General features: G+C 62.9%; 225 protein-coding genes, 4 tRNA genes and 1 other RNA gene (2 of these 230 cut by a window edge). 143 read left to right on the top strand and 87 right to left on the bottom strand.

The window, feature by feature from the left end; genetic code table 11:
* The 8 genes from MGMSRV2_RS07350 to MGMSRV2_RS07315 all read right to left on the bottom strand — a co-directional run.
* Positions 1–1,230, bottom strand: the 5' portion of a protein-coding gene (locus MGMSRV2_RS07350) for a replicative DNA helicase (protein ID WP_024079732.1). Its footprint begins 264 nt before the window's first position; 1,230 of the gene's 1,494 nt are visible here — the first part of the coding sequence; the start codon lies at positions 1,228–1,230; its stop codon lies beyond the left edge, outside the window.
* A gap of 27 nt (positions 1,231–1,257) precedes the next feature.
* Positions 1,258–2,418: an EAL domain-containing protein gene (locus MGMSRV2_RS07345; protein WP_024079731.1), complete on the bottom strand. Its 1,161-nt coding sequence runs from the start codon at positions 2,416–2,418 to the stop codon at positions 1,258–1,260.
* Positions 2,419–2,483: 65 nt separating this feature from the next.
* Positions 2,484–3,695, bottom strand: coding sequence for an SAM-dependent methyltransferase (locus MGMSRV2_RS07340; RefSeq protein WP_024079730.1), 1,212 nt, complete (start codon positions 3,693–3,695; stop codon positions 2,484–2,486).
* 154 nt (positions 3,696–3,849) lie between these two features.
* The gene (gene rplI / locus MGMSRV2_RS07335; RefSeq protein ID WP_024079729.1) at positions 3,850–4,416 is read right to left on the bottom strand and encodes a 50S ribosomal protein L9; all 567 of its coding nucleotides are present in this window, start codon (positions 4,414–4,416) and stop codon (positions 3,850–3,852) included.
* Between the two features lies 1 nt (position 4,417).
* On the bottom strand, positions 4,418–5,320 hold the full coding sequence (locus MGMSRV2_RS07330) for a YybS family protein (RefSeq protein ID WP_234016335.1): 903 nt from the start codon (positions 5,318–5,320) through the stop codon (positions 4,418–4,420).
* Between the two features lie 52 nt (positions 5,321–5,372).
* The gene (gene rpsR, locus MGMSRV2_RS07325) at positions 5,373–5,645 is read right to left on the bottom strand and encodes a 30S ribosomal protein S18 (protein ID WP_024079727.1); all 273 of its coding nucleotides are present in this window, start codon (positions 5,643–5,645) and stop codon (positions 5,373–5,375) included.
* Positions 5,645–6,079 (bottom strand): 30S ribosomal protein S6, encoded by a 435-nt coding sequence (gene rpsF / locus MGMSRV2_RS07320; RefSeq protein WP_024079726.1) that lies wholly within the window; start codon positions 6,077–6,079, stop codon positions 5,645–5,647. The genes rpsR and rpsF overlap by 1 nt, the downstream gene beginning before the upstream one ends.
* 151 nt (positions 6,080–6,230) lie before the next feature.
* A complete protein-coding gene (locus tag MGMSRV2_RS07315) occupies positions 6,231–6,656 on the bottom strand; it encodes a bacteriohemerythrin (protein WP_024079725.1) in 426 nt (141 codons plus the stop codon).
* A gap of 172 nt (positions 6,657–6,828) precedes the next feature.
* Between MGMSRV2_RS07315 and fabD the strand changes: the two genes are divergently transcribed.
* From fabD to MGMSRV2_RS07285, 6 genes are all read left to right on the top strand, one after another.
* Complete coding sequence (gene fabD, locus MGMSRV2_RS07310; RefSeq protein ID WP_024079724.1) at positions 6,829–7,770, top strand: ACP S-malonyltransferase; 942 nt, start codon at positions 6,829–6,831, stop codon at positions 7,768–7,770.
* Between the two features lie 22 nt (positions 7,771–7,792).
* On the top strand, positions 7,793–8,530 hold the full coding sequence (fabG, locus tag MGMSRV2_RS07305; RefSeq protein WP_024079723.1) for a 3-oxoacyl-[acyl-carrier-protein] reductase: 738 nt from the start codon (positions 7,793–7,795) through the stop codon (positions 8,528–8,530).
* Between the two features lie 160 nt (positions 8,531–8,690).
* Positions 8,691–8,924, top strand: a complete 234-nt coding sequence (locus MGMSRV2_RS07300) for an acyl carrier protein (RefSeq protein ID WP_024079722.1) — start codon at positions 8,691–8,693, stop codon at positions 8,922–8,924.
* A 75-nt stretch (positions 8,925–8,999) separates the two neighbouring features.
* The gene (gene fabF, locus MGMSRV2_RS07295; protein ID WP_024079721.1) at positions 9,000–10,259 is read left to right on the top strand and encodes a beta-ketoacyl-ACP synthase II; all 1,260 of its coding nucleotides are present in this window, start codon (positions 9,000–9,002) and stop codon (positions 10,257–10,259) included.
* 74 nt (positions 10,260–10,333) lie between these two features.
* Complete coding sequence (gene mltG, locus MGMSRV2_RS07290; protein WP_024079720.1) at positions 10,334–11,314, top strand: endolytic transglycosylase MltG; 981 nt, start codon at positions 10,334–10,336, stop codon at positions 11,312–11,314.
* Positions 11,315–11,550: 236 nt separating this feature from the next.
* A complete protein-coding gene (locus MGMSRV2_RS07285) occupies positions 11,551–11,766 on the top strand; it encodes a DUF6538 domain-containing protein (RefSeq protein WP_024079719.1) in 216 nt (71 codons plus the stop codon).
* Positions 11,767–11,773: 7 nt separating this feature from the next.
* On the opposite strand, the gene MGMSRV2_RS07280 is transcribed toward MGMSRV2_RS07285, so the two are convergent.
* Positions 11,774–12,735, bottom strand: a protein-coding gene (locus MGMSRV2_RS07280) for an IS630 family transposase (RefSeq protein ID WP_144084247.1) whose coding sequence is annotated in 2 segments (ribosomal slippage) — positions 11,774–12,387 and positions 12,387–12,735 — 963 coding nt in all. Because the reading frame shifts where the segments join, the coding sequence is not laid out codon by codon here.
* Between the two features lie 187 nt (positions 12,736–12,922).
* Here MGMSRV2_RS07280 and MGMSRV2_RS07275 point away from each other — a divergent pair.
* Both MGMSRV2_RS07275 and MGMSRV2_RS07270 read left to right on the top strand, forming a co-directional pair.
* A complete protein-coding gene (locus MGMSRV2_RS07275; protein ID WP_024079718.1) occupies positions 12,923–13,552 on the top strand; it encodes a BLUF domain-containing protein in 630 nt (209 codons plus the stop codon).
* A 608-nt stretch (positions 13,553–14,160) separates the two neighbouring features.
* Positions 14,161–14,937 (top strand): lysozyme family protein, encoded by a 777-nt coding sequence (locus MGMSRV2_RS07270; protein ID WP_024079717.1) that lies wholly within the window; start codon positions 14,161–14,163, stop codon positions 14,935–14,937.
* On the opposite strand, the gene MGMSRV2_RS07265 is transcribed toward MGMSRV2_RS07270, so the two are convergent.
* The 4 genes from MGMSRV2_RS07265 to purE all read right to left on the bottom strand — a co-directional run bounded on the left by MGMSRV2_RS07265 (position 14,938) and on the right by purE (position 17,913).
* On the bottom strand, positions 14,938–15,669 hold the full coding sequence (locus tag MGMSRV2_RS07265) for a DedA family protein (protein WP_024079716.1): 732 nt from the start codon (positions 15,667–15,669) through the stop codon (positions 14,938–14,940). It lies immediately after the preceding gene.
* A 107-nt stretch (positions 15,670–15,776) separates the two neighbouring features.
* Positions 15,777–16,211, bottom strand: coding sequence for a CBS domain-containing protein (locus tag MGMSRV2_RS07260; protein ID WP_024079715.1), 435 nt, complete (start codon positions 16,209–16,211; stop codon positions 15,777–15,779).
* 102 nt (positions 16,212–16,313) lie between these two features.
* Positions 16,314–17,393 carry a 5-(carboxyamino)imidazole ribonucleotide synthase gene (locus MGMSRV2_RS07255; protein WP_041633514.1) on the bottom strand — a complete coding sequence of 360 codons (1,080 nt, stop codon included), beginning with the start codon at positions 17,391–17,393 and terminating at the stop codon, positions 16,314–16,316.
* Positions 17,394–17,397: 4 nt separating this feature from the next.
* Positions 17,398–17,913, bottom strand: coding sequence for a 5-(carboxyamino)imidazole ribonucleotide mutase (gene purE, locus MGMSRV2_RS07250; protein WP_041633513.1), 516 nt, complete (start codon positions 17,911–17,913; stop codon positions 17,398–17,400).
* 119 nt (positions 17,914–18,032) lie between these two features.
* Here purE and MGMSRV2_RS07245 point away from each other — a divergent pair, with 119 nt between their 5' ends.
* The gene (locus tag MGMSRV2_RS07245; RefSeq protein ID WP_024079712.1) at positions 18,033–18,764 is read left to right on the top strand and encodes a GGDEF domain-containing protein; all 732 of its coding nucleotides are present in this window, start codon (positions 18,033–18,035) and stop codon (positions 18,762–18,764) included.
* Between the two features lie 8 nt (positions 18,765–18,772).
* Here the strand turns inward: MGMSRV2_RS07245 and MGMSRV2_RS07240 are convergent, their stop codons facing one another.
* Together MGMSRV2_RS07240 and MGMSRV2_RS07235 are read right to left on the bottom strand one after the other, a co-directional pair.
* Positions 18,773–19,951, bottom strand: a complete 1,179-nt coding sequence (locus MGMSRV2_RS07240) for a multidrug effflux MFS transporter (protein WP_024079711.1) — start codon at positions 19,949–19,951, stop codon at positions 18,773–18,775.
* Positions 19,952–19,988: 37 nt separating this feature from the next.
* Entirely contained in the window at positions 19,989–20,195 is a 207-nt protein-coding gene (locus MGMSRV2_RS07235) for a YdcH family protein (RefSeq protein ID WP_024079710.1), read from the bottom strand.
* 98 nt (positions 20,196–20,293) lie between these two features.
* Between MGMSRV2_RS07235 and MGMSRV2_RS07230 the strand changes: the two genes are divergently transcribed.
* The gene (locus MGMSRV2_RS07230; protein ID WP_024079709.1) at positions 20,294–21,388 is read left to right on the top strand and encodes an ATP-dependent 6-phosphofructokinase; all 1,095 of its coding nucleotides are present in this window, start codon (positions 20,294–20,296) and stop codon (positions 21,386–21,388) included.
* Between the two features lie 159 nt (positions 21,389–21,547).
* Here the strand turns inward: MGMSRV2_RS07230 and MGMSRV2_RS07225 are convergent, their stop codons facing one another.
* Positions 21,548–22,114, bottom strand: a complete 567-nt coding sequence (locus tag MGMSRV2_RS07225; protein WP_024079708.1) for a UbiX family flavin prenyltransferase — start codon at positions 22,112–22,114, stop codon at positions 21,548–21,550.
* A gap of 137 nt (positions 22,115–22,251) precedes the next feature.
* Here MGMSRV2_RS07225 and MGMSRV2_RS07220 point away from each other — a divergent pair, with 137 nt between their 5' ends.
* Both MGMSRV2_RS07220 and MGMSRV2_RS07215 read left to right on the top strand, forming a co-directional pair.
* Positions 22,252–22,428: a YdcH family protein gene (locus MGMSRV2_RS07220; RefSeq protein WP_084027972.1), complete on the top strand. Its 177-nt coding sequence runs from the start codon at positions 22,252–22,254 to the stop codon at positions 22,426–22,428.
* Positions 22,429–22,717: 289 nt separating this feature from the next.
* Positions 22,718–24,631: a propionyl-CoA synthetase gene (locus MGMSRV2_RS07215; RefSeq protein WP_024079706.1), complete on the top strand. Its 1,914-nt coding sequence runs from the start codon at positions 22,718–22,720 to the stop codon at positions 24,629–24,631.
* 246 nt (positions 24,632–24,877) lie between these two features.
* Here MGMSRV2_RS07215 and MGMSRV2_RS07210 read toward each other — a convergent pair whose 3' ends face one another.
* The 4 genes from MGMSRV2_RS07210 to hflK all read right to left on the bottom strand — a co-directional run bounded on the left by MGMSRV2_RS07210 (position 24,878) and on the right by hflK (position 28,627).
* The gene (locus tag MGMSRV2_RS07210; RefSeq protein WP_052588889.1) at positions 24,878–26,344 is read right to left on the bottom strand and encodes a DegQ family serine endoprotease; all 1,467 of its coding nucleotides are present in this window, start codon (positions 26,342–26,344) and stop codon (positions 24,878–24,880) included.
* A gap of 68 nt (positions 26,345–26,412) precedes the next feature.
* Positions 26,413–26,613, bottom strand: a complete 201-nt coding sequence (locus MGMSRV2_RS07205) for a DUF2065 domain-containing protein (protein ID WP_024079704.1) — start codon at positions 26,611–26,613, stop codon at positions 26,413–26,415.
* Complete coding sequence (gene hflC, locus MGMSRV2_RS07200; protein ID WP_024079703.1) at positions 26,610–27,476, bottom strand: protease modulator HflC; 867 nt, start codon at positions 27,474–27,476, stop codon at positions 26,610–26,612. The genes MGMSRV2_RS07205 and hflC overlap by 4 nt, the downstream gene beginning before the upstream one ends.
* On the bottom strand, positions 27,473–28,627 hold the full coding sequence (gene hflK, locus MGMSRV2_RS07195) for an FtsH protease activity modulator HflK (RefSeq protein ID WP_024079702.1): 1,155 nt from the start codon (positions 28,625–28,627) through the stop codon (positions 27,473–27,475). Before hflK ends, hflC begins: the two co-directional genes overlap by 4 nt.
* Before the next feature lie 228 nt (positions 28,628–28,855).
* Between hflK and apbC the strand changes: the two genes are divergently transcribed.
* The 8 genes from apbC (at position 28,856) to MGMSRV2_RS07155 (ending at position 36,479) form a co-directional block, all read left to right on the top strand.
* A complete protein-coding gene (apbC, locus tag MGMSRV2_RS07190) occupies positions 28,856–29,974 on the top strand; it encodes an iron-sulfur cluster carrier protein ApbC (protein WP_024079700.1) in 1,119 nt (372 codons plus the stop codon).
* Between the two features lie 95 nt (positions 29,975–30,069).
* On the top strand, positions 30,070–31,632 hold the full coding sequence (locus MGMSRV2_RS07185) for a hypothetical protein (protein ID WP_024079699.1): 1,563 nt from the start codon (positions 30,070–30,072) through the stop codon (positions 31,630–31,632).
* A gap of 117 nt (positions 31,633–31,749) precedes the next feature.
* On the top strand, positions 31,750–32,700 hold the full coding sequence (locus tag MGMSRV2_RS07180; RefSeq protein ID WP_024079698.1) for a sodium-dependent bicarbonate transport family permease: 951 nt from the start codon (positions 31,750–31,752) through the stop codon (positions 32,698–32,700).
* Positions 32,700–32,993, top strand: coding sequence for a P-II family nitrogen regulator (locus MGMSRV2_RS07175; protein WP_041634193.1), 294 nt, complete (start codon positions 32,700–32,702; stop codon positions 32,991–32,993). Before MGMSRV2_RS07180 ends, MGMSRV2_RS07175 begins: the two co-directional genes overlap by 1 nt.
* Positions 32,993–33,868, top strand: a complete 876-nt coding sequence (locus MGMSRV2_RS07170) for a LysR substrate-binding domain-containing protein (RefSeq protein WP_024079696.1) — start codon at positions 32,993–32,995, stop codon at positions 33,866–33,868. The genes MGMSRV2_RS07175 and MGMSRV2_RS07170 overlap by 1 nt, the downstream gene beginning before the upstream one ends.
* Positions 33,869–33,894: 26 nt before the next feature.
* Positions 33,895–34,213, top strand: a transfer-messenger RNA (tmRNA) gene (ssrA, locus tag MGMSRV2_RS07165).
* A 31-nt stretch (positions 34,214–34,244) separates the two neighbouring features.
* Positions 34,245–34,736, top strand: coding sequence for an SspB family protein (locus tag MGMSRV2_RS07160; RefSeq protein ID WP_024079695.1), 492 nt, complete (start codon positions 34,245–34,247; stop codon positions 34,734–34,736).
* A 126-nt stretch (positions 34,737–34,862) separates the two neighbouring features.
* Complete coding sequence (locus MGMSRV2_RS07155; RefSeq protein WP_024079694.1) at positions 34,863–36,479, top strand: fumarate hydratase; 1,617 nt, start codon at positions 34,863–34,865, stop codon at positions 36,477–36,479.
* A 252-nt stretch (positions 36,480–36,731) separates the two neighbouring features.
* Here MGMSRV2_RS07155 and MGMSRV2_RS07150 read toward each other — a convergent pair whose 3' ends face one another.
* Positions 36,732–37,442: an LrgB family protein gene (locus MGMSRV2_RS07150; RefSeq protein WP_024079693.1), complete on the bottom strand. Its 711-nt coding sequence runs from the start codon at positions 37,440–37,442 to the stop codon at positions 36,732–36,734.
* Positions 37,439–37,798 carry a CidA/LrgA family protein gene (locus tag MGMSRV2_RS07145; protein WP_024079692.1) on the bottom strand — a complete coding sequence of 120 codons (360 nt, stop codon included), beginning with the start codon at positions 37,796–37,798 and terminating at the stop codon, positions 37,439–37,441. Before MGMSRV2_RS07145 ends, MGMSRV2_RS07150 begins: the two co-directional genes overlap by 4 nt.
* Positions 37,799–37,836: 38 nt before the next feature.
* Between MGMSRV2_RS07145 and MGMSRV2_RS07140 the strand changes: the two genes are divergently transcribed.
* A complete protein-coding gene (locus MGMSRV2_RS07140; protein ID WP_024079691.1) occupies positions 37,837–38,133 on the top strand; it encodes a SemiSWEET transporter in 297 nt (98 codons plus the stop codon).
* Here MGMSRV2_RS07140 and MGMSRV2_RS07135 read toward each other — a convergent pair.
* The 3 genes from MGMSRV2_RS07135 to MGMSRV2_RS07125 form a co-directional block, all read right to left on the bottom strand.
* Complete coding sequence (locus MGMSRV2_RS07135; protein ID WP_024079690.1) at positions 38,097–38,543, bottom strand: response regulator; 447 nt, start codon at positions 38,541–38,543, stop codon at positions 38,097–38,099. The two genes, MGMSRV2_RS07140 and MGMSRV2_RS07135, sit on opposite strands and share 37 nt — an antisense overlap.
* Positions 38,540–39,901, bottom strand: a complete 1,362-nt coding sequence (locus MGMSRV2_RS07130) for a sensor histidine kinase (RefSeq protein WP_158497742.1) — start codon at positions 39,899–39,901, stop codon at positions 38,540–38,542. Before MGMSRV2_RS07130 ends, MGMSRV2_RS07135 begins: the two co-directional genes overlap by 4 nt.
* A gap of 87 nt (positions 39,902–39,988) precedes the next feature.
* The gene (locus tag MGMSRV2_RS07125; protein ID WP_024079688.1) at positions 39,989–40,456 is read right to left on the bottom strand and encodes a ferritin-like domain-containing protein; all 468 of its coding nucleotides are present in this window, start codon (positions 40,454–40,456) and stop codon (positions 39,989–39,991) included.
* A 117-nt stretch (positions 40,457–40,573) separates the two neighbouring features.
* On the opposite strand from MGMSRV2_RS07125, the gene MGMSRV2_RS07120 reads away from it, so the two are divergent.
* Positions 40,574–41,848: an MgtC/SapB family protein gene (locus tag MGMSRV2_RS07120; protein WP_024079687.1), complete on the top strand. Its 1,275-nt coding sequence runs from the start codon at positions 40,574–40,576 to the stop codon at positions 41,846–41,848.
* Complete coding sequence (locus MGMSRV2_RS07115; protein ID WP_024079686.1) at positions 41,845–42,504, top strand: hypothetical protein; 660 nt, start codon at positions 41,845–41,847, stop codon at positions 42,502–42,504. The genes MGMSRV2_RS07120 and MGMSRV2_RS07115 overlap by 4 nt, the downstream gene beginning before the upstream one ends.
* 53 nt (positions 42,505–42,557) lie before the next feature.
* On the opposite strand, the gene MGMSRV2_RS07110 is transcribed toward MGMSRV2_RS07115, so the two are convergent.
* A complete protein-coding gene (locus tag MGMSRV2_RS07110; RefSeq protein WP_144084277.1) occupies positions 42,558–42,983 on the bottom strand; it encodes a hypothetical protein in 426 nt (141 codons plus the stop codon).
* Positions 42,984–43,225: 242 nt separating this feature from the next.
* Here MGMSRV2_RS07110 and MGMSRV2_RS07105 point away from each other — a divergent pair, with 242 nt between their 5' ends.
* Positions 43,226–43,465 carry a YfhL family 4Fe-4S dicluster ferredoxin gene (locus MGMSRV2_RS07105; protein ID WP_024079684.1) on the top strand — a complete coding sequence of 80 codons (240 nt, stop codon included), beginning with the start codon at positions 43,226–43,228 and terminating at the stop codon, positions 43,463–43,465.
* A gap of 163 nt (positions 43,466–43,628) precedes the next feature.
* On the opposite strand, the gene MGMSRV2_RS07100 is transcribed toward MGMSRV2_RS07105, so the two are convergent.
* The 4 genes from MGMSRV2_RS07100 to speB all read right to left on the bottom strand — a co-directional run bounded on the left by MGMSRV2_RS07100 (position 43,629) and on the right by speB (position 48,142).
* Positions 43,629–44,030: a bacteriohemerythrin gene (locus tag MGMSRV2_RS07100; protein ID WP_024079683.1), complete on the bottom strand. Its 402-nt coding sequence runs from the start codon at positions 44,028–44,030 to the stop codon at positions 43,629–43,631.
* Between the two features lie 188 nt (positions 44,031–44,218).
* On the bottom strand, positions 44,219–45,628 hold the full coding sequence (locus MGMSRV2_RS07095) for a homospermidine synthase (RefSeq protein WP_024079682.1): 1,410 nt from the start codon (positions 45,626–45,628) through the stop codon (positions 44,219–44,221).
* 60 nt (positions 45,629–45,688) lie between these two features.
* The gene (locus MGMSRV2_RS07090; protein ID WP_024079681.1) at positions 45,689–46,918 is read right to left on the bottom strand and encodes a type III PLP-dependent enzyme; all 1,230 of its coding nucleotides are present in this window, start codon (positions 46,916–46,918) and stop codon (positions 45,689–45,691) included.
* A gap of 336 nt (positions 46,919–47,254) precedes the next feature.
* Positions 47,255–48,142: an agmatinase gene (speB, locus tag MGMSRV2_RS07085; protein ID WP_024079680.1), complete on the bottom strand. Its 888-nt coding sequence runs from the start codon at positions 48,140–48,142 to the stop codon at positions 47,255–47,257.
* 86 nt (positions 48,143–48,228) lie between these two features.
* Between speB and MGMSRV2_RS07080 the strand changes: the two genes are divergently transcribed.
* The 6 genes from MGMSRV2_RS07080 to MGMSRV2_RS07055 all read left to right on the top strand — a co-directional run bounded on the left by MGMSRV2_RS07080 (position 48,229) and on the right by MGMSRV2_RS07055 (position 55,137).
* Entirely contained in the window at positions 48,229–48,540 is a 312-nt protein-coding gene (locus MGMSRV2_RS07080; RefSeq protein ID WP_024079679.1) for a hypothetical protein, read from the top strand.
* Between the two features lie 69 nt (positions 48,541–48,609).
* Complete coding sequence (locus MGMSRV2_RS07075; protein WP_024079678.1) at positions 48,610–50,217, top strand: efflux RND transporter periplasmic adaptor subunit; 1,608 nt, start codon at positions 48,610–48,612, stop codon at positions 50,215–50,217.
* Positions 50,218–50,220: 3 nt separating this feature from the next.
* The gene (locus tag MGMSRV2_RS07070; protein WP_024079677.1) at positions 50,221–53,310 is read left to right on the top strand and encodes an efflux RND transporter permease subunit; all 3,090 of its coding nucleotides are present in this window, start codon (positions 50,221–50,223) and stop codon (positions 53,308–53,310) included.
* Complete coding sequence (locus MGMSRV2_RS07065) at positions 53,307–54,041, top strand: cytochrome c (RefSeq protein ID WP_024079676.1); 735 nt, start codon at positions 53,307–53,309, stop codon at positions 54,039–54,041. Before MGMSRV2_RS07070 ends, MGMSRV2_RS07065 begins: the two co-directional genes overlap by 4 nt.
* An 89-nt stretch (positions 54,042–54,130) precedes the next feature.
* Positions 54,131–54,547 (top strand): DUF2946 family protein, encoded by a 417-nt coding sequence (locus MGMSRV2_RS07060; protein WP_024079675.1) that lies wholly within the window; start codon positions 54,131–54,133, stop codon positions 54,545–54,547.
* An 89-nt stretch (positions 54,548–54,636) separates the two neighbouring features.
* Positions 54,637–55,137, top strand: coding sequence for a copper chaperone PCu(A)C (locus tag MGMSRV2_RS07055; protein WP_024079674.1), 501 nt, complete (start codon positions 54,637–54,639; stop codon positions 55,135–55,137).
* 3 nt (positions 55,138–55,140) lie between these two features.
* Here the strand turns inward: MGMSRV2_RS07055 and MGMSRV2_RS07050 are convergent, their stop codons facing one another.
* Both MGMSRV2_RS07050 and MGMSRV2_RS07045 read right to left on the bottom strand, forming a co-directional pair.
* Entirely contained in the window at positions 55,141–55,722 is a 582-nt protein-coding gene (locus tag MGMSRV2_RS07050) for a TlpA disulfide reductase family protein (protein ID WP_024079673.1), read from the bottom strand.
* Positions 55,719–56,285: an SCO family protein gene (locus tag MGMSRV2_RS07045; RefSeq protein ID WP_024079672.1), complete on the bottom strand. Its 567-nt coding sequence runs from the start codon at positions 56,283–56,285 to the stop codon at positions 55,719–55,721. Before MGMSRV2_RS07045 ends, MGMSRV2_RS07050 begins: the two co-directional genes overlap by 4 nt.
* Positions 56,286–56,446: 161 nt before the next feature.
* Between MGMSRV2_RS07045 and nosZ the strand changes: the two genes are divergently transcribed.
* From nosZ to MGMSRV2_RS06980, 13 genes are all read left to right on the top strand, one after another.
* Complete coding sequence (gene nosZ / locus MGMSRV2_RS07040) at positions 56,447–58,741, top strand: Sec-dependent nitrous-oxide reductase (protein ID WP_024079671.1); 2,295 nt, start codon at positions 56,447–56,449, stop codon at positions 58,739–58,741.
* A gap of 81 nt (positions 58,742–58,822) precedes the next feature.
* A complete protein-coding gene (locus tag MGMSRV2_RS07035) occupies positions 58,823–59,422 on the top strand; it encodes a c-type cytochrome (RefSeq protein ID WP_024079670.1) in 600 nt (199 codons plus the stop codon).
* Positions 59,423–59,480: 58 nt separating this feature from the next.
* The gene (locus MGMSRV2_RS07030; protein ID WP_024079669.1) at positions 59,481–60,248 is read left to right on the top strand and encodes a c-type cytochrome; all 768 of its coding nucleotides are present in this window, start codon (positions 59,481–59,483) and stop codon (positions 60,246–60,248) included.
* Between the two features lie 63 nt (positions 60,249–60,311).
* Positions 60,312–60,959 (top strand): hypothetical protein, encoded by a 648-nt coding sequence (locus tag MGMSRV2_RS07025; RefSeq protein WP_024079668.1) that lies wholly within the window; start codon positions 60,312–60,314, stop codon positions 60,957–60,959.
* Between the two features lie 9 nt (positions 60,960–60,968).
* Positions 60,969–62,267, top strand: coding sequence for a nitrous oxide reductase family maturation protein NosD (gene nosD, locus MGMSRV2_RS07020; protein WP_024079667.1), 1,299 nt, complete (start codon positions 60,969–60,971; stop codon positions 62,265–62,267).
* On the top strand, positions 62,264–63,022 hold the full coding sequence (locus MGMSRV2_RS07015) for a 4Fe-4S dicluster domain-containing protein (RefSeq protein ID WP_024079666.1): 759 nt from the start codon (positions 62,264–62,266) through the stop codon (positions 63,020–63,022). Before nosD ends, MGMSRV2_RS07015 begins: the two co-directional genes overlap by 4 nt.
* Positions 63,019–63,993, top strand: coding sequence for a NapH/MauN family ferredoxin-type protein (locus tag MGMSRV2_RS07010; RefSeq protein WP_041634182.1), 975 nt, complete (start codon positions 63,019–63,021; stop codon positions 63,991–63,993). Before MGMSRV2_RS07015 ends, MGMSRV2_RS07010 begins: the two co-directional genes overlap by 4 nt.
* A 167-nt stretch (positions 63,994–64,160) precedes the next feature.
* Entirely contained in the window at positions 64,161–65,021 is an 861-nt protein-coding gene (locus tag MGMSRV2_RS07005) for an ABC transporter ATP-binding protein (RefSeq protein WP_024079664.1), read from the top strand.
* A complete protein-coding gene (locus tag MGMSRV2_RS07000) occupies positions 65,009–65,488 on the top strand; it encodes a conserved exported protein of unknown function (protein ID WP_024079663.1) in 480 nt (159 codons plus the stop codon). Before MGMSRV2_RS07005 ends, MGMSRV2_RS07000 begins: the two co-directional genes overlap by 13 nt.
* A 1-nt stretch (position 65,489) precedes the next feature.
* On the top strand, positions 65,490–66,317 hold the full coding sequence (locus MGMSRV2_RS06995) for an ABC transporter permease (protein ID WP_024079662.1): 828 nt from the start codon (positions 65,490–65,492) through the stop codon (positions 66,315–66,317).
* Entirely contained in the window at positions 66,314–67,036 is a 723-nt protein-coding gene (locus MGMSRV2_RS06990; protein ID WP_024079661.1) for a class I SAM-dependent methyltransferase, read from the top strand. Before MGMSRV2_RS06995 ends, MGMSRV2_RS06990 begins: the two co-directional genes overlap by 4 nt.
* Positions 67,033–67,983, top strand: a complete 951-nt coding sequence (menA, locus tag MGMSRV2_RS06985; RefSeq protein ID WP_024079660.1) for a 1,4-dihydroxy-2-naphthoate octaprenyltransferase — start codon at positions 67,033–67,035, stop codon at positions 67,981–67,983. Before MGMSRV2_RS06990 ends, menA begins: the two co-directional genes overlap by 4 nt.
* The gene (locus MGMSRV2_RS06980; protein ID WP_024079659.1) at positions 67,980–68,867 is read left to right on the top strand and encodes a bile acid:sodium symporter family protein; all 888 of its coding nucleotides are present in this window, start codon (positions 67,980–67,982) and stop codon (positions 68,865–68,867) included. The genes menA and MGMSRV2_RS06980 overlap by 4 nt, the downstream gene beginning before the upstream one ends.
* Positions 68,868–68,879: 12 nt before the next feature.
* Here the strand turns inward: MGMSRV2_RS06980 and MGMSRV2_RS06975 are convergent, their stop codons facing one another.
* The 3 genes from MGMSRV2_RS06975 to MGMSRV2_RS06965 are packed head-to-tail and all read right to left on the bottom strand — an operon-like array spanning position 68,880 to position 72,554.
* On the bottom strand, positions 68,880–69,722 hold the full coding sequence (locus MGMSRV2_RS06975; RefSeq protein ID WP_024079658.1) for an OmpA family protein: 843 nt from the start codon (positions 69,720–69,722) through the stop codon (positions 68,880–68,882).
* Between the two features lie 31 nt (positions 69,723–69,753).
* The gene (locus MGMSRV2_RS06970) at positions 69,754–71,781 is read right to left on the bottom strand and encodes an AsmA family protein (RefSeq protein WP_024079657.1); all 2,028 of its coding nucleotides are present in this window, start codon (positions 71,779–71,781) and stop codon (positions 69,754–69,756) included.
* Between the two features lie 17 nt (positions 71,782–71,798).
* Positions 71,799–72,554: a DUF4197 domain-containing protein gene (locus tag MGMSRV2_RS06965; RefSeq protein ID WP_024079656.1), complete on the bottom strand. Its 756-nt coding sequence runs from the start codon at positions 72,552–72,554 to the stop codon at positions 71,799–71,801.
* A 199-nt stretch (positions 72,555–72,753) separates the two neighbouring features.
* On the opposite strand from MGMSRV2_RS06965, the gene MGMSRV2_RS06960 reads away from it, so the two are divergent.
* Positions 72,754–73,200, top strand: a complete 447-nt coding sequence (locus MGMSRV2_RS06960) for a MaoC family dehydratase (RefSeq protein WP_024079655.1) — start codon at positions 72,754–72,756, stop codon at positions 73,198–73,200.
* A gap of 114 nt (positions 73,201–73,314) precedes the next feature.
* Here the strand turns inward: MGMSRV2_RS06960 and MGMSRV2_RS06955 are convergent, their stop codons facing one another.
* From MGMSRV2_RS06955 to MGMSRV2_RS06930, 6 genes are all read right to left on the bottom strand, one after another.
* Entirely contained in the window at positions 73,315–74,121 is an 807-nt protein-coding gene (locus MGMSRV2_RS06955) for a universal stress protein (protein ID WP_024079654.1), read from the bottom strand.
* Between the two features lie 11 nt (positions 74,122–74,132).
* Positions 74,133–75,107, bottom strand: coding sequence for a branched-chain amino acid ABC transporter permease (locus MGMSRV2_RS06950; protein WP_024079653.1), 975 nt, complete (start codon positions 75,105–75,107; stop codon positions 74,133–74,135).
* 3 nt (positions 75,108–75,110) lie between these two features.
* The gene (locus MGMSRV2_RS06945) at positions 75,111–75,998 is read right to left on the bottom strand and encodes a branched-chain amino acid ABC transporter permease (protein ID WP_024079652.1); all 888 of its coding nucleotides are present in this window, start codon (positions 75,996–75,998) and stop codon (positions 75,111–75,113) included.
* Between the two features lie 84 nt (positions 75,999–76,082).
* Complete coding sequence (locus MGMSRV2_RS06940; RefSeq protein ID WP_024079651.1) at positions 76,083–77,300, bottom strand: ABC transporter substrate-binding protein; 1,218 nt, start codon at positions 77,298–77,300, stop codon at positions 76,083–76,085.
* A gap of 44 nt (positions 77,301–77,344) precedes the next feature.
* Positions 77,345–78,058 carry an ABC transporter ATP-binding protein gene (locus MGMSRV2_RS06935; RefSeq protein WP_024079650.1) on the bottom strand — a complete coding sequence of 238 codons (714 nt, stop codon included), beginning with the start codon at positions 78,056–78,058 and terminating at the stop codon, positions 77,345–77,347.
* The gene (locus MGMSRV2_RS06930) at positions 78,051–78,815 is read right to left on the bottom strand and encodes an ABC transporter ATP-binding protein (protein ID WP_024079649.1); all 765 of its coding nucleotides are present in this window, start codon (positions 78,813–78,815) and stop codon (positions 78,051–78,053) included. Before MGMSRV2_RS06930 ends, MGMSRV2_RS06935 begins: the two co-directional genes overlap by 8 nt.
* Positions 78,816–79,188: 373 nt before the next feature.
* On the opposite strand from MGMSRV2_RS06930, the gene MGMSRV2_RS06925 reads away from it, so the two are divergent.
* Positions 79,189–80,454 (top strand): heme-copper oxidase family protein, encoded by a 1,266-nt coding sequence (locus MGMSRV2_RS06925; RefSeq protein WP_024079648.1) that lies wholly within the window; start codon positions 79,189–79,191, stop codon positions 80,452–80,454.
* Complete coding sequence (locus MGMSRV2_RS06920; protein ID WP_024079647.1) at positions 80,447–80,860, top strand: cupredoxin domain-containing protein; 414 nt, start codon at positions 80,447–80,449, stop codon at positions 80,858–80,860. Before MGMSRV2_RS06925 ends, MGMSRV2_RS06920 begins: the two co-directional genes overlap by 8 nt.
* Here MGMSRV2_RS06920 and MGMSRV2_RS06915 read toward each other — a convergent pair.
* The 3 genes from MGMSRV2_RS06915 to MGMSRV2_RS06905 form a co-directional block, all read right to left on the bottom strand.
* Positions 80,854–81,618, bottom strand: a complete 765-nt coding sequence (locus MGMSRV2_RS06915) for a Crp/Fnr family transcriptional regulator (RefSeq protein ID WP_024079646.1) — start codon at positions 81,616–81,618, stop codon at positions 80,854–80,856. The two genes, MGMSRV2_RS06920 and MGMSRV2_RS06915, sit on opposite strands and share 7 nt — an antisense overlap.
* Positions 81,615–82,325, bottom strand: coding sequence for a Crp/Fnr family transcriptional regulator (locus tag MGMSRV2_RS06910; RefSeq protein ID WP_052588886.1), 711 nt, complete (start codon positions 82,323–82,325; stop codon positions 81,615–81,617). The genes MGMSRV2_RS06915 and MGMSRV2_RS06910 overlap by 4 nt, the downstream gene beginning before the upstream one ends.
* Positions 82,326–82,466: 141 nt before the next feature.
* A complete protein-coding gene (locus MGMSRV2_RS06905) occupies positions 82,467–84,089 on the bottom strand; it encodes a nitrite reductase (RefSeq protein WP_024079644.1) in 1,623 nt (540 codons plus the stop codon).
* Between the two features lie 330 nt (positions 84,090–84,419).
* Here MGMSRV2_RS06905 and MGMSRV2_RS06900 point away from each other — a divergent pair, with 330 nt between their 5' ends.
* The 11 genes from MGMSRV2_RS06900 (at position 84,420) to MGMSRV2_RS06855 (ending at position 93,193) form a co-directional block, all read left to right on the top strand.
* Positions 84,420–85,019, top strand: a complete 600-nt coding sequence (locus MGMSRV2_RS06900; protein ID WP_024079643.1) for a NapC/NirT family cytochrome c — start codon at positions 84,420–84,422, stop codon at positions 85,017–85,019.
* A 5-nt stretch (positions 85,020–85,024) separates the two neighbouring features.
* Positions 85,025–86,050, top strand: coding sequence for an ethylbenzene dehydrogenase-related protein (locus MGMSRV2_RS06895; protein ID WP_024079642.1), 1,026 nt, complete (start codon positions 85,025–85,027; stop codon positions 86,048–86,050).
* 244 nt (positions 86,051–86,294) lie between these two features.
* Positions 86,295–87,056, top strand: coding sequence for a uroporphyrinogen-III C-methyltransferase (gene cobA / locus MGMSRV2_RS06890; protein WP_024079640.1), 762 nt, complete (start codon positions 86,295–86,297; stop codon positions 87,054–87,056).
* Positions 87,053–87,367, top strand: coding sequence for a c-type cytochrome (locus tag MGMSRV2_RS06885; protein ID WP_024079639.1), 315 nt, complete (start codon positions 87,053–87,055; stop codon positions 87,365–87,367). Before cobA ends, MGMSRV2_RS06885 begins: the two co-directional genes overlap by 4 nt.
* Entirely contained in the window at positions 87,364–88,527 is a 1,164-nt protein-coding gene (locus MGMSRV2_RS06880) for a cytochrome D1 domain-containing protein (RefSeq protein WP_024079638.1), read from the top strand. Before MGMSRV2_RS06885 ends, MGMSRV2_RS06880 begins: the two co-directional genes overlap by 4 nt.
* Before the next feature lies 1 nt (position 88,528).
* Positions 88,529–88,978 (top strand): AsnC family transcriptional regulator, encoded by a 450-nt coding sequence (locus MGMSRV2_RS21400; protein WP_024079637.1) that lies wholly within the window; start codon positions 88,529–88,531, stop codon positions 88,976–88,978.
* On the top strand, positions 88,969–89,466 hold the full coding sequence (ahbB, locus tag MGMSRV2_RS21395; protein ID WP_024079636.1) for a siroheme decarboxylase subunit beta: 498 nt from the start codon (positions 88,969–88,971) through the stop codon (positions 89,464–89,466). The genes MGMSRV2_RS21400 and ahbB (MGMSRV2_RS21395) overlap by 10 nt, the downstream gene beginning before the upstream one ends.
* Positions 89,463–89,909 carry an Lrp/AsnC family transcriptional regulator gene (locus MGMSRV2_RS06870; RefSeq protein WP_024079635.1) on the top strand — a complete coding sequence of 149 codons (447 nt, stop codon included), beginning with the start codon at positions 89,463–89,465 and terminating at the stop codon, positions 89,907–89,909. Before ahbB (MGMSRV2_RS21395) ends, MGMSRV2_RS06870 begins: the two co-directional genes overlap by 4 nt.
* Entirely contained in the window at positions 89,906–90,391 is a 486-nt protein-coding gene (gene ahbB / locus MGMSRV2_RS06865) for a siroheme decarboxylase subunit beta (protein WP_024079634.1), read from the top strand. The genes MGMSRV2_RS06870 and ahbB (MGMSRV2_RS06865) overlap by 4 nt, the downstream gene beginning before the upstream one ends.
* 10 nt (positions 90,392–90,401) lie before the next feature.
* Positions 90,402–91,529 (top strand): heme d1 biosynthesis radical SAM protein NirJ, encoded by a 1,128-nt coding sequence (nirJ, locus tag MGMSRV2_RS06860; protein ID WP_024079633.1) that lies wholly within the window; start codon positions 90,402–90,404, stop codon positions 91,527–91,529.
* A 143-nt stretch (positions 91,530–91,672) separates the two neighbouring features.
* Positions 91,673–93,193, top strand: coding sequence for a nitrite reductase (locus tag MGMSRV2_RS06855; protein ID WP_242410723.1), 1,521 nt, complete (start codon positions 91,673–91,675; stop codon positions 93,191–93,193).
* Between the two features lie 113 nt (positions 93,194–93,306).
* Here the strand turns inward: MGMSRV2_RS06855 and MGMSRV2_RS06850 are convergent, their stop codons facing one another.
* Positions 93,307–93,996: an alpha/beta hydrolase gene (locus tag MGMSRV2_RS06850; RefSeq protein WP_024079631.1), complete on the bottom strand. Its 690-nt coding sequence runs from the start codon at positions 93,994–93,996 to the stop codon at positions 93,307–93,309.
* Positions 93,997–94,227: 231 nt separating this feature from the next.
* Here MGMSRV2_RS06850 and cysE point away from each other — a divergent pair, with 231 nt between their 5' ends.
* The 14 genes from cysE (at position 94,228) to MGMSRV2_RS06780 (ending at position 107,301) form a co-directional block, all read left to right on the top strand.
* Complete coding sequence (cysE, locus tag MGMSRV2_RS06845; RefSeq protein WP_024079630.1) at positions 94,228–94,965, top strand: serine O-acetyltransferase; 738 nt, start codon at positions 94,228–94,230, stop codon at positions 94,963–94,965.
* Positions 94,966–95,017: 52 nt separating this feature from the next.
* A complete protein-coding gene (locus tag MGMSRV2_RS06840) occupies positions 95,018–95,482 on the top strand; it encodes an Rrf2 family transcriptional regulator (protein WP_024079629.1) in 465 nt (154 codons plus the stop codon).
* A 33-nt stretch (positions 95,483–95,515) separates the two neighbouring features.
* On the top strand, positions 95,516–96,640 hold the full coding sequence (locus MGMSRV2_RS06835) for an aminotransferase class V-fold PLP-dependent enzyme (RefSeq protein ID WP_041633501.1): 1,125 nt from the start codon (positions 95,516–95,518) through the stop codon (positions 96,638–96,640).
* 28 nt (positions 96,641–96,668) lie between these two features.
* Positions 96,669–97,907 carry an IscS subfamily cysteine desulfurase gene (locus tag MGMSRV2_RS06830; RefSeq protein ID WP_024079627.1) on the top strand — a complete coding sequence of 413 codons (1,239 nt, stop codon included), beginning with the start codon at positions 96,669–96,671 and terminating at the stop codon, positions 97,905–97,907.
* Positions 97,908–97,971: 64 nt separating this feature from the next.
* Positions 97,972–98,379: a Fe-S cluster assembly scaffold IscU gene (gene iscU / locus MGMSRV2_RS06825; protein WP_024079626.1), complete on the top strand. Its 408-nt coding sequence runs from the start codon at positions 97,972–97,974 to the stop codon at positions 98,377–98,379.
* 35 nt (positions 98,380–98,414) lie between these two features.
* Positions 98,415–98,753 (top strand): HesB/IscA family protein, encoded by a 339-nt coding sequence (locus MGMSRV2_RS06820; protein WP_024079625.1) that lies wholly within the window; start codon positions 98,415–98,417, stop codon positions 98,751–98,753.
* 32 nt (positions 98,754–98,785) lie between these two features.
* Positions 98,786–99,424 carry a Fe-S protein assembly co-chaperone HscB gene (gene hscB / locus MGMSRV2_RS06815; RefSeq protein ID WP_024079624.1) on the top strand — a complete coding sequence of 213 codons (639 nt, stop codon included), beginning with the start codon at positions 98,786–98,788 and terminating at the stop codon, positions 99,422–99,424.
* 15 nt (positions 99,425–99,439) lie between these two features.
* Complete coding sequence (gene hscA / locus MGMSRV2_RS06810; RefSeq protein ID WP_024079623.1) at positions 99,440–101,347, top strand: Fe-S protein assembly chaperone HscA; 1,908 nt, start codon at positions 99,440–99,442, stop codon at positions 101,345–101,347.
* Positions 101,348–101,401: 54 nt separating this feature from the next.
* Entirely contained in the window at positions 101,402–101,740 is a 339-nt protein-coding gene (locus MGMSRV2_RS06805) for a ferredoxin family 2Fe-2S iron-sulfur cluster binding protein (RefSeq protein ID WP_024079622.1), read from the top strand.
* A complete protein-coding gene (gene iscX / locus MGMSRV2_RS06800) occupies positions 101,740–101,934 on the top strand; it encodes a Fe-S cluster assembly protein IscX (protein WP_024079621.1) in 195 nt (64 codons plus the stop codon). Before MGMSRV2_RS06805 ends, iscX begins: the two co-directional genes overlap by 1 nt.
* A 43-nt stretch (positions 101,935–101,977) precedes the next feature.
* A complete protein-coding gene (locus MGMSRV2_RS06795) occupies positions 101,978–102,685 on the top strand; it encodes a DUF599 domain-containing protein (protein ID WP_024079620.1) in 708 nt (235 codons plus the stop codon).
* Positions 102,675–103,757 carry a tRNA 2-thiouridine(34) synthase MnmA gene (gene mnmA, locus MGMSRV2_RS06790; RefSeq protein WP_024079619.1) on the top strand — a complete coding sequence of 361 codons (1,083 nt, stop codon included), beginning with the start codon at positions 102,675–102,677 and terminating at the stop codon, positions 103,755–103,757. Before MGMSRV2_RS06795 ends, mnmA begins: the two co-directional genes overlap by 11 nt.
* Before the next feature lie 76 nt (positions 103,758–103,833).
* The gene (locus tag MGMSRV2_RS06785) at positions 103,834–104,289 is read left to right on the top strand and encodes a ferritin-like domain-containing protein (RefSeq protein ID WP_024079618.1); all 456 of its coding nucleotides are present in this window, start codon (positions 103,834–103,836) and stop codon (positions 104,287–104,289) included.
* Between the two features lie 84 nt (positions 104,290–104,373).
* Positions 104,374–107,301 carry a methyl-accepting chemotaxis protein gene (locus MGMSRV2_RS06780; protein ID WP_041633500.1) on the top strand — a complete coding sequence of 976 codons (2,928 nt, stop codon included), beginning with the start codon at positions 104,374–104,376 and terminating at the stop codon, positions 107,299–107,301.
* Between the two features lie 16 nt (positions 107,302–107,317).
* Here the strand turns inward: MGMSRV2_RS06780 and MGMSRV2_RS06775 are convergent, their stop codons facing one another.
* Complete coding sequence (locus tag MGMSRV2_RS06775; protein WP_024079616.1) at positions 107,318–107,572, bottom strand: hypothetical protein; 255 nt, start codon at positions 107,570–107,572, stop codon at positions 107,318–107,320.
* Between the two features lie 303 nt (positions 107,573–107,875).
* On the opposite strand from MGMSRV2_RS06775, the gene MGMSRV2_RS06770 reads away from it, so the two are divergent.
* Entirely contained in the window at positions 107,876–108,061 is a 186-nt protein-coding gene (locus MGMSRV2_RS06770; RefSeq protein WP_024079615.1) for a hypothetical protein, read from the top strand.
* Positions 108,058–108,426, top strand: a complete 369-nt coding sequence (locus MGMSRV2_RS06765) for a PilZ domain-containing protein (RefSeq protein WP_158497741.1) — start codon at positions 108,058–108,060, stop codon at positions 108,424–108,426. Before MGMSRV2_RS06770 ends, MGMSRV2_RS06765 begins: the two co-directional genes overlap by 4 nt.
* A gap of 107 nt (positions 108,427–108,533) precedes the next feature.
* Here the strand turns inward: MGMSRV2_RS06765 and MGMSRV2_RS06760 are convergent.
* A tRNA-Met gene (locus MGMSRV2_RS06760) sits at positions 108,534–108,610 on the bottom strand.
* 152 nt (positions 108,611–108,762) lie between these two features.
* On the opposite strand from MGMSRV2_RS06760, the gene MGMSRV2_RS06755 reads away from it, so the two are divergent.
* Together MGMSRV2_RS06755 and msrA are read left to right on the top strand one after the other, a co-directional pair.
* A complete protein-coding gene (locus tag MGMSRV2_RS06755; protein WP_024079613.1) occupies positions 108,763–111,363 on the top strand; it encodes an ATP-binding protein in 2,601 nt (866 codons plus the stop codon).
* A 50-nt stretch (positions 111,364–111,413) separates the two neighbouring features.
* Complete coding sequence (gene msrA, locus MGMSRV2_RS06750; RefSeq protein ID WP_024079612.1) at positions 111,414–112,043, top strand: peptide-methionine (S)-S-oxide reductase MsrA; 630 nt, start codon at positions 111,414–111,416, stop codon at positions 112,041–112,043.
* On the opposite strand, the gene MGMSRV2_RS06745 is transcribed toward msrA, so the two are convergent.
* Entirely contained in the window at positions 112,004–112,381 is a 378-nt protein-coding gene (locus tag MGMSRV2_RS06745; RefSeq protein ID WP_024079611.1) for an Hpt domain-containing protein, read from the bottom strand. The genes msrA and MGMSRV2_RS06745 overlap by 40 nt on opposite strands.
* 116 nt (positions 112,382–112,497) lie before the next feature.
* On the opposite strand from MGMSRV2_RS06745, the gene MGMSRV2_RS06740 reads away from it, so the two are divergent.
* From MGMSRV2_RS06740 to MGMSRV2_RS06670, 15 genes are all read left to right on the top strand, one after another.
* Positions 112,498–113,088, top strand: a complete 591-nt coding sequence (locus tag MGMSRV2_RS06740) for a cytochrome c oxidase subunit 3 family protein (protein WP_024079610.1) — start codon at positions 112,498–112,500, stop codon at positions 113,086–113,088.
* 5 nt (positions 113,089–113,093) lie between these two features.
* Entirely contained in the window at positions 113,094–113,387 is a 294-nt protein-coding gene (locus tag MGMSRV2_RS06735; RefSeq protein WP_024079609.1) for a cytochrome C oxidase subunit IV family protein, read from the top strand.
* 104 nt (positions 113,388–113,491) lie between these two features.
* Positions 113,492–114,652 (top strand): patatin-like phospholipase family protein, encoded by a 1,161-nt coding sequence (locus MGMSRV2_RS06730; RefSeq protein ID WP_024079608.1) that lies wholly within the window; start codon positions 113,492–113,494, stop codon positions 114,650–114,652.
* A 46-nt stretch (positions 114,653–114,698) separates the two neighbouring features.
* On the top strand, positions 114,699–116,399 hold the full coding sequence (locus MGMSRV2_RS06725; protein ID WP_024079607.1) for a methyl-accepting chemotaxis protein: 1,701 nt from the start codon (positions 114,699–114,701) through the stop codon (positions 116,397–116,399).
* Between the two features lie 35 nt (positions 116,400–116,434).
* Positions 116,435–116,893: a cache domain-containing protein gene (locus MGMSRV2_RS06720; protein ID WP_024079606.1), complete on the top strand. Its 459-nt coding sequence runs from the start codon at positions 116,435–116,437 to the stop codon at positions 116,891–116,893.
* 296 nt (positions 116,894–117,189) lie between these two features.
* Positions 117,190–118,278: a ParA family protein gene (locus MGMSRV2_RS06715; RefSeq protein WP_024079605.1), complete on the top strand. Its 1,089-nt coding sequence runs from the start codon at positions 117,190–117,192 to the stop codon at positions 118,276–118,278.
* A 127-nt stretch (positions 118,279–118,405) separates the two neighbouring features.
* A complete protein-coding gene (locus MGMSRV2_RS06710) occupies positions 118,406–118,921 on the top strand; it encodes a chemotaxis protein CheW (RefSeq protein ID WP_144084276.1) in 516 nt (171 codons plus the stop codon).
* On the top strand, positions 118,918–120,303 hold the full coding sequence (locus MGMSRV2_RS06705) for a CheR family methyltransferase (protein WP_024079603.1): 1,386 nt from the start codon (positions 118,918–118,920) through the stop codon (positions 120,301–120,303). The genes MGMSRV2_RS06710 and MGMSRV2_RS06705 overlap by 4 nt, the downstream gene beginning before the upstream one ends.
* Positions 120,303–120,869 (top strand): chemotaxis protein CheW, encoded by a 567-nt coding sequence (locus MGMSRV2_RS06700; RefSeq protein WP_024079602.1) that lies wholly within the window; start codon positions 120,303–120,305, stop codon positions 120,867–120,869. The genes MGMSRV2_RS06705 and MGMSRV2_RS06700 overlap by 1 nt, the downstream gene beginning before the upstream one ends.
* Before the next feature lie 11 nt (positions 120,870–120,880).
* A complete protein-coding gene (locus MGMSRV2_RS06695) occupies positions 120,881–122,500 on the top strand; it encodes a methyl-accepting chemotaxis protein (RefSeq protein WP_024079601.1) in 1,620 nt (539 codons plus the stop codon).
* On the top strand, positions 122,500–124,776 hold the full coding sequence (locus tag MGMSRV2_RS06690; protein WP_024079600.1) for a hybrid sensor histidine kinase/response regulator: 2,277 nt from the start codon (positions 122,500–122,502) through the stop codon (positions 124,774–124,776). Before MGMSRV2_RS06695 ends, MGMSRV2_RS06690 begins: the two co-directional genes overlap by 1 nt.
* Positions 124,773–125,822: a chemotaxis-specific protein-glutamate methyltransferase CheB gene (gene cheB / locus MGMSRV2_RS06685; protein ID WP_024079599.1), complete on the top strand. Its 1,050-nt coding sequence runs from the start codon at positions 124,773–124,775 to the stop codon at positions 125,820–125,822. Before MGMSRV2_RS06690 ends, cheB begins: the two co-directional genes overlap by 4 nt.
* Positions 125,819–127,516: a response regulator gene (locus tag MGMSRV2_RS06680; RefSeq protein WP_024079598.1), complete on the top strand. Its 1,698-nt coding sequence runs from the start codon at positions 125,819–125,821 to the stop codon at positions 127,514–127,516. Before cheB ends, MGMSRV2_RS06680 begins: the two co-directional genes overlap by 4 nt.
* A 17-nt stretch (positions 127,517–127,533) precedes the next feature.
* Complete coding sequence (locus MGMSRV2_RS06675) at positions 127,534–129,135, top strand: hybrid sensor histidine kinase/response regulator (protein WP_041633497.1); 1,602 nt, start codon at positions 127,534–127,536, stop codon at positions 129,133–129,135.
* On the top strand, positions 129,136–129,618 hold the full coding sequence (locus tag MGMSRV2_RS06670) for a DUF2478 domain-containing protein (protein ID WP_024079596.1): 483 nt from the start codon (positions 129,136–129,138) through the stop codon (positions 129,616–129,618).
* A gap of 19 nt (positions 129,619–129,637) precedes the next feature.
* Here the strand turns inward: MGMSRV2_RS06670 and MGMSRV2_RS06665 are convergent, their stop codons facing one another.
* From MGMSRV2_RS06665 to MGMSRV2_RS06645, 5 genes are all read right to left on the bottom strand, one after another.
* On the bottom strand, positions 129,638–129,946 hold the full coding sequence (locus MGMSRV2_RS06665) for an STAS domain-containing protein (RefSeq protein WP_024079595.1): 309 nt from the start codon (positions 129,944–129,946) through the stop codon (positions 129,638–129,640).
* Between the two features lie 12 nt (positions 129,947–129,958).
* The gene (locus MGMSRV2_RS06660) at positions 129,959–131,200 is read right to left on the bottom strand and encodes a methyl-accepting chemotaxis protein (RefSeq protein ID WP_024079594.1); all 1,242 of its coding nucleotides are present in this window, start codon (positions 131,198–131,200) and stop codon (positions 129,959–129,961) included.
* Complete coding sequence (locus tag MGMSRV2_RS06655) at positions 131,200–132,153, bottom strand: nitrate- and nitrite sensing domain-containing protein (protein ID WP_024079593.1); 954 nt, start codon at positions 132,151–132,153, stop codon at positions 131,200–131,202. The genes MGMSRV2_RS06660 and MGMSRV2_RS06655 overlap by 1 nt, the downstream gene beginning before the upstream one ends.
* A gap of 163 nt (positions 132,154–132,316) precedes the next feature.
* Positions 132,317–133,660 (bottom strand): methylenetetrahydrofolate--tRNA-(uracil(54)-C(5))-methyltransferase (FADH(2)-oxidizing) TrmFO, encoded by a 1,344-nt coding sequence (gene trmFO / locus MGMSRV2_RS06650; protein ID WP_024079592.1) that lies wholly within the window; start codon positions 133,658–133,660, stop codon positions 132,317–132,319.
* 53 nt (positions 133,661–133,713) lie between these two features.
* Complete coding sequence (locus tag MGMSRV2_RS06645; protein ID WP_024079591.1) at positions 133,714–134,001, bottom strand: hypothetical protein; 288 nt, start codon at positions 133,999–134,001, stop codon at positions 133,714–133,716.
* 216 nt (positions 134,002–134,217) lie between these two features.
* On the opposite strand from MGMSRV2_RS06645, the gene MGMSRV2_RS06640 reads away from it, so the two are divergent.
* Entirely contained in the window at positions 134,218–134,622 is a 405-nt protein-coding gene (locus MGMSRV2_RS06640) for a DUF4170 domain-containing protein (RefSeq protein WP_024079590.1), read from the top strand.
* Between the two features lie 89 nt (positions 134,623–134,711).
* Positions 134,712–135,035 (top strand): (2Fe-2S) ferredoxin domain-containing protein, encoded by a 324-nt coding sequence (locus MGMSRV2_RS06635; protein WP_024079589.1) that lies wholly within the window; start codon positions 134,712–134,714, stop codon positions 135,033–135,035.
* 18 nt (positions 135,036–135,053) lie between these two features.
* On the opposite strand, the gene MGMSRV2_RS06630 is transcribed toward MGMSRV2_RS06635, so the two are convergent.
* From MGMSRV2_RS06630 to gltX, 4 genes are all read right to left on the bottom strand, one after another.
* On the bottom strand, positions 135,054–135,428 hold the full coding sequence (locus MGMSRV2_RS06630) for a cereblon family protein (protein ID WP_024079588.1): 375 nt from the start codon (positions 135,426–135,428) through the stop codon (positions 135,054–135,056).
* Positions 135,429–135,430: 2 nt separating this feature from the next.
* On the bottom strand, positions 135,431–136,069 hold the full coding sequence (locus MGMSRV2_RS22485) for a peptidylprolyl isomerase (RefSeq protein ID WP_024079587.1): 639 nt from the start codon (positions 136,067–136,069) through the stop codon (positions 135,431–135,433).
* Between the two features lie 410 nt (positions 136,070–136,479).
* Entirely contained in the window at positions 136,480–137,778 is a 1,299-nt protein-coding gene (gene gltA / locus MGMSRV2_RS06620) for a citrate synthase (protein ID WP_024079584.1), read from the bottom strand.
* Positions 137,779–137,857: 79 nt separating this feature from the next.
* Complete coding sequence (gene gltX / locus MGMSRV2_RS06615) at positions 137,858–139,270, bottom strand: glutamate--tRNA ligase (RefSeq protein ID WP_024079583.1); 1,413 nt, start codon at positions 139,268–139,270, stop codon at positions 137,858–137,860.
* A 226-nt stretch (positions 139,271–139,496) separates the two neighbouring features.
* On the opposite strand from gltX, the gene MGMSRV2_RS06610 reads away from it, so the two are divergent.
* The 3 genes from MGMSRV2_RS06610 to MGMSRV2_RS06595 are packed head-to-tail and all read left to right on the top strand — an operon-like array spanning position 139,497 to position 143,789.
* A complete protein-coding gene (locus MGMSRV2_RS06610) occupies positions 139,497–140,414 on the top strand; it encodes an ABC transporter ATP-binding protein (RefSeq protein ID WP_024079582.1) in 918 nt (305 codons plus the stop codon).
* Positions 140,411–141,694: a hypothetical protein gene (locus MGMSRV2_RS20980; protein WP_024079581.1), complete on the top strand. Its 1,284-nt coding sequence runs from the start codon at positions 140,411–140,413 to the stop codon at positions 141,692–141,694. Before MGMSRV2_RS06610 ends, MGMSRV2_RS20980 begins: the two co-directional genes overlap by 4 nt.
* A 4-nt stretch (positions 141,695–141,698) precedes the next feature.
* A complete protein-coding gene (locus tag MGMSRV2_RS06595) occupies positions 141,699–143,789 on the top strand; it encodes a ComEC/Rec2 family competence protein (protein WP_024079580.1) in 2,091 nt (696 codons plus the stop codon).
* A gap of 135 nt (positions 143,790–143,924) precedes the next feature.
* Here MGMSRV2_RS06595 and MGMSRV2_RS06590 read toward each other — a convergent pair whose 3' ends face one another.
* Positions 143,925–145,187, bottom strand: coding sequence for a D-amino acid dehydrogenase (locus MGMSRV2_RS06590; RefSeq protein WP_041633494.1), 1,263 nt, complete (start codon positions 145,185–145,187; stop codon positions 143,925–143,927).
* A 189-nt stretch (positions 145,188–145,376) separates the two neighbouring features.
* Here MGMSRV2_RS06590 and MGMSRV2_RS06585 point away from each other — a divergent pair, with 189 nt between their 5' ends.
* From MGMSRV2_RS06585 to MGMSRV2_RS06575, 3 genes are read left to right on the top strand one after another with little or no spacing between them, the layout of a single operon-like run.
* On the top strand, positions 145,377–146,846 hold the full coding sequence (locus MGMSRV2_RS06585) for a bifunctional ADP-dependent NAD(P)H-hydrate dehydratase/NAD(P)H-hydrate epimerase (RefSeq protein ID WP_024079578.1): 1,470 nt from the start codon (positions 145,377–145,379) through the stop codon (positions 146,844–146,846).
* A gap of 32 nt (positions 146,847–146,878) precedes the next feature.
* Positions 146,879–148,294 (top strand): malonyl-CoA decarboxylase, encoded by a 1,416-nt coding sequence (locus MGMSRV2_RS06580; RefSeq protein WP_024079577.1) that lies wholly within the window; start codon positions 146,879–146,881, stop codon positions 148,292–148,294.
* A 53-nt stretch (positions 148,295–148,347) separates the two neighbouring features.
* Positions 148,348–149,322 carry a magnesium transporter CorA family protein gene (locus MGMSRV2_RS06575; protein ID WP_024079576.1) on the top strand — a complete coding sequence of 325 codons (975 nt, stop codon included), beginning with the start codon at positions 148,348–148,350 and terminating at the stop codon, positions 149,320–149,322.
* A 32-nt stretch (positions 149,323–149,354) separates the two neighbouring features.
* Here the strand turns inward: MGMSRV2_RS06575 and MGMSRV2_RS06570 are convergent, their stop codons facing one another.
* Positions 149,355–150,686, bottom strand: a complete 1,332-nt coding sequence (locus tag MGMSRV2_RS06570; RefSeq protein WP_041633493.1) for a globin-coupled sensor protein — start codon at positions 150,684–150,686, stop codon at positions 149,355–149,357.
* A gap of 270 nt (positions 150,687–150,956) precedes the next feature.
* On the opposite strand from MGMSRV2_RS06570, the gene MGMSRV2_RS06565 reads away from it, so the two are divergent.
* From MGMSRV2_RS06565 to MGMSRV2_RS06445, 25 genes are all read left to right on the top strand, one after another.
* Positions 150,957–151,041, top strand: a tRNA-Leu gene (locus MGMSRV2_RS06565).
* 84 nt (positions 151,042–151,125) lie between these two features.
* Positions 151,126–152,514, top strand: a complete 1,389-nt coding sequence (gene tig, locus MGMSRV2_RS06560; RefSeq protein WP_024079573.1) for a trigger factor — start codon at positions 151,126–151,128, stop codon at positions 152,512–152,514.
* A gap of 125 nt (positions 152,515–152,639) precedes the next feature.
* The gene (clpP, locus tag MGMSRV2_RS06555; RefSeq protein WP_024079572.1) at positions 152,640–153,284 is read left to right on the top strand and encodes an ATP-dependent Clp endopeptidase proteolytic subunit ClpP; all 645 of its coding nucleotides are present in this window, start codon (positions 152,640–152,642) and stop codon (positions 153,282–153,284) included.
* Positions 153,285–153,455: 171 nt separating this feature from the next.
* Positions 153,456–154,721 carry an ATP-dependent Clp protease ATP-binding subunit ClpX gene (gene clpX, locus MGMSRV2_RS06550; protein WP_024079571.1) on the top strand — a complete coding sequence of 422 codons (1,266 nt, stop codon included), beginning with the start codon at positions 153,456–153,458 and terminating at the stop codon, positions 154,719–154,721.
* 136 nt (positions 154,722–154,857) lie between these two features.
* Positions 154,858–157,260, top strand: a complete 2,403-nt coding sequence (lon, locus tag MGMSRV2_RS06545; RefSeq protein WP_024079570.1) for an endopeptidase La — start codon at positions 154,858–154,860, stop codon at positions 157,258–157,260.
* 243 nt (positions 157,261–157,503) lie between these two features.
* On the top strand, positions 157,504–157,776 hold the full coding sequence (locus MGMSRV2_RS06540) for an HU family DNA-binding protein (protein ID WP_024079569.1): 273 nt from the start codon (positions 157,504–157,506) through the stop codon (positions 157,774–157,776).
* Positions 157,777–157,890: 114 nt separating this feature from the next.
* A tRNA-Val gene (locus tag MGMSRV2_RS06535) sits at positions 157,891–157,966 on the top strand.
* A gap of 402 nt (positions 157,967–158,368) precedes the next feature.
* Positions 158,369–158,445 (top strand) — tRNA-Asp (locus MGMSRV2_RS06530).
* Between the two features lie 252 nt (positions 158,446–158,697).
* Positions 158,698–159,063, top strand: a complete 366-nt coding sequence (locus MGMSRV2_RS06525; protein ID WP_024079568.1) for an NADH-quinone oxidoreductase subunit A — start codon at positions 158,698–158,700, stop codon at positions 159,061–159,063.
* A complete protein-coding gene (locus MGMSRV2_RS06520; protein WP_041633492.1) occupies positions 159,054–159,614 on the top strand; it encodes a NuoB/complex I 20 kDa subunit family protein in 561 nt (186 codons plus the stop codon). Before MGMSRV2_RS06525 ends, MGMSRV2_RS06520 begins: the two co-directional genes overlap by 10 nt.
* A 24-nt stretch (positions 159,615–159,638) precedes the next feature.
* Positions 159,639–160,241: an NADH-quinone oxidoreductase subunit C gene (locus MGMSRV2_RS06515; RefSeq protein ID WP_024079566.1), complete on the top strand. Its 603-nt coding sequence runs from the start codon at positions 159,639–159,641 to the stop codon at positions 160,239–160,241.
* Position 160,242: 1 nt separating this feature from the next.
* Positions 160,243–161,421 carry an NADH-quinone oxidoreductase subunit D gene (locus MGMSRV2_RS06510; RefSeq protein ID WP_024079565.1) on the top strand — a complete coding sequence of 393 codons (1,179 nt, stop codon included), beginning with the start codon at positions 160,243–160,245 and terminating at the stop codon, positions 161,419–161,421.
* Positions 161,418–162,023 carry an NADH-quinone oxidoreductase subunit NuoE gene (gene nuoE / locus MGMSRV2_RS06505; protein ID WP_024079564.1) on the top strand — a complete coding sequence of 202 codons (606 nt, stop codon included), beginning with the start codon at positions 161,418–161,420 and terminating at the stop codon, positions 162,021–162,023. Before MGMSRV2_RS06510 ends, nuoE begins: the two co-directional genes overlap by 4 nt.
* Positions 162,023–163,300 (top strand): NADH-quinone oxidoreductase subunit NuoF, encoded by a 1,278-nt coding sequence (gene nuoF / locus MGMSRV2_RS06500; RefSeq protein WP_084027958.1) that lies wholly within the window; start codon positions 162,023–162,025, stop codon positions 163,298–163,300. Before nuoE ends, nuoF begins: the two co-directional genes overlap by 1 nt.
* A gap of 16 nt (positions 163,301–163,316) precedes the next feature.
* Positions 163,317–165,392 (top strand): NADH-quinone oxidoreductase subunit NuoG, encoded by a 2,076-nt coding sequence (gene nuoG / locus MGMSRV2_RS06495; protein ID WP_024079562.1) that lies wholly within the window; start codon positions 163,317–163,319, stop codon positions 165,390–165,392.
* Complete coding sequence (gene nuoH, locus MGMSRV2_RS06490) at positions 165,385–166,416, top strand: NADH-quinone oxidoreductase subunit NuoH (protein WP_041633491.1); 1,032 nt, start codon at positions 165,385–165,387, stop codon at positions 166,414–166,416. The genes nuoG and nuoH overlap by 8 nt, the downstream gene beginning before the upstream one ends.
* A 12-nt stretch (positions 166,417–166,428) precedes the next feature.
* A complete protein-coding gene (gene nuoI, locus MGMSRV2_RS06485) occupies positions 166,429–166,917 on the top strand; it encodes an NADH-quinone oxidoreductase subunit NuoI (RefSeq protein ID WP_024079560.1) in 489 nt (162 codons plus the stop codon).
* A 13-nt stretch (positions 166,918–166,930) separates the two neighbouring features.
* Positions 166,931–167,542 (top strand): NADH-quinone oxidoreductase subunit J, encoded by a 612-nt coding sequence (locus MGMSRV2_RS06480; RefSeq protein WP_024079559.1) that lies wholly within the window; start codon positions 166,931–166,933, stop codon positions 167,540–167,542.
* Positions 167,542–167,853 carry an NADH-quinone oxidoreductase subunit NuoK gene (nuoK, locus tag MGMSRV2_RS06475; protein ID WP_024079558.1) on the top strand — a complete coding sequence of 104 codons (312 nt, stop codon included), beginning with the start codon at positions 167,542–167,544 and terminating at the stop codon, positions 167,851–167,853. The genes MGMSRV2_RS06480 and nuoK overlap by 1 nt, the downstream gene beginning before the upstream one ends.
* A 10-nt stretch (positions 167,854–167,863) precedes the next feature.
* Positions 167,864–169,795, top strand: a complete 1,932-nt coding sequence (gene nuoL / locus MGMSRV2_RS06470) for an NADH-quinone oxidoreductase subunit L (protein ID WP_041633490.1) — start codon at positions 167,864–167,866, stop codon at positions 169,793–169,795.
* Positions 169,796–169,809: 14 nt separating this feature from the next.
* Positions 169,810–171,324: an NADH-quinone oxidoreductase subunit M gene (locus MGMSRV2_RS06465; protein WP_024079556.1), complete on the top strand. Its 1,515-nt coding sequence runs from the start codon at positions 169,810–169,812 to the stop codon at positions 171,322–171,324.
* Positions 171,325–171,336: 12 nt separating this feature from the next.
* On the top strand, positions 171,337–172,797 hold the full coding sequence (gene nuoN, locus MGMSRV2_RS06460; RefSeq protein WP_024079555.1) for an NADH-quinone oxidoreductase subunit NuoN: 1,461 nt from the start codon (positions 171,337–171,339) through the stop codon (positions 172,795–172,797).
* A 14-nt stretch (positions 172,798–172,811) separates the two neighbouring features.
* A complete protein-coding gene (locus MGMSRV2_RS06455) occupies positions 172,812–173,543 on the top strand; it encodes a biotin--[acetyl-CoA-carboxylase] ligase (protein WP_234016343.1) in 732 nt (243 codons plus the stop codon).
* Between the two features lie 14 nt (positions 173,544–173,557).
* On the top strand, positions 173,558–174,340 hold the full coding sequence (locus MGMSRV2_RS06450; protein WP_024079553.1) for a type III pantothenate kinase: 783 nt from the start codon (positions 173,558–173,560) through the stop codon (positions 174,338–174,340).
* Entirely contained in the window at positions 174,337–176,010 is a 1,674-nt protein-coding gene (locus MGMSRV2_RS06445) for a ribonuclease J (protein ID WP_024079552.1), read from the top strand. The genes MGMSRV2_RS06450 and MGMSRV2_RS06445 overlap by 4 nt, the downstream gene beginning before the upstream one ends.
* A gap of 45 nt (positions 176,011–176,055) precedes the next feature.
* Here MGMSRV2_RS06445 and MGMSRV2_RS06440 read toward each other — a convergent pair whose 3' ends face one another.
* The 6 genes from MGMSRV2_RS06440 to MGMSRV2_RS06415 form a co-directional block, all read right to left on the bottom strand.
* Entirely contained in the window at positions 176,056–176,844 is a 789-nt protein-coding gene (locus MGMSRV2_RS06440) for an IclR family transcriptional regulator (RefSeq protein ID WP_024079551.1), read from the bottom strand.
* 61 nt (positions 176,845–176,905) lie between these two features.
* Positions 176,906–178,198, bottom strand: coding sequence for a Ni/Fe hydrogenase subunit alpha (locus MGMSRV2_RS06435; RefSeq protein WP_024079550.1), 1,293 nt, complete (start codon positions 178,196–178,198; stop codon positions 176,906–176,908).
* On the bottom strand, positions 178,191–178,967 hold the full coding sequence (locus MGMSRV2_RS06430) for an NADH-quinone oxidoreductase subunit B family protein (protein WP_024079549.1): 777 nt from the start codon (positions 178,965–178,967) through the stop codon (positions 178,191–178,193). Before MGMSRV2_RS06430 ends, MGMSRV2_RS06435 begins: the two co-directional genes overlap by 8 nt.
* A gap of 2 nt (positions 178,968–178,969) precedes the next feature.
* Positions 178,970–179,806, bottom strand: a complete 837-nt coding sequence (locus MGMSRV2_RS06425; protein ID WP_024079548.1) for an FAD/NAD(P)-binding protein — start codon at positions 179,804–179,806, stop codon at positions 178,970–178,972.
* A gap of 2 nt (positions 179,807–179,808) precedes the next feature.
* A complete protein-coding gene (locus MGMSRV2_RS06420) occupies positions 179,809–180,396 on the bottom strand; it encodes a cyclic nucleotide-binding domain-containing protein (RefSeq protein WP_024079547.1) in 588 nt (195 codons plus the stop codon).
* Between the two features lie 2 nt (positions 180,397–180,398).
* Positions 180,399–181,529, bottom strand: coding sequence for a 4Fe-4S dicluster domain-containing protein (locus MGMSRV2_RS06415; protein WP_197538555.1), 1,131 nt, complete (start codon positions 181,527–181,529; stop codon positions 180,399–180,401).
* 248 nt (positions 181,530–181,777) lie between these two features.
* On the opposite strand from MGMSRV2_RS06415, the gene MGMSRV2_RS06410 reads away from it, so the two are divergent.
* The 3 genes from MGMSRV2_RS06410 (at position 181,778) to MGMSRV2_RS06400 (ending at position 183,717) form a co-directional block, all read left to right on the top strand.
* Positions 181,778–182,728, top strand: a complete 951-nt coding sequence (locus tag MGMSRV2_RS06410; RefSeq protein ID WP_024079545.1) for a radical SAM/SPASM domain-containing protein — start codon at positions 181,778–181,780, stop codon at positions 182,726–182,728.
* 84 nt (positions 182,729–182,812) lie between these two features.
* Complete coding sequence (locus MGMSRV2_RS06405) at positions 182,813–183,310, top strand: GNAT family N-acetyltransferase (protein ID WP_024079544.1); 498 nt, start codon at positions 182,813–182,815, stop codon at positions 183,308–183,310.
* Positions 183,307–183,717: an Rrf2 family transcriptional regulator gene (locus MGMSRV2_RS06400; protein WP_024079543.1), complete on the top strand. Its 411-nt coding sequence runs from the start codon at positions 183,307–183,309 to the stop codon at positions 183,715–183,717. Before MGMSRV2_RS06405 ends, MGMSRV2_RS06400 begins: the two co-directional genes overlap by 4 nt.
* 31 nt (positions 183,718–183,748) lie before the next feature.
* Here the strand turns inward: MGMSRV2_RS06400 and MGMSRV2_RS06395 are convergent, their stop codons facing one another.
* Positions 183,749–184,246 (bottom strand): phage tail protein, encoded by a 498-nt coding sequence (locus tag MGMSRV2_RS06395; protein WP_024079542.1) that lies wholly within the window; start codon positions 184,244–184,246, stop codon positions 183,749–183,751.
* 315 nt (positions 184,247–184,561) lie between these two features.
* Here MGMSRV2_RS06395 and MGMSRV2_RS06390 point away from each other — a divergent pair, with 315 nt between their 5' ends.
* The 7 genes from MGMSRV2_RS06390 (at position 184,562) to MGMSRV2_RS06360 (ending at position 191,202) form a co-directional block, all read left to right on the top strand.
* Positions 184,562–185,527: an MBL fold metallo-hydrolase gene (locus MGMSRV2_RS06390; protein ID WP_024079541.1), complete on the top strand. Its 966-nt coding sequence runs from the start codon at positions 184,562–184,564 to the stop codon at positions 185,525–185,527.
* A 171-nt stretch (positions 185,528–185,698) separates the two neighbouring features.
* A complete protein-coding gene (locus MGMSRV2_RS06385) occupies positions 185,699–187,351 on the top strand; it encodes an FAD-dependent oxidoreductase (protein WP_024079540.1) in 1,653 nt (550 codons plus the stop codon).
* 16 nt (positions 187,352–187,367) lie between these two features.
* Positions 187,368–187,592, top strand: coding sequence for a DUF2783 domain-containing protein (locus tag MGMSRV2_RS06380; protein ID WP_024079539.1), 225 nt, complete (start codon positions 187,368–187,370; stop codon positions 187,590–187,592).
* Between the two features lie 168 nt (positions 187,593–187,760).
* Positions 187,761–188,771, top strand: coding sequence for a fumarylacetoacetate hydrolase family protein (locus tag MGMSRV2_RS06375; protein WP_024079538.1), 1,011 nt, complete (start codon positions 187,761–187,763; stop codon positions 188,769–188,771).
* Complete coding sequence (gene maiA, locus MGMSRV2_RS06370) at positions 188,771–189,415, top strand: maleylacetoacetate isomerase (RefSeq protein ID WP_041634156.1); 645 nt, start codon at positions 188,771–188,773, stop codon at positions 189,413–189,415. The genes MGMSRV2_RS06375 and maiA overlap by 1 nt, the downstream gene beginning before the upstream one ends.
* 78 nt (positions 189,416–189,493) lie before the next feature.
* Positions 189,494–190,831 (top strand): NAD(P)/FAD-dependent oxidoreductase, encoded by a 1,338-nt coding sequence (locus MGMSRV2_RS06365; RefSeq protein ID WP_024079536.1) that lies wholly within the window; start codon positions 189,494–189,496, stop codon positions 190,829–190,831.
* A 20-nt stretch (positions 190,832–190,851) separates the two neighbouring features.
* On the top strand, positions 190,852–191,202 hold the full coding sequence (locus tag MGMSRV2_RS06360) for a DUF5368 domain-containing protein (RefSeq protein WP_024079535.1): 351 nt from the start codon (positions 190,852–190,854) through the stop codon (positions 191,200–191,202).
* 52 nt (positions 191,203–191,254) lie between these two features.
* Here MGMSRV2_RS06360 and MGMSRV2_RS21595 read toward each other — a convergent pair whose 3' ends face one another.
* From MGMSRV2_RS21595 to MGMSRV2_RS06350, 3 genes are all read right to left on the bottom strand, one after another.
* Positions 191,255–191,428: a hypothetical protein gene (locus MGMSRV2_RS21595; protein WP_024079534.1), complete on the bottom strand. Its 174-nt coding sequence runs from the start codon at positions 191,426–191,428 to the stop codon at positions 191,255–191,257.
* Between the two features lie 70 nt (positions 191,429–191,498).
* On the bottom strand, positions 191,499–194,573 hold the full coding sequence (locus MGMSRV2_RS06355; RefSeq protein WP_024079533.1) for an efflux RND transporter permease subunit: 3,075 nt from the start codon (positions 194,571–194,573) through the stop codon (positions 191,499–191,501).
* 1 nt (position 194,574) lies between these two features.
* The gene (locus MGMSRV2_RS06350) at positions 194,575–195,705 is read right to left on the bottom strand and encodes an efflux RND transporter periplasmic adaptor subunit (protein WP_024079532.1); all 1,131 of its coding nucleotides are present in this window, start codon (positions 195,703–195,705) and stop codon (positions 194,575–194,577) included.
* 188 nt (positions 195,706–195,893) lie between these two features.
* On the opposite strand from MGMSRV2_RS06350, the gene MGMSRV2_RS06345 reads away from it, so the two are divergent.
* Positions 195,894–196,241, top strand: coding sequence for a phasin family protein (locus tag MGMSRV2_RS06345; RefSeq protein WP_024079531.1), 348 nt, complete (start codon positions 195,894–195,896; stop codon positions 196,239–196,241).
* A 299-nt stretch (positions 196,242–196,540) separates the two neighbouring features.
* Here the strand turns inward: MGMSRV2_RS06345 and MGMSRV2_RS06340 are convergent, their stop codons facing one another.
* Together MGMSRV2_RS06340 and MGMSRV2_RS06335 are read right to left on the bottom strand one after the other, a co-directional pair.
* Positions 196,541–196,984 carry a hypothetical protein gene (locus MGMSRV2_RS06340; RefSeq protein ID WP_024079530.1) on the bottom strand — a complete coding sequence of 148 codons (444 nt, stop codon included), beginning with the start codon at positions 196,982–196,984 and terminating at the stop codon, positions 196,541–196,543.
* 481 nt (positions 196,985–197,465) lie between these two features.
* The gene (locus tag MGMSRV2_RS06335; protein ID WP_084027954.1) at positions 197,466–197,744 is read right to left on the bottom strand and encodes a DUF6626 family protein; all 279 of its coding nucleotides are present in this window, start codon (positions 197,742–197,744) and stop codon (positions 197,466–197,468) included.
* Between the two features lie 212 nt (positions 197,745–197,956).
* Between MGMSRV2_RS06335 and MGMSRV2_RS20975 the strand changes: the two genes are divergently transcribed.
* Positions 197,957–198,844 (top strand): hypothetical protein, encoded by an 888-nt coding sequence (locus MGMSRV2_RS20975; protein WP_024079528.1) that lies wholly within the window; start codon positions 197,957–197,959, stop codon positions 198,842–198,844.
* A 216-nt stretch (positions 198,845–199,060) separates the two neighbouring features.
* Here the strand turns inward: MGMSRV2_RS20975 and MGMSRV2_RS06325 are convergent, their stop codons facing one another.
* The 5 genes from MGMSRV2_RS06325 to rpsD all read right to left on the bottom strand — a co-directional run bounded on the left by MGMSRV2_RS06325 (position 199,061) and on the right by rpsD (position 202,649).
* Positions 199,061–199,324, bottom strand: coding sequence for a hypothetical protein (locus MGMSRV2_RS06325; RefSeq protein ID WP_041633487.1), 264 nt, complete (start codon positions 199,322–199,324; stop codon positions 199,061–199,063).
* 329 nt (positions 199,325–199,653) lie between these two features.
* Complete coding sequence (locus tag MGMSRV2_RS06320; protein ID WP_041633486.1) at positions 199,654–200,070, bottom strand: response regulator; 417 nt, start codon at positions 200,068–200,070, stop codon at positions 199,654–199,656.
* A 119-nt stretch (positions 200,071–200,189) separates the two neighbouring features.
* Entirely contained in the window at positions 200,190–201,407 is a 1,218-nt protein-coding gene (locus tag MGMSRV2_RS06315; protein WP_008614211.1) for a tyrosine-type recombinase/integrase, read from the bottom strand.
* A 65-nt stretch (positions 201,408–201,472) separates the two neighbouring features.
* On the bottom strand, positions 201,473–201,934 hold the full coding sequence (locus MGMSRV2_RS06310) for a response regulator (protein ID WP_024079524.1): 462 nt from the start codon (positions 201,932–201,934) through the stop codon (positions 201,473–201,475).
* A 97-nt stretch (positions 201,935–202,031) separates the two neighbouring features.
* On the bottom strand, positions 202,032–202,649 hold the full coding sequence (rpsD, locus tag MGMSRV2_RS06305; RefSeq protein WP_024079523.1) for a 30S ribosomal protein S4: 618 nt from the start codon (positions 202,647–202,649) through the stop codon (positions 202,032–202,034).
* A gap of 253 nt (positions 202,650–202,902) precedes the next feature.
* Between rpsD and MGMSRV2_RS06300 the strand changes: the two genes are divergently transcribed.
* The 4 genes from MGMSRV2_RS06300 (at position 202,903) to MGMSRV2_RS06285 (ending at position 206,444) form a co-directional block, all read left to right on the top strand.
* Complete coding sequence (locus MGMSRV2_RS06300; protein ID WP_024079522.1) at positions 202,903–203,148, top strand: exodeoxyribonuclease VII small subunit; 246 nt, start codon at positions 202,903–202,905, stop codon at positions 203,146–203,148.
* A 65-nt stretch (positions 203,149–203,213) separates the two neighbouring features.
* Positions 203,214–204,047 (top strand): polyprenyl synthetase family protein, encoded by an 834-nt coding sequence (locus tag MGMSRV2_RS06295; RefSeq protein ID WP_084028243.1) that lies wholly within the window; start codon positions 203,214–203,216, stop codon positions 204,045–204,047.
* A 4-nt stretch (positions 204,048–204,051) separates the two neighbouring features.
* Entirely contained in the window at positions 204,052–205,971 is a 1,920-nt protein-coding gene (dxs, locus tag MGMSRV2_RS06290; protein ID WP_024079520.1) for a 1-deoxy-D-xylulose-5-phosphate synthase, read from the top strand.
* A gap of 152 nt (positions 205,972–206,123) precedes the next feature.
* Complete coding sequence (locus MGMSRV2_RS06285; protein ID WP_024079519.1) at positions 206,124–206,444, top strand: ArsR/SmtB family transcription factor; 321 nt, start codon at positions 206,124–206,126, stop codon at positions 206,442–206,444.
* Positions 206,445–206,572: 128 nt separating this feature from the next.
* Here the strand turns inward: MGMSRV2_RS06285 and MGMSRV2_RS06280 are convergent, their stop codons facing one another.
* The 3 genes from MGMSRV2_RS06280 to MGMSRV2_RS06270 all read right to left on the bottom strand — a co-directional run bounded on the left by MGMSRV2_RS06280 (position 206,573) and on the right by MGMSRV2_RS06270 (position 210,719).
* Positions 206,573–208,522, bottom strand: coding sequence for an ATP-binding protein (locus MGMSRV2_RS06280; RefSeq protein ID WP_024079518.1), 1,950 nt, complete (start codon positions 208,520–208,522; stop codon positions 206,573–206,575).
* Positions 208,519–209,502, bottom strand: a complete 984-nt coding sequence (locus MGMSRV2_RS06275; protein ID WP_024079517.1) for a substrate-binding domain-containing protein — start codon at positions 209,500–209,502, stop codon at positions 208,519–208,521. Before MGMSRV2_RS06275 ends, MGMSRV2_RS06280 begins: the two co-directional genes overlap by 4 nt.
* Before the next feature lie 185 nt (positions 209,503–209,687).
* Positions 209,688–210,719: an MBL fold metallo-hydrolase gene (locus tag MGMSRV2_RS06270; RefSeq protein WP_024079516.1), complete on the bottom strand. Its 1,032-nt coding sequence runs from the start codon at positions 210,717–210,719 to the stop codon at positions 209,688–209,690.
* A gap of 73 nt (positions 210,720–210,792) precedes the next feature.
* Here MGMSRV2_RS06270 and MGMSRV2_RS06265 point away from each other — a divergent pair, with 73 nt between their 5' ends.
* Positions 210,793–211,698 (top strand): ROK family protein, encoded by a 906-nt coding sequence (locus MGMSRV2_RS06265; protein WP_024079515.1) that lies wholly within the window; start codon positions 210,793–210,795, stop codon positions 211,696–211,698.
* Between the two features lie 243 nt (positions 211,699–211,941).
* On the opposite strand, the gene MGMSRV2_RS06260 is transcribed toward MGMSRV2_RS06265, so the two are convergent.
* The gene (locus tag MGMSRV2_RS06260; RefSeq protein ID WP_024079514.1) at positions 211,942–212,874 is read right to left on the bottom strand and encodes a histone deacetylase family protein; all 933 of its coding nucleotides are present in this window, start codon (positions 212,872–212,874) and stop codon (positions 211,942–211,944) included.
* A 96-nt stretch (positions 212,875–212,970) separates the two neighbouring features.
* Between MGMSRV2_RS06260 and MGMSRV2_RS06255 the strand changes: the two genes are divergently transcribed.
* The 3 genes from MGMSRV2_RS06255 (at position 212,971) to MGMSRV2_RS06245 (ending at position 215,306) form a co-directional block, all read left to right on the top strand.
* The gene (locus MGMSRV2_RS06255) at positions 212,971–213,726 is read left to right on the top strand and encodes a TlyA family RNA methyltransferase (protein ID WP_024079513.1); all 756 of its coding nucleotides are present in this window, start codon (positions 212,971–212,973) and stop codon (positions 213,724–213,726) included.
* A gap of 95 nt (positions 213,727–213,821) precedes the next feature.
* Positions 213,822–214,783, top strand: a protein-coding gene (locus tag MGMSRV2_RS06250) for an IS630 family transposase (protein WP_144084247.1) whose coding sequence is annotated in 2 segments (ribosomal slippage) — positions 213,822–214,170 and positions 214,170–214,783 — 963 coding nt in all. Because the reading frame shifts where the segments join, the coding sequence is not laid out codon by codon here.
* A gap of 31 nt (positions 214,784–214,814) precedes the next feature.
* Positions 214,815–215,306 carry an SOS response-associated peptidase family protein gene (locus MGMSRV2_RS06245; protein WP_158497740.1) on the top strand — a complete coding sequence of 164 codons (492 nt, stop codon included), beginning with the start codon at positions 214,815–214,817 and terminating at the stop codon, positions 215,304–215,306.
* Here the strand turns inward: MGMSRV2_RS06245 and MGMSRV2_RS06240 are convergent.
* From MGMSRV2_RS06240 to cysT, 7 genes are all read right to left on the bottom strand, one after another.
* Entirely contained in the window at positions 215,303–216,202 is a 900-nt protein-coding gene (locus MGMSRV2_RS06240; RefSeq protein ID WP_024079511.1) for a sulfite exporter TauE/SafE family protein, read from the bottom strand. The two genes, MGMSRV2_RS06245 and MGMSRV2_RS06240, sit on opposite strands and share 4 nt — an antisense overlap.
* Before the next feature lie 80 nt (positions 216,203–216,282).
* Positions 216,283–216,450 (bottom strand): hypothetical protein, encoded by a 168-nt coding sequence (locus tag MGMSRV2_RS21390; protein ID WP_024079510.1) that lies wholly within the window; start codon positions 216,448–216,450, stop codon positions 216,283–216,285.
* Positions 216,451–216,515: 65 nt separating this feature from the next.
* Positions 216,516–217,187 (bottom strand): response regulator transcription factor, encoded by a 672-nt coding sequence (locus MGMSRV2_RS06235; RefSeq protein ID WP_024079509.1) that lies wholly within the window; start codon positions 217,185–217,187, stop codon positions 216,516–216,518.
* Between the two features lie 27 nt (positions 217,188–217,214).
* Positions 217,215–219,665: an ATP-binding protein gene (locus MGMSRV2_RS06230; protein WP_024079508.1), complete on the bottom strand. Its 2,451-nt coding sequence runs from the start codon at positions 219,663–219,665 to the stop codon at positions 217,215–217,217.
* 13 nt (positions 219,666–219,678) lie between these two features.
* Positions 219,679–220,710 carry a sulfate/molybdate ABC transporter ATP-binding protein gene (locus tag MGMSRV2_RS06225; RefSeq protein WP_041633484.1) on the bottom strand — a complete coding sequence of 344 codons (1,032 nt, stop codon included), beginning with the start codon at positions 220,708–220,710 and terminating at the stop codon, positions 219,679–219,681.
* Between the two features lie 4 nt (positions 220,711–220,714).
* Positions 220,715–221,557 carry a sulfate ABC transporter permease subunit CysW gene (gene cysW, locus MGMSRV2_RS06220; protein WP_024079506.1) on the bottom strand — a complete coding sequence of 281 codons (843 nt, stop codon included), beginning with the start codon at positions 221,555–221,557 and terminating at the stop codon, positions 220,715–220,717.
* Positions 221,554–222,284, bottom strand: partial view of a sulfate ABC transporter permease subunit CysT gene (gene cysT / locus MGMSRV2_RS06215; RefSeq protein WP_024079505.1) — the 3' portion only. It continues 94 nt past the right edge of the window; only the last 731 of its 825 coding nucleotides appear in the window; its start codon lies beyond the right edge, outside the window; the stop codon is at positions 221,554–221,556. The genes cysW and cysT overlap by 4 nt, the downstream gene beginning before the upstream one ends.

The following is a 222,284-nucleotide window of genomic DNA, read 5'->3' as shown; positions in this document are numbered from 1 at the left end:
GGCGTCCTGTTCGATCGAGCCCGATTCACGCAGATCCGACAATTGCGGGCGCTTGTCTTCACGCTGTTCCACCGCGCGCGACAGCTGCGACAGGGCGATCACCGGCAAATCCAGTTCCTTGGCCAGGGCTTTCAGGCCACGGGTGATTTCCGACACTTCCTGCACGCGGCTTTCGGCGGTCGCCCCCGAGCCGCGCAGCAATTGCAGGTAATCGACCACGATCAGGTGCAGGCCTTGCTGGCGCTTGAGGCGTCGCGCCCGGGTGCGCACGGCGGAAATGCTGAGCGCGGGGGTGTCGTCGATGTGAAGCGGCAGGCGGTGCAGTTCCTGGGCGGCGACCACCAGACGTTCGAACTCGTCGTTGGACATCTCGCCTTGGCGGATTTTGTGGCTTTGGATTTCCGCCGCCTCGGCCAGGATACGGGTGGCCAGCTGTTCCGACGACATTTCCAGCGAGAAGAAGGCGACAACGCCGCCATCGGCGGCCTTCTTGTTGCCCAGCGCGTCCACTTCCTCGCGATAGGCCTTGGCGGCGTTATAGGCGATGTTGGTGGCCAGCGAGGTCTTGCCCATGGACGGGCGCCCGGCCAGGATCAGCAGATCCGATGGATGCAGGCCGCCCAGTTTCTTGTCCAGGTCGATCAGGCCGGTAGGCACACCCGACAGCTTGCCCTGGCGCTTATGCGCCGATTCGGCTTGCTTGACCGCCTCCACCAGCACTTGGCCGAAGGTTTCGAAACCGCCCTCGGTCTGGCCGGTGGTGGCCAATTCATACAACTGCGCCTCGGCCCGCCCGATCTGGTCCATGGCCGGCTCGTCGATCTTGGGGGCGTGGGCCTGATTGACCATGGTCTCGCCCAGCTCGATCAACTCGCGCCTAAGATGCAGGTCGTGGATCAGCTTGGCGTAATCCTCGGCGTCGATGATCGACACCACCGCATTGGCCAATTGCGCCAGATAGGGGGTGCCGCCCAACTCCTCCAGGCCGCCGTCATGCTGGAAATAGGTGGTCAGGGTCACCGGATTGGCGATCTGGCCGCGTTCGATCAGCTTGGCGCAGGCGGCGAAGACGCGGCCATGGGTGGGATCGGCGAAATGTTCGGGCCGCAGATATTCCGACACCCGTTCAAAGGTGCGGTTGTTGAGCAAGATGGCGCCCAACAGCGCCTGCTCCGCTTCATAATTGTGCGGCGGCGTGCGGAAGGTGATGGTTTCTTCTGGGTTCGACATGGCCCGAACCCTAGCAGAAGACGACGGTCAGGCAAAGATTGCGGGTACGGGCAGGGTCTTCAAAGTGGCCGTGCTTTTCGTCGTCACCCCCACCGGGGCGCCGCTGAACAGGGTAAAGCCCAGGCTGGCGGCACGTTTGATGTCTTCGGGGTTGGTGGCGTTCCACAGGGCCAGTTGAAACCCCAATTCACCGACGTCGTGGGCGACCAGGGTGTAAAGGGCGTGGATGGCCGACGGGGTGAAGCCGGCCAGTTGCGCCTGTAACTGGTTCAGGCACAGATATTCGGCGCCGCACTCGCGCAGGAAGCGGGCGGTCTCGGCCTCGGGCACCACCCGGATGGCCACGGCACAACCGCGGGCACGGATGGCGCCGATCACCGCCCGCAGCGTCGGGCGGCTGAGATTGGCCACCGCCCCGGCCAGTTCCAGCACCAGCTTGCCGCCGCCGGGGTGACAGATGGTGTCGAGAAAGTCTTCGATTCCCTTGCCATGCGACAGGGTGTGGGTGTTGACCACCACCGGCAGGAACAGCAAACCGCGATCGGGGCGGAAGGCGGCGCCGGCATGGGCCAGATGGCGGTTGACGTCCACCGCCATGGGGTCTTCCTCGCCGCCGAACATGACGGCGCGTTCCCACATGGTCTGGCCGCCGAAATCACGCCGTGCCCGCGCCCGGCTGCCGATGATCGCCTGACGCGGCATGTCCCACACCGGCTGATATTCAATGCTGAGCGAAATGGACGGGTGGTGGCTGTGCTCCATCGCCTTGTGCATGGTCTCGACGCTGGCCGGGGCCTTGGTATGGCGCAAGGTGGAAAGCGGCAGAACCTCGGTCGCCACCTCGACGCCGTGGGACTGGCTGCCGGTCAGGTGCTGGCGGATTTCCGTGGCTATGGCGGTCGCGCGCAGGCGACCCTCGATTGCGCTCAGGGTCGGAAACAGCAGCATGAAACGGCCTTCGGCCAGCCGCAGGCACGAATCGGTGGCGCCCAGACGGTGATGCAGGATGTTCTCGGCGATAGCCATGGCCTTGGGCAACAGGCGATGCCACTCATCGTCATCGGCGCCGACGGGGGAGATACGGACGATATGCAGGCGCCCGAAACTGCCATCCTGGTCGTCGTGCAGAACCTGTTGCAGCAGGTGCTCGAAGGCAGCGCGATCAGAATAGACGACGGGGGCGGTCATATGATTGTCCTTGTTTCCGCTATCATTAAAGATAGCGTCGCCCCGCCCGGTCGGCACCGGATACTTTAGTCGGATTGGTGGTCTTTTTCCCGTTCGAACATGTAGTCGCGGGTGAAGGGCAGGGCATAGCGGTGCTTGGTCAACTGAATCTGGAACACCATCAGCGACATGCGGCGGAAGCCGATTTCGCAGGCGGACAGATAGGCCTCCCACATGCGGCAAAAGCGTTCATCGTACAGTGCCGCCGCTTCGGCCCGATGTTCGGTGAAGCGATCGCGCCAAGCCTTCAGGGTTTCGGCGTAATGGACGCGCAGCACCTCCACGTCGGTGGTCCATAGCCGGGCCTTTTCCACCGCCGGCAACACCTGACCCAAGGACGGCGTGTAGGAACCGGGGAAGATGTGACGCTGTATCCACGGATTGGAAGAACCGTAATCGAACTCGCCGACCGAATGGACCAGGGCGACGCCGTCCTCGGTCAGCAGGTCGCGCACCTTGCGGAAATACTGGCGGTAATGCGGCGGCCCCACATGTTCGAACATGCCGACGCTGACGATGCGGTCGAATTTGTCCTTGAGCTTGCGGTAATCCAGCAATTCAAACCGCACGCGGTCGGCCAGGCCGGCCTGTTCGGCCCGGCGCCGCGCCACCTCCAGCTGTTCCTTCGACAGGGTCACCCCCAGGACCGTGACGTCGGCGGCCCGAGCGATGGACAGCGCCATGCCGCCCCAGCCGCAGCCGATATCCAGCACCGATTGGCCGTCCTTGATGTCGAGCTTGGCGATGATATGGCGCTTTTTCGCCACTTGCGCCTGTTCCAGGCTGTCTTCAGGCGAGTGGAAATAGGCGCAGGAATATTGCAGGTCGTCGTCAAGAAACAGGCGGAACAGGTTTTCGTGCAGGTCGTAATGGTGCGAGACCCGCTTATGCGCCAGATGCACCGGGTTCCAGCGTTGCCAGAACAAGAAGGCGCGCCCCATGGCCTGATAGATTTTGTGCGCCGGGTTGAAGCCGCCGCCGGCGACATTGGCGCAGCAGACGTCCAAAAAGTCGTGGAAGCTGCCTTCCTCCATCACCAGCGTGCCGTCGGTATAGGATTCCAGCAGGTGGTAATCGGGGGCCAGGACGATGCGGCGTTCAGTCTTGGCATCAAGGATGCGGGCCACCGCCACCGGGGCCGAGCCGTCGCCATATTGGCGCCTGGTGCCGGAACTGTCGATGACCGCCAGCGATCCTTCGTTGATCAGATTGGAAAACAGCAGATCGAGAAGGGACATGGGTTTCGCGCTCCGGTAGACGCCCGGCCACATGGTGGCGCGTCGCAGGCGAAGGGGAAACCTAGTCTTTGGTATTAGTCTAATGAAACGGCACGGGCGGCGGACGGTTTCCCGTCCGCCGCCCGGCGGCAAAACACTTCGGCTGGGAAAGGGCTTAGGCCTCTTCCACGTCCTCGGCGATCTCTTCTTCTTCCACCACGTCTTCGACTTCGGCTTCTTCAGCTTCGGCTTCAACGACGGCGGCAGCCGCAGCGGCAGCGGCGCGCTCGGCCTCTTCCTGCGAGCGGGCGACGGTGATGGTCACGGTCACCGAGACTTCCGGGTGCAGCGAGACGCGGACCGGGTACGAACCCAGGGTCTTGATCGGGCTGTCCAGGTTGACCTGGCGGCGTTCCACCGTGTAGCCGGCTTCCTTGATGGCGTCGGCGACGTCACGGCCAGAAACCGAACCGTACAGCTGACCACCTTCACCGGCCTGACGAACCATCAGCACCGACAGACCGTCCATCTTGACGGCGACGGCCTGGGCTTCGTCACGGCGCTTGAGGTTCAGAGCCTCAAGCTGAACACGCTGCTGTTCGAAGAAGGCAAGGTTGCCCTTGTTGGCGCGCAGCGCCTTCTTCTGAGGCAGCAGAAAATTGCGGGCGAAGCCAGGCTTGACCTTGACCACGTCGCCCATCTGACCGAGCTTCTCGATCCTTTCGAGCAGGATGACTTCCATCTTAACCCTCCATACCGCCGCCGCTATTGCCGCGGCGGAACCTCATCGTCCAGAATCTCACCATCCCCAGTATGGCGACGGCCAGGGCCGTCCACACGAATACCAGGGCCAGCAACCCGTATGTCGCGGCAAGGATGAACCTTGCCTGGGGCTTGCCCGCGGCGAAGCCATGAATGGCCGCCAATCCCAAGAACATGAATGGGATCAGCACCACCAAGGCCACGTTGCCGCCCACATAGCCGACGTCGCCGCCGAGTACCTGGGATGCCAACGCCGCCACCACCATCAGCACAGCCAGCCAATCGGGCAGCCAAAGCTGCCGATAGACCGGCGACGGCCGGCGGTTGCGGCCAAGCCTGACCAGCACGCCTTGCGCCCCGGTGGCATTGGCGACGATCATCACCAACCATGATGCGCACACCATGGCGGGGAAGAACGACGACCACCACCCGGCCACCTTAGGCCGCTCGTTGGGCGGCAATTCGGTGGCCAGCAGATCAAGTGTGCGACCGATCGTCTCGGTCACCCAGCCCTTGACCCCCTCGGGGTGCCCCGCCACCAGGATCGCGCTGATACACATCAGCGCCAACACGGCGGCGGTCAGCCATGCCAGGATCAGACCCGGCGGGTACCACTCGGTCGGACCATCCTGCGGCTGGCGCCACAACAAGGCCCGGTTCGTCACCACCAGGGCAGGCAGCGCGGCTGCGGCCAGAAAGGACAGAGCGGACATGCCGCCAAACCCCAAAGCCACCACCACCGCGCCGACCAGACCAGCGGTCACCGAGGCGCCCATGCCCAGCGCCAGTCCCGCCATCATCAGCGGTAAAGGCGCCACATAGGACAGTACAAACCCTAACGCGATGCCTTTCACCAGCGACAGGAACAGGAGCGCACTCAGCAATCCCGCCGCCAGCCCAAGGCCGAGTTGCCGAATCATCGGCAAGACAAGCTGCTTACTTCACCACGTAGGGCAGCAGACCCAAGAAGCGGGCGCGCTTGATGGCCTGGGCCAGTTCGCGCTGCTTCTTGGCCGACACCGCGGTGATGCGGCTCGGCACGATCTTGCCGCGCTCGGAAATGAAGCGGCTCAGCAGCTTGGTGTCCTTGTAGTCGATCTTCGGCGCACCCTCACCCGAGAACGGGCAGGTCTTGCGGCGACGGAAGAACGGACGGCGGGCGCCGGCGGTGGCCGTCGGGCGCGGACGCTCGGTCTTGACTTCGCTCATTATTCACCTCCCTCGGAACGGCGGGGACGATCTTCACGCGGGCCGCGATCTTCACGCGGGCCACGGTCGCCAAAGCCACGATCTTCGCGGCGCGGACGTTCGTCACGGCTGTTCTTGGCCTGCATCATGGCCGACGGGCCTTCTTCCAACTCGTCGACGCGAACGGTAAGGACGCGCAGAACGTCTTCGTTCAGCGACATCTGGCGTTCCATTTCCTTGACCGCGGCCGAGGGGGAATCCAGGTTCAGCAGAACGTAGTGCGCCTTACGGTTCTTCTTGACCCGGTAGGCGATGTTGCGCAGGCCCCAGAATTCCTTCTTGGCGACGGTACCGCCGCCCTGGGCCAACACACCGGCCATCTCGTCGATCAGGGTTTCGACCTGCGGGGCCGAAACTTCCTGACGCGCGAGAATCACGCATTCATAAAAAGGCATTCAATAATCCCTTCTGGCTTTTCTCTTCCCACTCGCCCCCACCATGAGGACGCGGGCATAGCCGTCCAGCCTTCACTGGCTGACCGGCAAGGGGGTAGGAGGCGGGGAATATACACGAAAACATAAGCGATGCAAGAAATGCCGGAATGTCCTAACCGATTTCCAGCTGGCCCTCGTGCAGCAGGTGGCCGATCATCTCGAAATCGCGGCGGATCAGGTCAAATCCGATCAGGCTGAGGCCGAGATTTTCAATGATGGACGAAGGGCAGTGGCCGGTTTTCATGCGTGTCCTCAGCGCCATGGCCTCGTGCAGGAAATCGCCGTGCTCGGCACAATGGATTTCCCGGTGAGCACTGCCCGGCGGCAGGGTCAGGCGGTCCATCAGCCGCTCCTCGATCTGGGCATGGCAGGCGAAGGCGTCGAGCCAGAAATCAAAGCGGCCCAGGATTTCCGCCATGCTGGCTTGGACATCGATGGCCGTTTGCACGGCGACCAGGCATTCGACCAGTTCGCGGTGATGGTGGTCGATGGCGGTGTGGCCGATACTATACGTTTCTGTCCATAGAACCGGGGGCACGGGGTAAGGCTCCAGCGCGGGTGGGGGCGAACCATGAGGGCAAACAGTGTCGCATGCAATATAACCTTAAGGTGATGATGGAGCGCAATGGAAGTAACGCCGCCCTTGACAGCGCCCCCCTTCATGCCTTTCCTCACCGCCACGTTAATTTCACCCCCGACGGAGGGATATCATGTCGCGTGCGTTCGTCTTCCCCGGCCAAGGTTCCCAGGCGGTCGGCATGGGCCGCGAACTGGCCGAAGCCTTCGCCGAAGCCCGCCACGTTTTCCAGGAAGTGGACGAGGCGCTGTCGCAGAACCTGTCCAAGCTGATGTTCGAAGGCCCGGAAGACACCCTGACCCTGACCGAAAACGCCCAGCCGGCGCTGATGGCCATGTCGGTGGCGGTGGTCCGCGTGCTGGAAGGCCAGGGCAAGATGGATCTGGCCAAGACCGCCAGCTTCGTTGCCGGCCATTCCTTGGGCGAATATTCGGCCCTGGCCGCTGTCGGCACTTTCAGTCTGGCCGATACGGCGCGGCTGTTGAAATTGCGCGGCCAAAGCATGCAAAAGGCGGTGCCGGTGGGTGTCGGCGCCATGGCCGCGCTGCTGGGCAGCGAGTATGAACAGGCCAAGGAAATCGCCGCCCTGGCCGCCGAGGGTCAGGTGTGCGAAGCCGCCAACGACAACGGCGCCGGTCAGGTGGTGGTGTCGGGTCACAAGGAAGCGGTGGAACGCGCCATGAAGATCGCGGCGGAAAAGGGCATCAAGCGCGCCGTGCTGTTGCCGGTATCCGCGCCCTTCCATTGCGCCCTGATGCAGCCCGCCGCCGACGCCATGGCCGAGGCGCTGTCCAACGTCACCATGAACGCGCCCAAAGTGCCGCTGGTGGCCAACGTGGTGGCCTCCGCCGTCACCGACCCGGAAGTCATCCGCGATCTGCTGGTCAAGCAAGTCACCGGTACCGTGCGTTGGCGCGAGGGTGTGCTTTATATGAAGGAGCAGGGGGTCAGCCAATTGGTCGAGCTGGGCGCCGGCAAGGTGCTGTCGGGGCTGGCCAAGCGCATCGACAAGGAATTGTCGGGCCTTGCCGTCGGCAACCCGGCTGATATCGACGCCTTCCTGGCTTCGCTTTAATCACTTCGATAGGGGGAACCACATGTTCGATCTTACCGGCAAGACCGCCCTTGTCACCGGTGCCTCGGGCGGCATCGGCGGCGCCATCGCCAAGGCCCTGCATCAGGCCGGCGCCACGGTCGCCATCCATGGCACCAGGCGCGAGGCGCTGGACACCCTGGCCGCCGAGTTGGGTGAGCGCGTCCACGTGCTGCCCGCCAACCTGTCCAAGCCCGAGGAAGTCGAGCAACTGGCCAAGGATGCCGAGGCGGCCCTGGGCGGCCTGGACATCCTGGTCAACAATGCCGGCATCACCAAGGACGGGCTGGTCCTGCGCATGAAGGACGAGGACTGGGATTCGGTGATCAATGTCAACCTGACCGCCGCCTTCCGTCTGTGCCGCGCCGCCATCAAGGGTATGATGAAGCGCCGTTCGGGCCGTATCATCAACATCACCTCCATCGTCGGCGTCACCGGCAATCCCGGTCAGGTCAATTACTGCGCCTCCAAGGCCGGTATGATCGGCATGACCAAGTCGCTGGCCCAGGAAGTGGCCAGCCGCAACGTCACCGTCAACGCCGTGGCTCCGGGCTTCATCGCCACCGCCATGACCGACGAGTTGAATGACGAGCAGAAGGCCCGCATCAACACCCAGATTCCCGCCGGCCGCATGGGTTCGGCCGACGAGATCGCGGCGGCGGTGCTGTATCTGGCCTCGAACGAGGCGGCTTACGTCACCGGTCAGACCCTGCACGTCAATGGCGGCATGGCGATGATCTAGGGCTGTTGGCCCAACAAGTTTCAACAGCTTGTGTTTCCAGTGCTGGCCAAGCCAGAAAAAGTGTGCTAGGTACGGGCCACTTTCCGCCGCCAAGGGGCTTTCAGTCTTACGGGGCGGGCGCAAGTTTCACCAAATGGCACTACACCTTGAGGGAATTCACATGAGCGACGTCGCCGAGCGGGTTAAGAAGATTGTCGTTGAGCATCTGGGCGTTGAAGAAGCCAAGGTGACCGAGAACGCCAGCTTCATCGATGACCTGGGCGCCGACAGCCTCGACACCGTCGAGCTGGTCATGGCCTTTGAAGAAGAATTCGGCTGCGAAATCCCCGATGACGCCGCTGAAAAGATTTTGACCGTCAAGGACGCGATCGACTTCATCTCGAAGGCCGCGTAATACGGGTTTCAAGGGCGCCGACTCCCGCAATGGGACCGGCGCCCTTTCTCTAAGTACTGCAACGGGACCATCCGCATGAGACGTGTCGTCGTCACCGGCATTGGTATTGTCAGTCCGCTGGGCTGCGGTGCCGAACACAACTGGAAGCGCCTCATCGCCGGCGATTCCGGTATTCGCGCCATCGAACATTTCGAGGTGTCGGACCTTCCCGCCAAGATCGCCGGCGTCATTCCGCGCGGGACCGGCGAAGGTGAACTGGATCTGGACAAGGTCGCTCCGGCCAAGGAACGTCGCCGCATGGACGATTTCATCGTCTATGGTCTGGCCGCCGCCATGGAAGCCATCGAGGATTCCGGCTGGAAGCCCACCGATGACGAAGGTCAGGAACGCACCGGCGTGATGATCGGCTCCGGCATCGGCGGTTTGCCGGCCATTGCCGAAGGTGCCCTGGTCCTGCGGGAATCCGGTCCGCGCCGGGTCAGTCCCTTCTTCATTCCTTCGGCCCTGATCAATCTGGTCTCCGGCCACGTTTCCATCAAATATGGTTTCAAGGGCCCCAACCACGCCGTGGTGACCGCTTGCGCCACCGGTGCCCATGCCATTGGTGATGCCGCCCGCCTGATCATGTTCGGCGATGCCGAAGTGATGGTGGCCGGCGGCACCGAAGCCGCCGTGACCCGCCTGGGCGTGGCCGGCTTCGCCGCCTGCAAGGCCTTGTCCACCGCCCGCAACGACGAGCCGACCAAGGCGTCGCGTCCGTGGGATAAGGATCGTGACGGCTTCGTCATGGGCGAAGGCGCCGGTGTGGTGGTTCTGGAAGAGCTGGAGCACGCCCGTGCCCGTGGCGCCAAGATTTACGGCGAAGTCATCGGCTACGGCATGTCGGGCGACGCCCACCACATCACCGCCCCGGCGGAAGACGGTAACGGTGCCTACCGGGCGATGAAGGCGGCGCTGGATCGTGCCGGCCTGACCCCCGGCGACGTGGATTACATCAATGCCCACGGCACCGCCACCATGGGTGACGTCATCGAACTGGGCGCGGTCAAGCGCCTGTTCGGCAGCGCCATCGAAACCGTGTCCATGAGTTCGACCAAGTCGGCCATCGGCCATCTGCTGGGCGCCGCCGGCGCGGTGGAAGCCATCTTCTGCCTGCTGGCCCTGCGCGATCAGGTGGCACCGCCGACCCTCAACCTGGATAACCCGGACGAGGGCTGCGACATCGATCTGGTGGCCAAGGTGGCCAAGAAGCGCGAAATCCGGGTGGCCATGTCCAACTCGTTCGGCTTCGGCGGCACCAACGCCTCGGTCATCTTCAAGGGCGCCCCGTCGTAACCGGGCGCTTGGGTTGACGTAACGAAGGCTCCCGTGTTCAGGCATGGGGGCCTTTGTCGTTTATGGGGATATTCATGCGCCTTATCGCCAAGCTGATTGCCGTCCTGGCGGTCCTCGCCATTGCCGTCGGCACCTGGGCCGCCCTGGAAGGCCATCGCCGGTTCACCGGCCCCGGTCCATTGGCTGAGCCGATCACCATCGTCATCCCCAAGGGGGCGGGGCTGGAGGCCATCGCCCGGCGGCTGGAAGCCAACAAGGTGGTGCCCGACCGCTTCAGCTTCATGATCGGCACCCGCCTGCGTCAGGTGGTGTTGAAGGCGGGTGAATACGAATTCCCGGCCCGGATCAGCGCCGAGGAAGCCATGCGCATGATCGCCGAGGGCCGCACCGTCAAACACAAGCTGACCATTGCCGAGGGCCTGACCGTGCGTCAGATTCTGGCCGAGCTTGATCAAGCCGATTTCCTGGCCGGCAAGGTGACCAAAATGCCGGCGGAAGGCTGGCTGCTGCCGGAAACCTGGGTGTTGTCGCGCGACGACGACCGGGCCGAGCTGGTGGCGCGCATGGAAAAATCCATGCGCCAGACTCTGGACGAGTTGTGGGCGAAACGCGCAGCCGATCTGCCGCTGAAATCGCCGGAAGAGGCGCTGATCCTGGCCTCGGTGGTCGAGCGTGAAACCGGGTTGAAGGCCGAGCGGCCCATGGTGGCGGGGGTGTTCATCAACCGCCTGCGCCTGGGCATGCGCCTGCAATCGGACCCGACGGTCATTTACGGCCTCTCCGAGGGCATGGGGGTGTTGGACCGCCCCTTGACCCGTGCCGACCTGGAAAAGCCGCATGCTTGGAACACCTATGTCATCGACCGTCTGCCCAAAACCGCCATCGCCAATCCCGGTCGCGCCAGCCTGGAGGCGGTGTTGAACCCGGCCAGGACCGACGCGCTGTATTTCGTCGCCGATGGCAGCGGCGGCCACGCCTTCGCCAAAAGCCTGGATGAGCACAACCGGAATGTCGGCACTTGGCGCAAGGTGGAGAAGGAGCGGAAAGGGCGGTAATTCACCGGTGCGATGGCCGTTGCAATGGGCACACCTCAGAGGGGGGATTATTCCATCCCCCCCTGATTCCAGCTAAAAAAGCCTGTACCGAAGTGCAGGCTCAAGTTTAGGCAGGCCTCGGAAAACAGCGGTGAACCATCTGAACGCCTTGATTTACCTCGTCTTCTGACACTTTCTCCGTATACTTCGTGAAGTTAGAGGCGCTTTCCTCGTCACAGATATACGGGCGGTGCCGAATGGCGAATAAGGTCAGATATCTGCTGTTCGAGGATGGACGGTACTACTTCTTCCGCAAAATCTCGCTCGATCTCTGGTCGCATTACCCGAAAACCTTCATCAATAAGGCGTTGGGAACGGCAGACCGTGCGGATGCTCTCGAAGCCTTGCCCAGTGTGCTGCATGCCTACAACGATGAGTTCCGCAGGCGCCCTCGTTTCGGAGGCGACACTTAGAGCATTTTCACATCGAGCGTCCATATCCGTCGTGGGCGAAGAAATTGGCGCATTCCTCGGGCGGAAACAGGTCGATGAGTTTTCCGATCACGTCCCATAAGGTGTTGATGGTGCGGGCTTGCGCCTTTCGCAGCAGGCTCTTGAGCTTGGCGAAGGCGAGCTCGATGGGATTGAGGTCTGGGGAGTAGGGCGGCAGATACCGCAGGGTGGCCCCTCGGGCTTCGATGAGTTGCTTGACCCCTGCCACCTTGTGGGCGGGCAGATTGTCCATTACGACGATGTCGCCGGGCCGCAAGGTCGGAGCCAGGACCTGCTCGACATAGGCCAGGAAGATCGCGCCATTCATCGCCTTGTCGATGACGAAGGGGGCGGAGATTCCGTCATGCCGGAGCGCCCCGACGAAGGTGGTCATTTTCCAATGACCGTGCGGCACCGCAGCCAGCAGCCGCTGACCGCGCGGCGCCCGTCCGTAGCGCCGGGTCATGTTGGTCGATGCCCCGGTTTCATCAAGGAAGACCAAGCGGGTTGGGTCCAGCGCCGGCTGCTCGGCTCGCCAGGCGATGCGTCCTTCGGCTACGTCGGGACGTTCCTGCTCGGCAGCATGCGCACTCTTTTTTTCAGACTGAGGTCGAGCCGCTCAAGCGTGTTCCACAGGCCGCCGACGCTGATCGACACGCCCAATTCGGCCAGAACCCAGGCGCGCAACTCAGCCAGCGTGGCATCGGGCTCGACCTTGATCTGCGCCTGCAACGCCTCAAGGTGAGCCGCCAGCTTCTGTCCTGGCCGCCCAGGCCGTGGCTTCACCGTCGTCTCGCCGGTGGCCCGGCGGCGGCCTTGGGCCTTGTAGATGTACGAAACGCTCACCCGGAACAGCGGCGCCACCTCGTAGGCGCTCATGCCGCTGTCCACAGCCGCCAAAACTCTATCGCGCAAGTCCTGAGAATAGGACTGCCCTGAGCGCCACGTCATCGCATCATCCTCGGGAGCGTTGTTACCGAAGATGTTGAATCACAAAATGACCTCAGGGGGAATCCTCTACCGATTCCGCTCGGCGTGAAACCGCTCTAAAGCATGCTTGCGGGCTGTGGAATATTGGCCATAAAGTGAAGGGCCTGCTTCTCAGGGCGGTTCGGGGTGTATATTAGGATATCATGGAATGATTCAAATAATATATGCCAGTGCTGAAGCCAAGCGCATGACAAATAGCGAATTAACAGAACTTCTTGAGAAGGCCAGAGAAAAGAATGAGCAACTGAATATTACGGGGTTTCTCCTGTATGACGATAGTTCATTCCTACAGGTTCTGGAGGGCCCGGATGCGGCAGTTGAGGCGGTTATGGGAGCTATCATGAGGGATGACCGTCATACCAACATCCGCTTGTTATCGCAGAAGCAAATCGCTGAGCGCGAATTCGGGGAGTGGGCGATGGCTTTTGCCGTTCCTGAGGGGGATGCTCCTTCCTGCGACGGTTTTCTTGATTATGCGGCAACCAGCGAGGAATTCAGCCTTGAAGGGTCTGAGGTTTCGCAGATTCTTTCCCTTTTTCAGCAAGGCTTGTTGCGGCAGTCAGACCATTCCGAGGAGAAGGCAAGCCACTTCACAGTGACCGTAGGATCGCCGCAAAGCGCCTATGTCCAAGGACAGAAGGCGAAGTTCCTGATGGACTTCGGGCGTGCCTTGGCGCTTACGGTGCCAGATGTCCAAATCGGAGTGAATGTCGGTCGCGACCCAATCCATTTCAATCTGCGCCGAGACATGGAGAAAGGGGAGATAGAATTATTCTGAGGGAAGCTATGAAACCATGTTCAGGTTAAAGCCTAACAGACAGATTACGACATCTTCGCGCTTATAAGCATTCTGCTAAAAAGTGGCTTGCTTACATTTCACCCACCTCGTTAGGCTTCTTGCAGCCAAGACCAATGTTGATCGCCATTTGTGACCGCAGGCGCAAAAAGAAACAAAACAAGAATCCGTGCAGCAACTAGCAATCTGAGATTACATTCTGCCGTAAATTAGCTATCGCACATAAATGCGCTAACCCTAGAAAATCCGCCAAAAAAAAGCCCCAGCACGAAGCTGGGGCTCAAGTTTAGGGAGGAAACGTCCAAGAAAGGCAACAAGGGAATAGGTCAGAAGACTTTCCGTTTGTTGCAGTGCAATAATTAAGGGGTTCGCCGCCTTCGCGCAAGCGGAAAATGCCCCCCGAATTGGCAGAAAGGTGTTAAAGGTACGGAATTGCTTGATTTTGCATCAACGCATTCCAGGCATGTCGTTCCGGTGATTGCGATGAATCCAATAGTGGCACGACGTATGCATGGATTGCGGGCGTTGGATCATTCCGCAAGGTCGATGAAATGGGCGTAAAACGGCAAATGGTGGCGATGGGGATGGCGATGCTGGCCGCGTGCGCGCTGTCCCAGGCCGCCCAGGCCGCACCGTCCCTGCCGCCCGAGGCCCAATGCGCCGAGGAAGCCGGCAAGAACGAGCGCCTCTACGGTATTCCCGCCCGTCTGCTCAATTCCATCTCGGTGGTCGAATCGGGGCGTTACGACCGTGACTACAAGGCAACCCTTGCCTGGCCGTGGACGGTGACCTCGCAGGGGCAGGGCAAATATTTCCCCACCAAGGGGGAAGCCATTGCCGAGGTGCGGCGCTTGCAGTCCAAGGGCGTCAAAAGCATCGATGTCGGCTGCATGCAGATCAATCTGATGTACCACCCCACCGCCTTCACCTCGCTGGACGAGGCGTTCGAGCCGGTGGCCAATGTGGGCTATGCCGCCCGCTTCCTGAAGGGATTGTTCGGTGCCACCGACAATTGGGTGACGGCGGCGTCCTATTATCATAGTCAGACCCCGCATCTGGCCGCCGCCTATCGCGAGCGGCTGATGAAGGTGTGGGACGGTGCCGGCACCCAGATGGCCGCCCTGGCCTCCCGTCCGCAGCCACAATTGCCGTCCATCAAGCCGGGAAAGGGGCCGGGGCCGGTGCCGTCCAACGCTCGGGTCGAGGAGCAGCGCAAGGCTTGGCGTGATCAGCAATCCACCGTTCAGGACGAGGCCAGGCTGATCGCCGCCGCCTATCGCCAGGCCCGCATGTCCGAATACCAGATGCGTCGCGCCCGTATGGTCGAGGTGCGCCGGGCCAAAGGATTGTCGTTGGACGGGTACTGATCAGTCCGACCGCTGCGGTACGTCGCAGACGCCATCGGCGGCTTCCTTGGCCTCGATGGCCTTCAGTCGCTTCTTCTGTCCCAGATAGCCGTAAACGGCGACCGCAGCGATGACGAGGACGAAGAACCCCAGGATCTTCCATTTGTGGTCGCCCAGCCAGTCTTCCAGCACGCGGCCGAGGAAATAGCCGCCCCAGGCGAAGCTGTGGGCCCAGATCAGGGCGGCGATGGCGTTGAGCATGGCATAACGCAGCCGTGGTACTCCGGCGATGCCGATGACGAAGGGGGCGATGTTGCGCACGCCGTAGATGAAGCGGAACGACAGGATGAACAGGGTCGGGTGGGTCTTGACCAGTTCAAACGCCCAGTCGATCTTGCTGCCCATGGTCGGCCAGCGGTTCAACAGCGGCGTGCCATAGCGGCGACCGATGTAATAGTAAAGCTGGTCGCCGGCGAAGCTGCCGGAAAAGGCGGCCAGGGCGATCAGTTCGACGTTGATGTTGTAACTGCCTTCCGAGGCGATGATGCCGGCAATCAGCACCACCGTTTCGCCTTCGACGAAGGTCCAGATCAGGATGGTCGGATACAGCAGGTAGCTGTATTCGGTGAGGATCAGGTCCAAGACCTCGCTGGGCGAGCCGATACGACCGAGCACCACCCCCAGGGCAACGATCCCCCCCACCAAAACCAAGGCGCCAAGGGCGAGCAAAACACGGCGGGTGTTAGACGACATCGGCAACCATCATCCTTGGGTATGTGGACCTATACATCCGGCATGGCGGGGCCCGCGTCAATGGACAACTGGGGAGGTCGCCCAATTGTAACGGACCCCAGGCCGCCTCAGCGAATGATCTCGGTCAAAGCTTCCTTCTTTTCAATCTCTTTGACGAAATGAACCAGTTCGTAATCCAGCGCGTCGCGGATGGACAACATGCCCACCGGCTTGCCGCCTTGGACCACCGGCATGTGCCTGAAGCCGTTATCATGCATGATGTGCAGCGCGTGCAGCAGCGGACGGTCGGGGGCGATGGTCGACAACTTGCCGGTCATCACCTGATCAAGGGTGGTGTTTTCCGGGTCGCGGCCCTCGGCCAGGACGCGGAACAGGCCGTCGCGTTCGGTGAAGATGCCCATCAGCTTACCGTCATCGACGATGACGATGGCGCCGATGCGGCGCTTGGCCATTTCCTGTGCCGCTTCACGTACGGTGGCGGTATGGGGCAGGGCGACGATGGACTGGTTCTTGATGACGTCCTTGATCAGGCGCGACGACATGGTGACGTATCTCCCATTATGCTTTTTGCATGGCCGCCTTATGACACGGCATCAGCAAAATCCCGTATCGGGCATAGGGGCGTCAATCGGGAAATGGTTGTTTCAGCCTTGGCGCGGGCGGATTCGGGTGACATGGCCCATCTTGCGGCCCGAGCGCGCCTCGGCCTTGCCGTAAAGATGCAGCTTGGCCCCCGGCTCTTTCAGGAAGTCGAGCCATTTGTCCACGTCCGAACCGATCAGATTGGTCATCACCGCGTCGGAATGACGGTCGGGGCTGCCCAGCGGCAGACCGCAGACGGCGCGGATGAATTGCTCGAACTGGTCGGTGACGCAGGCATCCATGGTCCAATGGCCGGAATTGTGCGGCCTGGGCGCCATTTCGTTGACCAGAACGTCGCCCGCTTTGGTGACGAACATCTCCACCGCCAGCAAGCCGACCAGATCCAGCGCCTCAGCCGCCTTCAGCGCCACTTGGATGGCACGCTCGGCCAGGGGCTGGGAAATGGGGGCGGGGATGGTGGTGGTGTCGAGGATGTGGTTGGTATGGACGTTCCAGGCCGGATCGAAGGTGGCGCACCCCCCGTCGAGACCACGGGCGACGATCACCGACACCTCGCCGGCGAAGTCGATGAAGCCTTCCAGCACCGCGGTGGCGCCGTCCATGCTGGCCCAGGCCTGATCCAGGTCGGTCTTGGCGGTGATCTTGACCTGGCCCTTGCCGTCATAGCCCAACCGCGTGGTCTTCAGCACCGCCGGACGACCGATGCGTTCGACCCCGGCCTTCAGATCGGCGGCGGAATTGATTTCCGCCCACGGCGCGGTGGCGATGCCGATGCCGTTGAAGAAGCGCTTTTCGCTGATGCGGTCTTGGGCCACTTCCAGCACTTTCCACGACGGACGCACCGGCACCAGCGAAGTCAGCAGCCGCACCGAAGCCGCCGGAATGTTCTCGAACTCGAAGGTGACGACATCGACGGCGCGGGCGAAGGCTTCCAGCGCCTTCATGTCGTCATAGCCGGCGATGGTGGCGGTGGCCGCCACCTGCTCGGTCGGGCTGTCGACTTCCGGGGTGAAGACGTGGACGCGATAGCCCAGGCGGGCGGCGGCCAGGGCGGCCATGCGGCCCAATTGGCCGCCGCCGATGATACCGATGGTGCCGCCGGGGGGCAGGGGGGTGTTCATGATCTCAGACGACCAGATGCGGGTTGTCGGCATCGACGGGCATTTCCGCCACCGATTCGGTTTGGCGGGTGCGCCAGTCTTCCAGCCGCTGGGCCAGGCCCGGGTCCATCAGGGCGATGATCGACGCCGCCAGCAGGCCGGCATTGGTGGCTCCGGCCTTGCCGATGGCCAAGGTACCCACCGGCACGCCGCCGGGCATCTGAACGATGGAATGCAAGCTGTCGACACCCTTCAGCACCCGGCTTTCCACCGGCACGCCGAGCACCGGCAAGGTGGTCATGGCGGCGGCCATGCCCGGCAGGTGGGCAGCGCCGCCGGCACCGGCGATGATGACCTTGAGACCGCGAGCCTTGGCCCCGGTGGCATAGTCGTACAGCCGCTTGGGCGTGCGATGGGCGGATACCACGCGGGTTTCGTAGGAAACGCCGAGGTCCACCAGCACTTCTACGGCGTGGCGCATGGTCTCCCAATCGGATTGGCTACCCATGATGATGCCGATGACGGGGGTGCTTGGGCTCATATCCATTTACTTTCCGGGCCAGGAAAGGGACGGATTATAGAAATCGGCGTAAACCGTGCAAGCATTGCTTTGCTTGTGCTACACTTCGCGCTTGAACCGGAAGAACACCGGGGGGCGCCATGGGCGACGAGTACCGCACAGAAAAAGTGTCGCGAACCAGGGATATTCACGAATACGCGCGGGACGGGTATGACGGCCAGCGTCGCCATTTGCCGCCCCATGCCTATGAAAACCCGGTCAAATCCCCCGCGCACACGGCATCGGACGCGGCCCTGGTCCTGGGGCTGCCGGCGGATCGGCTGACCCCTGAAATCCTGGATGCCTTGCAGCCGCTTTTGGCCGAACTCGAGCGGTTGCGCTGGAAGGCCGAGCAATCCAACCGTCGCCAGACCTGGCTGGAACAGCAATCCGACCGCCATTCCGTCGTTCCCTGCCTGACCCGACGCGCCTTCATGCGTGAGTTGGATGCCTATCTGGGCAGTGGCGGGCGTGGTGTGGTCGCCCTGTTGCAGGTGGCTGGGGTTGAGGCGCTTAGGCAATTGCACGGTCTAGCCGCCGGCGAAGGGGCGTTGCGCCATATCTGCGCCACCGTCATCGGCGCCCTGCGCACCACCGACATGGTCGGCTGCCTGGGCGGGTCGGACTTCGCCATTTTGTTGCCCGGCTCGGATTACGGCCATGCGCGTGACAAATTGGATGAAATCGTCGGCCACATGGCCGAGCCGCCCTTTACCTGGTTGGGCCAGCGTATCCCGTTGCAGCCGGCTTGGGGCTTGCATGTGCTTGGTGCCGGCGAGGGGGCGGAACAGGTGGTCGCCGCTGCCGACCGCCATCGCCGCGGCATGGGCTGAGAGCGCCCCTATCCCTTCGGCAGCAGTTTCAGCGATAACGGCCCGAGAACGGCGAAGCCCAGCATCACCATTGCCATGGGCAGGGCGGAATGAGCATGCAGCAGGCCGACCAGGGCCGAGGCGGCGGCGCCGATGGTGAATTGCAGCATGCCCATCAGGGCGGAAGCGGTGCCGGCGATGGCGCCACCCCGAGGGGCCATGACCAGTACCGAGGAATTGGGGGCGATGAAGCCCATGCAGGCGATGGTGGCGAACAGCGCCACCGACAACCCGATCACGCCGGCGAAATCGCTGGCGGCCACCGCCGCCAGCATGGCGGCCAGGGCCAGTTGCGCCCATTGCGCCACCGCCAGCACCTTGTGGCGGTCCAGTCCATGCAGCACCCGGCCGTTGATCTGGCCGGCGATGATGAAGCCGAAGGCGTTGGCGGCGAAGACCCAGCTGAATTGCTCCAGCGGCAGGTTGTGGTACTGGATCAGCACGAAGGGCGAGCCCGAAATGTATGTGAACAATCCGGCCATGCCGAAACTGCCGGCCAGGGCATAGGCCATGAACGAACGGTCGGCCAACAGCCGGCCATAGGCGACCAGGGCGCCGATGAAGCCGGAACGCCGGCGCAGATGCGGCGGGTGGCTTTCCGCCAGCCAGTGATGCAGCAGCACCAGGCATAGCCCGCCCATGATCGCCTGGGTGGCGAAAATCGAGCGCCAGCCCAGCAGATTGATCAACCAGGCGCCGGCCAGTGGGGCGATGATGGGGGCGGCGCCCATCACCAGCATCAGCGTGGCATAGACGCGGTGGGTCTCTTGCGGCGGGTAGAGGTCGCGCACCATGGCGCGACCGATGACGCCGCCGGAGCAGGCACCGATGGCCTGAAAGAAGCGGGCGATGGTGAAGATTTCCACCGACGGCGCCATCATGCAGGCCAGGGACGACAGGGTGTGGATGATCAGGCCGGCATAAAGCGGCCCCTTACGGCCCCAACCGTCGGAAATGGGGCCGTACAGCGCCGGCCCCAGGGCGAAACCGGCGAGAAAGGCGGCCAAGGTAATCTGCACCTGGGTGGAACTGGCGGCGAAATCGGTCTGCATCTGCGGCAGTGCCGGCAGATACATGTCGATGGCCAGGGGGGCCAGGGCAGTGAAAATGCCCAGGATAATGACAATCAGTCGCGATGGCGCCGGCATGGGATGTCCTGGGCGAAAGGGCTTCGCCGCTGTCTGTTCAGGCGATGATGTCGGGAATCATCTGGTTTTCCAGCTTGGCGATCTGATCCTTGAGCGCCAGCTTGCGTTTTTTCAGCCGCTGCAACTGTAACTGGTTCTGCAGGGGATCGACGGCGATACGGTCGATGACATCGTTAAGATCACGATGTTCGGTCATCAGTTCCGCCAATTGGCGCCGGATTTCTTCGATGTTTTCGTCGATCATTATGAATTGGCGACACTTGCAGTCTGAAGCGTCGTTGACACTAGCAGAACTTGGCGTGAAACGGTATGGGTAAGGTCATGAACATTGCGGGGTGTCCTATGAGCAAGTCCAAGCGTATCGGCATTTTGACCAGCGGCGGCGATTGCGCCGGCCTGAACGCGGCCCTGCGTGCCGTTGTCCATCGCGCCATCCGGGGCTATGGCTGGCGGGTGTTCGGTATCCGCGACGGCAGCCTGGGGCTGATGAACCGGCCTTTGGATTATTGCGAATTCGACCTGTCGGTGGCCTCGGGCGAGATGTTGCGCATGGGCGGCACCATCTTGGGCACCATCAACAAGGGCGACCCCTTCGCCTATCCCATGCCCGACGGCACCACCAAGGACCGCTCGGCGGAATTCGTCGAGGGCTATAAGGAACTGGGCCTGGATGCGCTGATCGTCATCGGCGGCGACGGCTCCATGCGCATCTTGAACAAGCTGTGCAAGCAAGGCGGCGTGCCCATGGTCGGCATCCCCAAGACCATCGACAACGACGTCGCCCACACCGACTATGCCATCGGCTATGTCACCGCCTTGGGCGTGGCGACCGAGGCCATCGACCGGCTGGCCCCCACCGCCGCCAGCCATCACCGTGTCATGATCCTGGAACTGATGGGCCGCGACGTCGGCCATATCGCGCTTTCCTCGGGCATCGGCGGTGGTGCCGACGTCATCTTGATCCCGGAAATCCCTTATTCCTTGGAAGGCATCGTCGCCAAGCTGGCCGAGGTCAACCACGAGGGCCGCAACCACGCCTTGGTCGTGGTGGCCGAGGGCTGCAAGACCGAAACCGGCCTGCCGGTGACCCAGGTGCAGGCCGATGGCGAGTTCCGTTACGGCGGCATCGGCCAATATCTGGCCGCCCGCCTGGGCAAGATGATCGAGGCGGAAACCCGCGTCACCGTGCTGGGTCATGTGCAGCGCGGCGGCACTCCGGGCATGCGCGACCGTCTGGTCGCCTCGGCCTTCGGTGTCCACGCCGTCGACCTGATCGCCCAGGGCAAGATGGACCGCATGGTCGCCTGGCAGCATGGCCAGGTGGTCGACGTGCCGTTGTCGGAAATCGCCGGCATCACCCGCGCCGTCGACCCCTTCGGCACCATCGCCCATACGGCGCGGGGCCTGGGCATCTATATCGGCGAGATGAAGGCGTAATTCGGCGTCGGCGGGGGGGGCCATCGGCGCTCCCGCACCTTTTTCCGCATTTCGAAAAGAAGCAAACCCGCGCGGAAAGCTTGCTTGAGCACGGGTTTTCCCTATTCAAATCGGGGAAAAGTACACCGAGGCAAAGCCGAGGGACTTTTTCACGGACGACTATTCCCCCCAGCGATTGATGCCGGCATCCAGGCCGAACAGATCCAGCGCCCGCCCAACGCTGTGCGCCACCATGTCGTCCAGGCTTTGCGGCTTGGCGTAAAAGGCGGGCAGGGGAGGGGCGATCACCGCGCCCATTTCCGCCAGTTGCAGCATGGTGCGCAGATGCCCGGCGTGCAGGGGGGATTCACGCACCATCAGCACCAGCCGGCGGCGTTCCTTCAAGGCGACGTCGGCGGCGCGGGTCAGAAGCGAGGTGGTGACGCCGCTGGCGATCTCGCTCATGGAGCGGATGGAACACGGCGCCACCAACATGCCCAGGGTGCGGAACGAGCCGGAAGCGGGGGCGGCGGCGATATCCTCGGCCCGGTGGCAATGATCGGCCAGGGCGCGCAGTTCGGCCACCTTCATGTCGGTTTCGTGGGCCAAGGTGATTTCCGCCGCCTTGCTGACCACCAGATGGGTTTCCACCCCCAGGCGTCGCAATACCCGTAAGGCCTGGATGCCATAGACGATGCCCGAGGCGCCGCTGATGCCGACCACCAGACGGGGCGGATGTACGTTCATCAAACTTTCTCCCAATGGATCGAAATAGGGGTTGTCTTCGCGCCTGCAATACGGCATAAAGCACGATTTTTTTGCTGACAAGGCTTGGTCCGCTGTCTTACCCTATCCACCTTAGCCCATATGCAGGGAGGATTGTAATGAGCCTTCAGGACCGGATCGAGTCTTTGAAAGTCCGCCATGCCGCGCTTGATTCCGCCATCCGAGCGGAAGCGCGCCGTCCCTTTCCCAATGAAGGCCAGATCAATGATATGAAGCGCCAGAAACTGCGCATCAAGGACGAGTTGACGCGCTTTAGTAGCGCCAGTCCGCATTGATCGTCAGGAATCGTAAGCTGTTCAAGGCACCTGCCGGGCATGGCCCGGCGGGTGCTTTTGCGTTTTTAGTTTGCGATTGCAGGTTATTTTATTTCCGCATTCCGGTGATGAATTCCTGGGTTAAGACGACATATTGTGGCGTTGCAGCGGAAATAAGTGGGGTTCTGTTGCACTTACTCTCAATGTGCCTTTGCAAAAATTTCGCGTCTGGTGCATCTTTGCCGCCTCGAAGGGAGGGGCTGGACCCCAACCACGAGGATAGTTCGTTAAAGCAGAGGGAACGGCACCAATGACCAATGCGTATCAACAGGCTTACGAGCGCTCGCTGAAGGATCCCGAGGGATTCTGGGCTGATGCCGCCAAGGACATTCACTGGAACAAGACCTGGGACAAGGTTCTGGATGATTCGCGCAAGCCGTTCTATCGTTGGTTCACCGGTGGCGAGGTCAATACCTGCTACAACGCCGTCGATCGGCACGTCGAAGACGGTCGCGGCACTCAGGCCGCCATCATTTATGACAGCCCGGTCACCGATACCGTCCGTACCATCACCTATGCCGAGCTGAAGGATCAGGTGTCCAAGTTCGCCGGCTTGCTGCGCGGTCTGGGCGTGGACAAGGGCGATCGCGTCCTCGTCTACATGCCCATGGTGCCGGAAGCGGTGGTGGCCATGCTGGCCTGCGCCCGTCTGGGCGCGGTGCATTCGGTGGTGTTCGGCGGCTTCGCCTCGAACGAATTGGCCACCCGTATCAACGACGCCCAGCCCAAGGTGATCGTCTCGGCTTCGTGCGGCATCGAAACCGCCCGCGTCATTCCCTATAAGCCGCTGCTGGATCATGCCATCGATCTGGCCGATCACAAGCCGGCCCATACCGTCGTTTTGCAGCGCCCGCAAGTGGCCGCCGCCATGGTCGCCGGTCGCGACGTGGACTGGAGCGAGGCCGACAAGGCCGCCCCGGCCGAATGCGTGACCGTCGCCGCCACCGACCCGCTTTATATCCTGTACACCTCGGGCACCACCGGTCAGCCCAAGGGCGTGGTCCGCGACAATGGCGGCCACATGGTGGCGCTGAAGTGGACCATGAAGAACGTCTACAACATCGAGCCGGGCCAGGTGTTCTGGGCCGCGTCCGACGTGGGTTGGGTGGTCGGCCACTCCTACATCTGCTATGCGCCCTTGCTGCACGGCGCCACCACCGTGGTCTATGAAGGCAAGCCGGTGGGCACCCCCGATGCCGGCGCCTTCTGGCGCGTCATCAGCCAGCACAAGATCACCGCGCTGTTCACCGCGCCCACCGCCTTCCGCGCCATCAAGCGCGAAGACCCCAACGCCGAGCTTTTGCAGAAGTATGACATGAGCAGCCTGAAGGCGCTGTTCCTGGCCGGCGAGCGGTCCGACCCCGATACCATCAAGTGGGCGCAGACCAATCTGAAGGTTCCGGTGGTCGATCACTGGTGGCAGACCGAGACCGGCTGGGCCATCGCCGCCAATTGCCTGGGCCTGCACGAATTCCCGGTCAAGCCCGGCTCGCCGACCAAGGCCGCTCCGGGCTGGGATTTGCAGGTGCTGGACGAAGGCCATCACCAGTGCAAGCCCGGCCAGACCGGTTCGCTGGTGGTCAAGCTGCCGTTGCCCCCCGGCACCTTCTACACCCTGTGGAATGCCGAGCAGCGCTTCTTCGAATCGTACATGGCCGAATATCCCGGTTTCTACAAGACCGCCGATGCCGGCATGATCGATGAAGACGGCTATGTCTATGTCATGAGCCGTACCGACGACATCATCAACGTCGCCGGTCACCGTCTGTCCACCGGCCAGATGGAAGAAGTGCTGGCCAGCCACCCGGATGTGGCCGAATGCGCCGTCATCGGCGTCGCCGACCAGTTGAAGGGGCAGTTGCCGCTGGGCTTCATCTGCCTGAAGGCCGGCGTCACCAAGGCGGATGACGACGTCATCAAGGAAGTGGTCAAGCTGGTGCGCGAAGTCATCGGCCCGGTCGCCGCCTTCAAGAGCTGCACCGTGGTCAAGCGTCTGCCCAAGACCCGTTCCGGCAAGATCCTGCGCGGCACCATGCAGAAGATCGCCGACAACCAGGATTTCAAGATGCCGGCGACCATCGACGATCCGGCCATCTTGGAAGAAATCGACGAGAGCCTGCAAAGCATCGGTTATTCCAAGGCCCGCACCGAGGCGGTGGAATAATCATCGTCACGGTGTTCGAATAAAAACGGGGGGCTTCGGCCCCCCGTATTTTTTTGCGTGTCGAACCTTGGAAGGGTGGGCATGCCGCCCCTGCGCCTATTTTTCGCTTTTGAAAAAAGCAAACCCGCGCGGAAAGTTCGCTTCCCGCACGGGTTTTCCTTATTCAAATCGGGGAAAAGTACACCGGGGCGAAACCTGCGGACTTTTTCACGGATGACAAGGGGGGCCGAAGCCCCCCTTTTTCGCTTACTTCTTCTTGCCGTCACTCAGCGGCAGCGCCACGTAACGCAGCGCCTGCGGGTTTTCCACCCGCAACAGCAGGAACTTCTGGCTCGACGCCTTCGCCGCTTCCACCGCCTTGGTCAGATCGGCGGGGTTGCGCACCGGCTTGTTGCCGGCTTCGATGATGACGTCGCCGGGCTTCATGCCCTTTTCCGCCGCCGGGCCGTCCTTGACCTCGGTCACCACCAAGCCGGCGGTGTCCTCTTCCAGGCCGAAGCGTTCACGCAAGGCCGGGTTGAGCGCCGACACGGTCAGGCCGGTACCGGCGATGACCTGGCCCTGAGCCTGGGTCTGCGGCTTTTCCGGTGACTTGCTGGCCACTTCCTCCGGCTCTTCCGGCAATTCGCCCACCGCCACGTCGACGATGACGCGCTTGCCGTCGCGCCAGATTTCCACCGGCGCCTTCTTGCCGATGGCGGTTTCGGCGACGATGCGGGGCAATTTGCGCATTTCGGTGATGTCGCGGCCGTCAAACTTCAAGATGACGTCGCCGGGCTTCAGATTGGCCTTGGCCGCCGGGCCGCCGGCATTGACGGACGCGACCAGGGCGCCCTTGGATTCGGTCAGGCCCATGGATTCGGCCAGTTCCGGGTCCAGCGACTGGATGCGCACGCCCAGCCAGCCGCGCCGGGTGCGACCGAATTGCTTGAGGTCGTCGATCACCGGCTTGGCCAGGGTCGAGGGAATGGCGAAGCCGATACCGATGGAGCCGCCCGAGGGCGAGAAGATGGCGGTGTTGATGCCCACCACCTCGCCGGCGGAATTGAACAACGGTCCACCCGAATTGCCTCGGTTGATGGAGGCGTCGGTCTGGATGAAATCGTCATAGGGACCGGCATTGATGTCGCGCGCCCGGGCCGAGACGATACCGGCGGTGACCGTGCCGCCCAGGCCGAAGGGATTGCCGATGGCCAGCACCCAATCGCCGATGCGCGACTGGTCGGAATTGCCGAACGGCACCGCCGTCAACGTCTTCTTGCCCGGATCGATCTTGAGGACCGCCAGATCGGTCTTGGAATCGCGTCCGATCAGCGTCGCCTTGTGGGTGGTGTCGTCATGCAGGGTGACGGTGATTTCGTCAGCGTCGGCGATGACGTGGTTGTTGGTGACCACATAGCCGGCGGCATCGATGACGAAGCCCGAACCCAGCGAGGTGGCGCGCTTGGGCGCCGCGTCGGGGCGCGCCTGACGTTCCATGAATTCCTTGAAGAAATCCTCGAACGGCGAACCGGGCGGGAATTGCGGCATCTCGGGGATGCGCTCGGGGTTCTTGATGGTCTGGGTGGTCGAGATGTTGACCACCGCCGGCAGCAGCTTTTCCGCCAGATCGGCGAAGCTGCCGGGCGCTTCGCGCGCGGTGGCGGCGGCGGCTTGGGCGAAAATGGCCGCGGCGGTGACGGCGCAAACCATCAACCGGCGGGAAACTGTCATGGGATTGGGCACCAAAGGAACCCTCCTCAGTGAAAAGGAACGCGCTCGACACTAACGTTTATAGGAAACTATGGCGTTATCAAGGCGGATCGCAGCAGCCACAACCCGCCGATGGCGATTATGGCCGCCCCCAGGCCGATACGGCGCAAGGAGCCAGAGGGCATCAGCGCGATTTTCGCCATGGTCCGGCGCATGGCATCGGGGAACGCCGCATAGGCGATTCCCTCGATGGCCACGGCCAGACACAGGGCGGTCAGGAACTCGGTCAACGGCGGTTGGGGCCGTTGAAGATGTCGAAGAACTCGCTGTTGGGCGACAGAACCATGGTGGTGTCCTTGGTCAGCGCCGTGCGATAGGCTTCGAGCGAGCGGTAGAACTTATAGAAGCGGGCATCCTTGCCGTAGGCTTCGTTGAAGATGCGCGACGATTCGACGTCGCCCTTGGCGCGCAGGAAATTGGCCTGACGTTCGGCCTCGGCCAGGATGACCGTCTTTTCACGGTCGGCGCGGGCACGAATCTGCTGACCCCATTCGTAACCCTGGGCGCGCAGTTCCTTGGCCTGACGCTCGCGTTCCGACTTCATGCGGTCGTAGATGGACTGGCTGGTTTCTTCCGGCAGATCGGCGCGGCGGATACGTACGTCGGCGACGACGATGCCGTAGGCGGCGGAGCGTTCGCTGACCTCGCGCAGGATATCTTCCATGATGCGGGTGCGTTCGTCCGACAACAGCGACGGCAGCATCACCTGACCCATCACCCGGCGCATGGCCGACGACACCACCTGCGACATCTGGCCCCGCGCGTTGGTCTCGTTCTTCAGCGCCTGATAGAACTTGAGCGGGTCTTCGATGCGGTAGCGGGCGAAGGTATCGACGACGATACGCTTGGAATCGCCCAGGATGATTTCTTCCGCCGGCGGGTCCAAGGGCAGCAGGCGCAGATCATAGCGCACCACGTCCTCGATGAACGGAACCTTGAAGTGCAGGCCCGGCTCCTTGATGGTGGCACGGTGGGCGCCCAGGCGCAGCACCAGGGCCTGTTCGGCCTGATTGACCACGTAAAGGGACGAGCCGGCGACGATCAGCAGGCCGCCGATGATGGCGGCGATGAAGGGCAGCGAACGCGGGTTCATTGGGCGGCTCCCTTCTTCAGGTCGTTGAGCGGCAGATAGGGCACCACGCCCTGGCCGTTCTTGGATTGGTCGATGATGATCTTGTGCGATCCCTTCATCACGTCTTCCATGGTTTCCAGGTACAGGCGGCGCTCGGTGACCTCGGGCGATTGCTTCCAGGCGTCGAAAAGCGCCATGAAGCGCTTGGTCTGACCCTGGGCCTGGTTGAGCACCTGTTCCTTATAGGCTTCGGCGTCCTGGACCATCTTTTCCGCCTCGCCGCGGGCGCGGGGGATGATGTCGTTGCGATAGGCTTCCGATTCGTTGCGGGCGCGTTCCTGGTCGGCACGGGCGCGCTGGACGTCGTTGAAGGCGTCGATGACCGCCGCCGGCGGCTCCACCTTCTGCAACTGCACCTGGGTGATCAGGATGCCGGCGTCATAGGAATCGAGCAGGCGCTGCAATTCCACCTTGGCGGCATCGGCGATGGGCTGGCGCTTGTCGGACAAAGCCGCCTGGATGGGGTTGCGGCCGATCATGTCGCGCATGGCGCTTTCGGCGGCGACCTTGACCGTGCCTTCGGGGTCGCGGATGTTGAACAGGTACTTGCCGGCGTCCTTGATCTGCCAGAACACGGTGAAATCGGCCTCGACGATGTTTTCGTCGCCGGTCAGCATGCGGCTTTCCTCCGGCACATCGCGGCCCGAATTGCGCTCGAAGCGCGAATCGCCGACGGCGCGGAAGCCCAATTGCAGCTGGTTGATCTTGGTCACCTGCGGCAGCAGCACGCTTTCCATGGGATAAGGCAGGTGATAGCGCAGGCCCGGCTCGGTGGTGTCGACCCACTGGCCGAAGCGCAGGACCACGCCCTGCTGGTCGGGCTGAACCCGATAGATGCCGGTCGCCGCCCAGCCGGCGACGCCCAGCGCCACCAGCAGCAGCAAGCCCTTGCCGCCCAGATTGCCCAGGCCGGCGCCGCCGGGCATGGCCCTGCGCAGCTTGTCCTGGCTGCGGCGGATCAAGTCTTCAATGTCGGGGCCGTTGTTGTTGCCGCCGCCGTTGCCGGGGCCACGGCCCCACGGGCCACCGCTATTGCCGCCGCCGCCATTGCCGCCGCTACCGCCACCGCCGCCCCAGGGGCCGCCACCGTTTCCACCGGAATTCCAAGGCATGCGCGTTCCTCTTGGTTCAATCGTCGTTCCTGGCCTTATAGGCCACCCATCCGCCCGGCGCAACGCACGCTGGCGAGCGGGGCGGGTTTGTGCCCATATGGAGCAACAATGACATGATTCAAGGCAGCGCGCTTGGGGGGCTTTCCAAAGTCAAGGCGGCTGCTTATATGAGTAAACTATTGTGCACCGGCTCGCCCTATCGCACTGCAACAAACAAAGAGGACGTTCATGGCCGTGATCTCCGAAAGCCAGGTTATTGAGGCGCTGAAGACAATCGTCGATCCCGACAAGGGAGCGGATATCGTGTCGTTGGGCATGGTGTCGGGTGTGGTGGTCAAGGACGGTCACGTGACCTTCGCCATCGAGGTCGAGCCCGAGCGCGGCCCCAAGCTGGAGCCCTTGCGCAAGGCCGCCGAAAAGGCGGTGCACGATCTGGCCGGCGTGCTGACCGTGTCGGCGGTGCTGACCGCCGAACGCCACGTCCATGGTGGCCCCAAGGGCGGTCACGATCATGGTCATGGCCAGCAGGGGGCGGAACGCCCGTTGCTGCCCGACGTCAAGGCGATCATCGCCGTGGCCTCGGGCAAGGGTGGTGTCGGCAAGTCGACCACCGCCACCAATCTGGCCATGGCGCTGTCGCAGCAGGGCCTGAAGGTCGGCCTGTTCGACGCCGACATCTACGGCCCCTCCATGCCGCGCATGCTGGGCATCGAGGGCGAGCCGGTCAGCCCTGACGGTCAGACCCTGCTGCCCATGGAAAGCTATGGCGTCAAGTGCATGTCCATCGGCTTCCTGGTGCCCGAGGACAGCCCGATCATCTGGCGCGGCCCCATGGTCATGGGCGCCATCCAGCAATTGCTGCGCGACGTCCAGTGGGGCGAGCTGGACGTGATGGTCATCGACATGCCGCCGGGCACCGGTGACACCCAATTGACCATCAGCCAGAATTTGCCGCTGACCGGCGCCGTCATCGTCTCCACCCCCCAGGACATCGCCCTGCTCGATGCCCGGAAGGGGCTCAACATGTTCCGCAAGGTGGATATCCCGGTGCTGGGGATCATCGAGAACATGTCCTATTACATCTGCCCGAAATGCGGCGACGAGGCCCATATCTTCGGCCATGGCGGCGCCAAGGCGGAAGCGGCCAAGCTGTCGTGCGACTTCTTGGGCGAAGTGCCGTTGGATATCGTCATCCGTGAAACCGCCGATCGTGGCGAGCCCATCGTCGTGTCCAAGCCGTCCAGCTCGCACGCCAAGGCCTATCGCGATATCGCCAAGAAGGTGTGGGACAAGGTGCAACTGATCCAAAGCGGCGCCAAGAAGGGGCCGAAGATCAGCTTCCAATAAGCCCACCTTAAGGGGATGCCGGACACGGCGTTTGCGCGCCTGCCCGGCTCCGCCTTGCCAATCTTTCGGCCTGTCTTCTGCCCTGGGAAAGCTGAATGCTGCGTGCCCTGACCGTCTTGCACCCCGCGCTTGGGCACTTGACCCGGGGGCGGGCCTTTGCTCTGTCCTTCACCATCCTGCTGGTTCTGGTGGCGGCGCCGATTCTGTCGGACCCGTTGCCGCCGTTGACGGATTACGTCAACCATCTGGCCCGTATGTATGTGATGGCGGAGATGGGCGGCAATCCCATTCTGGCTGGTTTCTATGAAGTCCGCTGGGCCGTCATCCCCAATCTGATCATGGATGTGCTGGTGCCGCCGCTGGTGCACGAGATGGGGGTGCTGCACGCCGGTCAGGCCTTTCTGCTGTTGATGGTGGGGCTGCTGGTGACCGGTCCCATGGCCATTCACCGGGCCTTATGGGGGCGGTTTTCACCGTGGCCCCTGCTGGCTTTCCCGTTGGTCTATAACGGCATCTTCCTGTATGGGCTGGTCAATTATCTGCTGGGCACCGGCATCGCCCTGTGGGGCGTGGCCTTGTGGATCGCCTTGCGCGACCGCTCGCCCTGGCTGCGTGGCGCGGTGTCGCTGGTCGTGGTCCTGACCTTGTTCCTGTGCCACCTGTTCGCCGTCTGCCTTTATGGCATGACCTTGCTGGCTTTCGAGGCTTGGCGGCTGTGGCGGCGTCGTGATTTGACCGTCGGCCCGCTGCTGGCCGATCTGGCCGCCTTCGGCCTGCCGTTTCTGCCGGTCGTGCCGCTGATCCTGGCCAGCCCCACCTTGGGGCTGTCGCATGAAATGCTGTGGGAATCGCGCGGCAAGCTGGAAGGTCTGTATCTGGCGGTGGAATTGTATCGCGACAGCGTCGACATGCTGTTTGCCGGCATCATCATCGGCGCTGGCCTGTGGCTGGGGCGTCGGGGCGCCTTGGGGCTGCATCCCGCCGGCTTGACGCTGTTGTGCCTGGGCGCCTTGGTGTTTCTGCTGATGCCGCGTCAGTTGTTCGGCTCGTGGATCGCCGATCAGCGACTGCCGGTGGCGCTGTTTTTCCTGGTGCTGGGCTTTCTGACGCCGGACCTGAGCGGGCGGTTTTCTCGCCGGGTGTTCTACCTGTGCCTGTGCGGTCTGACGCTGGCTCGGGTCACCGAGGTGGTGGTCAATTGGCGGGATCTGGCCCAGGTCACCGATGACATGAGCTTGGCGGTGTCGGCCATGCCCATGGGCAGCACCGTGCTGGTGGCCGAGGCCGACGCGCCGACGGTCACCCCGGCCTTGACCCAGGCGCTAAGTCATGCGCCGCTGATCGCGGTGCTCACCCGCGATGCCCTGGTTTCAACCATCTTTTCGGTGCCGGGTAAGCAAATCCTCAACATCCATCCCAGCCATGCCGATCTGGTCGACCGTGAGGACGGTTCACCGCCTCGGGTCAGTCAATTGATCGCCACCGCCGAGGATTCCACCCCTGGCGGCGCCCGCTTCTGGGATTTTTGGCCCGGCCATTATGATTTCGTCATGATCCTGTACACCGATCCCGGTGCCGCCAATCCCGATCCCGATGACTTGGCCTTCGTCGCCGAGGGGCGTGGCTTCCAGTTGTACCGGACGGTGCCCAGGGGGTAGGTTTCCATTGAGAAACTCAATGGCTTTTATTTAATCCATTGAGTTTCTTCCGCACTCCGCGATTGCTAGGGTCCGCCCCGACGCCGGAATGGTCCGGCGGTCCATGGGGGTGGTGCCATGGCCATCGATCCGGTCATCCTGTTCTTCGTCCTCGGCGTCGCCGCCGGCCTGATGCGGTCGGAACTGCGTCTGCCGGCGCCGGTCTACGAGCTGGTCAGCATGATTTTGCTGCTGTCCATCGGCCTGAAGGGCGGCGTCGAACTGGCCCGCCAGCCGGCCTTGGACCTGATGCCGCAAATAGCGGCGGTGACCGTCATGGGCATCGTGCTGACCTTGCTGGCCTTTCCGTTGCTACGCGGTCTGGGGCGGTTTTCCCGCGTTGACGCCGCCGCCATCGCCGCCCATTACGGCTCGGTCAGCGTCGGTACCTTCGCTGTGGCGGCGGCCTATCTGACCTATCGCCAGATCGGCTTCGAGCAGCACATGCCCCTGTTCGTGGTGGTCTTGGAAATTCCCGCCATCATCATCGGCGTGCTGCTGGCCAAGGGATTGGGGCGGCAACAGGCCTGGGGCCGCATGTTGCACGAGGTGTTGTGCGGCAAAAGCATGGTGCTTCTGGTCGGCGGTCTGCTGGTGGGCTGGGTCGCCGGCGAGGATGGGGTGCAGTCGATCAAGCCCCTGTTCTTCGATCTGTTCAAGGGCGTGCTGGCCCTGTTCCTGCTGGAAATGGGACTGATCGCCGCCGGTCATGTGGGCGGGTTGTTGCGGCAGGGCCTGTTCCTGCTGGGCTTCGGCATGGCCATGCCGCTTATCGGCGCGGTGGTGGGAACCATGGTCGCCCTGGGCCTGGGCTTGTCGTTGGGCGGCACCGTGCTGCTGGCGACCATGGCGGCCAGCGCCTCGTACATCGCCGCCCCCGCCGCCTTCCGCCTGGTGGTGCCCGAGGCCAAGCCGGCCTTTTCGCTGGCCACTTCCCTGGGGGTGACGTTTCCGTTCAATATCGTCCTCGGCATCCCGCTGTATCATTGGATGGCCGAGCGGGCGCAAATGATGAAAGGAGTATGGTGATGACCGCCGAGGAGGGGCCGGCCAAACTGGTCAGCATCGTCACCGAGGCGGCGGTGGAAACGCTGCTGCTGCGGGAAATCGAGGCCATGGGCATCGACGGCTATACCATTGCCGACGTGCGCGGACGGGGAACGCGGGGCCGCCGCTCCGGCAGTTGGGACGCATCGGCCAGCATTCGCGTCGACGTGGTCTGCGCCCCTGTCCGGGCCGAGGCCTTGGCGCTCAGGGTCAAGGAACGCTTCGCCCCCGGCTATGCCTTGTTCATTTTCATCTGCGACGCCTGGGTGCCCTGATGCCCAGGCCGCTGCCCCCCTTCGACCTGGATTTGCTGCGTACTTTCGTCACCGTGGTCGAGGCCGGTGGCTTCACCCGTGCCGCCGCCCGCCTGGACCTGACCCAGTCGACGGTCAGCATCCACATTCGCCGTCTGGAAGACGGCCTGGGCCAACGCGTGTTCGTGCGGGACCGTCGCCAACTGGCCCTGTCCGCCACCGGCGAGATTCTGTTGCCCATGGCCCGGCAGATGCTGGACTTGGCCGATGCCGCCCGCATCCGCCTGCTGGAGCCGGATATCGGCGGCACCGTGCGGCTGGGCACGCCCGAGGATTTCGCCACCCTGCATCTGCCCGACGTGTTGTCACGCTTCGCCCGCGTCCATCCCCAGGTGGCGCTCGAGGTCAATTGCGACTTCACCGCCAACCTGTTGGACGGTTTCGCCAAGGGCCAATACGATCTGATATTGTGCAAGCGCGAGCCGCAAGGTCCGTCCGGCGGCATCAACGTCTGGCGCGAGCCCCTGGTTTGGGTCGGGCCGGAACGGCTGCGTCTGGACGATGATCAATCCATCCCGCTGGTCCTGGCTCCCAGTCCCGATATCTACCGCCGCCGTGCTTTGGCCGCCCTGGAACAAAGCGGGCGGCGCTGGCGTGTCGTCTATACCAGCCCCAGCCTGGCCGGGGTGCAGGCGGCGGTGCGGGCCGGGTTGGGTTTTACCGTGCTGGCCAAGGAAACCGTGGCTCCCGGTCTGGTCATGGTCGGGCCGGAACGTGGCTTGCCCGAACTGGCTGACACCGAGATCGCCCTGTACCGGGCGCCGGGAACGCCGTCCAAGGCGGCGGCATTGCTGGCCGAACACATCGTCCGTTCGCTCGAGGCGTCCGAGGCCTGACACTTCCACCCGATTGTCGCACGCGAGGGGTGGCGCTTGTCGCCGCGCTGCACTATATTGGTTTTGCCGGGTTCGCCCGGCTATGGCGCTAAACGTCTTGTGGAATAGGCCTTGCGGACCCGGGGGCGGTACCCGGCGCCTCCACCAAACCATCCGAGGTTACGATCGGACGATTGGGGGCGAAATAGGATCGACGCGGGTAGTAAAGACTTGGCTTGTGCTCGGCATGGTACCACCGTTATCGGGCTAAATCTCACAAGTGCCAACGACAACGTTGAACTTGCCGCTGCGGCGTAATCCGTAAGCGCGGTCCGGGGGGAACCGGGCAACAGAACTCCCCCCACTTACTGTTTGGCCGGTGCGGGACTGAGGGTCCATGAGCGAAGACACGCTGCGTTACGATAAAATGGTGGAAGACGCCCTGCGCGGCGTGGTGCGCGAAGCCCTGACGATCACCGCGCGCGACGGTCTGTTCGGTGATCACCATTTCTATATCACCTTCCGCACCCGCTTTCCCGGAATCGGCATGGGCGACCACATCCTTGCCCGCCACCCCGAGGAGATGACCATCGTCCTCCAGCATCAGTTCTGGGGGCTCGAGGTCGACGAGACCTTCTTCCGCGTCACCCTGTCGTTCTCCGGCAAGTCGGAAACCCTGATCGTGCCGTTCGCGGCGGTGACCGGTTTCGCCGATCCGTCGGCCAAGTTCGGCCTGCAATTCCAGGCCATGGACGGCGATGACGACGATGAGGCTGAGGGCGAGGCGGTTGAGGCCGAGGCCGAGGAAACCGCCGCCACACCGGTAACCGACATCCCCGCCGATGCCGAGGGCAAGGTCATCGCCCTGGATGCTTTCCGCAAGAAGTAAAGCCAGCGCGCGTCCAATACTTGACGCATGACTGAAAAAGGTGTTTGACGAAGGGCGACACGCCTACCCGTCGGGGGTGGGGTGTGCCCACCCGTTTCCACGCCGGCCCGAGGACGCAAGAAAGCCATGACCGATTTTGTCTATCAGGAGCTGTTCCCGCTTTCCCACGACGACACGCCCTATCGCAAGATCACGACCGACGGCGTCGGAACTGCCAGCTTTAACGGCCAGGACGTGGTCACAATCGCCCCCGAGGCCATCACCCGGCTGACCTTTGAAGCCATCAAGGACACCTCGCATTTGCTGCGCCCGGCCCATCTGGCCTCGCTGCGCAATATCCTTGACGATAAGGATGCCTCGGCCAACGACAAGTTCGTCGCCTATGATCTGCTGAAGAATGCCTGCATCGCCGCCGGCGGCACCCTGCCCATGTGCCAGGACACCGGTACCGCCATCGTCATGGGCAAGAAGGGCCAGCGGGTCTGGACCGGCGGCAGCGACGAAGCGGCCATCAGCAAGGGCGTGCAACAGGCCTATACCGACCTCAATCTGCGCTATTCGCAGACCGCCGCGCTCAACATGTATGACGAGGTCAACACCGGCACCAACCTGCCGGCGCAGATCGATTTGTTCGCCACCGAGGGCGATGCCTACAAGTTCATGTTCATGGCCAAGGGCGGCGGCTCGGCCAACAAGACTTTCCTCTATCAGCAGACCAAGGCGTTGCTGAACCCGGCATCGCTGCTGAAATTCCTGGATGCGCAGATCCGCACCCTGGGCACCTCGGCCTGTCCGCCCTATCACCTGGCCATCGTCATCGGCGGCCTGTCGGCGGAAATGACCCTGAAGACGGTCAAGCTGGCCAGCGCTAAGTATCTGGACAGCCTGCCGACCAGCGGCAACGACCAGGGCCGTGCCTTCCGCGACCTGGAACTGGAGCAGGTGGTGTTGAAGATGACCCAGGACATGGGCATCGGCGCCCAGTTCGGCGGCAAGTATTTCTGCCACGATGTCCGCGTCGTCCGCCTGCCGCGCCACGGTGCGTCGTGCCCGGTGGCCATCGGCGTCTCGTGCTCGGCCGATCGTCAGATTCTGGGCAAGATCACCAAGGACGGCGTCTATGTCGAGGCGCTGGAACGCGATCCCGCCAAGTATCTGCCGGAGGTGGACGCCAGCAAGCTGTCGGGCGAGGTGGTCAAGATCGACCTCAATCGTCCCATGGATGAAATCCGCAAGACCCTGGCCCAGTACCCGATCAAGACCCGCGTCTCGTTGACCGGCCCGATGATCGTCGCCCGCGACATCGCCCATGCCAAGCTGAAGGAACGTCTGGATCGGGGCGAAGGCCTGCCGGAATACTTCAAGCAGACGGGCGTCTATTATGCCGGTCCGGCCAAGACGCCGACCGGCATGGCCTCGGGCTCGTTCGGCCCGACCACCGCCGGGCGCATGGATTCCTATGTGGATCAGTTCCAGGCCGCCGGTGGCTCCATGCTGATGATCGCCAAGGGCAACCGCTCGAAGGCGGTGACCGAGGCCTGCCAGAAGCATGGCGGCTTCTATCTGGGCTCCATCGGTGGCGCCGCCGCCCGTCTGGCCCAGGACTGCATCAAGAAGGTGGAAGTGGTGGAATACCCGGAACTGGGCATGGAAGCCATCTGGCGCATCGAAGTGGTGGATTTCCCCGCCTTTATCGTCGTCGACGACAAGGGCAACGACTTCTTCGCCGAATTCGCCCACTGATCGGTATTGTTACCCAGGGAAAAGTCCTTCGTTTCGTTCGAAGGGCTTTTCCCCGTTGGTTTAAAAGGAGAAAATAGGCCTGGGGTGGCGCCTTCCGCCTATTTTTCGCTTTTACGTTTTACCGCCTTTGCCGGGCAAAGGCGGGAGAAAGACTGAAACCCGCGCGGAAAGCTTGCTTGAGCACGGGTTTTCCCGATCCAAATCGGGGAAAAGTACACCGAGGCAAAGCCGAGGGACTTTTTCACGGCCAACTCACCCCATCAGCCACTTGACCAGGATGGGCGCCAGCAACGCGGTGGCGATGCCGTTCAGGCCCATGGCCAAGCCGGAAAACGCTCCGGTCACTTCCCCCATCTGCAAGGCTCGGGCGGTACCGATCCCATGTGAGGCGGTGCCCATGGCGACGCCGCGGGCGCGGTCGTCGGTGATGCGCAGGCGGTCCATCAGCCAGCCACCGCCCACCGCTCCGATGATGCCGGTCAGGATGGCCAACACGGCGGTCAGCGACGGCAGGCCGCCGATCTGTTCGGCGATACCCATGGCGATGGGCGAGGTTGCCGATTTCGGCGCTAGCGACATGATGGTTTGCCGCGACGCCCCCAAGGCCCAGCCCAAGGCCAACGACGCCAGGATGGCCGCAACCGATCCCGCCAGCAATCCGACCAGCAGGGCCAGGAATGATTGCCGCAGCCGGTTCAACTGCTTGTAAAGCGGAATGGCCAGCGCCACGGTGGCCGGGCCGAGGAGAAAATGAATGATCTGGGCGCCGGAGAAATAGCGGGCGTAATCGATGCCGGCCACGGTCAGGACAGTCGACAAGGCGGCGATGGACAGCAAGACCGGGTTCAGCAGCGGCATCATGCCAGAGCGTCGCCACAGCCAGTGCGCCGCCTGATACACCACCAGGGTCAAGGTCAGCCAGGTCAGCGGATTGCTGTGCAGATGGGTCCACAGCGCGGTCATGGCTTGGCCCTGCCGCGCAACTTCAACAATGCCGCCATGGTCAGGCCGGTGACGGCGATGGTGATGGCCGTCCCCAACAGCAGCGCGGTGGAAATGGGCAGCCATTCCGCCGCGATCAGCTTGGCATGCACCACCACCCCGGTGCCGGCGGGAATGAACAAAAGCGACATATGCGACAACAGGAAAGCGGCGCTTTTGTCCAACTCGGCGGGCAAGCCGCGACGGATGAGCAGACCGACGAATAAGATGGCCATGCCGATCACCGGGCCGGGGACCGGCAGCGAGAAAAGCTTGGCGATGGTCTCGCCGGCCAACTGGCACGCCAGCAAAACCGTGATAGAACCAAGAATGCTCATGGTGTTATTCCAAAACCATCGGCTCGGGGGCAATGGATATGCAGGATTATATTGGCGCCATTGCTGGTGGTCTGACCACTTTGGCCTTCGTCCCGCAGGTGGTCAAGACTTTGAAGACCCGCCAGACCCGCGACATTTCCACCGCCATGTGGCTGTTGTTCTGCGCGGGCGTGGCGCTGTGGCTGGTCTATGGACTGATGCTGGGGGCGTGGCCGGTGATCGTGGCCAATGCCGTCACCTTGGTCCTGGCCGCCACCATCCTATGGGTCAAGCTGTCCAATCGTCACCGCGACGCCGATCAGGAATGCGGCACCCGGACCAGCTTGAACCAGTAATTGCCCAACTGATTGATGGCGTGGATGAACTGCTCCAGGTCCACCGGCTTGGTGACATAGCCGGCGGCACCCAGCTTGTACGAGGCGATGACGTCCTGTTCCACGTCCGAGGTGGTGAGGATCACCACCGGGATATCCGACAGATTGGGATCGGCCTTCATGGCGGTCAGAAACTCGCGCCCGTTCATGCGTGGCATGTTCAGGTCCAGCAGGATCAGGTCCGGGCGCAGGCCATCCGTGAAGTTTTGCCCCTGCTGGCGCAGATAATCCAGCGCCTCAATGCCGTCGGTGACGTGATGCATGGACACGGCAAAGCGGTTTTCTTCCAGGGCGGCGCGGGTCAGATGGGCATCGACCTGGGAATCCTCGACCAGCAGGATATGGAAATGGGTGTCGATATGACCGGTCACGGTGCTTCTCCAGGCAGATCAAGAACGATTTGAATGCCGCCCAAGGGAGAATCCTCGATGGCGACATGACCATCACAACTAGTAACGATACGACGGACCACCGCCAATCCCAAGCCGGTTCCCGGGCGGCTGCCCGCCTGGGCGTGCAGGTGTTCAAAAACTTCCAACACGCGGGCGCGGAAATCGACCGGAATACCCGGTCCGTTGTCGGCGATGCGCAAGATGGCGCGGCCATCGCGAGTTTCGCCGCTGATGGCGATGCGCGGTGGGGTATCGGGGCGGGCGTGGCGCAGGCAATTGTCCAACAGCGCGTTGAGCAGATAGCGCAGGCGCGGTGTATCCATGTGGATTGTCGGCAGAGGCGCCACAATCAACTCGGCCTGCTGTTCGGCGAAGCGGGCGCGCAGATCGTTGCGGATCTGCTCGATCATGCGGGCCGGGTCGAGGGCGGTGATCGGCCCCAAGGGCGAGGCGGCGGCCAGATAGACCTGGACGTCACGCACCAGGGCGTGCAGATAGCCGGCCTGCTCCTCGATGGTGCTGAGGGAAAAGGCGATGTTCTCGTTGGCCTGATTGGGCAGCAGCTTGTTCAGACGCTGCGAGAACACGATCAGGCGGCGGGTCGGTTCCTGCAGGTGGTGGGCGGCGATTTCGGCGAAACGCTGAAGATCGGCGTTGGCGATGGCCAGCTTTTCCTCGGCCCGGCGGCGGGTATGGGCTTCGTGCGCCACTTCCTTCAACGCCGAATGGCGCCGCATGACGGCGATGACCAGGGCGACGATCAGCACCGTCTGCATGGCCAGACCCAAGGTCATCCAAAAACGCAGGCGGCTTTGCGCCTGGGTGGCCTCGGCGGTGCGGCGGGTGACCAATTCCTCCAGCCGCATGCGATAGGCGGCAAGCTCGCCATCGGCCACCGCCTTGCCGGTGATGTCGTGGACGATGGACAGCAACAGCGTGCGACCGCCGGTATCGCGCAAGGGGGCGGAGTAAACCTCGACCGTACGCAGGTCGCCACTGGCCAGACGGTGCGGGAAAATGAAGTAATTGCGCTTTTCCACCTTGGCGCGGCGCCGTTCCGCCGCCACCTCGTCCTGGCCCAGGGTGTTGAGATCCTGGACGCTCATGCTGCGCAATTGCGGCAGGTTGTAGCCGTAAAAGCGGCTGGCGGCATCATTGGCATCGACGATCGCCCCGGTTTCGGGCTCGATCAACAGCATGACCATGTTGTGGTCGTTGAGCGTGCTGGACAGCAAGGTGCTGATGCTGGCGTCCGCCCGCGCCGGCAGGGCCAGTCCCAACCACATCATGGCGGTCGTCAGGCAGATCAGCAGCCGCCCCGGCCAAATCCGCACCATGCGCATCCCAAAAAAAATAGCGGCCCGGAATGGGTCGCGACCAACGGGTAGCATAACAGAGCCGATCGTCAGGGCCAAATAAAGGATTTAGACGATGTTGGGGCGCAGGGCGGTCAACCAGCGTTCCAAGGTCAGCACGTGCTCGGCTTCCTCGGTGGCGAAGGTGCGGGCCAGCCGCCGGGTTTCGCCGTCGGTGGCGGTGACGGCGATGTGATTATAATATTCCCAGCCGCGGCGCTCGTTGGCGATGGCCAGCCCCAAGGCCTGTCTGACCGAGGTGGTGGTGCCGACCAGGCTGGAATCGCCCACTTCCGGCGGTTCGGGGGTGGTCCATTCATATTGCCAGGGCTGCAACACCGGCAAGGGTGCATGCGGCTTGGCGATGGTGTTGATCTCGTCGGCATGCATGCGCGAGAAATCGGCCATCTTGCCGAACAGCGCCGCCGTATCGTGGTTTCCGACCAGATCCAGATGGCGGGCAAGCTCGCCATATCTTTGGCTCGCCTGATTTTCCAGGGCCAAGGCGTGAGCGAGGAAATGGGCCAGTTCCGTCATCGTCTGCATTCTCCGGTGGCGTCGCCCTGATATATGGGGGCATTGCTGCGGGGTTGCAAATGCGACCAGCCAAGCCACAATGAAAACAGAAGCGATCAACCGCCACGGGGACCGGGCATGGAACACACCGAACTGTTCGAGCGTCTGGCCTTGGCCCTGGCCATCGGTTTGCTGATGGGGGTCGAGCGCGGCTGGGACAAGCGCGAAGACCCCGACGGCCATCGTGCCGCCGGCATCCGCACTTTTTCCCTGATCGGCCTGTTCGGCGGCGTCGTCGGCTGGTTTTCCCTCAGCGTTGGGCCGCTGGCCCTGCTGGGCGGCTTCGTTGCCGTGTCCGCCATCATCGTCTCGGGCTACATCATGCGGGCGCGGACCAAGCCCGAGGTGGGCTTCACCACCGAAATCGCCGAGCTGACCGCTTTCGCCCTGGCCGCCCTGGCCGCCATGGGCGAGGGGCAAGCGGCGGCGGCCGGCGGTGTCGTCGCCACCGCCTTCCTGGGGGCCAAGGAGGTTCTGCATTCCTGGATCCGTCGGCTGGAACTGCTGGAACTGCGCGCCGTCATCAAGCTGTTGCTGATTTCCGTGGTGTTGCTGCCGGTGTTGCCCAACCAAGGCTATGGCCCGGGCGAGGTCTTGAACCCGTACAAGCTGTGGCTCTTGGTGGTGATGGTGGCCTTTATCTCGTTCCTGGGCTATTTCGCCATCAAGATCGCCGGGCCGCGTATCGGCAGCCTGTTGACCGGCGTGTTCGGCGGGCTGGCCTCGAGCACCGCCCTGACCGTGTCCTTCGCCCGCATGGGCAAGACCTCGCCGGGCATGCAGCCCTTGCTGGCGGCGGGGATCACCGTGGCCAATTCCACCATGTATCTGCGCCTGTGGGCCATCGTCTTCATCCTCAACCAGCCCATCGGCATCCAATTGGCGCCGGCCTTGGGGGCCATGGCGGTGGCCGGTTTCATCGGCTCGTGGCTGTTGTGGCGCGCGCGCGAGGATGAAAGCAAGCCGGGCGCCACCACGCTTTCCAATCCATTCGAGCTGGGCATGGCGGTCAAGTTCGCCGTCCTGCTGGCCCTGGTGATGATTGCGTCCAAGCTTCTGCAAAGCTGGGCCGGCACCGCTGGTGTCTATCTGCTGTCGGCGGTGGCCGGTCTGGCCGATGTGGACGCCATCGCCCTGTCCATGGTGCAGATGGGCGGGCGCGATGTGGCCTTGACGGTGGCGGCCACCGCCATCACCATCGCCGCCTTCGTCAATACCGGCGTCAAGGTCGCCCTGGTCGGCGGATTGTGCGGTGGCATGATGACTTGGCGGGTGGGCTGGGTCATGCTGGCTACCGTGCTGTGCGGCGGTTTGGGGCTGGTGGCCGGACGTCTGTTGCTGCAAGGAGTATGATGAACGCGCTCGATCACGCCATTGTCGCTTATTGGCGCCAACCCGACCCACGGCGATTGCTTGATGTGTTCATCACTCAGCCCTTGGCCGAGGATTGGCGGGCCGAGAACGTGCTGACCGTGCCGGTTTTTCTGTCGCATCTGCTGGATGCCGATCCATCCTTGGGGGCAATCCTGGTGGACGGTGTACGCGGCGGCGACCCGGTCAAGGTGGAGATCGTCGCCCAGGCCCTGAACTACAGCCACATCCCGGCGCGGACGCGGTTGATGGAAAAGCTGGTGGGGGAGGCGGCGGCAGCGTCCATGGACGCGGACGGCGCCGATTTCGCCGCCCTTTCCCCCACCCACCCGGTGCATGTGGATATGCTGTGGGTGTCGTTCTTCGCCACCGGCCTGACCTCGTATCTGGACCGCATCACCGGGTTGCTGGATGGTTGGCTGCCGGAAAACCAGTTGCAGGATCTGCTGTCCCGCGCCGCCACCCAGCCGGACATCCAGGCCCAGGCCTTGGCCGGTCTGCTGGCTAAGGCGGCACAAATGACGCTGACCGCCCATGGCCAGGACTGCCTGCCGGTGCGCGCTGCCCTGGAACGGCGGGCGGCGGCCATGGATGGGTTGGGGGCGGCCCTGGCGGCGCGCATCGCCGCAATTCTTTAAGGCCGGCGCGTATCGCCGCCATTCTTTAAGATCGGCGCGTATCGCCGCCGGTTTTATTCCGGAAAATCGGCGGGGGCCGGGTATTTGCTCTGGCGGACATCCAGTTCGGCTAGATGCAGGCGTTTGCGCTCGGCCATTTTGGTCGCTTCGGCCCGACCGGTGTCGGTTTCCGCCAGCGCTTCCAGAATCTCCAGATGGGTCAGCATGGCGTATTCCATGTCGAGAGCCAGTTCCAGCACCTGCCAATTACCCAGTTCCAGCCCATCGGCGGGGAAGGGGGGCTCCATCCGGGCGGTATCGGTGGGGGCCGAGGCGGTACCGGAAAAGGTCTTGGCCCGCCGCCGCGCCGCCGCCGCCAGATTGCGCAAGGTGACAGCCGCGTCGGGGGCGGTGATCAGATCGACGGCGATGGCCAGTTGGTCATAACACAGGGCGGCGCCTTCCTCCATGCGGCGGACGGCGTCGTGAATGTCTTCCACGCTGTGGACTGCCCCTGTAACGGCGAACACCTTCTGCCGTGCTCCCTTCCCTCTTATGTTCTTTCTAGCCGTCCAGGGGGACGGACGCAATTATGCTATGCGTCGAGCGTGTTTAAGAAAATGCTGAATGTCATTGTCAACCGGGGGCCAGTATGGCTATACGCATGGTCAGATAGCCGTCCACAAGGGGGGATGCCAACGCGTATCCTGGATGGCCGACGGGGTTTAAAGGAGAGGAAAAGATGTCGCTGAAGATCACCGAAGATTGCACCAGCTGCGATGCCTGTGTTTCGGTCTGCCCCAATACCGCCATTTCCGCTGGTGAAGTGATCTATGTCATCGAAGAAGATCGCTGCACTGAATGCGTCGGCGCCGAAGACACCCCGCAATGCCAGTTGGTCTGCCCCGCCGATTGTATCGTCATCGGCACCGAGGAAACCCCGGATCAGTTGCAGGCCAAGTACGAAGCCTTGCACGGCTGAGATTCCGCCGTTCCTAATGAAAACCCCGGACCTGATCGGTGCCGGGGTTTTTTATTGCCGCCTGAGGGGAAAATAAAGAAGGAGGGAGTCCGGCCCCCCAGACTCCCTCCTGTCCCCGCGCCCAATGGGGGTGTCGACACATGGGGCGGGAACATCGTGTGGATTACGCCGCCCGGCGATGGGCGGCGCCCCCGAATTCATCCCAATCGGTACCGCGCAAATGCGACACCAGATGGCACACCAGATTGAGCATCAGTACCGACGCCACGTCCTGGCCCTGGTTGAACAGGGTGCGGATGTGCTCAAGCACCGACAAAAAGCGTTCATGCTCGGCCATGTGTTCGGACAGGTTGGGGGAATTGAGCAGGCGCAGCAGCGATTCTTCTTCGCTGAATTGCTGCCGCAACCGGTGTTCCAGCACCGGCAGCAGGCCGGCGACCTCGCCGTCGCGGTGGGCGCGGCTGGTGGCCATGTTCAGCCGGTTGATGGCGTCGATGACCAGGGCGTGCCCCTCGTCCACGGCCTTGTATCCCAGGCTGTAATCGTCGTTCCATGTCACCAACATGATCGTCACCTTGATCTTCCGAACTATCCATTCCCTCAACACGGCGGAGAATGGCCGAGATCACAGGCCGTAACAATCAGGTGCTGACCCTAATAAACCTACATTTATTATTGAAGAATTCTTAAAGCTAAGGTGTTTCACCTATATCCAAAAGAGTAGAGGGGCCGAAGCCCCTCTGTCTTGTCTGGTCAGACCACCCGGAAATTCTTGAACTGCCACGGGTCATCGCGGTCCAGATCCTCGGGGAACAATTCCTCGCGCCGCTCCAAGGGGGTCCAGTCGGTATAAACCCCGACCACCGGCCCCAGATAGGGACGGGCGATCTCCAGGCAGCGTTGGAAATCCATTTCATCCGGCTCGACCAGACCAAGCCTGGGGTTTTCCAGCGCCCACACCATGCCGGCCAGGATGGTGGCGGTGACTTGCAGGCTGGTGGCGTTGTTGTGCGGGCACAATTCGCGCGCTTGGTGGATGGACAATTGCGAGCCGTACCAATAGGCGCCCTTGGCGTGGCCCATCAACAGCACACCCAGTTCATCGACGCCGTCGGTGATCTCTTTCATCATCAACCGCTGCTTGGGTTGCTGCTGCCAGGTCTTGCCGGCCAGTTCGTGCACCGACAGCACCGCGGCGTCGCACGGGTGATAGGCGTAATGGACGGTGGGGCGATAGCGCAGGGCATCGCCGTCCTTCAAGGTGAAGTAATCGGCGATGGAAATGGATTCGTTGTGGGTGACGAGAAAGCCCTGGAACGGGCCTTCATTCGGCGTCCAGGTGCGCACCATGGTGCTGGCCCCGGGCCGCATCAGATAGATGGCACAATCGCTGCCGAAATCATGGCGGCGACCATCATGGGGGAAGTGGCGCTCGTGGCTGCCCCAGCCCAGTTCCGCCGGCTGGCAGCCTTCGCCGACAAAGCCGTCGATGGACCAGGTATTGACGAACTCGCCCACCTGCTTGGGCTGGCTGGCCGACACCTGGGTGTCGCGCTCGGCCACGTGGATGGTCTTGATTCCCAGCTTTTCGGCCAGTTCCGCCCATTGGGTGCGGGTCTGCGGCACGACGGTTTCAACCCCGGTGTCGCGGGCGATGTCCAACAGCGCCTGCTTGGTGAAAAAGCTGACCAAGCCGGGATTGGCGCCGTTGGTGATGATGGCGGTGGGCTGCTTGCCCGCCGCCTTCAGCTTCAAGGCGGTTTCGCGCAAGGCGTAATTGGTCCGTTCCGACGGCGTCAGGCTGGGGTCGGTATAGCCGCCGGCCCAGGGCTCGATGCAGGTATCCAGATAGAAGGCGCCCACTTCCCAGGCCAGTTCGATCAAGGCCACCGACGACACGTCGACCGAGACGTTGAGCAGGAAATCACCCTGCTTCAGCAACGGGATCAGGCGGTCGCGGTAATTGTCCGGGGTCAGCGGGTCGTTGATGAAGGTGACGCCGTATTTGTCGGCGATATCATGGCCCCGTTCCTCGGCGGTGATGATGGTCACCCGCGACGCATCCAGATTGAAATGGCGCAACAGCAGCGGCAGAACGCCGGGGCCCAGGCTGCCAAATCCGATAATGACGACACGGCCGTCGAAAGAAACAAGGTTACTCATACCAGATACCTCCCCTGGTAAATTGAAACATCGCCGCCCGTCCAATGGGCGGCGGCGGGGTCAGGCGGCCATGGCCATGGGGCCAAAGCCTGGGGTGGACAGCAGGGGGGCGTCATCGACCTCGGCGCTCAGCACCAGGTCGAAGCCGTTGAAGCCGGTGCGCAAACTGGCGCCATAGGCTCCCAACTGTCCGATTTCGATCCAATCACCCTCACGGGAATCCGCCGGCAACAGGAAAGGCCCGTTCATGCGGTCGGCGGAATCGCAGGTGGGGCCGAAAAAGGCAAAGGGTTGGTCAGCGGCAACGGACTCGCCGTTCAGCCGGATCAACCGGCAGGGAAAACGGAATCCGGGGGCGCCCGCATCCGACAGGCTGCCGTAAATACCGTCATTGATGTACAGCATGTCGCCGCGGCGGCCCTCGATGCGCACCACCAGCGACTGCCCCGGCGCCACCAGGGCGCGGCCCGGCTCGCACCACAATTGGGTGGCGGCGGGCAGGTTCAGGCGGGCGAAGCCGGCAGCGATGGCGGCGAAGAAATCGGCCAAAGGCGGCGGCGTCAGGTCGGGATAGCTGACCGGAAAACCGCCGCCCACGTCGACGATATCGACCGGGCGCCCATAGGCGGCCAACACCTCGGCGGTCAAATCCAGGGCGCGGGTCCAGGCGGCGGGGTCGCAGCATTGGCTGCCCACATGAAAGCTGATGCCGACGCGTCCGGCGACGGCAGCGGCCATGTGCAGCAGGGCCACGGCGTCGTCCCTGTCCGCGCCGAACTTGCCCGACAGGTCATAGCGGGCACTGCCTTTGGGCAGGGCCAGACGGACGATGATGCCCAGGCGACCGGGGCGATGACGGGTTTCCTCGATCACCTTGCCCAGTTCGGCGGCGCTGTCGACGACGAAATCGCGCACGTCATGGCGTTCCCAGGCTTCGCGGATGGCACTGCGGGCCTTGATCGGATGCATGAAATGGATCTGGGCGCGCGGCAGGGTGTGGCGCACCAGCGCCACCTCACCGGCCGAGGCGCAATCGAAATGGCGCACGCCGCCATCCCACAACGCCCGCAGCACCGCAGGATCGGGATTGCACTTGACCGCGTAAAGCGTGGTGCCGGGAAAACCGCCGACAAAGGTGGCGGCGGCGGCACGCAGGGTGGCCGGGCGCAGGCAATGCAGGGGCGCGTCGGGGCGGCGGGCGCGCACCACGTCTTCGACGAAGATGGCGCGGCGGGATTCAAAGCTACGGCGCGACGGCGTGATGGTGAAACGGGAACGAATATGGCTCATGACGCAATCCTCCTCGCGGCGAGGCGAGAAAACGGCGGGATCACGACGGAATGGCGATCATTCCATCGTGGGCGCGGTCGATGTCACGGCAATGCAAGTTGAAGCGCGCGATTGCGCCCCGGCACTGCCGTCACATACTGGATTTGCGTGAAAGGATTTGAGGCCTTCCGCAGGTCGGAACAACCATGTCCACCTCCCTTAAGGGGCTGTCGGCCCACTGTATGACCGACTCTCCGCCAAAAAGGACGCGTCCGTCGTTGCTGACCCAAGCGGATGGGCCGTGTGCACGTGCGTTATGCGTCTAAGACAGGCTTATAGACTTATGAACCGTGACAATCAAGTGACAATTGACAGATAGTTCCAAGCCACCGTGGCTGCTGCCAAGGCAGTGATTTCCGCCACGTCGTGGGCCGGCAATACTTCGACCACGTCCATGCCGCGCCAATCCAACCCGTCGAGACGCTTTAAAATGCCCATGGCCTGCCAGGAGGCCAGCCCGCCCACTTCCGGTGTACCGGTGCCGGGGGCGAAAGCGGGGTCAAGCGCGTCGATGTCGAAGGACAGATAGGCCGGATGGCTGCCAATGACGGCGCGGATGCGGTCGGCCACCGCTGCTGGGTTGGACAGATGCACGTCCTCGGCGGAAATCACGGTGATACCCTGGGCGATGCCCCATTCATAGATATCGCGCGCAACCGGCGAGCGGATGCCTATCTGGACCATGCGGCCCGGATCGACCAGCCCTTCGGTGATGGCGTGATAGAACACCGAGCCATGGGCGATGGCTTGGCCGAAATTGTCGGGCCAGGTATCCACATGGGCGTCGAAATGGACCAGGGCCAGCTTGCCGCCCACCCGCTTGGACAAGGCGCGCAGCAGGGGCAGGGCGATGGTGTGGTCGCCGCCCAGGGCAATCAGGTGCGAACAGGCCAAGGCCTGCTGCTCGATCAGCGTCATGGAGCCGGGGATATCGCCCAAGGCGAGGGCGAAATTGCCCAGATCGGCGATGCCGGCCTGGGCCGGGTCGCGCCAGGTGGCCGGGTTGTCGCCGTCCACCAGCATGCGGCTGGCGGCGCGGATGGCGGCTGGTCCCTGGCGGGCGCCGCTGCGATTGGTGACGCCGAGGTCGAAGGGAATGCCGGCGATCTGGAAGCGCTGGCCGGGATCGGTGTGGGGCGTGCCCAAAAAGGTGGGGGGCAGGGCAAAGGTGGGAATAGTCGCCATGATCCGTCCGGAAGTTGCAAGGGGCATTGCCAACGCCCCGTCGGGTTCCCATACTATGGGGGTTCACCGTCAAAGGACAATGAAGCTTGCGTATCGGCATGCTGGCCCTGCTGGTTCTGTTCACCGTGTTGATCACGGGTGGAACGGCGCGCGCCGATGACGGAGTACACGCCCACCATCACGGTCAGGTCGAGGCCGAGCACCATCAGCCGCCGGCCCCCGTTGCCGCCGACCATGACGGCTGCCATTGCATGTTCACCGGCTGCGTGCCGGTGTTGCCCGCCGTGGGTATCACCTTGACGGTGAGTGAAATCCCGTTCCGCCACCCCATGCCGCCAGCCTTGATCGCCTGGGCCGGGCTGGGCTCGCAACCGCCTTCGGAACCGCCCAGATCCTGATTGGTTGACCGCACCTTGCCGCCTGTGGGCCGCGAGGTGGTTGTGTACAACTGATTTACAGGATTTCCCATGTCCAGATTTTCCCTGTTCGGGGGGATGGTGGCCGCATTGATGGCGGCTCAAATCCCCTTGGCCCTGGCCCATGGCGGCGAGGATCATTCCACTCCGCCGCCGCCCCTGGCCCAAGTATCGCCACAAACCGGAACTGCTGCCGAAACCGAGATGTTCCAGGCGGTGCTGCAAGCGGCCCCCGGTGGCGTGACGCTGCTGTATCTGGCCGATACCGACACCAATGCCGCCATCAGCGGGGCCGATATCCAGGCCCAGGCCGGCGACTGGCAGGGGCAGGGGAAGCCCACCCCTCAGGCTGGCGTTTATCGCCTGGACTGGCACCCGCTGGCCGTTACCGACGTGACCCTGACCATCAGCGCCCAAGGCCGTGACGATCTGCTGCTGATCGGCGGCTTTGGCCCGGCGCAGCCGGCTGCCGCCGCTGCCCCGGCACCTTTGTCCTGGGTTTGGGCCTTGGCCTTGATCCCGGTTCTCGGTGTGCCGGCGGCCCTGCTGTTGCGTCGCCGTTGGGTCGCCGTCGTCGCCGTGCTGGCGCTGTTGCCACCCGATGGTCCGGCCCTGGCCCATTCCGGCCACGACCATGGCGGCGGTGACCAACCGGCACCGGCACCGGTGGCCGGGCAAGTCGTCACCGTGCCCAAGGCGGCGCAATTCCTGGTCGGCGTATTGACCGAGCCGGCGGCACACCGGATGGCCGCCGACGCGGTACGGGTACCGGGGCGGGTGATCCCCGATCCGGTGGCCTATGCCCGGATACAGCCCAGCCAGCCGGCCCGGGTGGTCGGCGATCCGGCCTTTCCACTGCCGGTGCCGGGGCAGCGGGTCAAGCGCGGCGAGGTGCTGGTGGTGCTGGAACCCACCTTGTCCAGCCTGGAACGCAGCGGCCAGCGCGGCGCCCTGTATCGGGTGGAAAGCGACATCGCCTTGCAGGAGCGGGAATTGGCCCGCCAGGAATCCTTGGGCGGCGTGGTCACCGTCAAGGCGCTGGAAACCACCCGCATCCGTCTTGACCAATTGCGGCGCGAACGCGCCCAGATCGCCGGCACCGCCTTGGGGCGCGAGCTGATTACCGCGCCGGTGGATGGCATCGTCGCCGACCTGCACGTCACCCCGGGCGAGGTGGTCGATCCGACCAAGGTGATGGTGGAAATCGTCGACCCCGACCGGGTGCGCATCGAGGCGGTGATCCACGATCCCAAAATCGCCGCCCGCATCGGTGCGGCCAGCGCCACCACGCCCTTGTTGGCGGACGGCGCCCACGGCCTGACCCTGCTGGGGGTCAGCCCGCGCATCGATCCGGTGGACCAGGGCATTCATGCCATTTTCACCCCGCAGCCGGGGCATCCGCCGGGCTTGCGCATCGGCATGCCGGTGGATGTGCATCTGGAGGTCGGCACCACCCATCTGGCGGTGGCGGTGCCGCGTCAGGCGGTGATCGATCATGGCGGCACCAGCGTGGTGTTGGTCCGCGTTGCCCAGGAAAGCTTTGAAATCCGCCCGGTTCGCATCCTCCGTGTCGTCGGCGGGGTGGCTGAACTGGAGGGCGTCAAACCCGGCGACAAGGTGGTGGTCCAGGGCATGGATCAGGTGCGGGGGGCGCGTTAGGCCATGTTCGACCGCATCATCGATTTCAGCCTGCGCCAACGTGTGTTGGTGCTGGCCTTCGCCGTGCTGCTGCTGGCCTGGGGCATCACCGTCGCCCAGCGCCTACCGGTGGACGTCTTCCCCGATCTCAACCGCCCCACCGTCACCATCATGACCGAGGCGCCCGGACTGGCGCCGGAAGAAACCGAAACCCTGGTCACCCGCCCCATCGAAACCGCCATGAACGGCGCGCCGGGCGTCGCCCGCGTGCGCTCAAGCTCGGCGGTGGGGCTGTCCATCGTCTATGTGGAGTTCCAGTGGGGCAGCGACATCTATCGCAACCGCCAACTGGTGTCGGAACGGCTGGCGGCGGCGGTCGAGCAACTGCCCGACGGCATCAATCCGGCCATGGGACCGATCTCGTCGATCATGGGCGAAATCCTGCTGGTCGGCATGCAGGCCAAGGACGGCGCCGCCTCGCCCATGCAGGTGCGCGGTCTGGCCGATTGGGTGGTGCGCCAGCGGCTGATGTCCATTCCCGGTATCGCCCAGGTCATCCCCATCGGCGGTGAGGTCAAGCAATATCAGGTGTTGGCCTCGCCCACCCGGCTGGCCGCCCTGGGTCTGACCTATGACCAGTTGGAAGCGGCGCTGGCCGGGTTTTCCCGCAACACCACCGGCGGTTTTCTCGAACAACGCCAAGCGGAATATCTGATCCGCAATCTGGGCCAGACCACCGACATCAACGATCTGGCCGACACGGTGGTGGCATGGAAAAATGGTGCAGCCATCACCGTCGGTCAGGTGGCCGAGGTGCGGCTGGGAGCGGGGGTGAAGCGCGGCGACGCCTCCATCGACGGCAAGGCAGCGGTGATTTTGGCGGTGCAGAAACAGCCCGGCGCCGACACGGTGGAGCTGACCCGCCGGGTCGAGGCTGCGCTGGCCGAGTTGGCCAAGTCGTTGCCGCCGGGCATCTCCGCCGACCGTATCTTGTTTCGCCAAGCCGATTTCATCGAACGCGCAATCGGCAACGTGCAAGAGGCCCTGCGCGATGGCGCCATCCTGGTGACCATCGTGCTGCTGGCCTTTCTGATGAACATGCGCACCACCTTCATCAGCCTGACCGCCATCCCGCTGTCCATGGTGGTGACGGTGGTGGTGTTCCATTTCCTCGGTCTGTCCATCAATACCATGACCCTGGGCGGGTTGGCGGTGGCCATCGGCGAACTGGTCGATGACGCCGTCGTCGATGTGGAAAACATCCTGCGCCGCCTGCGGGAAAACGCCACCCTCGACCAGCCGCTGCCGGCCATGCAGGTGGTGTTCCGGGCGTCGTCGGAAATCAGGAATTCCATCGTTTACGCCACCATCATCGTCGTTTTGGTGTTTTTGCCGCTGTTCGCCCTGTCGGGCATCGAGGGCCGGCTGTTCGCCCCCTTGGGCATCGCCTATGTGACGTCGATCACCGCGTCGCTGTTGGTGTCGCTGACGGTGACGCCGGCCTTGGCCTATGTGCTGCTGCCCAAGGCCAAGGTGGTGGTCCATGGTGATTCCTGGCTGGTCAGGCATCTGAAGGCGGGCGACCGCCGGCTTTTGCACTGGTCGTTCGCCCATCCGCGCATGGTGTTGGCGGTGCCGCTGGTGCTGGTGGTTTTGGCCGCCGGATCGGTGCCGTTTCTGGGCCGCGCTTTCCTGCCCGCCTTCAACGAGGGGACGGTCACCGTCAACGTGCTGTTGGCGCCGGGTACGTCGCTGTCGGAATCCAACCGTATCGGCAGCATCGCCGAAGATTTGATCCGCCGGGTGCCGGAAGTGGTGTCCACCGGACGGCGCACCGGACGGGCGGAACTGGACGAACACGCCGAGGGCGTCCATTACAGCGAAATCGACGTCGATCTGCGCCAAAGCCAGCGGGGCCGGGCGAAAATCCTGGCCGATCTGCGCGCCAATCTGGCGTTTCTGCCCGGTGTGGCCGTCAATATCGGCCAGCCCATTTCCCATCGCCTGGACCATTTGCTGTCGGGGGTGCGGGCGGAAATCGCGGTGAAAATCTATGGTGACGATCTGGCCCAGTTGCGAGCCTTGGCCGAGCAGGCCCGCGCCCGCATGGCCGACGTGGCCGGACTGGCCGATTTGCAGGTGGAAAAGCAGGTGCTGATCCCGCAAATCCAGATCCGGCTGGACCGGGCGCAGGCGCGCAAATACGGCCTGACCCTGGATCGGCTGACCGAAACCCTGGAAGCGGCCCTGAACGGCAAGGTGGTGGCCCAGGTGCGCGACGGCCAGCAAAGCTTTGACGTGGTGGTGCGTCTGGCCAGTACCTGGCGGGCGCAATCCGACGATTTCCAGCAGATATTGGTCGATACCCCGGCGGGGCCGGTGCCCTTGGGCCTGTTGGCCCAGGTGGTGGAAACCCAAGGCCCCAACGTGGTCAGCCGTGACGACATGCGCCGGCGCATCGTCGTCTTGGCCAATGCCCAGGGCCGCGACATCGGCTCGGTGGTGGCCGACGTACAGGCCCGGTTGGCGGGTATGGCCCTGCCGCCCGGCGCCTATATCGCTTATGAGGGTCAGTTCCAAAGCCAGCAACAGGCCAGCCGGCTGATCAGCCTGCTGGCCGGGCTGTCCTTGGCCGGCATTGCCTTGGTGCTTTACCTGCACTTCCGGTCCGGCGTGCTGGCCGCCATCGTCATGGCCAATGTGCCCATGGCGCTGGTGGGCGCCGTGGCGGCGCTGTGGCTGTCGGACCGGACCTTGTCGGTGGCGTCCATGGTCGGCTTCGTCACCCTGACCGGCATCGCCGCCCGCAACGGCATCATGAAGCTGTCCCATTATCGCCACCTGATGCGGCACGAGGGCATGGCCTTCGGCCCCGACATGGTGGTCAGGGGCTCGCTTGAACGGCTGTCGCCGGTGTTGATGACCGCCCTGGTGGCGGCCCTGGCCCTGATGCCGCTGGTTCTGGCCGGCGGCGATCCGGGCAAGGAAATCCTGCATCCGGTGGCGGTGGTGATTTTCGGCGGCCTGCTGTCGTCGACCCTGCTGGACACCATCGTCACCCCTGTCCTGTTTCTGCTGTTCGGCGGTGCCACCGCCAAGGGAGAAGATCAATGAACAAATCTTTGTTTGCTTTGGCTGTCCTGGCCACTTTGTCGGCTCCGGCTTTCGCTCATCAGGCGGCGACGCCGTTCTATGGCGGCCAGACCGCCGCCAGCGGTGACCTGCACGTGGAATTCGCCATCCGCGACGGCGGATTGCGGGTGTGGGTGCGCGACCACGCGGAAAAACCGGTGGCGGCCACCGGCAAGGTCACGCTTTTGCTCGGCGGGGCCAAAAGCGAAATCACCTTGCGGGCCGACGGCGACCGGCTGGTGGGCGAAGCGCCGGTGAAAACCGCCGACAAGGTGGTCGCCGTGCTGGCGCTCAGTGCCGGCGGCAAGGCGGTTTCCGCCCGTTTCGCCCAAGAGGCGCTGGTGCAGCCGGCCTTGAATGCGGGCGCCAGCGTGGGGCAGGGGCTGTTCGCCGCCAATTGCGCCAGCTGTCACGGCCCGTCCTTGCGCGGTACCGACCAGGGGCCGCCATTGCTGCATGCGTGGTACGCCCCCGGGGGCGGTCATGATGACACCCAGGTGCTCAAGGTGATCGGCAACGGCACCCAGGGCCATATGTGGAAGTTCGGCGACATGCCCAAGCCGGAAGGCGTCAAGGCCGGGCAGGAAAAGGATATCCTGGCTTATATCCGGGCCATGCAGGCGGCCAACGGCATCGGTGCCGCCCCTTCCGCCGCCATGCCCGCCATGCCCATGGACGGCCATGCCGGTCATGGGGGGCATACCGGGCATTGACGGGATGGGGGGGAAGCGGCCACTCTTGACCGTGGTCAAATCAGTGGGGGTTGCTTCCCCCTAATCTGATCATCGAGGAGAAAGCGAACGTGTTACCCTGGCGCAACCAGATTCTCAGCCTGTTCCGAGGGCGCGGCCTGTTCCGCGACCTGGGCGCGCTGCTGGCCTTGCTGGGATTCCTGTTCACCTCGACCACGCCCGGTCTGGCCCTGGTTTCGGGCGCCGGCCCCGGAATCGGCGTTGCCGGTCCGCTGGGCGTGTATGTCTGCCATGTCAGGGGCGGGATCGACCTTGTCGTCCCCCCCGGGGCGGAACTTCCCGATCAAGACGACGGTTGCTGCCTGATCTGTCAGGCGGCGCAATTGGCCAACGGCGCGGTACCGCCCCAGCACTTCACTCTCCCCACCGAGAGCGCGGTCCGGGTTCGCTTGCCTGATGACGCCCGATCGTTCGTCGCCTTTGGGATTTTCGGCCCGGCCCAGGCCCGCGCCCCGCCCGCCGCCTGATAATCCCGATTTTGTCACCATGTTTCCGTCACGACGCGGCCCGATTTGGCCGCATGCGCCCCATTTGTGTCTGAACGAAGGACCACACCATGAAGACGTTGCTGTTGACCGTTGCCGCCCTTGCTTTTGCCTTTCCCGCTCTGGCCGCCGATTTGGAAGTGTCGGGCGCCTTCATCCGCGCCACCCCCAAGGCGGCGAGTGCCGGTGCCGGTTTCGTCACCATCAAGAATACCGGCAAGCAGGATGACAAGCTGATCGCCGCCTCGGCCAACGTGTCCAAGAGCGTGGAACTGCATACCCACATCAAGGACGGTGAAATCATGCGCATGCGCAAGGTCGATGCCATCACCGTGCCTGCCGGCGGCAGCGCCGAGTTGAAGCCCGGTGGCGACCACGTGATGTTCATCGATCTGAGCGCGCCCCTGAAGGATGGCGACAAGGTCGCCGTCACCTTGAAGTTCGAGAAAGCTGGCGAGATCAAGTTGGACATGCCGGTGGTGGCCGTCGGTTCCATGGCTGCCCCCATGACCATGGATCACGGCCAGCACATGCAGCACATGCAGCAGATGCCGGCCAATATGAAGCATTAAGCCTCACGGATTGGCGGTGGGCTTGACCAAGGGCGGGCCCATCGCCGCTTCCAGTTTCTTGCCGGCGATCAGGGCGCGCAGCAGTGCCAGCGATTCCGGCCCGTCCCAGGCGGCGCCACCAACGAAGCGCGCCACTTCCTGTGCTTGGGCATCCAGCAGCAAGGTGGTCGGCAGCACCGCCACACCGAAGGCCTCGCCCGCCTTGCGCTCGTGATCCACATGCACGGCTAGGTTTTTGATGCCCAGGCGGGCATAGGTGTTGACCGCGCCCACTGCGCCCGAGCGGTCCAGGCACAGGGCGATCACCCGCAATCCCTCGGGTTCGATCATCGGTTTCAGCCGGTCGAGCGCCGGCAATTCGGCGACGCAGGGCAGGCACCAACTGGCCCATAGATTGACCAGGGTCGGTTTTCCCCGCCACGTCGCCACGCCTGCCGGCTGGCCCTGGTTGTCGCGGATATCGATTGCGGCCAACGGCTTGGCCGGATCGGTGATGAACAGCCCTTGCGCCACCTTGGCCGCGTAAGCCGGCCATGTGCTGGCCGCCAGGGCGGCGGCGATGAAATGGCGGCGGCTGAGGATCACTTGCTTTCTCCGTCGATGACTTGGCGCAGGCGGTCGGCCACGTCCTCGGCATTGGCGGTGTGGCCCAGCTTGGCGGCGAAGCCGCCGTTTCTGTCCATGATGAAGATTCCGGCGGAATGGTCCACCACGTAATGGTCGCTATCCTTGTCTGCCGGCTGGTGGATTTCATAGCGGACGCGGAAGGATCTGGCCGCGGCGTCGGTCATCTGCACCGTCCCGGTCAGGCCGATGAAGCTGGGGCCGAAGGCGGACATATAGTCCTTCAACTGCGCCCTCGTGTCGCGTTTGGGATCGACGGTGACGAACAAAGGCACCACCTGTTCGGCCCGTTGCGGTCCCAGCAGATCAAGGGCGGCGGCCATGGTCGACAATGCGGTCGGGCAGACGTCGGGGCAGAAGGTGTAGCCGAAGGCCATCATCCGCACCTTGCCCTTGAAGCTTTCGTCATTGACCCGCTTGCCGTCGTGGGTTTCCAGCAGGAAGCGGCCGGAAAACTCCTGGGCTTGTGCGGGCAGCGCCGCCAAAGCCAGGGCGCCAGCCAGCATCAGGGAACCGAGCTTCATCACGTGCACTCCGCTTGCCGTCATCGTTGAAGGCAGTGAAGCAGATCACCGTTTCACGCGACTTGATCAAGGTCACGGCTGGGTCATTAGCGGGCGCGCATGTTTGCTGGCGAAGTGTTTGGGTAACTCTGTCCCCTTTTAACAGAAACAAGGTGGGGAAAATGAATCGTACAATGAAGGTGGCGAGCCTGCTCGCCACGGTGTCCTTTGGCGCGCTGACTGCCAGCCAAGCCCTGGCCGCCGAATCCCTGCAGGATGTGATGAAGCGCCGCGGCCTCAATGAAAAGGACGTGCTGGCGGCAGCCAAGACCTACACGCCCACCGGCAAGCGCGACGAATTCGTCGTGTTCTCGTCGGGTGGCCAAAGCGGTCAGGTGATCGTGTACGGCATCCCGTCCATGCGCATCTTGAAGTATATCGGCGTCTTCACCCCCGAGCCCTGGCAGGGCTATGGCTATGACGACGAATCCAAGAAGGTTCTGTCCGAGGGCGGTTCCGTCGATGGCCGTGCCATCACTTTCGGCGATACCCACCATCCGGCCATCTCGGAAACCAATGGCGAGTATGACGGTCAGTTCCTGTTCATCAACGACAAGAACACGCCGCGCCTGGCGGTGATCGACCTCAAGGATTTTGAGACCAAGCAGATCGTCAAGAACCCGATCATGCAGTCGGAACACGGCGGCGCCTTCGTCTCGCCCAATACCGATTACATCATCGAAGCGTCGCAATACGCTGCCCCCCTGGGCGGTGAATTCGTGCCGCTGGAAGAGTTCAACGACAAGTATCGCGGCGCGGTGACCTATTGGAAGTTCAACCGCGAAAAGGGCCGCATCGACCCGGAAAACTCGTTCTCGGTCGAATTGCCGCCCTATAGCCAGGATCTGTCCGATTTCGGCAAGGGTCCATCGGACGGCTGGTCGTTCACCAATTCCTTCTGTTCCGAACGCTATGTCGGCGGCATCGAACGCGGTCGTCCGCCGTTTGAAGCCGGCTGCTCGGCCAAGGACACCGACTTCCTGCACGTGTTGAACTGGAAGAAGGGCGAGGAACTGTTCAAGGCCGGCAAGTTCAAGAAGGTCAACGGCCATGCCGTCATCGAGATGGCGACCGCCATCAAGGAAGGCATGCTGTACCTGATCCCCGAGCCCAAGTCGCCGCACGGCGTCGATGTCACCCCCGACGGCAAGTTGCTGACCGTCTCGGGCAAGCTCGACAGCCACGTCACCGTTTTCTCCTTCGAGAAGATCCAGGCCGCCATCAAGGCCGGCAAGTTCACCGGCAAGGACGAATACGGTGTGCCGATCATCGACATGAAGGAAACCATCCACAAGCAGGTGGAACTGGGCCTCGGGCCGCTTCATACCCAGTATGATGCCAAGCCCTGCGTCGCCTATACCTCGCTGTACGTGGACTCGATGCTGGCCAAGTGGGATTTCTGCGAAGGCAAGATCATCGACAAGGTGTCGATCCACTACAACATCGGCCATCTGATGGCCATGGAAGGCGATTCGGCCAAGCCCGCCGGCAAATACGTGGTGGCGCTGAACAAGCTGGCCATCGACCGTTTCAACCCGGTCGGCCCGCTGCATCCGCAAAACCACCAGCTGATCGACGCCAGCAACGACAAGATGCAGCTGCTCTACGACATGCCGCTGCCCTTGGGTGAACCCCACTATGCGGTGGCCATCGCCGCCGACAAGCTGAAGCCGCATGTGCGCTATCCGCACGGCACCGATTCGCGCACCGAGGAAAAGCACCCCGCTGCCGTTCGTGCCGGTAAGGAACGCATCGAACGCAGCCCCGGCAAGGTGGAAGTGTTCGGCTCGGTCATCCGCTCGCACATCACGCCTGAAATCATCGAAGTGACCGAAGGCGACGAAGTCACCGTGCACCTGACCAACCTGGAACGTGCCCAGGACGAAACCCACGGCTTCGCCGTGTCCAAGCACAACGTCAACCTGTCGCTGGAACCGGGCAAGACCGCCTCGGCCACCTTCAAGGCCAACAAGTCCGGCGTCTATCCTTATTACTGCACCGAGTTCTGCTCGGCCCTGCACCTTGAAATGCAGGGTTACCTGATCGTGCAGCCGGCTGGCTACAAGGCCACCGAAACCAAGGCCAAGGAAGGCGTGACCTACGCCAAGGCCGATTACGACACCCGCGTGAAGGCCAATATCGACACGCAAAAGGTCATCGACAGCGTCGTCGGCTACATCACCAGCGTCAACTACAAGGACTTCGCCCCTGTGGTCGCCCTGGTGGAAGACGCCACCGATCAGCTGAACTTCGCCGCCGGGGCCAAGGCCAAGTCGGAAGAGTTCGCGGCCAAGGGTGATTACCACAACGCCTTCCTGTGGGCGGAACAGTGGTTCCAGTACCAGGTCAAGACCGCCGACATCGGTTTGCGGGCCAAGACCTTCCTCGAGCAGAACGGGGCCAAGAAGGTCAAGTAAAGCTTCAGGATTTTCACAAGAAACCAAGGTCTGGGGGCGGAGAAATCCGCCCCCTTTGACTAAGGGGCAAAGGAGATGTTGATGATTGTCAATAAAACCAGATCGCTGGCGGTGTTGGCCGTGCTGGGCGTCATCGCCGCCACGCCGGCTTTCGCCGCCGACGGCAAGGCCTTGTTCGCCGACAAGGGCTGCACCGCCTGCCACGGCGAGGACGCCAAGACGCCGCTGGAGCCGGGCTATCCCCGTCTGGCCGGCCAGAACGCCGATTACATGTTCAACCAGATGAAGGACATCAAGGGCGGCGCACGCGCCAACGGCCTGTCGGTGGACACCATGAAGCCGATCCTGGAAGACGTCACCGAGCCGGAAATGCGGGCCATGGCCGATTATCTGGCCGGTCTCGGCCCCATCGTCGGCAAGGGCGATCCGGCCCATCCGGGCAAGAAGCTGTACATGACTAAGACCTGCGTCGCCTGCCACGGCAAGGACGGCACCAAGCCGATCATGAAGACCTATCCCTATCTGGCCGGCCAGGACGCGGCCTATCTGACCCGTCAGGCCACCGACATCAAGACCAGCATCCGCAAGAACGGCGGCACCAATACCATGCAGCCGGTCATGCATCTGGTCAGTGATGAAGAACTGGCCGCCATCTCGGAATTCTTAGCCAACGTCAAGTGATGCCCAAACCCGGGGGGGTATAAGCATTGTCTAAAGAACGATATCTGGAGAGCGCGAAATGAAGACTATTTTCAAGGTCGTGGCCCTGACGCTCGTCGCCACCGCCGCCATCGGCACCGCCACCATCGACCAATCCTGGGCCGCCGGCGCCAAGGACAAGCCGGCGCAAGGCAAGTTGTTGGGCGACAAGGATTATCAGTGGAACGCCAATGGCGGTGAAAAAGACGAGGCCGAGCATCTGAAGCCCGATCTGGTCAATGGCCGCGACGTCTACGAAGTGTGCGCCGCCTGCCACCTGCCGGAAGGCTGGGGCCAGACCGACGGCACCTTCCCGCAATTGGCTGGCCAGCACCCCAAGGTAATCATCAAGCAATTGGCCGACATTCGCGCGCTCAACCGCGACAATCCGACCATGTATCCGTTCGCGCTACCCGACCAGATCGGCGGTCCGCAGGCCATCGCCGACGTCGCCGCCTATATCCAGAAGTTGAAGATGAACCCCGAGCCGGGTGTCGGCGACGGCAAGGATCTGGAACACGGCAAGAAGCTTTACAAGGATAATTGCGTCCGTTGCCACGGCGAACACGGCGAAGGCAACAACGACAAGTATTATCCCCGTCTGGAAGGTCAGCATTACAATTACCTGATCCGCCAGTACCAGTGGATCAAGGAAGGCAAGCGCCGCAACGCCAATCCCGACATGGTCCAGCAGATCAAGACCTTCACCGACCGCGATACCAAGGCGGTGCTGGATTACGTCTCGCGCATCAAGCCGCCGGCTAATCTGATCGGCACCAAGGGTTGGCAGAACCCCGACTTCCAGTAAATCTCACCATTTCTCCCGTCGCCCCCGCGTGGGCGACGGGAACCCCAAAACCACGAGGTTGCCATGCACATCCACGACAGAGGCAAGCTGATCCTTGCCTTTCGGGCGTTGACCGTCATCGCCGGATTGCTGATCGCCGGGGCCTATTTCTCGCCCATCTGGTGGGTGTCGCTGAAGGCGCCGAACTATCCCGAACATACCTTTCCCGACGGGGTGCGCATTCATTTCCACGTCAACGGCGTGTTCAACGGCTGCGTGGAACGGTCCAAGGATGCCGACGTCTACGAGGACGAGGCGCTGGATTGCGTCCATGAAATGAACGTCATCAACCATTTCATCGGCATGGAACCGATCGAGAAGGGCGCCGCCCTGGAAATCAAGGCCGCTCCCTATCTGTTTTCGCTGGTGGGCGTGATGTTGCTGGCCTTCCTGTTCTATTCCGGCCCGTTCTGGTGGGTGTTGCCGGCCTCGGGCATGGTCATTCCGCTGGCCTTCGTCGCCGATTATTCGGCGTGGCTGTGGTGGTTCGGCCATAATCTGCACCCGTGGGGCGCCTTTACCGTCAAGCCGTTCATGCCCACCGTCTTCGGTCAGGGCAAGGTGGCGCAGTTCTATACCTATTCCTATCCCCATTACGGTTTCGGGCTGTTGCTGGCCGGTGCCGCCTGCCTGATCCTGGCCGCCCTGCTGCGGCGCAAGTCCTTGCGCTAGGAGCGGGCGATGATGGCGAACATGATCACCGGCGCGCTCTCCTCCTCTTGGCGCCGCTTTGTGTTCGCCGCATTTGCCGCCGCCCCCATGGCCGTGGGGGCGGTGGTGGCGGGTCCATCGACCCCAACAGTGATTCCGGCCTCGACCATCCAATCCCTGATCGATGCGGCGACCGAAGGCGCGGTGGTGGTGGTTCCGCCCGGCCATTACCTGGGCAAGGTGGCGGTGGAAAAGCCCCTGACCCTGGACGGCGACGGCAAGGTGACCATCGATGCCGGCGGTACCGGCTCGGTCATGCTGGTCAAGGCCAACAATGTCACCATCAAGGGCTTTCACCTGACCGGTACCGGGTCGGACCACAATTCCGAGGATGCCGGCATCCAGGTGCGCGGCAACAACAACGTCCTCAAGGATAACCGCATCGACGACGCCCTGTTTGGCATCGACCTTCAGCAATCCTATTTCAACGTTATCCGCCGCAATCACATCACCTCGAAACAGATGGATCTGGGGCTGCGCGGTGATTCGATCCGGCTTTGGTATTCCGACGACAATGCCATCGAAGACAACGTGGTCAAGGACAGCCGCGACTTCGTTTTGTGGTATTCCAAGCGCAACCGGGTCACCGGCAATCATTCCAGCGGTGGCCGTTACGGCATGCATTTCATGTTCGCCGCCGACAATCTGGTGGAAAACAACACCTTCACCGACAATTCTGTCGGTATTTCCATGATGTACGACCAAGGCGACATCGTGCGCGGCAACGTCATCTCCCATTCGGTCGGCGCCACCGGCACCTGCATCTCGTTGAAAGAGGCCAGCGCGGTGCTGATCGAAAACAACGAGATCATCTATTGCGCCAACGGCATCTTTTTGGATGTCTCGCCGTTTCAGCCCGACACCGTCAACACCATCACCAACAACCGCATCGCCTTCAACGACATCGCCATTTCGTTCCTGAACGACTGGCAGGGCAACGAGTTCAAGACCAACACCCTGACCGCCAACATGACCGAGGTGGCGGTATTCGGCGGCGGCTCGGCCAAGCGCAACGTCTGGGACGGCAATGCCTGGGACAGCTACGAAGGCTTCGACCGCGACGGCGACGGCATCGGCGACACCCCGCACCGGGTGCTGAATTATGCCGGGCGGGTGTGGATGGACGTACCCAATACCCGCTTCTTCAAGGGCGCGCCGGTCCTCGAGGTGCTGGACTTCCTCGACCGTCTGGCGCCGTTCAGCGAACCGGAACTGATGCTGGAGGACGAGCACCCGCGTCTGGCGGTCAAGACGGAGAAAAAATCATGAGCCAGTCCCCCAAACGGCCGCCGCCGCCCGCCCATGTGACGCAAGAGGCGCGGCGCCGTTTCCTGCGTTCGCTGCTGCTGGGCGGCATGGCCGTGGGGGCCGGGATGGCCGGCTGGCTGCCCATGGCGCGCGGCGCCGCCCCGCGCCTGCGCCCGCCCGGGGCCATCGCCGAAAGCGACTTTTTGGCCGCTTGCATCAAATGCGGCCAATGCGTCCAGGTCTGCCCGGTCGAAGCCATCGTCCTGGGCGACATCGACGAAGGTTTCGGCATCGGCGTGCCCTATCTGGATGGCCGGGCCCAGGCCTGCGATTTTTCCTGCGACGCGGTGCAATGCATCCTGGCTTGTCCCACCGGCGCCCTGACGCACGAGCTTTCGAAAAAGGAAGAGGTGCGTATGGGGCTGGCCCGGCTGGACAAGCCCGATGCCTGTCTAGCCCGCCAAGGCCTGGGCTTCAAGGGTCAGGCGCGCGGCGCCGATTTCCCCGGCCTGCACCGCTATGAAAAGGTCGACCGCTGGAACCCCATCAAGATCGCCGACCATCCCTATGACCTGGATTTGTGCGACCTGTGCGTGCGCGAATGCCCCATCGAAGGGGCCATCGCCCTGGTCCCCATGAGTACTGACGCCGCCGACAAGCGCCGCACCCCGGAAATCCGTCAATCCTGTGTCGGCTGCGGCATGTGCGAGATGATCTGCCCGGTGGAGCCGGCGGCGATCGTCATCGATGCCCGTGCGCAATGGAGGGCATCATGAGCCTGATCCAATCCCTGGCCATCATGCTGGGGCGCGAGCCCGTCAAGCCGCGGCCCGAAGACTATAGCCCCGAGTCACGCGCGCTGCACGAAGCCAAGCGCGCCTGCAAGATGAGTCCCGAGCAACGCCAGGAAATCAACCGCCAGACGCACGAGGCGCACAAGGTCCACACTTGGCGCAATCGCCGCTGGCTGACCCTGTTGGCGGTCAACCTGCTGTTCGTGGCGTCCTATCGCTTCGATGTGCAATTGATCGAAGGGGCGCTGACCGCGTCGCGCGTCATCGGCTTTCACTTCGCCGACCTCAACTCGGCGCTTCAGGTCACCTTGGCCTTCAAGACCATCCTGATCAATCTGGTCATCGGCACCACCACCGTGCTGATCCTGTGGTGGCTGCTGGGCGGTCGGTCTTTCTGTTCCTGGGTTTGCCCCTATCACCTGCTGGCCGAATGGGCCGAGGCGCTGCACCTGAAGCTGGCGGCGAAGAAACTGGTCAAGGACCACCAATTGCACCGGCGCACCCGCGTCGTTCTGTACGTGATCTTCGCCCTGTCCGCCCTGGCTTCGGGCTATACGGTGTTCGAGACCATTTCGCCCACCGGCATCCTGTCGCGGGCCATGATCTATGGTCCGACCTGGGCCTTGACCATCGTCGTGTTCCTGCTGGTCCTGGAAGTGTTCTACTCAAGGCGGTTGTGGTGCCGCTACATGTGCCCCATCGGCATTACCTATGCGGTGGTCGGCGCGGTCAGTCCGGTCAGGGTGGCTTACCTGCCCCAGGACTGCCATCACGAAGGCGAGTGCCGCAAGGTCTGTCTGGTGCCGCATGTGCTGGACGTGACCAAGAAAGGTTTCGCGACGCGGATGCATTCGGGCATCGGCGCCGATTGTACCCGGTGCGGCCTGTGTGTCGATGTCTGCCCCACCGGTTCGCTGAAATTCGAGGTCAAGGGTCTCGACAAGCTGCTGTAGGGGGAACCCATGTGGACATCGTCTCACCGTCACTCCCGCGAAGGCGGGAGTCCAGAGGGTGCACCACCACCTTTTCCGCGACTCCTGGATACCCGCCTGCGCGGGTATGACGGGGTGAAAGGTGGAGACGTGTTCACAGGCTTCCGGCATGGCGGGAGGGTAGGGGGATGATTTCCTTCAAGAACGTCACCAAGACCTTCAAACGGTCGCGCGTGCTCGACGATGTCAGCCTGGAGATGAACAAGGGCGAGCGCATCGCCCTGGTCGGCTCCAACGGCGCCGGCAAGACCACCTTGATCCGCTGCCTGCTGGGCGAATACACCCATGACGGTCAGGTGCTGGTGGATCATCTGGCGCCCCGGGACAATCGCGGTACCGTGCTGGCCCGTGTCGGCTTCGTCCCGCAAATTCCGCCACCCCTCAAGATGCCGGTGGGCGAGTTGATCGGCTTCGCCGCCGGCATCTGCAAAAGCGACCCCAAGGCGATGGTGGCGGTGATGGCCGATCTGGGGCTGGAGTATGGCCGCATCCGCAAGCTGCCTTTCGTCAAGCTGTCGGGCGGCATGAAGCAAAAGACCCTGATCGCCATCGCGCTCGGCCGGGCCAGCGACATCCTGATCATGGACGAGCCGGCGGCCAATCTGGACCCCGAGGCCCGGCACATCTTTTTCCGCCTGCTGGCGGCGCGCCAGGACGACGGTGTCATGCTGATCACCAGCCATCGCCTGGACGAAGTGGCCGCCCTGGTCAACCGGGTGATCGAGATGGACCGGGGCAAGGTGGCGCTGGATGACCGCGTCGCCGATGCGGTGGACATGACCAGCCGTCTGACCTGCGCCCTGACCATGACGCGCGAGGATGCGGCCTTTGCCCGCGCCCTGACCGAATGGGGCTTCACCGGCTCGGGCCTGCGTTGGCTCGGCATGGTCAACGGTCCCGACCGTTTGCGTTTTCTCGGCATGCTGTCGCGCTATACCGGCATCCTTGCCGGGCTGGAATTGAAGGAGGCCGAAAAATGTGTGGCATGAACCGCCGCCGGGTACTGGCCCTGTTGCCCGCTTTCATCGCCGTCTCCACCCTGCCGGCCTGCACCGACAAGGGCACCGGTCCGGTCGAGGTGCGCTGGGGCAAGGAAAACTGCGCCCATTGCGGCATGATCGTCGACGATCCGCGTTTCGCCGCCCAGGTGCGCGGCGGTCCCAAGGGCAAGGTGTGGAAGTTCGACGATCTGGGCGACGCCATCTTGTGGATGGCCAAGCAGCCTTTCGGCGATGATCCGGCGACCGAATTCTGGGTGGGTGATTCTGACAAAGGCGGTTGGCTCGACGGCAAGGCCGCCTGGTATCTGGAAGGCCGCAAATCGCCCATGGCCCATAATTTCGGTGCCGTGCCCGATAAGCGCGACGGTGCCGTCGACTTCGCCCAGTTGAAAAAGACGGTGCTGGAACGGGGCTCACCCACCCAATGCATCACGCCCACCGACGGGGCGTCGTGACATGGGCGCCTTCATCCGTGCCGCCCGGCTGGATATCACCGAATCCCTGCGCGCCCGCTGGTTTGGTTTCTATTCCCTGGTGTTCGGCGGCATCATCGTTTTGCTGTTCGTCTTCGGCCTGACCGAATCGCGCATCCTTGGTTTTACCGGCCTGTCGCGGCTGCTGGTCACCTATATCCAGCTGTGCGTCGCCATCTTGCCCATCTTCGTCCTCATCACCACCGTGCGCTCGGTCGCCGGCGACCGCGAGGCCGGGGTGTTCGAGTACATGCTGTCGCTGCCGGTAGGGCTGGCGGCGTGGTATTGGGGCAAGATGGTCGGGCGCTTCACCGTGGTGTTCCTGCCGGTGTTCCTGGCCATGGCCGGGGCGGCGGCGTGGTCGGAATACAGTGAAATCGGCGTGCCCTGGGGCCTGTTCACCGTCTATACCGGTTTGCTGGTGTCGCTGGCCTGGTCGTTTCTGGGCTTCGGCATGCTGATTTCCGCCGCCGCCCGCTCGTCCGACGTGGCCCAGACCGGCGCCTTCCTGCTGTGGCTGGTGCTGCTGTTGTTCCTCGACCTGATCCTGCTCGGCGTGATGGTGCGCGAGCATCTGCCGCTGGAGGCGGTGGTGGCCATCGCTTTGGCCAATCCGCTGCAATCCTTCCGCACCGCCGCCATCTTGCTGTTCGATCCGCAGATGGTGGTGCTGGGGCCGGCGGCCTATGTGATCTTGGACGATCTGGGGCAGGGGGGCTATCTGGCCTTCGCCCTGGTCTGGCCGCTGCTGTTGGGGACCGGGGCGGCCTATTGGGGCTATCGCCTGTTCCGTCGTGGTGACCTGCCGTGACCGACCCGCTCTCGGGCAGTTTCGGCCGCGAAAGCGTCACCGCGACCGAGCGTGAGCGCCGCATCCGATCCCTGTTCCAGGCGGTGGCCGGGCGCTATGACCTGATGAACGACATCATGTCCATGGGCATCCATCGCCTGTGGAAACACTCCATGGCCGGTGCCGTTGCCGCCCGGTCCGGTCAGACCATCATCGACCTGGCCGGTGGCACCGGCGATATCGCCCGCCTGCTGGCGCCATCGGGGGCGCGGGTGGTGGTGTGCGACCCCAGCACCGCCATGATGGCGGTGGGCATGGGCCGTTGTCCCGCCTCGGTGGAATTCGTCGAAGGCAGCGCCGAGGCCATGCCCTTTGCCGACGACAGCGCCCATGCGCTGACCATCGCTTTCGGTCTCAGGAACACCACCAGCCTGCATGCCGCCCTGGCCGAAATCCACCGGGTGTTGAAACCGGGCGGGCGCTTTTGGTGCCTGGAATTCTCTCGTCCCTGGGCCATCATCCGTCCCGGCTACGATGCGTGGTCGCGCTTCGCCATTCCGCGCCTGGGGGCGTGGGTGGCGGGTGAGCCGGCGGCCTACGATTATCTGGTCGAATCCATCCGCCGTTTCCCCGCCCAGGGCGAATTGGCGGCGGCCATGCGCGATGCTGGGTTTACCGAGGTGGAGTGGCGCAACTACTCTGGCGGCATCGCCTGCTTGCACCAAGGGACCAAGGCATGAAAGCCGAATCCGGCCCAGCCAAAGGCACGTTGCCCCATCTGGAACCAGCCCCGCCCGCCAGCCGCGCCGACCAGCCGCCCACCGGCTGGCGCCTGTGGCTGGCCGCCATGCGTCCGCGCACCCTGACCATCGCCGTTGCTCCGGTGCTGGCCGGGGCCGGCTGGGCCTGGGCGGAATTTCACGCCATTCGTCCGCTGCCCTTGCTGGTGGCGCTGCTGGCGGCACTGCTGATCCAGGCCGGCACCAATCTGTGGAACGATCTGGGCGATTATCTGCGCGGCGGCGACCAGCCCATGCGCCAAGGCCCGCCACGGGTCACCGCCCTGGGTTGGGCCAGTCCCCAGCGGGTGCGCTTTGCCGCCCTGGCCTGTTTCGCCCTGGCCGCCCTGGCCGGGCTTTATCTGGGCTGGCTGGGCGGTTGGCCGATCATCGCCCTGGGGGCGGCGTCGCTGCTGGCCGGCTGGGCCTATTCCGGCGGGCCGCGCCCCATCGCCTATACCGCCTTGGGCGAAATCTTCGTCATCGCCTTTTTCGGTCTGGGGGCGGTGGCCGGTACGGTGTGGCTGATGGCCGATGCCCTGTCGGTGCGCACGCTGTTGGTGGGGGTGGCCATCGGCCTGCCCGCCGCCGGGGTGTTGATGGCCAACAATTACCGCGACATGGAACACGACCGGCTGGTCGGACGCCGCACCCTGGCCATCCGCCTGGGGCTTGACGGCAGCAAGCTGGCCTATGCCGCTTTCGTGCTGCTGCCGTTCCCGTTGCTGTTGATCCCCGTCATGCCCTTGGGCGCCTGGGGCATTTTGCTGGCGGCGCCGTGGGCGGTGCGGCTGCTGCTGGCCTTCGCCGCCACGCCGCGCGGGCCGGCCTTCAACGCCCTGCTGGCGGGGACGGCGCGTTATCAACTGGTCTTGGCCGCCCTATTGGCGGCGGGAGTTGTCTGGTGATCACCGATATTCTGCTGCTGGTGGCCCTGGCGGTCATCATGTTCGCCATGGGCCTGAGCTTGCGTCCGGCCGATTTCGCCCTGGTGTTCACCCGGCCCAAGGCCATGGCCCTGGGCCTGTTGGCGCAAATGGTGCTGTTGCCGCTGGTCGCCTGGATCGTCGTGCTGGTGGTGCCCATGCCCACGGATTTCGCCATCGGCCTGCTGATCCTGGCCGCCTGTCCGGGCGGCATCACCTCGAACCTGCTGACCCATCTGGCCGGCGGTGCCACCGCCCTGGCGGTGTCGCTGACCGCCATCACCAGCGTATTCGGCGCCCTCAGCGTGCCCTTCGTCGTCAATCTGGCGCTGGTGCATGTGGGCGGGCAGGGGGGCGCGGTGGATTTGCCGGTGGCGCGCATGACCTTGGGTGTGTTCGTGGTCGCCACCTTGCCGCTGATCCTGGCCATGAGCCTCAATCATCGCTGGCCGGAAGAATCGGCGCGGGTGGAAAAGTTGGCCCGCCATGTGGCCACCATCTTGTTCGCCTTCATCGTCGCCGGTGCCTTCGCCAGCCAGTGGCGCACCATGATGACCCATGCTGGCGACGTGCTGCCGCCGGCCCTGGCCATCAATGTCGGGGCCATGGCGCTGGCTTGGTTGGTCGGGCGGCTGGGCCGGTTGGAACGGCGGGAAAAACTGGCGGTGGTGCTGGAAACCGGGTTGCAGAACGGCGCCTTGGGCATTTTCATCGCCGCCACCTTGCTGGGCTCGCCGGCCATGATGGTGCCCAGCATCGTCTACGCCCTGGTGATGAACGTCACCGCATTGGCGGTGATCGTCTGGGCCAGGGTATTTTGCGGCAAAGAAAAAGGCGGGGTTTCCCCCGCCTTCTCCCGAAAGTAAAGCCAGTAAGGCTTACTTTTCAAACATGATTTCAACGCGACGATTCTTGCCTTCGGCGACGTTGTCCTTGGTCGGCACGGCCAGCTTGGCTTCGCCATGGGACTTCATGTCCAAGACCTTGGTGGCGACGCCCATCTTGGCCAGTTCCTTGGCCACGGTTTCGGTGCGCTTGATCGACAGGGCTTCGTTGGCCTTGGCATTGCCGACGGTGTCGGTGTGACCGGCCAGATAGACGCTGGTCGGCTTCAGCGCGGCTTCGTCCTTGACCACGTCAACCAGGATCTTCTTGGCGGCGGCGGTGATCGCCGACTTGCCCAGGTCGAAATAGACTACGAACTGCTTGATGATCTTGGGCGAGGCCGGGGCGGCGACGACGGGCTTGGGCACGCACAGCGGGATGGCCTTGTCGTAGCCGTTCTTGGCTTCGGCGATGTCGTCGGCCTGGAAGCCTTCTTCCAGCTGTTCCAGCCAATGGTCATGCCAGGTCTGGGCCAGGGCGCAGGCGTCAGGAGCGTCCTTGGTGGCGCCGGTGACGGCCAGGGCGGCGACCAGCTTGTCGTGCGAGGCCTTCACGTCGGCGCGACCGGCCAGACCACGATCGGTCGGATGCTGCGGCGCCGGAGCGATGCCGCTGGCGGACTGACGGGCCTTGTTGGTGAAGAAATCGACGTCGTACCAGTCGGATTCACCCTTTTCGAAGCGGGCGCGTTCCAGGTAACGGGTCTGCAAAGCCTTGGTGAAGGCATCACCCGAATTGGGCAGGGCGGCGACGCCGTCGATATCCCAATGCGAGGCACAGGCGCCCAGGCTCAGCAGGGCGGCGCCAGCGATGGCGCGGGTCATAAACTTCTTCATGGGTAATGTCTCCTAGTGAGGTTATGAAAAATCAACGACCGAACAGGCCGCCCGGATTGATGGGCAGCGGACCGGATTTCTTATCGCCCGAGGACGACCCGTCAGAGCCGCCCAGCAAGCCGCCGACACCGCCGGCCTTGCCGCCGATGGCGTCACCGATGGCTTTGGTGGCCTGACCCTTCAGCATGGCTTCCAGGTCGGGGCGATAAGACAGGTTGTCCCATGGGCCTTCGATGATGACCGGCACTTGAATGCCGCCCACATCGGACTTGCCGCCTTGGCCTTCCAGCGAGGCGACGGCCTTGGGCTCGACACGGTAATGGACGGTGCGCGGCGGCAATTCCACCGTGCCCTTGCCCTCGACCCGCAGCAACGGTGACTTCAACGCCAGATCCTGGTTGTTGACGATGCCGTTGGCGATGGTGAAGGTGCCGCCCAATTCGGCGAAATCGGTCTTTTGCGCGGTACCGCCGCCGCCGCCGGCGAAGGCGGTGGTGACGTTGCGGACCATTTCCGCCAGATTGATACCCTTGATGGCGCCGTTCAGGAAAGCGACTGCGCCCTTGCCGTTCAGGCTGGACACCAATTGCCGTTCGGTACGACCGCGACCGGTGACCTGGATGTCGAAATTGCCGGTGCCTTCCAGGCGGGTGAAGTCGGCGGCATCGGTCAGGAACGGTTCCGCCTGCAAGCCCTTGAGCGCGAAGGACGCGTCCAGGCCAAGGCCGGGCTGGCTGCCGTCCAGGCCGAAGCGGGCCTTGCCGGCGCCCTGATAGAGCGCCAGTTCGGTCAGGTCGGCGGTGAGCCGGCCATTATTGAGCACCACCTTGAGGGCGCTTTTGCCGACTTTGATCTTCTTGACCAGGATCGAGCCGACGGAGAGGGCGAAGTCCACATCGGCGGCCTTCAGGCCGGCGGCGTCGATGGGGGCATCGCTCCAATCGGATTTACCCTTGGAGCCGCCGCCCGCCGCCGGGGCAGAGGTGCCGCCGCCGCTCGCTGCCGGCTTGTCGGCGGGCAGATAGGGGTTGAGGTCCAGGGCTTCCACGTCCAGCTTGCCCTTCAGCGCCGGGCGGGCACCGCCGGTGTCGACGTTGAAATCGCCGCTGGCCTTGATGGCATCGATGGCGATCTTGGCTTGGGTCAGCGACAGCTTGCTGCCGGCGGCGGCCAATTGACCAGTCAGCGCGAACGGCCCCAGGCCGCTGCCTTCCATGGCCAAAGGCTTGCCGGTGGCCCATTGCGCCAGAGTGCGGATGGACGGTACCGACAGGTCGATAGTGCCCTTGGCCCCTGCGGTCGCGCCGCCGTTGGCCTCGCCCTTGAAGGCGAACTTCACCGGCTCGGAGCTGATGGTGATGTCCGCCGCGCTGGACTTGCCGTCGATCAGGGCGCGCGGCTTGGCCACGTTCAGGCCCAGCTCGATGGCCTTGGCCCGCCAGTTGAGCGCACCCTTGAGCGCCAGCGGGTCATCCAGGCTTTTCAGCGACACGGTCAGATTGATGCCGTCCACCTCTTCCTTGGTGCCGGCGGGGCCGTCGATATAGGTCAGCTTGCCGTTGCTGATGCGCACGTCGCCCAGCACCAGATCGCCCAGGCCGGCGGAAGCACCGCCGCCAGCGGACTTTTCAGCCGGCTTGGTCTTGTCGGCAGCGGCAGGGGCGGCGGCGGGGGTGTCGAACACCCAATTGGCCTTGCCCTTGCGGTCCACTTCCAAGGTGATCACCGGATCGACCAGGACGAAGGAATCGACCTCGACCCGGCCCGACAGGATGGGCAACAGCTTCAGTTTGACGTCCAGGGCGCCCAGGCGCACCAGATCCTTGGTGGAAAAACCAGCCGGATTGGCCAGGGCGATGTTGGCCACCTCGACGCCCAGGCTGGGGAAGGCGGAAACCGAGACCTTGCCCTGGATGGTCAGGTCGCGCCCGGTGGCGGCCTTGACCTGGGCCACCACTTCTTCCTTGATCTTGTCGGCGGGGACCAGCATGGGCAGCGCCACCAGCGCGCCGATCACCAGCACCACGATCACGCCGATTATGGCGAGGACTTTCTTCATTTTCGCCCCAAATTCAGTCAGTTGGAGAATACCTTGCGCAGGATGTCGCTGCCTTGCTTGGCGGGATCCTGGCGGATGGCGGCTTCTTCCTTGCCGAGATACGAGAAAATACCGGAAAGCGCTGCATCCAGAACGTGATCGGTCAGCATGGTCTTGCCATCCAGGCCTGGCGCCATCCCCTTGGCCGCGCTGGTCATGGCATCCAGGCTTTTCACCGCCCCGGCCTCGGCGACGTTGCGTTCGACCACCGGACGCATGGCGGTCTTGAGGTCGGGGCTCATGCTGCGCTTGAAATATTGGGTGGCGGCATCCTGCGGCCCGTTGAGAATGGCCCGCGCATCATCCAGGGTCATTTTATCCAGGGCCGACCAGAAGATGCGCTTGGCTTCGGGGGTGGCGGCCTCGGCGGCGCGGTTGAGGCGCAGTTCAAGGTCGTCGGCCAGACCCGACATGCCCACCATCTTCAGTCCCGATTGAACTTTTTGCAGGCTGTCTGGCAGGGGAATGTGCACGGACGGATCGGTGTTGAAGCCATCCTTGGCCCCCAACTGACCGGTGACCTTGCCGGTGCCGGTCTTCAACGCTTCCTTCAGACCGGCGGCGATATCGGTGACCGACAAGGACTGTCCGCGCTGACCGGAAGCCGAGGACGTGGTCGCACCGCCTTCAACCTGTTGCTTCAGCACGGACTTGCCCAAATCCATCAACGACCCCTGAGCAAAGGCCGGACCGGAACAGACAAGAATAGCGGTAAAGGCGAAAATACGACGCATCAGCCCCCCTGCTGCGAACGCGCTAAGTGACCCTATGCTACTCGCATATGATGTGCGCATCCACGTGGATTTCATGGAGTCCAACCAAAGAAGCAATCTTAGGCCAGTTTTGTTGACCTTTGTCGACCATTGTCGACAGCTGTTGACGGCTGCTGGCTTGACCCGTAAATAAAGTCATCCATCTGCACGAGGTCTGGAAATGAGTAAGCTTTACCTTGATGATATTAGCGCGGGCGACACTTTTAAATCCGGTGATTTTGAAGTTACGGCGCAATCCATCAAGGAGTTTGCCGCTCTTTGGGATCCGCAAGTGTTTCATCTGGACGAGGTTGCGGCTGAGGACAGCTTTTTCAATGGGCTGGCGGCCAGTGGCTGGCAGACCGCCTGTATTACCATGCGTCTGTTGGTAACCAGCGGTTTCACCCCGGTCAACGGTGTGATCGGGGCTGGGATCGAGGAATTGAAGTGGTTTCGCCCGGTCCGTCCCGGCGACGTCTTGCGCGCCGAAATGGAGGTGCTGGAGGTGCGGCCCATGCGCTCGAAGCCCGGCTACGGTATCTGCCGCATGCGGGTGACCACTGTGGATGCGGCGGGCGAGAAGGTACAGGTCTTCACTTCACCGCTGGTTGTTCAAAGTAAAGGCTGAAAATAAAACCGACCCTGGGCCCGTGGGGTTGGCGGGGCGGCCACGGGCCCATGGGAACCTAAAAACGACCCTGGGCCCGTGGGGTTGGCGGGGCGGCCACGGGCCCAGGGGAACTTAATGACTCATTAGTACCGGCAGGGTCATGTGCTTCAGGATGTGGCGGGTGCCGGCGCCCTTGAAGAAGGGCAGGTGATAGCCGCCATGGCCGCCCATGACCAACAGGTCGCAGCCCTGGTCGAAGGCGCGCGACAGCAGCAGGTCCATGACGCCGATATCCTCGCCGGCCAGAACCTCGCGCGTCACCTTGGCGCCGTGTTGGGTCATGTGCTCGATGATGGACAAGGGCGGCAGCTTGGCATCGGGGCTGCGCTGCTGGGCACGGACCGAGATGATTTCCACCGTTTCCGCGCCTTCCAGCAGCGGCATGGCATCGTGCAAGGCACGGGTGGCCTCGCGCCCGCCGTTCCAGGCGACCATGATATTGCTGCCGATGGACGGATATTTGTCCACCGACGGCAGGATCAGCACCGGACGGCCCGATTGCAGCACCAATTGCTCGATCAGATCCTCGGGGGCGTCCTTGCCGTCATGATGCTGGCCGACGATGACCAGATCGTGGAAGCGGGCGGCGATGGCGGTTTCGGCCAGGACGTGGCTTTGCTCACCGTGTTCCAGCCGCCACCAGCGCGCGCTGATGCCGGTCTGGGCGACGACTTCGTTGAACTGCCGTTCCGAGGTGGCGGCAGCCGTCTCGAAGGCTTCCGAACCACGGCGGGCGATCACCGCCAGACCTTGATTCTCGGCTCGGGCGAACAGGCCGGTCAGCCGACCGCCGAAGCGCTTGGCCAAGGCGGCGGCGGCTTCGATGCGCAGCGGATCGCGGTGACCGCCATCCAGGTGAACGAGGATGTCTTTATACATTTTTCTCTCCCTCAGGCCTCGATGCCGCGCTTCTTCAGCCAGGGCGCGAACACGCCGACGATACCGGCGCGGAAGGCCAGGACGCAGACCACGAAGATGAAACCCTGGATGATGGTCACCCACGACCCGGCGGAGGCGAAGTAGTTCTGGATGGTCACCACCAGATAGGCACCGGCGGTGGGGCCGAAAATGGTGCCGACGCCGCCCAGCAGGGTCATCAGCACCACCTCGCCCGAGGCATGCCAGTGCACGTCGGCCAACGACGCCAGCTGGAACACCAGGCTTTTCACCGATCCGGCCATGCCCGACAGGCCAGCCGAGATGATGAAGGCGATCAGCTTGTAGCGATGGACCTGATAGCCCAACGAAATGGCGCGCGGCTCGTTGTCGCGGATGGCCTTCAACACCTGACCGAAGGGCGAATGCACCACCCGGTACAGGAACAAGATCGCCAGCACGAACACGGCCAAGACGAAATAGTACATGTTCATGGTGTCGGACAGGTCGATCAGCCCGAACAGATGGCCGCGCGGCACGCCCTGGATGCCGTCCTCACCGTGGGTGAAGGGGGCTTGCAAGGCGACGAAGTACATCAACTGGGCCAAGGCCAAGGTGATCATGGCGAAATAGATACCCTGGCGGCGGATGGCCAGCCAGCCGACCACCGCGCCCAGACCAGCGGCGCAGAAGGTGCCGAGCAGGATGGCGATTTCCGGCGTCAGCCCCCATTCCTTGGCCGCATGGGCGGTGATATAGGCCGACCAGCCGAAGAACATGGCGTGGCCGAAGGACAAAAGCCCGACATAGCCCAGCATCAGGTTGAAGGCGGCGGCGAACAGGGCGAAGCACAGGCCCTTCATCAGGAACACCGGATAGACGGCGAAGGGGGCGGCCAGGGCCAGCACCAGCAGGATGCCGACGAAGATGGTCTGGCGCGACGGCCCCGACGACGACGCGGCGGCAGTGGTAACGGATTGCGAGGTCATGTCTCAGGCTCCCTTGCCGAACAGGCCGGCGGGCTTGATCAGCAGCACGATGACCATGACCATGAAGATCACGGTGCCGGCTGCTTCCGGGTAGACAACCTTGGTCAGGCCTTCCAGAATTCCCAGCATGAAGCCGGTGACGATGGAGCCCATGATCGAGCCCATGCCGCCGATGACCACCACGGCGAACACCACGATGATCAGGTTGGAGCCCATCAACGGGTTGACCGAGTAGATGGGGGCGGCCAGCACGCCGGCGAAGGCGGCCAGCGCCACGCCGAACCCGTAGGTCAGGGTGATCATGACGGGGACGTTGATGCCGAAGGCCTGGACCAAAGCCGGGTTTTCAGTGGCGGCGCGCAAATAGGCGCCCAGCTTGGTCTTTTCGATCAACAGCCAGGTGCCGACGCACAGAACCAGCGAGGCGAACACCACCCAGGCGCGGTAGATGGGCAGGTACATGAAGCCCAGGTTCCAGCCGCCGGCCAGTTCCTTGGGAACGGCGTAGGGCATGCCGGAAATACCGTAAAGCTGGCGGAAGAAGCCTTCGATGATCAGGGCCAGCCCGAAGGTCAGCAGCAGGCCGTACAGATGGTCCAGCTTGTAAAGCCGCGACAACATGGTGCGTTCCAGCACGATGCCGAAGGCGGCGACGATCACCGGGGCCAGGGCCAGGGCGACCCAGTAATTGGCGCCCAGATAGGTCAGGCCCAGCCAGGCGACGAAGGCGCCCATCATGTACTGGGCCCCGTGCGAGAAATTGATGATGTTGAGCAGGCCGAAGATCAGCGCCAGCCCCAGGCTGAGCATGGCATAGAAGGCGCCGTTGATCAGCCCCAGCAACAGCTGGCCGAACAGGGCGGCCGTGGGAATGCCGAACAAGGTCATCATGGTGGCTTGGTCTCTTTTGTTTTACGGCTGATAGCGGCCGGATCGGGGCGCCGCCGTGGCAGCGCCCCTTTCACGACGAAAGACTTACTTCTTGACCAGGGCGCAGGTGCTTTCGGCCAGCGGCTGGTAGGCGTCATCGCCGGGGATGGTGCGGACGATGTTGTAGTAATCCCACGGGCCCTTGGACTCGGACGGCTTCTTCACCTGGGCCAGATACATGTCGTGGACCATGCGGCCATCGGCGCGGATCTTGCCGTTAACGGCGAAGCCCGAGGCATCCTTGATCGGCAAGGCGCGCATCTGGTCGGCGACCTTGACGCCATCATCGGTCTTGGCGGCGGCCAAGGCCTTCAGGTAATGCATGACCGACGAATAGGTGCCGGCATGGACCATGGAGGGCATCTTGCCGTCCATCTTGGCCGACCAACGCTTGGACCAGGCGCGGGTTTCGTCGTCGCGGTTCCAGTAATAACCGGTGGTCAGCATCATGCCCTGGGCGGTTTCCAGGCCCAGCGAGTGGACGTCGGTGATGAACACCAGCAGACCGGCCAGCGACTGGCCGCCCTGGGTGATGCCGAATTCCTTGGCCTGCTTGATGGCGTTGATGGTGTCGGCACCGGCATTGGCCAGACCGATGATCTGGGCGCCCGAGCTTTGCGCCTGCAACAGGAAGGACGAGAAGTCGGAATTGGGGAACGGATGCTTGACCGCGCCCTTGACTTCGCCGCCATTGGCCTTGACCACGCGCTCGGTCTGGGCTTGCAGGTTGTGGCCGAAAGCATAATCGGCGGTCAGGAAGTACCACGACTTGCCGCCGGTCTTGACCACCGCATTAGCGGTGCCGTTGGCCAGGGCATAGGTGTCGTAGGTCCAGTGGAAGCCGGTGGGCGAGCACTTGTCGTTGGTCAGCGGGGTGGAAGCGGCGCCCGAGACCAGATCGATCTTGCCCTTTTCCTTGGACACTTCGCGCACGGCGACGGCCGCGGCGGTGGTCACCAGTTCGGCGATGGCGTCGACGCCTTCGGCGTCATACCACTTGCGGGCAATGGAAGAGGCGATGTCGGCCTTGTTCTGGTGGTCGGCGGAGACGATTTCCACCGGCACGCCATTGACCTTGCCGCCGAAATCTTCCACCGCCATCTGGGCGGCGAGTACCGCGCCCTTGCCGGCGAGGTCGGAATAGGTGCCCGACAGATCGGTCAGCACGCCGATCTTGATCTTGTTTTCGCTGTACTGCGCCTGCGCCTGCGCGGCGGTGAGCGCGGTCAGGGCGACGGCACCGATCAAAGCTTTCTTCAACATATGGATGTCCTCCCGTTGGATTTATTTAAGTCTTGTGAAATGTCCTAAACACCCAGATAGCCTTTGAGCTTGCCCATGTTGGCTTGCAGGTCGGCATTGGGAATCATGTCGATGACATGGCCATGTTCGACCACGTAATGGCGGTCGGCGACGGTGGCGGCGAAGTGGAAGTTCTGTTCCACCAGCAAGATGGTGAATCCCCGTTCCTTCAGTTTGCGGATGATGTCACCGATGTGCTGCACGATCACCGGGGCCAGGCCCTCGGTCGGTTCGTCCAGCAAAAGCATGGTCGCGCCGGTGCGCAGGATGCGGGCGATGGCCAGCATCTGCTGTTCGCCGCCCGACAGCTTGGTGCCCTGGCTGTTGGCGCGTTCGGCCAGCCGCGGGAACAGTTCGTAGACCTCGGAAAGCGGCAGGCCGCCCGGCTTGACCACCGGCGGCAGTACCATGTTTTCCTTGACGTTCAACGAGGCGAAGATGCCGCGTTCCTCGGGGCACAGGGCGACGCCCAACCGCGCGATCTTGTTGGAATTCATGGCGATGGTCTCGGTGCCGTCGAAACTGACCGAGCCCTTGCGCTTGGCCACCATGCCCATGATCGAGCGCATGGTGGTGGACTTGCCGGCGCCGTTGCGGCCCAAAAGGGTGACCACTTCGCCCTGATGCACGTCGAACTTCATGCCGTGCAGGATGTGGGATTCGCCGTACCAGGCTTCCAGTCCGTCGACCTTCAGCAAAGCGCCGCTGTCGTTACGCATGGCTGCCCACTCCGTGTCCCATGTAAGCCTCGATCACTTCCGGATTTTGCGAGATTTCGCTGTAGGGGCCTTCCGCCAGCACCTTGCCCAGTTTCAGCACCGTGATGGTGTCGGACAGGTCGGCGACCACCGACAGATTATGTTCCACCATCAAGATGGTGCGGTCCTTGGACACCCGCTTGATCAACTCGGCGGTGCGGGCCACGTCCTCGGTGCCCATGCCGGCCATGGGTTCGTCCAGCAGCAGCATTTCCGGGTCCAGCGCCAAGGTGGTGGCGATTTCCAAGGCGCGCTTCCGGCCATAGGACAATTCACCAGCGGGAATATCGCGGTATTCCTGTACGCCCACATCGACCAGAAGTTCTTCGGCGCGGTCGTTGAGTTCGGCCAGCGACTTGTCTGATTTCCAGAACTGGAACGAGGTGCCGAGTTTGCGCTGCAAGGCCACGCGCACGTTTTCCAGCGCGGTCAGATGGCCGAACACGGCGGAAATCTGAAAGCTGCGCACCATGCCCAACCGCGCGATGTCGGCGGGCGCGGTGTTGGTGATGTCGCGGCCATTGAGCGTGATGGTGCCGCGCGACAGCGGCAGGAATTTGGTGATCAGGTTGAAGCAGGTGGTCTTGCCCGCCCCATTGGGACCGATCAACGCGTGAATGGTATGACGCCGAACCTTCAGGTTGACGTCGGAAACCGCCACGAACCCTTTGAATTCCTTCGTCAGATTCTTTGTCTCGACGATGAAATCGTCACCCATGCCTGCCTCCCAGGGGTTACCCGCCCGCCCTTCGGCCATAATGGTCGAAAGCGCTGGGGTTCCTGATGGGGGCCATGCGGTTTTCGCAAGGCACCCATCTACTTTTGCCGATATTAAGGGCACGGCTGCGAGCGGTTGTCAAACGAGACTTGGCAAAAAATGCCGGTTATTTTCTGCTGGAATCAGTAATGAAACTGTACAATTCGTTACAATTCGAAATCTTTTAATAAAGATTAAGGTTAGTCGAAGTGAAAAAGAAGAATAATTACATGTTCTAGTGTTGCCGTTGTGTTGCGGTGATGAAATCAAATCCTTGCCCTGGAAAACCCCATCGGTAACAGCCATATGTTTGATGCATATGGGGAGGGGTCCCTTGCCAGCCAAGTCGATGCATCTGCAACAAAATCATTTGCGCCTTCTGGAATTGCGCCTGTGGCTGCTTGTTTCGGTCGCTGCCCTGGCGGTGGCCGGCGGCTTGGCCCTGGGCTTGGCCCTGGCGCGAACGCCGGGCGTGCAGGATTGGCTGCCGTCGGGGCCGGATTTTTTCCACAAGGCGCTGGTCACCCATGTGGTGTTTTCCTTCCAGGTCTGGCTGTTGGCCATGCTGGCGGCGGCATCGGCGCAAGGCCGCGCCGCGCCGCTGCCCGGGCTGGTCGGGGTGGGGCTGACCATCACCGGCTGCGCGCTTTTGCTGGTGGTCACCCTGGCCGGCTGGGGCGAGGCGTCGCTTAACAATTATGTCCCGGTGCTCGACCACCCGCTCTATCTGGCGGGATTGGGGCTGATCGCCACTGGCATCGCCTGCGCTTTGTTTCGTCCTGGCAACGATATACCTGCCATGGCATTTGCATATGCGGTTGCCCTGATCTGCTTCGCCATCGCCGTCTTGCGGCTGCCCTCCGACCTCGATGCGGCCTTCCGCTATGAGCGGCTGTTCTGGGGTGGCGGCCATGTGCTGCAATTCGTCAATACCGGGCTGATCATGTGGGCGTGGCGGCGTCTGGCCGGTGGCGGATCCACCCCGCTGTCCCGTCTGGCCTTCGCCTTGCTGGCGGCGGGGACGGTGGCGGCTTTGGTCATCGAGCTCCGTCTCGATCCGCTGGGGCTGTCCTGGCGTCAGGCCTATACCGACATGCTGTGGTATCTGCTGCCGTTACCGCCGATCCTGGTGGCGGCGGATATGCTGTGGCACCGCCGCCGGGTGGGCGGGATCGCCGGTCTGGCGCTGTGGGCGTCGTGGCTGGTCTTCGTCTTGGGCGGCATGGCCGGTTTCGCCCTGGGCGCCGGCGACACCCGCACGCCCAGCCATTACCACGCCATGATCGGCGGCGTGAACGTGGCGCTGATGGGGGTGATCCATGTGGTGCTGCTGCCGGCCTTGGGCCGGGCGGCGCCATCGCTGCGGCTGGTGCGCTGGCAGATCGGCCTTTATGGCGGCGGTCAGCTGTTGCACGCCCTGGGCTTCTATCTGGCCGGGCTGGCCGGGGTGGCGCGCAAGACGGCGGGGGTGGAGCAGGGATTGGACAGCGTCTTCAAGCTGGTGTCCATGGGGGTGGTGGGCCTGGGCGGCACCATCGCCGTGCTGGGCGGGGTGCTGTTTGTCGGCCATGTGCTGGCCCGGCTGGTGCGTCATGATTAACGCGCTGCCCATCGCCGCCTTCGTCGTCCTGGCTCTGCTGTGGCCGGGATGGCGTCAACCCGAGGACGATCTGGGCGAAGTGGTGGAGGCCACTGCCTTCACCGCCCGCGTTCACGCTTATGCTGGTCTTTACAGCGAGGATGCGCCGGCGGGCGAGATCCCCATGCTGGTCAGACGCTTTGAATTCTATCCCGCCGTGCGATTACAGGCCGGTCAAAGCTATCGTCTGCTGCTGATGGCGGAGGATTCGGTGCATTCGGTGGCGGTGAACGGACACGAGATGCTGCTGATGCCCGGACGGGTGCAGGCGGTGGAGATCACCCCGCAACCCGGTGACGAGGTCGAGTTGCGCTGCAACGAATATTGCGGCCTGGGCCACAACCGCATGCGGCTGAAAGTCTATTGAAGCAGATCGCAGCGCTGGCGCAGGCTGGCCACGTCGTCGATGCGGACAGAATTGCCCTCGGTCCGCACCCCCATGTCGCGCAGCCGGGCCAGCACCCGCGACAGGCTTTCGCGGCGGATGCCGACCCGGCTGGCCAGGATTTCCTTGTTGAAGGGCAGGGCGACCACCGCCTGGCCCTGACGGGTGTCGGTCAGGGCCAGCAGGAACTCGGCCACCCGCTGCCATGGCGGGATTTCCTTCAAATGGCGGATTTCCGAGCTTAGCCGTTGATGCCAGCGGCACATGCCGGCGAGCATGCGGTATCCCACCACCGGGTCCGAGCGCAAGGTGGCGACGAAGGCACGGCGGCCGACACGGATAATGGTGGCGTCCTCGATCACCTCGGCATGCAGGGGAAAGACGCCCATGGACAGCATGGCCGCCTCGCCGAACGACGACACCGGGGTGAAAACCTCGACGATGCTTTCGCGCCCGTCGGGCGTCAGGGCCGACAGCTTCACCTGACCGTCCAAGACGATGTAAAAGCAATCGGCGACGGCGCCGGCGGAAAACAGCAACGAGCGGCGTTCCAAGGTCAGCGCGGTCGAATCGGCCATCAGCCGTTCCAGGATGTCGTGTTCCAGCCCATCGAACAAAGGCAGCGCCATCACCTGCTTGGCCAGCATGGGGCCGGCGGCACGGTGGCGCGGCAACTGACTTTGCGCCTTGGTGCATTCCGGCTTGGGCACCAGACAGAGGGTGCGGCAGGGGCAGGTCATGACATCTCTCCGTCGGCGGGCATGTCCAGCGCCTCGCACAGATGGCGCAGCTCGGCCAGATCATTGATGGCCACGCGGTCGCCGCGCCCGGTTTCCACCCCGATTTCCCGCAGCTTGGCGAAGGCCCGCGACAGCGTCGCCGGCTCCATGCCCAGGCGTTCGGCCAGCAGGCGCTTTTCGCACGGCAGCCTGACTTCAATGGCGCCGCCGCGGTGGCCCGCCGCCAGTCCGGCCAGATAGCTGGCCAGCCGCTCGGTGGTGGATTGCAGCTTGAGTTCGGTGATTTCCTTGACCAGACCGTGCAGGCTGCCGGCCATTTCGGCGATCATCGCCAGCGTCAGGTCGAAATGAGTGTCCAAAAAGCCCACCAGCCGGGCGCCGTGCAGGACCGCCGCCCGGCATTCCCCCACCGTCTGAGCGGTGGCGGCATGACGATTGCCGGGGATCAGGGAATCGGCGCCGATGGCGGCGCCGGGCGACAGATGGGAGAGAATTTCCGGCGAGCAGCCGGGGCGCAGCATGGCCAGTTCCACCTGTCCGGCCATCAGCAGGTACAGGCGGTTGGCCGGATCGCCCTGACGGAACAGACATTCGCCGGGGCCGAAATGGCGCCAGGGCGGATCGTCCAACAGGCCGGCCAGGTCGTCTTCGGGCAACACGCCGAAGACCTGGTGGCTTTTCAAGGCTGCAATCGCATCGGCCAGCACGTCAGTTACCCCCGCAACCCGTATCCCCGATAAGGGAGCAGACTGAACCGGCGGCGGCATGGGTCCCTTGACTTTGGTCAGGCCAAAAAAAGCCCCCCGAAGAGACAGGCTCTTCGGGGGGGCAAGGCTACAAGGAGGGGTTTAATAGATATCGTGCTGGGTGTTCTTCACGTTGAACTTGCCGGTCGGCGTGATCAGCTTGGGATCCTTGATCACCGCCTTCATCTTCCGGGTCTTGTCGTCCAGGATGACGATGGCCGACGGTTCGGTCTTGCCGGCCCACAGCGAGAACCAGACTTCGTCGCCGGCTTCGTTGTATTCGGCATGGACGGTGCGCTTGACCGCCTTGCTTTCCGGCAGGCCGGCCATCTTGGCGACGTTGATCACCTCGGGGCCCTTGGCCAGGTTGTTGATGTCGTAGACGGTCACCGATTCGGCGGCTTCACGTTCCGGCATCAAAGGCGCGTCGGCCCACAGATTGCTCGACTTGGGGTGGGTCTTGACGAACAGCGAACCGGAGCCGTGGTTCTTCAGTTCCTCGACCACCTTCCAGGCGAATTCCGGGTGCTTTTCCGGATCGGTGCCGATCAGGGTGATGACGTCGGCGCCCAGGTGCGAAGTGGCCCAGACCGGACCGAACTTGGGATGGACGAAGTTGGCGCCACGGCCCGGATGCGGCTTGGACTTGGTGTCGACCAGGGCGGCCAGCTTGCCTTCCTTGGTGTCGACCACGGCGACCTTGTTGGACGCATTGGCGGCGACCAGGAAGTAACGCTTGGACGCGTCCCAACCACCGTCATGCAGGAACTTGGCCGACTCGATGGTCACTTCCTTCAAGTTCTTGATGTCGGTGTAGTCGACCAGCTTGATCAGGCCGGTTTCCTTCACGTTGACCACGAATTCCGGCTTGATCTGCGAGGCGACGATGGAGGCCACGCGGGGTTCCGGGTGATATTCGCCGTCCACGGTGTTGCCGCGGGTCGAGACGATCTTCAACGGCTCCAGGGTCAGGCCGTCCATGATCACGTATTGCGGCGGCCAGTACGAGCCGGCGATGGCGTATTTGTCCTCGTAGCCCTTGAACTTCGAGGTTTCCACCGAACGGGCGTCGAGGCCGGTCTTGATGGTGGCGACCACCTGCGGCTTTTCCATCCACAGATCGATCAGGTCCAGCTTGCCGTCGCGACCGATGACATAGACATAGCGACCGGAATAGGAAATGCGCGAGATGTGCACGGCATAACCGGTCTTGACGATGTTCCAGATCTTCTTGGTATCGCCGTCGATCAGCGCCACTTCGCCCGAATCACGCAGCGTGACCGAGAAAACGTTGTCCAGATTGACGTTGTTCATCTTCTTGGTCGGACGCTTGTCCACCGGGACGATGATCTTCCACGACCCCTTCATGTCCGCCAGGCCCCATTCCGGCGGCGAATCCGGCGGCATCTGGATGTAGGTGGCCATCATCTTGATCTCATCCTTGGAGAGGATGTCGTCGAAGTTGACCATGCCGCCTTCGGTGCCATTGGCGATGATCTTTTCCAGACGCTGCTGACCCAGCTTGCTGGTGGCCGCCGGTTCCAGGTTCTTGCCGGTGGCGCCCTTGCGCAGCACGCCATGGCAGCCGGCGCAGCGCTCGAAGTAAATCTTGGCGGCCGCATCCTTGGTGGCGCCGGTCAAGGCCGCCTCATTGGCGAAGGCGCCAGTCGCCATGGCCATCGGCATGACCGAAAGCAGCAGGGCGTTCCTCAGTCCCTTCAACATCCTTTACCTCCACTTGATAATGATCGCTCCGCTCCCCCCTTTGAGAGCACGGCGTATCGAGTGGGGCCACCTTGGGCGCTTGGTCGGCCAGCGACTTTAACCAAAGTCAAATAGGCGATCGAAAAGTCATCGGCAGACGAACATCAGCATTTGATGCGTCAAAGCCAAATTGACCAATGTCACAAAGTCCAACAGGCGGGTCGGGATAGGGTCTGGGCACTGGCCGGGATTGGTGGTGACGGTTTGTCCAACGTCAAGTCCTGGTCCAGGGGGGCGTGATACAAGCGCCATAAAATGCCGGAATAAAAGGAGACCCTCGGGGTTAAAGCCATGGCTTCCAATCAGTCACTGTTCAGCCGGCTGTCCAAAATGAAAATACTGGGGGCGTCCCTGTTCGGGGCGGCGGTTATTTTCATCGGCGGCATCGTCTTCTGGGGCGCGTTCAATACCGCCATGGAAGCCACCAATACCATGGAGTTCTGCATTTCGTGCCATGAAATGAAGGACAACGTATACCAAGAGTATGTGAAGACCATTCACTACACCAACCGTTCCGGCGTCCGCGCCGGCTGCCCTGACTGCCATGTGCCCAAGGATTGGGTGCACAAGGTGGCGCGCAAGATCCAGGCCTCCAACGAGCTGTACCACAAGGTACTGGGCTCGGTGTCGACGCCGGAGAAGTTCGACGCCAAGCGCCTGCAAATGGCCAAGCGCGAATGGGCGCGCATGAAGGGCAGCGATTCGCGTGAATGCCGCAACTGCCATGCCTTCGACCAGATGAACCCGGACAAGCAGAAGCAGCGGGCGCGCAAGCAGCATGAAAATGCGCAGGAAGAGGGTCAGACCTGCATCGATTGCCACAAGGGCATTGCCCACAAGCCGGTGCACGAAGCTTTGGAAGACGAACAAGACGCCAAGGGCAAGGAGTAAGGACGATGATGTATCGGAGCGCGCTGAAGACTCTGAGTGTGGCCGCTTGTGCCCTGACCCTGGGGGCGGGGTCTGCACTGGCCGCCGGCAAGACGATCGACTGGGCCAAGGTGCCCGAGGCCAAGACGGTTTTGTTCTATCCCGGCCAGACCTCGTATGAATGGATCCAGACCGGTACCGACCATGGCGGCGCCCGTTCGTTCCTGAAAAAGGGCGACAATTGCGCCGGCTGCCATTCGGAAGAAACGGCGGACATGGGCAAGAAGATGGTGAGCGGGCAAAAGGCCGAGGCCACCCCCATCCCCGGCAAGCGCGCCTCGGTGCCGCTTTCCATCAAGGCGGCCTATGATGCCGATACGCTTTACATGCGCTTTTCCTTCCCCGCCGGGCCGCACAACGCGGTACCGTTCGCGGCTGGCGGCAAGATGGATGCCGACAACGAGATCAAGCTGGCCATGATGTTCGACGGCGGCAAGGTCGACAAGGCGGCGCAATCGGGCTGCTGGTCCAGTTGCCACAACGACGCCCGCGACATGCCGTCGGCGCCGAAGAAGGACGCGCTGGGCGCGGCCAAGGGCATCGACACGTCGCACGGTTACGTCACCAAGTACCTGCCGGAAAGCCGCACCGCCATTTCGTTGAAGGACGAACCGCGCGGCGGCTGGGACAAGGTCAAGCCCCAGGCCGAGTTGGACGCCCTGCTCAAGGACGGCACCTTCCTTGACCTCGCCCGCTTCAAAAGCGGCAAGGGCGGCGTTTCCGAGGACGGATACGTCCTGGCCGAACGCGTGCTCAAGGAAAATGCCGGCGCCAGCTTCGCCGGCAAGAAGGAAGGCGATCAGTGGGTGGTCACCATGACCCGCAAGCTGAAATCGGGCCAGCCCGGCGACGTCGCCCTGGAAGACGGCAAGGCCTATACGGTCGGCTTCGCCGTGCATGACGACTTCACCAATGGCCGCTTCCACCATGTGTCCGTCGACATGCGCCTGGGCCTGGGGGCCGAGGCCGAAATCAAGGCGGTCAAGCAGTGAGGTGAAAGCACATTCCGTCATGCCCGCCTTGGGGGGGGGTGAGTTTATCCGTTCTCTTTTGTCGTCATTCCCGCGCAGGCGGGAATCCAGGGGGTGCACCACCACCTGTTCCGCGACTCCTGGACCCCCGCCTTCGCGGGGGTGACGGTGGGGCGGGGGGAACGAAATGAGAAGCGGAGGCGTCAATAAACTCACACCTTTCAAGGCGGAAATGACGGTCGTTTTCCGAACGGGGGAGCAGGTCATGACAGGCAAAATCTATCTGGTGGGCGCCGGCCCCGGCGACCCGGAATTGCTGACCCTGAAGGCGGCGCGCCTGATCGCCGCCGCCGATGTGGCGGTGTTCGACCGTCTGGTCGCCGATGCCGTGCTTGACCTGCTGCCGCCCGCTTGCCTGCGCATCGATGTGGGCAAGGAAACCGGGCGCCATTCGGTGCCGCAGGAGGAAATCAACGCCATCCTGGTCCGCCTGGGCCAGGCCGGGCATCGGGTAGTGCGCCTCAAGGGCGGCGATCCCTATATCTTCGGTCGCGGCGGTGAAGAGGCCGAGGCCCTGGCCGAAGCGGGCATCGCCTTCGAGGTGGTGCCCGGTATCACCGCCGCCGCCGGCTGCGCCGCATCCGCCGGCATTCCGCTGACCCATCGCGGCGTCGCCCAAGGCCTGCGTCTGTTGACCGGGCATCGCCAGGACGACCGCGAGCTTGATTTCGATTGGCACCGGCTGGCCGACCCCACCTGCACCCTGGTGGTGTATATGGGGGTGGCAAGCGCGGAGCGTCTCGCCGGGGGTCTCCGGGGCGCGGGGCTTCCCGGCGAGACGCCCGTCGCTATCATCGAGCGCGGCACCACGCCCGATCAGCGCACCTTCTTTTCCCGTCTCGACCGTCTGGCCGCCGACATGGCCCGCTGGCAACCCAAGCCGCCGGCGCTGCTGATCATCGGTCGCGTCGTCGATCACGCCCTGGTGCCGCATATGGATGTGATCGGGCGCGAGGCGGCGCAATGAAAAGCCTAGCGCTGCCCGTTTTGCTGGTGCTGGCCGCTGCCCCGGTGGGGGCGGCGGAGCCCAGCCCCGAGCGGCAAAAGCAATTGGGCAATCTGCTGGCCCAGGATTGCGGCTCGTGCCACGGCATGACCATGAAAGGCGGCCTGGGCTCGCCCCTGTTGCCGGAACTGATGCGGGACCTGGGCGACGAGGCCCTGGCCGCCACTATCCTCGATGGCCGTCCCGGCACCCCCATGCCGCCGTGGAAACTGATCCTGTCCGAGGCCGACGCCCGTTGGCTGGTCCGCCGCTTGAAGGGGGAAAACCCATGAAACGCTTGCTGTGCGCCGGTCTGATGCTGGGCTTGGCCGCCTGTGCCCCCAACCCGCGCGCCACCGGTGATCTGGGGCTGGTGGTGGAACGCGCCGATGGCCGCCTGCAAATGGTGGAAAGCACCCATTCCACCCGGCTGGCGGAAATTTCCGGCCTGGGCGACCTGTCCCATGCGTCCCTGGTGTTTTCCCGCGATGAACGCTTCGCCTTCGTCTTCGGCCGCGACGGCGGCTTGACCAAGGTGGACATGCTGCAAGCTCGCATCGTCAAGCGGGTGGTGCAAGCGGGCAATTCCATCGGCGGCGCCATTTCCCAGGATGGTACGCTGGTGGCGGTGGCCAATTACACCCCCGGCGGCGTCAAGGTGTTCGATACCGCTACGTTGGAACTGGTGGCCGACATCCCGGCCCTGGGCGCCGACGGCACCGCCTCGAAGGTGGTGGGGCTGGAAGACGCGCCCGGTAACGTCTTCGCCTTTTCCCTCTACGAAGCCGGCGAGATATGGCTCTTGGACATCAAGGACCGGACCAAGCCGTCCGTGCGCAAATTCGCCCATATCGGCAAGCAGCCCTATGACGCCCTGATCACCGAGGATGGCCGCTATTATCTCGCCGGCCTGTTCGGCGAGGACGGCATCGCCATGCTCGATCTGTGGAATCCGGACAAGGGCGTGCGCCGCATCCTCGACCATTACGGGCGTGGGCAAGAGGCTTTGCCGGTCTACAAGATGCCGCATCTGGAAGGCTGGGCTGCGTCGGGCAATCTGGCCTTTCTGCCGGCCATCGGGCGGCACGAGGTGCTGGTGGTCGACATGACCACGTGGCGCGAGGTGGGCCGCATCCCCGTCGCCGGTCAGCCGGTCTTCGCCATGCTGCAACCGGGCGGGCGGCGGCTGTGGGTCAATTTCGCCCTGCCCGATAACGGCAAGGTGCAGGTGATCGACGTTCCCTCCCTGAGCGTGCTCAAAACCATCGAGCCGGGCCAGGGCATCCTGCACATGGAATTCACGCCGCGCGGTGAACGGGTATGGCTGTCGGCGCGCGATTCCGATCAGGTCAGCGTCTGGGATACGGCCAGCATCAGCAAGGTGGCGGAATTGCCGGCGATGAAGCCGTCGGGGATTTTCTTCACCGCCCGCGCCCATCGCATGGGGTTGTGACATGGATGCCATCGACCGCCGCTTGTTGGACGAATATCAGCACGATCTGCCGCTGTCCCCCGATCCGTTCCATGAGATCGGCGCCCATCTGGGCATTTCCGCCGACGAGGTGATCGCCCGGCTGCAACACCTGCGCCAGGGCGGCGCGGTCAGCCGGGTCGGCGCCGTGGTCAAGCCGGGCACCGCTGGGGCCTCGACCCTGGCGGCCATGGCGGTGCCGCCGGTATGGCTGGAGCGGGTGGCGGCGCTGGTCTCCGGCTATGCGGAGGTCAACCACAATTACCAGCGCGAGCACCGCCTGAACCTGTGGTTCGTGGTCGCCGCCGCCAATCGCGAGGCAGTGGCCACGGTGCTGGACGACATCTCGCGCCGCACCGGGCTCGAGGTTCTCGACCTGCCCATGCAGCAGGATTTTCACATCGATCTGGGGTTCGGATTGCAATGGACGTGACCGCGCGCGACCTGGATGTGCTGGCGGCCCTGGGCGATGGGCTGCCGCTGTGCCGTCATCCCTATGCAGCCTTGGGGGCGGGCATCGGCATGGATGAGGGTGAAATCATCGACCGCCTGACCCGTTTGCGCCAATCGGGGGTGATCCGCCGCTTCGGCATCATCGTCCGTCACCATGAATTGGGCTATCGCGCCAATGCCATGGTGGTGTGGGACGTCCCCGACGATCAGGTCGCCGAGATCGGCCAAAGGCTGGGCCGCTGCCCGGAAGTGACATTGTGCTATCGCCGTCCGCGCCGGTTGCCCGACTGGCCCTATAATCTGTTCACCATGATCCACGGCAAGGACAGGCCAGCGGTGGAAGCGGCCATCGTCTTGATGGCCGGGCGCGAAGGGGTGGGGCATCTGCCGCACCAGCCATTGTTTTCCCTGCGCCGCTTCAAGCAATGCGGCGCCCGCTATGGCCAGCCCAAGCAGGCGGCGGAATGATGGACGACACCGACCGCGCCATCATCAACGCCCTGCAAGGCGACTTTCCCATCAGTGAAACCCCGTTCGCCGAGGCGGGCAACGCCCTGGGCCTGAGCGAGGACGAGTTGATCGCCCGCATTGGCGCCTTGCGGCAATCAGGCGTGCTGTCGCGCTTCGGCCCGCTTTACAACGCCGACCGTTTCGGCGGCCATAATACCCTGGTGGCCATGGCGGTGCCGGAAGATCGGTTCGATCAGGTGGCGGCAGAGGTCAATGCCTTTCCTGAAGTGGCGCATAATTACCAGCGCGACCATCATTTCAACATGTGGTTCGTGATCGCCGCCGACAGCCGCGCGCGGGTGGAGCGGGTCTTGACCGAAGTCCAGGCCGTGACCGGCTTGCCGGTGCACGATATGCCCAAGCTCACCGAGTTCCATATCGGCCTGAAGTTCGAGGCATGACCCAGCAGCTGGATTCCATCGATCGCGCCATTATCGTCGCCACTCAGGACGGCCTGCCGCTGGTGGCCCGGCCCTATGACGCGGTGGGCGAGCTGGTGGGCATCACCGGGGCCGAGGTCAGGGCGCGCATGCAGTCGATGGTCGAGGCCGGCAGCATCCGCCGCATCGGCGTGGTGCCCAATCATTACGCCTTGGGGTATCGCTGGAACGGCATGAGCGTGTGGGACGTGGCCGATGACGACGTGGCGGCGGCGGGGGCGGCGATGACTGCCCTTGGCTTCGTCAGTCATTGCTATCAGCGCCCGCGCCTGTTGCCGCACTGGCCCTACAATCTGTTCGCCATGGTCCATGCCCGCGATGAAGGCGCGGCGCAGGTGCTGGTCGAGCGTATCGCCCTGGCCCTGGGCGACATGAACCGGGGCCACCGGGTTCTTTATTCCACCCGCATCCTGAAAAAGACCGGCCTGCGGCTGACCGGTTGAAGGGGGGATCATGTTCCGTCTGACCCAGTTCCTGCGCGAGATCGACACCCCTAGTCCGGTGGCGCCCCGGCGCAACCCGCCGGGACCGGTGGTGATCTGGAACCTGATCCGCCGCTGCAATCTGTTGTGCAAGCATTGCTATTCCACCTCAGCCGACAAGGATTTCGCCGGCGAGCTGGATTTCGCCGAAGTCTCGGCGGTGATGGACGATCTGCGCGCCTTCAAGGTGCCGGCCCTGATCCTGTCGGGCGGCGAGCCGCTGCTGCGCCCCGATATCTTCCGGATCGCCGCCCGGGCCAAGGAATTGCGCTTCCCCTCGGTGTCGCTGTCCAGCAACGGCACCCTGATCACCGAAGAACTGGCCGATCGCATCGCTGCCGCCGGCTTCGATTATGTCGGTGTTTCGCTCGACGGTATCGGCGGCGTCAACGATGCCTTCCGTGGCCGCGACGGCGCCTATGCCAGCGCCCTGCATGGGTTGCGTCTGTGCCGTGACCGTGGCGTCAAGGTCGGTTTACGCTTCACCATGACCGCCGAAAATGCCCACCATTTCGCTGACATCCTCAGGTTGACGGCGGATGAGGGGGTGGGGAAATTCTACTTCTCCCACCTCAATTACGCCGGGCGCGGCAATGTCAACCGGGCGGATGACGCTGCTTTCACCATGACGCGCAAGGCGATGGAATCATTGTTTGATTTCGCCCTTGTTAATCCATCGGTTGAATGTGTCACCGGCAACAACGATGCCGACGGCCCGTTCTTCCTGGCCTGGGCGCGGGCGCGCTGGCCGGAGCGGGCGGAGCATCTGGCGGCCAAGCTCAGGCAATGGGGCGGCAATGCCGCCGGTGTCAATGTCGCCAATATCGACAATCTGGGCTGGGTCCATCCCGACACCATGTGGTGGCATCACCGCCTGGGCAATGTGCGCAAGACCCCGTTCTCGACCCTGTGGGCGGCCAATGACAACCCGTTGTTGACGGGGTTGCGTCCTCATCCCCGCGCCGTCGGCGGGCGCTGTGGCCGCTGCCGTCATCTGTCCATCTGCAATGGCAACAGCCGTGTGCGCGCCGACCGCGCCGGCGGCGACGTCTGGGGCGAAGACCCTGGCTGCTATCTCACCGATGAGGAAATCGCATGATGAGAAGTTTCCCCATCCCGTCCGTCATTCCCGCGCCCCCCTCCGTCATTCCCGCGCCCCTCTCCGTCATTCCCGCGCAGGCGGGAATCCAGGAGTCGCGGAAAAGCCGGTGGTGCCCCTCCTGGATGCCCGCCTTCGCGGGCATGACGATGTTATTGGCCACCCCCGCCTTGGCTACCGACGTCAACCGGCTTTACACTGAAACCTGCGCCGCCTGCCATGGCGCCGACCGCCTGGGCGCCATCGGCCCGGCGTTGCTGCCGGAAAATCTGGGCCGGCTCAAGCAGGCCGAGGCGGAAAAGGTGGTGGCCGAGGGCCGCGACGCCACCCAGATGCCCGCCTTCAAGGATCAACTGAGCGCCGACCAGATCAAGGCGCTGGTCAAGCTGGTCTATTCCCCAGTGCCGGCGCTGCCGCTTTGGGGGGCAGAGGAAATCAAGGCCTCGCATCTGGAAGTGACCAAGGCCGCCGATTTGCCGGCCAAGCCGCCGTTCAAGGCCGATCCCTTGAACCTGTTCACCGTGGTCGAGGGCGGCGACCATCATGTCAGCATCGTTGACGGCGACCACATGAAGCCGCTGTACCGCTTTCAAAGCCGCTTCGCCCTGCATGGTGGGGCGAAGTATTCACCCGATGGCCGCTTCGTCTATTTCGCCTCGCGCGATGGCTGGATTTCCAAGGTCGACATGTGGACCGGCAAGCTGATGGCGGAAATCCGGGCCGGCATCAACACCCGCAATGTCGCCGTCTCCGACGACGGCCGTTTCCTCATGGTCGGCAATGTCCTGCCCCATACCCTGGTGGCGCTGGACGCAAGTGACCTGTCGCTGATGCAGGTGATCCCGGTGGAAGGCGACGGCAAGACCAGCCGGGTATCGGCGGTCTATACGGCACCGCCCCGGCACTCCTTCATCGTCGCCTTGCGCGACCTGGAAGAGATTTGGGAAATCCCCTATGCCGACGATGCTGCCCCGGTGATCAACGGTCTGGCCCATTCGCGCGAGAAGGGGCTGGAAGAGGGAATCGGTCCCCAGGGGCGCTTCGGCGCTTTGCGCATCCGCACCCCCGATTACCTGGACGATTTCTTCTTCGATCCCGGTTACGAGCGGGTGATGGGCGCCTCACGCGATGGCAAGAAGGGCATGGTGGTCGATCTCGACCTCAAGCGCAAAGTGGCCGACCTGGATCTGGGCGGCATGCCACATCTGGGCTCGGGCATCGTCTTCAAGCAGGGTGACCGGTACTTGATGGCGACGCCGCATCTGAAGGAAGCCATGGTCAGCATCATCGACATGACGACCTGGGAAACGGTCAAGCGCATCCCCACCTTGGGGCCGGGCTTCTTCATGCGTGGGCACGAGAACAGCCCCTATGCCTGGGTCGATGTCTCCATGGGCAAGGAGAAGGACGCCATGCAGATCATCGACACCCGTACCCTGGAAATCGTCAAGACCATCCGCCCGGCGCCGGGCAAGCTGACCCGCCACGTGGAGTTCAACCGCGATGGGTCGAAGCTGTTGCTGTCCTTGTCGGAAAAGGACGGCGCGGTGATGGTGCTGGATGCCAAGACCTTCGCCGAGGAAAAGCGCCTGCCCATGAGCGCACCCATCGGCAAATACAACGTCTGGAACAAGATCAACTATTCCAGCGGCACCAGTCACTGACGCGCTGTGTTGCGGCTGGAGCTGTCCGCCGCTTCGGCGTAACCGCAGACGGCATCATAAAAAAAGCCCCCGCCGAACCCGTCGGCGGGGGCTTAACTTTCACGCCATACCGATCAGGGCGCGGCCACGGCCACCGGCGGCAGGCCGGGGCGGTTGGCGGCGGCCTCGGTCAGGCTTTCGCCCAGGTACTGGTCGACCATCTCGGCCAGCGGGTCCAGGTGATTGCCGAAGAAGTGGTTGGCGCCTTCCACCGTGCGATAGCGGACACGGATATTCTTCTGGCTGCCCAGCTTGGTCGCCAGCTTGGCCACCGACGCTTCCGGCACCGCTTCGTCGGCGGTGCCGTGGACGATCAGGCCGGAAGACGGGCAGGGCGCCAGGAAGGTGAAGTCGTAGGCGTTGGCCGGCGGCGCCACCGAGACGAAGCCGTCGATTTCCGGCCGGCGCATCAGCAATTGCATGCCGATCCAGGCGCCGAAGGAAAAGCCGCCGACCCAGCAGGCGCTGGCATTGGCATTGTAGGTCTGCATCCAGTCCAGCGCCGAGGCGGCATCGGACAATTCGCCCTGGCCGGCATCGAACTTGCCCTGGCTGCGACCGACGCCGCGGAAATTGAAGCGCAACGTCGAGAAGCCGCGCTTCACGAAGGTGTTGTAGAGCGAATACACCACTTTATTGTTCATGGTGCCGCCATGCTGCGGGTGCGGATGCAGCAGCAAAGCGATCGGCGCGTTGGTCGTCTTGGAATGGTGATAGCGGCCTTCCAGGCGTCCATCGGGTCCGTTGAAAATAACCTCGGGCATCGTGTCCCCTACCTGTAATGGTTTATTGTCCAGACGCGAACGGGAATTCCCGAGTTCTAGCGTCGGGGAATGGGTGACGGTTTTTGGGCTGGTAGCCAGTCATACTTGACCGGCCTTGTCGGGCATCCTATATTCACCTTCAGCGAATGCGACCCACCCCAAGGCCCCCCTTGGTCCTTACGGTATGACTGGGTCGCGTCCTCTAGCGGGAAGATTAGCATATTGCCGGCCATGGTTTTCAAGTCTCTTCGCGAAGATATCGCATCGATTCGCAGCCGCGACCCGGCGGCGCATTCGTGGATCGAGGTGGTTTTGTGCTATCCGGGTCTGCACGCTTTGCTTATTTATCGCTTGGCGCATTGGTGCTGGGGTGTGGGTCTGAAGCTGCTGGGGCGGGTTCTTTCCCACGTCGGTAAGGTTTTTACCGGCATCGAAATCCATCCCGGCGCCACCATTGGCCGGCGGTTGTTCATCGACCACGGCACCGGGGTGGTGATCGGCGAAACCGCCATCATCGGCGATGACGTCACCCTTTATCACGGGGTCACCCTGGGGGGTACCTCGCTGCACAAGGGTAAACGCCATCCGACCTTGGAAGACGACGTCATCGTCGGTTCCGGCGCTCAGGTACTGGGGCCGATCACCGTGGGCAAGGGTGCGCGCATCGGCGCCAACGCCGTGGTGCTGACCGAGGTGCCGCCCGGCGTCACCATGGTCGGCATCCCCGCCCGCGCGGTCCTGCGCAAGCCGAAGGAGGGCGAGCCCACCTTCTGCGCCTATGGCCTGGATGACGAGAACCTGCCCGATCCGGTGGCCCGGGCCATCGACAACCTGCGCGCTCAGGTCAACACCCTGGTCGAGCGAGTGCAGGAACTGGAAGCGGAGCGCGCGGCGGAAAGCCACCCCCGTCACCCCCACAACGTGGTGGTGCTGGGCGAGGACGAGCGTAACCACGCGGCGTCTCAATAAACATAATGATTTCAACTTCGGACTGGGGTCCGAACGTTTGGGAGAGACAGCAGTGAAACTCAGCACCAAGGGTCGTTACGCCGTGATGGCGATGGTCGATCTGTCCAGTCATTCGCAGGGCAGCCCGGTGGCTTTGGCCGATATCGCCGAACGCCAGGAAATCTCGCTGTCCTATCTGGAACAATTGTTCGGCAAGCTCAGGAAAGGCGGGCTGGTCAAAAGCGTGCGCGGTCCCGGCGGCGGCTATCTGCTGTCGCGTCCGGCGGTGCAGATGCGCATTTCCGACATCATCCTGGCGGTGGACGAGCCGATCCAGACCACCCGCTGTTCGCCCGGCTCGCCCGCCGGCTGCCACCACAACAAGGGCCGCTGCCTGACCCACGATCTGTGGGAAGAGCTGGGCAACCAGATTTATCTGTATCTGTCGGCGGTGTCGCTGGCCGATGTGTGCGAACGGCGCATCCTGGGCAGCTCGGGCATGTTCCACGGCAATACCGGCACCGTTGCCGCCCAGTAACCAGTCCATGCAGGAGGCGTTTCTTCCGTGACCATGTCGGCCTACCTCGATCACAACGCCGGCGCACCGGCGCGACCCGAGGTCGTGGCGGCCATGGTGGAGGCGCTTTCGGCTGCCGGCAACCCGTCTTCGGTCCACGCGTTCGGCAGGCGCGCCCGCGCCTTGCTGGAACAGTCCCGCGCCGCCATCGCCGCCGCCATCCATGCCGATGGGGCGGAACTGGTGTTCACTTCCGGCGGGACCGAGGCCAATGCCCTGGTCTTGCGCGGCTGCGGGCGGGACAATCTCTTGGTGTCGGCCATCGAACATCCGTCGGTACGGGAAAACGCCGCCGCGCGGACCATTCCGGTGGGGGGCGACGGCATCGTCGATCTGGCCGCCCTGGATCGGTTGCTGGCCGAGGATGATCGCCCGGCCCTGGTGTCGGTGATGTTGGCCAACAACGAAACCGGCATCCTCCAACCGGTGGCCGAGGTGGCCCGCATCGCCCATGGCCGTAATGCCCTGGTCCATTGCGACGCGGCGCAAGGATTGGGCCGGTTGCCTGTTTTTTTGTCGGACCTCGGTGTCGACTTCCTGACATTGAGCGCACACAAAATGGGCGGGCCGGCGGGAATTGGTTGTTTAGTGTTGTCGAAACCCGACATTTCCTTGGCACCTATCTTGCTAGGAGGAGGCCAGGAGAAGCGTCGTCGGGCGGGAACCGAGAATTTGGCCGGCATCGCCGGTTTCGCCCAGGCGGCCCGCATGGCGGCGGCCGAGGTGGAAGCGGGGGAGGTTCCGGCCAGGATGGAAAGCTTGCGCGACCGGCTCGAGGCGGACATCGCCCAAAGGGTGCCGGAAGCGATGGTGGTGGGCAAGGATGTGCCCCGGTTGTGCAACACCTCGTGCCTGATCCTGCCCGGCGTCGCCGCTCAGCTTCAGGTGATGGCCTTGGATTTGGCCAAGGTGATGGTCAGCGCCGGGGCGGCTTGTTCATCGGGCAAGGTGGCGTCCAGCCCGGTGCTGGAGGCCATGGGCCTGGGGTCGGGTCTGGCCGATTGCGCCTTGCGCGTCAGCCTGGGACCGGACAGCCGGGCCGAAGAGATGCAAACCTTCCTGTCCGCCTGGTGCGATTTCGCCCGGCGGAAAGGAAAGACAGTCAAGGACGCGGCGTGATGCCGCCAGTTGGAAAGGACCTGAAGCGATGACCACTTCTGCCATCGGCCGGCGCCAAGGACAGCCGATCTATCTCGACTATCAGGCCACCACGCCGTGCGATCCGCGCGTGGTCGATAAGATGCTGCCCTATTTCACCGAGAAATTCGGCAATCCCCACTCGCGCAACCACGCCTATGGCTGGGAAGCGGAAGAGGCGGTGGAAGTGGCGCGCGAACAGATCGCCGCCATCATCGGTGCCGATGCCAAGGAAATCATCTTCACCTCGGGCGCCACCGAATCCAACAATCTGGCCATCAAGGGCGTGGCGCATTTCTACAAGGACAAGCGCGACCACATCGTCACCGTGGTCACCGAGCACAAATGCGTGCTCGACACCTGCCGCCACCTGGAACAGGAAGGCTTCAAGGTCACCTATCTGCCGGTTAAGGCCAACGGCCTGATCGACATGGCTGAGCTGGAAGCGGTGGTCACCGACAAGACCGCCATCGTTTCGGTGATGGGCGTCAACAACGAGATCGGCGTCATCCAGCCCCTGGCCGCGATCGGCGCCCTGTGCCGCAAGAAAGGCGCGTTCTTCCACACCGATTGCGCCCAGGCGGTGGGTAAGATCCCGCTGGACGTGAACGCCATGAACATCGACCTGATGAGCATTTCCGGCCACAAGATCTATGGCCCCAAGGGCGTCGGCGCCCTGTTCGTGCGTCGCCGTCCGCGCGTGCGCATCGTCCCCATGATCAATGGCGGCGGTCAGGAACGCGGCATGCGCTCGGGCACCTTGGCCACGCCCCTGTGCGTCGGCCTGGGCGAGGCCTGCGCCATCGCCAAGGCGGAAATGGCGGCCGAGACCGAGCGCCTGCATGGCCTGCGCGACCGTCTGCTGAACGGCCTGAAGGCGCGTCTGCCGGAAATCTACGTCAACGGCGACCTGGACAGCCGCGTTGCCGGCAACATCAACATCTCCTTCGCCTTCGTCGAGGGCGAGGGGCTGATGATGGGGGTCAAGGATCTGGCGGTGTCGTCGGGTTCGGCCTGCACCTCGGCCTCGCTGGAACCGTCCTATGTGCTGCGCGCCCTGGGCCTGGACGCCGAGATGGCCCATACCTCCCTGCGCTTCGGCCTGGGCCGTTTCACCACCGAAGCCGAGATCGATTACGCCATCGACCACACGGTCAAGGCGGTCGAGCATCTGCGGTCGCTGTCGCCGCTTTGGGACATGCACCTGGAAGGCGTCGATATCAAATCGATCCAGTGGGCTGAACACTGATCCGTCACCATATATGAAAGATACCGGGGGCCGGTATCGCCCGGCCCCAAGTTTGGAGGAACACATGGCTTACAGCGACAAGGTCGTCGACCACTACGAACACCCGCGCAATGTCGGCTCCATGGACAAGGATTCCACCGATGTCGGCACCGGCCTGGTGGGTGCGCCTGCCTGCGGCGATGTCATGAAGCTGCAGATCAAGGTCAGCCCCGAAGGCATCATCGAGGATGCCAAGTTCAAGACCTTCGGCTGCGGCTCGGCCATCGCCTCGTCGTCCCTGGTGACCGAATGGGTCAAGGGCAAGACTTTGGACGAAGCGGCGGCGATCAAGAACACCGATATCGCCAATGAACTGGCGTTGCCGCCGGTCAAGATCCATTGTTCGGTTCTGGCCGAGGATGCTATCAAGGCGGCCATCAAGGATTACAAGTCCAAGTCCGGCCAGACCGAAGACGAAAAGGCTGCCGGCTGAGGCCGGCACCGCTTGACGAAAGAGAGGGATTGGTCATGGAAATGAAAGCCCCCATCACCATCACCGAAAGCGCCGCCCAGCGGGTGCGGGCCATGCTGGACAAGCGCGGCAAGCCGTCGGCGGGTATCCGCATCGGCGTGCGCTCCAAGGGCTGCTCGGGCATGCAGTACACGCTGGAATACGCCGACGAGAAGTCGCCCTTCGATGAAGTGGTCGAACAAGGCGGCATCACCGTGCTGATCGACCCCAAGGCGGCCATGTTCATCTTCGGCACCGAGATGGACTGGGTGGAAGAAAAGATGCAATCGGGTTTCGTCTTCCGCAATCCCAACGAAAAAGGCCGCTGCGGCTGCGGCGAATCGTTCCATGTCTGAGGACTTGTCGTAACATGCCGGAAGGGGGAGCAATGACCGCCAGCGTTGCCAACGCCGCCGCTGCCGCCGTGGTGCCGTGCTGGTCCTGCAAGGGACCGGTGGCCACCCGCGCGTTGTTCTGTTCCGTCTGCGGGGCGGTGCAAGGGCCGGGGGCCATCGATCATTTTTCCCGCCTGGGCATGCAGCCCACCTTCGATATCGACCAGGATTTGCTGGAAAAGCAGTATTTCGGCTTTCAGCGCCGGCTGCATCCGGACCGCTTCGCCGCCAAGTCGCCGAAGGAGCGCGCCCTGTCGCAATCCCAGGCGACCAGTCTGAACGAAGCCTATGAAACCCTGAAAGAGCCGCTGAAGCGCGCCGCCTATCTGCTGGATTTGAAGGGCCGCAAGGTCGATCTGACCGCCTGCGGCACTATCAACGACCCCATGCTGCTGATGGAGCAGATGGAAAAGCGCGAGGCCATCGCCGATGCCGATTCGGTGGAGGTCATCACCAAGCTGTCGGCGGATGCCGATTCCGAGGTCATCGCCTGCCAATGCCATATCTCGGCGGCGTTCAACGCCGGCGATCTGGACGAAGCCGGTCATCTGACCATCCGCCTCAAATATCTGGCCAAGCTGGCTGAAGAGGCTCGCACCAAGAAGACCCGCATGACGCGGGCCCTGCGCTGACGAAAGGATTTTCCCATGATCGATGACGGTCTTGTCCTGCTGCAATTGCATGAGCCGGGGGAAACTCCGGTCCCCCATGAATCCGAAAGCGGGCTGGCCGTTGGCATTGATCTGGGCACCACCAATTCGGTGGTGGCCTTTTCCTTCGATTCCGAGGTCGAGGTGTTGCGCGGCGAAGACGGCAAGGCGCTGATCCCGTCGGTGGTCCATTACAAGGACGACGGTTCGGTCGAAGTGGGCGCGTTGGCCCGTCAGGCCATCCTGGAAAGCCCCGACCATGTGGTGTCGTCGATCAAGCGGCTGATGGGCCGTGGTCTGGAGGACGTCAAATCCCTGGCCGGCACCCTGCCTTACGAAGTGGTGGTCCCGCCCGAGGGCGGCATGGTCCGCCTGCGTGTGGCCGGGCGCACCCTGACGCCGGTGGCCATTTCCGCCCATATCCTGATGGCCATCAAGGAGCGGGCCGAACAGGCCATGCTGGGCAAAAGCGTCACCCGCGCCGTCATCACCGTGCCGGCCTATTTCGACGACGCGGCGCGCACCGCCACCAAGGATGCCGCCCGTCTGGCCGATATCGAGGTGCTGCGTCTGGTCAACGAACCGACCGCCGCCGCCTTGGCTTACGGTTTGGACAATTCGGTGGAAGGGCTGTACGCCGTCTACGATCTGGGCGGTGGCACCTTCGACATTTCCATCCTGAAGATGGAAAAGGGCGTGTTCCAGGTCAAGGCCACCGGCGGCGACGCCGTGTTGGGCGGCGACGACATCGACCATGCGGTGGCCGAACATTTCCTGTCCGAGCGCGCCGCCGGGGCCGCCATCACCGCCGGCGAGGTCAAGCAGGCGCTGATGACCGCCCGCGTCGCCAAGGAATGCCTGACCGGTCGGGCCGAGGGCGAATGGATGATCGAGCTGGACGGCATCGCCAGCCGCCACAAGCTGACCAAGGCCCAGTTGGAAAAGCTGGCCGAACCCTTCGTCGAGCGCACCATCGAGATTTGCCGGGGCGTGGTCGAAGACGCCGGCATCGAAGTGGGCGATATCCAGGGCGTGGTTTTGGTGGGCGGGTCCACCCGCATGCCCTTGGTGCGCCGGCGGGTGTCCGAGTTCTTCGGGCGGCAGCCGCTTTCCGACATCAACCCGGACGAGGTGGTGGCCGTTGGCGCGGCGTTGCAGGCCGAGGCGCTGACCCGTGGCTCCGACACCTTGCTGTTGGACGTGACGCCGCTGTCGCTCGGCATCGAGACCATGGGCGGCATCGTCGAGAAGGTCATTCCGCGCAATACCCCGATTCCGGTGGCCATGGCCCAGGAATTCACCACCTATCAGGACGGCCAGTCGGCCATGTCCATCCATGTGGTCCAAGGCGAGCGCGAGATGGTCGACCAATGCCGGTCGCTGGCCCGCTTCGTGCTGCGCGGCATTCCGCCCATGGCCGCCGGGGCGGCGCGCATCCGCGTCACCTTCCAGGTGGACGCCGACGGTCTGCTGACGGTGTCGGCGCAGGAAATGACCACCGGGGTGGAACAGCACGTGGCGGTCAAGCCGTCTTACGGCCTGTCCGACGATGAAATGGCCACCATGCTGCGCGATTCCCTGGTTCACGCCAAGGACGACATGGCGCAAAGGTTGCTGACCGAAGCGGTGGTCGAGGCCCGTCGTTCGGTGCTGGCGGTAAAATCCGCCCTCGGAGTCGATCACGACCTCTTGTCTGTTGACGAGCGACAGGCTATCGATGCTGCCGTCGAGGCTGTCGAACAGGCATGCGCGGGTATCGACCGCGATGCCGTCACCGTCGCCGTCGAGCATCTGGAGGAAGCCACCAAGTCCTTCGCTGAAAAGCGCATGGACCGCGGCATCCGTCAGGCGCTGGCCGGCGTGTCGGTGGAACGCCTCGATGACGCCCTGGGGGGCGCCGAATAATCACCGAACGTTCCGCCACGGCAGGGACCAAAAGAGAGTAGGAAGGCAGGACAGATGCCCAAGATGACGTTCATCACCGCCGACGGCAGCCGCAACGAGGTCGAGGCCCCCGAAGGCTTGTCGGTTCTGGAAATCGCCCATCGCAACAAGATCGACCTGGAAGGCGCCTGCGAAGGTTCGCTGGCCTGTTCCACCTGTCACATCGTCGTCGATCCCGACTGGTACGAGCGCTTGGCCGCCGCCGAGGAAGACGAGGAAGACATGCTGGATCTGGCTTTCGGCCTGACCTCGACCTCGCGTCTGGGCTGCCAGATCATCATGAAGCAGGAACTGGACGGCCTGGTGGTCACCGTGCCCGCCGCCACTCGCAACATGAGCGTGGACAAGAAGTAATGAAGTGGACCGATATCCTCGATATCGCCATCGCGCTGGAAGAAACGCATCCTGACGCCGACAACGTCAATTTGCGCTATACCGACCTGCATGCCTGGGTCTGCGCCTTGGCCGATTTCGACGACGATCCGCAGAAATCCAACGAGAAGATCCTGGAGGCCATTCAGATGGCCTGGATCGACGAGCGGGATTGAAGTTGCAAGGGGCCGTAAGGCCCCTTCGGCTTTCGAGGCAGCCATGATAACCACCAGCATTCAGGGTATTCCGGTCATCGATATCGCCGCCTTCGCCGTCTTCGTGGCGTTGTGGGTGGGCTATACGCTGTTGGCCGAACACCGCAAATTGCGCGAACGCACGCTGTCGGCGGTGATGGCGGCGCACCGCGAAAGCTGGATGCGCTCCATGTGCGACCGCGACAACCGTATTTCCGACACCTCGCTGATGGGCAACCTGATGCGGGCGGTATCGTTCTTCGCCTCGGCTTCCATCCTGATCCTGGGCGGTCTGGTGGCGCTGATGGGGGCGGGTGAGCACGGCTATCAGGTCTATCGCGACATGCCCTTCGCCCCGCAGGCGACGCTGGAATCCTTTGAGATGAAGGTTCTGCTGCTGGCCGGGGTATTCGTCTACACCTTCTTCCAGTTCACCTGGGCGCTTCGCCAGTTCAATTACTGCTGCATCCTGATGGGCGCCGCTCCCGAGGCGACGGCCGAGGCCGGCATCAAGGACCGTTTCGCTGGGCATGCGGCGCGCTTGCAGGATCTGGCCGCCAACACCTTCAACCGCGGCTTGCGCGCCTATTACTTCGCTTTGGCCATGATGATGTGGTTCGTCAACGCCTGGGTGTTCCTGGCCGCCGCCGCCCTGGTCGTCGCCATCCTCTATCGGCGCGAGTTCAAGTCGAAAAGCCTGCAAACCCTGAAAGGGGCCTTGGATGACCGCTAAGGGCCGCATCGTCGTCGCCATGTCGGGGGGCGTCGATTCCTCCGCCACCGCCGCTTTGTTGAAAGAACAGGGCTGGGACGTGGTCGGCGTGACGCTACAGCTTTACGATCACGGCCAAGCGGTGTGTCGGCCCAACACCTGCTGTGCCGGCAAGGATATCCACGACGCCCGCACCGTCGCCGACGTGCTGGGCATCCCCCATTACGTCATGGACATGGAAAGCACCTTCCATGCCGACGTGGTCGATAAGTTCGCCGAATCCTATATTCGCGGCGAAACCCCGATCCCGTGCGTGTTGTGCAATCAGACCGTCAAGTTCCGCGATCTGTTTTCCATCGCCCGCGATCTCGGCGCCGATGCCCTGGCCACCGGCCATTACGTCCAGCGCCAGGACGGCGCCAACGGTGCCATCATGCTGAAAGGCGCCGATCCGGGCCGCGACCAAAGCTATTTCCTGTTCAGCACCACGCGCGAGCAATTGGAGTTCCTGCGCTTCCCCCTGGGGGGTTTTCTGTCCAAGGACGAGACCCGCGCCATCGCCGCCCGTTACAACCTGCCGGTGGCGGCCAAGCGCGACAGCCAGGACATCTGCTTTGTCCCCGATGGCGATTATGCCGGTCTGGTGCAACGCCTCAAGCCCGGTGCTATCCGCCCCGGCGCCATCGTCCATGTGGAGGATGGGCGCGAACTGGGCCGCCATCAGGGCATCATCCATTACACCATCGGTCAGCGCAAAGGCCTGGGCCTGGGCGGCGGCGATCCGCTTTACGTCATCCGCCTGGAGGCGGAAAAGGCCCAGGTGGTGGTCGGTCCGCGTGAGGCTTTGGGCCGGTCCCGCATCACCGTGCGCGGGGTCAACTGGCTGGGCGATGGCGACGGCGCCGATTTCGTCTGTCAGGTGCGGGTGCGCTCGACCCGCCCGCCCATGCCGGCACGGGTGCGTCTGGATGGCCAGGGCGGCGGTTTGGTCATGCTGGACATGCCGGAACAGGGGGTTGCCCCCGGTCAGGCCTGTGTATTTTATGACGGCGACCGGGTCTTGGGCGGCGGCTGGATCGTCGGGGCGGATTAATTCGTTCATTGGAATTGTTTGAGCCAAAGCCCTATACTCCGTGTGCATTTGCCGTCACGCCAAAGGAGCAGCCGTCATGAAGTCGGTCGAGGAATTCCTGGTCTACGCCGCCCGCCTGGAACAAGAGGCGGCGTTGCGTTTCGACGAATTGGCCGATGCTGCCGGCAGCTTTGAAAACACCGAGGTGGCCGATTTCTTCCGCCAGATGGCCGATTATTCGCGCATGCATCTGGAAGAGGCGCGCAAGCGCGGTGGTTTCCATGATCTGCCGGAGATTCCTCCGGGCGAATATGCCTGGCCGCGCTTGGAAAGCCCCGAGGCGGCGGCCATCTGGGCGGCCGATCCGCAGATGGATGTATCCATGGCCCTGAGCGTGGCATTGGATGCCGAAACCAACGGACTGGCCTTCTATCAAGGTGTGCTCGATGGCACAGACGATCCCGAGATCAAGGCCATGGCCGCCGAGTTCGTCGAGGAAGAGGCCGAGCACGTGGCGGCGATCAAACGCTGGATTTCCCGCGCTGCCGCTTGATTTTCCGCCTCCATGTCTATTGACAACCACCGGGAGTTTGTCGTCCATTCCTAACCCAAAGTAATAATGCGAATGGGGTTGGGTATGCGGGTCAACGAACCGATCACCGGTCGTGAAATCGAGATGGCCGATGGCGATGTCCTGGTATCGAAGACCGATACCGGCGGACGCATCACCTTCGTCAATCAGGCCTTCATCGCCATCAGCGGCTTTGCCGAGGATGAGTTGATTGGTGCCCCGCATAATCTGGTTCGCCATCCCCATATGCCGCCCGAGGCTTTCGCCGATCTGTGGAAGACGGTCAAGGCCGGCTTGCCCTGGGAAGGGTTGGTCAAGAACCGCTGCAAAAGCGGCGATCATTATTGGGTCCGCGCCAACGTCACGCCCGAGATGGAAGACGGTCGAGCGGTCGGCTACATTTCCATCCGCAGCAAGCCCGCTCGTCAGGATATTCAGGCGGCGGAGCAGCTTTATGCCGCCATGCGCGAAGGCCGCCTGGGTGGCCGGCAACTGCATGAAGGCCGTCTGGTCGATAGCGGTCTGGCCGCCCGGCTGGGCGCTTTCGCCCGCTCGCTGATCGGGCGGGTCGCGGCAATCGTCTTTGCGCTGACCCTCACCGCCTTGATTGCCGCTTTGGTCGGTCTGGTGGGGATGGAGCACTCAAACCAAGCCGTCCGTACCGTTTACGAAGACCGGGTGGTGCCGGCGGCGCAATTGGGGGAAATACAGGATCGGCTGCGTGACAGCACCCTGGTGGCCGGACGCTTCGACAAGACGGTCGACGGTGGTACCCGCATCAAGGCCAATATGGATCGGGCCGAGGCGCTGTGGCAGGCCTATCTGGCCACCTATCTGACACCGGAAGAAAAGGCCATGGCCGAGCGCTATGGCCAGATGCGGCAAAGCCTGCGGACGCAGGCCTTCGTCCCGCTGGTGGAAAACCGCGTCACCGATTTCGAGGACCATTTCCGCAAGGTGGTGGAGCCGGGGTTCAACGCCTCCCACGACCAATTGCGCCAATTGATCCAGTTGCAGGAGCAGGTGGCCAAGCAGGTCCACCAAGAGGCCGATGCCGATTTTGACGAACAGGCCGCCATTGGCGTGGCGATCATGATCGTCGGCCTGATTTTGGCCATTGCCCTGGCCCGTCACCTGCTGCGCGGTACCACGGCGCCCTTGGCGCGGATGGAAGCCAGCTTTTCCGCCATTTCTCGCGGCGAACTGGCCTCGACCATTCCGGCCGAGCCCATCCCCGACTTCCAGCGTCCCAACGCCATGCTGCGGGCCATGCGGGCCAAACTGGCCTATAGCGAGTTGGAAAACCGCGAAATCGCCCGTCGCGGTGAAGAGCATTTGAAGTCGGAAATGCTGCACCTGACCGAAACCCTGGAAGGCGAAGTGCAGGAAACCGTCGGCGATATTTCCATTCAGGCCCGCCGCCTGTCGGAAGGGGCGGTGGAATTGTCCACCGTGGCGGGCCAGTTGCGGCAGATGGCCGGGCACGTCACCGAGGCGGTGCAGACCACCAGCGGCAACGTGCAGACGGTGGCCGGCGCCACCGAGGAATTGGAAGCGTCAAGCCGCGAGATCAGCTCGCAGGTGGTCAGCTCGTCGCAATTGGCCGAAAGCGCCCGCGTCAACGTGGATGAAGCCAGCCGCCGCGTCGCCGGTCTGTCGGAGGCTACCGCCCGCATCGGCGACGTGGTCACCATGATCCAGAATATCGCCGGCCAGACCCGCATGTTGGCCCTGAATGCCACCATCGAGGCGGCAAGGGCGGGCGAAGCCGGGAAAGGCTTCGCCGTGGTGGCGGAAGAGGTGAAAAGCCTGGCCAATCAGACCGAGCAGGGCATCGCCACCGTCAACACCCAGGCCGAGGAAATCGGTCGCACCACGCGTGAGGCGGTGGAAACGGTGGAGCAGGTGGCTCAGGTCATCCGCCAGATCGACGCCATCGCCAGCGAGGTGGCGCGTGCCGCCGACGAACAGCGTTCAGCCACCGCCGAGATCATGGGCAGTGCCGCCCAGGCCGCCGACCATACCCGCTCGGTGGCGGAAAACGTGTCGCTGATGATGGATGGGGTGGAAGCCACCGGCAATACCGCCACCCGCGTCAACGAATTGTCGGCCATGGTCAGCCGCGACATTGCCGCGCTGCAACGCCGCCTGTATGTGATCATGCGCACCTCCTATGGCGGTGATCGCCGAGGCCTGCAGCGCATCACCGCCGCCTTGCCGTTCAGCTTTGAATACGGCTCGACCAAGGTGTCGGGCTATACCGGCGACATTGATCTGAAGGGCGCCTTCCTGGTCATTGTCGGTGCCGCCAGCCGCCCGCCGGTGGGCACCCAGGGCGTATTGCGTATCGAAGGCGTCGGTGCCATCGAGGCGCGCATCGTCAACGACAACGGCGTCGGCCTCAACGCTCAGTTCCCCGCCGCCGACCGTGAGGCCAAGAACGCCTTGGCGGTACGGCTGGAACAGACCGAAGCCTTGGATCGTCCCTATCTGGAGATGGCCGCCCAGGTTGCCGCCGCCGCCGCCGGCAAGCTGGAACAGGCGTTGGCCGCAGGTAACATCGACATCACCGATCTATTCGATACGGATTACGCCCCGATCATCGGTACCGAGCCGATCCAGGTCATGGCCAAGCATACGCAATTGGTGGAAGGGCTGTTCCCCGATCTGATCGAGCCGCCGCTGTCGCGCGATCCTTCGGTGGTGTTCTGCTGCATCACCGACCGCAACGGCTATATCGCCGCGCATAACCGCAAATATTCGCAGCCGCAGCGTCCTGGCGACGTATTGTGGAATACCGCCAACAGCCGCAACCGTCGGATCTTCGACGACCGTACCGGCATTCTGGCGGCGCGCACCAACAAACCCCTGGCCCACACCTATGCCCGCGACATGGGCGGCGGCACCTTCGTCGTGCTCAAGGAGATGGATATGCCCATCACCGTCCAGGGCCGCCACTGGGGGGCTGTGCGCATGGCCCTGAAGCTGGGATAGAAAGGCGGAGGGGGCCTCAGGTGGCGGCCAGGGCCTCTTCCACCGCGAGGACGGCGAAATTGTGAGACGTGCCGGCGAAATGCAGGATGCGACCGACCGGATCATTGGCCGGATCGGCGATCATCTGATGGGCGTCGGCATGACTGAGGCCGCAGCGCACCAGAACCCGCACATAAATTTCATGGACGTCCAGGTGTTTCCCGGCATTGGTGGCACTGTGGCGGGCGCCATCGATCAAGGCATGGATACGTTCGGCAGCGGAAAGGGACATGATCTGGCAAAACCTCCTACGTCCGGCGCATGGGCCGGGATAAGCAAGCGGAGGTTTCCTCGGTCCTGACGTTGCAGGAAGACATCGTTTAGCGACGTCATGTAATTATAGCGCCAAGGCGTTAATAATTCCTTTGAAGTTCTATGCCCGACCGCCAGGGAAAGTCAAGGACCCCTTAGCTTTGTCGGGATCGGTTTTCGTGAATATAATTTTTCAGCCTGTTTACCGGGTATTCAATCACGCCCCAAACCCCTGACACAGTCCATGGGTATAAATGGTCCAATGACCAATTGGACCTGGGCCATGCTGTTCGCCTTGATCGACCGATTTCTTGAACCGTTTTCACCGGTGCTGATGCGTCCCATCGGCGAGACCGGCGGTTGTGACATGCCGATCCAGCCGACCACGGATCTGTTGGTCCGTAATTATTATCGAAATGCTTTGCCGAGCGGCGCCAGGTCACGCGTCGAGGAGGAAGAATGTTCATGAAACGCCATATCTTCGCCGCGCGAGAGAACGTTCAGATCGGTGACTTTGACCGTCGCCGGCACTCCCGTCACGACGGCGCTGGTCTGGTGGTGGAGCTCGAGGGGCAAAGCCTGCCGGTGATCGATGTTTCCACCGGGGGTATCAGCCTGCGCGATCTTGACCGCAAGATTGGTGATCGCTTCCGTCTGGTGCTTACCCGCTCGGGCGGTCTGGCCGGTATTGCGACCGAATGTGAGGTGGTGGGCAAGGAAGGTCGTCTGGTTCGGCTGACTTTCACGCGTCCGACCTTGCCGCTGTTGCGGTTGGTGGTCGCCCATGTCAGCACCCTGACCGGGGTGCCGCCGCATCTGCTGAAGTTCGAGTAAGGCGAAAGTCTCGACCGGGACTGTGAAAAAAGCCGCCGATCTGGCGGCTTTTTTCTTGGCTGAAAAGCATTAGGCCGTCCTTTTCAGGACGGCCTAAGCTTTGAATTTGGTAGCGGGAGAGGGACTTGAACCCCCGACCCCAGGATTATGATTCCCGTGCTCTAACCAGCTGAGCTACCCCGCCTCGCCGTGCGAGAGGCCGTTCGTATAAAGGCTCTCTCTTATCCTGTCAAGCGCCCTTCGTCACATTTTTGCGCAGTGTCGATTTGCCGTCTGTGCGCAGGCAAGCTATGGTTGACTTGGGGTGATCGAAGGCGCGGAACGGGACGACCGAAGATGGGGGCAGGCGCGACGCCGGCAAGTGTATATGAGCAGGCCTTTCACCATTGCCGCGACGGCTTGGTGTTGGTTGATCGGGCAGGCATCGTCGGGGCCGCCAACAAGGCCATGGCGCATATGGTGCCCGGCTGGCCGTTTGATGCGGTCGGGCTCAGCTACTTTTCCTTGACCGGACGGTTCCAGACCGAAGGGGAGTGGCGGCTTGATCTGGCCGATGGTCGCGTGGTCGAGATTCGTGCCGATGATGGCGGTGACGGGCTGGTGTTGCTGATCCACCGCGACCTGACCGCCCAATGTCGCGCCCTGGATCGGCTGAACCAACTGGAATCCGAACTCGAGCAATCCTTGGGCTTGGCCAGCATGGGCAGTTGGCGGCTCGACCACCACGGCATGATGCTGCACTTGTCGCGGGAACATGGCGCCATGCTGCTGGGGCACCCCGAAGCCATGAGCCTGCCCATGTCGGAATTCATTGAGCGTTATGTTCATGCCGATGATTGGCCGGTGCTGTCGGCTCATATCGCCCATGTGGAAGAACTGGGCTGGCCCGAGGGTTTCACCGAGCATTTCGAGTATCGGGCCCTGCGCCCCGATGGGCGGGTCTTGCACATGGCGGTCACGTCGGCCATCCGATCGGGTCAAGTGGTGGGCGTGACCCAGAACATCACCGAACGCAAGCGCATGGTCGAGGCGGTCGAGGCCAATGAACGCCGTCTGCGCACCATCATCGAAACCACGCCCTTGCCCTTGGTCATCACTCGGGCCAAGGAAGCCAAGGTATTATACGCCAACTCGTCGTTTCGGGCGCTGTTCGACATTCCCGACGATTATGACGGGGTCATTTCGTCCGGCACCTTCTATCAGCATCCCGAGGACCGCGAACGGCTGATCGAGACCTTGGGCCGCGACGGCGTGGTGCGCAATTTCGAGGCCCTGGGCCGGACCTGGTCGGGGCGTAATTTCTGGGCCAGCGTCACCGCCGCCGTGCTGGAACTGGATGGCGAGCCGTCGCTGTTCGTCGCCGTCAACGACATCACCGCCGTCAAAAAGCACGAGGCCGAGCTTTATGCCGCCAAGGACGCGGCGGAAGCGGCGGCGCGCACCAAATCGGAATTCCTGGCGATGATGAGCCACGAAATCCGCACCCCCATGAACGGCATCATCGTCATGGCGCGGCTGCTGCTGGATACCGATCTGACCGCCGAGCAGCGCGACTGGCTGGAGATCGTCACCAGTTCCGGCGACACGCTGATGACGGTGCTGAACGACATCCTGGATTTCTCCAAGCTGGAATCGGGCAAGCTGGATATCGAGGAACTGCCCTTCGACCTGCCGGCCCTGATCGGCGGCGTGGTCGAACTGATGCGGGCCAGGGCCGAGGAAAAGGGTCTGAGCATTTCCGTGCATTACGGCGCCGGGGTGCCCGGTGTCATCCGTGCCGATCCCACCCGCCTGCGTCAGGTTCTGCTTAATCTGGTCGGTAACGCCATCAAGTTCACCGAAATGGGCGGCGTCCATCTGGAACTGAGGGTGGAGCGGCGCGACGGCGACGATCTGATCTTGCGCTTTGCCGTGCGCGACACCGGTATCGGCATTCCGGCCGAGGCGTTGACCCGGCTGTTCGCCGCTTTTTCCCAGGTGGATTCCAGCATCAATCGTCGCTTCGGCGGCACCGGCCTGGGGCTGGTGATCTGCCAGCGGCTGGTCAATCTGATGGGGGGTTCCATCGAGGTGGACAGCGTCGAGGGCTATGGCACCACCTTCACCTTCACCCTGCCGGTCAGCGCCGCGCCGTCCTTGGCGGTGGCCATGGACACGTCGCTGCCGCGTCTGCCGCCGCTGCGTATTTTGTTGGCCGAGGACAATGCGGTGAACCAGAAGGTGGCCCGCGCCGTGCTGGAGCGTCATGGCCACCGGGTCGAGGTGGCCGAAGACGGCGAACAGGCGGTGATGATGGTCGCCGATGCCATGGCCGGGGCTTGGGACGTGGTGCTGATGGACATGCAGATGCCCGGCATGGACGGCTTGCAGGCGACCAGCCGCATTCGTGGTCTGGGCGATGGTCGCGGTCGCGTGCCCATCGTCGCCATGACCGCCAACGCCATGAAGGAGGACCGCAACCGCTGCCTGGCCGCCGGCATGGACGGCTATGTGGCCAAGCCCATCGACACCTTGCCTTTGTTCGTTGAACTGGCCCGCGTGCTGGGGGTGGAGCATGGCGCCACCGGGGTGGCGGTTCGTCGTCAGGCCGACCAGATTTTGGATCGGCATTCCCTTGATATCCTGGCCTCGGCGGTCGGCCGCGAGGCGCTGGGCGAGGTTCTCGACAGTGGTCTGGCTCATTTCGATCAGGTGCGTGGCACTTGGGCGGCGGCCTTCGGCCAGGGCGATTGCGATGCCATGGCCTATGTCGCTCACGACATCAAAAGCATTGCCGCCAGTCTGGGCTTGCAGCGTCTGGCCGCCCAGGCCAAGGCGGTGGAAAGCATGGCCCGGGCCGGCGATCGCGATCAGGCCATGGCCGCAGGGGCCGGCATGGACGAGCGCATCAACGAAGGCGTGGCCCAATTGCTTTTGTTCCGCACTGACTTGTCATGAGCCGGGGCGCGGCCCATTTGTGACCTATCGCCCCCGGATCAGAGCCATCCATGTTCGCCAGCGCCAAAACCATTATGCCCGACCCAAGCCAAGCCCTGCCTGGGCGTGACCGGGTGATGCCGGTGCCCGACCGTCATCTGGTCCTGGGCCGGCCCTTGCTGCCGCCTTTCCCCGCTTCCTGCCAAAGCATGCTGGTGGGCATGGGGTGCTTTTGGGGGGCGGAACGGCGCCTGTGGTCCTTGCCCGGCGTGTGGGTGACGGCGGTGGGCTATGCCGGCGGTTTCACCCCCAACCCCACCTATGAAGAAGTGTGCAGCGGCAGGACCGGGCATAACGAGGTGGTGCAGGTGGTCTTCGACCCGGTAGAACTGCCCTTGGCCGCGTTGCTACGGGTGTTCTGGGAAAGCCATGACCCCACCCAGGGCATGCGCCAAGGCAACGATGTCGGCACTCAGTACCGGTCCGGCCTTTATGTGACCAATGCCGAGATGCGCCAGACCGCCCTGGACAGCCGTCAGGCCTATGGGGAAAAGCTGGCCGCCGCCGGCTTGGGCGCCATCACCACCGAAATCATCGATGCCCCGGCGTTTTACTACGCCGAGGCCTATCACCAGCAATATCTGGCCCGCAATCCCAACGGTTATTGCGGTCTGGCCGGGACCGGCATTTCCTGCGGCTGATCGGCCAGTTCCCGAAGCGCCTTCAGCGAGGCCCGCGTCAATTCACCCAGGGCCTCGATCTCGGCGCCGGAAACGGTTTCCGCCGGGCGGGGGTCGCGCATGAAGCTGTGCGCCGCCAGCGACAGGGCCCGGCAACCGACGCTGGACGCCGCGCCCTTCATCCGATGTGCTAGGTCAAGAAAAGCGGCGCCATCGCCATGTTGCCAGGCATTGAGCATTTCCGCCATGACCGGGGGCAGGTTGTCATGGGCTTGGGCCATCAGGGTGGCGAATACGCCGTCGCCGACCCACTGCCGCATTTCCGTCAGATAGGCGCGATCAAGGATGTCATCGCCCATGGCCGTACTCTCTTAATGGTAATGGGGGCACGTTAAGCCTTTTGCCGGCCTGTGCGCAAGTCTCATCCTTGACCGCCGTCAAAGGGCAGACGATGGCGGCATGTTAGGGTCCGCGCATGAACGAAACCACCCCCGATCCCTCTTCCGGTACCGCCGATGGCGGTGGCTGGGGGGCGTTGTCCGACCTGCCCGGCAATCCCATCATGTGGGTGCTGATCATCAGTGAATTGCTGGTGTTCGGCGCCTTTTTCGTCGCCTTCGGCATCGCCCGGGTGCTGGACGTGGAAACCTTCCGTGCCGGTCAGGCCATGCTGGATGTCCGCATGGGCGGCCTTAACACCTTGGTGTTGGTGACCAGTGGTTGGCTGGCGGCCAAGGCGGTGCAGCGTCAGAGCGCCGGCGCCGGCTTTGCCGCCCGTTCCTATCTGGCCGGGGCCGGGGCCCTGGGGCTGGTCTTTCTGCTCATCAAGGGGGTGGAATATGCCGCCAAGGCGGCGCAGGGCATCGACATCGAAACCAATACCTTCTTCACCCTGTTCTATCTGATGACCGGCTTTCATGCCATGCACGTCATCATGGGGGTGATCGTGCTGGCCATCGTCGGCTGGAAGAATTCTTCCGACAATCTGGAAACCGGGGCCGCCTTTTGGCACATGGTCGACCTGATCTGGCTGATCCTGTTTCCCATCGTCTATCTGCTGCGGTGAGCGTGATGAAAGCCGAAGAAAGCCAAAGCCAATGGAGCCGGCGTCTGGCCCTGACCTGGGCGGTACTGGTGGGGCTGACCCTGGTGTCGCTGGTGGCGGTGCTGGGTTTCGGCCACAGCGAGGCCGGACTGGTGGCGGTGGCGGTGGCGTTGACCGCCTCTTTCCTCAAGGCTCGCATGGTGCTGGACCACTTTCTTGACCTGCGCCGCGCCGGCTCGGGCTGGCGCGGCTTCTTCAATGGCGCCTTGCTGTTGATCCTGTTGATTTTGTTCGCGACCTATCTGGCGGCCGATTATTAACAATTAAACTACAATTTGCGCTCTCAGGTTGCGTTTTGTGCGCATGCTCTCTACACTCCCCAAGCTTGACCCTTAAGGGGTGTGCTATTGGGGAGTTGCGAGTCATGAAACGAGCAATCTGCCTTGCCGGCGGCGGGCCCGCCGTGGGATTGAGCCTGGGGACGCTCAAACGCCTGCATGAGGAAGAGGACATTCGTTTCGACGTCTGGTCACTGGCCTGTATCGGCGCCTGGCTGGGGATCGTCTGGAACCAGGCCGAGCCGGGACATGAGGCCGAGACGTCGGAAGCCTTTTTCCGCCAGATTTTCCGCCCCGACGATGTCTATGACCGTTTTCCCATTGCCGCCGCCTTCGCCCCCGATTATCAGGCCAGCGCCACCAACATGGTGGAGTTCATCCTGGATCCGGCCAGCTACCGCAATCTGGTGGTGCCGGCGGCGATCCAGGAAGCGTGGATGGACATCCTGCGTTTTGCCGGCGATCCCAGCCAATGGACCCAGGCCAATTTCAACAGCCTGCTTCTCAATCAGGTTCTGGCGGTCAACCCGCTCTCCCGCTTCGTCACCAGTCTGATGTACAAAAGCAAGACCCGTGGGCTGTCGCGCATCTATTACCCCGACAGCGCCTTCTTGCAGCAGATCGACTTCTCACGTCTGTCCGAGCCGGGGCGTCCGGTGCTGTACCACAACGCCTACAACCTGACCGATGACCGGTTGGAGCTGTTCAGCAACAAGGACGGCAAGTATCAGCATATCTCGGCCCAGACACTGTGCGCCTGCTCGGCCCTGCCGTACATCGAGGAACCGGTGATCATGGACGGCAAGACCTATTGCGAGGGGGCCACCGTCGACACCGTCAATTTCGAGGATCTGATGCGCAATCATCCCGATCTGGACGAGGTCTGGGTCAGCCGTATCCTCGACATCAAGCAGGTGCGCAAGCCGGAAAACCTGTACGACGCCCTCAACAATCTGGTCATGCTGTTCGCCGCCACCACCAGCGAGGACGACGTCAAGCTGTTCAAGCACCATGTGGCCAAGGACTATCCCGATCTGCGGGTGATCGAGATACCGGTGGAATTCAACATCACCTACGACTGGAGCCATTCCAACCTCGACCATTCCATGGACGAAGGCTATGACGCCGCCGCCCAGGTGTTGGCCGCCTATCGTCAGGGGCGCCAACTGACGCCAGCCGAATCCCATGCGGTTTCGGTGCTGCCGATGCGCCCGCGTCGGGCCAAGACGGCTGCCGGCAAGACTTGAACAGGGCGGTTGCCGCTAAGAAAATGGATCAGGGCAGGGGGATGTGATGAGTTTTCTGGACGACGTCAAGATCGGCACCAAGATCGCGGTGATCCCCATTGTCGCCACCATCGGCATGATCGCCATGGCGGTGATCGGCATGCGCGGTTTGGCCAATCAGGAACAGGCGCTCGACGATATCGCCCGCGTCGCCTTCGCCAAATCGGTGGAAAGCGCCCATTTCGCCTCGTTGGTGCAGGCGGCCCATTCCGACCTCTATCGCCTGCTGACCTGGAATGCTGCCGGCGTCGATGCCGCCCAGATGGAAAAGGTGGAAACCAGCTTCAAGACCTCCTTGGCCGAAGCCGGGAAAATGCTGGGCCGCTATCGCACCGCTTACGCCTTGTCGGCGGAAGAAGCGGCGCTGGTGGCCAAGACCGACAAGGCCTTGGGCCTGTACAAGGAAAACACCGGGCAGGTGCTGTCCATGCAGGCTTTGGATTTCACCGCCGCGGTGTCGTTCATGTGGACGGCACAGGACAGTTTCCAGGCGTTGATGGTGGATTCCCAGTCGATGATCGCGCTGGAAAGCCGTCTGGTGGACGAATCCAAGGCCCAGGCCAGTGAGGCGGCGGGGCGTACCCGCGCTTTGTTCATCGGCATTTCCGTGGCGGCGCTGGCGACGCTGGTGGCCATCGCCTTCGTCCTGGGCCGGGTCATCGCCCGCGCCGTCGGCGGCATGACCGGGGCGATGGAGCGGTTGGCCCAGGGCCAATTGGACGTGGTGGTGCCATCCATCGGTCGGCATGATGAAATCGGCGCCATGGCCGCTGCCGTCCAGGTGTTCAAGGACAATGCCGTGCGGGTCAAGGCGCTCACCGACGAACAGGAAGCGGTGCAGCGTCAGGCCGAGCAGGACAAGCGCGCCGCCATGGCCGAACTGGCCGCCGATATTGAAATGACCGTGCGCACCGCCGTCGATGCCGCCTCGGCTGCCGCCGGGGCCATCCGCGGCGAGGCGGAATTGCTGGCCGCCAATGCCGAAACCGCCTCGGCCCAGACCGAACAGGTGGTGCAGTCGTCGGAAGCGGCCAGCGGCAACGTGGAAACCGTGGCCCAGGCGGCGGAACGGCTGGTGCGCTCCATTTCCGAGATCGACCGTCAGGTCAGCGAATCGTCCCGCGTCGCCGAGGAAGCGGTGGCCGAAGCGGCGCGCACCGACGAAACAGTGAAAAGCCTGACCCAGGCGTCGAAGAAGATCGGCGAGGTGGTCGGTCTGATCAATGACATCGCCAGCCAGACCAACCTGTTGGCGCTCAACGCCACCATCGAGGCGGCCCGCGCCGGCGACGCCGGCAAAGGTTTCGCCGTGGTGGCGGGCGAGGTCAAGGCCTTGGCCAATCAGACCACGCGGGCCACCGACGAGATCGCCGGCGAGATCAATTCCATGAAAGCCGCCACCGATGAAGCGGTGCGGGCCATCGACGGTATCGTCGCCACCATCGGTCGGGTCAGTCAGGCCTTGGCCGCCATCGCCGGCGCCGTCGCCGAGCAGGGCCGCGCCACCGAGGAAATCAGCGTCTCGGTCAGTCAGGCCGCCGACGGCACCAGGGTGGTCAGCGCCGGCATCGGCGAGGTACGGCGGGTGGCGCAGGAAGTGGGCAATGCCGCCGGCAATGTTCACGGCACCACCGAAACTCTGGTGGATGAATTCGAGCGTCTGCAATCCGAGGTCGATGCCTTGGTCAGCCGCCTGAAGTCAGCATAATTAAAGTAGAGATAAATAACTCGAGGGAGAAAACCATGAAGATGTTGAAGACCGCCTTACTGGCCGGAGCCGTGCTGTTGGCCCAAGGTGGCGTCGCTTTGGCCGATGAATGCAGCAAGGCCCAGACCCTGGTGGACAAGGCCATCACCCATTACGCTGCCGTCGGCAAGGACAAGTCGTTCACCGATTTCATGGACAAGGGCAATAAGGATTGGGTGGACGGCGAATTGTACGTCATCGTCTCCACCATGGAAGGAATCTTCAAGGTTCACGCCATCAATCCCAAGCTGATCGACAACCCGGCCCTGCCGGCGCTCAAGGACACCAACGGCGTGATGATCATCCAAGAGATGATCCGCGTCGGCAAGGAAACCCCGTCGGGTGGCTGGGCCAAATACACCTGGACCCATCCGGAAACCAAGAAGCTGGCGCCGAAGCACACCTGGGTCAAAGTCAAGGATAACCAATTGTTCATGGTTGGCTGTTATCCTTGATGTTGGGTTACTTCGTTTTAATAGGGGCGCCGTCGGCTTTGTCGGCGGCGTTTTTATTTCATTTACAAAGTCGTGACAAATCGTTCCAAAAATCGCCTTAACATCCATCAATCATTACGTCATCGCATCCTCTTCGGTTGCGCCGAATCTCGGACTATGCTTAACCTGTTCAAGTTGGTTCACAGGATCAGTGGCCGTCGATCTTCGTCGCGGTCAGCATGAAAATGTGAATTTATTGTCGTCAATTGAGGTGGGGCCTCGGCGACATTAGGGCGGGACGGGAGCAGGCGGCGCGGATGAAACCCTATATCGTTGCCATCTTCAATCAGAAGGGGGGGATATCCAAGACCACCACCAGTACCAATCTGGCGGTATGCTTGGCGGCTCATGGCAAATCGGTGGTCCTCATCGACCTTGATTCGCAAGGCGATTCCACCAAAAGCCTGGGTGTCGATCCCAATTCCAAAAAGGGCATCTACGACCTGTTCATCGGCACCGCCCAGTTGGACGAGGTCATCCAGGACACCATGTTCAGTGGTGTGCGGGTGGTTCCGTCGACCTATTCCCTGGCCGGTATCGAAATCAAGCTGTCCGAGATGAAGGATTCGCAGCGGACTTTGTCGGCCATCGTCAATCAGGCGCAGATGGATTGCGATTATGTGGTCATCGACTGCCCGCCGGCCTTGGGTATCTTGCCCATCAACGCCTTGGCCACGGCGCATGCGGTGATTATTCCGGTGACCGCCACGCCTTATGCCAATGACGGTTTGCTGCGCACCTTGCCCTCGATCAAATACGTCCAGGAAGGGCTGAACAAGTCGTTGCTGCTGCAAGGCGTGCTGTTCACCATTCACGACCGCCATAAAAGTGCGCGCAAGATCAGCCAACTGATCCGGTCGCGCCTGGGTGGCACTGTCTATGCCTCGGAAATTCCGCGCGACAACATGGTGATCGAAGCCGCTGCCGCCCGTTTGCCGGTTTGCGTCTATGCGCCGCGATCCTCCGCCGGTCAGGCCCACCTGAATTTCACCGGCGAATTTCTTGATCGTCATCAGAAGATCGCCGCCAAGGCCGGGACCGAGGTGGCGGCGCCGCTGTCGCGCGATGCGGCCTTGGAGCGGCTGGGCCGCTGGCAGGTGGAATTGGCCTCGAAGGTCAGCCGTCCCGCCGATTCCCGTCTCAAGCAAGGCGAGGACCGGTTGGACCGCATGCTTTATGGCGATCGCACCCAGTTCGAGCGCTGGCACCTGTCGCTGATCCACTTCTTCATCGACCACCGCCTGTACCTGATGGCGTTCTTGCTGGTGGTGATGGTCGGTGGCGTGTTCGCCATCAGCATGGGCTTTGAAGGTTTGCGTCTGCTGTCTTCGGCCATCGGGTTGTGAAACCCGTCCTCGTATTTTCTTGAAAAACCCCAAACCGCACAGATCGGCAATTGCCGCTGATCGGTCTGTTTGATTAAATGCCCCCTTGGATTTGTGGGCGTGCGTGTTTGCATCGCCGATTGGGGGAATGATGATGGATGCCGCCGCCAAGGGTGACGGACTGGCCGTGGTGACCTTTCGCCTGGGCGGCCATTCGTTCGGCTTTGGCGCTGAATGGGTGGCGGAAGTGGTCCCCAATGCGTGGTTGGCCCGTCCCCCCGCCCTTCCGGCCATGGCCGCCGGCCTGCTGGATCTGGGCGGCACCGCCATTACCGTGCTGCGCGGTGATCTGCTGTTGGGCCTGCCGGAGCAAAGTTTCGGCCTGGATGCGTCGATCCTGGTGATGAAGGGACAAAAAGGCCGTGTCGGTCTGCTGACCGGTCGGGTCGACGGCGTGCGCGACCTGCAATCCTTCACCTATCAGCCGGTGGATGGCGAGAACAACTTCCAGGGCTGTTTGCGGGCGCAATTGGTCAGCGACGGCTTTGTCGTCCATCTGCTGGATTGGCCGCGCATGTTGGGCGCCGAGGAACAGGCGCGGCTGGCCGAGTTCGAGGATCGCGCCACTCAGCGTCTGGCCCTGTGGGACGACACCCCGTCATGACCACCGTCGCCGACTTGCTGGCCGATCCGTATTTCCCCCGTTTGAAGGCGTTGGTGATCGATGTCACCGGCATGGCGTTTTATGCCGACAAGGATGCCGATCTGGCCCTGATCGTCGCCGATCGCATGGATCATTGCGTCATCGACAACTGCGCCACCTATCTGGAGCGGCTGCAAGGCGACGGCGAGGAAATGGATTCCCTGGTGGCTGAGCTGACCATCGGCGAAACCTATTTTTTCCGCCACAAGGAACAGTTCGACGCCCTGCGCGAAATCATCCTGCCCGATATCCTGGCCCGCAACGCCTCCAGCCGCCGTTTACGCATTTGGAGCGCCGGCTGTGCCACCGGGCCCGAGCCCTATACCCTGGCTATTTTGCTCAAGCGCGAATTCGGCGCGCAGATGCTGGGCTGGCACGTCTCGATCCTGGGCACCGACATCAACCAGAAATTCCTGGCCCGCGCCCGCGACGGTCGCTACGACCAATGGGCGTTTCGGGCGACGCCGGAAAATATCCGGCAAGAGTGCTTCGTTGCGGTGGGCAAGCAATGGCAGATCAAGCCCGAATACAAGGCCATGGTCAGTTTCCAGTACCATAACCTGACCCGCAACCGCTTTCCCTCCATCACCGACAACATCGCCGCCTTCGACATCATCATCTGCCGCAACGTTGTCATCTATTTCAGCCGCGAAACGGTCGAGGCGCTGGTGCCGTGCTTCCGTGAAAGCCTGACCAATGGCGGTTGGCTGGTCATGGGGCACGCCGAGCCCAACATGGAGCTGTTCCGCTCGTTCCGCACCGTCAATTGCCCCGGCGCCGTGCTGTATCAGCGTGTCGATGGCGAGGCGCCGGAAACACCGCCGCCCGCTTTGCGCCCGCCGCCGCCCTTGCGTCCGCCCGGTCCGGCGGCACGGCCCCCCAAGCCCTCCAAGCCGGTACTGCGTCCGCCGGCCGCGGCGGCCAAGGCCACCCCGGCGGCGACCACGTCGCAGCCCTTGTCCGAGGTGCGCGCCCTGGCCGATCAGGGGAAATGGGACGACGCCTTGCGCGCCTGCGATACGGCCTTGACCGGTGATGCCCTGAACTGGCGGCCCCATTATTTGCGGGCGCTGATCCTGGACCAGATGGGCGACAAGGAAGCCTGCGAAACCGCCTTGCGTCGGGCCATCTATCTGGATCGCCGCGCGGTGCTGCCCCATTACCATCTCGGCCTGTTCCTGCAACGGGCGGAAGAGATCGAGGCGGCGCGGCGGTCGTTCCGCAACGTCCTGACCTTGCTGGAACATCAGGCCGACGAAACGCTGGTGGACGAGGGCGAAGACCTGAACGCCGGCCAATTGCGTGAAACCGTCGGCATGCACATGAAATTGATCGGAATGTGATGACCCAGCCCGGCACCACCTTTTCCATGGACGATCCGGCCTTTGTCGAGCGTGTGCTGAAGGCCCGCGCCCGTCGTCTGGCCGCCGCCCGGCGCGAGGCGGCGCCGGTCAGCCAGGGATTGTCTGTCTTGTGTTTTCAGGTGGCCGGCGAGGCTTACGCCCTGCCGCTGGACTCTCTGGCCGAGGTTCTGCCGCTGCCGCCGGTGACCCCGGTGCCCGGCTTGCCGCAATCCTTGCTGGGGGTGACCAATGTGCGCGGCGAAATCCGCCCGGTGTTCAATCTGCACGACATGCTGACCCTGCCCGAGCCCGAGGCGGGCCAGCGTTGCTTCGCCGTTTTCCTGCGTGCACCAGGGCGCCCGGTGGGCCTGCGGGTCAACGAAATGCGCCGGATCATCCGGCTCGATTCCGAGCAACTGACCTTTCCCCATGAAAGCGGCAATGGGCTGCCGCAACGTTTCATCCGTGGGATCAGCCCCGATACCCTGATCTTGCTTGATCCCCAACAAATCCTTGCGCAAGACGTTCTGCAGGACCGCAGAGCCGATTACCGCCGTAGCCTGTGAAGGAAGACCAGATGGATAGCGCCGATTTCGCCCCCTGGAAACGAATGAAGCTTCGCCGCAAGTTCATCGTCGTCGCCGCCATGTTCACCGTGGTGCTGGCCGGCCTGATCGCCTATACGGCCAGCGCCGTGCATCAGCAAAAGGCGCAGTTCTTCACCGCCGACGTCGCCGGACGCCAGCGCATGCTGATCCAGAAATACACCGAAGAGGTGCTGTTGGCCGGACAAGGCCAGAATACCGAGCATGCCGCTACCTTGGCGCAGATGCGCGAGGCGCTGGAAGTGCTGGAAAACGGCGGCAACGCCTTGATCGGCGGCGAATCGGGCATGCGGGTGGCGGTCGAGCCGACCGCCGATGCCGAATTCCGCGCCAAGCTGGGCGAGCAGGCGGTGCAATTGCGCCAGTTGGAAACCGAAGCCGGACGCTATTTGGCCCTGGCCGCCAATGATGGGCGGCGGGCCGAGAAGCTGCGCGAAATTCTGGCGCTGCAATCCCAGGTGACCAAGCAGGCCGACCAGCTGGTCAAGATGCAGATTCGCGAGGTCGAGCGGCACATCAACCTGACCATCACCATCCTGATCATGCTGGGCTTGGGCGCGGCTTTCGGCGGTGTCGCCATTTCCTGGATCATCGGCCACGAAATCGTCGACCCCCTGGCCGCCTGCGCCAAGGCGGCGCTGGAAATCGCCAAGGGCAATTTGCGCATTCAGCCGCAGCGCATCACCTCGGCCGACGAAATCGGGCAGTTGCAGGAAGCCTTCAACGACATGCTGATTTCCTTGCGGGAAATCGCCCTGCAATCGCGGTCGGTGTGCGAAAACCTGACCATCGCCGCCTCGCAGATTCTGTCCTCGACCCAGTCGCAGGCGGCGGGGACCAAGCAGCAGGCGGCGGCGGTGCAGGAAATCACCACCACGGTGGAACAGATCAACCTGTCGTCCAAGCAGGTGGCCGAACGTTCGCGCCAGGTGGCCAGCACGGCGGATGCGGTGGCGCAATCGGGCCATGCCGGCCTGCAAGCCGTGCACGAAACCACCATGGGCATGGAAGCCATCCGCGAACAGGCGGAAACGGTGGCGGAAAACATCATCACCCTGTCCGAACGCACCCAGGCGGTGGGCGAGATCATCGCCACCGTCAACGAAATCGCCGAGCAATCCAATCTGGTGGCGCTCAACGCCGCCATCGAGGCGGCGGATGCGCGTGAATCCGGGCGCCGTTTCTCGGTGGTCGCCAACGAGATCAAGAATTTGGCCGATCAGGCCAAGGAAGCCACCTCGCAGGTGCGCGGCATCCTCGAGCAGACGCAAAAGGGCATCAACACCTCGGTGATGCTGACCGAAGAGGCGTTGAAGCGGGTCGAGGTCGGGCGTGAACGCACCAATATGTCGGAACAGGTCATCCGCCAGATGGCCGACAACATCCAAGACAGCGTCCACGCCTTTCAGCAGATTGTCGGCGCCACCAACCAGCAGCAGATCGGGCTGGAGCAGGTGACCCAGGCCTTGCATGAAATCCGTCAAGCCAGCCAGCAGACGGCGCAGACCACGGCGCAATTGGAACGGTCGTCGGCGGAATTGTCCAATCTGGGCCAGCAACTGGCCAAGACGCTGGAGAAATACCAGCTTTGATGGACATCCGCGAAAGGCTGTTGGCCGCTTTCCAGGTGGAGTATCAGGAACACCTGGAAGTCATCCGCAAGTTGCTGGCGGAAATGCTGGCACGCGCGGATGGCGGCAGCGGCATCGGCCAGTTGGATGAAATCTTTCGTCGCGCCCATTCGCTGAAGGGCGCCGCCCGTGCCGTCGATCTGGGGCCGGTGGAGCAACTGGCCCATCGGTTGGAAACCCTGTTCGCCCGTCTGCGGACCGGCCACACCAAATTCGATCCGCTGGTGGCGTCGTTGGTGATGCGGACCTTGGATATGGTCGAGGATTGGGTCGGTGCTTTTGCCGGCGGCCAAAATCCACCCGACATCGCCCCCTCCCTGGCCAAGCTGGAAGCCTTTCTCGAAACCGGTGCGGTCGAGGCGCCCTCTACCCCCGTGGCCCCGGTGATCACCGTGCCGGCGGAGTTGGAAGCGGCCATCGCCGCCGCCGCCTCGCCGCCCGAGCCGGCGGTCGAGGCTGCCCCCGAACCGCCACGTGCGGCCATCGCCGCCGAGGAATCGGTGCGCGTGCGTGCCATTCATCTCGATCGTCTGCTGCGCACCTCGGACGAATTGCTGACCGAAACCATGAATCAGCGGGCGGTGACCGAGGGCCTGATGGTGCTGGACCGCCAGTTGGGCGAAAGCGAAGGGGTGTGGCTGCGTTACCGCAAGCTGGCGGCGGCCTTGGCCCATGATCATGGTGACGACGACCGCGTCACCGCGCTGGGGCGCATGGGTGAGGAACTGGAACAACGCTTCCGCCAGATGGCCCGCCGCGCCCGCGATTCCCGGCGCCGCCAGCAGCGCAACGGCTGGGCGCTTCGACAATTGGGGGTGGAGTTTCAGCAAGAGGTGCGCGACGCCCGCATGGTGCCGGCGGAAAGCGTGTTCGCCGGTTTTCGCAAGATGGTGCGCGACATCGCCCGCGATGCCGGCAAGATGGTGGAAGTGCAGGTAGGCGGCCTGGATGTGGAAGCCGACCGCATGGTGTTGCAGGGTCTGAAAGACCCGGTGATGCATTTGCTGCGCAATTGTCTGGCCCACGGCATCGAGGGACCGGCGGAACGCGAGGCCAGCGGCAAGCCGGTCGATGCCATGATCGGTTTGCGCTTCGACGTCAGCGACGGTCGGTTGGCGGTCTGGGTGGAGGATGACGGGCGCGGCCTGAATTTCGCCCGCATCCGTGCCAAGGCGGTGTCGCAAGGCATGTTCAACGAGGCCGAGGCCGCCGATCTGGACCAGCAATCGCTGATCGATCTGATCTTCGATCCGGGTTTTTCCACCTCGGGCGATGTCAACGATCTGTCCGGTCGTGGCATGGGCCTGTCGGTGGTGCGCGAAACCGTGACCATGATGAACGGCACCGTCGACGTGCGACCGCGCACGCCTTACGGCACCGCTTTTCGCCTGTCGGTGCCGTTGTCGGTATCGACCCAGCGCCTGTTCCTGGTCGGCTGCCAGGGCCACGTCTACGCCATTCCGACCGAGGGCGTCGACCGCCTGCACCGCATCGTTTCCGAGGCGGTGGGCACGGTCGAGGGCAAATCGGTGGTCTGCCTGGAAAACCGCCAGATCCCGCTGTTGTCGCTGGCCCATCTGTTGGGCCTGGGCGAAACCGCGGTCAAGGTCAGCCGCAACGTGGTGCCGCTGTTGGTGCTGAAGCACGGCGAGCGCCGGGTGGCGGTGGCGGTGGACGAGTTTTTGTCCATCCGCGACGCCCTGGTCAAGGATATCGGCGTGCCGGCGGCCATGGGCACCATGGTGGCCGGCGGCATGTTGCTGGAAGACGGCTCGGTCGCCTTGGTGCTGAACCCGTTCGAGATCGTCGAGACCTTCCGCAAATCGGGCTCGATCCGGGTATTGACCACGGTGGAAAAGCCGGCGGAAAAGCGGGTGCCGGTGATCTTGGTGGTCGACGATTCGCTGACCACCCGGACCTTGGAAAAAAGCATCCTGGAAGCCCACGGCTATGTGGTGCGGCTGGCGGTGGATGGGTTGGAAGCGCTGACCCGGCTGCGGGCCGAGCAGGTGGATCTGGTCATCTCCGATATCCAGATGCCGCGCCTGGACGGGTTCGGCCTGTTGCAGGCGGTCAAGGCCGATCAGGCGCTGAAATCGGTGCCGGTCATTCTGGTGTCGTCGCTGGAAGCGCGCGAGGACCGCGAACGCGGTCTGGCCTTGGGCGCCGACGCCTATGTGGTGAAACGAAAGTTCGACCAAAAAGAACTGCTTGAGACCATCGGACAGATCCTATGAGCAAGATTCGCGTTCTGATCATTGAAGATTCCCTGGTGGTGCGAGAGTTGCTCAAGCACATCATCGGTCTGGACGACCGCTTCGAGGTGGTGGCGGCGGTGGAATCGGCGGAAGAGGGGCTGTCGCGGCTGGACGCCCTGGCCCCCGACGTCATTTCCCTGGATATCCGCCTGCCCGGCATGAACGGCCTGGACGCCACGCTCCAGATCATGCAGCGCCGTCCCACCCCCATCGTCGTCGTCGCCGCCAATGTGGATGACGACGAGTTGAACATCGCCATGAACGCCCTGCGGGCCGGGGCGCTGTCGGTGGTGGAAAAGCCGGTGGGGGTGACCAACGCGGCCTTCGAATCCATGGCGCGGCATCTGTGCACCCAATTGGCGATCATGAGTCAGGTGCGGGTGGTCCGCCAGGGCATCGACCGGGGCTTGCGCTTCGGCACCACTGCCGAGCCGCCGCCGCCGCCGCCCAAGGGCACCCGCTATGCCATGTTGGGATTGGTGGCCTCCACCGGCGGGCCGCAGGCCTTGACGCAGGTGCTGACCGGGCTGGGGCCGGATTATCCGTTGCCCATCTTGCTGGTCCAGCATATCACCGCCAGCTTCCTCGATGGTTTCGTTTCCTGGCTGGCCGGGGTGACGCCGTTCGCCGTGCGTATCGCCCAAGGCGGCGAAGTGCCGGAGCCGGGGGTGATCTTCGTCCCCCCCGTCGATCGGCATCTGCGTCTGGCCGGCGGCAAGCTGGCCTTGTCGGACTTGGCCCCGGTGCACAGCCAGCGTCCGTCGGGGTCGGTGCTGCTGTCGTCCATGGCCGACGATCTGGGCCGCAACGGCCTGGGGGTGATCCTGACCGGCATGGGCAGCGACGGGGCCGAGGGCATGGCCGCCATGCACAAGGCCGGCGCCTACACCATCGCCCAGGACGAGAGCACCTGCGTGGTTTACGGCATGCCGCAGGCGGCGGTGAAGCTGCGCGCGGTCAGCGAGGTGGTGCCGCTGCCGGGGATTTCCCAACGATTGCGTGAGCTGTCCGGGGGGCGGGCATGAGCCGGGAAAACAATAAGCTGATCCTGGTGGTCGAGGATTCGGCCACCCAGGCCATGCGTTTGCAGCACGTGCTGGAAACCGAGGGGTTCACCACCGTGTGCTGCTATTCCGGCGAAGAGGCGCTCGATCAGATGAACCGGGTGTTGCCCGATCTGATCATCGTCGATTATCACCTGCCGGGCATCCAGGGCGACGAATTGTGCCGTCAGATTCACATGAACCTGACCACGCGGTCCATCCCCATCCTGATCCTGACCGCCGACGAGACCCAGGCCACCGAATTGCACGGCCTGGAATCGGGCGCCGACGATTTCGTCTCGAAATCCGAGGAAACCGACATCCTGCTGCTGCGCGTTCATAACCTGCTGCGCAAATCCAGGCACGACACCACGGTTTTGGACGTGGCCCGGTCGCTGTTCCGCCGCGCCCGCGTGCTGATCGTCGACGACAGCCCGACCTATCGCCAAAGCCTGACCGAGGAATTGCGCGACGAAGGCTGCGAGGTCACCCAGGTGCCCGGCGCCCGTGAAGGCTTGCTGGCGCTGGCTGACGACGATTTCGACTGCGTCATGGTCGACATGGTGATGCCCGAGATGGACGGCGTCGCCTTTTGCAAGGCCCTGGGCGAGCGCAACCGCGATGGTGACGCCCCCTTGGTGGTGCTGATGCTGTCGGCCTATGAAAACAAGGAAAACGTCGCCCGCGCCCTGGAAGCCGGGGCCGACGATTTCATCGGCAAATCGACGGAAATGAGTGTGTTGCGGGCGCGTTTGCGGGCATTGCTGCGCCGCAAGTTCCTGTCCGAGCAAAACCAGCGCATCGTCGAGGAATTCCGCCTGCGCGAAATGGAAGCCCTGCGCGCCAAGGCGGAAAAGGACGCCGCCGAGGCCCGCGCCGCCCTGGCCGAGGGTCTGGCCCGGGCCAATCGCGACCTGGAGGAAGCCAACCAGAAACTGCGCGAAACCCAGGTTCATCTGATCCAGTCAGAAAAGATGGCGTCGCTGGGCCAATTGGTCGCCGGCATCGCCCATGAAATCAACAATCCGCTGTCCTTCGCGCTTTCCAACGTGTTCTCGGTGGAAGGCTGGCTGGCCAGCGTCGCCGAGGCCGACGCCTTGCCCGCCGATCTGGCGGCGAAGATCACCAAGTCGCGCTCGCGCATGACCGACACCGCCCAGGGCTTGGAGCGGGTGCGTGAACTGGTGGTCAAGCTTCGCACCTTCTCGCGCCTGGACGAGGGCGAGTTCAACACCATCGACGTGCGCGAGGCGATGGAATCGGTGCTGTTGTTCCTGCGCCACAAGATGACCGGTCGCATCGAGGTGGTGCGCGACTATGCCAGTGTCAACGATTTGGCCTGTTACGGCGGTCAGCTCAATCAGGTGTTGATGAATATCGTCGCCAACGCGGTTGACGCCATCGAGGATCAGGGCATCATAACGGTGCGCACAGGGGTTGAGGGGGACATGTTCGCCATATCCGTCCAAGATAGCGGCAGCGGTATCCCCAAGGAGAACATGGAACGCATCTTCGACCCCTTCTTCACCACCAAGCCGGTGGGGCAGGGGACCGGATTGGGGCTGGCCATCTCGTACAAGATCGTCCAGGCCCATCGGGGCCGCATCGAGGTGGCGTCCGAATTGGGCCAGGGGACCGAATTCCGGGTGCTGATCCCGCGCACGCTGACCGCGTGACGTAACGAAAACAAAGGATGTCCAGGGTGAGCAAATCGGGCCGTGACAATATTCTGGTGGTCGATGACGAACCCCAGATTCTGACCGCCATCACCGACCTTTTGGAAGACGAGTTCACCGTCTGGACCGCCAGCGACGGGCCGTCGGCCCTGAAGCTTCTGGGCGTGCAGGAAATGGCGGTGATCTTGTCGGATCAGCGCATGCCGGGCATGACCGGGGCCGAGCTTTTGGGCCGCGTGCGCGAGATATCCGACGCCACCCGCGTCCTCGTCACCGGCTATTCCGATCTGGATGCCTTGGTCAAGGCGGTCAATCTGGGTCAGATTCACGCCTATCTGTCCAAGCCGTGGAACCCGCTGGAGCTGAAGGTGGTGGTGCGCACGGCGGCCGACCGCTGGCGCCTGGGCCGCACCTTGGAGCGCGAGCGCACGCTTTTGCAGGCGCTGATGGACAACGTCCCCGACGCCATCTTCTTCAAGGATGATTCCCTGCACTTCACCCGCATCAACCCGGCCCAGGCGACCATGCTGGGGCTGGACTCGCCGCTCGAGGCCATGGGCCACATGCTGGGCGATCTGGTGCCGCCGGCCTCGGCCCAACTGGCCGAGGAACAGGAACGCGACATCCTCGATCGCGGCGTGCCGATCATCGACAAGGTCGAGGCCGTGGTCGACGACAAGGGTGCCACCACTTGGTATTCCATCACCAAGGTGCCGATCCGTCTGGGCGGCGACGTGGTTGGCCTGGCCGGCATCGCCCGCGATGTCACCAAGCGCAAGCAGGCCGAGGATCTGCTGCGCCGCTCGCACGACGATTTGCAGCGGGCGGTGGACGAGCGTACCGCCTGGCTGCGCCAGGAAATCAGCCGCCGGGCCCAGGCCGAGGAACAGGCCCGCGCCGCCCGCGACGTGGCCGAGGCGTCGAGCCGGGCCAAAAGCACCTTCCTCGCCAATATGAGCCACGAATTGCGCACGCCGTTGAACGCCATCATCGGCTTTGCCGAACTGGCGGAAAGCCAGATGGGCGAGGCGGAAAAGCAGCGCCTGGGCAGCTTCATTTGCGATATCGGCGAATCGGCCCATCATCTGCTCAGGGTGATCAGCGACATCCTCGACGTGGCCCGGGTCGAGGCCGGCAAGATCAACCTGCACGAAAGCCTGATCTTCATCCCCGAGGTGATCCAGTCGGCGGTGCGGTTGACCGCGCCCAGCGTCACCGCCAAGCAGCAGACGGTGTTGACCTCGTGCCCCGACGACCTGCCGCGGCTGAAGGGCGACGAACGGCTGATCAAGCAGGTGCTGTTGAATTTGGTCGCCAATGCCAGCAAGTTCACCCAGAACAACGGCCAGATCACCATCCGCGCCGAACTGGTCGATGGCTGCGTGCGGCTGTCCATCGCCGACAACGGCTGCGGCATCGCCCCTGATGACATCGCCAAGGTGCTGCAACCCTTCGGTCAGGTGGAAAACCTGCTGGCGCCCAAGCAGGAAGGCACCGGCCTGGGCCTGCCGTTGGCGCGCGAATTCATGGAATTGCATGGTGGTAGTCTGGATGTGCAGTCGCAATTAAATCAGGGGACCACGGTCATCCTGACCTTTCCACCCGACCGTCTGGCCTGAATGCGCCCCATCGCCGCCATCCTCGCCGACAGCGGCCCCATGGACCTGCTGTCCAGCTTCGCCCGGCAATTGACCGCACAAGGGGTGCGGGTGCGCGGGCTGATCCAGCAGCATGACCCGGACATGCAACTGGTCGACGTCCATTCCGGCCAGACCTACGCCATCACCCAGAATCTGGGGCCGGATTCGGAAGCCTGCCGCATCGATCCGTCAGGCTTCGCCGAAGCGTCTGTGGTGCTGCGCGCCGCCCTGGCCGAGCCCGCCGATCTGGTCATCGTCAACCGCTTCGGCAAGCTGGAAGCCGGCGGTGCCGGCCTGTCCGCCGAGATGCTGGCGGTGATGGCCGAAGGGGTGCCGTTGCTGACCACCTTGCACGCGGAATTGCTGGAGCAATGGCAGCACTTCACCGGTCATGCCGGGGTTCTGCTGCCCGCCGATCTGGAGGCGCTGCACCGTTGGTGGGATGGCGTGCGGCAGGGGTAATTACCTGTCTTTCGTTTGTCTAATCCTCGATCCTGACCATGGCGGTAAAGCCCGAGACTTCCAGCACCCGGCGCACCGCGCCTGTGGGGCGGGACAGGACCAGCCGTGCCTGTTGCGCCTTCAGCGAGTCATGGGTGATCAGCAGCAATCCCAGCCCGGCGGCGTCCAGATGATCGATTGCGGCCATGTCCAGGCGGATTTCCGTATCCTTTTGCGGTGCCGGCATCTGCCGCAACATTTGCCGCCAGCGCGGATGGGCGTTGAAGACCAGCGCGCCGGACAGGTGGATGGCATCGGTGGTGAAGTTGTATTCGAGCGGCTGATGCATGATGGTTTCTTTCTATGCCAGCACGGTGTGCAGGAACGAATCGACGTCGCGTGACAATTTGCCGGTGGGTTCCTCCAGGTCCTCGGCGGCCCAGATCACCCGGATGGCCGAGGCATAGGCCCGGGCCGAGGTGATGGTCACCTGGGCGACGCCGTCGGCCAGGGTGCGGGCATCGGTGCTGACCGCGCTCATGCTGGCGGCGATTTCGCGAGTGGCGGCGCCTTGCTGTTCCACGGCCCCGGCGATGGAGGCGGAGACGTGGTCGATGTCGTCGATGGTGGTGGCGATGGCCTGGATCGCTCCCACCGTCTGGGCGGTGACCTGCTGGATGGTCGCCACCTGATTGGTGATCTCGGCGGTGGCCTGGGCGGTCTGGTCGGCCAGATGCTTGACCTCGGCGGCGACCACGGCGAAGCCTTTCCCGGAATCGCCGGCTCGTGCCGCCTCGATGGTGGCGTTGAGCGCCAGCATGTGGGTTTGGCGGGCGATGGTTTCGATCATGCCGACCATGGAGCCGACGCGTTGGCCGATCTCGGCCATGGCGGTGACCATGGTGTCGGTGCGGCGGGCGTCCTCGGCCGCCTTGGCGGCGATGGACGAGGCGCGGTGCGCCTGGCTGCCGATCTCGCCGACCGAGGCCGATAATTCCTCGATGGCGGTGGCCACCGACTGGACGTTGGCGGTGGTGCGCATGGAGGCTTCCGCCACGTCCAAGACGTCGCCCTGGCCGCTGCTGTCGGCGCCGTGGCCCACGTCCTCGGCGATGGTGATGATTTCGCCGGTCTTGGCCGACAGGGCGTTGGCATTGCTGCGCACGTTGGTTTCCAGCGCTTCGGCCAGCCGTGCCGTCTGTTGGCGCTGGGCGGTCTCGGCCTTGACCTTCAACTCTTCCTGCTCCGCCCGCAGGCGGGTCATGTTGGCGCTGGTTTCGCGGAAGACCTCGAAGGCCGAGGCCATGATGCCGATTTCATCGCCGCGATCGCTGAGATCGGGGCTGGCGCCGTCCTTGCCGGCGGCCAGATCGGACATGGCCCGGGTCAGTACCGTCATGGGCGCGGCCAAGGCGTGCCACAGCAGCAAGACCGCCAGGGCCAGGGCCGACAGGCTGCCGCCGATAGCCATACCGGCAATGGTCGTTGGCGGCAGACCCGAAGCTGCGGCGGCGATCACCGCGGCTTGGGCGCAGGCGCACAGCCCCAAGGCCAGGACCACCTTGGTGCGGATACCCAGATCGCAGATCAAGGGCAGGGGCATCACAGGGCTCCGACAGTGGAGGCGATGCCGCCCAGCAGGCCCAGCGATCCCAGCACTGCCCCGACGATGACGCGCAGATTGCGTCCGGCCCGGCTTCTGGTGGCGGTGGCGGCAGTCAGCAATGTGGCTTCCAGGCGCATTTCCACCTCTTTCAGAGCGTCGATGCGGCGGGTGGCGGCCTCGAACCACAGGATCGCGGTGGGGCGGTGGAGCTTGGCATCCTCGGCCAGGGCAGCGTTGCGCAAGGCGTTCACCACCCGCTCGGGATCGGCCAGCGCCGCTTGGCTGAAGCGGGCCAGTTCCGCCCCGGCACCGTCGGCGAACAGGCGCAGCAGCATGTCTTGCTGTTCACGCAGATCATGGGCACGGCGGCGGGCGGCGGCTTCCATGGTCGGCGCCGACAGGGCGGCGGTCAGGTGGGCGCGTTCCTGGCCGGCGGCTTCCTTGGCCGAAACCAGATTGAGATAGGCGGTGCCCAGTCGCGCCAGCCGACCACGGGCGGCGCTTTTCACCCCTTGGCCGATCAGGTCGAGCAAAACACCGATGCGCCCGCCATAGCCCATGGCCGCTTGGGCCGGGGGCACTTGGCGGTGCCGGATACGCTGACGATGGGCGTCCAGGCCCGCCACCCCCGAAGTCACCGCTTCATCCGGGGGATGATCGGCAAAAACACGATGAAAGGCCGCCAGACTGTCATCGGTGACGACGATTTGCCGGTCGAGCGTGGTGTAATCGTCGGCACTTTTGGACAGATAGCCCACCGACAGGCCGCGTTCGCGTTGCAATTCGTGGATCAGGCGCCCGGCGGCGACGATCTGGCCGATGCGGTCCAGGGTCTGGCCCGATGACCGCTCCTGGCGGCGCGCATCCAGCGCCAGGGCTGGCGCCGTCAGCACCAGGGCGGCGGCAGGAACGGCAAGGCCGGTCAGGGCGGCGGAGACGATAGCGTGCATGGTGACCTCCGGCGGGAAGGAGGAAGGACAGGAATTCTGTCCAAACCAAGCAAGTCATATGCCACTTATAAAGTCTTTGAATAGATTTAAGAATCGCTACAAACAAAAACGCTGCCTGCCTGTTGGGCGGGCAGCGCTTGAGCTGATGATGAAAAAATGGGCGTTAAAGTTGTGATAACCACGGCGCCAGATCGGCGCGCGCGCGTTCGGCGTACAGCTTCTTGCGGTCGCGGCCCTTGATCTTCTTGCCCCGTTCGTCCCGCTCGGGCGCCGGCGGGAACAGGCCGAAATTGATGTTCATGGGCTGATAGGTGTCGGCGTGGGCGCCGCCGGTGACATGGGTCAGGATGGCCCCCAGGGCGCTGGTTGGCGGCGGGGCGACGAAATCGTGTCCCAGCGCCTGGGCGCTGGCGGCGAGACCGGCAAGAAAGCCGATACTGGTGCTTTCCACATAGCCCTCGCAGCCGGTGATCTGACCGGCCAGACGCAGGCGGGGCTGGGCCTTCAGCCGCAATTGCTGGTCCAAAACGCGTGGGCCGTTGACGAAGGTGTTGCGGTGCAGGCCGCCCAGACGGGCGAATTCCGCCGCCTCCAGGCCGGGAATGGTGCGGAAGATGCGGGTCTGCTCGCCGTGGCGCAGCTTGGTCTGGAAGCCGACCATGTTGTAAAGCGTGCCCAGCTTGTTGTCCTGGCGCAGCTGGATCACCGCATAGGGCTTGGGGCCATAGGGATTGGTCAGCCCCACCGGCTTGCCGGGGCCGTAGGCCAGGGTTTCGCGCCCGCGTTCGGCCATCACCTCGATGGGCAGGCAGCCCTCGAAATAGGGCACGTCCTTTTCCCAATCGTGGAACGGCACCTTTTCACCGGCCAGCAGGGCGTCGATGAAGGCGTAATATTCGTCCTTGGTCAGCGGGCAATTGATGTAATCCGAGCCCTCGCCCTTGTCGTAGCGCGACTGGAACCACGCCTTGGAAAAGTCGATGCTGTCCTTATGGATGATCGGCGCGATGGCGTCGAAGAACGACAGCGAATCCTGGCCGGTGACGCTGCGGATGGCCTGGGCCAGGGGTTCCGAGGTCAAGGGGCCGGTGGCGATGACCACGTTGTCCCATTCTGCCGGCGGCAGGCCGGCCATTTCCTGGCGCAGGATGGTGACGTTGGGATGTGCGGCCAATTCCTGTTCGACCGAGGCGGAAAAGCCGTCGCGGTCCACCGCCAGGGCGCCGCCGGCGGGCACCTTGTTGCGGTCGGCGCAATCCATGATCAGCGACCCGGCCTTGCGCAACTCTTCATGCAGTAGGCCGACGGCGTTGTAATCGGCGTCGTCGGAGCGCAGAGAGTTGGAACACACCAGTTCCGCCAGCCCGTCGGTCTGGTGGGCCGGGGTTTGCCGGTGCGGGCGCATCTCGTGCAAGGTGACGCAGAGGCCGCGTTTGGCGATCTGCCAGGCGGCTTCGCAGCCGGCCAAGCCACCGCCGATGACGTGGATGGTTTTATCGGTATTCATGGGGCTGGACATAAGGCCAAGTCAGGCCGATGTCCAGCCCCATGCATCATTGCTTATTGCTTCAGCGACGATCCGCTATCGTCCGACGTGCCGACGTCCTGCACGGTGGTGACGAAGGACAGCGATGACGCCGACAGCGGGTTTTTGCCCAGGCCGATACCGCTGACCGCATTGTCCTTCTTGTCCTGCTCGCCGCTGGCCTTTTGCAGGTCCATGGGGCCGAAGGCATAGCTGGCGAAGATGGATTGGCTGGCGCTTTCTTGCTTGCGCGTGTCGTGATTGTCGGCACGATCGGTGCGCTGCAACAAGGATGGCGGGGCATGGGCCGAAACCGCTTGCATGGAATTTACTCCGTCAGAAACATCTCTGACAATCCCATTGCAGGCAGCGTGCCAACCTTAGTGTTTTGAAATATAACAAAGGTTACTTTGTTACACTGGGCAAAAGCTGCCGAACCGGGCTGTAAGAAAGCCTCAGCAAGGATATTTCTTCCTGGCGCCGGTTGGGGTATAAGCAAGCACCGCCCGCCACCCGATGGAGTAGGGGAAAACACACCCATGGCCAAGAAGTTCTATGTCGTCGGCGGCGAATACGCCGACACCGCCTTTACCACCATTGCCCCCGGTCACAAGGAAGAGCGCTTCGGCCCCTTCGGTGAGCACGAGGCCCATGTCTGCTGGCGCGCCCTGACCGGCAAGACCGTCGACAATGCCATGATCCGCTATTTCATCCGCAGCGATGACGAGCAGGGTGAAGACCAGTGGTACGTGGTCGGCGGCGAATACGCCGATACCGACTTCGACGTCATCGCCGCCGGCAAGACGCTGGAAGTGCATGGTCCGTTCGAACGTCAGCTGGCCATGAACACGTGGCGCGAGCTGACCGGCAAGACCGTCGATAACGCCATGGTCCGCTATGACCTGTGCAGCGCCGACGAACTGCCGGCCCGCCAAGGCAAGTAATCTCCATAATTTTTTTATGGACTCTGGTGCCGGTGGGAAAAACGGGGTATTTTCTTGTTTAGGATAGTTCCAAACAAGGAGATGCCCCGATGTCCCATAAATACCATGTGTTCGTTTGCACCACCTCACGCCCGGCGGGCCATCCGCGCGGCTGCTGCACCTCCAAGGGCGGCGGCACGGCCATGTTTGACCAGATGATGGCCCGGTTCCAGAAGGGCATGCTGTGGGAAAAGGGCGTCAGCCTGGCCCAGGCCAGCTGTCTGGGCTTTTGCGGCAACGGCCCGTTGATGGTGGTCTATCCCGAAGGCGTCTGGTACCAGCCGGTGGAAGCCGCCGATTACGACGAAATCGTCGATTCCCATTTCAAGAAGGGCCAAGTGGTCGAGCGCCTGCGCGTCAATCCCGGCCATTGATCGGGCTGGTTCGGGGGGCTAATCCGCCGGTCCCTCGGCCAACCGATCCTTGATCAGACCGAAGAAGGTGCGCGGTTGGCTGCCGCCTTCATAATGCCAGCCCAGATGGCTGCCGCATTGGCCGCACAGGGCGATGGTCCAGTCATAGCCCTTGAACCAGCTAAATTCCCCCGAAGGCGCGCCGATCAGGCGCAGGCCTTGCGCCAGGGAAAAACACCAGACGCAAAAAATCATCCCCGCCGGATTGAACACCACGTGTTCATGGTCGCCGCCCATGGGCAGCAGCCAGTCGTGGCGGCTGATGGTTTGCCCGCACTGGCGGCAGCGAAAGATGCTGGCGCCGGGGGCCAGCACCATCTGGGTGCTGTTTTGTCCCCCGGCATCCAGGGGCATGGTTAGGCCGTGCGCTGGATCAGGTGATAGCCGAACGGGGTTTCCACCACGTCGGAAATCTGGCCCACATCCAGGGCGAAGGCGGCGGTTTCGAATTCGCCGACCATCTGGCCGCGACCGAAATCGCCCAGATCACCGCCTTCGCGGCCCGACGGACAATCGGAATGGTCGATGGCCTGCTTGGCGAAATCGGCGCCGGCGGCGATGTCGGCCTTGATGGCGTTGATCTGGGCCAGGGCTTCGGCCTTGCTGCGTTCCGCCGAGGAATGCATGGAGCCTTCGTACATCAACAAGATGTGCGAGGCGCGGATCTGCGCTTCCGGCACCGTGCGTTGGATCAGGTGAAAGCCGAACGGGGTTTCGACCACGTCGGAAATCTCGCCTTCTGCCAGGGCGAAGGCGGCGGTGTCGAAATCGGGCACCATCATGCCGGGGCCGAACGTGCCCAAATCGCCGCCTTCACGGCCCGACGGACAATCGGAATTTTGCGCGGCCAGTTGGGCGAAGTCGGCGCCCTTGGCGATCTGGGCCTTCAGATCGGTGATCATGGCCAGCGCTTCGTCCTTGGAACGGGTTGCGGTGGACCGCATGGAGCCCTGGTACATGAGCAGGATATGCGAAGCGCGAATTTGCGAGGCCATGGAAATACTCCTAAATAGAAAATCGCGGGACCATAGCAGCAGGCAGGGCCGGGATGCTATAGCTTGCTGAAGTCATTAACGGAGAAGTTCATGAGCATCGAAACCATCGCCATCGCCTCCGGTCTGGTATTCGGCGCCGGACTGATCATCGCCAAGCTGCTGATCGGCCGCGCCCTGGCCAACAAGGCCCTGCGCGAGAAATAAGAAAAAACCCGCCGGAAAGGCGGGTTTTTTGTCAGGTCGTTTCCATCCAGACGATGGCGGCGGCCATTATCGCCAACAGGGCGACGAAGCCGGCTTTTTTCAGTCTTTGCCCCAGCGGGCCGCGATTGTCGTTGACGGCCACGGGAAATCGTCGGGGCGGCGCCGTGTGGCGCCGCCCTTCTGATGCAAAGATCTGGACGCGCTGATCAGCGCTTTTCGATCGGCGGGACATCGCGGACGTCGGAACCGATGTACAGCTGGCGCGGACGACCGATCTTCTGGTCGCTGTCGGTCAGCATTTCGTTCCACTGGGCGATCCAGCCGACGGTGCGGGCCAGGGCGAACAGGCAGGTGAACACCTGGGTCGGGATGCCCATGGCGCGGAAGATGATGCCCGAATAGAAGTCCACGTTCGGGAACAGCTTGCGCTGGACGAAGTATTCGTCTTCCAGGGCGATGCGTTCCAGTTCCATGGCCAGCTTCAACAGCGGGTCGTCCTTGACGCCCAGCTCGGTCAGCACTTCGTGGCAGGTCTGCTGCATGATCTTGGCGCGCGGGTCGTAGTTCTTGTACACCCGGTGGCCGAAGCCCATCAGACGGAACGGATCGTCCTTGTCCTTGGCCTTGGCGATGAATTCGGGGATACGGTCGACCGAGCCGATTTCATGCAGCATTTCCAGCACGGCTTCGTTGGCGCCGCCATGGGCGGGACCCCACAACGAGGCGATACCGGCGGCGATACAGGCGAACGGGTTGGCGCCCGACGAACCGGCCAGACGGACGGTGGAGGTCGAGGCGTTCTGCTCGTGATCGGCGTGCAGGATCAGGATGCGGTTCATGGCGCGGGCCAGAATCGGGCTGATCTTGTATTCCTCGCACGGGGTGGCGAACATCAGGTGCAGGAAGTTCTCGGCGTAGGACAGCTTGTTCTGCGGATACATGAACGGCTGACCCTGCGAGTACTTGTACGCCCAGCCGACGATGGTCGGCATCTTGGCGACCAAGCGATAGCTGGCGACCATGCGCTGGTGCGGGTCGTTGATGTCGGTGGAATCGTGGTAGAACGCCGCCATGGCGCCGACGACGCCGCACATCACCGCCATCGGGTGCGAGTCGCGACGGAAGCCGCGGAAGAAGAACGAGATCTGCTCGTTCAGCATGGAGTGACGGGTGATGTCGCTCTCGAACTTGGTCTTCTGCTCGGCGTTGGGCAGTTCGCCCTTCAGGATCAGATAGGCCACTTCCAGGAAGTCGCACTTCTCGGCCAGCTGGTCGATGGGATAGCCGCGGTGCAGCAGCACGCCGGCGTCACCGTCGATGTAGGTGATGGCCGACTTACAGGAACCGGTCGAGGTGTAGCCGGGGTCATAGGTGAAGATGTCCATGTCGCCGTAAAGCTTGCGGATATCCATGACCTTGGGGCCGACGGTGCCCGACAGCAGGGGCATCTCGATCTGCTTACCGGTGCTGTTGTTGATAAGCGTTACGCTTTCCTTAGTGCTCATGTCAGCTTTCCCCGTGATCCACACTAATGTGCGAGTGTTGTGCCTTGCCGTGGCGCCGGGTGACGCACGGCGGTTTCGTTCAAGGCCGACCCTTTCCCGTGGTATCTGCGATGCGGCCCAAAGTCTCGGCCCGTCCCAACACCTCCATCACCTCGAAGATGGGGGGAGAAACCGAGGATCCGGTCAGCGCCGCCCGCAAAGGCTGCGCCACCTTGCCCAATTTCTGGCCCTTGGCCTCCGCGAAAACGCGGGCGGCTTCCTCCAGAACGTCCTTTTTCCACTCGGCGGCCTCGATGGTGCCGGCGTATTCGGTCAAAAGCGCCATCTGCTCGCCGTCGGCGACCACCTTGGCCGCCTTGTCGTCAAACGCCAAAGGCCGGCGGCGGGCATAGAAGGCAGCCAGATCGGCCAGTTCGACCAGGGTCTTGGCCCGTTCCTTCAACCCGTTCATGCCGGCCAGCAGGCGGGCCTGGCCATCGGCATCGACCGCGTGCTCCAGCTTGGCCGCCAGCAACGGCGCCAACAGCTCGACCAGGCGGGCATCATCGGCGCCGCGCATGTAATGGCCGTTGAGGTTGGTCAATTTGGTCATGTCGAAACGCGACGGCGACCGACCGACGTTGTCGAGGGTGAACCATTCCACCGCCTGTTCGGTGGTGATGATCTCGTCGTCGCCATGGCTCCAGCCCAGGCGCAGCAGGTAATTGCGCATGGCCTCGGGCAAAAAGCCCATGTCACGATAGGCTTCCGCCCCCAAGGCGCCGTGGCGCTTGGACAGCTTGGCGCCGTCGGGGCCGTGGATCAGCGGGATATGGGCGAAGCGCGGCACGTCCCAGCCACAGGCCTTGTACAGCTGGTACTGGCGAAAGGCGTTGGTCAGGTGGTCGTCGCCACGGATAACGTGGGTGATGCCCATGTCGTGATCGTCCACCACCACCGAAAGCATGTAGGTGGGAGTGCCGTCGGCGCGCAACAAGACCATGTCGTCCAGTTGGGCATTGGCCACCTTGACCTCGCCCTGGACCAGATCGTCGATGACGGTCTCACCCTCTTGCGGGGCACGCAGGCGGACGACGCCGGGCACACCGGCGGGGGCCTCGGATGCATCGCGGTCGCGCCAGATACCGGGATAGCGCATGGGCTTGCCCTCGGCCTTCTGCTGGGCGCGGATGGCATCCAGTTCTTCCGGGCTGCAATAGCAGTAATAGGCCTTGCCCTCGGCCACCAACTGGCGGGCCACCTCGGCGTGGCGGTCCATGCGGGCGAACTGGAATACCGGTTCGCCGTCGCCGTCCAGGCCCAGCCATTTGAGGCCGTCGAAAATGGCATCGACGGCTGCTTGGGTCGATCGTGCCCGGTCGGTATCCTCGATGCGCAGCAGGAAGCGGCCCCCATGATGCCGGGCGAAAAGCCAGTTGAACAGCGCCGTGCGGGCGCCGCCGATGTGCAGAAAGCCGGTGGGAGAGGGGGCGAAACGGGTGACGACCTGCATGATTATTGCGCGAGGCTCCGACAACAAATTTGGCACTCGCGAACTCTGTAGCATATTCTTTCGCCCATGACAGCCCGATCATCGTATCGGAAGGCAAAATTCCTGCCCGATAGGATGGGTTTTTTCCCGCGCGAAAGGTTAGGTATCGGTCCATGCGCCGTGGCGTTTGACTTTTTGTCGCCACGCGGGCTAGTTGTCCGGTTGAAATAAGAATAAGGACATATCCATGTCGGATCAATTCGTCAGCGTGCGCGGGCTGGTTTACGAATACGGCGTCAACCGTGCCCTGGACGAGGTGAGCTTTGACCTTCCCGCCGGGTCGGTCACCGCCCTGGTCGGCCCCAACGGTGCCGGCAAGACCACGCTGTTGCGCTGTCTGGCCGGGCTCGAGCGGCCGCTGGCCGGTTCCGTCCGCATCGACGGCATCGATGTGCTTGAACAACCGCGTCTGGCCCATGCCAAGCTGGGCTTTCAACAGGATTTTTTTGGCGTCTACGACGATCTGTCGGTACGGCGCAATCTGCTGCATGCCGCCGCCATTCAGGGCATGGATGAAAACGATATGGAGGCGGCGGCGGTATGGGCGGCGGAAGCGGTCAGCCTGAGCAACCGGCTGGAAGATCGCGCCGGCACCTTGTCGCGCGGCCTGCGCCAGCGTCTGGCCATTGCGCGCTCCATGGTGCACCGGCCGCGCCTGCTGCTGATGGACGAGCCGGCCTCGGGCCTGGACCCGGAAGCCCGGCGCGAATTGTCGGGCCTGATCCGCACCTTGAACATGGCCGGCATGACCATCGTGGTGTCGTCGCACATCCTGGCCGAGCTCGAGGACTATTCCACCCACATGCTGGCCTTGCGCCAGGGCCGCGCCGCCCAGGTGGCGGTGCTGTCGGGCGAGACGGCGCCGAAATCGCGCTGGCGCCTGGGGCTGATCGGCGATGCCCGCGACGCCCTGGCCGGTATGCAGGGGGCGGCGAAGGTGGCCGATTGCCAGATCATCGATGGCGAGATCGAGTTTTCCTTCGACGGCGAACCGCTGGACCGCCACCATCTGCTGCGCCATCTGGTGGAGCAGGGCGTCATGGTCACCTCGCTCGCACCCACCGGCGGTCATCTGGAGAAGCTTTACATGGGAGAACGGGCATGACCGGCATCGCGCTGTTGCGCCTGAACCCCGAATTGCAACGCTGTCTGTGGCTGGAGCTGACCCCGACCCGGCTGGTGCTGATGCCGGCCCTGCTGGCCGTGGCCGTGGCTGGACTGCATCTGAGCGGGGTCGATGATCTGGCCCAATGGGTGCAGTACATCGTGTTCTTCCTGCTGGTGCTGTGGGGCGGGCGGCTGGCCGCCGATTCCTTCGTCGAGGAGGTGGCCCAGGGCACCTGGGACGTACAGCGTCTGTCGGCCTCCAATCCGTGGGCCATGGCCTGGGGCAAGCTGCTGGGCGGCACCTCTTATGTCTGGTACGGCGCTCTGCTGTGCCTGCTGGTTCTGCCCTTCGTCCGTGGTCGGGTGGATATGGTCGATCTGGCCACCACCTTGGTCGGCGGTCTGGCCGCCCAGGCCACCGCGCTTTTGGTGGTGCTGCTGCTGCATCGCTTCGACGCCAGCCGGCGGCGCGGTTCGACCACCTTGGCGCAGATGCTGGGCATCATCGCCGCCGTGCCGTCCTTGGGGCCGATGGCCGCTTTGTCGTCGGCGGCCAAAGGCTGGGGCGGCACCATGGCATGGTACGGCAATTCCATCCCCGTGCCGGCCTTTACCCTGGTCAACGAAATCATCGTGGTCGCCTGGCTGTTCCTGGGAATCGCCTGGCTGATCCGCCTGCAATTGGGCCATGCGCCGTCGCCCTGGCCTTATCTGGCCTTCACCCTTTATCAGATCGCATTTTTTCAGGGCTTCTTGTTCCAGGGCGGATTGGTACCGCCTTTCGCCGTCATCTTGGGCAGTTCGGCCTTGGTGGCGGCGTCGCTGACCTATCTGTCGCTGCTGGCCTCGCCGCTTTACGTCACCGACATCAAGCGCCTGCTGCGGGCCTCCGATTGGGCCGAGCGCTGGGACTGGCTGCCGTCCTGGCTGCCGGTGGCCGTTCTGGCCGTGGTTCTGGGCGCCGCCACTGTTGCCGCCGGCGGACGGGAATGGACCCTGGCGGCGGCCATCCTGGCCCTGTTCCTGCGCGACATCGCCCTGGTGGCGGCGGTGCGGCTGCTGGCGCGGCGGCGCACCGCCATGTTGTTGTGCGTGTTGGCGGTGCTGTTGTACTGGCTGCTACCCGAGGTCATGGACGGCATTGGTGGCGACGGATTGAAGGCGTGGATTTTCCCCACCCGTGATGCCGCCCCGGTCAGTCTGATCGGCCCGTGGGTGCAGGCGGCAGCGGCCCTGGTGCTGGCCGCCATCGCCTGGAACCGCAAGAAGGGCGTCTGACCGCATGGACCGGCTGCTGGCCGAGCGCGAGCGTTGGCCGCTGTGGCTGCCGGTCTTTCTCGGCCTGGGGATCGCCGCTTATTTTTCCCTGCCGGTCGAGCCGCCGCTGTGGCTGGGCTTGGCTTTGTCGGTTCTGGTGGTGATTCCGTGGGTGGTGCTGCGGCGGCGGGCCTGGACCGCCATCATCGCCCTGCCGCTGCTGGTGCTGACCTTGGGCTTTGCCATTGGTCAATGGCGCAGTGTCGTGGTGCAGGCCCCGGTCTTGGAACGCCACTCGGGCAAGGTGCTGGTCAGCGGCGTGGTGGCCGAGGTGGAGGCGGTGGCCGATGGTGGTCAGCGGGTGACGCTGGAACAGCTTCAGGTCAATCTGGACGGCCCGGTGCCGACCAAGGCGCGGTTGCGGCTGAAGCAGACCGAGCCGGTGCCGGTGGGGGCGGAAATCCGCCTGTGGGCCAATCTGATGCCGCCATCGCAGCCGGTAGCTCCCGGCGCCTTCGATTTCGCCCGCCACGCCTGGTTCCTGGGGCTGGGGGCGGTGGGCAGCGGCCTGTCCGAGGTTGAAATCCTGACCCCGCCGGGGCAGGGATATTGGCTCAACCGGTTGCGTCATCAGGTCACCTTGCGGGTGACGGAAGCCATTCCCGGCGCCGCCGGCGGTGTCGCCGCCGCCCTGATCACCGGTGAAACCGCCGGTATCCCCCGTCAGGTGATGGATCAGTACCGCGATTCCGGCCTGGCCCATCTGCTGTCCATTTCCGGCCTGCACATGAGCTTGCTGGCCGGCATGGCCTTTTTCATCCTGCGTGGTGGTCTGGCCCTGGTGCCGCGGGTGGCGCTTAATCATCCGATCAAGAAATGGGCCGCCCTGGTGGCCATGATCCTGACCTTCCTGTACATGCTGCTGGCCGGCGCCCCGGTGCCGGCGCAACGGGCCTTCCTGATGACCGGCATCGTCTTGCTGGCGGTGCTGCTGGACCGCTCGGCCCTGTCCATGCGACTGGTCGCCTGGGCGGCGGTGCTGGTGCTGGTGGTCTCGCCCGAGGCGCTGACCGGTCCCAGTTTCCAGATGTCCTTTGCCGCCGTCGCCGCCCTGATCGCCACCTATGAAGTGGTGGCCAAGCCCATGGCCGGCTGGAGCGTCAACCATTCGCGCCCGCATCATCGGCTATTGCTTTATCTGGCCGGGGTGGTGTTGTCGACCCTGGTGGCGGGCAGTTCCACCGCTTTGTACGGCGCCTATCATTTCAATCGCTTCGCCCTGTGGTCGGTGCTGGCCAATCTGCTGGCGGTGCCGATCACCGGTGTGGCGGTGATGCCCTTCGCCATGCTGTCGCTGCTGTTGATGCCGTTGGGGCTCGAGCATCTGGCCCTGGTGCCCATGGGCTGGGCGGTAACCGTGGTCAACATGGTCGCCGCCTGGGTCGCGGCCTTGCCCGGGGCGGCCATCACCCTGCCGCCCTTGGCGCCGTGGGGCATGGCCTGCTTTACCCTGGGCGGGCTGTGGCTGTTGATCTGGCGCGGCAGCTGGCGACTATGGGGGCTGGCGCCCATGGTGTTGGGCCTGAGCGGTTTTTTCCTGGCCCATCCGCCCGATCTGCTGGTGGACGGTCGCGGTTATGCCTTTGGCCTGCGTATGGAGGACGGTTCGTTGCTGGTCAGTCGCGGCGGCCGCATCATCAAGGAAAGCTGGGACCGCCGCGCCGGTCCGCTGTCGAGCGAGCGCTGGCCTAAACAGGGGCGCAGTCACGACGGCGCCTTGTCGTGTGATCCGTTGGGCTGCGTCTGGCGCCGTGACGGCATAGTGGTGGCGTTGATCCAGAACGAAGCCGGTATCGCCGCCGCTTGTGCCAGTGCCCAGGTGGTGGTCAGTGCCGTGCCGGTGCGCGATGCCTGCCGGGGACCGCGTCTGGTCATCGACCGCATCGATCTGTGGCGCCGGGGCGCCCACGCCTTGTGGCTGGACGATCTGAAAACCCTGAGCGTCGCCAAATGGCAAGGTAAGCGACCCTGGTCGCACCGCCCGGTGCGCCGGCGCAAGAAAGTCGAGGAAACACCTTCCGAGCCGGTTTCCGAGACGCAAAAGGATGATATTTAGAGCCTTTTCCGCTCTGATGAAGTCAGGGCGGAAAAGGCGACCAGCCCGCGCGGCACTGAGCGAGCCCGGCTACGGGCGCCATGGGCAGACTCCAGAGCAGATTCCGTGTGAACGGAATCTGCTCTGGACCTCGTTTCAAAACGGAAGGGTGAAACGTTCAGGCCCCAATCCGCTCAGGTCGATGTCGGGATCGCGTCCCGAGATCAGGTCGGCGACGATGCGGGCCGAGCCGGCCGCCATGGTCCAGCCCAAGGTGCCGTGGCCGGTATTCAGCCACAGACCGGGCAGGCGGGTGGCACCGATCAAGGGCACGCTGTCAGGGGTGACCGGGCGCAGGCCGGCCCAGGGTTGGGCCTGATCGAAGTCACCGGCCAGCGGGAACAGGGCGCGGGCGCGCTCCAGGATCAGGCGCCAGCGCTTGGGGTTGAGCGATGTGTCGTACCCGGTCATCTCGGCGGTGCCGGCGGCGCGCAGGCGGTCGCCCAGGCGGGAATAGACCATCTTGTGCTCGTCGTCGGTAACCGAGACGAAGGGCGCCGCCGGACCATCCGCCGGGATGGTGATGGAATAGCCCTTGGCCGGGACGATGGGCAGGCGAATGCCCGCCGGTCGCGCCAGCAAGGGGCTCCACGATCCCAGCGCCAGCACCACCGCGTCGGCCAGGATATCGCCCTGGTCGGTGCGGATTCCGGTGACCCGATCATCATCGCGCAGGATGGCGCCGACCCGGGTGCCGAAGCGGAACTCGGCCCCTTCTCGTTGGGCGTGGTCGGCCATGGCGCGGGTGAATTTATGGGCATCGCCGCTTTCATCGCCTGGTGTCAGGATGCCGCCGGCCAATTGTCCGGCCACCGAGGCCAGTGCCGGCTCGATGGCGACGCATTGCGCCGAATCCTTGATCTGGCGGTCGAGGCCGAAGCGATTCATCAGCGCCGCCGCCTTGCGGCCTTGGGCGAATTCCCGTTCCGAGCGGTAGACATGCAAGATGCCCTGGCGGCGCTGGTCGTATTGCAGCCCCAGTCTTTCACGGAGATCCTGCAAACAGGCGCGGGAATAAAGCGCGACGCGCAAGGTCCGTTCGGTATTGATGGCGGCGCGGGAAGAGGTGCAATTGGCGATGAAGCGCAGGCCCCAGGCCCACAATGCCGGGTCCCAGCGGTTCCAGCGGAACAACAAAGGCGCGTCATCGCGGCCCAGCCACTTGATCACCTTGGGCAGCACCGACGGATTGGCCCAAGGTTCGGCGTGGCAAGGTGAAATCTGGCCGCCATTGGCGAAGCTGGTTTCCATGCCGACACCGTCCTGGCGGTCGACGACCACAACCTGGTGTCCGGCCTGGGCCAGATGATATGCGGTGGTGGTGCCGATGATTCCGGCACCCAAGACCAGCACCTTCACATGCGACTCCGTTAAGCTATTCGTGAAAAAGTCCTTCGCTTCGCTCAGTGTACTTTTCCCCGAGCGACCGTCACGCAAGGTCTCAGTCCTATCCCATGCCCCGCATTGCCGCAAGGGTGGGGCGACAATGATGCGATTCGCTTGTGCCGTCGAAAGGCTTACCCTGGGTTGGTATCGACGGAGGAACGGATGAACGCCGAAATCCTGAGCGTGGCTGAAATGTACCGCGCCGATTCCCTGGCCATGGCCGGCGGCATCGCCGGTGAAACGCTGATGGAGGCCGCCGGCTGGGCGGTCGCGCGCGAGGTTCGCCGACGGTTCCAGCCCTGCCGGGTGGCAGTGTTGTGCGGGCCGGGCAACAATGGCGGCGACGGTTTCGTCATCGCTCGGTTGCTGCGCCGCCATGGCTTCGGCGTGCGGCTGGCGCTGCTGGGCGAGTTGGAAAACCTGAAGGGCGACGCCGCCATCATGGCCGGACGCTGGAGCGGCGACAGCGAAGCCCTGACCGTCGATGTGCTGGATCGGGCCCAATTGGTGGTCGATGCCCTGTTCGGCGCCGGTCTGGCCCGACCGCTGGATGGCGCGGCGGCGGACATCATCGCCGAAATCCGCCGCCGCAAGCTGCCGGTGATCGCCGTCGATGTGCCGTCGGGGGTCGATGGCGATACCGGGGCGGTGCTGGGGCTGGCGCCGCAGGCGGTGGCGACGGTGACCTTCTTCCGCAAGAAACCCGGCCATCTGCTGTATCCGGGCCGGGCCCTGTGCGGCGAGGTGGTGGTGGCCGATATCGGCATCCCCGATCAGGTGCTGGTCGAGGTTGACCCGGCCATGGCCGAGAATTGCCCCCAACTGTGGCGGGCGCATCTGCCGGTGCCGGCGGCGATGGATCATAAATACAGCCGTGGCCACCTCACCATCGTGGGCGGCGCGGTGATGACCGGGGCGGCGCGGCTGGCGGCCAGGGCAGGGCGGCGGGTCGGGGCCGGACTGGTGACCATCGCCGCCCCCGAATCCGCCTTGGCGGTCTATCGCATGGGCGATCCCGGCAACATCGTCATCGCCGATGGCGATCTGTCCGCCCTATTGGCGGATGAGCGCCGCAACGCCTGGGTGTTGGGGCCGGGGGCGGGGCAGGGCGAGGGCCGGCGCGGCCAGTTGCAGGCGGTGCTGGAGGCCGAGCGCAAATGCGTGCTGGATGCCGATGCGCTGTCGTGGTTCGGCGGCGGCAAGGATACGTTGCGGCGGCTGTTGTCGCCATCGGCGGTGCTCACCCCCCATGACGGCGAGTTCGAGCGTCTGTTCGGCGCCATTGCCGGTTCGCGGCTGGAGCGGGCGCGGCAGGCGGCGTCGTGTTCCGGCGCCGTGGTGCTGCTGAAGGGGGCGGACACGGTGATCGCGCACCCCGATGGTCGCGCCGTTCTCAACGCCAATGCCCCGCCCTGGCTGGCCACCGCCGGCTCGGGCGATGTGCTGGCCGGTATCATCGGCGGGCTGCTGGCGGCGGGCATGGATGGTTTCGACGCTGCCTGTGCCGGGGCCTGGATGCATGGGGCGGCGGCGTCGCTGATCGGCCCCGGCCTGATCGCCGAGGATATGGATCAATCCTTGCCGGTGGTGTTGCGCAGTCTTTACCATAAGGAAAATGCACCTAAATCCTGAGGCGTAACGACAATCATAAAGGGAGGCCGCCCATGACCCAGGTGATGGTTCCGTCCTTGCTGGACCGTATCAAGGGCTTGGCCAAATCGTGGCTGGACGTGGCCGGCAGCGCCAAGGGCTGCGAGGCCCTGAACTTCGCCCCCGACCTTTCCGACGATGATCTCGCCTGTCTGCGCGGGCAGATGCAGGCCTGCCTCGACGGCAAGGGCGGCGAGGTGTCCGCCCGTGCCCGTGCCGCCGCCCTGGGGCGCGAATACCTGTCACTGTCGACCGAGGGACGGCGCCGTTTTCTTAAACTGGCGGCGGATGAATTCGGCCCCGATTCCCATGCGGTGGATCAGGCCATGGAAGCCCTGCGCCAAGCCCCCGCCGACAAGCGCGCGCTGGCCGAACAACGTCTGCGCCAGGTGCTGGAGCCGCCGCGCCTGACCTTGCTGACCCAGTTCAACGCCCTGCCCGAGGGGGTGAAGTTCCTGGTGGACATGCGGGCCGAACTGGCGGTGTTGGCCAAGGGCGATGCCGGCTTGCGGGCGCTGGAAGCCGACCTCAAGGGGTTGCTGGCGGCGTGGTTCGACGTCGGCTTTCTCGAATTGCGCCGCCTGACCTGGGCGTCACCGGCCAATGTGCTGGAAAAGCTGATCCATTATGAAGCCGTGCACGCCATCCATGGCTGGGACGATCTGAAGAACCGCCTGGATTCCGACCGCCGGCTTTACGGCTTTTTCCATCCGCGCATGCCGGACGAGCCGCTGATCTTCGTCGAGGTCGCCCTGGTCCAGGGTATGAGCGGCGACATCCATCAATTACTGGATTTGAACGCGCCGCCAGGCAACCCCGAGGCCGCCGACACCGCCATTTTCTATTCCATCAACAATGCCCAGCGCGGGTTGAACGGCATCAGCTTCGGCAATTTCCTGATCAAGCGGGTGGTCGAGGAACTGACGCGCGAGTTCAAATCGCTCAAGACCTTCGCCACCCTGTCGCCGCTTCCCGGTTTCCGCCCCTGGCTGGAAGCAAAGCTGGGGACGGGCGAGCCCGGTCTGTTGACCGGCCCCGAGCATCGGGCGCTGGCCCAGATTTCCAACGGTTTGGCGGCCAAGGGCAGCCTGAAGACGCTGCTGGCCGATCCGGCCTGGATCGACGACAGCCATCTGGCCGAAACCCTGCGGGCGCCGCTGTCGCGACTGGCGGCCCGCTATCTGGCCGAGGAGCGCAAGGGAGCCGACCGCGCCATCGACCCAGTGGCCCATTTTCACCTTTCCAACGGCGCCCGCATCGAGCGGCTGAACTGGCTGGCCGATACCAGCGCCAAGGGGCTGGCCCAGTCCTGCGGCCTGATGGTCAATTATCTTTATAAGCTGGACGACATCGAAACCAATCACGAAGCCTATGCCGGGCGCGGCAAGGTGGTGATCTCACAAGGGGTCAAGGCGTTGTTGAAAGGTTGACAGCATCAAGGCAAGGGCGTAGCAGCAAGTCTTGAGCCGCCGGAGCCCCCGCGATGCTGACTGTCTTTTATCTCGATCAAGGCCTGCTGTGTCAGGACGTGGTGCAGGGCGGTGGGGGCGGCGGGCTGCCGCCTTCGACGGTGTGGATCGACCTGCTGTCACCAACGCGCGACGAGGAGCGGTTGGTGGAGGTGTGGACCGAGATCGAAGTTCCCACCCGTGAGGAAATGCAGGAAATCGAGCTGTCCAGTCGCCTTTATGTGGAGGGTCGGGCCATGGTCATGACCATGCCGATCATTAACAAGGCGACGACCGAAGCCCCCGAATCGGCGGCAATCACCTTCATCATCGTCGATGGCCGCATGATCACCGTGCGCTATGTCGATCCGGTGCCGTTTTCCATGTTCATCCGCCGGATCAGCCGCAACCCCGCCATGATCGCCGATGGTGAGAAAGCGTTGATGGGATTGCTGGAACAGATCGCCGATCGTCTGGCCGACATTCTGGAAGGGGCAACCGCCGATCTTGAGGCATTGTCCCGTCAGGTCTTTGTTTCCGCCGATGATCAACCGCGCGGCAGCAAGGACTTGCGTCGTATCTTGCAGAATGTCGGTCGGACCGGGGATCTGGCCACCCGGGCCAAGGACAGCTTGCTGGGGCTGAACCGGCTGCTGCTGTTCTTGTCGGCGCAAGCCAGTTTCAAGAAAGACGCCCGGTCGCGCATCAAGACGCTGATGCGCGACGCCACCTCCATCGCCGAACATGCCAATTTTCTGTCCAGCAAGGTTTCATTTCTGCTCGACGCCACTTTGGGCCTGATCAATATCGAGCAGAACAACATCATCAAGATTTTCTCGGTGGCGGCGGTGGCCTTTCTGCCGCCGACATTGATCGCCAGTATTTACGGCATGAATTTTCAGGTCATGCCGGAACTGGGCTGGCGCTTTGGGTACCTGTGGGCAATAGGGCTGATGCTTTTGTCGGCCATCGTGCCGCTATGGTACTTCCGGCGCCGCAAGTGGCTTTAGACCAGTTTCAAAAGTGGCCCGTGACGGGCCGATCAGCCGGCGCGGATGTCGCGGACGAAATTGTCCACCTGTTGTTCCAGCACGTTGGAATTTTCCGCCAGTGAGGCGGCGGCGGTCAGCACCTCGCGTGCGGTATTGCCGGTTTCATAGGCGGCGGCGGAGACGCGGGCGATGGTGCCGGTGACTTCCTGGGTGCCCATGGCCGCCTGCTGGACGTTGCGGGCGATTTCCTGGGTGGCGGCGCCCTGTTCCTCGACCGCGGCGGCGATGGAGCCGGCGATGTCGTTGATCTGGCCGATGGTCCGGGCGATGTCGCCGATGGCGCCCACCGCGTCGCGGGTGGCGTTTTGCACGGCGTTGATCTGCTGGCCGATTTCCTGGGTCGCCTTGGCGGTCTGGTTGGCCAGCGACTTCACTTCGTTGGCGACGACGGCGAAGCCCTTGCCGGCATCGCCGGCGCGCGCCGCCTCGATGGTGGCGTTCAGCGCCAACAGATTGGTCTGGCTGGCGATGGCATTGATCAGATTGACCACCTGGCCGATCTTGGCGGCGGCTTCCGACAGGCTTTCCACCATTTCGTTGGTGCGCGCCGCTTCTTCCATGGCCGACGAGGCGATGGAGGCGGAATGCGACACCTGACGACTGATTTCCTCGATGGAGGACGACAATTCCTCGGCGGCCGCGGCCACGGTCTGGATGTTGGTGGTGGCTTCCTCGGCGGCGGCGGCCACGGTGGTCGACTGAACCGAGGTTTCCTCGGCGTTGGCGGCCATGGTGCGGGCGGCGGCTTCCACCTGGGTGGCGGCACTGGCGACCTGCGACACCACGCCCTTGACGTCACGCTCGAACCCGTCGGCCTTGCTTCCCAGTTCACGGGCGATGATCGCGGCGGTGTTGGTCTCGATATAGACCGAGGTGGCCAGGTCCATGTCCAGATAGGCCGCCTTGTTGACGGCGGCGATGACGCGGGCGGCCATTTCCGGCTTCTTGCGATAGGCTTGGACCGCCAGGGCGAACACCTGATTCAGCACGAAGCAATAACCGGCGGTATACCACCGGGGCTCAAGGCCGATGCGCTGATGAATTTGGCCGATCTGGGTGACGTTGGCGAAATAATTTTCGTCGAAATTGCCGATGAACACCGAATCCAGCCAGTGCTTCTTCTGCATGGCGGCGGCATGGGCAATGCGTTCGGGGGTGGCGAATTTGACCGAGATTTCGGGATAGTTTTTGACGTGAGCATAAAACGAATCAAGCAACCGATCGATATGGGGCGCCAAAATGACGCGGAACTCGCGCAAGGTCGCGCAGGTGTCGGCATCGATCTGCAAAAAGTCGATACGTCCCGAACGGTCCAGATCCATCACTTGAAAGCCCCCCCAGAGCCAGCAACTATACCGAAGACGCGGAGCACCCATTCATAAGTGGGGGCCCCAACCTCCGTTTACACTACACCGAAGTATAAGATAATTATCGCAAAGTCTATATGGTTTTTAAAACTCGTCGATGCTGGGCTTGTGAAAAAACCCGCTCACAAGGTCTGTATCAACGCGCTTTTCCATGCTATAGACACGCGTTCCGGCGGGCCGGGCCTGGAAATCAGCCGATTCTCAGGTCCGCGCACCCGAACTTTGGCGGGCGTGGCGGAACTGGTAGACGCACCAGATTTAGGTTCTGGCGGTGAAAGCCGTGGGGGTTCAAGTCCCTTCGCCCGCACCAGTTTCGCCCTGTCAAAGGCCCCGTATGTGGGGGCGGGTGGATGCTGGTATTCTTCAACGTATTGATTCGATTGGCGAAAGACTGATGCAGGTAACCGAGACCAATGCTGATGGCCTGAAGCGCGAGTTCAAGGTCGTCGTCCCCGCGAGTCAGCTCCAGACGCGCACCCAGGATCGGCTGGCGGAAATCGCCCGCACCGTGAAGCTGCCCGGCTTCCGTCCCGGCAAGGTGCCGATGAAGATCGTGCAGCAGAAGTATACTGCCGCCATCATGGGCGAAGTGCTCGAGCAGGCGGTGAACGACGGCACCCACAACGCCATCACCGAGCGCAACCTGCGCCCCGCCGCCCAGCCCAAGGTCGAGATTTCGTCCTATGCCGAGGGCGCGGACCTGGAATTCACCGTGGCCTTGGAAATCCTGCCGGAAATCACGCCGATGGATTTCTCCACCATTTCGCTGGAACGCGAAAAGGCCGAGATTCCGGCCGAGGAAATCGACGAGACCCTGAAGAACATCGCCGATCGCAACGAAAGCACCGAGACGGTGGAACGCGCCTCGGCTTCGGGCGACGTGGTGGTCATCGACTTCGTCGGCAAGCAAGACGGCGTGGCCTTCCCCGGCGGCACCGCCGAGGGCTATGCGCTCAAGCTGGGTTCCAACACCTTCATCCCCGGCTTCGAAGACCAGTTGGTCGGCAAGTCGGCGGGCGACACCGCCACCGTGACTGTGACCTTCCCCGAGGGTTATGGCAATGCCGAGCTGGCGGGCAAGCCGGCGGAATTCGACGTCACCGTCAAGGAAGTGAAGGCGGCGGTTCCGGCGGCCATCGACGACGAACTGGCCAAGAAGGTCGGTCTCGATTCGCTCGATGCCCTGAAGGGCGCCATCTCCGAGGAAATCGGTCGCGAACTGAACGCCATCGGCCGCAACAAGGTCAAGCGCGCCCTGCTGGACGCCCTGGCCGCCGGCCATGATTTCCAGGTGCCGGCCAGCATGGTCGAGCAGGAATTCGAAACCATCTGGAAGCAGCTGGAAACCGATCGTGAAGCCGGTCGTCTGGACCCGTCCGACGAAGGCAAGGATGACGATACCCTGAAGGCCGAGTACAAGACGCTGGCCGAACGCCGCGTCCGTCTGGGTCTGCTGCTGGCCGAAGTCGGTCAGAAGAACAACGTCACCGTCACCCAGGACGACCTGAACAAGGCGTTGATCGAGGAAGCCCGCCGCTATCCCGGCCAGGAACACATGGTGTTCCAGTACTACAAGGGTAACCCGGATGCGCTGAACGCCCTGCGCGCCCCCATCTTTGAAGAAAAGGTGGTGGATTTCATCCTGGAACTGGCCAAGGTGACCGACAAGCCGGTTTCGGCGGCCGAGCTTCGCAAGGATCCGGACGAGGCCGAGGCCACGGACGAGGCCAAGCCGAAGAAGAAGGCCGCCGCCAAGAAGAAGGCGGCCGACACGGCGGAGTAAGGTGATCAGGCGCCGGCATTTCCCCATGGAAATGCCGGCGTCCCACTTGTGCTATCGGGTTTTCTCCCCCATTGTTTATTGCAGCGCGATCATTTGCGCCGGATTGCCAAGAAGAAGGACAGACCATGCGAGAGAGAGACCCCATCGACCTCTACATGAACACCCTGGTGCCGATGGTGGTCGAGCAGACCAACCGGGGCGAGCGTTCCTACGACATCTATTCGCGCCTGCTGAAGGAGCGCATCGTTTTCCTGACCGGTCAGGTCTATGATGAAGTGTCGACGTTGATTTGCGCCCAGTTGCTGTTCCTGGAATCGGAAAATCCCAACAAGGACATCGCGTTCTACATCAATTCGCCCGGCGGCGTGGTGACCAGTGGTCTGGCCATGTACGACACCATGCAGTACATCCGCCCGTCCGTGTCCACCGTGTGCCTGGGGCAAGCCGCCTCCATGGGCTCGCTGCTGTTGACCGCCGGCGCCAAGGGCAAGCGCTTCTCCCTGCCCAACGCCCGGGTGATGATCCATCAGCCGTCCGGCGGTGCCCAGGGGCAGGCCACCGATATCGAGATTCAGGCGCGCGAAATTCTGGCTTTGCGGGCCCGGCTCAACAACATGTATGTGCAGCATACCGGCCAGACTCTCGAGGTGATCGAGCGGGCGATGGAGCGCGACAAGTACATGACCGCCGACGAAGCCAAGGAATTCGGCCTCATCGACGAGGTGGTGTCCAACCGTCCGACGCTGGAAGAGATCCAGGCCAAGGGCTGACCGGACGCAGAGGGCGGGCTTGGGATTTAGCCGAATTCAGGATTTTTCCCGCTTTGGGATTTTGCCGGATGCGGGATTTTTCCCGCTTTGGGATTTTGATTGTGCGGCGCTGTTGGCTGTGGCTAACATGATTCCCAAGCTTCCTGCCGCTTATTATCCAATGGAGTACCGATGACCAAGTCCACAAGCGGCGATTCCAAGAACACTCTGTACTGCTCCTTCTGCGGAAAGAGCCAGCATGAAGTGCGCAAACTGATCGCCGGGCCGACTGTCTTCATCTGCGATGAATGCGTCGAGCTGTGCATGGACATCATCCGCGAAGAGCATAAGACCCATCTGGTCCGCTCGCGCGACGGCGTCCCCACCCCCAAGGACATCCGGGCCGTTCTGGACGATTATGTGATCGGCCAGGACCACGCCAAGAAGGTTCTGTCCGTTGCCGTGCACAACCACTACAAGCGGTTGCAGCATGGTGGCAAGGCTGGCGAAGTGGAAATCGCCAAGTCCAACATTCTGCTGATCGGCCCCACCGGCTGCGGCAAGACCCTGTTGGCGCAGACCCTGGCTCGCATCCTGGATGTGCCCTTCACCATGGCCGACGCCACCACCTTGACCGAAGCCGGTTATGTGGGCGAGGACGTGGAAAACATCATCCTCAAGCTGTTGCAGGCGGCGGAATACAATGTCGAGCGGGCTCAGCGCGGCATCGTCTATATCGACGAGGTCGACAAGATCAGCCGCAAGTCCGACAACCCGTCGATCACCCGCGACGTCTCGGGCGAGGGTGTGCAGCAGGCGCTGTTGAAGATCATGGAAGGCACCGTCGCCTCGGTGCCGCCGCAAGGCGGGCGCAAGCATCCGCAGCAGGAATTCCTGCAGGTGGACACCACCAACATCCTGTTCATCTGCGGCGGCGCCTTCGCCGGTCTGGAAAAGGTGATCGGTACCCGCGGCAAGAACAATTCCATCGGTTTCGGCGCCGAAGTGCGCGGCCCGGACGAGCGCCGGACCGGTCAGATCCTGCGCGAGGTCGAGCCCGAGGATCTGCTGAAATTCGGTCTGATCCCTGAATTCGTCGGTCGTCTGCCGGTGCTGGCCACCTTGGATGATCTCGACGTCGGCGCTTTGGTGGAAATCCTGTCCAAGCCCAAGAACGCCCTGGTCAAGCAGTACCAGCGTCTGTTCGAGATGGAAGACACCCGTCTGTCCTTCAAGGAAGACGCCCTGGTGTCCATCGCCGAGAAGGCCATCGCCCGCAAGACCGGCGCCCGTGGCCTGCGTTCGATCATGGAGAGCATTCTGCTCGATACCATGTTCGAGCTGCCGGGCATGGAGGAAGTCGAGGAAGTGGTGGTCAACAAGGAAGTGGTGGAGAACCGGGCCCAGCCTCTGCTCATTTACTCGGAACGGCGTGAAGACGTCGGCGCCGGCGCCTGATCGGCGCCGGTCCGTCCGGGTCATGATCGGGTTTTCCCCTTGACGGGGCGGGGAATCCGACCATCTAGGTAGAATATAATAAGTCTAAAGCCGGTGTGGGGCAGCCCAGCCCCAGCCGCAGGCCCGAAGAGGTAGCATGTCCGAAATCGCTCGTGGCGACGTCTTCCCCGTTCTTCCGCTGCGCGACATCGTCGTCTTCCCCCATATGATCGTTCCGCTGTTTGTCGGTCGTGACAAATCGGTGCGCGCGCTGGAAGACGTGATGCGCGAAGACAAGCAGATCCTGCTGGTCGCGCAAAAGAACGCCGCTCAGGATGATCCGACCACCGCCGACATTTACGATGTCGGCACCGTGTCCACTGTCCTGCAATTGCTGAAGCTGCCCGACGGCACCGTCAAGGTGCTGGTGGAAGGTGGCCGCCGCGCCCGCATCACCGGCTTCACCGACAACGAATCCTTCTTCCAGGCCACCGCCGAGATGATCGATGACGGCGTGTTGGAAGGCCAGGAACTGGAAGCCCTGTCCCGTTCGGTGGTCGGCCAGTTCGAGCAATACATCAAGCTCAACAAGAAGATTCCGCCGGAAGTGCTGGTCTCGGTCAATCAGATCGAAGACCCCGCCAAGCTGGCCGACACGGTGGCCTCGCACCTGTCGCTCAAGATTTCCGAAAAGCAGGAATTGCTGGAGTTGGGCACCACCGCCGAGCGGCTGGAACGCGTCTATTCCTATATGGAAGGCGAGATCGGCGTCCTGCAGGTGGAAAAGAAGATTCGCAACCGGGTCAAGCGCCAGATGGAGAAGACCCAGCGCGAGTATTATCTGAACGAGCAACTGAAGGCGATCCAGAAGGAACTGGGCGAAGGCGACGACGGCAAGGACGAATCGGCCGAGCTGGAAGAGCGCATCGCCAAGACCCGCCTGTCGAAGGAAGCGCGCGAAAAGGCCTTGGCCGAGCTGAAGAAGCTGAAGTCCATGAGCCCGATGTCGGCGGAAGCCACCGTGGTGCGCAATTACCTGGACTGGATTTTGACCATTCCGTGGAAGAAGCGGACCAAGGTCAAGAAGGACGTCAAGCTGGCGGAAAAGATCCTCAATTCCGAACATTACGGGCTTGAGAAGGTCAAGGAACGCATCGTCGAGTACTTGGCGGTGCAAACCCGCACCGAAAAGGTCAAGGGCCCGATCCTGTGCCTGGTCGGCCCGCCCGGCGTCGGCAAGACCTCGCTCGGCAAGTCCATGGCCCAGGCGACCGGGCGCAATTTCGTCCGCATCTCCTTGGGTGGCGTGCGCGACGAAGCCGAAGTGCGCGGCCATCGCCGCACCTATATCGGCTCCATGCCCGGCAAGATCATTCAGGGCATGAAGAAGGCCAAGTCGTCCAATCCGCTGTTCCTGCTCGACGAAATCGACAAGCTGGGCGCCGATTGGCGCGGCGATCCGTCCTCGGCCCTGCTTGAAGTGCTGGACCCGGAGCAGAATGCCACCTTCAACGACCATTACCTCGAGGTCGATTACGATCTGTCCGACGTGATGTTCGTCACCACCGCCAACACGCTGCGCATGCCGCAGCCGTTGCTGGACCGTATGGAACTGATCCGTCTGTCGGGCTACACCGAGGACGAAAAGGTGGAAATCGCCAAGCGTCACCTGTTCGACAAGGTGGCCACCGCCGCCGGTCTGAAGAAGGGTGAATGGACGGTGTCCGACGACGCCATCCGCGATCTGTGCCGCTATTACACCCGCGAAGCCGGGGTGCGCAGCCTGGAACGTGAATTGGCTAACCTAGCCCGCAAGGCCACCACCGAGATCGTGTCCAAGGGCAAGTTGAAGGTGGCGGTGACGCCCAGGAACCTGGAAAAATACGCCGGCGTGCGCAAGTACCGCTTCGGCGAGGCCGAGCTGGAAGACATGGTCGGTGCCGTCACCGGTCTGGCCTGGACCGAGGTGGGCGGCGAATTGCTGACCATCGAGGCGGTGACCATGCCGGGCAAGGGCAGCTTCAGCCATACCGGCAAGCTGGGCGACGTCATGCAGGAATCGGTGCAGGCGGCGCGGTCCTATGTGCGCTCGCGTTCGGTCAGCTTGGGTATCAAGCCGACGGTGTTCGAGAAGAAGGACATCCACGTCCACGTGCCCGAAGGCGCCACCCCCAAGGACGGTCCGTCCGCCGGTATCGCCATGTGCACGGCCATCGTTTCGGCCATCACCGGCATCACCGTGCGGCGTGAAGTGGCCATGACCGGCGAAATCACCCTGCGCGGTCGGGTGCTGCCCATCGGCGGCCTCAAGGAAAAGCTGCTGGCGGCGTTGCGCGGCGGTCTGAAGACCGTGCTGATCCCCAAGGACAATGAAAAGGACTTGGCGGAAATCCCCGATAACGTCAAGAAGGGCCTGGAAATCGTGCCGGTCGGTACGGTGGACGAGGTGCTGGCCCGGGCGTTGACCCGCATGCCGGTCCCCATCGAGTGGGAGGAGCCCGCCGATGGCGCCGCTTCCACCACCAAGGATGGCGAAGCGGGGGCGGTGCTGACCCACTGACTTGATAACTGTTTTTGATAAATAACGGCGGCCCGGGATTCCGGGCCGCCGTTAACTATTTCGGCCTCGGGTGAAGACCCTATATTTATCAAAGATGGTCTAAAAATGGCGGAAAACATAAGGTTTCCGCGCTTTGATGATTGACGCTGGGGAAAAAGCGGAATTAAACTTTTCACCTGTAATTTCCCTGCGGGTGCACTGGGATGGTGCCGGCGGGTTCAACTTTCCAAAGGGGGCACTCAGGTGAACAAGAATGATCTCGTGACGGCGGTTGCCGCCAGCGCTGGCCTGTCCAAGGCTGATGCCGCCAAGGCTGTTGATGGTGTATTCGATGCCATTTCCGGCGCCTTGGCCGGTGGTGACGACGTGCGTCTGGTCGGCTTCGGCACTTTCGCCGTGTCCGAACGCGCCGCCTCCGAGGGCCGCAACCCGCGCACCGGCGAAACCATCAAGATTCCGGCGTCGAAGCAGCCGAAGTTCAAGGCCGGCAAGGGCCTGAAGGATTCCGTGCAGTAATCCCCCTTGGGGTGAAGACATCAGGGCCGGACCAGCCAGGGGGCAGGTCCGGCCCTTGTTTTTGCCCCATTGCCTTTTGCCGCAATCCCCCGTATGAACCATGTCCTGGCTGCCGGGCGGTTAGCTCAGATGGTAGAGCGCCTGCTTTACACGCAGGATGTCGGCGGTTCGATCCCGTCACCGCCCACCACGCCTGTAAGGCATGGGCCTTTGCGTGGTCCAAAGTGTGGGTCGTTTCGATAGCGCCCCTTCGTGGCGCACTTCCTAATCCCCCCAAGCGCAGTTGACCTTTTTGAGGTCGACATGTCGTACGCGCTCTTTTGGTGCATGGCTTGCCCAAGGTGAAAGCTAAAACCAACAGAGGATTGCGCCCTCATGCAGGCACGCTGGGCCCATCACCCTTTCCCAATATTCGCGCCCGGACCCTACCCGTTCGGCCCGCCCATCTCCACCCGTTGGCGGAGGGCAGGGGGCTTGCTGCGCCGCAGCACACAACAGATTGTGGCAAAATTGCTGTTGGCAAGGGGTATGTTTGCTTGACAGTCTTCCGGCCCTGCATTACACCACCCCTACCCGCGCGGGTGGCTGCGTTGGGGGTGTAGCTCAGTTGGTTAGAGCGCCGGCCTGTCACGCCGGAGGTCGCGGGTTCGAGCCCCGTCACTCCCGCCACCAGCCAGGGCTGGATTGTCTTTTCTTCGCGAAAGGATGATCTATCCTGGCGGCCATTGGCGCTTGAGGCTAGTGTCTTGCCGGGAGGGTCTCTCTTCCATATTTGCCTGAACAGGGTTTGTCATTCCGCCGCCAGTCTTACCGCCCGACGCGCAGCCGCGCCTTGGGCCGGTTGCTTGTGGCGCGGCAGATCGTTACGGGCCGGGAAGGGCGGGCGCTTCGGGCGGACCCAATATATATAAGGGCTGGATGATGGAAGCTTGGCTGCTCGAATATCTGCCGATCCTGATCTTCATCGGAATTGCCGTCGCCGTTTCCGTGATCGCGGTGGGCGCGTCGTGGCTGGTGGGGCGGCAAAAGCCCGACCCCGAGAAGAACGCGGCCTATGAATGCGGTTTCGAGGCCTTCGGCGACGCGCGCTCCAAGTTCGACGTGCGGTTCTATCTTGTCGCCATCCTCTTCATCATCTTCGATCTGGAAGTGGCCTTCCTGTTCCCGTGGGCGGTGTCCCTGGGCAAGATCGGCATGTTCGGCTTCTGGTCGATGATGGTGTTCCTGGGGGTGCTGACCATCGGCTTCATCTATGAATGGCGAAAGGGAGCCTTGGAATGGGAGTGACCAATTCCGGTCTGGTGACGCCCGCGCATGCTGCGCCGCTGCCTCAGGGCGCGGCGCAAGACAGCGTTCTGAAGTTGGTCACCGACGAACTCGAAGACAAGGGCTTCGTCCTCGCCAATGTGGACAAGCTGGTCAACTGGGCGCGCACCGGCTCGTTGTGGCCGATGACCTTCGGTCTGGCCTGCTGCGCCGTGGAGATGATCCACGCCGGCTGTTCGCGCTATGACATGGACCGCTTCGGCGTCGTCTTCCGTCCCAGCCCGCGCCAGTCCGACGTGATGATCGTCGCCGGCACGCTCACCAACAAGATGGCCCCGGCGTTGCGCCGCGTCTACGACCAGATGGCCGAGCCGCGCTGGGTCATCTCCATGGGTTCGTGCGCCAATGGCGGCGGCTATTACCATTATTCCTATTCGGTGGTGCGCGGTTGCGACCGCGTGGTTCCGGTGGACGTCTATGTCCCCGGCTGTCCGCCGACGGCGGAAGCGCTTCTGTACGGCATCTTGCAGTTACAGAAGAAGATCCGCCGTACCGGCTCCATTCTCCGCTAGAACCGACAGGGACGGCCAGACACCATGACGCAAGTGCTGAAGGACCTGGGCGACTATATCGCCGCTGCCCTGCCCAACGACGTGCTTTCCACCGAGGTCAATCGCGTCGGCGAGTTGACCGTATTGGTGCGCACCCCTTCCATCGCCAAGGTTCTGACCTTCCTGCGCGATGATTCCGGCTGCCTGTTCAAGCAACTGGTCGATGTCTGCGGCGTCGATTGGCCGGGCCGGGAAGACCGTTTCGACGTGGTCTACCACCTGCTGTCGCTGAAGCATAACCAGCGTGTGCGGGTCAAGGTCGCCACCGACGAGGAAACGCCGGTGCCGTCCGTGGTCGGTGTGTTCTCTTCCGCCGGTTGGTTCGAGCGCGAGACCTGGGACATGTTCGGCGTGATCTTCTCCGATCACCCCGATCTGCGCCGTCTCCTCACCGATTACGGCTTCGAGGGCCATCCTCTGCGCAAGGACTTCCCGCTCACCGGCCATGTGGAACTGCGCTACGACGACGAGTTGAAGCGCTGCGTCTACGAGCCGGTCAAGCTGGTGCAGGATTTCCGCAATTTTGATTTCCTGTCGCCGTGGGAAGGCCAAGGCCTGCCCGGCGACGAAAAGGCGGGGAGCCACTGACATGGCCGAATCGCAGATCAAGAGCTACAACATCAATTTCGGTCCCCAGCATCCGGCCGCGCACGGCGTGCTGCGCCTGATCCTGGAAATGTCGGGTGAAACCGTCGACCGCGCCGACCCGCATATCGGCCTGCTGCATCGCGGCACCGAAAAGCTGATCGAGCACAAGATCTACACCCAGGCGACGCCCTATTTCGACCGCCTGGACTATGTCGGCACCATGAACCAGGAGCACGCCTTCGTCATGGCGGCGGAAAAGCTGCTGGGCGTCACCGTGCCGCTGCGCGGCCAGTACATCCGCGTGCTTTATTGCGAAATGGGCCGCATCCTCAACCACATCCTCAATATCTGCTCCTTCGTCTTCGACGTCGGCGGCATGACGCCGATGCTGTGGGGTTTCGAGGAACGCGAGAAGCTGATGGAGTTCTACGAGCGCGCTTGCGGTGCTCGTCTGCACGCCAATTACTTCCGCGTCGGCGGCGTCGCCCAGGATCTGCCGGCGGGTCTCTTGGAAGACATCGATGCCTGGTGCGATCAGTATCCCAAGGTCATCGATGATATCGAGACCCTGGTGACCGAAAACCGTATCTTCAAGCAGCGCACCGTCGATATCGGCACCGTCAGCGCCGAACAGGCGCTGGATTGGGGCTTTACCGGTCCCAATCTGCGCGCCTCGGGCATCGCCTGGGATCTGCGCAAGAGCCAGCCCTACGAAGTCTATGACCGCATGGATTTCGACATTCCGGTGGGCAAGGTCGGCGATTGCTATGACCGTTACCTGATCCGCATCATCGAGATGCGCGAATCGGTGAAGATCATGAAGCAATGCATCCGCGAGATGCCGTCCGGCCCGGTCAAGGTCGATGACCGCAAGGTGTCGCCGCCGCCCCGGGCCGAGATGAAGCAGTCGATGGAAGCGCTGATCCATCACTTCAAGCTGTTCACCGAAGGCTTCCATGTGCCGGCAGGCGAGGTCTATGCGGCGGTCGAGGCGCCCAAGGGCGAATTCGCCGTCTATCTGGTCGCCGACGGCAGCAACAAGCCTTATCGCTGCAAGATCCGTCCGCCGGGATACGTTCACCTGCAGGCGCTGGACATGATGTCGAAGGGACACATGCTGGCCGACGTGGTGGCCAATATCGGCTCCATCGACATCGTTTTCGGCGAGATCGACCGATGAGCACTGAACAAGACATGACCAGCTTCGCCTTCACTCCGGAAAATCTGGAGACGGCCAAGAAAATCATCGCCAAGTACCCGGCGGGCCGTCAGCAATCGGCGGTGATGCCGCTGCTTGATCTGGCCCAGCGTCAGGTCGGCTGGACCTCCATCGCGGTGATCGAATATATCGCCGAGATGCTGGAAATGGCGCCGATCCGGGTGCAGGAAGTGGTGACCTTCTACACCATGTACAACCAGAAGCCCGTGGGTCAGTACCACGTGCAGGTGTGCACCAATATCTGTTGCCTGTTGCGTGGCTCGGATGGCGTCGGCGAGACCGTCAAGGAATTGCTCGGCGTCGAGTGGGGCGAAACCACCGCCGACGGCAAGTTCACCCTGGCCGAGGTGGAATGCCTGGGCGCTTGCGTCAACGCGCCGATGATGCAGATCAACGACGATTATTACGAGGACCTGACGCCGGAAAGCACCAAGGCGGTGCTGGAAGCGCTCAAGCGGGGCGAAACCCCGGCTCCGGGCCCGCAGGGCGGCCGGCAGTTCTCGGCTCCTGAGGGTGGCCCGACCACCCTTGGCGACCTCACCTTCGGACCGGAGAAGGCGTGATGCTGCGCGATCAGGACAGAATCTTCACCAATCTCTATGGCATTCACGACTGGCGCCTGAAGGGCGCCCAGTCCCGTGGTGACTGGGACAACACCAAGGCGCTGCTGGCCAAGGGCCGCGACGCCATCATCGAGGAAGTCAAGACCTCGGGCCTGCGCGGTCGCGGCGGCGCCGGTTTCGGCACCGGCATGAAGTGGTCCTTCATGCCCAAGACCGAAGGGGCGCGTCCGCATTATCTGGTCATCAACGCCGACGAAGGCGAGCCGGGCACCTGCAAGGATCGCGAGATCATGCGCTTCGACCCGCACAAGCTGGTCGAGGGCGCGCTGCTGGCCTCGTTCGCCATTGGCGCTCATGCCTCCTACATCTATATCCGCGGTGAGTTCGTGCGCGAAGCCGAACACCTGCAAGTGGCCATCGACGAGGCTTATGCCGCCGGTCTGATCGGCAAGAACGCCTGCGGCTCCGGCTGGGATTTCGATCTCTACGTCCATCGCGGCGCCGGCGCTTACATCTGCGGCGAGGAATCGGCGCTGATCGAATCCTTGGAAGGCAAGAAGGGCCAGCCCCGTCTGAAGCCGCCGTTCCCCGCCGGTGTCGGCCTCTACGGCTGCCCGACCACCGTCAACAACGTCGAATCCATCGCCGTTGTCCCTGCCATCCTGCGCCGCTCGGGCGCTTGGTTCGCCGGCCTGGGCCGGGCCAAGAACTCGGGCACCAAGCTGTTCTGCATTTCCGGCCATGTGAACAAGCCGTGCAATGTGGAAGAGGAAATGGGCATCAGCTTCCGCGAGCTGATCGACAAGCATTGCGGCGGTATCCGTGGCGGCTGGGACAATCTGATGGGTGTCATCCCCGGCGGTTGTTCGACCCCGGTGCTGACCCGTGAAGTGATCGAGAATTGCCCGATGGATTTCGACGGCCTGCGTGAGGCCGGATCGGGCCTGGGCACGGCGGCGGTCATCGTCATGGACAAGTCCACCGACATCGTCCGCGCCATCACCCGGCTGTCGCGCTTCTACAAGCACGAAAGCTGCGGCCAGTGCACGCCGTGCCGCGAAGGCACCGGCTGGATGTGGCGGATGATGGAACGCATGGACAAGGGCGACGCCACCATCGAGGAAATCGACCTGTTGCAGCAGGTGACCAAGCAGGTGGAAGGCCACACCATCTGCGCCCTGGGAGACGCCGCCGCTTGGCCGATCCAGGGTCTGATCCGCAATTTCCGCCCCGAGATCGAAAAGAAGATCCGGGCCCGCAATTCCAGCGCGGCCTGAGGAGGTTAGAGACAACATGCCCAAACTGACGATCGACGGAACCGAGATCGAAGTCGAAGCCGGGGTGACCATCCTCCAGGCCGCCGAAACCATCGGCATCGAGATCCCGCGTTTTTGCTATCACGAACGTCTGGCCGTGGCCGGCAATTGCCGCATGTGCCTGGTGGAAGTGGAAAAGATGCCCAAGCCCGTCGCCTCCTGCGCCATGCCGGTGGGTGAGGGGATGGTGGTGCACACCAACAACGCCAATGTGCGCAAGGCGCGTCAGGGCGTGATGGAATTCCTGCTGATCAACCATCCGCTGGATTGCCCCATCTGCGACCAGGGCGGTGAATGCGACCTGCAGGATCAGGCCATGACCTATGGCGGCGATCGCAGCCGCTATCAGGAAGAGAAGCGGGCGGTCGAGGACAAGAATTACGGTCCGCTGATCCAGACCTGGATGACCCGCTGCATCCAGTGCACCCGTTGCATCCGCTTCATTTCCGAAATCGCCGGTACTCCGGTGCTGGGCGGCCTGGGCCGGTCCGAGCATCTGGAAATCGGGCGCTATGTCGGCGCCGCCGTGTCGTCGGAACTGTCGGGCAATTTGATCGATCTGTGCCCGGTGGGCGCGCTGACCAACAAGCCGGCCAGCTACACCTATCGCGCCTGGGAACTGAAGAAGACCGAAAGCGTCGATGCCATGGACGCCCTGGGCTCGGCCATCCGCGTCGATACCCGTGGCAACGAGGTCATCCGCATCCTTCCCCGCGTCAATGACGACATCAACGAGGAATGGCTGTCGGATCGCTCGCGCTTCGCCGTCGACGGCCTGAAGCGTCAGCGCCTGGACCGTGCTTACGTGCGCAAGGACGGCAAGCTGGCGGCCACCTCGTGGTCCGACGCCTTCGCCGCCATCGCTGGCAAGGTCAAGGGCGTGGCCGGGTCGAAGATCGCCGCCATCGCCGGTGACCAGACCGACGTCGAGACCATGCAGGCCCTGAAGGATCTGCTGATCGCCCTGGGCTCGGGCAACATGGATTGCCGTCAGGACGGCGCCAAGCTGGCCCCCGGCAACCGCGCCGGCTATCTGTTCAACAGCACCATCGCCGGCATCGAAGAAGCTGACGCCTTGCTGATCATCGGCTCCAACCCGCGCGTCGAGGCGCCGGTGTTGAATGCCCGTATCCGCAAGCGTTGGCTGAAGGGCGGCTTCAAGGCGGCGGTGATCGGCCCCAAGACCGATCTGACCTTCAAGCATGACTGGCTGGGCGAGCAGGCCTCCATCCTGGCCGACATCGTCGTCGGGACCCATCCCTTCGCCGAGGTGCTAAAGAACGCGGCCAAGCCGGCCATCATCCTGGGTCAGGGCGCGCTGGCCCGTGGGGACGGCGCCGCCATCCTGGCCCTGGCCGGCAAGCTGGCCGAAGCCTCGGGCGTGATCAAGGACGGCTGGAACGGCTTCAACGTGCTGCACACCGCCGCTTCCCGCGTCGGCGGCCTGGATGTGGGCTTCGTGCCCCAGGCCGGCGGCAAGGATACCGCCGGTATCATCGCCGGCGCCGCCTCGGGCGACATCTCGGTGGTGTTCCTGGCCGGTGCCGACGAAGTGGACATGAAGGGCTTCGGTAACGCTTTCGTCGTTTACCTGGGCACCCATGGCGATGCCGGCGCCCATCGCGCCGACGTCGTCCTGCCCACCGCCGCCTACACGGAAAAGAGCGCCACCTACGTCAACACCGAAGGCCGGGTGCAGCGCACCCGTCTGGCCATCTTCCCGCCGGGTGAGGCCAAGGAAGACTGGAAGGTGATCCGCGCCCTGTCCGACGCTCTCGACAAGCCGTTGGCCTTCGACACCGTCAAGCAACTGCGCGAGCGCATGGTCGCCAGCAATCCAGTGTTCGCCAGCGAAGGCGTGGTCAAGGCCGCTGCCTGGACCGGTGTCGGCACCGCTGGTGCTTTGACCGACAAGCCGTTGGCCTCGGCCATCGACAACTTCTATATGGTCGACCCGATCAGCCGCGCCTCCAAGACCATGGCGGAATGCACGGCGGAATTCGGCGGCGGCTGTGGCTGCAACAGCAAGAAGAAGACGGGGACCCATGGTTGATATGCTCTCTGGGCTTTTGCCCCCGGAACTGTGGCGTCTGATCGTCATCGTTCTTCAGATCGTCGCCATCGTCCTGCCGCTGCTGGTGGCGGTCGCCTATCTGACCTATGCCGAACGCAAGGTCATCGGCGCCATCCAGCTGCGCAAGGGCCCCAACGTGGTCGGCCCCTTCGGCCTGCTGCAGCCTTTGGCCGACGGCGCCAAGCTGTTCCTGAAGGAAACCATCTTCCCCTCCGGGGCCAACAAGGTGGTTTTCGTCATTGCGCCGATGCTGACCTTCATCCTGGCGCTGATCGCCTGGGCGGTCATTCCGTTCGATCAGGGTTGGGTGGTTGCCGACATCAATGTCGGCGTGCTCTACCTGTTCGCCATTTCGTCGCTTGGCGTCTACGGCATCATCATGTCGGGCTGGGCGTCGAACTCGAAATACGCCTTCCTGGGCGGCATGCGCTCGGCGGCACAGATGGTGTCGTACGAAGTGTCCATGGGTCTGGTGATCATTTCGGTGCTGATCACCGTGGGGTCGCTCAACCTGTCGGACATCGTGCTGAAGCAGAAGGACACGGTGTGGTTCATCATTCCGCACTTCCCCATGTTCATCATCTTCGTGGTGTCGATCCTGGCGGAAACCAACCGCGCCCCCTTCGATCTGGCCGAATCGGAATCGGAACTGGTCGCTGGTTACAACGTCGAATATTCGGCCATGACCTTCGCCCTGTTCTTCCTGGGTGAATACGCCAACATGATCCTGATGAGCGCCATGACCACGGTGCTGTTCCTGGGGGGCTGGCTGCCGCCCATGGATATCGCGCCGTTGAACTGGATTCCCGGCATCATCTGGTTCGCGCTCAAGATTTGCGCTGTTTTGTTCATCTTCCTGTGGGTGCGTGCCACCTTCCCGCGCTATCGCTATGACCAGCTGATGCGTCTGGGGTGGAAGATTTTCCTGCCGTTCTCGCTGTTCTGGGTGGTGTTGACCTCGGGCGTTCTCGTCGCCTTCGGTTGGCTGCCGGGTCAGGGTTAAGGAGAGAGTGTGATGGCGTTTCTCGACCGCACCGCGCGGGCGTTCCTGCTGACCGAGCTGGTTCAAGGCTTGGCGCTGACCTTCCGCTATATGTTCAAACCCTCGGTGACCACCAATTACCCCTACGAAAAGATTCCGATGTCGCCGCGCTTTCGTGGCGAGCATGCGCTTCGCCGTTATGCCAACGGCGAAGAACGCTGCATCGCCTGCAAGCTGTGCGAGGCCATCTGTCCGGCCCAGGCCATCACCATCGAGGCCGAGCCCCGGCCCGACGGTTCGCGCCGCGCCCGGCGCTATGACCTGGACATGACCAAGTGCATCTATTGCGGTCTGTGCCAGGAAGCCTGCCCGGTGGATGCCATCGTCGAGGGGCCCAATTTCGAGTTCGCGACCGAGACCCGGGCCGAGCTGATGTACAACAAGCAAAAACTGCTCGCGAACGGCGATCGCTGGGAGGCCGAACTGGCCATGCGTATCGCCGCCGACGCGCCGTACCGTTGATGAGGGGGATGGCATGATCGCGGCATTGATTTTCTACATGTTCGCCGGTTTGGCGGTGGCGAGCGGGGTCATGGTGATCTCGGCCCGCAACCCGGTCCATTCCGTGCTGTTCCTCATTCTGTGCTTCTTCAACGCGGCCGGCCTGTTCCTGCTGCTGGGCGCGGAATTCCTGGCCATGGTCCTGGTGGTCGTCTATGTGGGCGCCGTGGCGGTGATGTTCCTGTTCGTCGTCATGATGCTGGACATCAACTTCCTGCGCCTGCGTGAAGGCGTCGCCCAGTACCTGCCCACCGGCGCCGTCATCGGTCTGGTGCTGCTGGTCGAGCTGGCGGTGATGTTCGGCGGCTGGGCCTTCGCCCCCGACGTCGAAGCCCTGCTGGCGGCGCCGATCCCGGCGGTCAGTGAGATGACCAACACCGAGGCGCTGGGCCGTCTGATCTACACCAAGTATGTCTACCTGTTCCAGGCCTCGGGCGTGGTGCTGCTGGTGGCCATGGTTGGCGCCATCTTGCTGACGCACCGGTCGCGCACCGGCGTGCGCAAGCAGAAGATCTACGATCAGGTGGGCCGTACCGCCGCCAATTCCGTCGAAATCCGCAAAGTCAGCACCGGGGGAGGCATCTGATGTTCGAGATCGGTCTTTCCCACTACCTGACGGTGGCGGCCATTTTGTTCACGCTGGGCGTCTTCGGCATCTTCCTGAACCGTAAGAACGTCATCATCATCATGATGAGCATCGAACTGATGCTGCTGGCGGTGAATTTGAACTTCGTCGCCTTCTCGTCCTATCTGAACGATCTGGTCGGCCAGGTGTTCACCATGTTCATCCTGACCGTCGCCGCCGCCGAGGCGGCCATCGGTCTGGCCATTCTCGTCGTCTTCTTCCGCAACCGCGGCACGATCGCGGTCGAGGAAATCAGCCAGCTGAAGGGGTAATCAAGCGATGATGTACGTCGCCGCAGTTTTCCTGCCGCTGCTGGGCTCGATCGTTGCCGGCCTGTTTGGCCGCTTCATCGGTGACCGTGGTGCGCAAATCGTCACCTGCACGCTGTTGGGCGTGTCGGCCTTGTCGTCGGCCCTGATCTTCAAGGAAGTGGCCATCGACGGCAATTTCGTCACCATCCAGGTGTTGCACTGGATCCAGTCCGGCACCTTGGACGTGTCGTGGGCGCTGAAGTTCGACACCCTGACCGCGGTGATGATGATCGTCGTCACCTGGGTATCGTTCATGGTCCACGTGTACTCGGTAGGGTACATGAGCCATGATCCGGCCATTCCGCGCTTCATGTCCTATCTGTCGCTGTTCACCTTCGCCATGCTGATGCTGGTGACCGCCGACAACCTGATCCAGCTGTTCTTCGGCTGGGAAGGCGTGGGCGTGGCGTCCTACCTGCTGATCGGTTTCTGGTATCAGAAGCCGTCGGCCTGCGCCGCCGCCATCAAGGCCTTCGTCGTCAACCGCGTCGGCGATTTCGGCTTCGCGCTCGGCATCTTCGGCCTCTACTTCCTGTTCGATTCGGTGACCTTCGCCGGCATCTTCGCCGCCGCGCCGGAAAAGGCCAATGCGGTCGTCACCTTCTTCGGCATCGAAGCCAACGCCATCACCATCTGCTGCCTGCTGCTGTTCGTCGGCGCCATGGGTAAGTCGGCCCAGCTGGGTCTGCACACCTGGCTGCCCGACGCCATGGAAGGCCCGACCCCGGTTTCGGCGCTGATTCACGCCGCCACCATGGTCACCGCCGGCGTCTTCATGGTCGCCCGCATGAGCCCGCTGTTCGAGTATTCGAGCACCGCGCTCACCGTGGTCACCCTGGTCGGCGCCGCCACCGCCTTCTTCGCCGCCACCGTCGGCTGCGTCCAGAACGACATCAAGCGGGTGATCGCCTATTCCACCTGCTCGCAGTTGGGCTACATGTTCTTCGCCATCGGCGTGTCGGCCTATCAGGCGGCCATCTTCCACCTGATGACCCACGCTTTCTTCAAGGCCTTGCTGTTCTTGGGCGCCGGTTCGGTGATCCACGCCATGAGCGACGAGCAGGATATCCGCCGCATGGGCGGTATCTGGAAGAACGTCAAGATCACCTGGGCGTTGATGTGGATCGGTTCGCTGGCTTTGGCGGGCGTGCCCTTCTTCGCCGGCTATTATTCCAAGGACACCATCTTGGAAGCGGCCTGGGCGTCGCATTCCCTGGCCGGGCAGTTCGCCTATGTCATGGGTGTCAGCGCCGCCTTCCTGACCGCCTTCTATTCCTGGCGTCTGCTGATCCTGACCTTCCACGGCAAGCCGCGCGCCGACGAACACGTCATGGCGCACGTGCATGAAAGCCCGGCGATCATGATCATCCCGCTGATGGTTCTGGCGGTCGGTGCGGTGTTCTCGGGTTGGCTGGGCTACGAAATGTTCGTCGGCCACGTCCAGCACGATTTCTGGCGCGGTTCCATCAAGGTGCTGTCCGATGTCCATGGCGCCATGGAAAACTTCCACCATGTGGAAAAGTGGGTTGCCCTGACGCCGACCATCGTCGCCGCCTCAGGTATCGCCCTGGCCTATCTGTTGTACATGTTCTTCCCCTCGGTGCCGCCGGCCCTGGCCAACAGCTTCCGTGGCGTCTACCTGTTCTTGCTGAACAAGTGGTATTTCGACGAACTGTACGACTTCCTGTTCGTGAAGCCGGCCTTCAAGTTGGGCCGCGGCTTCTGGCAGGGAGGTGACGGCGCCTTGATCGACGGTGTCGGTCCCGACGGCGTCGCCGCCGCCACCAAGTCGATCGCCCAAAAGGTGGGCAAGCTGCAATCCGGGTACCTGTACCACTACGCCTTCGTGATGTTGATCGGCGTGGCGGTGTTCGTCACCTGGTATATGTTCAACGCGCGCTAAGTCTGGGGAAGACAATGACCGACTGGCCTCTGCTCTCGTTGACGACGTTCCTGCCGCTGTTGGGGGCGTTGTTCATCCTGGCGATCCGCGGCGAAGCCCAGGTGGTGGCGCGCAATGCCCGCAACGTGGCGCTGCTCACCTCGGTGGCGACCTTCGTCGTCTCGCTGTTCATTCTGGGCTATTTCGACGCCGCCTCGGCTGAGTTCCAGCTGAAGGAAAGCGCCGTCTGGCTGCCCGGCACCGCCATCACCTATTCCATGGGTGTCGACGGCATCTCGGTGTGGTTCGTGCTGCTGGCCACTTTCCTCACTCCCATCTGCATCCTGTCGTCCGTCGGCGCGGTGGAGAAGCGGGTGAAGGAATACATGGTCGCCTTCCTGGTTCTGGAAACCATGATGGTCGGCATGTTCTGCGCGTTGGACATGGTCCTGTTCTACGTCTTCTTTGAAGGCGTGCTGCTGCCCATGTTCATCATCATCGGCGTGTGGGGCGGGGCGCGGCGCGTCTATGCCGCCTACAAGCTGTTCCTTTACACCCTGCTCGGTTCGGTGTTGATGCTGGTGGCCATGCTGGCCATGTACTTCGACGCCCGCACCACCGACATCCCGACCCTGATGGCGCATTCCTTCCCGCAGGCCATGCAATTGTGGCTGTGGCTGGCGTTCTTCGCCTCGTTCGCGGTCAAGGTGCCCATGTGGCCGGTGCACACCTGGTTGCCCGACGCCCACGTGGAAGCGCCGACCGCCGGTTCGGTGATCCTGGCCGGCGTGCTCTTGAAGATGGGGGCCTATGGTTTCATCCGCTTCTCGGTGCCCATGTTCCCGCTGGCGACCGAATACTTCACCCCCCTGGTCTACACCTTGTCCATCGTCGCGGTGATCTACACCTCGCTGGTGGCGCTGGTGCAGGAAGACATGAAGAAGCTGATCGCCTATTCGTCGGTGGCCCATATGGGTTACGTGACCATCGGCATCTTCTCCATGACCACCCAGGGTGTGGAAGGCGCGCTTTATCAGATGCTGTCGCACGGCGTCGTCTCGGGTGCCTTGTTTCTGTGCGTGGGCGTGGTCTATGACCGCATGCACACCCGCGAGATCGCCCGTTACGGCGGTCTGGCCGAGCGCATGCCCAAATACGCCCTGGTGTTCATGTTCATGACCATGGCTTCGGTCGGTCTGCCGGGTACCGGTGGTTTCATCGGCGAATTCCTTGTGCTCTTGGGCGTGTTCCAGGTCAATACCTGGGTGGCGCTGTTCGCCGCCACCGGTCTGGTGCTGGGCGCCGCCTATGCGCTTTACCTGTACCGCCGGGTGGTGTTCGGGCGTCTGACCCGCGACGATCTCAAGTCCATCTTGGATCTGAGCCCGCGCGAGGTGCTGATGTTCGCCCCCCTGATCGTCATCGTCATCTGGATGGGTATCTACCCGATCACCTTCCTCGAGCCGATGCACGCCTCGGTGGCCAAGCTCATCGACAATTACGAACTGGCGCGCGCCGCCGCCGAATCCTTGTCCGTCGCGGCTCGTTAAGGGGAACTGGATATGACCGAATCTCTCGACCTCATTCCGGTCCTGCCGGAGCTTCTCGTCGTCCTGGCGGCGATGGCTCTGTTGATGCTGGGCGTGTTCCGCAAGGGCGAGGGCACCGCCTCGACCACCACCTTGGCGGTGCTGGTCCTGGTCGGCGCCATGCTGCTGACCTGGGCGGTCGGCGGTTCTGAACGGACGCTGACCTTCGGCGGTCTGTTCGTGCTCGACCCGTTCAGCGTCTTCACCAAGGTGCTGTTGCTGGCCGCGTCGGCCATCACCGCCGCCATGTCGCTGAACTTCCTGGAAAAGGAAAAGCTGGGCCGGTTCGAATACCCGATCCTCATCCTGCTGGCCACGGTCGGCATGATGATGATGGTGTCGGCCAACGACTTCCTGGCCCTTTACCTGGGTCTGGAAATCCAGTCGTTGTCGCTTTACGTGCTGGCCGCCTATCACCGCGACAGCGCCAAGGCGACCGAATCGGGCCTGAAGTATTATGTGCTGGGCTCGCTCGCCTCGGGCATGCTGCTCTACGGCATCTCGCTGGTTTACGGCTTCTCCGGCACCACCTCGTTCGATGGTCTGGCCAAGCTGTTCGGCGGCGACCATGCGGTGCATCCGCATCTGGGCTTTGTCGCCGGTCTGGTCTTCGTCCTTGCCGGTCTGGCCTTCAAGATCTCGGCGGCGCCGTTCCACATGTGGACCCCCGACGTCTATGAAGGGGCGCCGACTCCGGTGACCTCGTTCTTCGCCGTCGCCCCCAAGATCGCCGCCATGGCGCTGTTGGTGCGGGTCATGACCGGCCCGTTCGGCGAGCTGTCGGACCAGTGGCGTCAGGTCATCGCCTTCATCGCCCTGGGCTCCATGTTCGTCGGCTCGTTCGCCGCCATCGCCCAGAACAACATCAAGCGTCTGATGGCCTATTCCTCCATCGGCCATGTGGGCTTCATGCTGGTGGGCATCGCCGCCGGTTTCGCCGACGGCATTCAGGGCGTGCTGATCTATCTGGCCATCTACCTGTCCATGAACGTGGGTGTCTTCGCCGTCATCCTGTCCATGCGCCAGAAGGGCCGTATGGTCGAAGGCATCGACGATCTGGCGGGCCTGGGCAAGACCAATCCGGCCATGGCCGCCGCCATGGCGGTGCTGATGTTCTCCATGGCCGGTATTCCGCCCTTGGCCGGTTTCATCGGCAAGTTCTATGTGTTCAAGGCCGCCGTCGATGCCGGGCTTTACACCCTGGCCATCATCGGCGTGGTCACCAGTGTGGTCAGCGCCTATTACTATCTGCGCATCATCAAGGTGATGTATTTCGACGAAGCGGTGGAAAGCATGGACCGTTCCGGCAGCAAGGCCCTGGGTCTGGTGCTGGCGGTGGCGACCATCGTCAATATCGTCTTCATCGCCATTCCCGGCCCGCTGCTCAACAGCGCCAAGGCTGCCGCCCTGGTGTTGTTCCCGGCCGCCGGTTGATGATATCGGCACGGTTGCCGGCGCCGTTCGGACTGATCAGTCTGGACAGCGTCGGCAGCACCAACGACGAAGCTCGGCGGTTGGCCCAATCCGGTGCCGCCGCCGATTTTCTTGTGGTGTCGGCCGAAAGCCAAAGCGCCGGGCGCGGCCGTCGGGGCCGGGCCTGGGTCAGCCCAGCCGGCAATCTGCATTTTTCCCTGCTGATCCGCATTCAATCGCTGTCGAGTGCCGCCCAATTGGGTTTCGCCGCCGCCGCTGCCCTGGTGTCGGCGTTGAGCACTTTGCTGCCGCAGGGGCAATTCCAGGCCAAATGGCCCAATGACGTGATGGCGGCGGGGCGCAAATGTGCCGGCATGTTGCTGGAATCGGCGGGGACAGACTGGCTGGTGCTGGGCATCGGCGTCAACGTGGTCGCCGCGCCGCCGCCGGTGGGGCTCAACCATCCGGCCTGCGCCTTGGCCGATCTGGGATTTTCCGGCACGGCGGATGATGTTCTGGCGGCGTTTTGCACTGATTTTCTGCCATTGGTTCAGGCTTGGCGCGGGCAAGGCTTTGCCCCGGTGCGTCAGGCCTGGCTGAACTGCGCCCGTGGATTGGGCCAGCCGACGGTGGTGCGGCTGGAGACCGATACGCAAACCGGTATTTTCGCCGGACTTGACGAAGAGGGCGCGCTGCTTTTGGATCAGGGCGCGTCGGGTTTCCGCCGTATTCTCGCCGGGGATGTCTTTTTCCCCGATGCCCGCTAACCTGGAGGCCCGCCATGCTTCTGGCCATTGATGCCGGCAATACCAATATCGTCTTTGCCGTGTTCGACGGCGAACAGGTGCGCGGCGAATGGCGCGCATCCACCCATACCGACCGCACCGCCGATGAATTGGGGGTGTGGCTGATGCAATTGCTGACCACCGAGAATCTGAAGCGCGAGGATATCTCGGCGGTGATCATCGCCAGCGTTGTCCCGGCCATCGTCTTCAACCTGAAGACCCTGTGCCGGCGCTATTTCGGCTGCGAGCCGCAGGTGGTCGGCGACGAAGGGGTGGATCTGGGCATCAAGGTGCTGCTGGACCGGCCCGAGGAAGTTGGCGCCGACCGTCTTGTCAACGCGGTGGCGGCGCACAAGTTCTATAAGGGGCCGTTGATCGTCATCGATTTCGGCACTGCCACTACCTTCGACGTGGTCGACGGCCTGGGCAATTATTGCGGTGGCGCCATTGCGCCTGGCATCAACCTGTCGCTGGAGGCCCTGCACATGGCCGCCGCCAAGCTGCCGCGCGTCGCCATCGGGCGGCCCAAGCAGGTGATCGGCAAGGCCACCGTCCCGGCGATGATGTCGGGTATCTTCTGGGGCTATGTCGGCCTGATCGAAGGGCTGGTGAAGCGCATGGAAGAAGAGTTCGGGGCCAAGATGCTGGTGGTGGCCACCGGCGGATTGGCGCCTTTGTTCGCCGAATCGACGCCGGTCATCAACGAACTGGCCTCGGACCTGACCTTGCGCGGGCTTTTGGAAATCCACCGCCGCAATTCCCGATCGGAAAAAGCATGAATCCGGGTAAGGACCAACTGATTTTCCTGCCTTTGGGCGGTGCCGGTGAAATCGGCATGAACATGAATTTGTACGGCCATGACGGCAAATGGCTGATGGTCGATGTGGGGGTGACCTTCGGCGACGATACCATGCCGATGATCGACGTGGTGATGGCCGACCCGGCCTGGATCGAGGAACGGCGCGACAAACTGGCCGGCATCGTCATCACCCATGGCCATGAAGACCATGTGGGCGCCGTGCATTATTTGTGGCAGCGGCTGAAATGCCCGGTCTACGCCACCCCGTTCGCCGCCGCCATCCTGATGGGCAAGCTGCATGAAGTGGGGCTGCAACGGCAAGTGCCGGTGCATGTCATCCCCCTGGGTGGGCGCTTCGACGTCGGGCCGTTCAACATCGAAATGGTGTCGCTGACCCATTCCATTCCCGAGCCCAATTCGCTGGCCATCCGCACCAAGGCCGGCACCGTGCTGCATACCGGCGACTGGAAGTTCGATCCCGACCCGCTGATCAGCGCCCCCGCCGATACCGAAACCCTGCGCCGCATCGGCAATGAAGGGGTTTTGGCCATGGTCGGCGATTCCACCAACGTCTTCACCCGCGGCCATTCCGGCTCGGAAGCCGAGGTCCGCGCCAACCTGATCGGCCTGCTGTCGCGTTACGATCGCCGCATCGCCATTTCCTGCTTCGCCACCAACGTGGCGCGGGTGGAAAGCGTGGCCCTGGCGGCCGAGGCCAATGGCCGCTCGGTCGCCCTGGTCGGGCGGTCGCTGTGGCGCATCGAGAAGGCGGCGCGCGAGTTGGGCTATCTCAAGGATATCGCCCCCTTCCTCAACGATCACGATGCCGCCCATCTGCCCGCCGACAAGGTGCTGTACCTGTGTACCGGCAGCCAGGGCGAGCCGCGCGCGGCGCTGGCCCGCATCGCCGGCAACGACCATCCCAACGTCAAACTGAGCAAGGGCGACGTGGTGATCTTTTCGTCGCGCATCATTCCCGGCAACGAAAAGCCCATCTTCAAGCTGCAAAACGATCTGGTGCGCATGGGCGTCGAGGTGGTCACCGACCGTGACGAGCCCATCCACGTCTCCGGCCACCCGGCCCGCGATGAAATGCAGGCCATGTACCAGTATGTGCGCCCGCAGATCGCCATTCCGGTCCATGGCGAGGCCCGCCACGTCAAGGAACATTGCGCCCTGGCCACGGCTTGTGGGGTGGAACAGACCCTGGCCATCGAGAACGGCGCCATGGTCCGCCTGGCTCCCGGCCCGGCGGAAGTGATCGACCATGTCCCGGTCGGGCGTTTGGCCGTGGACGGTCAGGCGTTGGAGGGCGGCCCGCGTCTGGTCCGTCTGGATTCGGCGGTGCTGCGCGACCGCCGCCGCATGGTGTTCAACGGCTCATGCGTCTGCACCATCGTCGCCGATCGCAAGGGCAAGCTGTTGAGCGAGCCGCAGGTGACCGCCCTGGGTCTGCTGGATGCCGAACATTTCGCCGAGGAGCACGATGCCGTGGTCGAGGCGGCGCGTGAAGCCTTTGACGAATTGCCGCTGAAGGCCCGCCAGGACGACGCGGTGGCCGCCGAGGCGGTGCGTCGCGCCGTGCGCCGCGAGTTGAAGAGCATGCTGAACCACAAGCCCATCACCACCGTGCATCTGGTGCGCGTGTGATTGGTAACGCGTGAAAAAGTCCGCTGAGCGAAGCGAAGGACTTTTTCACGAGCGTCGGGCGCTGCCTAATCGTTCCGACAGAAGATTGGCCGCTTGCTTGAGTTCGCGTACCACCTGCCCCTCGGGGCGCATGTCGAACATGCCCTGAATGCCCACCACCAGCATGGTGAGCGTGATGTCGCCGGCGGCGTTGAACACCGGGGCGCCCACCGCTTCGACGCCGGGCACCAGATGATAGCCGGAGACGGCACTGATCCCGGTTTGGCGCACCTGATCGAACATGGCTTCGATTGCCGGCCAGGAATTGGCATTGGCCGGGGCGCGGCCCTCGGCCAGTTCGGCTTCGATCAGGCCTTGTACCTGCGGGCGCGGCAGATAGGCGCCGAAAATCTGGCCCGACGCCGATGACAGCACTTCAAGCGCGGTACCGGTGACGACGTTGACGGTGATGGCGCGGCGCGGGCGCTCGCCGCGCACGATCACCGGCCCGTTCTCGCTCCACACCGATAGCGCGGTGGTTTCGTTGACGCGGTCGCGCAACTCGGCGATGGCGTTAAGCCCTAATTGGATGCGATCCAGGCGGTCGATGGCGGCCAGACCCACATGCAGGGCCAGCGGCCCCAGATCGTACAGCGAGGTTTCGCGGTCCTGCTCGACCATGCCGGCCCGGATGAGGCTGACCAGATAGCGGTGCGCCTTGGACGCCGGCATGCCGGCGACGGCGGCGATATCCTTCAGCATCATGGCGCGTTCCCCACCGGCCAGGGCCCGCAGCACCTGCATGCCGATCTCGATGGACTGGACGCCGTGTTTGCCTTCGTTGGCTTCACTCATGGACCGCGTATCTCCCCTGAACCATCAAAGGAGATACCGGTGATGCGCGGTCTTGGCAAGGTCAGCCGCGATCCATCTCCAGTTTAAGGAAATGGGTGGCGCAGGAAATACAGGGGTCGTAATTGCGGATCGCCTGTTCCGCCCGCCATTTGATCTCGTCGTCGGACTTGTGCAGATTGGCCTGCACCACCTTGCGCAGGTCCAGTTCCATCACCTTTTGATTCTGCGCGGTGGGCGGGACGATGCGGGCATCTTGGACCGATCCGTCGGCATGGATGCGATAGCGGTGATAGCAGATGCCGCGCGGCGCCTCGGTGCAGCCATGGCCTTCGCCGGCCTTGACCGGGGCATCCACGTAAGGGGCATCCGGCTCGGTGTAGTTTTGCACGATCTTCAGCGCATCCTCGCACACCTGCACCAGTTCGACGGCACGGACGACGATGGACTGGAACGGATTTCTGACCACTGTCCCCAATCCCGCCGCCTTGGCCGCCGCCTTGGCGGTCTTGCCCAATTGGGCGTAGTTGAGGTTATAGCGGGCGAGGGGGCCGACGTGATGGGCCAGCCCGTCCTTGGGCTTGCCGTGCAGGGCGTTGGACCACGATACGTGTTCTTCCTCGATGTGATCGAGGAATTGCGAGACGGGGAAATCCAGGCCGGACGAGGTGATCAGCCGGCCTTCATGGATGGCGTATTCATCGGCGTGATGCAGCGCCATGAAATTATAATCCTGCTGGATATCGGGGAAGTCGAAGCCGCCCACCAGCTTGACGGTGGCGATCGAGGTTTCCACCGCCCATTTCAGGTTTTCCTCCAAGGCGCGCAGGTGCCGTTTCGACGGCGCCTTGTAAAAGCCGCCGACCCGCAGACCCACGGGGTGGATGGCGCGGCCACCGATGGTTTCCAAAATCTCATTGCCGATCTTCTTCAGCCGTAGCGCCTTTTCCACCAAGGTGCGGTCGACCTTGGCCAGTTCCAGCGCGTCGGCCAGCCCCAGGAAGTCGGGGGCGTGCAGCATATAGACGTGCAGCGCGTGGCTTTCGATCCATTCCCCGCAATAGACCAAGCGGCGCAGATCACGGATGGGCTTGGTCACCTGGATGCCCAGGATGTCTTCCATGGCCTGACTGGCCCCCATCAGATAGGCGATGGGGCAGATGCCGCAGATGCGGGCGGTGATGTCGGGCACCTCGCGGAAGTCGCGACCGCGCAGGAAGGCCTCGAAGAAGCGCGGCGGCTCGAAGATGCCGAAATGCAGTTCCTTGATGATGCCGTCGCGGATCTTGACGTGCAGGGAGCCCTCGCCCTCGACCCGGGCCAGGGCCTCGACCTTGATGGTGCGGATGTCAGCCATGGCTGTCGCTCTCCTTACGGAATGCATCGGCATTGGCGTTATAGGTGCGGAACAGGCGATGGACGTCGCGACCGGTTTGCCCCAGGGCCAGCAATTGCGCGGCCAAGGCGGAGGTGTTGGGCGTTTCCATCGGGCCGAAGCAGCCATAGCAGCCGCGATCCTTGCCGGGGCACAGCGTGCCGCAACCGGCCTGGGTCACCGGACCCAGGCAGGCGGTGCCGGCGGCGACCATGCGGCAGACGGTGCCGCTTTCCTTGCACTCGATGCATTGGGAATGACGGGGGATGTTGGGTTTGCGACCGTTCAATGCGGCGTTCAGGACTTCCAGCATCTGGTATTTGTTGACCGGACAGCCGCGCAGTTCGAAATCCACCGGCACGTGGTCGGAAATGGCGGTCGAGGTGGTCAGGGTGTCGATATATTCCGGGTGGGCATAGACCGTGCGGATGAATTCCTTGACGTTCTTGAAGTTCCTGAGCGCCTGGATGCCGCCGGCGGTGGCGCAGGCGCCGATGGTGATCAGCAGCTTGGATTGCTTGCGCACCTCGCGGATGGCCTTGATGTCGTGCGGTGTGGTGATGGACCCTTCCACCAAAGACACGTCATAGGGGCCCTTCTCCACCTTGCGGGTGGCTTCAAGGAAATAGCTGATGCGCACTTCCTCGGTCAGGGCCAGCAATTCGTCTTCGCAATCCAGCAGGTTCAACTGGCAGCCGTCGCAGCTGGAAAACTTCCACACCGCCAGTTTGGGGCGCTTGCGTTCGGACATGGCTAAAGCTCCCTGATCTGGAACAGGTCGGCGATGGTGTCATACCGGAACACCGGCCCATCCTTGCAGGTGAAATGGGGGCCCCATTGGCAATGGCCGCACAGACCGCAGCCGCACTTCATGTTGCGTTCCACCGACACCCAGATCTTGTCACGGCTGACGCCCTTTTTTTCCAGGGCGGCGGCGGCATAACGCATCATCACCTCGGGGCCGCAGACGAAACTGGCGGTGTTGAGCGGATCAAAGCCGCCGCGCGTCACCAGATTGGTGACCACCCCGACATTGCCGCCCCATTTACCGGTGGCGCGGTCGACCGTGACCAGCACATCCAGGTCGAAGCGCCCGCGCCAGCGTTCCAGCTCTTTCTTGTACAAGATGTCTTCGGGCGTGCGGGCGCCATAAAGGACGATGACGCGGCCAAAGCGTTCGCGGTGGGCCATGGCCTGATAGATGGCCGGGCGAAGCGGGGCCAGACCGACGCCGCCGGCGACGAAGACCAGATCGTGACCAAAGGTGGCCTCCACCGGCCAGGCGGTGCCGAAGGGGCCGCGTACGCCCAACACATCGCCGGGCTTCAGCGCGTCCAGCGCCTCGGTCACCGTACCGACGGCGCGGGTGGTGTGCACCAACACCGAGCGGTCGGCGGGATCGCCGGAAATGGAAATAGGCACCTCACCGACACCGAACACGTACAGCATGTTGAACTGGCCGGGGCGAAAGGTGAAATCACCGCCCGCTTCCGGCACCATTTCCATGGTGAAGGTGTCGGACAGATCGCGCCGCACCTTCTCGATGCGGAACGGCACCGGCACCATGGGGTCATGCGGGATGGCGTTCATGATCAGCCGTCCTTCTTTTTCTTGCCCGTGGCTTTTTCCAGCCGGGCGTCGGCGGCGCGGTTCTTGCCCTTGCTCTTGGCTTCGGCCTTTTCCGGCTTGGCGGGCTTGGCCGCCTTGGGCTTTTTGGTCGGGCCGTACAGATCCAGCATTTGCAGGCGGGCGGCGGCCAGACGATGAGCCATGACCGGGACGAAGCGGCGCATGACCTCGAAGCCCAAGGCCGGGTCGACCTCCATCTTGCGGCGCAGACATTGGGCGTCGAAGGACAGGGCGCGGACCAAATTCATGGCGCGGGCGTCGAAGGTGGATTGATAGGGCGCGACCATCCAGGCCCAACCGGCGATGTCGCCCTCGGCGATGGTTTCGATGATGATGGGCGGGCGGCCCGGCTGGTCGATTTCCACCGCCACGGTGCCGGCGCGGATCAGGAAGAACTTCTCGGCGCTTTGCCCCTGGCGGAACAGGAACTGACCGGCATCATAGCGTTCGTTGGCGGCACAGCCGATCAGAAGCTCGCGCAAGGGGGCGTCGATGCCTTGGAAAAACGGGTGTTCATCGATGATGCGGCCAAGATTTTCCGGCTTTACCATGATCAAATCCTCCCTTGGCCGGTGATGACGGCGGCTTCCTCGGTGATGTCGATGCCGACCGGGCACCAGGTGATGCAGCGGCCACAGCCGACACAGCCGGTTTCATCGAACTGGTCCACCCAGGTGGACAATTTGTGGGTGATCCATTGGCGATAGCGCGACCGTGTCTCGGTGCGCACGGCGCCGCCGTGGATATAGGAAAAGTCGGAGGTGAAGCACGAATCCCACTTGCGCCAGCGTTCGGCATTGTCGCCCTTGAGGTCGGTGACGTCCTCGACCGTGGTGCAAAAGCAGGTGGGGCAGACCATGGTGCAATTGCCGCAGGTCAGGCAGCGGGCGGCGACCTGATCCCAGCGCGGATGCTCGGGGTTGGTGGCAAGGGCGCGGGCGGCGGCCGGGTCCAGGTGCTTTTGCTGGGTTTCGGCGTTTTTCACCACCTGCGCCGCCGCCTTGATGTCGGCTTGGCTGGCCGGCTTGGCCGCTTTCAGCAATTTGGCCCCGCGCGGGGTTCCGGCTTCGGCCACGAACACATGATGGCTGTTGTCGATCACCTCGGTCAGCTTGATGTCGAAGCCGCTCTTGACCTCGGGGCCGGTGCCCATGGAGGCGCAGAAACAGGTCTCCAACGCCTCGCCGCATTGCACGGCGACGATCAGGGCATCGGCCAGACGGCGCTGATAGCCGGGATCGGCGAAATCACGGTCGCCGAACACCTTGGCCTGACGGGCGATGGCCGCCAGTTCGCAGGCGCGCACGCCGATAAAGGCCATGGGCGGGGCCGGTGGGGCAGGGGGGGCAAGGGTGAAGCCGCCACCGTCCGTGCGGGTGGCGGCGAACAGCTTCTGCCGCGGCGGATAAAGCTGACGCTTCCAGCCTTGCGGACCCAATCCATAGCCGAACCAGGCGCCGTCGTCGCGCTGGCGCAGGCGGTAATGACCGCCTTTCTGTTCCGATCCCCAACCGGCGGGCAAATCGTCGGCGCCGTCGATAAGGTCGTAAATCACCGCGTCGTTGTCGCGGCGCGGGCCAAAGACCTGATAGCCGCTTTTGCGCAGATTTTTGATGAAATCGCCTAATCCGTCCTTGTCCAGGACAGAGACCGCGACACCGTCACTTTTGGCCTTTGCCATCATCGACCCCCCGTCATTCAGTAAGGGCGAAAAGATGGTACACCCGCTTTTGCACATCGCCAATGGCCGATCATCGATTTTTTCGCAAACCTGCTTGGTGAATATTAAGTGGCAATTTCAAATATTATTCCGACTATTGTGCTGCACTTTATTGCAGTGCGGCATGGAGTGAGGCGGCGGCTTGTCCATCGTCACATCTGGCGGGGCTGGGGCGGGATATGAACAGGCGATCCCATGACCCGAGGTTGCCCATGATCACCCAACGCATCGACAACATCACCCTGATCCCGGCCCATTACCGCACGGCCATGCCGCCATGCCCGCCCAGCGTCAAGATCGAGCTGACGGCGCGCTGCGACTTGGCCTGTTTTTTTTGCGCCACCAGCCAGCGCTTACGCGACAAGCGCGACATGGACTGGGATTTCCTGGTGCGGCTGATGGGCGAGATGCGCGAAGCCGGGGTCGAGGAACTGGGTATGTTCTATTTGGGCGAATCCATGCTGTATCCCCGGTTGGCCGAGGCCATCGCCGTGGCCAAGCAGCGTTTCGGCTATCCTTATATCTTCCTGACCACCAATGGCCGGCTGGCCACCCCCGACCGGCTGCGCGACTGCTTCGAGGCCGGGCTCGATTCGCTGAAATTCTCGTTCAATTGGGCCGATCCGGCCCAGGCCAAGGAAATCACCCGCGTCGATTGCTTCGACGACGTGGTTGCCAACATCCAGGCGGCCAAGGCCATCCGCGACGAGGTGGCGGAACGGACCGGTCAGCGCTGCGGTCTGTTCGCCTCGTCCATCCAGTATGACGGCGAGCAGCGCGAACGCATGGAACGCGCGGTGGACAGCATCCTGCCCTATGTCGACCAGCATTATTGGCTGCCGCTTTACGGTCAGGCCGGCCTGACCACCGGCGAACGCGGCACCATGCCGGTGGCCGGCAATGTGGGCCGCGCCGACGCCATGCGCCAGCCGCTGCCGTGCTGGTCGCTGTTCACCGAAGGCCACGTCACCTGGGATGGTCATCTGGCCGCCTGCTGTTTCGACCATGATGGCCGCTTCGACATGGGCGATCTGAACCAGTCCGGCTTCATGCAGGCGTGGCATTCCGAAGCGTTCCAGAAGTTGCGTCAGGCCAACCTGGACGAGAATGTGGTGGGCACCGTTTGCGAGGAATGCATCGCCTATCGCAAGCACCAGGCTTAACCCCCTCGGGGAATGGGCTTTTTACAATTGTCAACGCCCCGCCAGGTGTCCTAGAACAGTGTCAACGAAGGCGGAGCGGACAAGATGCCCGAAATCCTGATGCGCGGCGGGGACAGCGCATATACGTTGCGGACGGCCACCCAAGGCGACATTGCCCAGGTGGCCGCCATCGACGTTTCCATTACCGGCATTGAAAAGCCCGGTTATTGGGAAGACATCCACGACCGCTATGTCCGTCAGCCGGCGGAAGATCCGGGGCTGGCCCATCTCAACCGCCTGTTCCTGTGCGCCTGCCAGGGCGAGACGGTGATCGGCTTCATCGTCGGTGAAATCCGCGCCTGGGAATTCGGTTCGCCGCCCTGCGGCTGGGTTTTCGCGGTGGGCATCCACAAGGAAGTGCGCACCCGCTATGTGGCGCAGACCCTGTTCCAGGCGGTGTGCGACAGCTTCCGCCAAGCCGGCGTCAGCATCATCCGCACCATGCTGGCCCGCGACAACACCCTGGCCATGAGCTTTTTCCGCAGCCAGGGCATGATGGCCGGGCCGTTCATTCAGTTGGAAATGGAGCTGGCCGGGTCATGAAGCTGCAAAAAGCCACCCGCTGCGCCCTGTTCGCCATCCTCGAACTGGCCGGTGACCCCGGTCGGCAGATGTCGGCCCACGAAATCGCCGACAAATACGGCATTTCCACCAACCATCTGGCCAAGGTGCTGCGCTCGCTCGGTCGCGCCGGTCTGCTGGAGGCGGTGCGTGGCGCCGGCGGCGGTTATCGCTTTTCCGGCTCGGTCAAGCGCACCACTTTGTTGGACGTGATCCAGTTGTTCGAGACCATCGACCCCTTGGCCCGGGGCGAGCGCGAGGACGGCGACGGCACCCCCGGCGGCGGCGCCCTGTGCGAGGTGCTGACCGAGATCGAGGACATCGCCCGCGCCACCTTCGCCTCCATCAGCCTGGAAACCATGCTGAAGCTGGTGGACAAGAAGCGCTGATCACCCATCTCCCTTGCGTTTGCCTTCCTGATCACGGTTGCGGCGGGAAGAGGCCTCCAGTGGAAATGCAGTAGGTCAGCCCCAATTGCGGCGGCAGGGTGGGGACGGTTTGCGTCGCCGCCTGATTACCCGAGCTCAGCGGACCGTTGGCGGTTGGAACCTGGGCCGGGGTCAAGGTGACGCCTTCCTGACCGCGTCGTTGTCCCAGAGGAACCGGAGTGAGGCCGGGGCCGCTTCCAACCCCGGTGACCGTGCGTCCGCGCAGGTCGGGCAAGGCGAAGGTGGTTTGGCCGTCACCACCGTAAGTGTTGCCCAGCAAATAATACAGCGCTTGGTTCTGGCTGGTGGACAGCAACTGGCCTTGGGCGGGCAGGAAGCCGCTCGGACAATATTTGGCGGCGACGGCACAGATCGAGCCCAGATACGTATCTTCCCCACAGGCGTATGCCGGAGCTGAAAACATCGAGACGCCGGTCCCCAGTGCCAAGGTGGCGGCGGCCAAACTGATGCGTGTTTTCTTGCGATTCATGTGTCCCCCCATAAAAGCCAATCACCGAAGTGATGTTTCGCGTCAGCCGCACTATGCCCGCATTTTTGTATGTAATGCGATACCAATATTTTGATAATACACGCATTCAGGGATTTTTGTCGACATGTGTCTCCCCATGGAGACGAGCGTTTCCCGCAAACACAGGTCATCAGGCTGTGACTGGCCCTGGCCGTCTTTGGTGCATTGACCGTTCGGCTAAGTCATCCGTGCTGCAGTGCGTTTCCTGTTGACGGAACTGATTCCGTATTTCAGAATTACGCTCATGACCCAAGGGGACAACGGAGACAGGTTTTCATGAGCAAGCAATTCGCCTCGGTGGCCGATCTGGAAGAAAAGAAGACCACCTTCACCCAATTGTCGGACCATGCCTGGGGCTATACCGCCGAGGGTGATCCCAATGCCGGCGTGATCATCGGCGATGACGGCGTGCTGATCGTCGATGCCCTGGCCACCCCGGTGATGGCGCGTCGCCTGATCGCCGAAATCCGCAAGATCACCGACAAGCCGATCAAGTATGTGGTGCTGTCGCATTATCACGCCGTCCGCGTGCTGGGCGCCTCGGCCTATTTCGCCGAGGGTTGCCAGCAGGTCATCGCCAGCCAGGGTACCTACGACCTGATCGTCGAGCGCGGCGAGCATGACATGAAGTCGGAATACGACCGCTTTCCCCGCCTGTTCCAGAACTTCGAATCGGTGCCCGGCCTGACCTGGCCGACCTTGGTGTTCAAGGAGTCCATGACCCTTTACATGGGCAAGCTGGAAGTGCAGATCAAGCATCTGGGCGCTGGTCACACCAAGGGCGACACCGTGGTCTGGCTGCCGAGCGAGAAGGTGCTGTTCTCGGGCGATCTGGTAGAATGCGAGGCCGCCTGCTACACCGGCGACGCCCATCTGCGCCAATGGCCCGATACCTTGGCGGCGCTGCGCGCGCTTGGCGCCGAAAAGCTGATCCCCGGTCGCGGCCCGGCGCTGATGAACCCGGCGGAAGTAGCCAAGGGCCTGGATTACACCAGCGATTTCGTCACCACCCTTTACCGGTCGGCCCAGGAAGCGGTGGCGCAGGGCATGGACCTGTTCGCCGCCATGAAGCACACCCGCAAGGCCATGGACCCCAAGTTCGGCCATGTCTTCATCTATGAACATTGCCTGCCGTTCGACGTCACCCGTGCCGTCGACGAGGCCAGCGGCATCGATCATCCGCGCATCTGGACGGCGGAGCGCGACAAGGAAATGTGGACGGCCTTGCAAAAGGAAGTCTAGACCAGTTTCAGCTAAAGCGAAAACTGGTCTTGGTTTCAAAAGTGGCCCGTGACGGGCCGCTCAGGCGCCACTCGGGCTCATCGCATCTCCACGCTTCGCGTGAAAGTGCTCCATAGCGACAACCGGGGACCAACCCCGGGCGCTTGCAACCAAATCAGGGAGGAGAGAAAATTGCTCAAGACCTACAGCTATCCCAAGTTCGATTTCCGTCTGCCCACCGGGGCCGGCGGCGATACTATTCCGCGCTATCCGGTGGTGGTGGTCGGCGCCGGCCCGGTGGGCATGGCCGCCGCCATCGATCTGGCCCAACAGGGCGTGCCGGTGGTCATCCTCGATGACGACGACACCGTCTCGGTCGGTTCGCGCGGCGTCTGTTACGCCAAGCGGGCGCTGGAGGTGCTGGACCGTCTGGGCGTCGGCGATCCGGTGGTCGACAAGGGGGTGAGCTGGAATGTGGGCCGCACCTTCTTCCGTGAGGAAGAGGTCTATAATTTCAACTTGAAGCCCAACGCCGACCAGAAGCGTCCGGGCATGATCAATCTCCAGCAATATTACCTGGAAGAATACGAGATCGACCGCTTGAAGCAGTTCGACAACGTCGAATTGTGCTGGAAGAACAAGGTTGTGGGTGTCGAGCCGGCGGGCGACAAGGTTACCGTCAAGGTGCAGACCCCCGACGGCTTCTATACCCTGGAAACCGATTGGCTGATCGTCGGCGACGGGGCGCGCTCGCCCATCCGCTCCATGCTCAACCTGGATATCGACGGCAAGATCTTCATGGACCGTTTCCTCATCGCCGACGTGGTGATGGAAGCAGAATTTCCGCCGGAGCGCTGGTTCTGGTTCGATCCGCCGTTCCATCCCGGCCAGTCGGTGCTGTTGCACCGGCAAAGCGACAATTGTTGGCGCATCGACTTCCAGCTTGGCTGGCAGGCCGACCCGGAAGAGGAAAAGAAGCCGGAAAAGGTCATCCCCCGCATCCAGGCCATGCTGGGCGACGACCGTCCGTTCGAGCTGGAATGGGTCAGCGTCTATACTTTCCAATGCCGACGCATGAACGAGTTCCGTCATGGTCGCGTCTTCTTCGTCGGCGATTGCGCCCATCAGGTGTCGCCGTTCGGCGCGCGTGGCGCCAATTCCGGCATTCAGGACACCGACAATCTGGTGTGGAAGCTGAAGCTGGTCATGGACGGCAAGGCGCCGGAAACCCTGCTCGACACCTATAGCGCCGAGCGCACCTGGGGCGCCGACGAAAACCTGATGAACTCGACCCGCTCCACCGATTTCATCACCCCCAAATCCAAGACCTCGCTGACCTTCCGCAATGCCACCCTGGGGCTGGCACGCAAGCATCCGTTCGCCCGTGCCCTGGTCAATTCCGGTCGCCTGTCGGTGCCGTGCTTCTATGCCGAATCGCGTCTCAATACCCCGGACGTGGACGGTTTCATGGGCGACATGATCCCCGGCGCCCCCATGGAAGACGCCTCCATCCGCGTCGACGGCAAGGATGGTTGGCTGCTCGACCACGTGGGCAACAAATTCATCGCCCTGGTCTATGCCCCCGAGGCGGCGCCTGCCGGTGCCGATGCCCTGTTGTCCGATTCCATCCCGGTCACCACCATCGCCGTGGTACCGCCCGGCGGCAAGGCGCCGGCGGGGATGATCGCCTTCGAGGACGTCAAGGGCACCTTCGCCAAGATTTACGATGCCAAGCCCGGCACCGTGCATCTGCTGCGTCCCGACCAGCATGTCACCGCCCGTTGGCGCAAGTTCGATGCAGGCCTTATCCGCGCCGCCATCGCTCGCGCCACCTGCAACGCCTGATCCGGGAGAAATCCAAATGTCGCTGATCACCACCCCCAACTTTCACCAGACCGGCAAGCGTTACTTCCGCGAGTTCAGCCCCAACGACGATTTCTATGAGATGCTGATCGAAACCCACCGCGATCTGTCGGACGAACAAAGCAATATGGTCAACGCCAAGCTGATCTTGCTGTTGGCCAACCATATCGGCGATATGGATGTGTTGGCCGAGGCCATGAAGGCCGCCCGCGAAGACGTGTAACTTCGTTAGGCATATGAATTGATGGCCGCTTCCACCTTTTTCGTCGTCATACCCGCGCAGGCGGGTATCCAGGAGTCGCGGAAAAGGTGGAGGTGCACCCTCTGGACTCCCGCCTTCGCGGGAGTGACGGAAGGGGAAGATGCGTAAGATGAAAAGGAAGACCAAGGCATGAAGCTTGCCACCCTGAAGCAAGGCGGACGCGACGGCACCCTGGTGGTGGTCAGCCGCGATCTGTCCCGCTGCGTCGCCGTCCCTCATGTCGCCCGCACCTTGCAGGCGGCGCTCGATGATTGGGACACTCTGGCCCCCAAGCTGGAAGCGGTGTCCGTCGGTCTGAACGCCGGCAGCAATGCCGAGGCCTTTCCCTTCGACCCCGTCGCTTGCGCCTCGCCGCTGCCGCGCGCCTATCAATGGGCCGACGGCTCGGCCTATATCAATCATGTGGAACTGGTCCGGAAGGCGCGCGGCGCCACCTTGCCGCCGGAATTCCATACCGATCCGCTGATGTATCAGGGCGGCTCGGATTCCTTCGTCGGTCCGCGCGACCCGATCGTTGCGGTGACCGAGGATTGGGGCATCGACCTGGAAGCGGAAGTGGCGGTGATCACCGGCGATGTGCCCATGGCCGCCAGCCGCGAGCAATGCGCCCAGGCCATCCGTCTGGTCATGCTGGTCAACGACGTGTCGTTGCGCAACCTGATCCCGGCCGAACTGGCCAAGGGCTTCGGCTTCGTGCAAAGCAAGCCGGCCAGCGCCTTTTCCCCCGTCGCCGTCACCCCCGACGAATTGGGCGCCGCCTGGGATGGCGCCAAGGTCAGCCTGCCCTTGGTGGTCGACATCAACGACAAGCCGTTCGGGCGCCCCAATGCCGGCCAGGACATGACCTTCGATTTCCCGCAACTGATTACCCATCTGGCCAAGACGCGCGAACTCGAGGCCGGCAGCATCATCGGTTCCGGCACCGTGTCCAACAAGCAAGGCGATCTGTGGGGCTCCAGCATCGACAATGGCGGCATCGGCTATTGCTGCATCGCCGAGGTCCGCATGTACGAAACCATCGAGGCGGGCGCGCCCAAGACCGGCTTTTTGAAGTTCGGCGATAGCGTCCGCATCCGTATGGATGATGCCGACGGCAACAATATCTTCGGCGACATCTGTCAACAGGTGGTCAAGCTGTGATCAGGCTTTATACCTATTTCCGCTCGTCCGCCGCCTATCGGGTGCGCATCGCCCTTAACCTCAAGGGCATCGATTACCAAGCGGTGCCGGTGCATCTGGTCAGGAACGGCGGCGAGCATAAATCGGCGGATTATCTGGCGCTCAACCCGCAAGGGCTGGTGCCGGCGCTGGCGGTGGACGGTCAAGTGCTGACCCAATCCCTGGCGATCCTGGAATATCTGAACGAAACCCATCCCGACCCGGCGCTGCTGCCCGCCGATCCGCTGGGCCGGGCCCGGGTCCGCGCCATCGCCCAGGCCATCGCCTGCGACATCCATCCCATCAACAATTTGCGGGTGCTGCAATATCTGGGCGGCACCTTGGGCCTGGATCAGGCGGCCAAGGATGATTGGTATCGCCATTGGGTGCAGACGGGGCTTCAGGCGGTGGAAGCCATGCTGGCGGCAGACCGGCGTACCGGCGTCTTCTGTCATGGCGATCAGCCGGGTCTGGCCGATTGCTGTCTGGTGCCGCAAGTGTTCAACGCCCGGCGTTTCAATTGCGATCTGACGGCGCTGCCGACCATCATGCGCATTGCTGAACGTTGTGAACAAATCGACGCTTTCAACCAGGCGGCGCCGGCGCAACAACCCGACTTTGAATGACTCAAAACAGGTATTGCATTACAATTAGTACTCTCTCATATTCGATGCTTGAAAAGTAAAATATGGGAGACGGTCCATATGGGTTCCAATCTTGATCCCCGTCTGGGGCGCCGCGATCTGCTGCGCCTGATGGGTCTGGGGGGCGTCGCCGCCGGTACGGGTCTGGTTTTGCCGCGTCAGGCGGCGGCCAGCACCAAGGTGGCCGGCAAGGGCGCCAAGATCGTCATCGTCGGTGCCGGTGCCGCCGGTCTGTCGATGGCATCACGGCTGGTGCAGCGCCTGGACGGCGCCGAGATCACCATCATCGACGGGCGCAAGGCGCATTATTACCAGCCCGGCTTCACCCTGGTGGCCGGCGGTATCAAGCCCAAGGATTACGTCACCTCGACCACGGCGGAATATCTGCCGAAAGCGGTCACCTGGATCGAAGAGGCGGTGGCCGAGATCGATCCCGACGGCAACAAGGTGGTGACCGCCTCGGGCAAGGCTGTCGCCTATGATTATCTGGTGGTGGCCACCGGCCTGACCCTGGACTATGCCAGCATCGAGGGCATGGACGTGAACCGCATCGGCCAGGACGGCCTGGGCAGCATTTATGCCGGCCCCGATGCCGCTTTCGCCACCTGGGGCGCCATGTCGCAATTCGCCGACAAGGGCGGCGTCGGTCTGTTCCTGCGCCCCAACACCGAGATGAAATGTGCCGGCGCGCCGCTGAAATACACCTTCCTCACCGATGATTACCTGCGCCGCCGCGGCAATCGCGGCAAGGCCGAAGTGATCTATGCCGCCAACAACAAGGCGCTGTTCTCGGTCCCCATCGTCTCGGAAAAGGTGCGCATGCTGTTCCGCGACCGTGGTGTCAAGGTGCAGTACGACCACATCCAGACCGGTATCGATCTGGGCCGCAAGGTGGCCATGTTCAGCACGCCCACCGGCCCGACGGAAATCAAGTACGACTTCATCAACGTCGTTCCGCCCATGCGGGCGCCGGCGGCGGTGCGCAATTCTCCGCTTCGCTGGCAGGAAGGCCCGTGGGCCGGTGACGGCTGGATGGAAGTGGACAAGTCGACCCTGCGTCACAAGCGTTACGCCAATGTCTTCGGCGTTGGCGACATCGCCGGTGTGCCCAAGGGCAAGACGGCGGCCAGCGTCAAGTGGCAGGTGCCGGTGGCGGTGGATCATCTGGTGGCCTCCATTGCCGGCACCCAGGCGACCAGCGTCTATAACGGCTATACCTCGTGCCCGCTGATCACCCGTCTGGGTCAAGCCATGCTGGTCGAGTTCGACTACGACAACAATCTGGTGCCGTCCTTCCCCGGAATCATCGCGCCGTTGGAAGAGCTGTGGATCACCTGGGTGATGAAGACCATGGCGCTGAAGCCGACCTATCTGACCATGCTGCGCGGTCAGGCCTAAAGAAAAGGGAGAACTGAACCATGAAGGATCTCGATCCCTTCGTCTTCGTCCTGGTGTTCCAGGAAATGCTGGGCCCGGTGCTGTGGCTGCTGGTGGCCCTGGCCTTGTTCGGCCTGATCGGTTTTGTCGTGGTCTTCCTGCGCGAAGGCCGCCTCGACAGCCGCCGGCTGGTGCGTTCGGAACTGATGGGTCTGGTTGGCGGCGTGCTGGCCCTGGTGTTGGCCGCCAAGTTCACCGTGTCCGGCTTCACCGATGCCGGCGGGCCGGTGGATTGGCTGCTGATCGGTCTGATCTGGGGTATCGGCCTGGCCGGCACCACCATCCTGACTTATGCCGTTCAGGGTCTGGTGGGCTGCCGCAAGTGCGGCTGAGCCTTGCTTGAAAACAAGACGCCCGTCGGTTGAAACCGGCGGGCGTTTTTGTTTAGGCCACTTGCCGGGCCGGCTCGACAAGTGGGGGCGGCGGCGCTTCCATGTGCACATGGAAGCAGCGTTGGCACCACAGCACCGGGGCCAGCTTACGGTCGCGGCTGACCCGGTGACGGGTGCGCTGATTGCAGGCCGGGCAGGTGTGGAATTCGTCGTGTTGTTCGGTCATGGCGTCCCTCGTTTGGCCAAGGAAGTACGCCACCCGATGATGGCAAGCAAGCGACCGAATTGTGAAAAAATCAAGGTGCGCTGCGGGATAGACGCTGGCGCAGGCGCTCGAACCACACGTACAGCACCGGGGTGATGTACAGGGTCAGCGCTTGGCTGACCACCAACCCGCCGACCACCGACAGGCCCAGGGGCTGGCGCAGTTCCGCCGCCGCGCCATGGCCGAGCGCGATGGGCAGGGTGCCCATGATGGCGGCCATGGTGGTCATCATGATCGGGCGAAAGCGTAGCAGGCAGGCTTGGCGGATGGCCTGATGCGGGTCAAGTCCTTGATTGCGCTGCGCTTCCAGAGCGAAATCGATCATCATGATGGCGTTTTTCTTGACGATGCCGATCAGCATCAGGATGCCGATCATGGCGATCACCGACAATTCCTGACGGAACAGCATCAGCGTCGCCAACGCGCCGACTGCCGCTGAGGGCAGGCCGGAGAGGATGGTCACCGGGTGGATCAGGCTTTCGTACAACACCCCCAGGATGACATAGATGACCACCACCGCCGCCAGCAGCAAGATGCCCTGGTTGGAGAGGGATTGCTGGAACACCTTGGCGGTGCCGGCGAAATTGCTGGTGATGCCGGCGGGCATGCCCATCTCGGCCTGGATGGTGCGGATGCGGTCGGCGGCTTGGCCCAGGGCGATGTCGGGGGCCAGGTTGAAAGCGATGGTGACGGCGGGCAACTGGCTTTGGTGGTTGATGGTCAGCGGCCCGACGGTGCGCCCGATTTCCGCCACCGCGTCCAACGGCACCAGCGTCCCGTCGGTGGACCGCACCTTCAGTTTGGCCAGGGCCGACAAATCGCCTTGGAAACGCGGGTCCATCTCCAGGATCACGGCGTAATCGGCGATGGTGGCGTAGATGGTGGAAATCTCGCGCGAGCCATAGGCGGAATAAAGCGCGCTGCGCACGTCTTCCAACCGCACGCCCAAGGCCGCCGCCTTGTCGCGGTTGACGGCGACCAGGGCTTGCGGGCTTTTCACCTGCAAATCGCTGGTGACGTCCTGGACCAAGGGCTCGGCCATCAGCCGGGTGGTCAGGCGGTCGGCGAAGGCGTAAAGCTCGGCCTGATTGATGCCTTCCAGCGTGTACTGATACTGGCTTTTCGACGACCGCCCGCCCAGGTTCAGGGTCTGCACCGGGGTGATGAAGACGCTGATGGCCGGGTTGCCCGCCGTTTTCTTGCGCAATTGTCCGATCACCTGCTCGACGCCGGGGCGCTGGTCGCGCGCCACCAGATTGACGAACATGCGGCCCGAATTGGCGGCGTTGGACAGGCCCGAGACCCCGACCGCCGAGGTGACGGTGGCGACATAAGGATCGGCGCCGACGATGGCCGCCATCCGCTTTTGCTCTTCCGCCATGGCGGCGAAGGAAATGTCCTGGGCCGCTTCGGTCTGGATGAAGATCTGGCCGGTATCCTCGGTGGGGAAGAAACCCTTGGGCACCTCGCGGAACAGGATCACCGTGGCGACGATGGTGGCGATCCCCAGGGCCAGCATGGACAGACCGTGGCCCAGCACCCAATCCAGGCTGCGCTGATAGAGGGCCAGCAGGGTGTTGAAACCCCGTTCGAGCCCGCGTTCCACCGGCCCGGCCTGGGTGTCGTGCTCGGGCCGCAGCCAGCGCGCGCACATGACCGGGGTCAGGGTCAGCGACACCAGACCGGAAATGCCGATGGCCAGGGTCACCACCACGGCGAATTCGTGGAACATGCGGCCGATGACGCCGCCCATCAGCAGGATGGGGATGAAGACGGCGACCAGCGACACGGTGATGGAGAGGATGGTGAAGCCGATCTCGCGCGCGCCCTTGATGGCGGCGTCGAACGGCTTCATGCCGTCATCCACGTGACGTTGGATGTTTTCCAGCATGACGATGGCGTCATCGACCACCAGCCCCACCGACAGGGTCAGGCCCAACAGCGAGATATTGTCGAGGGAAAAGCCCAGCAGCGACATGGCGCCCAAGGTGGCGACCAGCGACACCGGCATGGCGATGGTCGGGATCAGGGTGGCCGACAGCCGGCGCAGGAACATGAAGATGACCATGACCACCAGGGCGATGGTGATGGCGAAGGTGAATTGCACATCGACGATGGCGTCGCGGATCGAGCGCGAGCGGTCGTTCATCACCTGCACGTCGACGGTGGGGGGCAGGCTGTCCTTGATGGTCGGCATCAGGGCGCGGACGTCGTCGACCACCTGGACGGTGTTGGCCTCGGGCTGGCGCTGCACCGCCAGGACGATGGCGCGGGTGCCGTTGAACCACGAGGCGGTGCGGTTGTTCTCGACCGAATCGAGCACATTGGCCACGTCCTTCAAGCGCACCGGGGCGCCGTCGCGCCAGGCGATGGCCAGTTCGCCGAACGCCGCCGCGTTGGGCAATTGGGCGTTGGATTGCAAGGTCAGTTGCTGCTTGGGGCCGTTCAGCACGCCTAAGGGTGAATTGGAATTGGCGGCCTTGATGGCGCTGCTCAGTTCGTCGACGCCAATCCCGCGCGAGGCCAGGGCGTCGGGGTTCAACTGGATGCGCACGGCGAATTTCTGGCTGCCATAGACCAGCACCTGGGCGACGCCCGACAGCCGCGATAGCCGGGGCAGCAAGATGGTCTGGGCGTAATCGTCCAAGGTGGCCAAGGGCGTGGTCGGCGACGACAGCGCCAGCAGCACGACGGGGGCATCCGACGGGTTGACCTTGCGGAAGGACGGCGGCGTGGTCATTTCCTCGGGCAGGCGGCGCTGGGCCCGGGTGATGGCCGCCTGCACGTCCTGGGCCGCCGCATCGATGTCGCGGTCGAGGACGAATTGCAAGGTGATCGAGGTGCTGCCCTGACCCGAGGTCGAGGTGATGGTCTCCAGCCCGGCGATGGTGGAAAACTCGCGTTCCAGCGGTGCCGCCACCGACGACGCCATGGTGTCGGGACTGGCGCCCGACAGGCTGGCCGAGACGCTGATGGTGGGAAAATCAACGTTGGGCAGCGACGCCACCGGCAATTGCCGCCAGCCGACGATGCCGCCGAACACCATGACCAGGGTCAGCAGCAAGGTGGCGATGGGGCGGCGGATGAAGATTTCCGAGAAGTTCATGTCACTTGCCCGCCTGAGGGGCGCGTTCGCTCACCGTCAGGCCGGGGGCCAGCCGCATCTGTCCTTGCGTGACAACCTTGGCTCCCGCCTTCAATCCGTCGGTGATGATGGCGCTACCGTCGAGCACCCGATCGACGCGGATGGGGGCGATGGACGCCTTGGCCTGTTCATCGACGGCGAAGACAAAGGTGCCGTTCTGGCCGCTTTGCACCGCTTCCGCCGGGATGGTCAGCGCCTTGTCCTCGATGCCCAGGGTCAGGGTGACGTTGACGAACTGGCCCGGCCACAGCCTTGTGTCGTCATTGGTGAAAGTGGCTTTCAGCCCGATGGTGCCGGTGGTGGTGTCGATGGCCGAATCGATGAAGCTGAGCTGCCCCATCGCCCGCAAGGTCGGATCGGCGGTCGAGGTCACCACCGTCTCCAAGGGGCCGGCTGCCATGGCGGCGCGGATGCGCGGCAAATAGCTTTCCGCCACCGAAAAGGCGACGTTGATGGGGCGCATCTGGGTGATGGTGACCATGGATTGCGCATCGCCCGGCTTGGCCAGCGACCCCAGCTTGGCGTTGATGGTGCCGGTGCGACCGGGCACCAGCGCCTTGATGGTGGCATAGCCCATGGTCAGCCGGGCATTGTCGATGGCCGCCAGATCGGATTTGACCGCCGCTTCCGCCTGGGCCGCCTCGGCCTGGGATTGCTCGACCTTCTGTTTGGTGGCGCTGCCGGCCTTCAACAGCTCGGTATAGCGCACCAGATCGGCCCGGGCGCGGTCCAGTTGCGCCTTGTCACGGGCCAGATTGGCCTCGGCCTGACGTTTGTTGGCCTCGGCCATGCGGGCATCCAGGGTGAACAGGGCGTCGCCCTGGGCCACTTCCTGGCCCTCACGGATATGGACCTGCAACACCTCGCCTTCGACTCGGGGGCGGATGGCGACCACCGCCAGGGCTTGGATATTGCCCACCGCCTCGATCCGCACCGGCATGGGCTGTTCGACCGCAAAGGCGGTGACCACCGGCACGGGCTTGGCCTCGGCCTGGGCGTTGGGGGCGGTGGATTTGCGTCCAGCCACATACCAGAAGGTGCCGGCAAGAGCGGCCAGGATGGCGACGGTGAGGGCGATGCGTGATCTGTTCATGCCACCATCTTGCAGGTCTGGCGTGGGCCGTCAACGACAGCCGGGTAACGAAGGGTAACGAAGGGTAACTTTCGCAAAGATGTCAGAATTGCTGCAACGCAACATTTCGATTGCATTCCTGTGGGAAACCGTTATTGTGCCCAAATGCTGCGTTGCAGCGAAGACGACCCCAGCCCAAGGAAGCCAACATGCCGACCGCCAATTTTGAACAGATCGCCGCTGCCACCAAGGCCAACACCGAAGCCCTGACCAAGAGCGGCACTGCCGCCATCGCCGGCTATCAGGAATTGGCCAAGGCTTACCAGGCTCTGGCCACCAAGAACGCCGAGAAGCTGACCGCTTCGATCCAGGCTTTGGCTGGCGTCAAGAATCCGGCCGAATTCATCGAATTGCAGCAGAAGCTGGTGAAGGAAGGCGTTGAAGCCGCCGTCGCCGACAGCCGCAACATCGCCGAGCTGACCCAGTCGGTTTTCACCCAGGCTTTCGAGCCGGTGAAGGCCCAGGTTGAAGCCCTGCAGAAGACCGTCGCCAAGTAATCTTCGGCGTCGTTGAAAAGGGCCGCGCTCCGGTATGGAGCGCGGCCTTTTTATTTGTCTTTTGGCATCCCGCTGATATCGGAACCGATCGGCGGTGCCCTCGCGCGGCGGACAAAACAAAAGGCCCGGTGTTTCCACCGGGCCTTCGTGCTGCAATCCGGCGAACCGGATTAGCGCGAATAGTGCAGCGAATACGAGTAATGAACTGTTTATGCTGCACTTATTGCGCCATAAAAAGCTATCAGCCTCATACCTGTTATACTCCAAAAGTATCGTCGCAATCTACCACCTTTGCGCCGTCAGCCTTTCCGCAGCATGGCCAAGCGTTCCTTTTTTGCAATGGCCAGGGCCTTGTCCAGTTCGCCTACCTGCACAGCTTCCATCAGCGTTTCAATAACGCTCGCAAGCTGCTCCTTCGTGCCAGCCACCACCGCAGTGTTCTCGCCGCTCAGTTTCAATGGCCGATTACCATAGCGCAGTTCCAGCAGCCAGTTGCCGTCAGCGTCCTGCCAAAACCACTGCCGCAGCCGCTTGCTGCGCTCGTATCCAACGCGCTCGCCGTTCTCGTCCGTCTTGTATCGCGTCTGTTTCACTGTAAACGCCGTGCCGTCCAGCATGGCCTTAACCAAGCCAAGCTGTTCCGCCAAGTTTCCAAGCACCCGTTGCCGCGCATATTGTTCCGCGCTCAGTTTCTCGATCTTGCGCGTTGCAGTGGTCAGTTTCAATTTCGCAAATGCAGTCATGTTGTGTACTCCAAGCAGTTCGCTTGCAATACAGTACTGTCTGTGTTGTGCTATCAGTGACCGATATATCTATAAGTAACTGTAATCGTTGTCCTATGCAGCGCAATTTCATATAATGTAGTCGTGCCCAATCTGATCAGTTTTTCGGCGGTCGGTTTATATTATTTCAACCGCCAAGCTCCGCTCGTCGTCACACAGCGCAGTTTCAACTGCGCTGTGTGTAGGTAGCTCCCCAAGTTGTTTTGCTGCTGCTGTGGGCGTTTCCGACGTTTTGCGTGGATCAAAGTGGAGGAGGTGAGTGCAATGCGTTTTGCGGATCGCGCCCGAACTTACGTCACGTAAGTTCGCCCCCATGTCGTCCAGCGACGTGTCGTGTTACACGACAACATCGGCCAACATACAGCATGTATGTTCGCCCCCATGTCGTTCAGCGCCAGGGAAGTGTCGTGTTACACGACAACATGCTGGACGTGGACGCAAATCAGCACCGTCCCACCATCACGCTGTCCCAAATTCGCCCACTCAGTTTCTCCAATATCGCCGCGTCCTTGCCGCGCTGTTCCGCTTTTGCCCTGACCAATGCCTTCGTCAAATTTCCAGCCAATGTCAGCATCGTCCGCAGCCCCGCTTGCCGTTGCCGCGCTTTCATGCTGCCATAATAGCTCCGATCACGTCCAAGCCACTTTCTGCTAAAGTCGTATTGACCTTCGGTTAAGTTATTGGTTTTTAAGGTTATATATGCGTTTTGTAATGCGTTCATAATTCCTCCAAATATATTTTTGAATTACCGATATTATTTATGCCAAAGATCATAAATACCGCTGCGCATGTAGCGCATATATTTTAGGGGAGTGAAAAATGAAACAAGGAACTTTAGTGGAATATGGATTTGATGGAAAGCGAGTGGATATTAACGCGCTTGCGCTATATGCAATTTTTCTTACCGTCAAGTATTCAAAGTAGGCTGCCGCAATGGGCGAGAAAGTCACTTTAGATAAAATTGCCGACAAATCTGTATTTGAGCAGAAATACAGATACAAGAATAAAATCGGCGATCGCGCAGACAGTAAGATAAGGCAACGGAAGTATGTTGTTGAAAGTTTGTGCCGAGACTTTTCTGACAAAAAAGCTACAGCGCTTGCTTTGCGAATTATGAATTGCTCCGCAAGCCAAAAATGCAATCAGCCATTCTGTCCGATGTGCCGACATAAGAAACAAGAATTATTTGCAAAATATGTGATTGATAAGTTTGGAAGTGTAAGCGCAGACAAGTTGAGATTGCTTACAATATTGCATTCTGTCCATTACAACCCATTGGATATAAACAGCGATCTTATTAAAAAGCTGCGGAAGGATATGGACAATTTGTTTGACAAGATACAGGATTGTGCCGATGACAATATACGATTTATTGGGGCATTTGAGATTGATGCAATCGCAGGAGATGAAGAATTATCGGATAGAAAAGTAAATACGCTATCGGCGCTCGGATACGACAAGGACGCTAAAAATGCATGTTTTCTCCTTCATTTTCATGCAGTTATGTATATTCCGTCGTTCCAAAATCCAAAATACGACATAGAGCGCGAAATACGAAAATACTACAATGGCAGCCATCAAGTAGACTTTACGGACCTTCATAAAGACAAAACGCACGATGAAAATTTACATAATATGGCAACCTACATGCTTAAGTTCAGGTTGCAGCATTCAAAGAGTGTCGCAAGCGACGATGACGAAAAACAATTCACTCGCACTCAGTATTCGTCTCTCTATAGCTATCCAATAGCCAAGTCGGTAGTTATGGCCGTTGATAGATGCGGAGGATTTCAGGGATTAATAACAAGGAGACTGAAATAACCAAGCTGTGCTTGGATATTGAATTTGAAATTACGATTTGAGTGGAAGAGAGAGTTGAGGTTTTATGGTTTTGGATACTGATGTGGAATTGAACAGAATTGAGATATTGGTAAAGTAAGGTATTATACATTACAAACTGTAGAAAATGTTATTTCCAAACAATTCCCAAAAAGTCCAGCAATTTAGCCAGTTTTAATGGGGTTGTTTCGGATTTTATTATTGTAGTTTAGTAACATTTACTGCATCTGTATTTGCCGAAGACAGATTTTTAACAGCTTCGGCCCTAATTTTTATTATCTCAGCCTTTATCTGCCCCAATTCAAGTTTCGCCCGTTCCAGCTCCACCTGTTCCCGTTCCAGCGTCGCGTCGCTGTAAATCATTGCCATCAATTGCCGTCTCTCGTCGCTTATCGTCTCGCCCCTGCGTTCCTTTTTCCGCGCCAGCCAAGCGTCAGCGTCAATTATCTCTCGTGCCTTCATGCCACTATTTATGCAGCGTGGTCGCCGATCTTTCAAAAAATCTGACCTGGTTATCGCCGCAATCCGCCCCGATCTGTCCCACCAACATACAGTAAGTATGTTCGCCAATTGCCCGTTCTATCACTGCCGTCAACCGCTTCCAAAATACGCAATGAAAAAATAAAACGCGCTTCATCGCATTCGGTCATTTTTTCAATGATCTTCAGCGTCGTTGCGCGTTTTTTTAGGTTCTGTCTATATTATTATTTTGTTATTTTTGCTTAATCCAGCATCTATTGCGCTGTTCATATCTTGTGTCTCCCAACACAAGCCCCTCTGCGTTGCCCGCCCTATTTTTTCAAAACCAGCTTCTGCAACGCCAAGTCCATATCGTGCGCAACGCTATTCATGTTGCCTTTCTTCTCAAAAAATGTATCAGCGCCAAGCGCCAGTATAAGTTTGGAAATGTCCGAACGTGATTGCGATGATATTGCAGCCACAGCTAAATTTCTTAATGTATGCGATTGTCTAATTGCGCGTATTAAATCAAAACCGCTCATAATGGGCATATTTAGGTCAGTAATAACAATATCGTACTGTTCGTCGGTATTTTCTCGCAGCTTCAATTTTTCAAGCGCCTCAAGCCCGTTATGTGCAAGCTCAATCTCGCACTCGTGCTTCGTCTGCAGTATCGCCTCTCGTACAAAGTGCGAATATGGGACGCTATCGTCAACTAATAGCACTTTGATTTTGCTAGTCGCTTGCAATATTTTGCGCCTGTCAAGTTTCTTATGTCCATATTACGGTAGCTTAAAAGTATGTGTATTTCCGCATTTAAAATGTATCTATCCCATCACAATTCATTCATTTTTCTCGCCGCCCGTTTTCAGATCAGCTTGTCCGCCGCCAGCGTCGTGCTTACATGCCCGTAATGCTGTTCAATCATCAGCACGCTCGTTCCCATGTTCCTAGCCAGCAAGTAAACGTCCGTGCCCCCGTACAGCAGCCTAAACGTCGCGTAGGTGTGTCTCAGGCTATAAAGCGTTCTCGCGTTGCCGTGCCTGTCCGTGTCCAAGTTTGCCGCCGCCATCAAATTCTTAAAGCCCACCTCAAACGTGTGTATGTCCTCGCCGTTGTTGTTCGTAAATAGCCCGTTTCCCTTTGCCCGCGCCTCGTCCAAGTCCTTCCAACCATAATGTGCCAGCAGCTTCTTCAACGTGTTCTTCGCCGCTCGCGTCCCGATCACCGCCCGCTTGCCCGTCTTGCCATCCACCCACAGCCGCAGCGTTTCCGTTTGCTTGCCGTTGCCCGTGTGTATCAGTTCAACGTCCCGCCAAGTCAGTCCACGCGCCTCGCCAACCCGCATGCCCGTCCCAACCAGCAGCCGCACGTAAAGTTCCAAAAGCTGCCTGTCTCGTTTCACACGTGGATGCTCCGCAGATCGCGTGCGCTGCCGTGCCGTCCATATCAACAGCCTGTATTCCTTCACGTCAAAAGCGCCGCGCCTGTTCGTCTTTGCCCGCTTCGCCTTCATAAACGCCAATTGCTTCAAAGACCCTTGTTCCAGCCCGTGCTTCAAAATCTGCCGTAACATGCTCTGTTCCATCACCAGCGTTTTCGCCGATGGTGTTGTCGCCGCCGTTGCTACCTTCCTGTCCGCACCGTAGCCCTTCGTCCAATAGTCCAGCCGCCAGTCGTCGTAGTCGTTAAAGTCCGCCGTCGTTATGCTGTTGATCGGTTTTTTGCCGAAAAATGGGAGCAAGTAGCGTTTTAGCGTGCCCTCAACCAGCACCAACCGTCCCTTACTCAAGCGTCCTTCCAGCGTCTCCCGCTGTGCCTTCCGAACGTAATCGTCCGCAAGTTGTTTGAATGTTTGATCTTTTAACGGGTGATTGTTGCGTTGCTTGTAGCGCAGCTCCTCGTACAGCTCCTCCGCCGTCCGTTTCGCCTCCGCCAAGTCCGTCGTCTTCATGCTGCGCCGCACCAACGTGCGTTCCGTGCCAAGTCTAAAACGCGCCTGCCAAATGCCCCGTTTGTCGCTCGCCAGCGTGTACAGCACAATCCGACCGCCACGCAGTTCAATTTCACGCTGTCCAACGTCCATAGCTGCACCTTAAAAGTGCCTGTTAGCTACGTGTTAGTATAGCGTCTTGTTATCTAAAGAATGACCTATATATCTTTGGCGTTAGCCGCAGTCATCTTCATACATTTTTCGTAGTCAGTCTTTAGCTGTAAAAGCTCAGCCTCAAAATCATCAAGCGTCGTTTTTTTGTGCAAGTATATGTCAGCTTTCTTTGCGTGACATAAATACAAGTCGCGTGGGCAATCTGTCTTGCACTGCAAGCTTGTCAAAATTGCCACGTATGTGTCCGCAATTTCACCCGTGTTGCGTATTATCTCAAGCGTTTCACAACCTGAAATAACCGGCATATTTACGTCAACTATTACAATATGATACGCGCGTTCTGTCAGCGCAGCTTGCTTCAGCTTATCAATACCCGTATAGCCGTCCGTCACGTGCTCAATGCTGTAGCCAATCCTGTCCGCCTGTAGCGTCAGCTTGGTCAACGTCGCTTCCGCAACGTTGTCGTCAATAATCAGTATCCTTGCATTTTGCGCGTGTTGCGTCATCTCACCCGCCCAACAAAAAAGCTGCCCAACACCATGTGCCAGACAGCTTCTTGTTACGCTTCAAACCCTGCGTTACCGCAGAATTTGGTAATGCGTGTTAGCGCGAATAGAATTCGATGACCAGATTGGGTTCCATCTGGCACGGATAGGGCACGTCCGACAGCTTGGGGGCGCGGATGAAGGTGCCCTTCATTTCCTTGTGATCGACTTCCAGATAGTCGGGGACGTCACGTTCCGGCGACTGGGCGGCTTCCAGGATGATGGCCAGATCCTTGGACTTCTGCTTGACGCTGATGATGTCGCCGTCCTTCACCTGATAGGAAGCGATGTTCAGGCGCTTGCCGTTCACGTGGATGTGGCCGTGGTTGATGACCTGACGGGCCTGGAAGGGGCTGACGGCCATCTTCATGCGGTAGACGACGGCGTCCAGGCGACGCTCCAGCAGACCGATCAGGTTTTCCGAGGTGTCGCCACGACGGCGCACGGCCTCGTCATACAGCTTGCGGAACTGCTTTTCCGAAATGTTGCCGTAATAGCCCTTCAGCTTCTGCTTGGCCATCAGCTGGGTGCCGAAGTCAGAGGGCTTCTTGCGGCGGGCGCCATGCTGGCCGGGCGGGGTTTCCTTGCCGCGAGCCAGCGGGCTCTTGCCACGGCCCCACAGATTGACGCCCAGGCGGCGATTGATCTTGAATTTCGCTTCAATACGCTTGGTCATGGTACTTCCTTTGGTCCCGGCTGTTGCCGGTTGGGGTTTGTCCCGATAGGCCTGATCCAGTTTCACCTGGGGCGGGACGCATGACGCGCCCACATTCTCGGGAAGAAAGGGGCTTTTATACAAACCGGCCCCCCGCTGTCAATGGCGGTGATGCGAATTCAATCAACCGGTTTGCTTGCCTTTGCTGTCTTGCATCCGTAAACTTCCCCCCTTCATTCAGGAACCCCAGAATAATAAGAGAGACATTGGCGCCATGGCCGACCTGCCGCCCGACATCGCCACGCTTAGTTTCGAGGACGCGCTGGCTGAACTTGACGCCATCGTGCGCAAGCTGGAGACCGGCTCGACCCGGCTTGACGACGCCATCGGCGCCTATGAGCGCGGCGCGCTTTTGAAGCGTCACTGCGAAGCCAAGCTGAAGGAGGCCCAGGCCAAGGTCGATAAGATCGTGCTGGGCGGCGATGGCGCCATCGGGCTTGAACCCGCCGGCATCGAGTGACCCCGCACGTGTCCGACATTCTGCTCGAGGCCCTGGCCGCCAACGCGGCTGCCGTCAATGACGAAATGGCCCATCTGCTGCCCGTGCCCGACGGGCCCGAGCGCCGCGTCCACGATGCCATGCGCTATAGTGCCCTGGACGGTGGTAAACGGCTGCGCCCGTTCCTGACCGTGCAGGCGGCGTCCTTGTTCAACGTGTCGCCGGCGGCGGCGTTGCGGGTCGGCTGCGCCTTGGAAATGGTGCATTGCTATTCGCTGATCCACGACGATCTGCCGTGCATGGATGACGACGATCTGCGCCGGGGCCGCCCCACCTGTCATCGTCAGTTCGATGAGGCCACCGCACTTCTGGCCGGTGATGCCCTGCAATCGCGTGCGTTTGAAGTGCTGGCGGCTGAGTCCACCCATCCCGATCCCGCGGTGCGCTGTGAATTGGTGTGGCAACTGGCCCACGCCGCTGGCGGCATGGGCATGGTCGGCGGCCAGATGGTCGATTTGCAGGCGGCGCAATTGACCATGGATATGGCCGACATCACCCGCTTGCAGCAAATGAAGACCGGTCGGCTGATCGGTTTCGCCTGCGAAGCCGGGGCCATCCTGGGCAAGGCACCGTCGTCGTTGCGGCTGGCCTTGAAGAATTACGCCCACGATCTGGGTCTGGCCTTCCAGATTGCCGACGATCTGTTGGATGTGCAGGGTGACGAGATGCAGGTGGGCAAGAAATTGGGCAAGGATGCCGATGCCGGCAAGGCCACCTTTGTTTCCCTGCTGGGGGTCGAGCACGCCCGCGCTCAGGCGGACATGCTGGCCGAACAGGCCTGCCGCCATTTGGACCCCTTCGGCGATGCTGCCCATTTGCTGAGGCTGACGGCCCGCTATGTCGTCACCCGCAGCGTGTAAGGATATGACCATGAGCACTTCCCAACGTCTGCTCGACGGCGTCGATTGTCCCGCCGATACCCGCGCCTTCACGCCCGAGCAATTGCGCCAACTGGCCGATGAAGTGCGCCAGGAAATGATCGAGGCGGTGTCCATCACCGGCGGTCATCTGGGCGCCGGTCTGGGCGTGGTCGAGCTGACCGTGGCCCTGCATCACGTTTTCCAGACCCCCGTCGACAAGCTGATCTGGGACGTGGGGCATCAGTGCTATCCGCACAAGATCCTGACCGGGCGCAAGGAACGCATCCGCACCCTGCGTCAGGGCGGCGGGCTGTCGGGCTTCACCAAGCGTTCGGAAAGCGAATACGACCCGTTTGGCGCCGGCCATTCCTCGACGTCCATTTCCGCGGGATTGGGCATGGCGGTGGGGCGCGACCTCAAGGGCGAGGATTTCAACGTCATCGCCGTCATCGGTGACGGCGCCATGAGCGCCGGCATGGTCTATGAGGCCATGAACAATGCCGGTTCCATGGATTCGCGTCTGGTCGTCATCTTGAACGACAACGACATGTCCATCGCCCCTCCGGTCGGCGCCATGAGCGCCTATCTGTCGCGTCTGCTGTCGTCGCGGCCTTATCTGTCCATTCGCCACTTCGCCAAGGATCTGGCGGCCATGCTGCCGCCGCCCCTGGAGCGCGCGGCCAAGCGGGCCGAGGAATATGCCCGCGGCTTCGTTTCCGGCGGTGGCACGTTGTTCGAGGAACTGGGCTTTTATTACGTCGGCCCCATCGACGGCCACAATTTCGACCATCTGCTGCCGGTACTGAAGAACGTCCGCGATTCCGAGGACAACAAGCCGGTACTGATCCATGTGGTGACCAAGAAGGGCCGCGGCTATCCGCCGGCGGAACAGGCCGCCGACAAGTATCACGGCGTCGGCAAGTTCGACGTGGTCACTGGCGCCCTGGCCAAGCCCAAGGCCAACGCGCCCAGTTACACCTCGGTGTTCGCACAAGCCTTGCTGGCCGAAGCGGAAAATGACGACCGCGTCGTCGCCATCACCGCCGCCATGCCCGCCGGCACCGGCCTGGACAAATTCGCCGAGCGCTTTCCCAATCGCTGCTTCGACGTCGGCATCGCCGAACAGCACGCGGTGACTTTCGCCGCCGGTCTGGCCTGCGAGGGCTTCAAGCCGTTCTGTGCGCTCTATTCCACCTTCCTGCAACGTGGTTATGACCAGTTGGTGCATGACGTGGTCATCCAGAAGCTGCCGGTGCGCTTCGCCATCGACCGGGCCGGTCTGGTCGGCGCCGACGGCGCCACCCATGCCGGCGCCTTCGATCTGGCCTATCTCGGCTGTCTGCCCGACATCGTGTTGATGAGCCCGGCGGACGAGCTGGAGTTGATGCATGCGGTGGCCACCGCCAAGGCCTTGGATGATCGTCCGTCCGCCTTCCGCTATCCGCGCGGCGAAGGTGTCGGCCTGGACCTGCCGGTGCGCGGCGAGGTGCTGCCCATCGGCAAGGGCCGTATCATCCGTGAAGGCAGCCGCGTCGCCCTGTTGTCGCTGGGCACCCGCCTGGGCGAGGCGATGAAGGCCGCCGACGAACTGGCGGCGCGCGGGCTGTCCACCACCGTCGCCGATGCCCGCTTCATGAAGCCGTTGGATCAGGACATGATCTTGCGTCTGGCGCGCGAGCACGAGGTTTTGGTGACCATCGAGGAAGGCTCGATCGGCGGATTCGGCGCCCAGGTGCTGCATTTCCTCGCCCATTCCGGTGCCCTGGATCGCGGCCTGAAGGTGCGGCCCATGGTGTTGCCCGATGTTTTCCTGGAACACGAAGCGCCGCTCAAGCAATACGATCTGGCCGGTCTCAATGCCCCGCACATCGTCGCCTGCGTGCTGGCGGCCTTGGGGCAGTCGGCGGCGGTGGCCAGCGCCTGACCGGGCTGCCTTGGTATACAACACATAATTCTGTGTTCAATAATCGGCTATTTTCCGAGTATTCTGGAAAATACTCTGCGCGCTAATATTGAAACATCAAGAATGAGTGGTATGATATATGACCGATTGCAAGTGGTATAAGGGTGTCGGAAATGGAATTGGATAAGCTCCAAGATAGCGCGCGGCGTGCCAGCACCCTGCTGAAGGCTATGAGCAATGAACACCGGCTGATGATCCTGTGCCAGCTTTTGCATGGTGAAAAGTCGGTGGGCGAGTTGGAGCGGCTGATCGGTCTGTCGCAATCGGCCCTGTCGCAGCATCTGGCGCGCCTGCGCCGCGACAATCTGGTGCAGACCCGCCGTCAGGCCCAGACCATCTATTATTCGCTGTCGGGGGCCGAGGCCAGCGCCGTCATCAACACCCTGTACGGTCTTTATTGCGCCAAGGATAACGGCGGCGCCTGCGCCGCTTGAGGCTTTTTGCCCGAGGATAATTGTCGGAACTTTAGGTCTGGGGCATCACGGCTTGGTTAGGCCCAAGGGGCCGGACGACCCCATGCCGTTTCTTGCCGCCCGCGTCCACCGATCAGCGGCAAATGCTCTTATGTCGATGACACGGTCGGAATATCCCTCGCACCGTCAGCGGTCGAGGCTTCCGGCGGCGTCCTGATCGGCTGGGCCATGACAGGCAGGGTGAAGACGAACCGGCTGCCGTGGCCGGCGCCTTCGGATTCCGCCCAGATGCGCCCGCCATGCCGCATGACGATACGCTTGCACACAGCCAGACCGACACCGTGACCCTCGTATTCCTGGGAGGTGTGCAGCCGCCGGAATACTTTGAACAGTTGCTCGATCTGGTCGGGCGGGATGCCGATCCCGTTATCCGCGACGGCAATTTCCCATTCCTCGTCCATCCGCTGCACGGTGATCGCCACCTTCGGCACCGCATCAGGGGGGTGATACTTGACGGCGTTACCGATCAGATTCTGGAACAAGCGCGCCAATTGCAGCGGATCGCCCATGATTCTGGGCAGCGGCTCGGCGGTGACCGTGGCGTTCTTTTCGGCGAGGGTGGCCGACAGATCCTGTAAGGCGACCCGCAGGGCGTCGTCCAACTCCATCGGCTCGAACGTCTGCCCTTGTGAACTTACCCGGGAATATTCAAGCAAGCTGTGGATCATCTCCGACATATGTTTGGCGCCACTGACCGCAAACTCAATGTACTCGTTGGCGTCGGAGGATATTTGGCTGCCGCACCGTCGCTGCAATAATTGCAGGAAGCTTGAAACGTTGCGTAATGGAGTTTGCAGGTCGTGGGAGATGGCGTAGGAGAACTGTTCCAAATCCTCGTTTGAGCGCTGTAGATTGTTCTTGATCCTCTCGCGCTCGGCTTCCGCCTGTTTGCGTTCGGTGATGTCGAGATGGATGCCGGACATGCGCAACGGCTGTCCGTCTGCCGTCCACTCCACGACCTTGCCGCGATCGAGCACCCACACCCAGTCGCCACTCTTGTGGCGCATCCTGCATTCGCACTCGTAGACCTCGCGTTCACCCAGGAAGCACTGCTTTAGTTCGGCCTCCGAGCGAAGCTGGTCCTGGGGATGGACGAAGCGCAGCCAGGTGGCGATGCTGACCGGTTGCAGTTCACTAAGCGAGTAGCCGACGATCTCGGCCCAACGTTCATTGAACTTGGTCTCACCGGTCTCGACGTTCCATTCCCAGGTTCCGGCATGGGTTCCCCAGATGATTTCACGCTGAGCCTGGTCGGCGGCTGACAAGGCCAGTTGATGGCGTTCCAGTTCTTTGCGGTTCTGGTCGAGCTTTTCAATCGAGGCGCGGATCACCGCGACCATCTGGTTGAAGCCGCTGGCGAGAATGACGATTTCCCGCGCGCCCGTCATGGCGGCGGGATTGATTGGAATGCCAAGCTGGTCGACCCGCGACACCGAGGCCGCTATGCCGGTGATTGGCGCGATGACCACCCGGGAGATAACCAGGAACAAAACCACGATCAGGATCGTCGCAACCAGTGTCAGGTTGATCGCCGAGTTGCGGATGGTGCGCTCGAGTTCACGTTGGACCAATTGGTCCGATGCACAGACCGTGACCTCGCCAATGACTTGGCCGGTATCGGCGAGAACCGGTGCCCGGTGGGTATGGAAGCAATTGGCGGTCACGGCATGGTGGCTGGGGGTGCCCTGATCGTAGTCGGTCACGGCACCGGGGGGCACCCTCACTTTGCCCGAGACGAATTCTTTTTGCCCGGTGAGTTCGGCCATGCGGATATCCCGAACCGTTATGGCGCGGTATTCCTCCTCCATCTCATGCGCCAGGATGCCGAGATAGTCGTTGACCGCATAGGCCTGCATGTAAGGGGCAACGCTTCGAGCGGTGGTATTTGCCTTGGCTTCGGTGTGTTCGCGCAGTTGGGCGGAAATGACACTTTTGGCATAAAGGAAATTGGCCACTCCGCTGGCGATCATTACCGCCGCTACGGTGGATACAATGACCAGTCCTATGACGGTGAAAATGGAATAGTTGGAGCGCGTCACTTCAGTCCCAACACGTTACGCCGTATGGTGGACATCTCTGCCTTGATATTGTCCTCGGACACCGCCAGGACTGGCAACTTCTGCTCACGCTCGACCGGTTGGCCGTTATGGTGCCGGGCCATGGTCTCGACCGCTCTCTCCCCCATCAGGAAGGGCTGTTGCATTCCCGCCCCGGCCAGGGTGCCCCGGGGGATCATCTCAAGGAACTCCGGCTCGGCGTCGAAGGTCATCAGCAGTACCTGCCCCGTCCGTCCGGCGGCGGCGATGGCGTCAAGCGCGCCTTGGTAACGATCCGAACCTTGAAGCCAGATGGCCCGGATATCGGGCGCGGTGGCCAGCAGATCGCGGGTGTGGTCGAAGGTCTCCTGGTAGGAGAAATCCACCTGCTGGCGAATGCCGGCTCCCTTGAGTCCGGCTTCTTCCATGGCCTGCATGAACCCTGCGGTGCGGGCTTGGCCATTGGCACGCTTCTGCGGGATGGCGATGATACCCACTCTGCCGTCGGCCCAGCCCAGGGCCTTCAGTTTGGCGGCCAGGACGCGCCCGATGCGATAGGCGCCGTCGCGGTTGTCAGACGAGATATAACTGACGTACTCGCCGCCATCGGCGCCGATGTCAGCCACCACCACAGGTATGGAGGCATCGTTGGCGAGCTTAAGCAAGGTGACGGCGGCTGATGAATTGGTCGGCGACAGGATGATCCCACTGACCCCTGACCTGATGACGTTGACCAGATTGGTGATCTCGGATCTGGCGTTGTTGTCCGCGCTATACGCTTGGGCCTGATAGCCCAACGCCGCCGCCCGTGACTGGATGCCTCGCCACATGATGTCCCAGAACGGGATTCGCAGGTCGGATACCACATAGGCGATCCGGCGCGGCGCCGGCTCTGCCCCGACGGCACTCAACGGGGCCATTGCGGCAGTGACGGCAAAGCTGAAGGCGGTATGAAAAAGTCCGCGCCGGGTGATCAACGCCATTGCTGCCTTCCCGAATCCTCAGCCCAAGTCGCACCGAGATGCCTGCGTCATCCGGCGTTGCGACACAGAATTCAGGTATTGCATACCGGAGGGTGTTGAGCAAGCTGGATCATTTGCGCGAAGGTGTCCGTGAGATGATCCATGCGCTGCCATTATGCACGGGCGTGGCGGCTGGGAAGGGGGGCCTAGCTTTTGCCATAAATCCACACCCCGTCCGCATCCTCGCTGCGCACCACTTGCCCGCTGTGGATCAGGTGGTTCAGATGCGCCACCGTCTCACCGGCGGCGAAGCCGGTCTGATGCGGGTCGAGCGGGCGTTGGAACAGGCGGCGCAGCACCTCAAGCGCCGTGCTGGGCTGGGTGCAGCATTCCAACGCCAGGGCCAGCCGCTGGTGGTGATGGGCCAGCAATTCGTCGGCCCGTTCATGCAGGCCGCGAAACGGCAATTTGTGTGACGGCAGGACCAGACAATCGGCGGGGAAAGCCGCTTTCAGCCGTTCCAGGCTGTCCATGAACTGGCTGAGCGGGTCGGAATCCGGCTCTTGCGGCCAGACGCCGACCACCGGCGAGATGCGCGGCAAAATCTGGTCGCCGGAAATCAGCACGTTCAAATCCGGGCAATATAGGCAGGCATGTTCGGGCGAATGGCCGTTGCCGGTGAATACCTGCCAAGCCCGTCCGCCGATGGTCAGCCGATCCCCATGACGGATGACCGAGACATTGGCCGGTATCCAGCTGATGCGGTCCTTGTAACCGCCGGACCGCTCGCGCACGCCCTCCAGCAAGTCCCGGTCATAGCCGCAACGGCGGTAATGATCGACCTGATTGTCGATATAATCCTCGCCGCCTTCCAGCATCAGCATGCGGCCATAGGTCCATTCGCCGATGGTGGCGGTCAGGCGGATGCCGAAGCGCTGGCATAGTGGTCCAGCCAGCCCCATATGGTCGGGGTGGAAATGGGTGCAGATCAATCGGGTGATCGGCTTGCCGCCCAAGGGCCCGGCCAGCAAGGAATCCCAATGGGCCAGCGTCTCGTCGTTGCCCACGCCGGTATCGACCACAACCCAGCCATCGCCGTCGGCCAAGGCCCACAGATTGATGTGGTCAAGGGCGAAGGGCAGCGGCATGCGAATCCACAGGATTCCCGGCGCCACTTCCCGCACGCTGGCGGTATCGGGGGGAATGGGGAAGGGATGGTCGAGCTGGACGTAGGTCACCGGGGGCTTGCTCCATATTTTACGCATCAAGATACCGATTTGACGCAATGCGGCAACAGGTTAAATTTGGATCATGAACGACGATCGCAAGCCCACCCTTCGTATCGGCATCGATTTGGGTGGCACCAAGACCGAAGCCATCGCCCTTGACCGTGACAGCGGTGCCGAGCTTGACCGCCTGCGGGTGGCCACCGCGCGCGGTGATTATGACGGCACCGTCGCTACCATCCGCGATCTGGTGCTGGGGCTGGAAAGCCGGTTGGGTCGGGGCGGCAGCGTCGGCGTCGGCATCCCCGGCACCATCAGTGCCAAGACCGGTCTGGTCAAGAACGCCAATTCCACTTGGTTGATCGGGCGGCCTTTCGACCGCGATCTGGCGACTGCCTTGGCCCGTCCGGTGCGGCTGGCCAACGACGCCGATTGCTTCGCCCTGTCCGAATCCACCGATGGGGCGGGGCAGGGGGCCGCCATCGTCTTTGGCGTCATCCTGGGGACCGGGGTCGGCGGCGGCGTGGTGGTGCATGGCCGGCTGCTGGCCGGCGCCAACGCCATTGCCGGTGAATGGGGCCACAACCCGCTGCCCTGGCCGCAGGCCGACGAAATACCGGGGCATATGTGCTATTGCGGCAAGGCCGGCTGTATCGAGACCTTTCTGTCCGGCCCCGGTCTGGAACGTCAGCACGGCCACGGCCTGCGGGTGCCCGAGATCATCGTCTTGGCCGAACGGGGCGATGATCTGGCCGAAGGCGTGCTGGCCCGCTACGAGGACCGGTTGGCCCGCGCCCTGGCCGGGGTGATCAACATTGTTGACCCGCAGGTGATCGTGCTGGGCGGCGGCGTCGGCAACATGGCGCGGCTGTACCGCAACGTGCCCCGCTTGTGGGGGGAATACGTGTTCTCGGATACGGTGGAGACGAAGTTGCTGCCGCCCACGCACGGCGATTCGTCCGGCGTGCGCGGGGCGGCGTGGTTATGGTGAATTCGGGGAAAAGTCCCTCGGCTTCGCCTCGGTGTACTTTTTCCCGTTTTTCACAAAGCAAACCCGTGCTCAAGCGAGCTTTCCGCGCGGATTTCGGTCTTTCTCCCGCCTTTGCCCGGCAAAGGCGGTAAAACGTAAAAGCGAAAAATAGGCGCAGGGCCGCCCCAAGCCTATTTTTCTCCGGTTACATCAACGGGGAAAAGTACACTGAGCGCAGCGAAGGACTTTTCCCCGAATTACTCATTACATGCCCATCAAGGCGCGCACGTGTTCCTTGACCGAGGCGGCCAGGGCCTCGATGTCGTAGCCGCCTTCCAGCACCGACACCACCCGGTTGTCGGCGGTTTCGGCGGCCACCTCCAGCAATTGCTCGGTCGCCCATTTAAAATCACTGGTCTTCAGCCGCAGATGGGCCAGCGGATCGGCGGCATGGGCGTCGAAGCCGGCGGAGATGATCAGGAAGTCGGGGGCGAACTCGCGCAGCTTGTAGACCAGCATGTCGGCGAAGGCCTGACGGAAATCGTCCGAGGCACAGCCCGCAGGCAAGGGCACGTTGACCATGCGACCGACGCCGCCGGTTTCCTCGGCCAGACCGGTATTGGGATAGGCGTGTTCCTGGTGGGTCGAGGCATAGAACATGCCCGGCTCGTCCCACAGGATATGCTGGGTGCCGTTGCCGTGATGGACGTCGAAATCGACGATGGCGACACGCTTGAAGCCGTGGGCGTCACGGGCGTGCAGGGCGGCTACGGCAGCATTGTTGAACAGGCAAAAGCCCATGGCGGCGTCGCGCTCGGCGTGGTGCCCCGGCGGGCGCACGGCGCAAAAGGCGTTGCGGGCCTGCTTGGTCGCCACCGCGTCGACGGCGGCACAGCCGGCCCCGGCGGAACGCAAGGCGGCGTCGCCCGACTGATACGACAAGATGGTGTCGGGATCGATGTGGAAAAACTCGCCCGGTTCGGGTACCGACGACAGCACGTGGTCGACGTGATGGGGGCAATGGGCGCGCAGCAAGTGTTCACGGCTGGCCTGGGGCGCTTCCTCGCGCTGCAACAGGCTGAATTCCTCGGTTTCGAGACCGGCGAGGACCGCTTTCAGACGGTCGGCGCATTCGGGGTGGTAGTCGCCTGTATCGTGTTTCAGGCAGACGGGGTGCGTGAACAGCAAGGTAGCCATTGGCGTTTCGTCGGACGTCCCTTATTGGTGTTTGATTGATTGTCGGTGAAGCCAAGGGTAATTGCCATACCCGATTTTCGCATGGGGCTATGTCTGATGGGATTGCGCGTTCGCATAGATCAATTGCTGGTGGATCGCGGTCTGGCTGAAAGCCGGGCCAGGGCCCAGGCCCTGGTCATGGCCGGGCTGGTCATCGTCGGCGGCAAGAAGATCGACAAGGCCGGCACCCAGGTGGCCGAGGATGCTGGTATCGAACTGAAGGGCCAGGATCACCCTTGGGTGTCGCGCGGCGGCTTGAAGCTGGTCGAGGCGTTGGACCGCTTCGCCATCGACCCCACGGGCAAGGTGGCGGTGGATGTGGGCGCCTCCACCGGCGGCTTCACCGACGTGCTGCTGAGCCGGGGCGCCGCCCGCGTCTATGCCGTCGATGTCGGTCATGGGCAATTGGCCTGGAAACTGCGCAGCGACGATCGCGTCATCGTGCTGGAACGCACCAATGCCCGCTATCTGACGACCGAGCAAATCCCCCAACGGGTGGACATGGTGGTGTGCGACGCCAGCTTCATCGGCCTGGAAACGGTGCTGCCCGCCGCCCTCACTCTGGCTGGCGACGGCGCCATCCTGGTGGCGCTGATCAAGCCGCAATTCGAGGTGGGCAAGGGCCGGGTCGGCAAGGGCGGCGTGGTGCGTGAACCGGAACTGCACGCCGAGGTGTGCGAGCGCATCACCACTTGGCTGCCCAGCAATCCCGGCTGGGAAGTGATCGGCCTGTGTGACAGCCCGATCAAGGGGCCGGAGGGCAACAAGGAATTCCTGATGGTTGGTCGCAAATGTGTTCCCGCTTCCAACTAGAGCGGTTTCACGCCGAGCGGAATCGGTAGAGGATTCCCCCTGAGGTCATTTTGTGATTCAACATCTTCGGTAACAACGCTCCCGAGGATGATGCGATGACGTGGCGCTCAGGGCAGTCCTATTCTCAGGACTTGCGCGATAGAGTTTTGGCGGCTGTGGACAGCGGCATGAGCGCCTACGAGGTGGCGCCGCTGTTCCGGGTGAGCGTTTCGTACATCTACAAGGCCCAAGGCCGCCGCCGGGCCACCGGCGAGACGACGGTGAAGCCACGGCCTGGGCGGCCAGGACAGAAGCTGGCGGCTCACCTTGAGGCGTTGCAGGCGCAGATCAAGGTCGAGCCCGATGCCACGCTGGCTGAGTTGCGCGCCTGGGTTCTGGCCGAATTGGGCGTGTCGATCAGCGTCGGCGGCCTGTGGAACACGCTTGAGCGGCTCGACCTCAGTCTGAAAAAAAGAGTGCGCATGCTGCCGAGCAGGAACGTCCCGACGTAGCCGAAGGACGCATCGCCTGGCGAGCCGAGCAGCCGGCGCTGGACCCAACCCGCTTGGTCTTCCTTGATGAAACCGGGGCATCGACCAACATGACCCGGCGCTACGGACGGGCGCCGCGCGGTCAGCGGCTGCTGGCTGCGGTGCCGCACGGTCATTGGAAAATGACCACCTTCGTCGGGGCGCTCCGGCATGACGGAATCTCCGCCCCCTTCGTCATCGACAAGGCGATGAATGGCGCGATCTTCCTGGCCTATGTCGAGCAGGTCCTGGCTCCGACCTTGCGGCCCGGCGACATCGTCGTAATGGACAATCTGCCCGCCCACAAGGTGGCAGGGGTCAAGCAACTCATCGAAGCCCGAGGGGCCACCCTGCGGTATCTGCCGCCCTACTCCCCAGACCTCAATCCCATCGAGCTCGCCTTCGCCAAGCTCAAGAGCCTGCTGCGAAAGGCGCAAGCCCGCACCATCAACACCTTATGGGACGTGATCGGAAAACTCATCGACCTGTTTCCGCCCGAGGAATGCGCCAATTTCTTCGCCCACGACGGATATGGACGCTCGATGTGAAAATGCTCTAAACCATCCCGTGGCCGAGATCATGGCGCGATTTCACCTGCGCCTGCCGCCGCCTTGGCCCAATGTTACCGAGTTCCGCCCCACCGACCGGGCCGTGGTGGTGGCGCCCGACGGCGCCCATATGCTGCGCTGGGGGCTGAAGGTGGAATGGGACAACGCCCCATTGATCAATGCCCGGGTCGAGACGGTGCGGGACAAGCCCACCTTCCGCCGCCTGCTCGGGAATCGCCTGCTGGTGCCTGCCAGCGCCTGGTGGGAATGGGATGCGGCCAAGGTCAAGATGCGGCTGACGCCCAGCGATGGCCGGATTTTATCCTTTGCCGGGCTCAGGGATGGCGACACTTTCGTCATCTTGACCGGCGTCGCCACCCCCGATATCGCCCCCGTGCACGACCGTATGCCGCTTCTGGTCGATGAACGCTGGCTGCACGGCGGCGCGCCCCAGGTGGTGGAAACGCCGATCACAGCGGTGGTTGATCAACCGCCGCCGCGCCAGCCCGATCTGTTCGGTTAATTCAGACCGTAGATGTCGGCGGGTGGGGTGGCCAGATCCCAGCCCAGGCGCAGGCACACCGCCAGCACGATCAGGGCCAGGGCCAGACGCAGATGCTCGCCGCGCATGCGTCCACCCAGGCGGGCGCCGAACTGGGCACCGATGACGCCGCCGATCAGCAAGGTCAGCATCAGCACCACGTCCACCGTGTGGGTGGTGATGGCTTGCAGCAAGGTGACGTTGGCGGTGACGAAGATGATCTGCAACAGCGAGGTGCCGACCACCACCGCCGTCGGCATCTCCAGCACATAGATCATCAAGGGCACCATGACGAAGCCGCCGCCCACCCCCATCAGCGCCGCCAGCACGCCGCCGAAGACGCCGACGCCCAGCGGGATCAGGGCGCTGATGTAAAGACCCGAGCGGGGAAAGCGCATCTTGAAGGGCAGGCTGTGCCAGGGATGGCGATGGCGCTTGCGAAGCACGCCGCCGCCGCCGGATTTCAACAAGGCGCCCACCGATTCCACCGCCATGGTGCCGCCGATGAAGCCCAGGAACACCACATAGCAGATGGAAATGACCAGATCGATCTGGCCCAGGCTTTTCAGCCAGCCGAACAAGATCACGCCCAGGCCCGACCCGGCGAAGCCGCCCATGGTCAGCACCGCGCCCATGCGCACGTCCACATTGCGCCGCCGCCAATGGGCGATCAGGCCCGAGACGCTGGCGCCGACCACCTGATTGGCGCCGGTGGCCACCGCCACCGCCGGCGGCACGCCCAGGAACATCAGCAAGGGCGTCAGCAGAAAACCGCCGCCGACACCGAACAGCCCCGACAGAAAGCCGACGCCACCACCCAAGGCCAGCAGGGCATACAGATTGACCGACAGGCCGGCGATGGGCAGGTAGATGGGCAAGGGGCAATCCTTGAATTAATTTGCCCTAATATATAGACGGCGCCATCGGCGCCGTCACTCCCCCATCCGAGTGGGGACGCTTATTTGCCCTTGAAATAGGCGGCGGTGTCATAGGGGGTGAGGGCGGCGGCATCGGCCTTGGTCACCGGCGCCTGCGGGCGCGGGGTGATGCGGCTTTCCAGCGCGGCTTCATAGGGGGAGCAGGCGGCGAGCAGGGCGACGGCGGCAGCCGCGAGAACGATCTTCATTTTCTTCTCCGATGGTTCCGGTATCCGCCCGCATGGTATCGCGCCGGCGCGCCGGGATCAAACATCTATCCGGCCAGGGCGTATCCCAGGCCGCGCACGGTGACGATGGGGGCTTCGGTGTCGCCGTCGCGCATCTTGCGGCGCAGGCGGGCGACCAGGGTGTCGACGGTGTGGTCGCTGACCTGACGCGGGTCGCGGTTGCTGATGACGTCGAGCAGGAAATCGCGGCTGAGCGGCTGTGGGCGCTGGGCGGCCAGCGCGGCCAGGATGTTGAACTCGCCCGAGGTCAGTTCCAGCATCTGGCCGTTGGGGCGGAACAATTCGCGCCGGATCACATCCAGGGTCCAGCCGTCGAAGGTGAGGATGGACTCGCCCGACCGGCGCAGCACGTTGCGGACACGGGCCAGCAGCGTGCGCAGATTGACCGGCTTGATGATGTAATCGTCGCCACCGGCTTCCAGGCCATTGATCTCGTCCTCGTCGGCGTCGCGGCTGGTCAGAAAGATCAAGCCGCCGCGCTTGCCCAAATCCAACTCATGCGCCAGGGCGATGCCGTCGGCATCGGGCAGGTTGATGTCCAGGATGATCAGGGCCGGCTGGGACTTTTGCAAGGCGGCGCGCAACTGGGCGCCATTGGCGGCACGCAAGCATGAATACCCTTGCTGTTCCAGGTAGCCGGCAACCATTTCCAAGGATTCTGGGGCGTCTTCAACGACAAGAATGGTATCTGCGGTCATCAGATGCAGTCATGAATGAAGGGAAATTCAATTTTCGGGGCTTTTTGCGCAAAACTTCGCCTCGACCGACACAATGGCCTTTTGCAAGGCGGTCTGCAAGTCATGGCGCGCGCCTATATCCAATGCATTTCCTTGCATCACCTTTGCGGCGGCCGCGGCCAACGCGGTCATTTCCAGGCTGGCGGCGCTGCCCTTGATGCGGTGGGCCAAGGCCTGTAGGGATTCGCCATCGATACCGGCTTCCAGCGCCGTCAGGGCTTCACGGGCGCTGGCGACGAACAGGGTCAAGATCCTGGTCATATGGTCGGGGCCCAGCATTTCCTCGAGCCGGGTGGGGGCGGTGGTAAGGTCGGCGATGATGGCGGCCAGGGTGCCGTCGGTCATCTCCGTGGTCAGGGCGTGCAAGGGTGGCGGCAGGGGCAGCGTGGCGATGAAATCGCCCAAGGCGTCATGATCGGCGATGAAACCGCCCAAGGCGTCATGATCGCCTGGACTCAGTGTCAGCACGGCGTCGAAGGGGCGGGCGGCCAGCATGTTGGTGGCGATGGCGGGGGTGGCGGCGCTGAACACCCGGTGGCCCAGGCGCGACAGCCGGCGGCGAATGGCATCATCGTCCTCCCCCACCAACAGCAGATCGGCGCAAAGATCGGTGCCGGTGGCTTGGGCCATGGCGGCTTCCAGGGTACGGCGCTCCATGGGTTTGGCGATATGCCCGTCCATGCCGGCGGCGCGGCAGCGGGCGGCATCGCCGGGCAGGGCGTTGGCGGTCAGGGCGATGATCGGTACCGATCCGGCCCGTCCGGGCAGGGCGCGGATGCGGCGGGTGGCTTCCAGCCCGTCGATCTTGGGCATTTGCATATCCATCAAGATCAGGTCGAAACCACCGCGTGCCGCCATCTCCACCGCCTGGGCGCCGTCGACAGCGACGGTGACGTGGTGGCCGCCGCTTTCCAGCATGGCTTGGGCGACGTGCTGGTTGACCGGATTGTCCTCGGCCAGCAAGACGGTCAATGGCGTCAACGGCGCCATGGCGGGGGGCGATATCGTTCCCGCTTGCGGCGCCCGCGCCGGGGCGAAGTCGAGGCGGAAGAAGAAGCGGCTGCCTTTGCCGGGGGTGCTGTCGACGCCGATACTGCCGCCCAGGCCCTCGACCAGCCGTTTGCAGATCACCAGTCCCAGGCCGGTGCCGCCGAACTGCCGGCTGATCGAGGCATCGGCCTGGCTGAACGGCTGGAACAGGCGGGGATATTGGCTGTCATCGATGCCCGGCCCGGTATCGGTGACGGAAAATTCCACCCCGACCCGGTCGGGCGCGTCGTCCCGGCGGCGGGCGGTGATGGTGACGCCGCCGGCCTGGGTGAACTTGACGGCGTTGCCGATCAGGTTGAACAGAATCTGGCGCAACCGCCCGCCATCGCCGTCCAGCCAATCGGGGATGTCATGGGCGACATCCAAGGTCAGGGTCAGCCCCTTTTCCGCCGCCCGCACATCCATCAGGGCGATCACCCCAGCCAGCAACGGGCGCAGTTGAAAGGGGGCGTGATGGAACCGGAACGAGCCGGATTCCAATTTGGACAGGTCCAGGATGTCGTCCAGGATGGTCAGCAGGCCTTCGGCGGAATGGCAGGCGGTTTCCAGCCGGCTGCGGTCATTTTCGGCCAGCGGGCTTTCCAGAACCAGTCGGACCATGCCCAAGACGCCGTTCATGGGGGTACGGATTTCGTGGCTCATCACCGCCAGGAAGTCGGCCTTGGCCCGTGCCCCGGCCTCGGCCGCCTCTTTCGCCTGCATCAGATTGTGGTTGGTCTGGCGCTCGCGCTCGATATGCAGGTATTCCTCGCGCTGCATGCGCCCGGACTGGCTGCGGGCCAGACCGCCGACCACATAGGCGACGACGGTCAGCATGAAGATGATGCCCAGGTCCAAAAGCGCCTCGGGCTGGGGCCGCAACCCGCCCCAGAACAGCAGGCTGATGCCGGCGGCGAAGGCGCTGAGCAAGGCCGAGGCGCGGAAGCTGCCGGGCAGGAACATGAACAAGGTGATGGCGATCAGCGGCATCAGCGCGCCGCCGTGGCGCAGCAGCACCGGGTGATTGAAGATCAGGGCGTTCAGGGTGAAGAAGACATATTGGTGGACATAGGTCAGCGCCACCACCCGGCCATAGCTGGCCGGACGGGCCAGCGCGATCATGACGGCCAGGCACCACAGGGCGATCAGCAGACGGTCACCCAGGAAAAAGGCCAGGGTGTCGCCGTCCAGCATCATCACGTCCAGGGGCGCGAAGCCGATGCTGGTCATGGTGGTGGCCATGACGCACAGCCGGGCGCTGGCGCGGGCGCGGGACACCGAACCTTGGTTGAATCCCGCCTCCAAATGACCATCGGTGAATTCGCCGGTGGACGAAATGGTGGTCGTTCTGGCGGTCATGACGAAGTGGGCAAGGTGATGCGGCAAATCATGGCCGCAAGCCTCGACCAATCCGGCTTTATCGTCAAGGTACGGCGAAAACCACCACCCGACGGGCCCCCAGGCCGACCTGACGCCCCGGCTCCAGCCCCAGGCGGGCATGGGATTCGCGGTCGATCACCGCCTCGGCGTGGGCGCCGCCGGGCAGTTGCAGGTCAAGGCGCACCGTCGGCCCCAGCACTACCTGATGGCGGATCACCGCATCGTTGCCGTTGGGATCGACCTCGATCTCATGCGGGCGGATGAAGGCCTGGGCCGGTCCGTCGGCGATGCCGGGGGCCGCCACCTGCCAATGGGCCGCCTGGGCGATACCGTCCTTGACCCGGGCGTCGAGCCGGTTGGCATTGCCCAGAAACTGAAAGACGAAGGGCGTCGCCGGGTTGTCGTAGATGTCGGCGGGGGTGCCGATCTGCTCGATACGCCCCTTGCTCATCACCACCACTTCGTCGGCCAGTTCCAGCGCCTCTTCCTGGTCGTGGGTGACGAAAACCGATGTCAGCCCCATGTCGTCGTGCAATTGCCGAAGCCAGCGGCGCAAATCCTTGCGCACCTGGGCGTCGAGCGCGCCGAAGGGTTCGTCCAGCAGCAGCAGGCGCGGTTCCACCGCCAGGGCGCGGGCCAGGGCGACGCGCTGGCGCTGGCCACCCGACAATTGCGACGGATAACGCCCGGCCAGACCGGACAATTGCACCAGATCGAGCAGGCGGGCGACGCGGTCGTTGATCTCGGCCTTGCCGGGCTTGTCCGGGCCCTTGCGCACCTTGAGGCCGAAGGCGACGTTTTCGGCCACGCTCATGTGCCGGAACAAGGCGTAATGCTGAAAGACGAAGCCGACGCGGCGGTCGCGGGTCTTGAGCGACGACGCGTCCAGGCCGTTCAGATGGACGGCGCCGCCATCGGCGTGGTCGAGCCCGGCGAGGATGCGCAGCAGCGTGGTCTTGCCCGACCCCGACGGCCCCAGCAGCGCCACCAGCTTGCCCGGCGTGATGCGCAAGGAAATGTCGTCGAGGGCGTTGAAGCTGCCGAAGCGTTTGGACAGATGGTTGACTTCGATCATGGCGTCAATGCTTTCCCGAGGCGGCAAGTTCGTCGCGGTGCCACCATTCAAGCGTGGTCTTGGCGCCAAGGGTGACCAGGGCCAGAAGCGCGAGGAGCGAGGCGACGGCGAAGGCGCCGACGAAATCATATTCATTGTACAAGATCTCCACATGCAGGGGCATGGTGTTGGTCAGGCCGCGAATGTGGCCCGACACCACGGAAACGGCGCCGAACTCGCCCATGGCGCGGGCGTTGCAAAGCAACACTCCGTACAGCAATCCCCATTTGACGTTGGGCAGGGTGATGGCCCAAAAGGTGCGCAAGCCGCCGGCGCCCAGGGTCAGGGCGGCTTCCTCCTCGTCGCGGCCCTGTTCCTCCATCAGCGGGATCAACTCGCGGGCGACGAAGGGGAAGGTGACGAAGATGGTGGCCAGGACGATGCCGGGCACGGCGAAGACGATCTTGACGTCGTGTTCGATCAGCCACGGCCCCAGGGCGCTTTGGGCGCCGAACAACAGCACGTAGATCAGCCCCGAGATCACCGGCGACACCGAAAACGGCAGGTCGATGAACGAGATCAGCCAGGCCTTGCCAGGAAAGTCGAACTTGGCGATGGCCCAACTGGCCGCCAGGCCGAAGGCCAGATTGAGCGGCACGGCGATGCCCGCGACCAGCAGGGTCAGGCGGATCGAGGCCAAGGTGTCGTCGCCGCCCAGGGATCGCCAATAGGCATCGGCCCCCTTGCGCAAGGCCTCGGTCAGCACGGCGGCCAGGGGCAGCACCAGGAACAGGGCCAGGAAGGCGATGGCGACGGCGATCAGCAGCCAGCGGACAAGGACGGGGTCGCGGGTGGCGGCGCGGCTCATGACAATCCCCCCAGGCGTTGGCGGTTCCATTTTTGCAGCATGTTGATGGCCAGCAGCATGGCGAAGGACACCGCCAGCATCAGGCTGGCGATGGCGGTGGCGCCGACGTAATCGTATTGTTCCAGCTTGGTGACGATCAGCAACGGCGCGATCTCCGACACGCCGGGCAGATTGCCGGCGATGAAGATGATCGAGCCGTATTCGCCCACCGCACGGGCGAAGGCCAGCGAGATGCCGGTCAGAAGCGCCGGGGCAATGGACGGCAGGATGACGCGGACAAAGGTCTGCACCCGGCTGGCGCCCAGACAGGCGGCGGCTTCCTCCAATTCGGCGTCGACGTCCTGCAACACCGGTTCGACCGTGCGCACGACGAAGGGGACACCGATGAAGATCATGGCGATGATGGCGCCCAAGGGGGTGAAGGCGACCTTGAACGGCAGCAGACTGCCGATCCAGCCGTTGGGGGCGTAAAGCGCGGTCAGCGCGATGCCGGCGACGGCGGTGGGCAGGGCGAAGGGCAGGTCGATGAAGGCATCGATCACCTTGCGTCCGGGAAACGGATAGCGCACCAGCACCCAGGCCACCAGCAATCCGAAGATTCCGTTGACCAGGGCGGCGATGGCGGCACCGCCGAACGACAGTCGGAACGAGGCCAGCACGCGCGCATCGGTCAAGGTGCCCAGCCATTGCTGGGCGGTCATGCCGGCGGCTTTCAGGATCAAGGCGG

The sequence above is a fragment of the Magnetospirillum gryphiswaldense MSR-1 v2 genome, from assembly GCF_000513295.1.
Lineage (GTDB): Bacteria > Pseudomonadota > Alphaproteobacteria > Rhodospirillales > Magnetospirillaceae > Magnetospirillum > Magnetospirillum gryphiswaldense.
This window is presented reverse-complemented; position numbering and strand designations above follow the sequence as displayed.

Bases quoted from the DNA above. Each gene is read 5' to 3' on its own strand.
- MGMSRV2_RS07345 (WP_024079731.1), bottom strand. From the start codon at position 2,418: ATGACCGCCCCCGTCGTCTATTCTGATCGCGCTGCCTTCGAGCACCTG.
- MGMSRV2_RS07340 (WP_024079730.1), bottom strand. From the start codon at position 3,695: ATGTCCCTTCTCGATCTGCTGTTTTCCAATCTGATCAACGAAGGATCG.
- rplI (WP_024079729.1), bottom strand. From the start codon at position 4,416: ATGGAAGTCATCCTGCTCGAAAGGATCGAGAAGCTCGGTCAGATGGGC.
- rpsR (WP_024079727.1), bottom strand. From the start codon at position 5,645: ATGAGCGAAGTCAAGACCGAGCGTCCGCGCCCGACGGCCACCGCCGGC.
- rpsF (WP_024079726.1), bottom strand. From the start codon at position 6,079: ATGCCTTTTTATGAATGCGTGATTCTCGCGCGTCAGGAAGTTTCGGCC.
- fabD (WP_024079724.1), top strand. From the start codon at position 6,829: ATGTCGCGTGCGTTCGTCTTCCCCGGCCAAGGTTCCCAGGCGGTCGGC.
- fabG (WP_024079723.1), top strand. From the start codon at position 7,793: ATGTTCGATCTTACCGGCAAGACCGCCCTTGTCACCGGTGCCTCGGGC.
- MGMSRV2_RS07300 (WP_024079722.1), top strand. From the start codon at position 8,691: ATGAGCGACGTCGCCGAGCGGGTTAAGAAGATTGTCGTTGAGCATCTG.
- fabF (WP_024079721.1), top strand. From the start codon at position 9,000: ATGAGACGTGTCGTCGTCACCGGCATTGGTATTGTCAGTCCGCTGGGC.
- mltG (WP_024079720.1), top strand. From the start codon at position 10,334: ATGCGCCTTATCGCCAAGCTGATTGCCGTCCTGGCGGTCCTCGCCATT.
- MGMSRV2_RS07285 (WP_024079719.1), top strand. From the start codon at position 11,551: ATGGCGAATAAGGTCAGATATCTGCTGTTCGAGGATGGACGGTACTAC.
- MGMSRV2_RS07275 (WP_024079718.1), top strand. From the start codon at position 12,923: ATGATTCAAATAATATATGCCAGTGCTGAAGCCAAGCGCATGACAAAT.
- MGMSRV2_RS07270 (WP_024079717.1), top strand. From the start codon at position 14,161: ATGCTGGCCGCGTGCGCGCTGTCCCAGGCCGCCCAGGCCGCACCGTCC.
- MGMSRV2_RS07265 (WP_024079716.1), bottom strand. From the start codon at position 15,669: ATGTCGTCTAACACCCGCCGTGTTTTGCTCGCCCTTGGCGCCTTGGTT.
- MGMSRV2_RS07260 (WP_024079715.1), bottom strand. From the start codon at position 16,211: ATGTCGTCGCGCCTGATCAAGGACGTCATCAAGAACCAGTCCATCGTC.
- MGMSRV2_RS07255 (WP_041633514.1), bottom strand. From the start codon at position 17,393: ATGAACACCCCCCTGCCCCCCGGCGGCACCATCGGTATCATCGGCGGC.
- purE (WP_041633513.1), bottom strand. From the start codon at position 17,913: ATGAGCCCAAGCACCCCCGTCATCGGCATCATCATGGGTAGCCAATCC.
- MGMSRV2_RS07245 (WP_024079712.1), top strand. From the start codon at position 18,033: ATGGGCGACGAGTACCGCACAGAAAAAGTGTCGCGAACCAGGGATATT.
- MGMSRV2_RS07240 (WP_024079711.1), bottom strand. From the start codon at position 19,951: ATGCCGGCGCCATCGCGACTGATTGTCATTATCCTGGGCATTTTCACT.
- MGMSRV2_RS07235 (WP_024079710.1), bottom strand. From the start codon at position 20,195: ATGATCGACGAAAACATCGAAGAAATCCGGCGCCAATTGGCGGAACTG.
- MGMSRV2_RS07230 (WP_024079709.1), top strand. From the start codon at position 20,294: ATGAGCAAGTCCAAGCGTATCGGCATTTTGACCAGCGGCGGCGATTGC.
- MGMSRV2_RS07225 (WP_024079708.1), bottom strand. From the start codon at position 22,114: ATGAACGTACATCCGCCCCGTCTGGTGGTCGGCATCAGCGGCGCCTCG.
- MGMSRV2_RS07220 (WP_084027972.1), top strand. From the start codon at position 22,252: ATGAGCCTTCAGGACCGGATCGAGTCTTTGAAAGTCCGCCATGCCGCG.
- MGMSRV2_RS07215 (WP_024079706.1), top strand. From the start codon at position 22,718: ATGACCAATGCGTATCAACAGGCTTACGAGCGCTCGCTGAAGGATCCC.
- MGMSRV2_RS07210 (WP_052588889.1), bottom strand. From the start codon at position 26,344: ATGACAGTTTCCCGCCGGTTGATGGTTTGCGCCGTCACCGCCGCGGCC.
- hflC (WP_024079703.1), bottom strand. From the start codon at position 27,476: ATGAACCCGCGTTCGCTGCCCTTCATCGCCGCCATCATCGGCGGCCTG.
- hflK (WP_024079702.1), bottom strand. From the start codon at position 28,627: ATGCCTTGGAATTCCGGTGGAAACGGTGGCGGCCCCTGGGGCGGCGGT.
- apbC (WP_024079700.1), top strand. From the start codon at position 28,856: ATGGCCGTGATCTCCGAAAGCCAGGTTATTGAGGCGCTGAAGACAATC.
- MGMSRV2_RS07185 (WP_024079699.1), top strand. From the start codon at position 30,070: ATGCTGCGTGCCCTGACCGTCTTGCACCCCGCGCTTGGGCACTTGACC.
- MGMSRV2_RS07180 (WP_024079698.1), top strand. From the start codon at position 31,750: ATGGCCATCGATCCGGTCATCCTGTTCTTCGTCCTCGGCGTCGCCGCC.
- MGMSRV2_RS07175 (WP_041634193.1), top strand. From the start codon at position 32,700: ATGACCGCCGAGGAGGGGCCGGCCAAACTGGTCAGCATCGTCACCGAG.
- MGMSRV2_RS07170 (WP_024079696.1), top strand. From the start codon at position 32,993: ATGCCCAGGCCGCTGCCCCCCTTCGACCTGGATTTGCTGCGTACTTTC.
- MGMSRV2_RS07160 (WP_024079695.1), top strand. From the start codon at position 34,245: ATGAGCGAAGACACGCTGCGTTACGATAAAATGGTGGAAGACGCCCTG.
- MGMSRV2_RS07155 (WP_024079694.1), top strand. From the start codon at position 34,863: ATGACCGATTTTGTCTATCAGGAGCTGTTCCCGCTTTCCCACGACGAC.
- MGMSRV2_RS07150 (WP_024079693.1), bottom strand. From the start codon at position 37,442: ATGACCGCGCTGTGGACCCATCTGCACAGCAATCCGCTGACCTGGCTG.
- MGMSRV2_RS07145 (WP_024079692.1), bottom strand. From the start codon at position 37,798: ATGAGCATTCTTGGTTCTATCACGGTTTTGCTGGCGTGCCAGTTGGCC.
- MGMSRV2_RS07140 (WP_024079691.1), top strand. From the start codon at position 37,837: ATGCAGGATTATATTGGCGCCATTGCTGGTGGTCTGACCACTTTGGCC.
- MGMSRV2_RS07130 (WP_158497742.1), bottom strand. From the start codon at position 39,901: ATGGTGCGGATTTGGCCGGGGCGGCTGCTGATCTGCCTGACGACCGCC.
- MGMSRV2_RS07125 (WP_024079688.1), bottom strand. From the start codon at position 40,456: ATGACGGAACTGGCCCATTTCCTCGCTCACGCCTTGGCCCTGGAAAAT.
- MGMSRV2_RS07120 (WP_024079687.1), top strand. From the start codon at position 40,574: ATGGAACACACCGAACTGTTCGAGCGTCTGGCCTTGGCCCTGGCCATC.
- MGMSRV2_RS07115 (WP_024079686.1), top strand. From the start codon at position 41,845: ATGATGAACGCGCTCGATCACGCCATTGTCGCTTATTGGCGCCAACCC.
- MGMSRV2_RS07105 (WP_024079684.1), top strand. From the start codon at position 43,226: ATGTCGCTGAAGATCACCGAAGATTGCACCAGCTGCGATGCCTGTGTT.
- MGMSRV2_RS07100 (WP_024079683.1), bottom strand. From the start codon at position 44,030: ATGTTGGTGACATGGAACGACGATTACAGCCTGGGATACAAGGCCGTG.
- MGMSRV2_RS07095 (WP_024079682.1), bottom strand. From the start codon at position 45,628: ATGAGTAACCTTGTTTCTTTCGACGGCCGTGTCGTCATTATCGGATTT.
- MGMSRV2_RS07090 (WP_024079681.1), bottom strand. From the start codon at position 46,918: ATGAGCCATATTCGTTCCCGTTTCACCATCACGCCGTCGCGCCGTAGC.
- speB (WP_024079680.1), bottom strand. From the start codon at position 48,142: ATGGCGACTATTCCCACCTTTGCCCTGCCCCCCACCTTTTTGGGCACG.
- MGMSRV2_RS07075 (WP_024079678.1), top strand. From the start codon at position 48,610: ATGTCCAGATTTTCCCTGTTCGGGGGGATGGTGGCCGCATTGATGGCG.
- MGMSRV2_RS07070 (WP_024079677.1), top strand. From the start codon at position 50,221: ATGTTCGACCGCATCATCGATTTCAGCCTGCGCCAACGTGTGTTGGTG.
- MGMSRV2_RS07065 (WP_024079676.1), top strand. From the start codon at position 53,307: ATGAACAAATCTTTGTTTGCTTTGGCTGTCCTGGCCACTTTGTCGGCT.
- MGMSRV2_RS07055 (WP_024079674.1), top strand. From the start codon at position 54,637: ATGAAGACGTTGCTGTTGACCGTTGCCGCCCTTGCTTTTGCCTTTCCC.
- MGMSRV2_RS07045 (WP_024079672.1), bottom strand. From the start codon at position 56,285: ATGAAGCTCGGTTCCCTGATGCTGGCTGGCGCCCTGGCTTTGGCGGCG.
- nosZ (WP_024079671.1), top strand. From the start codon at position 56,447: ATGAATCGTACAATGAAGGTGGCGAGCCTGCTCGCCACGGTGTCCTTT.
- MGMSRV2_RS07035 (WP_024079670.1), top strand. From the start codon at position 58,823: ATGATTGTCAATAAAACCAGATCGCTGGCGGTGTTGGCCGTGCTGGGC.
- MGMSRV2_RS07030 (WP_024079669.1), top strand. From the start codon at position 59,481: ATGAAGACTATTTTCAAGGTCGTGGCCCTGACGCTCGTCGCCACCGCC.
- MGMSRV2_RS07025 (WP_024079668.1), top strand. From the start codon at position 60,312: ATGCACATCCACGACAGAGGCAAGCTGATCCTTGCCTTTCGGGCGTTG.
- nosD (WP_024079667.1), top strand. From the start codon at position 60,969: ATGATGGCGAACATGATCACCGGCGCGCTCTCCTCCTCTTGGCGCCGC.
- MGMSRV2_RS07015 (WP_024079666.1), top strand. From the start codon at position 62,264: ATGAGCCAGTCCCCCAAACGGCCGCCGCCGCCCGCCCATGTGACGCAA.
- MGMSRV2_RS07010 (WP_041634182.1), top strand. From the start codon at position 63,019: ATGAGCCTGATCCAATCCCTGGCCATCATGCTGGGGCGCGAGCCCGTC.
- MGMSRV2_RS07005 (WP_024079664.1), top strand. From the start codon at position 64,161: ATGATTTCCTTCAAGAACGTCACCAAGACCTTCAAACGGTCGCGCGTG.
- MGMSRV2_RS07000 (WP_024079663.1), top strand. From the start codon at position 65,009: ATGTGTGGCATGAACCGCCGCCGGGTACTGGCCCTGTTGCCCGCTTTC.
- MGMSRV2_RS06995 (WP_024079662.1), top strand. From the start codon at position 65,490: ATGGGCGCCTTCATCCGTGCCGCCCGGCTGGATATCACCGAATCCCTG.
- menA (WP_024079660.1), top strand. From the start codon at position 67,033: ATGAAAGCCGAATCCGGCCCAGCCAAAGGCACGTTGCCCCATCTGGAA.
- MGMSRV2_RS06975 (WP_024079658.1), bottom strand. From the start codon at position 69,722: ATGAAGAAGTTTATGACCCGCGCCATCGCTGGCGCCGCCCTGCTGAGC.
- MGMSRV2_RS06970 (WP_024079657.1), bottom strand. From the start codon at position 71,781: ATGAAGAAAGTCCTCGCCATAATCGGCGTGATCGTGGTGCTGGTGATC.
- MGMSRV2_RS06965 (WP_024079656.1), bottom strand. From the start codon at position 72,554: ATGCGTCGTATTTTCGCCTTTACCGCTATTCTTGTCTGTTCCGGTCCG.
- MGMSRV2_RS06960 (WP_024079655.1), top strand. From the start codon at position 72,754: ATGAGTAAGCTTTACCTTGATGATATTAGCGCGGGCGACACTTTTAAA.
- MGMSRV2_RS06955 (WP_024079654.1), bottom strand. From the start codon at position 74,121: ATGTATAAAGACATCCTCGTTCACCTGGATGGCGGTCACCGCGATCCG.
- MGMSRV2_RS06950 (WP_024079653.1), bottom strand. From the start codon at position 75,107: ATGACCTCGCAATCCGTTACCACTGCCGCCGCGTCGTCGTCGGGGCCG.
- MGMSRV2_RS06945 (WP_024079652.1), bottom strand. From the start codon at position 75,998: ATGATGACCTTGTTCGGCATTCCCACGGCCGCCCTGTTCGGCCAGCTG.
- MGMSRV2_RS06940 (WP_024079651.1), bottom strand. From the start codon at position 77,300: ATGTTGAAGAAAGCTTTGATCGGTGCCGTCGCCCTGACCGCGCTCACC.
- MGMSRV2_RS06935 (WP_024079650.1), bottom strand. From the start codon at position 78,058: ATGCGTAACGACAGCGGCGCTTTGCTGAAGGTCGACGGACTGGAAGCC.
- MGMSRV2_RS06930 (WP_024079649.1), bottom strand. From the start codon at position 78,815: ATGGGTGACGATTTCATCGTCGAGACAAAGAATCTGACGAAGGAATTC.
- MGMSRV2_RS06920 (WP_024079647.1), top strand. From the start codon at position 80,447: ATGATTAACGCGCTGCCCATCGCCGCCTTCGTCGTCCTGGCTCTGCTG.
- MGMSRV2_RS06915 (WP_024079646.1), bottom strand. From the start codon at position 81,618: ATGACCTGCCCCTGCCGCACCCTCTGTCTGGTGCCCAAGCCGGAATGC.
- MGMSRV2_RS06905 (WP_024079644.1), bottom strand. From the start codon at position 84,089: ATGTTGAAGGGACTGAGGAACGCCCTGCTGCTTTCGGTCATGCCGATG.
- MGMSRV2_RS06900 (WP_024079643.1), top strand. From the start codon at position 84,420: ATGGCTTCCAATCAGTCACTGTTCAGCCGGCTGTCCAAAATGAAAATA.
- MGMSRV2_RS06895 (WP_024079642.1), top strand. From the start codon at position 85,025: ATGATGTATCGGAGCGCGCTGAAGACTCTGAGTGTGGCCGCTTGTGCC.
- cobA (WP_024079640.1), top strand. From the start codon at position 86,295: ATGACAGGCAAAATCTATCTGGTGGGCGCCGGCCCCGGCGACCCGGAA.
- MGMSRV2_RS06885 (WP_024079639.1), top strand. From the start codon at position 87,053: ATGAAAAGCCTAGCGCTGCCCGTTTTGCTGGTGCTGGCCGCTGCCCCG.
- MGMSRV2_RS06880 (WP_024079638.1), top strand. From the start codon at position 87,364: ATGAAACGCTTGCTGTGCGCCGGTCTGATGCTGGGCTTGGCCGCCTGT.
- MGMSRV2_RS21400 (WP_024079637.1), top strand. From the start codon at position 88,529: ATGGATGCCATCGACCGCCGCTTGTTGGACGAATATCAGCACGATCTG.
- ahbB (WP_024079636.1), top strand. From the start codon at position 88,969: ATGGACGTGACCGCGCGCGACCTGGATGTGCTGGCGGCCCTGGGCGAT.
- MGMSRV2_RS06870 (WP_024079635.1), top strand. From the start codon at position 89,463: ATGATGGACGACACCGACCGCGCCATCATCAACGCCCTGCAAGGCGAC.
- ahbB (WP_024079634.1), top strand. From the start codon at position 89,906: ATGACCCAGCAGCTGGATTCCATCGATCGCGCCATTATCGTCGCCACT.
- nirJ (WP_024079633.1), top strand. From the start codon at position 90,402: ATGTTCCGTCTGACCCAGTTCCTGCGCGAGATCGACACCCCTAGTCCG.
- MGMSRV2_RS06855 (WP_242410723.1), top strand. From the start codon at position 91,673: ATGACGATGTTATTGGCCACCCCCGCCTTGGCTACCGACGTCAACCGG.
- MGMSRV2_RS06850 (WP_024079631.1), bottom strand. From the start codon at position 93,996: ATGCCCGAGGTTATTTTCAACGGACCCGATGGACGCCTGGAAGGCCGC.
- cysE (WP_024079630.1), top strand. From the start codon at position 94,228: ATGGTTTTCAAGTCTCTTCGCGAAGATATCGCATCGATTCGCAGCCGC.
- MGMSRV2_RS06835 (WP_041633501.1), top strand. From the start codon at position 95,516: ATGTCGGCCTACCTCGATCACAACGCCGGCGCACCGGCGCGACCCGAG.
- MGMSRV2_RS06830 (WP_024079627.1), top strand. From the start codon at position 96,669: ATGACCACTTCTGCCATCGGCCGGCGCCAAGGACAGCCGATCTATCTC.
- iscU (WP_024079626.1), top strand. From the start codon at position 97,972: ATGGCTTACAGCGACAAGGTCGTCGACCACTACGAACACCCGCGCAAT.
- MGMSRV2_RS06820 (WP_024079625.1), top strand. From the start codon at position 98,415: ATGGAAATGAAAGCCCCCATCACCATCACCGAAAGCGCCGCCCAGCGG.
- hscB (WP_024079624.1), top strand. From the start codon at position 98,786: ATGACCGCCAGCGTTGCCAACGCCGCCGCTGCCGCCGTGGTGCCGTGC.
- hscA (WP_024079623.1), top strand. From the start codon at position 99,440: ATGATCGATGACGGTCTTGTCCTGCTGCAATTGCATGAGCCGGGGGAA.
- MGMSRV2_RS06805 (WP_024079622.1), top strand. From the start codon at position 101,402: ATGCCCAAGATGACGTTCATCACCGCCGACGGCAGCCGCAACGAGGTC.
- iscX (WP_024079621.1), top strand. From the start codon at position 101,740: ATGAAGTGGACCGATATCCTCGATATCGCCATCGCGCTGGAAGAAACG.
- MGMSRV2_RS06795 (WP_024079620.1), top strand. From the start codon at position 101,978: ATGATAACCACCAGCATTCAGGGTATTCCGGTCATCGATATCGCCGCC.
- mnmA (WP_024079619.1), top strand. From the start codon at position 102,675: ATGACCGCTAAGGGCCGCATCGTCGTCGCCATGTCGGGGGGCGTCGAT.
- MGMSRV2_RS06785 (WP_024079618.1), top strand. From the start codon at position 103,834: ATGAAGTCGGTCGAGGAATTCCTGGTCTACGCCGCCCGCCTGGAACAA.
- MGMSRV2_RS06780 (WP_041633500.1), top strand. From the start codon at position 104,374: ATGCGGGTCAACGAACCGATCACCGGTCGTGAAATCGAGATGGCCGAT.
- MGMSRV2_RS06775 (WP_024079616.1), bottom strand. From the start codon at position 107,572: ATGTCCCTTTCCGCTGCCGAACGTATCCATGCCTTGATCGATGGCGCC.
- MGMSRV2_RS06770 (WP_024079615.1), top strand. From the start codon at position 107,876: ATGCTGTTCGCCTTGATCGACCGATTTCTTGAACCGTTTTCACCGGTG.
- MGMSRV2_RS06765 (WP_158497741.1), top strand. From the start codon at position 108,058: ATGAAACGCCATATCTTCGCCGCGCGAGAGAACGTTCAGATCGGTGAC.
- MGMSRV2_RS06755 (WP_024079613.1), top strand. From the start codon at position 108,763: ATGGGGGCAGGCGCGACGCCGGCAAGTGTATATGAGCAGGCCTTTCAC.
- msrA (WP_024079612.1), top strand. From the start codon at position 111,414: ATGTTCGCCAGCGCCAAAACCATTATGCCCGACCCAAGCCAAGCCCTG.
- MGMSRV2_RS06745 (WP_024079611.1), bottom strand. From the start codon at position 112,381: ATGGGCGATGACATCCTTGATCGCGCCTATCTGACGGAAATGCGGCAG.
- MGMSRV2_RS06740 (WP_024079610.1), top strand. From the start codon at position 112,498: ATGAACGAAACCACCCCCGATCCCTCTTCCGGTACCGCCGATGGCGGT.
- MGMSRV2_RS06735 (WP_024079609.1), top strand. From the start codon at position 113,094: ATGAAAGCCGAAGAAAGCCAAAGCCAATGGAGCCGGCGTCTGGCCCTG.
- MGMSRV2_RS06730 (WP_024079608.1), top strand. From the start codon at position 113,492: ATGAAACGAGCAATCTGCCTTGCCGGCGGCGGGCCCGCCGTGGGATTG.
- MGMSRV2_RS06725 (WP_024079607.1), top strand. From the start codon at position 114,699: ATGAGTTTTCTGGACGACGTCAAGATCGGCACCAAGATCGCGGTGATC.
- MGMSRV2_RS06720 (WP_024079606.1), top strand. From the start codon at position 116,435: ATGAAGATGTTGAAGACCGCCTTACTGGCCGGAGCCGTGCTGTTGGCC.
- MGMSRV2_RS06715 (WP_024079605.1), top strand. From the start codon at position 117,190: ATGAAACCCTATATCGTTGCCATCTTCAATCAGAAGGGGGGGATATCC.
- MGMSRV2_RS06710 (WP_144084276.1), top strand. From the start codon at position 118,406: ATGATGATGGATGCCGCCGCCAAGGGTGACGGACTGGCCGTGGTGACC.
- MGMSRV2_RS06705 (WP_024079603.1), top strand. From the start codon at position 118,918: ATGACCACCGTCGCCGACTTGCTGGCCGATCCGTATTTCCCCCGTTTG.
- MGMSRV2_RS06700 (WP_024079602.1), top strand. From the start codon at position 120,303: ATGACCCAGCCCGGCACCACCTTTTCCATGGACGATCCGGCCTTTGTC.
- MGMSRV2_RS06695 (WP_024079601.1), top strand. From the start codon at position 120,881: ATGGATAGCGCCGATTTCGCCCCCTGGAAACGAATGAAGCTTCGCCGC.
- MGMSRV2_RS06690 (WP_024079600.1), top strand. From the start codon at position 122,500: ATGGACATCCGCGAAAGGCTGTTGGCCGCTTTCCAGGTGGAGTATCAG.
- cheB (WP_024079599.1), top strand. From the start codon at position 124,773: ATGAGCAAGATTCGCGTTCTGATCATTGAAGATTCCCTGGTGGTGCGA.
- MGMSRV2_RS06680 (WP_024079598.1), top strand. From the start codon at position 125,819: ATGAGCCGGGAAAACAATAAGCTGATCCTGGTGGTCGAGGATTCGGCC.
- MGMSRV2_RS06675 (WP_041633497.1), top strand. From the start codon at position 127,534: ATGTCCAGGGTGAGCAAATCGGGCCGTGACAATATTCTGGTGGTCGAT.
- MGMSRV2_RS06670 (WP_024079596.1), top strand. From the start codon at position 129,136: ATGCGCCCCATCGCCGCCATCCTCGCCGACAGCGGCCCCATGGACCTG.
- MGMSRV2_RS06665 (WP_024079595.1), bottom strand. From the start codon at position 129,946: ATGCATCAGCCGCTCGAATACAACTTCACCACCGATGCCATCCACCTG.
- MGMSRV2_RS06660 (WP_024079594.1), bottom strand. From the start codon at position 131,200: ATGCCCCTGCCCTTGATCTGCGATCTGGGTATCCGCACCAAGGTGGTC.
- MGMSRV2_RS06655 (WP_024079593.1), bottom strand. From the start codon at position 132,153: ATGCACGCTATCGTCTCCGCCGCCCTGACCGGCCTTGCCGTTCCTGCC.
- trmFO (WP_024079592.1), bottom strand. From the start codon at position 133,660: ATGAATACCGATAAAACCATCCACGTCATCGGCGGTGGCTTGGCCGGC.
- MGMSRV2_RS06645 (WP_024079591.1), bottom strand. From the start codon at position 134,001: ATGCAAGCGGTTTCGGCCCATGCCCCGCCATCCTTGTTGCAGCGCACC.
- MGMSRV2_RS06640 (WP_024079590.1), top strand. From the start codon at position 134,218: ATGGCCAAGAAGTTCTATGTCGTCGGCGGCGAATACGCCGACACCGCC.
- MGMSRV2_RS06635 (WP_024079589.1), top strand. From the start codon at position 134,712: ATGTCCCATAAATACCATGTGTTCGTTTGCACCACCTCACGCCCGGCG.
- MGMSRV2_RS06630 (WP_024079588.1), bottom strand. From the start codon at position 135,428: ATGCCCCTGGATGCCGGGGGACAAAACAGCACCCAGATGGTGCTGGCC.
- MGMSRV2_RS22485 (WP_024079587.1), bottom strand. From the start codon at position 136,069: ATGGCCTCGCAAATTCGCGCTTCGCATATCCTGCTCATGTACCAGGGC.
- gltA (WP_024079584.1), bottom strand. From the start codon at position 137,778: ATGAGCACTAAGGAAAGCGTAACGCTTATCAACAACAGCACCGGTAAG.
- gltX (WP_024079583.1), bottom strand. From the start codon at position 139,270: ATGCAGGTCGTCACCCGTTTCGCCCCCTCTCCCACCGGCTTTCTGCAC.
- MGMSRV2_RS06610 (WP_024079582.1), top strand. From the start codon at position 139,497: ATGTCGGATCAATTCGTCAGCGTGCGCGGGCTGGTTTACGAATACGGC.
- MGMSRV2_RS20980 (WP_024079581.1), top strand. From the start codon at position 140,411: ATGACCGGCATCGCGCTGTTGCGCCTGAACCCCGAATTGCAACGCTGT.
- MGMSRV2_RS06595 (WP_024079580.1), top strand. From the start codon at position 141,699: ATGGACCGGCTGCTGGCCGAGCGCGAGCGTTGGCCGCTGTGGCTGCCG.
- MGMSRV2_RS06585 (WP_024079578.1), top strand. From the start codon at position 145,377: ATGAACGCCGAAATCCTGAGCGTGGCTGAAATGTACCGCGCCGATTCC.
- MGMSRV2_RS06580 (WP_024079577.1), top strand. From the start codon at position 146,879: ATGACCCAGGTGATGGTTCCGTCCTTGCTGGACCGTATCAAGGGCTTG.
- MGMSRV2_RS06575 (WP_024079576.1), top strand. From the start codon at position 148,348: ATGCTGACTGTCTTTTATCTCGATCAAGGCCTGCTGTGTCAGGACGTG.
- MGMSRV2_RS06570 (WP_041633493.1), bottom strand. From the start codon at position 150,686: ATGGATCTGGACCGTTCGGGACGTATCGACTTTTTGCAGATCGATGCC.
- tig (WP_024079573.1), top strand. From the start codon at position 151,126: ATGCAGGTAACCGAGACCAATGCTGATGGCCTGAAGCGCGAGTTCAAG.
- clpP (WP_024079572.1), top strand. From the start codon at position 152,640: ATGCGAGAGAGAGACCCCATCGACCTCTACATGAACACCCTGGTGCCG.
- clpX (WP_024079571.1), top strand. From the start codon at position 153,456: ATGACCAAGTCCACAAGCGGCGATTCCAAGAACACTCTGTACTGCTCC.
- lon (WP_024079570.1), top strand. From the start codon at position 154,858: ATGTCCGAAATCGCTCGTGGCGACGTCTTCCCCGTTCTTCCGCTGCGC.
- MGMSRV2_RS06525 (WP_024079568.1), top strand. From the start codon at position 158,698: ATGGAAGCTTGGCTGCTCGAATATCTGCCGATCCTGATCTTCATCGGA.
- MGMSRV2_RS06520 (WP_041633492.1), top strand. From the start codon at position 159,054: ATGGGAGTGACCAATTCCGGTCTGGTGACGCCCGCGCATGCTGCGCCG.
- MGMSRV2_RS06515 (WP_024079566.1), top strand. From the start codon at position 159,639: ATGACGCAAGTGCTGAAGGACCTGGGCGACTATATCGCCGCTGCCCTG.
- MGMSRV2_RS06510 (WP_024079565.1), top strand. From the start codon at position 160,243: ATGGCCGAATCGCAGATCAAGAGCTACAACATCAATTTCGGTCCCCAG.
- nuoE (WP_024079564.1), top strand. From the start codon at position 161,418: ATGAGCACTGAACAAGACATGACCAGCTTCGCCTTCACTCCGGAAAAT.
- nuoF (WP_084027958.1), top strand. From the start codon at position 162,023: ATGCTGCGCGATCAGGACAGAATCTTCACCAATCTCTATGGCATTCAC.
- nuoG (WP_024079562.1), top strand. From the start codon at position 163,317: ATGCCCAAACTGACGATCGACGGAACCGAGATCGAAGTCGAAGCCGGG.
- nuoH (WP_041633491.1), top strand. From the start codon at position 165,385: ATGGTTGATATGCTCTCTGGGCTTTTGCCCCCGGAACTGTGGCGTCTG.
- nuoI (WP_024079560.1), top strand. From the start codon at position 166,429: ATGGCGTTTCTCGACCGCACCGCGCGGGCGTTCCTGCTGACCGAGCTG.
- MGMSRV2_RS06480 (WP_024079559.1), top strand. From the start codon at position 166,931: ATGATCGCGGCATTGATTTTCTACATGTTCGCCGGTTTGGCGGTGGCG.
- nuoK (WP_024079558.1), top strand. From the start codon at position 167,542: ATGTTCGAGATCGGTCTTTCCCACTACCTGACGGTGGCGGCCATTTTG.
- nuoL (WP_041633490.1), top strand. From the start codon at position 167,864: ATGTACGTCGCCGCAGTTTTCCTGCCGCTGCTGGGCTCGATCGTTGCC.
- MGMSRV2_RS06465 (WP_024079556.1), top strand. From the start codon at position 169,810: ATGACCGACTGGCCTCTGCTCTCGTTGACGACGTTCCTGCCGCTGTTG.
- nuoN (WP_024079555.1), top strand. From the start codon at position 171,337: ATGACCGAATCTCTCGACCTCATTCCGGTCCTGCCGGAGCTTCTCGTC.
- MGMSRV2_RS06450 (WP_024079553.1), top strand. From the start codon at position 173,558: ATGCTTCTGGCCATTGATGCCGGCAATACCAATATCGTCTTTGCCGTG.
- MGMSRV2_RS06445 (WP_024079552.1), top strand. From the start codon at position 174,337: ATGAATCCGGGTAAGGACCAACTGATTTTCCTGCCTTTGGGCGGTGCC.
- MGMSRV2_RS06440 (WP_024079551.1), bottom strand. From the start codon at position 176,844: ATGAGTGAAGCCAACGAAGGCAAACACGGCGTCCAGTCCATCGAGATC.
- MGMSRV2_RS06435 (WP_024079550.1), bottom strand. From the start codon at position 178,198: ATGGCTGACATCCGCACCATCAAGGTCGAGGCCCTGGCCCGGGTCGAG.
- MGMSRV2_RS06430 (WP_024079549.1), bottom strand. From the start codon at position 178,967: ATGTCCGAACGCAAGCGCCCCAAACTGGCGGTGTGGAAGTTTTCCAGC.
- MGMSRV2_RS06425 (WP_024079548.1), bottom strand. From the start codon at position 179,806: ATGAACGCCATCCCGCATGACCCCATGGTGCCGGTGCCGTTCCGCATC.
- MGMSRV2_RS06420 (WP_024079547.1), bottom strand. From the start codon at position 180,396: ATGGTAAAGCCGGAAAATCTTGGCCGCATCATCGATGAACACCCGTTT.
- MGMSRV2_RS06415 (WP_197538555.1), bottom strand. From the start codon at position 181,529: ATGATGGCAAAGGCCAAAAGTGACGGTGTCGCGGTCTCTGTCCTGGAC.
- MGMSRV2_RS06410 (WP_024079545.1), top strand. From the start codon at position 181,778: ATGATCACCCAACGCATCGACAACATCACCCTGATCCCGGCCCATTAC.
- MGMSRV2_RS06405 (WP_024079544.1), top strand. From the start codon at position 182,813: ATGCCCGAAATCCTGATGCGCGGCGGGGACAGCGCATATACGTTGCGG.
- MGMSRV2_RS06400 (WP_024079543.1), top strand. From the start codon at position 183,307: ATGAAGCTGCAAAAAGCCACCCGCTGCGCCCTGTTCGCCATCCTCGAA.
- MGMSRV2_RS06395 (WP_024079542.1), bottom strand. From the start codon at position 184,246: ATGAATCGCAAGAAAACACGCATCAGTTTGGCCGCCGCCACCTTGGCA.
- MGMSRV2_RS06390 (WP_024079541.1), top strand. From the start codon at position 184,562: ATGAGCAAGCAATTCGCCTCGGTGGCCGATCTGGAAGAAAAGAAGACC.
- MGMSRV2_RS06380 (WP_024079539.1), top strand. From the start codon at position 187,368: ATGTCGCTGATCACCACCCCCAACTTTCACCAGACCGGCAAGCGTTAC.
- MGMSRV2_RS06375 (WP_024079538.1), top strand. From the start codon at position 187,761: ATGAAGCTTGCCACCCTGAAGCAAGGCGGACGCGACGGCACCCTGGTG.
- MGMSRV2_RS06365 (WP_024079536.1), top strand. From the start codon at position 189,494: ATGGGTTCCAATCTTGATCCCCGTCTGGGGCGCCGCGATCTGCTGCGC.
- MGMSRV2_RS06360 (WP_024079535.1), top strand. From the start codon at position 190,852: ATGAAGGATCTCGATCCCTTCGTCTTCGTCCTGGTGTTCCAGGAAATG.
- MGMSRV2_RS21595 (WP_024079534.1), bottom strand. From the start codon at position 191,428: ATGACCGAACAACACGACGAATTCCACACCTGCCCGGCCTGCAATCAG.
- MGMSRV2_RS06355 (WP_024079533.1), bottom strand. From the start codon at position 194,573: ATGAACTTCTCGGAAATCTTCATCCGCCGCCCCATCGCCACCTTGCTG.
- MGMSRV2_RS06350 (WP_024079532.1), bottom strand. From the start codon at position 195,705: ATGAACAGATCACGCATCGCCCTCACCGTCGCCATCCTGGCCGCTCTT.
- MGMSRV2_RS06345 (WP_024079531.1), top strand. From the start codon at position 195,894: ATGCCGACCGCCAATTTTGAACAGATCGCCGCTGCCACCAAGGCCAAC.
- MGMSRV2_RS06340 (WP_024079530.1), bottom strand. From the start codon at position 196,984: ATGACTGCATTTGCGAAATTGAAACTGACCACTGCAACGCGCAAGATC.
- MGMSRV2_RS06335 (WP_084027954.1), bottom strand. From the start codon at position 197,744: ATGAACGCATTACAAAACGCATATATAACCTTAAAAACCAATAACTTA.
- MGMSRV2_RS20975 (WP_024079528.1), top strand. From the start codon at position 197,957: ATGGGCGAGAAAGTCACTTTAGATAAAATTGCCGACAAATCTGTATTT.
- MGMSRV2_RS06325 (WP_041633487.1), bottom strand. From the start codon at position 199,324: ATGAAGGCACGAGAGATAATTGACGCTGACGCTTGGCTGGCGCGGAAA.
- MGMSRV2_RS06315 (WP_008614211.1), bottom strand. From the start codon at position 201,407: ATGGACGTTGGACAGCGTGAAATTGAACTGCGTGGCGGTCGGATTGTG.
- MGMSRV2_RS06310 (WP_024079524.1), bottom strand. From the start codon at position 201,934: ATGACGCAACACGCGCAAAATGCAAGGATACTGATTATTGACGACAAC.
- rpsD (WP_024079523.1), bottom strand. From the start codon at position 202,649: ATGACCAAGCGTATTGAAGCGAAATTCAAGATCAATCGCCGCCTGGGC.
- MGMSRV2_RS06300 (WP_024079522.1), top strand. From the start codon at position 202,903: ATGGCCGACCTGCCGCCCGACATCGCCACGCTTAGTTTCGAGGACGCG.
- MGMSRV2_RS06295 (WP_084028243.1), top strand. From the start codon at position 203,214: ATGGCCCATCTGCTGCCCGTGCCCGACGGGCCCGAGCGCCGCGTCCAC.
- dxs (WP_024079520.1), top strand. From the start codon at position 204,052: ATGACCATGAGCACTTCCCAACGTCTGCTCGACGGCGTCGATTGTCCC.
- MGMSRV2_RS06285 (WP_024079519.1), top strand. From the start codon at position 206,124: ATGGAATTGGATAAGCTCCAAGATAGCGCGCGGCGTGCCAGCACCCTG.
- MGMSRV2_RS06275 (WP_024079517.1), bottom strand. From the start codon at position 209,502: ATGGCGTTGATCACCCGGCGCGGACTTTTTCATACCGCCTTCAGCTTT.
- MGMSRV2_RS06265 (WP_024079515.1), top strand. From the start codon at position 210,793: ATGAACGACGATCGCAAGCCCACCCTTCGTATCGGCATCGATTTGGGT.
- MGMSRV2_RS06260 (WP_024079514.1), bottom strand. From the start codon at position 212,874: ATGGCTACCTTGCTGTTCACGCACCCCGTCTGCCTGAAACACGATACA.
- MGMSRV2_RS06255 (WP_024079513.1), top strand. From the start codon at position 212,971: ATGGGATTGCGCGTTCGCATAGATCAATTGCTGGTGGATCGCGGTCTG.
- MGMSRV2_RS06245 (WP_158497740.1), top strand. From the start codon at position 214,815: ATGGCGCGATTTCACCTGCGCCTGCCGCCGCCTTGGCCCAATGTTACC.
- MGMSRV2_RS21390 (WP_024079510.1), bottom strand. From the start codon at position 216,450: ATGAAGATCGTTCTCGCGGCTGCCGCCGTCGCCCTGCTCGCCGCCTGC.
- MGMSRV2_RS06235 (WP_024079509.1), bottom strand. From the start codon at position 217,187: ATGACCGCAGATACCATTCTTGTCGTTGAAGACGCCCCAGAATCCTTG.
- MGMSRV2_RS06225 (WP_041633484.1), bottom strand. From the start codon at position 220,710: ATGATCGAAGTCAACCATCTGTCCAAACGCTTCGGCAGCTTCAACGCC.
- cysW (WP_024079506.1), bottom strand. From the start codon at position 221,557: ATGAGCCGCGCCGCCACCCGCGACCCCGTCCTTGTCCGCTGGCTGCTG.